This window comes from Polaribacter atrinae, from assembly GCF_038023995.1.
GTDB lineage: Bacteria > Bacteroidota > Bacteroidia > Flavobacteriales > Flavobacteriaceae > Polaribacter > Polaribacter atrinae.
The window spans coordinates 3,755,806-3,986,491 of sequence record NZ_CP150660.1; the positions used below are offsets into that span (position 1 = coordinate 3,755,806).

A 230,686-nucleotide genomic window follows, 5' to 3' on the forward strand; every position below is an offset into this window, starting at 1 on the left:
TCTTTTTATTTAGAATGATTCTATATAAAAATAAATAAAAACTCAATTATGCAGCAAAAGTAATGCTTTTAAGGTGTTTTACTCATAAAATTTAATTAAAAAACATATAACGTTATAAATAGTCCTTTAAGCGATATTTTTTTCTAATTGAAGTTTATACTTTTGTCCAACTTTTAGAATAATATGCAAGAGCACAGGCAAGAGCACTTTTATAATATTGGCGTTAGTTACAAGAAAGCAGATGCTAACACACGTGGAAAATTTTCTTTATCCAAAGAAAATCAAATTTCATTGTTAAAACTTTCAAAAATGAGAGGGCATAAAGGGGTCTTTATAATCTCTACCTGCAACAGAACAGAAATAAGTGGTTTTGCAGAACGTCCATGTCAATTAATAGAATTGTTATGTGAGTTTTCTGAAGGAACCATTCAAGAGTTTTCTAAAGTTTCTAATGTTTATAAAAATCAAGAAGCAATACATCAGTTGTTTAGAATTGGTACCGGATTAGAAAGTCAGATTTTAGGTGATTATGAAATTGTAGGACAATTAAGACAGTCGTACAAAATAGCAAAATCGTTAAAAACGACCAATGCGTATTCAGAAAGATTGATTAACTCTGTACTACAAGCTAGTAAAAGGGTTAAAAATGAAACAAGATTAAGTTCTGGAACAACTTCTGTTTCTTATGCCGCTATACAATATCTAATTAAAAATTTACCAGGTTACAATTCTAAAAACATTTTAGTTTTTGGTTTGGGTAAAATGGGAAAACATACTTGTAAAAACTTAGCAGAATACACACAAAACAAAACTGTTTGTTTAATCAATAGAACTGAAGAAAAAACAACAGAATTTGTAAAAGAACATGCTACTATTAGAAAAGCTGTTATAGAAAACTTATCTGACGAAATTGAAAAAGCAGATGTTTTAATTGTTTCTACAGGAGCAGACAAACCTACTATTACAAAAGAACTTATTGCTAAGAATAAAGAATTGTTAATTTTAGATCTATCGATGCCTGAAAATGTGGCAAAAGATGTTGCTGATTTTGATGGTATTACTTTAGTAAATATAGATGAGCTTTCTAAAATTACAGATGAAACTTTAGCGGTACGTCAACAAGAAGTACCGTATGCAGAAGCAATTATAGAAACACATAAAGCAGAGTTTAATGAATGGTTAAATCATAGAAGATTTACGCCTGCAATTGCTGCTTTAAAGAAATCATTAGAAAATATTACAAACGACGAAATTAACTTTCAGAAGAAAAAAATTGCTGGTTTTGATGAAAATCAGGCAGAAATTTTAACTTCACGTTTTATACAGAAAATAACCACCCAATTTGTGAAACACTTAAAAGATGAAGAAACATCTGTTTCACAAAGCCTACAAGTAATTAATAAGGTTTTTAAATCTTAATCAAAACACCATGCAGAAAATAATTAAAATAGGAACTCGCGATAGCCAATTAGCGCTTTGGCAAGCTAACAAAGTGCGCAAAGAATTAAAGGAGTTGGGCTATGAGTCTGAGATAGTACCTATAAAATCTTTTGGAGATATTGTTTTAGATAAACCTTTATATGAGTTAGGTGTTACAGGTGTATTTACTAAGAATTTAGATGTTGCTATGTTAAATGGTGATATTGATATTGCTGTACATTCTCTTAAAGATGTACCTACTGTTTTACCAGAAGGTATCATACAAGCTGCAGTTTTAAAGCGTGCAGATTATATAGATTTATTGGTTTTAAAAGATAACGAAGAGTTTTTTGGACAACCAGATGGTATTATCGCTACAGGTAGTATCCGTAGAAAAGCAATGTGGTTAGACCGTTATCCTACGCATAAAGTAGAAGGAATAAGAGGAAATGTAAATACAAGATTAGAAAAATTAGCCAATAGTGAAACTTGGAATGGAGCAATTTTTGCTGCTGCAGGATTAGAACGTTTAGGTTTAAGAGAAGCAGAAGCAATTCCGTTAACATGGATGGTTCCTGCACCAGCACAAGGGGCTATTATGGTTGCTTGTTTAGAAAAAGATGATTTTGTAAGAGATGCTTGTGAACAAATTAATCATTACGAAACTAAGGTTTGTGTTGGCATAGAAAGAGAATTTTTAAACCTTTTAGAAGGTGGTTGTACTGCGCCAATTGGAGCTTTGGCTTATATTGATGCAAGAACAGAAGAAGTAGTTTTTAAAGGAGTTTTATTAAAAAAAGACGGTTCTAAGAAAATTACAGTTACTAAGAATGCAAAAATGGGAAGCCATCGTTATTTGGCTAAAGATTGTGCAGATTATGTAATTAATAAAGGTGGTAAAGAATTAATGCAAGAAGATGCAGCAGAAACTGTAGCACCTTTGCAAAATATCTTTTCTACGAAGAAGCTTTCTGAGCTTCAAAAAGAAATTGTTTCTGAAACTATTGGTGTAAAAGATAGCGATTTTATTAAAATTCGTTTTAATAGAATTCCTGCTAAGGTGATGAAAAACGAAATAGAAAACGTTATTATCACAAGTCAGAATGGAGTAGAAGCGTTGTTAAATTCTTTCACAAAAGATGAAATGAATTTTAAGAACATTTACTGTGTAGGTAGAAGAACAAAAAAGCTAATTGAAAATAGAATTGGTAAAGTAGCACATGCTGCAAAAAATGCTAAGAAATTAGCAGAATATTTAGCAGAAGAATTAGAAACTAAAAAAGTAACTTATTTTTGTAGTAATCTAAGATTAGATGTGTTACCAGCTTCTTTAAAAGCAAGAGATATTCAAGTAACTGAAGTAGAGGCTTACAAGACCATGCTAAGTTCAGAAAAAATTGATGATGAAGTTTCTGGAGTTTTATTTTATAGTCCATCAGGAATTGAAAGCTATTTAGAAGAAAATAACCCAGATAGAATTGCTTTTTGTATTGGAGAAACAACTGCCGTAGAAGCAAGAAAATATTTTGAGAAAGTTGAGGTAGCAAACATGCCAAGTGTAGATAGCCTTTTAGAGTTGGTAAACACTTATTTCTCTAAAGAATAAAAAATGTATCCTCGAGTATTACTTTCAATTAAAATATTTTTTGATTGAAAGTACGGACGCAGTTCTCGAGAGGTTTTATAAATTAGGTCTCGACTGCGCTGGACCTGACATAAGCCAAAATTTATGTTCAGAACTAGAAGATTAAGAAAAACAGAAGGAATTAGAAGATTAGTTAGAGAAACTAAGGTATCTGTAGACGATTTTATTTATCCTCTTTTTATTGAAGAAGGAGAAAACATAGAGGCAGAAATTGTTTCTATGCCAGGAATCAAACGTTTTTCTTTAGATAGAATTTCTAAGGAATTAGATGAGGTTGTTGAACTAGATATTCCGGCTGTTTTATTATTCGGAATTCCATCTACAAAAGATGAAAAAGGAACAGAGACTTGGAATGATAACGGAATTATGCAACAAGCAATTCGTTTTATCAAGAAAAATTATCCGAGTTTATATGTAATTACAGACGTATGTTTCTGTGAATATACTTCTCATGGTCATTGCGGAATTATACACGACAATGATGTTGATAATGACGCTACCTTAGTAAATATTGCAAAACAAGTTATTTCGCATGCAAAAGCAGGTGTAGATATGGTTGCACCATCAGGAATGATGGATGGAACGATTGATATGATTCGTCAGTCTTTAGATAATACCGGTTTTGTAAACTTACCTATTATGGCATATGCTGTAAAATATTCTTCAGCTTTTTACGGTCCTTTTAGAGACGCAGCAGATTCTGCGCCAACTTTTGGAGACAGAAGAACATACCAAATGGATCCTGCAAATAGAGATGAAGGGATGCGAGAAGCAACTTTTGATGATCAAGAAGGAGCCGATATTTTAATGGTAAAACCAGCATTATCTTATTTAGATATTATAAGAGATTTAAAAAACAATTTTGATCGTCCGATTGCTTGTTATAATGTAAGTGGAGAATATGCAATGGTAAAAGCCGCTGCAGAAAAAGGTTGGATTGATGGCGAAAAAGTAATGATGGAAAGTTTACTGTCTATGAAAAGAGCAGGAGCAGATATTATTATTACGTACTTTGCAAAGGAAGCAGCTAAGGTTCTGTTGAAAAAATAACGTCATTACGAGGAAGAATGACGAAGTAATCTTTTAATTAATTAGCAGATTGCTTCACTGTGTTCGCAATGACAGAAAACTAAAAAAATGAAATTCGAAAAATCAGAAAAATTATATAAAAAAGGATTAAAACATCTTGTTGGAGCCGTAAATTCTCCAGTAAGAGCATTTTCTTCAGTTGGTGGAAATCCTTTATTTATCAAAAAGGCAAAAGGAACTAAAATTACAGATGTTGATGGTAACAAATATATAGATTTAGTACTTTCTTACGGACCAATGATTTTAGGTCACAGACATAAAAAAGTACAAAAAGCTGTTGAAAAAGCATTAAAAAACGGATATTCTTTTGGAGCATCCACAGAAAATGAAATTAAGTTAGCAAAAATAGTTTGTGATGCTTTTCCGGGAATGGATAAAGTCCGTTTTGTAAATTCTGGTACAGAAGCTGTATTAAGCGGAATCCGTTTGGCAAGAGCATTTACCGGAAGAGATAAAATTATAAAATTTGCAGGTTGTTACCATGGGCACCAAGATGCTTTATTAGTCGCTGCAGGTTCTGGTTTGGCTACATTGAGTTTACCTGGTTCTAAAGGAGTGCCAGAAGGCGCTGTAAAAAACACGTTAATTTCTAACTTTAACGATTTAGATAGTGTAAAAAAACATTTTGAAAACGACGATAATATTGCAGGTGTAATTATTGAACCAATTGCTGGTAATATGGGCGTTGTTGTTCCTGAAAATAATTTCTTAGTAGAATTAAAAGCCTACTTAGAAACTAAAGGAGCTTTATTAATTGCTGATGAAGTAATGACAGGATTCCGTTCTAAATTTGGTGGAGCGCAAGAATTATTAGGAGTAGAGGCAGATATTACGTGTTTAGGTAAAGTTATTGGTGGAGGTTTCCCAGTAGGAGCTTATGGAGCAAGAGAAGAAATTATGCAAGAAGTTGCCCCTTTAGGCGGCATGTATCAAGCAGGGACGTTAAGTGGTAATCCAATTGCAATGGCAGGAGGGATATCAACTTTAACAGAATTGAAGAAACAAGATCCGTATAAAAAGTTCGAAGAAACGGCTAGTATTTTAGAAGTGATTTTATTAGAAACTGCTAAGAAATACAATGTAGCTTTAACTGTAAATAGATTTGGTTCTATGCTGAATCCTTTCTTTGTAAATAGTGAAGTGACTAATTTTGTTAAAGCACAATTATCTGACACAAAAAAGTTTGCAGTTTTCTTTTGGGAAATGATCAAAAATGGAGTTTTCTTACCTCCAAGTCAGTTTGAAGCATGGTTTTTATCATCAGCTTTATCAGACAAGGATATTAAGAAAATAGCAGAGGCTGTAGATAAAAGTATGTTAGCTGTTTCAAAAATGTAAATATATAAATCGTCATTACGAGGAAGAATAACCAAGTAATCTCTTACTAAACTAGAAGATTGCTTCACTACGTTCGCAATGACGTTCAATAATCATAAATAGCTAATAGCCAAAAGCTAATAGCCAAAAGCTAAAAAATGATAAAAAAAGATTTATTTTTAAGAGCCTTAAAAGGAGAAACTGTAGACAGACCACCCGTTTGGATGATGCGTCAGGCAGGAAGATATTTGCCTGAATTTCAAGAAATAAAAAAGAAATATGACTTTTTTACACGTTGCCAAACTCCAGAGTTAGCATCAGAAATTACAGTGCAACCAATCCGTAGATACGGAATGGATGCTGCAATTCTATTTTCAGATATTTTGGTAATTCCACAAGCAATGAATATAGAAGTGCAAATGAAACCCGATTTCGGACCTTATTTACCGAATCCAATTCGTACTCAAAAAGATTTAGATTCAGTAATTGTTCCAGATATTCAAGACACTTTAGGTTATGTAATGGAAGCTATTAAAGCAACCAAAGAAAAACTAAATGATGAGGTGCCATTAATTGGTTTTGCTGGTTCTCCTTGGACAATTTTATGTTATTGTGTACAAGGGCAAGGTTCTAAAAACTTTGACAAAGCAAAAGAATTGTGTTTTACAAACCCTGTGGTTGCACATAGTTTATTACAAAAAATTACAGACACTACAATTGCGTATTTAAAAGCAAAAGCAGCAGCAGGTGTAGATGCTGTTCAGGTTTTTGATTCTTGGGGAGGTATGTTATCTCCTTTAGATTATCAAGAATTTTCTTGGCAATATATGCAACAAATTATCGATGCCTTAAAAGACGAAACTCCAGTTATTGCATTTGGTAAAGGATGTTGGTTTGCTTTAGACGAGATGTCTAAATCGGGTGCTTCTGCTTTAGGGGTAGATTGGACGTGTTCTCCAAGAAATGCACGTTATTTATCTGGCGGAAAAATTACACTACAAGGTAATTTCGATCCAACAAGATTGTTCTCTCCACCAGCGGTCATCAAAAAAATGGTGCATCAAATGATTAATGAATTTGGTAAAGACAGATTAGTTGTAAACCTTGGTCATGGTATTTTACCAAACATTCCATTAGAAAACGCAAAAGCATTTATAGATGCTGTAAAAGAATATAAAGCATACTAAGAATGCCACATTTTATTTTAGATTGTTCAGAAAACATTTTAGAATTACGAGAACCAAGAAAAATTTTAGAAGCCGTTTTTGAAACGGCTTTTTCTACAGGTTTATTTGATAGAGATGATATTAAAGTACGCTTAAACCCGTTTAAACACTCTTTAGTACAAAGTGAATCAGCAGATTTTATTCATGTTTTTGGTAACATAATGGAAGGACGAACTGGAGAACAAAAATCAGATCTTTCATACGCAATTGTAGCAACTTTAACTACATTGTTTCCTAAAGTGCCAGTTATTTCTATGAATATAAGAGATTTTGAAGCAAATACTTACTGTAATAAATCTATGATTTAGATATATAATATGGGCGTTACTTTGTGCTGAAAAAAATCAGCATAAAGTCGCGCTTTCCATTATATCTTTTTGCAGAAAAAGCAAAAAGGATGTCATTTCAATCGCTAACGCAAACCAATGCTAATGATTAAAAATATACTTTCAGGAATAACAGCATATTCTGGTGTTTTTGGTTTAATATCTAAACTTAAACTATGGAAATACTTTGCAGTTCCGGTATTAATTAGCATTTTAACAGCAACTATTATTGGTTTTACAGCTTATGGATTATCCGATAATATTGGTAGTTTTTTAGCCAAAATATGGATTTGGGATTGGGGAAAAGAAACATTTACAACCATAACCTCTGTTATAGGTGCCATCTTTGTTTTAGTAATAGGCTTAATCTTATATAAGCATATTATTTTAGCATTATCTGCGCCATTTATGAGTGCCGTTTCAGAGAAAATTGAAATTCATATTAATGGAGATTTAGAACACAAGCACAGAAAAACTAGTTTTCAAGAACAATTATGGCGAGGAATAAGAATTAATATCAGAAATTTAGGGAAAGAATTATTGATTACAATCCCCATTTTATTACTTAAATTTATTCCTGTTGTAAATATCTTTTCTACTATTTTATTATTTTTAGTACAAGCATATTATGCAGGTTTTGGTAATATGGATTACACTTTAGAAAGACACTTTAATTATAAAGACAGTATTAATTTTGTAGGGAAAAATAAAGGTATTTCTATTGGTAACGGAATTGTTTTTATGCTGTGTTTATTAATTCCGGTTATTGGAATCATTATTGTTTTACCACTTTCTGTAACTGCTGCATCAGTAAAAACAGTAGCCTTATTAAATAAAGAAAATGAAAGATCAGTTTTATAAATATATAGAAAACTTACAAGACCAAATTACTTCTAAATTAGAAGAAGTAGATGGTAAAGCTAAATTTCAAGAAGACCTTTGGGTAAGAGAAGAAGGCGGTGGCGGTAGAACTCGTGTTATAGAAAATGGAGGCGTTTTTGAAAAAGGTGGTGTAAATATTTCTAAAGTTTTTGGCGAATTACCAGAAGCATTAAGAAAGCAATTTAAAGTAAAAGAAGGAAACTTCTTTGCTTGTGGATTAAGTTTAGTATTGCATCCAATAAATCCTTTTATACCAACTGTACATGCAAATTGGCGTTATTTTGAAATGTATGACGACGCTGGTAACATTGTAACACAATGGTTTGGTGGCGGACAAGATTTAACGCCCTATTATTTATTTGATGAAGATGCAACTCATTTTCATCAAACATGTAAAACAGCCTGCGATAAGCATCATCCAGAGTTTTATCCGAAGTTTAAAAAAGTATGTGATGAGTATTTTTGGAATGCTCACAGAAATGAAGCTCGTGGAATTGGTGGTCTATTTTTCGATTATCAAAAGGAAACAGAAGAATTTTCTATAGAAGATAGATACAATTTTGTGACAGAAATAGGGAATAGTTTCTTAGAAAGCTATGTGCCTATTGTAGAAAAAAGAAAAGAAATAGAATTTACAAGAGCACAAAAAGATTGGCAAGAAATAAGAAGAGGTCGTTATGTAGAGTTTAATTTGGTACATGATAGAGGTACTCTTTTTGGTTTAAAAACCAACGGACGAATAGAAAGTATTCTAATGAGTTTGCCGCCAATTGTTCAATGGAAATACAATCATCAACCAGCAAAAAACTCAGAAGAAGAAAGATTGATTAAAGTATTAGAGAATCCTAAAGATTGGATTTTATAGAGATAAAAAGGCAAAACGATTCGTTTTGCCTTTTTATTTACATATTTTTTTTATGGCTATTCGTTTTAGTTGTTGTATTTTGCTTTAACTTCTGTAAAATGGTTTCTTATCAGCTATTTTGTATTGGGTAAAAATACAATGACAAAAAAATGTATTACAAAATTATACTACCTTTTTTACTTCTTTTTATTTTAAAAGTCAACTCTCAGAATTTAGATTCTATTTTTATCTCCAAAAAAAACATTGTAAAATCCATTAAAACGGATGAAAAAAAGGCACAATTTTTATATGATTGTGGAGAGTTTTTTTATTCTAAAAATGTTAATAAATCAGAATATTTTTATCGAGAAGCTTTGACCTTAACTGAAGGTACGAATAGTTTAATGGAAGGTAGGGTTTTATTTAAATTAGGTTTTGTAGAGAAAAATGAAGGGAATTTAAGTACAAGTCTCAGGTATTTTAACAAAGCAAAAGAAATATTTAAAGATAAGAATGATATTGAGCGTTTAGCTTCTGTTTATTTTGATATTGGGTATGTATATCGTTATAAAAATCAGATCGACGTAGAGTATGATTTCTATAAAAAAGGATTGAAATTAAGTGAAGGAGGGAGTGAAATACTAATAGGAAAAGGGTATTTACATTTAGGGAATTATTACACTAGATTAAAAAAATTAGATTCGTCAATTTATTTTTATAATAAAGCGCTTGACGTATTTAAGAAAATAAATAAAGATAATAGGATTTATAATGTTTACAATAATATTTCTAATACCTATTACAAACAAGGTAGGTATAATAAAGTAATTAGTATTAGAAGTTTAGTTTTAAAGTATGCCAAAAAGGAAAATAATAAACTACTTATAACGGTAAACTACCATAACATTGCTGCTGCATATAGGCAATTAAAAGATTACAAAAAAGCAAAAAAATATTTAGATTCTGCTATTCTAGTTGCTGAAGAAGAGAATTTTAAGTTACGATTATCAAAATCTTATAATTCAATTTCAAAGATTAGTTATTCATTAAAAGATTATAAAGAAGCATTTCTACAACAACAAAAATATAAGATTTATTCAGATTCTATTTTCAAATCTCAATTATCAAATACAATTGAAGAAGTAGAATTAAAAAATAAGCACAAGGTAGAAAAGAAAAATTTAGAAATATTAAATCAAGAACAAGCTTTCGATAAGAAGTTGTACTTAAGTATCATTCTGGTGTTTTTGTTATTGGGTATTCCTGGCAGTATCTCATAAACTGTGTAAGTTTTAAAATCTCAGGTTAAATATTAATCTGAGATTTTTTTATTCATTAATTTTAACTTTTACACACTTATGAAACCAGAAGATTTATTAAACGAAGACTTTTTAAAACAATTCAAGAATGCACCAGAGCTAACATCCTTTTTAGAACAGTTGCACAAACGTGGTATTGAGAAGTTACTAGAAGGGGAACTAGATGCCCATTTAGACTACGATAAGCACAAAAAAAGTAAAGCAGCCAACCTTCGAAATGGTTACACTAAAAAGAAATTAAAATCCGTTTTAGGAGAAACAGAGATTCAAGTTCCTCGAGACCGTGATAGTTCTTTTAATCCTTTAATTGTAAAGAAAAGAGAAAGTACAACAGAAGGCATCGAAAATATTATTATATCGCTTTATGCCAAAGGCATGAGTAACAGTGATATTGAAGAACAAATACGTGAGCTGTACGATTTTAATATTTCTACATCCACTATTTCAAGGATTACAGATAAGATTACAGAAGATGTTATTGCTTGGCGGAACAGGCCTTTGGAGGCCACTTACCTAATTGTTTGGATGGATGGCATCGTATTTAAAGTTAGGGAAAACTCTAAAGTCATAAACAAGACTATTTATATTGCAGTAGGCCTGAGAACAGATGGCAAAAAGGAAGTCCTAGGATTATGGTTAGGTAAAAATGAATCTTCAGCCTTTTGGATGAGTGTTTTAACCGATATTAAAGCTCGAGGAACTCAAGATATACTTATCACAGCTACCGATAATTTAAATGGATTTACGGATACTATTAAAACTATTTTTCCGAAATCAACGACTCAAATTTGTGTTGTGCATCAAATAAGAAATTCGTGTCGTTACGTGGTCTGGAAGGACAAAAAGGAATTTACTCGTGACATGAAGCAAATCTATACTGCTCCTACAAAAGAAGCTGCCAAAGCTGCTTTAAATGACTTCAAAACTAAATGGGATTCTAAATATTCTTACGCCATTAAAAGTTGGGAAAATAATTGGGATGAGCTTACAGTATTCTTTGATTTTCCTATTGAAATAAGAACCATAATCTACACCACAAATCTTATAGAAAACCTAAATGGAAAGATACGGAAATACACAAAAAACAAACTCTCGTTTCCAACCGATGAAGCAGTTATGAAATCCGTGTTTTTAGCTTTGAGAGAAAGCACTAAAAAATGGACCATGCCAATCAGAAATTGGGGAGTGATACTAAATCAATTTTTAGCTATATTTGAAAACAGGATTAAGTTATAAATAACCTAACCCTGAAATTTTGAACTTACACACTTTTTAGGATAGTGTCGTATTCCTCTTGGACTACCTAATAAAAATGGGACTAATTTTTTAGGCCGCATTGTTGATAATTCGTTTTAGTTTTAGTTCCATTTCTAATGGTGTTAAATAATCCAGGCTTGAATGAATTCTCTTTGTGTTATACCAAGTAATGTATTGGCTTACTTTGTCAAATAATTGCAAGTAAGATTTAAATTTAAAGCGATACAGCCATTCGTGTTTAATAGTCTTGAAAAAGCTTTCCGCTACTGCATTATCCCAACAGTTCCCTTTCCTGCTCATGGATTGTGTTATATTGCTATTGAAAGAAAAGATATTAGTCATTGTATTAGCTGAATATTGAACCCCTCTGTCAGAATGAAATATGAAGTTATTTGAAATATCTCTTGTTCTTCTAGCATGAACCCAGGCTTTTAGTACTGTATTTTGAACCGTCATGTCTTCACTTAACGCCCATCCTACTACTTTTCTGTCAGCTAAATCTATAATAGTTGTTAGGTAATTCCAGCTGTTATTTACCCTAATATAAGTAATATCTGACACCCATTTTTCTCCTATTATTGAACTTGAAAATTCTCTATCCAGTTCATTTTTAGCCAATGGAAAGCTATGCTTGGAATCTGTTGTGTTTACAAACTTTCTTCTTAAAACACTTTTTAGTCCCATTTCTTTCATCAATATTGCGATATAAGAACGGCAATAATTCAGGTCTTCTCGTTCTAACATTTTTTGTATTCTGCAGCTTCCATAAATCTCTTTACTGTCTTCAAAAATTGCCTTAATCCTTTCTTTTAGGAGTATTACGGAGTTTTTAGCTCTTACTAACCCCCTGTTCTTACGCCAATTGTAATATGCATTTTTACTGACCCGCATATATTTACACATCTTCTCAACCACAAAATCTGTTTCATTTGATAATATGAATTGATATTTTATTGGTCGCTCTTGGAAAAGATGCTTACTGCCTTTTTTAAAATATCACGTTCCATTTTCACATCACGTAATTCTTTACGCAGCGCTTTAAGTTCTTGCTCTTCTTTAGTAAGTTCCCTTTTCTTGGAAAAGTCTCCAGATTTAGCCTCATAATCCTTTTTCCAACGACTTATAAGGCTGGGAGCAACAACATAGTCCTCGCTAATTTGTTTTGCCTTGATTCCTGATTGCAATAGTTCTACTATTGTAACCTTTAATTCGTTATCGTATCTTTTTGCCATAATTCAAATATATAATTTATGACCGTAAAAATTCGTCACATCTAAACTAGACAATCCAATTCATTATTTAGCTAAATTAAATAGCATAATAATTAGTAGGTTGAATTACTTCAAGACTTAATTACTATTGTCTTTCTTTAATTGATGAGAATGTAAATTTTATTTGTGTTTAAAAATCTATCCTAAGAGAATCAATCAACTAAAAGCAATGCAGAATAACTATTTTTAGAGTGTCTTTTAGAATACATTCATCTCTTATTTATAACATAATAATGTTTTTGATATATTATTCTGTTATTTATTCGTCTTTCTTTTTATTTCCAAAAAGACCTCCTAATACATCTTTCACTTTATCGGTTACCTTATCTTTTGCAGTTTCAGTATTGGTAGAATCTTTTTTAGTGTCAATACCAATTAGGTCTTTCAATTTATCTTTTCCTTGATCTATTAATTGATTCTTTTGTTTTTCAACTAAATCTTTTACCAAGTTAGCAGTAGCATCTTTAATATTAGAAGTAAATTTAGGACTATTAAAGCTACCTGTTAATGTTCCGTTTACAGGAATACTTTTAATACTAGCTGCGTCTTTAGCTGTTAATTTAGCGATTAAGTTTGTTACATCGGTTCCTAAATATTTAACAGGAATATCAAAAACAAGGTTGTAATCCATAGATTGATCAAAACCATGTGTACCACCAACTTCTATGTTGATATCGTTGTATTTTAAAGGAATTGGTTTTACAGTAACTTTACCATCTTTAAAAGAAAAGTTCCCTGTTATTTTATCTAAATTTAGTTTATCAGCATCTAAAAAACTAACATTACTACTTAATGCAGACAACACTTTAGAGTTGTTTGTATTTAATTTTGTGTTTAATAACTGCCCTAACAAATCTCCAGTAATAGTGTTTAAATTCGGAGTCATATCTTCATTTAAATCTCCCGAAACAGTAATCGTAGAATTCATTTTACCATCTATGGCTTTTGCTATTGGAGCAATAGACTTTAACATATCTAACGCTCCAAAAGATTCACCAATATTTAATTTAGATAGATTTAAATCCATTTTAAATGTAGGAGTTGTTTCTTTAGTAGAAACATTACCTTCAAAAGCAATATTACCTCCAAACACATCTGTTTTTAGGTTTTTTAAATCTACCGTTTCATCATGTATATAAAGATCACCAGAAACATTGGTTAAATTTATATTGTCATAGGCTACTTTTTTAGCAGTTGCTGTAAATTTAACATCTAAAAAAGCAGGTATTTTTAAAGGAGAAGAAGTCGTTTCTTTTGTTTCTGTAGTTGGTTTTGTAGTAGTATCTGCAGCAATAAAATCGGCTACTTTAAGATTGTTAGAGTTTAAAGTAAAGTTTCCTTTTAGCACATCATTTTTAAATATAAAACCATAAAAATTGTCTAGGTTTCCTTTTATAGATAGATCTGAAGTTCCTGTTTTTGCATCAAACTCATTCAGTTTAATAGTGTTGGTGTTAAAGGTTACTTTGGTTTTACTGATAAAAAAAGGATTCGCAACATCTGTTCCTTCATATTTAAAATCTGTAACCGTAACTTCTCCAGCATTTTTAATATTCTGATAATTGCCTTTTTCAACAGAATTCATATCGAAGTTTGTTGTAATATCTGCCTTTAAAACACCTGCTAAGGCTTTTTCTAAAGGAGCCGGATATACTTTACCAATATTAGCTAAATTGATGGTTCCTTTTGCTGTTAAATTAATATACGGATTGGTTGTAATATTTTTTAAATTACCATTTGCAGAAAAGGTATCTTCATCAATTTTAAAGTTGAATTGATCAATACTTACATAGGTATCTTTAACGAGACCTGTTTTATTTACAATCTTAGTATCGATGTTTATATTAGTAACAGATTTTGGCAAATCAGCATATTTAAACAAGGCATTTTTAGAGATAATTTCGATATCAAAAGCAGGAATTGTATTGTCTGATAATGTTCCTTTTACCACTCCTTTTACTTCAAAATTACCTTCTGTTTTAATAGATTCTAAATTACCAGCATATTGTTTTGGAAGCAAAGCCAAAGCGTTCTTAAATGATGAAGTAGGTGTTTTAAACTGAAGGTCATATAGTTGGTTTTCTTCAGCCAACTGAACAAAACCATCAAACTCTAAAGGCAATTGATTTATATAACCTGTGTTTTCTTTAAACGTGTATTTACTGTTTTTTAAATCGATACCAAGTACGGCGTCTAACGAGATTTTTACTTTGCTTAAGTAGTTTGTTTGGTCTAAATCTAAAGATAAATAACCGGTTGTTTGGGTATCTAAATTAAAAATATCTTCTGCAAAATTTCCTTCACCAGAATGGTAAATACTATCTAAACTCATTTTGGTGTTGGTACTTCTATCTAAGTAATTAAAATTGATGTCTGCCAATTCATAATCTTCAATATTTAAAGAAAAAGAACTATTGTTACTTGTTGTAGCAGTTTCTTCAGATGCTTTTGCAATATCAAAATTGCCATTTCCGTCTTTATCAAATATAATATTGATATCGCCTTCTTTTGTAACAATACTTTTTATAGAAAGTGTTTCTGTAGCGTTTTTAAAAAGTTCTGTTAGTTTTAAAGATAAGCTTAATTCTTTTGTGTTAAATAAAGTATCACCTACAAATGGAGCTTTATTAGCTACCACCACATCGTTTACGGTTAAACTAATTAACGGAAAATTTTTTAACAAACTAAGGTCTGCATCTTTAAAAGTTACCGTTGCATTTACATTGTTGTTAATGGTATTGGTTACCATAACTACAATTTTATCTTTAAACAAAAAAGGAATTGAAATTACTGCTATTATTAACACAAATGCAGTTATAGAACCCCATTTAAGTGTTTTTGAGACTAAAGATTTCTTCTTTTTTTCGGTGTTTGTCATTTTTTTACTTGATTAAATATCAACTGCAAAAATACAACTTAGACACGCTGTATTGTGTTTATAGAACGTTAAATATAACTGAATAGTAAAAAAAAATACTGTAATTCTTTCTAAGAATTACAGTATTAGTAGGTATAATTTATGTTGGGTTTATTGCCCAAATATATTATTGATTCTTTGTTCTAATAGAGCTGGGTCTTGTAATGCATCTGTACCAATCATATATAAGATCCATCCAATTACTAATAAATAAGTAACATTTAATACGATACCAATTATCCCTGTTATTTTACCAGCTGTAGCATTACCAACACTATTGTACTCTTCTGGGTTTAAGTTGTATTCTTTAATGGCCTTGTTAGCTAAAACTAAAGCGATAATACCTAAAGGCAGTCCTATAACTCCGTAACAAATACAAGTTACTAAAGATAAAATACCAAGTACTAAAGAAGTGCTCGCATTGGGTAAATTTTGTTTTTCCATGTTCAATTTTTAAAGTGTAAATAAAGGTTTCATTTTAATACAATAACTAATTACAATAACAAGCACGTTTATGGTAGTAAATGATATCATTATTTTCTGTTTGTTTTTAAATCTAAGTTTATAGGTAATCAATAAAAAAAGACCAAATAAAAGTAACGTATAAATTGCAGGATACATTTTAAAAGCAGCTATAAAGTCTCCTTTTATAAGCAAAATAAAAGCTCTTTGAATTCCGCAACCTAAACAATCTACTCCAAAAAGAGATTTGTTTAAACAAGGTAGTAAGTAATCATTTGTACTTAAAAACATGTATATTATTTAAACATGTCCATTCCTGGTATGTTGGGCATTCCGCTTTTAGCAGCAACCGCCATTTCTGCTTCATTAATTTTAGTGGCTTTTTCTATTGCTTTGTTTAAAGCAAGAATTAAATAATCTTCTAATTCTTCTGCGTCGGCAAGTAAAGAGTCATCAATAGAAATAGATTTGATTTCTCTGTTTGCTGTTAAAGTGATTTTTAGTTTTCCATCTGCAGCTACTTCATCAACTAAAACAGTATTCAATCTAGTTTTTGTTTCTTCTACTTTTTGTTGAGCTTCTTTAAGCTTATTCATCATTCCTGATAAGTCTCCTAACATATTTTTGTATTAAAATTTAAGTTTGTTACAAATTTAGTATTTTTATAAGAATTTAAATCAACCAAAAATGAGAAAAATAGTTATTCCTTTCATTGTATTAAGCCTTACATTTGCAACCGCTTGTAAAAATGAGACCATGAAAAGTACAGATGCAAAAGCTCCAGTAGCAGAAAAACAGCCTTCAAAGTTAGAAAAACACGGAGATGTTAGAATAGATAATTATTTTTGGATGCGTTTGTCTGACGAGCAAAAAAATGCCATAGACAAAGATGCTCAAACTCAAAAAGTAGTAAACTATTTAGAGGAAGAGAATACGTATTATAAAGAAGTCACCGCTTATACAAAACCATTTCAAGAAGAATTATTCGAAGAGATGAAAGGTAGAATTAAAGAAGATGATTCTTCTGTACCTTATAAAGATAATGGTTACTTCTACATTACTCGTTATGAAACAGGGAACCAATACCCAATTTATAGCCGTAAGAAAGAAAATTTAGAAGCAGAAGAAGAGGTGCTTTTTAATGTAAACGAAATGGCAAAAGATTTCGATTATTATCAATTAGGAGGTTTAAATATTTCTTCGGATAATAAATTAGCTGTTTTTGCAACAGATACGGTAAGTAGAAGACAGTATTTTTTAAGAATTAAAAACTTAGAAACTGGCGAAATTTATAAAGACATTATAGAAAATACAACAGGAGGCTCTGTTTGGGCAAACGATAATAAAACTATTTTCTACACCAAAAAGAACCCAGAAACATTAAGAAGTGAAAAGGTTTTTAGACATGTTTTAGGTACACCAACCTCTGAAGATGTAGAAGTTTTTCATGAAAACGACGATACATTTGGTACCTATGTAACCAAATCTAAATCTGATAAATATATTATAATTGGTTCTTACAATACAATTTCTACAGAAGCACAGTATTTAGATGCAGACAACCCAACGGGTGCATTTACGATGTTGCAGCCAAGAGAAAGGGATTTAGAATATAGTGTTTCTCATTTTGGAGATTATTTTTATTTATTAACTAATAAAGATAATGCTATCAATTTTAAATTGATGAAAACACCAATTACAAATACTTCTAAAGACAATTGGGTAGACGTAATTCCGCATAGAGACGATACTTTATTAGAAGATTTTTCTATTTTTAAAGACTATTTAGTTTTAGAAGAGCGTACCAATGGTTTAAATAAAATACGTATTAAGCGTTGGGATAAAACCGAAGATTACTATTTGCCATTTAACGAAGAGACCTATTCTGTAGGTGTGTATGCAAATCCAGATTTTGATACAGACGTAATTCGTTACTCTTACAATTCTTTTACAACACCTAGTTCTGTGATCGATTTTAATATGAGAGATCAATCAAAAGACATCAAAAAAGAACAAGAAGTTTTAGGAGGTAAATTTAACAAAGAAAATTACATAAGCAGACGTGTTTGGGCAAGTGCTAGAGATGGTAAAAAGGTAGCTATTTCTTTGGTTTATCATAAAGATACAGAGCTAAATAATAACACACCGGTATTGCAGTATGCGTATGGTTCTTACGGATACACCATTCCAGATAGTTTTTCTACTACTCGTTTAAGTTTGTTAGATAGAGGTTTTGTGTATGCGTTGGCACACATCCGCGGTAGCGAATATTTAGGAAGAGAATGGTATGAAGATGGTAAAATGTTGAATAAGAAAAATACCTTTAATGATTTTATAGATTGTTCTCAGTATTTAATTGATAATAATTATACATCTCCAGAACATTTATACGCTATGGGTGGCTCTGCGGGAGGTTTGTTAATGGGAGCTATTGTAAATATGAACCCAGAATTATATAACGGAATTATTGCTTCTGTACCTTTTGTAGATGTAATTTCTACCATGTTAGATGATAGTATACCACTTACTACAGGAGAATATGACGAGTGGGGAAATCCTAATGATAAAGAGTATTATGATTATATAAAATCTTACTCACCTTATGATCAAGTCGAAGCAAAAGAATATCCACATATTTTTGTAACCACTGGTTTTCATGATTCTCAAGTACAATATTGGGAGCCTGCAAAATGGGTTGCAAAATTACGCGAATTAAAAACGGATAGTAATTTACTATTATTAGACACAAATATGGAAGCAGGTCATGGTGGTGCTTCTGGGCGTTTTGATGCTTTAAAAGAAACCGCCAAAATGTACACTTTCTTTTTAGCTTTAGAAGATAAATTAGAGGCTAAATAAATTAAGTATTAAAAACAGTTTCAGTATTTAAGGATTAACCGTACTTTTGCTGCAAGAATCAAAGATTAAATAAGTGTCATTGCGAGCGTAACGAAGCAAATTTTAGAAATAAAAGATAAATCCGTAACGTTGTCTCGTAATGACATTTACTTTGAGAATAGTGAGAGAATGACTAGAAACAAAGGAATTACCAATTCAATATTAGATTTAGTAGGTGAAACCCCACTAATTAAACTTCATAAAATTACTAAAAATCTACCTGGTGCTTATTACGCTAAGTTCGAAGCTTTTAATCCAGGTCATTCAGCAAAAGATAGAATTGCTTTACACATTGTACAAAACGCAGAAAAAAAAGGCATCCTTAAAAAGGGAGCTACTATTGTAGAAACGACTTCTGGTAATACCGGTTTTAGTTTGGCAATGATAAGTATTGTAAAAGGGTATAAATGTATATTAGCGGTAAGTGATAAATCTTCTAAAGATAAAATAGATTTACTAAAATCGATGGGAGCAGAGGTACACGTTTGTCCTGCAAATGTAGCGCCAGAAGACCCAAGATCTTATTATGAAGTTGCTAAAGCAATCCATAGAAAAACAAAAAATTCGGTGTATATAAATCAGTATTTTAATGAGCTAAATATAGAAGCACATTACAAAAGTACAGGTCCGGAGATTTGGGAACAAACTGAAGGTAAAATTACGCATTTAGTAGTTGCTAGTGGTACAGGAGGTACTATTTCTGGTACTGGAAAATACTTGAAAGAGCAAAACCCAAACATTAAAGTTTTAGGTGTTGATGCTATAGGTTCTGTACTAAAAAAATATCATGAAACTAAAGAGTTAGATTTAAATGAGGTAAGTCCTTATAAAATTGAAGGATTGGGTAAAAACTTAATTCCAACTGCTACCGATTTTGATGTTATAGATATTTATGAAAAAGTAACTGATAAAGAGGCTGCACTAGAGGCTAGAAATATTGTAAGGAAAGAAGGTATTTTTCCGGGGTATACAAGTGGAGCGGTAATGCAGGCTACTAAACAATATGCCGCTAAAGATATGTTTACAGAAGATAGTTTTGTAGTTTTAGTTTTTGCAGATCACGGTTCTCGTTATATGAATAAAATTTATAGCGATGATTGGATGAAAGAAAACAATTTTTTGTAAAAAAGAATAGAAAAGAACGCAATTTGATTTACTGCAAAAAAAGCAGTTTCTTTGCGTTTCGAATAACAATAATAAAATAGAGCACATGGCGAAAGATTTATTTGAAAGAATAGAAGCAGATAAAGGCCCTTTGGGTAAATGGGCAAAACAAGCAGAAGGCTATTATGTTTTCCCTAAGTTAGAAGGACCAATTTCTAATAGAATGTCTTTTAATGGAAAGAAAGTTGTTACTTGGAGTATCAACGATTATTTAGGATTGGCTAATCACCCAGAAGTTATAAAAGTAGATGGTGCTGCAGCTGCAGAATATGGTATGGCTTACCCAATGGGGGCTAGAATGATGTCTGGTCATACAGAATTTCATGAGCAATTAGAGCAAGAATGTGCGGAGTTTGTTGAAAAAGATGCTGCTTATTTAGTGAATTTTGGTTACCAAGGAATGGTATCTGCAATTGATGCTTTGGTTACCAAACATGATGTTATTGTTTATGACATGGATACACATGCTTGTATTATAGACGGAGTTCGTTTACATGCTGGTAAACGTTTTGTTTATAAGCATAATGACATGGATAGTTTTGAGAAAAACATTAAGCGTGCTCAAAAAATGGCAGAGAAAACAGGCGGAGGAATCTTAGTGATTTCTGAAGGTGTTTTTGGAATGCGAGGAGAACAAGGGCGTTTAAAAGAAATTGTTGCTTTTAAAAAAGAATATAATTTTAGATTACTAGTAGACGATGCACACGGTTTTGGTACTTTAGGTAAAGACGGTAAAGGAACAGGTGTAGAGCAAGGTGTACAAGATGAAATAGATGTGTATTTTGCAACGTTTGCTAAATCAATGGCTGGTATTGGTGCTTTTTTTGCAGGAAGTAAAGAAGTGATTCAATATTTACAATACAATATGCGTTCTCAAATGTTTGCAAAATCATTACCAATGGCAATGGTTAAAGGAGCATTAAAACGTTTAGATATGTTACGTACAATGCCGGAATTGAAAGAAACTTTGTGGAAAAATACAAATGCCTTACAATCTGGTTTAAGAGCTGCTGGTTTCGATTTAGGAACGACTCAAACTTGTATTACACCGGTGTTTTTAAAAGGAGATATACCAGAAGCAATGGCAATGGTAAATGATTTACGTGAAAATCACGGAATTTTCTGTTCTATTGTTGTATATCCTGTAATACCAAAAGGATTAATTATTTTAAGATTAATACCTACAACTACACATACACAAGAAGATATTGATGAAACAATTACCGCTTTTTCTGCAATTAGAGAATTGTTAGAAAATGGTACTTATAAAAAGATTGCAGCTTCAATGATGTAAAATTTTACTTTTAGATATATTACAAAAAAACCGAGCTATTTAGTTCGGTTTTTTTGTTTATTAATTTCAACTAATAGATTTAATTTACTAGCAATTGTTAAAACCTTTATCAGATTTAATAAATAAGGTTGTGTTGATTAATAGTTTAAACTGTAAAATAGAATTATAAAAAAAAGTATAACACTCTCTAATGATTTAGGGATCATGATGGAGAGTGTTACACTTAATCAAAAAAGAATTTTAAAGAATGCTTTATCTAAGTTATTCTCAAGAAATTCTTAATAAGAACATCTAAATTATAAATTTTATAGAAAACGTTTTATGATATTTATCAGTTTTATATAATTTGAGAGAAACGTGGTGTCTTAATTTTTTAGAAGTCAGTATTTTCTTGCGTAGAGATTAATTGTTTCTATAGTCGTTTTTAGTGATGTTCTTTTTATTTCAATACGTGATCAACGGAAAATAGAATAAGTTCTTTAAAGAGAGTGTTATTTACGCTTTCAATATAGTATGGAGTTGTTAAAGAGCTCTTGTAAGTATTTGTAATTTTATTTGCTGTATATCAATGTTATCAGTCTAATTTAATTGTTGATTAGTTTCTTAATAAGCTTAGACTTATAGGCATAAAAAAACCTCATCATTTATATATGATGAGGTTTATATATAGTTTAATACTATTTAACTTTCTCTACGTTTTCTTCCAAAACCACCAGAAGATCTTCTTTCTCCAGAAGCACTACCTGAGCTTCTGTTTGCTCTGTCTGGTCTTTCAGAAGAACGTCTGTCAGATTTACCTCTACTGTTAGATGATCCTTCAGAACCTCTACGTCTTCCAAAACCACCACCATCTTTTTTACCAAAAGGTTTTTTACCACCTCTTCGTCCACCACCAGAACGTTCTTTCTTAGTAATCTCTATGTTTACAGAGCGTCCATCAAAATCTGGTTGATTGCTAGCAAAAGCTTCTAATGTTTGGTCTTCGAAATTTTTATCAAGTTCAAAGAAAGAAAAAGTATCTAAAATATCAATAGAACCTATTTCTATTTTATCCCCAATATTTTGGTCGTTAATTAAACCAATTAATTTACCAGGGTTTAAGTTGTCTTTTCTACCAATGTTGATAAAGAAACGCGTCATATTTTCATTAACCGTTCTAGCTCTAGAGTTGTCTCTAGAAGAAAGGTCATTTAAGTCTTTAGAGTTTTCATAATATGCTAACATGGTATTAAATTCTAAAGAAACAAATTTCTTGATTAACTCTTCTCTGTCTAAAGATTCTAGTTTTTCATAAATACTTGGTAAAAATTCCTCCATTTCAGATTCGTTTACTTCCGTATTTTGAACTTTATCAATTAAATTCATTAATTGATTCTGAACAATTTCTTTTCCAGATGGAACTTTACCTTCTAAGAATTTCTTCTTAATTATTCTTTCGATTTGGCGTAACTTTCCTTTTTCTTTTCCATTTACTAAAACAATAGAAATTCCTTTATTACCAGCTCTACCAGTTCTACCACTTCTGTGTGTGTAGTTTTCTATTTGGTCTGGTAATTTATGGTTTATTACGTGTGTTAATTCTGTAACATCCAATCCACGAGCAGCAACATCTGTAGCTACTAATATTTGAATTGTTTTCTTACGGAATTTACCCATTACAGAATCTCTTTGCGCTTGAGATAAATCTCCGTGTAAAGCATCTGCACTATAACCATCTTTTATTAAGTTGTCTGCAACCTCTTGTGTTTCTCTACGAGTTCTACAAAAAATAATTGCATAAATATCAGGGTTTAAATCTGCTATTCTTTTTAATGCAGGGTAACGTGTTCTTTCTGTTACAGCATAATACTCATGACTTACATTGTCTGAACCAGAGTTCTTTTCACCAGAAGTAATTTCTACTGGTTTGGTCATGTAGTTTCTTGCTATTGCTTCTACTTCTCTTGGAAAAGTTGCAGAAAACAATAATGTTTGTTTTGTTTCTGGAGTAGCTTCTAAAACTTTATCTAATTCGTCTTTAAAACCCATGTTTAACATTTCATCAGCTTCGTCTAAGACTAACCATTGAACGTTTCCTAATTTTAAAGCTCTTCTGTTAATTAAATCTACGGTTCTACCCGGAGTTCCAACAACTATTTGTGCTCCTCTTTTTAAAGATCTAATTTGATCTTCCATACTAGATCCACCATAAACGGTAGCTACTTTAACATCTGGTAAATATTTACAAAAGTCTTTAATGTTATTACCAATTTGAACTGCAAGTTCTCTTGTTGGTGATAAAATAATTGCTTGTACGTTTTTACTATTTGTATCTAAAAGCTCTAAAATTGGCAAACTAAAAGCAGCAGTTTTACCTGTACCTGTTTGTGCAAATGCTTTTAAATCGTCTGTAGATGAAATAATTTGTGGAATTGCTTTTTCCTGAATTACGGTAGGTTTTTCGTAACCTAAATCCGTCAATGCTCTGTTAATCGGTTCTTTTAAACCTAATTCTAAAAATGTTGACATTACTGTGTTTTTTTGGATTCACAGAACGCCCACCTGCAAACCCGATTATAAATTCGACCTGATTATTAATGAGTTAGACTCAAAATAAAAATCGTGCAAATGTACAACTAATTTTTAGATTATAAAGATAAATTAATGATTACTTAAGATTTTTTAAATCGGAATATAATTTTTTAGAAGAAATAGATGCAAAACCATTTGTAATAATTCCTTCTTTATTAATGATAATAGATCTTGTCATTTTGCTGGTTAAGAAGTTGTTAGCTTCACTGTCTGCTGTGATAAAAAATTGATTTTTTATATCTAACTGTTCTATTCTATCTTCTGCACTTCCATCAATTTTTATTTGAATAAATTTTACATCAGGAAATTTTTTGCTTAAATAATTAATTCTAGAAGAGATATACATTGGAGTCGTATTCTCTGGATTCCAAAACAATAGAAACGTATTTTTATTTTTAATCAGTTTTTTTATAGAATAGGTTGCGTTTGTTAAATCTGTAACGGTAAAATCTACTAGTTCTTGTCCTTTTTGTAGGGCCTTGCTATCTAAAAGTAATAGTCTTACGTGATCTTTATCTTTAGTACTTGTGCTTAAATTAAAATAAGTGTCAAATGCATTCTTATTAGCATTACAGCTAGATTTTTTATAAAAATGACTGATCACTGTTTGTTTTAGAAAAGCATTTTTAGAGGCATCAGAAGTTATATTACGGTCTATCGTTTTTAATAAATCTACCGTAAATGCAGAAGAATACTCATTAGTCATTGGTTTATGACCTAATGAATAGGTACTGTTGTATAAAAAGTTTCTTATGTATTTAGAGTAAGGTTGGTAATACATTAAAGAATCATTGTTTACACTCACAGATGATCTATGCTTATAAAAGGACTTGTTAATTTTATCAAAGTCTTTTTTATTATTATATTTTAAATGCTCAATTGGGTACTTTTCTATTCTAGAAAAAATAGGATAGGTAAGTGCTACTTTTAAAACATGATTAAAACCGGTTGTTTCACTTGGGTGATGTTTGGCGTATTCTTCATAAGTTTTATCTTTTAAAGCAAGTAGAGAATCTGTTTTTTTAATAAACGCATCAGGTTTTAATTGATTTAATTTATGAAACATCTTATTATCTTTCTCTTCTTGTAAAAAACAATCTATTAAAATGTTATTTCTTTCTGCTCCTTTACCAGCATAAACGATAGACTCATCAAAATCCCACGTATTTAAACGTAACATTAAACTGTCTTGAGGTTCTAAGTAAATAAATTGATTTTCATTGCCATGTGCAAAATAATATAAACCTTCATTAGCGTTTTCTAATTTTCCTAAAAATCTATTGTCGTTTCCAAGATACAAGGTATCTATCACTTTTTCCATAGAAAATAGCACAACATATTTAGATTTTGGGTTTATAATTTTACCACCAAAATAAGTAGCTGTGTTTTTAGAATTAGAATCACAGCCTACAAAAGCGGTAATTATAATTAATAAAATTATATGAAGTAGTTTTTTAATCATATACAATAGGGATCTATTCTTTATAACAAAGTTAGGTATTCATGTGAGCTATTGTTGTTAATTCATTGTTAAAATAGTTCTTAAATTGGTCATAAAAATGAAATTATAATTTATTAAAAACCGTTTGAAATCAAGGGGGAAAAGATAAATCAAATTTGTACTTTTGCACAAAATTAAAAATAATAGAGTATGTTATCAGTTTCTAATTTATCTGTTCAATTCGGAAAACGAATTTTGTTTGATGATGTTAATACAAAATTTCAAACAGGAAATTGTTATGGAATTATTGGCGCAAACGGAGCAGGAAAATCCACTTTCTTAAAAATTATTTCAGGTGTTCAAGAACCAACTTCAGGTCAGGTTCATTTAGAAAAAGGAAAAAGAATGTCTGTGCTAACGCAAGATCATTACGCTTTTGATGAATTCCCGGTTTTAGAGACAGTAGTTATGGGTAACAAAGAGCTGTTCAAGATAAAAAAGCAAATTGATGATTTGTATGCAGACTATACAGATGAAAATGCTGAGAAAATTGGTGAACTTCAAATAATTTTTGAAGAAATGAATGGTTGGAATGCAGATTCTGATGCAGCCGCAATGTTATCTAACTTAGGTATTTCTGAAGATTTGCATTATACAGAAATGAAAGACCTAGATGGTAAACAAAAAGTACGTGTATTAATTGCACAAGCGCTTTTTGGAAATCCAGATGTTTTAATAATGGATGAGCCTACCAATGATTTAGATTTTGAAACCATCGCTTGGCTAGAAAACTTTATTGCAAACTTTGATAACTGTGTAATTGTTGTTTCGCATGATAGACACTTTTTAGATGCCGTTTGTACACATATTTCTGATATCGATTATGGTAAAATAAACAACTATTCTGGTAACTATACATTTTGGTATGAGTCTAGTCAGTTAGCAACAAGACAAAGAGCACAACAAAATAAGAAAGCAGAAGAAAAAAAGAAGGAATTAGAAGAGTTCATCCGTCGTTTTTCTGCAAATATGGCAAAATCTAAGCAAGCAACTTCTCGTAAAAAAATGATCGAGAAATTAAATGTTGATGAAATTAAGCCTTCAAGTAGACGTTATCCTGCTATCATTTTTGATAGAGATAGAGAAGCTGGAGATCAAATTTTAAACGTAGAAGGTTTATCTAAAGAATTTGAAGGAGAGAAATTATTTGATGATGTACATATCAATTTAAATAAAGGTGATAAAATTGCTGTTATTTCTAGAAACTCTAGAGCTGTAACTGCTTTTTATCAAATTATTAATGATAATGAAAAGGCAGACGCAGGTAAATTTGATTGGGGAGTTACAACTACACAATCTTACTTGCCGTTAGATAATTCTTCTTTTTTCCAAGACGGAGAATTGAATTTGGTAGATTGGTTAAGACAATATGCACAAACGGAAGAAGAACGTGAAGAAGTTTTTTTAAGAGGTTTCTTGGGGAAAATGATTTTTTCTGGAGAGGAAGCTTTAAAGAAAAGTAATGTACTTTCTGGAGGAGAAAAAGTACGTTGTATGTTGTCTAGAATGATGATGAAGAGAGGTAATGTGTTAGTTTTAGATGAGCCAACAAATCACTTAGATTTAGAATCTATTCAAGCTTTGAATAATTCATTAATCAATTTTAAAGGAACTATTTTGTTTACAACGCATGATCATGAGTTTGCACAAACAGTTGCTAACAGAGTTATTGAGTTAACACCAAAAGGTGTAATAGATAGATATACTACTTTTGATGATTATTTATCAGATCCAAAAATTAAAGAATTACGTGATAAAATGTATTCTTAAGATTTAATAAGATATTTATAATAAAAAAAAAGGAAGCTAAATAGCTTCCTTTTTTTTGTGATTTTATCTCGTTTTATTACTATTTATTTCTTCTGTAAAGGGCTAATAATTTTTACGTCAGAAAAAGAAATAGCACCTCTAACAACACCGTCAATCGTTTTCTTTAGAGCTTCTATTAATTGCATTTTTAATTGCGATTTATGATAAATTAAACTCACTTCTCTTGCCGGAGGAGGTGTTGTAAATTCTCTTAAATGGCTTTTATCCACATCATTTAAATCTAAAGTGTGTAGATAAGGTAGCAATGTCATTCCTAATCCTTCTTTAGAGAGTTTTATTAAGGTATCAAAACTTCCGCTTTCTAATTGAAATCCTTTTTTATTATCTACTTTTCGAGTACTACATAAATTAATAATACTGTCTTTAAAGCAATGACCGTCTTCTAATAGTAAAATATCTTCCATTTCTAACTCTTCGGCAGTAATGGTTTTATTTTTAGACAGTCTGTGGTTTGGAGGTATTAAACCAACAAAAGGCTCGTAATATAAAGGTCTTTCTTTAATTGCTTCATTTTCTAACGGAGTTGCTGCAAGACCTGCGTCTATGTGTCCATCAGTTAATTTTCTTATAATTTCTTCTGTAGTTAACTCTTCTATAATCAACTTTACCTTTGGGTATTTTTTAGTAAAGTTTTGCAGAAACATAGGTAATAGGGTAGGCATAATTGTAGGAATAACTCCCAATTTAAACTCTCCACCGATATATCCTTTTTGTTGATGAACTATATCTAAAATTCTGTTACTCTCATCAACAATTACTTTTGCTTGTTCTACTATTTTTTTACCTACTTCAGTTAATTCAATTGGTTTTTTAGAGCGATTAAATATCTTAACACCTAATTCGTCTTCTAGTTTTTGAATTTGCATACTTAGAGTAGGTTGAGTCACAAAACTATGCTCTGCGGCCACCGTAAAGTTTTGGTATTCTGCAACAGACAAAACGTATTTTAATTGGGTAATTGTCATTGTGTATAAAATTTTTTGATAAAGATATTAAAACTATCAATTATAATTATGCATTAAGCTATTAAATTTCTCATAAATTTGAAGTATCAATAAAAAAAATATAAAATGAACAAAACAATATTAGGTTTAGACAAAAAAGAATCAGCAAATTTAGTAGATGAATTAAATGGTTTGTTAGCAAACTTTCAAATTTATTATCAGAATTTAAGAGGTTTACACTGGAATATAAAAGGAAAAAATTTCTTTGAGTTACATGTAAAGTTCGAAGAATTTTATACAGATTCTCAAGTAAAAATAGATGAAATTGCAGAACGTATTTTAACCTTACAAGGTAAGCCGTTGCATACTTTTACAGATTATATAAATTTAGCAACAGTGCCTGTAGGAAAAAATATTTCTAATGATGTAGAAGGTGTAGAATTGGTTGTAAACTCACTTTCTGAATTATTAAAAAATGAAAGAGCTATACTAGAATCTTCAGATGAAGCGAATGATGAAGGTACAAACTCAATGATGAGCGATTTCATTGCAGAGCAAGAAAAAACAATCTGGATGTTAAATTCTTGGTTGGGTAAATAAATTTAAAAAAGGCTTTCTAATAAGTATATATACAAGTAAAACTGAATTTGTTTCAGAATTTAATTAGCAGGGTAATTGATTGCTATTAAAGTCTTAAATAAGTTCATTTAGATAAGTATTTTACTCAAAAGAGGGCCTTTTTTTAGTTTAATATATAAGAAATACCAAGTTCTAGGCCTAAAAAAGTATATCCACTATTTGGAGACTTAAAATCTAGGTTAGAGATGTGTCCTATATTACTTCCAATATATAAAGCTGTTTTTTGAGTTGTTTTATAAGACAGTCCTAAAGATGCATTTTCTAAAAAAGTAAAACCTTTAGCTAAACGCTCTGTTCTAGTGTCTATAGTTGCAATTCCTAAACCTGCTGTAAATTGAAAATCTAAGTTTTTAATAACTTCTCTTTTTAATACAAAACCTAATTCAAAAGCATATAAGTGCATTGTTTTTGGAGTTGTAAATTCAATTATTTTATCCTCAAAATTTTCTTCTGTTGGTAATATAAAATAAGAATTTAATAACTGATGTTTTATAACCTGTACTTGAGGTTGAACAATCAATTCAATATCAAAAGACTTCCATTCTCCTAAGTTATAAAATACCTGTAATTTTAATGTGTTTGAGCTGTATTTGTAATCTTTATCTTCAAATATAAAGTTTTTAACATTTGCTTTATTGTATAAAACCCCAACTTTTTTAATGTTTAGAATTCCTTTTTTATTCTCTTGTGCTTTTAAAGAATAGATAAGTATGAAAAATAAAAAAAACAGGTATTTTTTTTTCTGCATTTAATTAATAGTTACTATTCTCGTAAAGAGAGGTTATATAAACATTTTAGCTACTTTCTCAGCCTTTCTACTTTCTGAATAATCATAAAAACCTTCACCAGATTTTACACCTAATTTACCAGCCATTACCATGTTTACTAATAACGGACAAGGAGCGTATTTTGGGTTTTTAAAACCGTCATACAATACATTCATAATAGACAAGCAAACATCAAGACCAATAAAATCTGCCAATTGTAGTGGACCCATTGGGTGTGCCATACCAAGTTTCATTACTGTATCAATTTCTTCTACACCTGCAACATTGTTGTACAAAGTTTCAATAGATTCATTAATCATTGGCATTAAAATTCTGTTTGCCACAAAACCAGGGTAGTCATTTACTTCCACCGGAATTTTACCAATCTTTTTTGAAAGTGCTACAATGGTTTCCATTACTTCGTTAGACGTGTTGTAGCCTCTAATAATTTCTACCAATTTCATAATCGGCACAGGATTCATAAAATGCATTCCAATAACTTTATCGGCTCTATTGGTTGCTGCTGCAATTTGAGTTATAGAAATAGAAGAAGTGTTGGTTGCTAAAATGGTGTTTTCATTACAAACATCATCTAATTCTTTAAAAATTTTAGCTTTCAAAACGGCATTTTCAGTAGCAGCTTCCACAACTAAATTCGCATTTTTAACACCTTCTTTAATAGATGTAAAGGTGGTAATATTTTGTAAAGTCTGAGTTTTATCTGTTTCAGAAATTTTTTCTTTAGACACCATTCTATCTAAATTTCTAGCAATGGTATTCATTCCTTTTTCTAAAGAAGCATCAGAAATGTCTATTAAACTTACTTTGTAATTAAACTGAGCAAAGGTATGAGCAATTCCATTTCCCATGGTTCCAGCTCCAATAATAGCTATGTTTTTCATGTGTATTCTATATTATTTGGGCGTTTTAACGGGCTTTCGCTACTCGCTTTTTTCGTGCCTCAAAAGAGCTCAAACAGACCGCTCTATCCCTAACGCAATTATTTGTAAACCTTACTATTTATATAAAAACTATTTGCTCTTTTAAAAGTAAATATCGGTTATTTCTTAATCAATAACCTAGCCCTTAAAGTAACAAGGTATGCTTATGATACAAATATTTTTATTTTAAGCCACACGGAGGTAGTAGAATAAAATACTTGGCTATCTCCCTGTTATTAAAAACAATCAATAATCATTTGGGCAACTTTTAGCGCTTCCGTTCCTTGTCTTAGACTAACTACAGGAGATGTGTTGCTTTTAATAGCATCAGCAAAAGACTCTAATTCATCTAAAATTGCGTTGTTGTTTTCTACTTCTGGGTTTTCGAAATAAATTTGTTTTTTAACACCTTCTGCATTTTGTAAAATCATTGCAAATTCATCAGGGTTTGCAGGTACATCTTTCATTCTAACAACTTCAGATTCCTTACTTAAAAAATTAACAGAAATATAGGCATCCTTTTGAAAAAAGCGAGATTTACGCATGTTTTTCATAGAAATTCTACTCGCAGTTAAATTAGCGACACAACCATTTTCAAATTCAATTCTTGCATTTGCAATATCCGGAGTTTCAGAAATAACAGCAACACCACTTGCGTGTACGCTTTTAACATGAGATTTTACAACAGATAGAATAATATCAATATCATGAATCATTAAATCTAACACTACAGGCACATCTGTACCTCTTGGGTTAAATTCTGCCAATCTATGACATTCAATAAACATTGGATTTTCAATTTGGTCTTTTACAGCGGTAAATGCAGGGTTAAAACGCTCTACATGACCAACCTGTCCTAAAACATGAAATTGACTTGCTAAAGTTTTTAAAGCTTCTGCTTCTACAACAGTTTTGGTAATTGGTTTTTCAATAAAAATATGACGACCTTTTTCTATTGCAGATTTTGCACAATCAAAATGAGATAAAGTAGGTGTTACAATATCTACAACTTCAACAGCATCTATTAGAGATTCAACAGAATCAAAAGCGGTATAGCCAAATTCTTCTGCAACATTTTTTGCATTTTCTTTAGAAGGGTCGTAAAAACCAACTAAGTTGTATTTATCTGATTGTTGTAATAATCGTAAATGAATTTTTCCTAAGTGACCAGCACCTAATACTCCTACTTTAAGCATATATAATATTTTTGGCCTTTTAGAACAAAGTAAAACAACTCTTTTAGTATTGTAGTTATTTTAAGATTACTTGCTTTACAGCAAGTAAGTTCATTATAAAGACATTAGTTTAGTTTATCTGATTAAAAATCAGCCAAAAACAAAGATACAATTTTATGCTTATTTATATGGATTAATTACTATTTTTAGACTCCAGAAATTTATAAAAATTGAAAGATACTTCTAAACACCAAGGTCTTAGAAACCAGTTAGCTAAAGTGCTAAAAGCAAAAGGTATTATTGATAAAAATGTATTGAGTGCAGTGCGTAAAATACCACGTCACCTATTTATTGATAGTAGTTTTGAGTCTCATGCGTACCAAGACAAAGCTTTTCCTATTGCGGCAGAACAAACTATTTCGATGCCATATACAGTGGCTTTTCAATCGCAAACATTAGAAGTAGAACCTGGTGAAAAAGTATTAGAAATTGGTACAGGATCTGGGTATCAAACCGCCGTTTTATTAGAGTTAAAGGCAGAAGTGTATTCTATAGAGAGACAACGAGAGTTGTTTAAGAAAACCTCTCTTTTTTTACCGAAATTAGGTTACAACCCAAAACGATTTATTTTTGGTGATGGATATATTGGTTTAAAAGAAGAAGCACCTTTTGATAAAATTATCGTGACTGCAGGTGCTCCTTTTGTACCAAAACCTTTATTATCTCAATTAAAAGTAGGAGGTAGGTTGTTAATTCCGGTTGGAGACAAAACACAAATAATGACGTTGTTTATTAGGAAATCTGCTACAGCCTTTGAAAAACACGAATTAGGAGATTTTGCTTTTGTACCGATGTTAGAAGAGAAGAATTAACTCAACTTTTGAACTTTACCTACTGATCCATTTACGTCTGGGATGAGCTCATAGATAAAGTTTGGTTGCAAATCTTTTACTTCTCTATGCGAAACAAAGAGTATTGTGGTATCGCTTTCTTTTACAATTTTATTAATTAAAGCTACAACAATAGCAGTTCCTTTATTGTCTAAATTGATGAGTGGTTCATCTAAAATTAATAGAGGTGGATGTTTAATCATAGCTCTTGCTATTAAAACCAATCTTTGTTCTGCTGCCGTTAAGTTGTTAAATGGAGTGTTTTTTTTATTTTCTAAGTTTAATAACTCAAGCCAATCATTAGCTACTTTAATTTGTAATGTAGATGGAGTTTCGTATAGTCCAACACTATCAAAAAAACCAGAAAGTACCATTTGTGCAACCGTAATTCTTCTTTTAAATAATTCTAAAATAGCAGGACTAAAATAACCGATTTTCTCTTTTATTTCCCAAACACTTTCTCCGGTACCTTTTTTCTTACCAAACAAATAGACTTCTTGCCTAAAAGCTTTTACATTGTTTCCATAAATCATGGATAAGATGGTGGTTTTCCCAGATCCATTAGGTCCTATTAGGTGCCAAAATTCATTTTTATTGATCGTCCAATTAATGTTTTTTAAAATACTTCTTTCATCATATTCAACATTTACATTTTGTAATGCTATAAGTTGGTCTGGTATATTTTTGTAGAATGTAATCGGTTTAGGAACTTCTCCTTTAAAGCTAAAAATAATTTCTTTAAAGTTGTATTTCTCTATAGGAATAAACTCAATAATCTCATCATCTTTAAGTTCTAAAACGTGTGTTATTATGGGTAAGATTTCTTCTTTTCTATTAAAAATCTGAATTAAAGTAATCTCCGACGATAATGTAATAAGGTGTTCTTTTAAATTAGAAACAGAAGCAATATCTAAACTTTCAAACGGACTGTCTAAAATTAAAAATGCGGGTTTTTGTTCAAGTAAATAGTTGAGTAATGCTTTTTTCTGCTCACCACTAGACAAGGTTCTAATGCTTCTATTTTCTTTACTTGTTAAGGTGTTGGTGTTGTGTTTTGCTTCTTCGTCTATGAATTTGTCTAAAATAGAATTTGAAAATAAAAGTCCTTTTTTGTTTTTTAAATTAGGAAAACGGTGTTGTCCTTTTAAAATATTTTCTACCAAAGAACTTTTAGAAGAAAGACTTTTATTTTCAATTGTAAAATGGATGTTCTCCATAGTGATTCATTAATTTTTTTAATAAAGTAACATCAATATAACTAAGTACTTTTAGTTTATTCTATATTTGATTAAAAACTATTCAACTGCACGATACCAGTTTTGTGTACGGAATAAAAAGGCAATATAACCTCTTACGTTCAGCTTGTTAGCGTTGTCTTCATCTAACCAAATTTTACAGTCATATTCTTTTCCTTTTTGAGGGTCTAAAATTGTACCTCCTTTATATTCATCACCTTTCTTTTTCATGCCTTCAATAATTGTCATACCTAAGATAAGTTTATCTTTCTTATCTCCCTCACATTTATCACAAACAGCATCTTGACGGTCTTTGTTAAATACCTTAACAACTTTACCGTAAATTTTACCATTTTCTTCATAAAGGTTTACTATAGATTTCGTTTCACCAGTCTCATCATCTACCGTTTTCCAATTCCCTAAAATAGATTGTGCATTTACTGTTACTGCAAGCATTAATAGTACGAATGTAAAAAGTAATTTTTTCATGTTTTTAATTTTTTAAAGACTTGGATAAGCTTTGTCTTGATTATTTGTATTGGTTTATTAATTAATAGAAAACAATTTAATGATTAATCATATTTTGCACTAAAATTATTTTCCCATTTCCCTTGAACACGTAAAATTTGTTCAATTACATCTCTAACGCATCCTTCTCCTCCTTTTTTATAGGAAATATATTTAGAAACCCCTTGAATTTCGGGAGCGGCATCATTTGGGCAACAAGGCATTCCTACCAATTCCATAACAGGATAGTCTGGAATGTCGTCTCCCATGTACAATACGTTTTCTGGTTTTAAATTGTACTTTTCTACCAATTCATTGTATTGCTTAATTTTATCGTGAGCACCTAAATATATATCTTTAATTCCTAAATTAGCCAAACGCGTTCTTACTCCTTCGTTTTTTCCACCAGAAATAATACAAACATTTAAGCCTTTATCTACGGCAGTTTTTAGAGCGTAACCATCTTTAATATTCATGTGTCTTATTAATTCTCCGTCAGGCATAATGGTAACCATTCCGTTGGTTAGCACACCGTCTACATCAAAAATTAAAGTATTTATTTGTGGTAATAATTGTTTGTAACTAATTTCCATATTTATTTTTTGTAAAACTTCTCTCTTGTTTTAGAAGTGGTTTTATTTGTTTAAAGTAAATTTAATCAACTGAATTTTGAATTGATTTTGTTAAAAGTTGATAGATCTCCTGTTGATTTTCATCCAACAAATCTAAATGATTTTTAATTGTTTTTTTATCTTTTCTAACAGCAGGTCCTGTTTGTGCTTTTTTTGGTGATAAAAATTCAATTTTAGAAGCCGTTTCTTTAATTAAAGGGAACAAAACTTCAAAAGGCACTTTATGCTCTGTGCAAATATCATTCCCAATTTTGTAAAGGTGGTTGGTAAAGTTGTTTACAAAAACAGCGGCAACATGCAATGCTTTTCTTTGTTCAGAGTCTACTTCGTAAATCTTTTCGCCTATAGATTTAGCAACTTTATCAAGTAATTGTTGGTCATTTTTATTGGTGGCTTCTAGGCAAAAAGGAACTTCACAAAAATTAACTTCTTTTCCTTTAGAAAAAGTTTGCAACATGTAAAAAACACCTTTGTTGTTTTCGTTTTTTAGCTCACTTATAGAGCATCCACCGGAGGTGTGTACCACAAGTTTGTTATTTATTTTTGATGAAACTTCTGCAATTGCATCATCAGAAACAGCAATAATTGTAAGATCTGCGCTTGGTATGTTTTTTAAGTTTCTAGAGCTAATTTGTGTAACTACAATTGTATCAGCCTTTAAAAAAGCAGTGTGCAAATGTGTAGCAACATTTCCGTTTCCGACAAGTAATACAGATATCATAAAACGAAGATATTGATTTTTTTAGTGCATTGCACAAGGAATTACTAAATTAGCAATCATAAAAATAGAGAAATGAAAGAATCTAAAAAATTAGGAATAAATACTACTTGTGTTCATGTTGGAGAAGTAAAGGACGCACAATATAAAGGAGCGGTTTCTCCTATTTACACATCTACTTCTTATGCTTTTGATGGTGTTGATGTTAAACGTTATCCGCGTTATTTTAACACACCAAATCAAGAAATGTTGCACAAGAAAATTGCTGCCTTAGAAAAAACAGAAGATGCTTTGATTTTTGGCTCTGGAATGGCAGCTATATCTGCAGCATTATTTGCTTTTTTACAAAAAGGAGATCATGTTGTAATACAACAAGTAATTTATGGAGGAACTTATAACTTTATAGTATCAGAATTTGATAAATTCGGAATAGAATATTCTTTTACAGAATCTGATAAAGTAGAAGATTTTAAACCTTTGATTAAAGAAAATACGAAGGTTTTATATATAGAAACGCCTTCTAATCCGTTATTAGGGATTACGGATATGAAAGCAATTGCTGCTTTGGCAAAAGAAAACGGAATTCTAACAATGATAGATAATACGTTTGCTTCGCCTATTAATCAAAATCCTATAGATTTTGGAATTGATATTATGCTACATTCTGCTACTAAATATATGGGTGGTCATTCAGACATTTCTGCAGGTGCCATTGCTGCAACTAAAGAACATATTGAGAAAATATGGAAAACGGCTATTAATTTTGGTGGAAATCTAAGTGATCAAACGGTTTGGTTACTAGAAAGAAGTTTAAAAACACTGAATTTACGTGTAAAAGAACAAACTAAAAACGCACAAAAAATGGCTGAGTTTTTAGAAAATAACGCTGATATTGATAGGGTTTATTATCCCGGATTAAAAAGTCATCCTCAGTACGAATTGGCAAAGAAGCAGATGAAAGGTTTTGGAGCAATGATGTCTTTTGAGTTGTCTGAAGGAATTGATGCAATGAAATTTCAGAATCATTTACAATTGATAAAACCGTCAATGAGTTTAGCAGGTTTAGAAAGTACAACGGTAAGTCCGGTGCAAACAACACATGCTTTATTAAGTGAAGAAGAACGTTTGGCAAGAGGAATTAAAGACGGTTTAATTCGTTTTTCTTTAGGTATAGAAGAAACAGAAGATTTAATAGAAGATATTTTACAAGCAATAAAAAAAGCAAAGAGTTAAAACTCTTTGCTTTTTAAAGTGAATCTTTGTTAGACTCTTACATGTGCTCTAATTTGTGGTGTTCATCAATTAATGGCCCACCTTCTATAATTTGTTCTGATGCTTCATTTGCAAATTTCTCGAAGTTTAAGTGGAAGAAGTGTGCTAAGTGAATTGCTTTACTAATGTATGCACTTTTGTTTATCCAAGTATTCATTGGGTTTAACATTTCTGTTGGTACATTAGGACAATATTTAGGCATAAATAATCCGAAAATTGGGTGTTGTTCAAATTCGATGTTGTCTAAACTTCCGTTTAAAATTTCAGTAATCATTGCTCTTGTATATTTTAATTTAATACGAGAACCAGTTCCGTAAGGACCTCCAGACCAACCTGTGTTAATTAACCAAACATTTACACCAGCTTCAGTCATTTTTTTACTTAACATTTCAGCATATTTTGTTGGGTGTAATGGCATAAATGGTTCACCAAAACAAGCAGAGAATGATGGTACAGGTTCTGTGATTCCTGCTTCTGTTCCTGCTACTTTTGCAGTATAACCAGAGATAAAGTGGTATGCAGCTTGTCCTGGAGTTAATTTAGATACCGGAGGCAATACACCAAAAGCATCAGCAGTTAAAAAGAAAATGTTTTTAGGGTTGCTTGCATAAGAAGGTTTTGCAATGTTGTCGATATGATAAATAGGGTAACTTACACGTGTGTTTTGTGTAATTGTACTATCCATATAATCTACATCTCCATTTTCATCAAAAACTACATTTTCTAACAAAGCACCTGGCTTAATAGCTCTAAAAATGTCTGGTTCTTTTTCTTCAGATAAGTCAATTACTTTTGCGTAACATCCACCTTCAAAGTTAAAGATATTGTTTTCTGCTGTCCAACCATGTTCATCATCACCAATTAATTTTCTTTTAGGATCTGCAGATAAGGTAGTTTTTCCTGTTCCAGATAATCCAAAGAAAATAGCAGTATCACCATCTTCACCAACATTTGCAGAACAGTGCATTGGTAATACATTTTTTTCTACTGGTAAAATTAAATTTAATGCAGAAAAAATACCTTTTTTCATCTCTCCTGTGTAAGCAGAACCACCAATTAAAGCAATTTTATCTGTAAAGTTAATGATAGAGAAGTTTCCTTGACGAATTCCGTATGCTTTAGGATCATCACAAACATAACCAGGAGCACATAAAATTAACCAATCTTCATCAAAATTTGCTAATTCTTCTTCAGAAGGTCTTAAAAACATATTATGTACAAAAGAACTAGACCAAGGGTATTCTGCTACAGTTCTAATATCTGTTTTGTAAGTTGGGTCTGCACACACATAACCGTCTCTTACGTATAATTCTCTGTTAGATAAGTAGTTTACTACGTTCGCTTTTAATTTATCGAAGTTTTCTTGAGAAACTGGTTTGTTGGTTTTTCCCCACCAAACTTTGTCTGCAGTATATTCATCTTTTACAATAAATCTATCTTGTGGAGATCTTCCTGTAAATTTACCAGTATTAATAGCTAAAGTTCCATTTTTGGTTTCTTTACCCATTCCTTTCTCAATAGTGATTTTTTGAAGCTCTTCTGGAGATAAATTCCATTTTACAGTTACGTTTTTAAGTCCGTAAGTTTCCATGTTTCTGTTGGTTTCCATAATTTAAGTTTATAGTTATTAATTAATGTGTATTACAATTGCCAAATTATTGACGTTTATATTATTATTTTTTGATACTGTAAAATTACTCACATTATAGAGTTTGTTTTATGACATATATCATACCAGTACCCTACAGTTAATTTTTATGATAATCCTAACAAAAAGAAGCCAACTTTATATAAAGTTAAATACGAAAACGTAATAGAAATAATTTCTTATTAAGTTTCTTTAAAAATTGATTATTTTTGATGATTCATTTTATTGTTTTGTTATAGAATAATTAATAAAACGATGAATTTGTTGTCTATTTTTAGGGCAATGGAATGGTTTTTATAACAAAAACTGATAAAATATTAATTATCTTAAATAAGTACATTATATATGAAACTAGATATTTTGGCTTTTGGAGCCCATCCAGATGATGTGGAATTGGGTTGTGGAGCAACAATTGCAAAGGAAATTTCTTTAGGAAAAAAGGTAGGGATCGTAGATCTTACAAGAGGAGAATTGGGGACTAGAGGATCTGCTGATTTACGAGATATTGAAGCCGCTAATGCAGCTAAAATTTTAGGGGTTTCTGTACGTGAAAATCTTGGTTTTTCTGATGCCTTTTTTACCAATGATAAAAAGCATCAATTAGCTATTATTAAAATGATACGAAAGTACCAGCCAGAAATTGTGTTGTGTAATGCTGTTGATGATCGTCATATAGATCATCCAAAAGGAAGTCGTTTGGTTTCTGATGCCTGCTTTTTAAGTGGCTTATTAAAAATTGAAACAGAAATAGAAGGTGAGTTGCAAGAAAAATGGAGACCAAAACTTGTGTATCATTATATACAGTGGAAAAATATAGAGCCAGACTTTGTAATAGACGTGACAGGTTTTATGGAAATTAAGAAGAAATCGGTGTTAGCATATACTTCTCAATTCTATGATCCGACAAGTAATGAGCCAGAAACACCTATTACAAGCAAGAATTTTACAGATAGTGTAGAGTATAGAGCAAAAGATTTAGGAAGATTGATTGGTGTTGAATCTGCAGAAGGCTTTAATACAGAGCGTTACGTGGCTGTAGAAAATTTTAGTAAATTAATTTAACTTTTTCTTTTTTTGTAATGTAAAAAAGATATATATTTGCAGCCGAAATTATATGGTGGTTGTAGCTCAGTTGGTTAGAGTATCGGTTTGTGGTACCGAGTGTCGCGGGTTCGAGTCCCGTCTTCCACCCAAAAAACAAAGCTTCTTAGAAATAAGAAGCTTTTTTTGTGCCTAAACTTTTTTGTATAAGTGATCTCTAAAATAGCCGCGGTTGTCTAAAAAAAAATAAAAACCAATTTTAAGCACCTTTATGTAGGCTTTTTATCATGCTTATTTATAATATGTTAAAAAGTCTTTAGCTATTATCCGTTTTCTCTTCTCTAAAGTAAAATAAAAGTTTATTTTTACGCAAATTTTACAACACAACAAATTTATAATGAAAAAATACACATACACAGAAAAAAAAGACACACGTTCAGGTTTTGGAGATGGTTTAACAGAATTAGGTAGAACAAACCCAAACGTAGTTGCCTTATGTGCTGATTTAATTGGTTCTTTAAAAATGGATCAATTTATTGAAGAAAACCCTGAAAGATTTTTCCAAATAGGTATTGCAGAAGCAAATATGATAAGTATTGCTGCAGGATTAACAATTGGAGGTAAAATTCCTTTTACAGGTACATTTGCTAACTTTTCTACAGGTAGAGTGTATGACCAAATTCGTCAATCTGTGGCGTATTCAGGTAAGAACGTAAAAATTTGTGCATCTCACGCAGGAGTTACTTTAGGAGAAGATGGCGCAACACACCAAATATTAGAAGATATTGGTTTGATGAAAATGTTACCAGGAATGACTGTAATTAATACGTGTGATTACAACCAAACAAAAGCGGCTACAATTGCAATTGCAGATTTTGATGGACCTGTATATTTACGTTTTGGTCGTCCAAAAGTACCAGTATTTATGCCAACAGATGAAAAATTTGAAATAGGTAAAGGAATACAATTAACAGAAGGAACAGATGTAACTATTGTTGCAACAGGGCACTTAGTTTGGGAATCTTTACAAGCTGCTGAGCAATTAGAAGCAGAAGGAATCTCTGTAGAAGTAATAAATATACATACCATTAAACCTTTAGATGAAGACATTATATTAAAGTCTGTTGCTAAAACTGGTTGTATTGTTACTGCAGAAGAGCATAATAAATTAGGTGGTTTAGGAGAAAGTGTTGCTAGAACTTTAGCTTTAAACACACCAACACCTCAAGAATTTGTTGCTACAGATGATACTTTTGGAGAATCTGGAACACCAGAGCAATTAATGGCTAAATATGGTTTAGATGCTGCTGCAGTTGTAAAAGCTGTTAAAAAAGTAATTTCTAGAAAATAAAAGCGTTAGTATTTTAAAGATCTTTAATAGTAACTTAAAATAATAAATGATGAAAAAAGTAATTTTAATGTTTTGCTTAGCCTTTGGATTTACTCAATTATCAAATGCTCAGGTAGATTTTGGTTTAAAAGCAGGTGTAAACTATAATAATGCGGGAGAAGACTCTTTTAAAGAATCTTCAGCAGATATTGTAGATGGAGGAGCAGAGGCTAAGACTGGTTATCATGTAGGTTTGTGGTTTAGAGGAGATATACCTGTTTTAGGTGGTTTATATTTAAGACCAGAAATTGTTTATACACAAGTTAAAACAGAATTTGAATTACTAAGTGATTCAGATGATTATTCATTTAAGAAATTAGATGTACCTGTTTTAGTAGGTAAAAAATTCTTAGGATTTGCAAATGTTTTTATTGGTCCTTCTTTTCAATATATTTTAGATGATGAAATTAGTTATAAAGAATTTACTTCTGATGAACTTGATAAATTTTCTGTAGGGCTTCAAATGGGAGTAGGAGTAGAATTTGGTAATATAGGTGTTGATGTACGTTGGGAAAGAGGTTTGACTAACAATGAGGCTAATTTTGTTACAGATAATTTTACCGTAGATAATAGAACAAATCAAATAATATTTGGACTTTCTTTAAAGTTGTAAATACACAAATTATTTAATATTAAAAAAGCTCTTGAAATTTTCAAGAGCTTTTTTTTAGTATATAACACAATATTTTATATTCTCTTTTTTTTAGTTTAAAAGTACAGAAGCTTTCAATACATTAATCTTACCTTATATTTTTTATAGAGTTAAACAAGTTTGAATTCATTTAAGACACCTATTTCTTTTTTCTTTGTCATTTTTTAAGAAAACTTACATTTATATTTTATAAAACTAATTGATATGGGAAGTCTAAATCATTTTAAGGGTGTTTAGTTAAATGTTTTTCTTATAAATCAATGCTCAGAGTAATAACTGAATGTTCTCTTAAAGCGTTGTTTTATATCAAAAAAAAAAGACCCTTAATTGCTTAAGGGCCTTTTAATATTTTTTAGATACTTTAACTTTAATTTATATCAGGATTTAGGTAATCTGCTAAAGTTGGATTATTAATTTCATCACTAAAATCATTTGCAGGGTTTCCATCATTATTTTTATCTTCATTAATGGTTAAAACACCATCACCATCGTCATCTTCATCAAAATAGTTAGGTACTCCATTTAAATCTGTGTCATCATCTCTAGGATCTCCATTACCATCAGGGTCTTCCATTATAGAAGGGATTCCGTCATTATCATGATCTGTGTCTTTTACAAAATCATATAAGTCAATATAGAAAAAGATACATTCGTTAGATAAAATATTACCACTTCCTATATTCCCGTAGGCTAAGCCAGAAGGAATGAATAAAATTCCCTTTCCTCCATTTTCATATGTAATAGGTCCATTGTCAGTAATATTGTCCCCACCTTTAAAATTGGTAAAACCATGAGACCAACCTCTAATAACGCCATTAAGTGTAAACCATTGTCCGTCATTGTAGTCAAAAACAGCACTAATGCTATCAGTTTTTACAATCCTTTGTCCGTAATATTTTACAAAAACAGAATCCATTACGGTTGGGTTTCCTTTTTCTATTGTTGGAGTTCCTATGTTGTTTACATAATAATATAATGTATAATCAATATCATTTTCAGTAACATTCATAGAACTTATGTTCTCGTAAAGAGGTGTTTGCCCAGAGATTATTGCTTTTACAGAATCTACTGTAGTATCAAAATAATGATTTTTTAAAAATTGAACTAAAGTATCATTATCGATTAAAGCTTGTGCTTCATAATCAAAGTCATCTACTGCTGTAGAAGTTGTGTTACTACAAGAATATAGTATAATTGAAATAATTGCAAATGCAAAAATATTTTTTATTTTATTCATTTAATCTTAAAATTAGAGCGTGCAATTTACCAATTTTATACCTTTGTAAAAAGATAAACGTTATATTTTAACTATTTATATGAGAATTGATAAATATTTGTGGTGTATTAGGATTTTTAAAACAAGAAGTTTAGCATCTACAGCCTGTAAGAAAGGGCAAGTTAAGATAGATAATAAAAGCTTAAAGCCTTCTAAAGAGGTATTTGGAGATGAATTGATTTTAGTAAGAAAAAATCAAATAAATTATCAAATAAAAGTTTTAGATTTACCGGAAAGTAGAGTTGGAGCTAAAATAGTAGATCTTTATAGAAAAGATGTTACACCTAAAGAGGAGTTTGAGAAAACAGATCTTTTAAAATATGCTAAAGATTACTATAGAAAAAAGGGAACTGGTAGGCCAACAAAGAAAGATAGACGAGATATAGACGATTATCAAGACGATACAACAGAAGAAATATGACAACATCAGGTAGCATTATATTAAATCAATTGCAAATTTCTCAAAAAATAAGAAGGATTGCGTATCAGATTTATGAAACTAATAGTTCTGAAAAAGAAGTTGTACTAGCAGGAATTGTTGGTAATGGCTTTATTTTTGCAGAAAAATTAATGGAAGTTTTACAAGAAATATCACCTTTAAAAGTAACTATTTGTAAGGTTAATATTGATAAAAAAAATCCTTTAAAACCAATTACCACTTCTTTAAATGTAGAAGATTATAAAAATAAGTCTTTAGTTTTAGTTGATGATGTTTTAAGTTCTGGAACTACACTAATTTACGGAATTAAGCATTTTTTAGATGTGCCATTAAAGAGGTTTAAAACCGCTGTATTGGTAAATAGAAATCATAAGAAATACCCTGTAAAAGCAGATTTTAAAGGGATTTCTCTATCTACTTCTATAAAAGAACATATACAAGTAGAATTTTTTGCAAAAGAAGCAATTGCTTATTTAGCTTAATAAATGTTCTAATTCTTCTGCAACTTCTTTTTTAGATTTGTTGTCTATTTTTACAATAGTTTTTGCTTGTTCATAATAAGGACGTCTTTCAAAAAGATGTTTTGCTACAAATTCAGGAATTTGATCATCACCTAAAGAAGCTATTAATGGGCGCTTGCTTTTCTTTCTAATCAATCGCTCAATCATGGTTGCGGTACTACCTTGTAAATAGATAGAATTAGCATTTGCTGTTTTAATAACATCCATATTATTTGCATAACAAGGCGTTCCTCCACCTAAAGCAAGGATAAAACCTTTGTCTTTTTCTAGTATTTCTTTTAAATATTTGTTTTCTATCAACCTAAAATACACTTCTCCTTTGGTTTCAAAAATTTTAGAAATAGACATTTTTTCTTTTTCAATAATATAATCATCTAAGTCTAAAAACTTCATTGACAGCTTTTTAGAAAGTCGTTTGCCAATACTAGATTTTCCTGAAGCCATATAACCTAAAAGTACTATTTTCATTTATTTGTATTTTTATGCAAATATCTATAAAAAAAAATCAATTTAATGCTAATTATTCCAATGTTTGATAGTATATTTGCAACCGGTTTACAAAAAAGACCTGGTAGCTCAGTTGGTAGAGCATCTCCCTTTTAAGGAGAGGGTCCTGGGTTCGAGCCCCAGCCCGGTCACAACAAAAATGTTAAGCAATATGCTTAACATTTTTGGTTTATACAAATGCGCACGTGGCGAAATTGGTAGACGCGCAGCCTTGAGGGGGCTGTGTTCGCAAGAACGTGGAAGTTCGAATCTTCTCGTGCGCACTTAGGTTCAAACATCTGTTTAACAGTGTTATTAGAGTTGTTTTTTATTTAAAAACAAAAAACAAAATGGCTCTAAAAAACAAATCGTACCAGTATTCGTACCAGTTTCAAATCATCGTATGAGATATTCTAATCCAAAAATATTTATACCAAAAGCTAAGAATAAAAAAGGAGTATTAAAGCCAACAATAGCGGCTGGTAAATATTGGTATGTGAAGTATTCTTATAGAAATCCAGAAACTGGACTTATGGAAATGTTCAGAATTAAAGAAGGGATTAATCGAATAGAAACCATTAAAGAACGCACCAGAGCAATTAAAAATTTACGAACAGCAGTACAAAATCTTCTTGAACGCGGATACTCTCCTTTTGAGTACTTTCCTGAAAATGTTTTTATTCGATATTTGGAAACTTCAAACTTATATCATAAAAATATTAATGATATTACAAAAAGACACATTATACTATTTTTAAATAACCTTGGTAAAGATAAAAATAAACCTGTAAATCCAGCAACTAGAAATACGTATCGAAAAATAATAAGTAGTTTATTTAATCAATTGGTAGCAGATGATATTATCAATAAAAACTTTGTAGAAAGTATTCCTAAATTAGTCTCAAAGCCTAAAAAGAATATTCCATTTCGTAAAAAAGAAATGAAAACAATAAAAGAATATTTACTAGAACATGATCCTTATTTATATCTTTTTATAAAATTTGTAATGTATGGTTTCTTAAGACCTGTAGAAGTTTGTAGAATAAAAATAAAGGACATTAATATAGATCGTAATACCATTTCTGTGCAGAGTAAAACAGAAGACGCCACTGCAAATACCGTTTTCCTTACAAAACAGTTAAAGGATACCATTACTGAAATGGAAATTCAAAAATTTAATTCTGAATTTCACTTATTTAGTTCAAAATTAAAACCTTCTATTTGGGTTGCTGACGATACTGTAAAAAGAACATATTTTGGTAGACGTTTTGCTAAAGTAAAAAAAGCACTAAGTTTTGATGAAAATTATGGTATTTATTCTTTTAGACACACCGCAGCCATAGATATTTTTACAACCTATAAGCAACAAGGATTAACCGATTTAGAAGCTAAGCATAAAATGTTACCAATTACAAGGCACAAAAGTATTGATAGCTTAAATAAGTACCTACGTGATATTGGAGCTTCTTTACCTAAAGACTATTCCGATGATTATAGTTTAGATTTTTAATACAATCTATGAAGATCTTAAACTTTATGTTTTTGAAACACTATTAGGTAAATTACTTTAAACACGTTTTTTAAATGTTCTAATTTTAATTAGGGACAACCACAGGTTGTAAGACTATTCATTTTTATTATTACACAATCAATCCATTCTCCCAAAATGCCAAAATAACATCCATTTGAGAATTAGACCTTTTATCTCTAAGTTCTAATTGCTCCCACAATTCTTTTGGTGAAAACCTCGTTTGCCTATTTTGTTTTAAAATGGCTATAGCTTTTAAAGCATACTCTTTATTTTTAAGAGACTTTGTATAATTTCCTTTGGGTATTCCCTTCACTAAACCTTCCTCGCACAAACCTAAAAAAGTGCCTTTAGGACAACTTTTTTCTTGTGAACTTTTAGAGTTAGGAAAAACTTCTTTTACAGATCTTGACCATATTTCTATTATAGAATAGGTGTCTTTAAAATTTTGTGCACTTTTTAGGGCTGTTAATGCATATTTATTCATAATGAGTTTTTAATTAATTATTATTTTACCATACCATTTAACTACTAAAATAAAGAGTTAATTAATAGAATATTTACTTTTTTTATTATCAATTGGCTGAACATTGTAAATTAAAAATTCTTCCAAAGCTAAACGCTCAAACCAAGTTTCTGTAGGAACAGCTATTGAGCAAACGTATCTTGGTGTTTTATTCCATTTATGAATAATTTTACAAGATTTGTCTTCTGAAAATTGGAAATAGTTACTTAGTCTATTACCAATGTTTGAAGATTCACCTATATAAATTACATTTTTATCCTTATCCATAATTAGATAAATTCCGTATCTACCAATGTTCGGCCATTCATTAAACCATCCATAAGTGTCTTTACTTTCAGGAAATAGGTCATAAATATCACTAATTTCAAATTCCCCAAGATTTTTACCTCTGTATTTTACAGCATATTCATTTACAAGTTCTAATACCTTATTTAATTGTGTTTTATCCATAACAATTTGTTTTTATTTCTACTTTTTCATTTCATATTCCTCTCCATCCTCAGCAACCAAACCCAACTTCTTATTCTGTATGACCAACAGAAACTTAGCTAATTCTTAAAATATATAATCTCTTAATTTTTTAATTTACGGACAGGTCCAACATTGACTCCCAAAGCTTTTATTAACTGCTTCCTGAGCAGAATAATACGCATTTGAAGCATTTTCTGAAGCTTCTTCTGCAGAATCTGCTGCATTACTTGCATAATATGCCGCTTTTTCAGCTTCTTCGTATGCTCTTCTAGCTTCATAACTTGCGCTGTTTGCCGCATCAATAGCTTCTTCCATTTTAATTTGTAATAAAATATTATTTGCAATTAACACAACAATAACTATTATTAATAGGCTTTTATAATTCAAGTACTTTTTCATAGCTTACTTTTTTTTTAAACTTTTTTTATATTCCTCTCCACCCTCAGCAACCAACCCCAAACCATTGTTTTCATTCTGATTATAAGATTGCTTCGTGCCTCGCAATGACGCACTACCAACACTAACCTGTCCATTCATTAACATAGGCAACAACCAATCTCTTAATTCGGATAGTTTTTGGGTTTCCTCGTTAAGTTTTACTTGTTTATTTAAAATTGGTTTTATGATCTTATCTATTTCATTAATTAAATCTATTTGAGGAATTACAATTCTACTTTGTTTTAAATGCTCTTGCGTAATGTGACCCATTGTAGTTTTTCTCAATTCAGCTTGCATTTTAAAATGTTGTAAGTAATTAAGTAATTCAAAGTAGTAATATGATTTAGGAAATTTTTCAGATGTAACTTTAAAAATATGTTGATTTAAAGCTCCTTCTCCTCCAGACCACTGAATAACTTCAAGTGATGCCGACCAAGAAAATAATATATCTCCATTAAAAATTTTAATTTTATCAGGTACATCAGGTCTAACCTTTTCAGTTTTCTCTGAAAAACCTTCCTTCATATCTTTAATTTTGATAACTCTTAAAAACTCATCATTAATTGGTCTATATTTTTGACAAGCCAAACCATTTTGGAAATTTGCAATATCTAACAATGTTCCTATTTCCCAACCTTCAGGAATCTCTCGCTTCAATTCTTCATTAAAAACCATTTTCCCTCCAGAAGATTTATAAGGTTTTCCTGCCTGTCCTGAGCTTGTCGAAGGGTCAGGAAAATCGAACTGTACAAACCAATAATCATAGAGCGTTTTTGCCATCGCTTCTAATTCTTGGTTTATTTTATTGTTGATTTCTATTTTGGAATCTAAATCTGAAAGTACTTTTGCTATTTGTTTTTGTAATATTAAAGATCTGTATGGAAATTCTAATAACCTAAAATTAGTTGTTGCTTGCGCTAGAGCAGGAACACCAACGTGGCTTTTAAAAGATAATAATCTTTTCTGGCCTTCATTTGTATGAAAATAATAAGTAAAATAAATTGGATCAACTAAATCTTTCTTTAAGGTAACCCTAAATTGGCTTTGTGATATAATGTAATTATCATACGTCGAATCTTCAGGAATGTATGAAATTTGACCTAATGTTCCTCGATGTGTAATTACAATATCTCCTCTTTTTGTATTTGCTTTTTTTAAAAACTTTGCGTTTTCTTCTGAAACATATCTAAACGATTCTTCTGTGAGTTTTACACCACTAATATTAGAACCATTTAAAACAGGAACTCCATCATCAATAAAACTATCAACCTTAATATCAGAACCAAAAGGACCCATAGTAATTTCGTGAATCAAATCCTTCATTAAAACCATCTTTCTATTCATAGTGCAAGTTTTTTAAATTCTTCTGAATCTCTTTTTCTAAACTTTTAGATTCAGAAAATAAACTTTCTAAATTGCTTTCAAAGGTTTTCATTTTAGAAGTAAACTCATCCGCAGAAATGTCTACATACTCAATTTTAACCTCAAAATATTGTCCTGCACTTAAACTGTAGTTTTTAGCTTTTATCTCATCATAAGAAACTACTACAGAAAAATCTTCTTTTGCTTCTTTTGCATTAAAAACATCAATAATTTGTTGTTCTTCAGCATCACTTAAAACTGTTTTCTGGTTTTTACCGTCTTTAACTTTGGTTCCTAAATTAGAAGCATCCACCAACACCACATCTTTGGTATTTGCTTTGTCTAAAAACAAAATACTAACGTTGGTACCCGTAGTTGCAAAAATATTAGAAGGCATAGAAACAACTCCTGCCAACATTTTACTTTCCACTAATTTCTGGCGTATTTTTTTATCAATGCCACTTTGTGCCGTAATAAAACCTGTTGGTACCACAATTGCAGCTTTACCTGTTTCTGGGGTTAAAGAATGCATAATATGTTGTATAAACAACAAATAAATTGCCATTGAGTCTTTCTTTGATTTCGGAATATTTGGGATTCCTGCAAAAAAGCGTTCTTTATTGGCTTTGTTATCTAAAGCTACGCTGTAATCAGAAAAATCTAATTTAAATGGCGGATTCGAAACAATATAATCAAACTGTGCTAATTGTCCGTTTTCTTGTTTATGATACGGACTTAAAATGGTATTCCCTTGTATAATATTTTGGATAGAATGTACGAGGTTGTTTAAAATTAAATTTAAACGCAACAAGGCAGAAGATTTCTGAGAAATATCTTGCGAGTAAATAGTACATTTTTCTTCGCCGATGGCGTATGCAATATTCATTAACAACGTACCAGAACCTGCACTTGGGTCGTAACACGTGGCATTGTTTACATTTTTGTCTGTTACCAAACAGGCTGCCATAATTTTTGCAACTGCGTGTGGTGTAAAGTATTCGGCATATTTACCACCTGAATTGGTGTTGTAATCTTTAATTAAGTACTCGAAAATAGTAGCGAAAAAATCGAACTTCTCTTCAAAAATTTGCTCAAAACTAAAACTGACTAATTTATTTACCAAGGCTTTGCAAAAAGCGTCTCTATTGTCTGTTACATATTTGCTAATATTCTCGAACAACACAATACGTTCTCCTCCTTGTGTTAATACAGAGAAAATATCATTATTTGCTCTGGCAACATCTAATAAGGTTTCATCAAAAATATCTGCAAACTTATCTTTGTTTTGTTGCTCGAACAAACGAGATAGTAAATTTTTTGGTGCAATTAAAGCCGTATTCTGGCTAATTTGCATGGTTAATAATTCTAAATCATCATCAGAAAAAGCTTTTAAAGCATCATCTATATTTTCTGCTTCGGCTAATGTTGGTTCTATTTTTTTAAGTTCATATACATATTTATCATTCAGGAATTTATATAAAAAACTTGCGTGATAATCTTAAATTCGTTTCCATCATTCCCTAAACCATAATTAGCACAAACGCTTTTTAAATCGTCTATTAATGCTTTGGTTTTGGTTTCAAATTGTTGTGTTTTTGTCATAAATAATTAATTATAAATTTTCAATTACGAAATATTTTGTGTTCACTTTTGATTCTATTTTTTTTGATGTAAAACGATGCTTTATATTGAAAAAACTTCTCGATACAATTCCGTGAAAAACGGAATTACTCGAAGTGACAGTATGTTTTTACTCATGCTTTATTACTAATGTCATATCGAGTGAAATTCTTTTTTCAAGAATTCTGTATCGAGATATTTTTAGGATTATTTCATTTTACTTCTATTTAACACGCTAATAACTAAACGTGTTACTGTTTGCATTTCTTCTGGCTTACTAGAAGCTATAAAAAGCGTTAAACTCGCTAAAGTGTCGTTGCTAATTATGGGTTGATTATCACTATTAAAAAGCAGATTGTTTTGTTGTAAAAACTTTAAAAAGCAAGCTGCTGCAATCCGTTTATTTCCATCTACAAACGAATGGTTTTTTACTACAAAATATAAAAGCATGGTTGCTTTTTCTTCTATGGATGGATAAAAATCGTCTTCTCCAAACCCTTTTGCTATTTGAGCAACAGAACTTTCAAAACTTTTATCTTTTTCTTTTCCAAAAACATCCGAATCAAATTCGGTAAGCATTTGGTTAATTAATTCTTGATACTCATGTAAACTAGGGTAATTTGCTTCTTTGGTAGTTAACCCTTTTGCATCTAATTGTTCGTGATCATAATCATCTAACAAGCTTAAACCTTTCGAAAAAAGGGTAAGCCATTGGTTGTTTGCTGTTTTTTCTTCAATAGCTCTACTTAAAATCTGAATACCACTTTTTAATATTTTTACTTCTTGCTCTTTTTGTTCTAAACGTTTTTGATTAATAGCATAACCTTGTACTAAATAATCTTTTAAAATACTGTTTGCCCATATTCTAAACTGTGTTCCTCTTAATGAGTTTACACGATAACCAACAGAAATTATAACGTCTAGATTATAATGAATTCTGTTTCTAGTTACTAATCTATTACCTTCTTGTTGAACTGTTCGGAATTTCCGAACAGTTGCCGATTTAGATAATTCTCCAGAAGAAAAAATATGTTTTATATGCTCGCTAATATTAGCTTTACTTGAATTAAAAACCGCTACAATTTGAGACTGCGTTAACCAAATGGTATCATCTTGAAGGTTAACTTGTAGCTGAGTCGTTCCATCTTCAGATTGATATATAACTATTTGATTTTGTTCTTTCATTTAATCTTTTACTTTTCAACTATCGCATATTTTGCGACTGTTGATTCTAATTTACTTAAAAACTATGTACAAATTTAAGCAACATTGCCATTATATTCATTAATATACTCTTTTACTAAAATGTTGTTAATGCGTTTTACATCTGTTGCATTGATGTTGATGTTTTGTTTGTTTTTAAATTGATTAATTACCAAACGCATCATCCTTGTGATTGCTCACGTAAAAATACAATGTGAAATCAATTCACAACCAACATTAGGCGCACCAACAATAGGATAAACTTGTGATTGCTCACGTAAAAATACAATTTGAAATCAATTCACAACATTTGTTGAGGTGTTAACTAATTCACGTGCCTTGTGATTGCTCACGTAAAAATACAATTTGAAATCAATTCACAACAAGTCAAGAAGTTTTTTTATTGAATTTAGAAAAAAGATGGATAGAGAAATAAATAGTTTTTATTTTTTTTAATAAGTATATTGACACAAAGGCGTGCTATTTTGAACACTTATTATAATAATTAATAGCATTTAAGGAAGTTTGTATTGTTTTACTATGATGATTAAAAAATATCCAATTGTTTTAGCTATGTTTTATCAAAACAAAAAAAGCTAAGATATAAATCTTGACTTTCCGTACTATACTTGTAGCGAGAACGGGATTTGAACCCGTGACCTCAGGGTTATGAATTCAGAAAATCATGAATCATATGCCTGAAATGGTGTTTTTTATGCTATAAATGTACTTAATCGTGTTCCAAAACGTGTTCAGTCTTTGTTCACTTTGTGAATAAATTTTATACAGTAAAAATACAATTTTTTGTTATTATAAAGTATATGGATTGTCTAGTTTAGATGTGACGAATTTTTACGGTCATAAATTATATATTTGAATTATGGCAAAAAGATACGATAACGAATTAAAGGTTACAATAGTAGAACTATTGCAATCAGGAATCAAGGCAAAACAAATTAGCGAGGACTATGGTGTTGCTCCCAGCCTTATAAGTCGTTGGAAAAAGGAATATTAGGCTAAATCTGGAGACTTTTCCAAGAAAAGGGAACTTACTAAAGAAGAGCAAGAACTTAAAGCGCTGCGTAAAGAATTACGTGATGTGAAAATGGAGCGTGATATTTTAAAAAAGGCAGTAAGCATCTTTTCCAAGAGCGACCAATAAAATATCAATTCATATTATCAAATGAAACAGATTTTGTGGTTGAGACGATGTGTAAATGTATGCGGGTCAGTAAAAATGCATATTACAATTGGCGTAAGAACAGGGGGTTAGTAAGAGCTAAAAACTCCGTAATACTCCTAAAAGAAAGGATTAAGGCAATTTTTGAAGACAGTAAAGAGATTTATGGAAGCTGCAGAATACAAAAAATGTTAGAACGAGAAGACCTGAATTATTGCCGTTCTTATATCGCAATATTGATGAAAGAAATGGGACTAAAAAGTGTTTTAAGAAGAAAGTTTGTAAACACAACAGATTCCAAGCATAGCTTTCCATTGGCTAAAAATGAACTGGATAGAGAATTTTCAAGTTCAATAATAGGAGAAAAATGGGTGTCAGATATTACTTATATTAGGGTAAATAACAGCTGGAATTACCTAACAACTATTATAGATTTAGCTGACAGAAAAGTAGTAGGATGGGCGTTAAGTGAAGACATGACGGTTCAAAATACAGTACTAAAAGCCTGGGTTCATGCTAGAAGAACAAGAGATATTTCAAATAACTTCATATTTCATTCTGACAGAGGGGTTCAATATTCAGCTAATACAATGACTAATATCTTTTCTTTCAATAGCAATATAACACAATCCATGAGCAGGAAAGGGAACTGTTGGGATAATGCAGTAGCGGAAAGCTTTTTCAAGACTATTAAACACGAATGGCTGTATCGCTTTAAATTTAAATCTTACTTGCAATTATTTGACAAAGTAAGCCAATACATTACTTGGTATAACACAAAGAGAATTCATTCAAGCCTGGATTATTTAACACCATTAGAAATGGAACTAAAACTAAAACGAATTATCAACAATGCGGCCTAAAAAATTAGTCCCATTTTTATTAGGTAGTCCAAAGTGAACGGCTATTTTCCGCAGGAAAATGGACGTTTACAAAAATGCGACTAGTTTTGTAAATCACTAATTTAGCAATTTTTATTATACGGTGTTAGCAAATGTTTTTTACTTTCGATTGTCTTTATTAAATTAATAGATTGATTTTTAGTTCGGTAATTTATATTTTTCACTTCCGACTTAATTCCGAAAACTTGCTTTATTAGGAATTTTACATTTTTTTCGATTTTAAGTAAATATTTTAATCTCTATTAAATTTTATTTCTGTTATGGGCAAATTGGTTTAATGTCATTTTTTGATAAATTAGTTTTTATTAAAAGATAATTCCACGTTGTTTGATTACCAAAATAATTTTCAATTTGATATAAATCTATATTGTTTTGAGAGACTGTAAATGTATATATGTTATTTTCATTTGATCCATAATCAGATTTTATTTGTAGTTCATTTGTTTCTTGTATTGTAATACTCTCATATCTTGAATCTAACTCACTCATTACTTCACTTATGTAGAAACAATCAGAGTTACTTAATTTAACATATTTGGTAACAGGATTGTTTTGGTTATTTTCAATCAAGTAATATACATTTGCATCATTATTTTCAAATCGCCAAACTGTACCATCAAATTTCTGTAAGAATGTTTCAGATAAGTTTTCATTTTCAGAACTACTACAACTAATAAAGATAAGAATAGTTATTGTTAAATGTAGTAAATAGTTTTTTTTCATTTTTTATTATTCGTTTTTGTTTATTTTTTTCAGAGGTTAAAATTTCTTTTTGAAATATTTGCTAACGTGTTTCTTTAGTTTGTATTAAATATCTTTATGTAGTAACAGAGGAGAACTATAACGTGTTTTAGATTTGAAGGTCCCTTACACGTACGAGTCCTCTGTTTCTATAAAGTTGCAAAGAACCATTTGGAATACTAGGCGTATAAAATCCCGATAAAGGAAGTAGTTTTTGCAACATATTTAATCATTCTAATTGTAAAAATATGAAAAATTACCAAGAAGTAGTAGGAATTGATGTATCAAAAAAGACGATTGATGCTTATTGTTATCATGCCCAAGTACACAAAGAGTTTAAGAACGATTTAACTGGTTACAAAAGCCTTATAAAATGGGTTTTAAAAGCAACAAAAGATAGTGCTGTTTTTTATTGTTTTGAGAATACCGGTTATTATTCCTTAAAGTTGGCACTTTATTTACACAGTAAAAAAGTTATTTATGTAGAGGAGAGTCCGTTAAAAATTAAACGTTCATCTGGCATTGTAAAAGAAAAAACTGATAAGTTAGATGCTCAGGTAATTGCTAGGTATGGTTGGCTTTACCGGGAAGAATTAACTGCAAGTACTGTTAAAAGTAGTGCTCATTTAGAGTTGGGTAGATTGTTAGCTTTAAGAGATCAGTTGGTTCGAAATAATGCAGGCTTAAAAGGTACTTTAAAAGAGATGAAAGTACTTTTAACAAGCTCTACAACCGATTTAGGCTGTATCAGTTTAAAACGAAGTATTGACTATCTCACAAAGCAAGTCAAGGCAATAAAAAATAGAATTGAAGAAATAATTTTTGATGATATTTCTATGAGTAAAAACTACGAATTACTTAGAAGCATGAGAGGAATTGGTCTTGTTGTTGCTTGTCAACTTATTTATCATACAGGCAATTTTACAAGGTTTAAAAGTTGGCGAGCATTCTCTAGCTATTGTGGAACCGCACCTTTTGAACATCGCTCTGGAACCAGTATTCATAGACGAAAACAGTGTCATTATTTAGGCGATAGAAAGATGAAAAGTTTATTGAGTATGGCAAGTGTTTCTGCAATACAACATGATAGTGAATTAAAGTTATATTATCAAAAAAAAATAGCAGAAGGAAAAGATAAAATGTTAGCGATAAATAATGTGAGAAATAAACTGTTAGCAAGAGCATTTGCAGTTGTTAAGAGAGGAACACCTTATGTTGTTCTTAAAAATTATGCTGCTTAAAATAAAAACTAAATTTTATTAGGTTTTGATCTTGGAATACGTATATGGTTTGTTGCGTGGTTTAAGCAACTAATTTAGTAAATAAATACCGACCAAGAAAGTCCGCGAGGACTTTCGTAAGTAGGCGAGAAGCCAGCAATAAATTATATACAGTGTTGGGCACAGTTATTTATATTCTATTTCCCTCGTTCGTATGTAATTTAGTTTGTCATTCTCAATTGATTCTCTTTGTGTCCAATTTTCAAACTTGTCAAATTCGTATTTATATTCTGTTGTTGAAATCAAAGAATCTTTGCTATTAAATTCTTTTATTTCCATTAAAATTCCACAATCGTATTTATATTCAGTATTTCGATTCCGTTCAGGTTTTCTAAAGTCCGATAGTTTGGATTCAGTTACAAATTCCTTGTCGTTATATTTACTTATTTCAAGAGTATTAGTAATTGTGTCATTTGTTTCAACGTCAATGTAGATTTGCTTTAATGAACTTTCTTTTAGTTTGTTATCAGAATTATATTTATAACCTCCAATTTGTTTGAATTGAAAAATGTCATTTTTGGATTCTGATTTTGTTTCCAAAAGCAATGTGTCTTTGTAGAAATAATCGACAATAAAATTTGAACTGTCGTTTGAAAGTTTCACAATTTCTCTTTTTATCTTTTTCTCATTATTGTAAATGAATTCAATATCCATTGTTTCGTCAGCAAATAAATTCCGCTGATGTCTGCTAATTATTTGGTCATTTTCGTTGTATTTCTTTTCTGTAATTACAAGCGTATCTTGAATCTTATTATTCAGAGAATCATTTTCCAATTTAATTGTGTATTCGGTAATTTGTGTTGCTTTTTGAGTCAGTCCGTTATTCAACAATTTTGGTTCATTGCAACAACCAATTAAGAATATTGAAAAAAGTAAAATTAGAAGTCTATTCATTCGGTTTTAATTGTGCCCAACGGTCTTGTATAAGAATAGTAGGGCTGAAAATAGTCGCTAACCATTCGGATGGACACAAGTCGAATTTTTAAATTTTTCTTATTACTTTTTTTTCAATAAGCCAATTTTAAAAATTTGGCGACCTTGCAAATGTGACATTACCATTGGATTAAGCCTCATTGCCCTATTATTTTTATGCGTTGTTAGCAAATGTTATTTATTTTAGTTTGAGATTTTATTTCCTTCTTTATCAATGTAATAAATATTAGGTTTGAAGTAATTTCCATCATTGACCTGTGCTTTTCCATTTTCAAATGGAGTACCTGTATAATATTTAAGTGGGGTTATTTTATTTCCATTTGTATCAATATAACCAACTTTTCTGCCCAATACACTAACCTTAGCTACAACTGCAATACCTTCAGAAAAATTACCGCATTCTTGATATTTTTCACTTACTATTATTTCACCGTTTTCGTTTATATATCCATATTTTTTAAATGTTCCATTGCTTTTATCATTAAAAACCGCTAAACCATTATAGAAAAGACCTAAGGTTTTGTAGTCTACAGGAATAGTTGTTTTACCATCATTATTTATAAAGCCGTACCTTTCGTCTTTTTTAATTCTAAATCCGTTACCAGACTGTGTTACTTCGTCATATTTTTCCTTAAGAATTTTCTCTAAATCTTCTACGGATTCAATATTGCTTAACTCCTCAATTTCTGTGTTTGAATCTTTATCTTCAATTATTCTTGAACCATTTTTGTCTATATAAAATACCTCATCATTTAGCTCCACAAGTGCCTTTCCATTTTCAAAAGGTTGTGCTTTAGTATATTTTATTTTCGCAATTGTTTTTCCCGTATAGTCGATATAACCATATTTAGTATATGTACCAAATACAGCTCTCCAAGCAGTACTTGTACTTACAACAGCAATACCTTCATTAAATATAGGTTTGTTATGAAATTTTAGTTTGGATGTAATTTTTCCGTTGCTATCTACAATAGCGTAATAATTACCGTCCTTTATTGTAGAGTAACCATTATTGGAGTTAAAAGCATCCACTAAGTTGGATTCTTCTTCACTAGCCTCATTGCCTTCTTTATCAATATAATAAGTTTTATCGTTGCCACCACCCATAAAAGAATCATTTCTAGTATATCTTGTGACTCTTGCATAACCATTTTTAAAAGATTCACCGGTATCGAAACTTCCTTCAATAATAATGTCCTCTTTATTATTAATATAGACAGCCTCAGTTACATATACTTTAACTTCTTGTCGAGTTACTGGATTAATGTACTTTCCTTCTTTCTCTCTTTTTATTTTTTTTACAAAAGCTAAACCTTGAGAAAATGCTTTTGCTTCAGCATATTTAAAATCAATGACTATTTTTCCAAATTCATCAATAAAGCCCCATTTCTGATTTGTATAGTCTTGAACTGCGGACAAACCTTCAGAGAAATGAGTTGCATTTAAATAAGTAGGTGTAGTCTGGATTTCCCCTTTTGTATTTAAAAAACCATAAAGATTTGTACCATTTAGACTCTGCCTAAACCTTAAACGGCCATTATTATATTGTTTTGAGATTTCACTCTCTCTAAAATTATCATTATTGAAATCATATTTATTGCCAAAATCAAGAACTTTTGTGCCGTTTTTATTAATTACTATATGTCGAGGTTTAGCAAATTCGTATTGATAATCAATATAAACACGCATTAAATTATCGTGCTCTGTCCAGTTATAATCTTTATGTTTAGAAAGTGTAATATTGATAATTTGCTGTTCTTTTAGTTTAAGCTCAGCTATTGTTTTTAAAACATCATCAAAATCATTTTTATATTGACCACTTTTATCGATGGCAACTACTCTTTTTAAAATACTTGCTCTTTCATAGATATCTAAACCTTGTACTAAAGTTTTTTCATAAAGCCATTCTGCTTTATTCGGTTCCGCATCTATAGCTAATTCAAGAAAATAAGGTGCTTTATCTCTTACTAATTCAAACGAATTTTTTTGTTTTCTTTTGTAGGCATTAAAATAATCTTGGCCACTTATTGGCTTCTTGGTTTTTGTAGCAGGTTTAGAATTTTGGGGTTTCTCACAAGAATAATCATCTACAACTATTTTAAAAGCATTTTCAGTCATACATTTTGCATATTCGTATTGGGCTAAATGATAATCTTCATTTTCTTTCTTTAGAGCATAAATAGCAGCTTGTTTGTGTTGGATTTTTATGGGCTCAAATTTGTCGATAATCTTTTGTGATAATTTGTTTAAAATTTGTTGTTTTTCGTTTTCAAGTTTTTCTTGAGCTTTTTTTCTTTCTTTTTCTAAATTTGATTGAGATAAGGCTGTTAAACCTGCACCGAGTATTCCTCCAGCTATGGCTTGTTCTTCATTTTGAGCAGAGTTTACGAGGTTTTGAGTAGCTGAAACACCTTGGTTTAAGGCATCTTGTTTTCTTGTAGCGTATTCATTATTTATTTGCTGAGCCTTACTTCTAGCTTCATTTACAATTGAAGATGCATTTACACTTTTGATATTAGTAAGAGATGAAATTTTTGACTGAAAATCTCGTTCTTCAGCCCAACTATTTGAAATTTGATTAAAGGTTTGAGTTAAATCATTTGCTAATTGTTGATTTAGAGCTTGCTGCTTTGCAAATTGTTCGTTTTGACTGCCTATAAAATCTTGGGCATTTTTAGACTGATTATTCTTAGATACAGGTGTGTCATAACTCCCTTGATTGTTTAAAGCTTTTTCCTCATTTTTTTCTTTAGGTGAGTTAAAATCGATTTTATTATTTATATCACCACACAAACTTAATTTACTTGCAAAATGTTCTTGTATATATGCATCTACTGAAACAATTGTTCCAGGTAATCTCTCAATTTCATACACTTTTTCTTGTGTTATAAAAGCTTGTCCTGCAATATTAGTAGCCTTAGGTGTAGCATCTGGGTCATCTGTAGCAAGCGCAATTTGAGAGCTTTTATAAATTGGATGTGATTTTATTGCTTTTAGTATGGCAGCATTTACATCTTGCCACCAAAAATTATCTCTAGGTATACACAATTCTTGAGGAGGAAAATATGCAGCATAAAAATGATATTGTAATTGTTCTCCTTCGCTATTAGTTCCAATAATTGAAGTCCAACCTCCAATGCCAGTTTTCTCTTTTACTCCAGATTTTGAATAACATTCACACTTAGTTTCTTGTGAAAAAGTGGATAATGAAAAAAAGACAATAATGATTGTTAAATATGCTTTCATAACTTTATAAAATTTATGTTGTAAAATATCTTTGTTCTAAGTATTTGTCAATACCTAATAGTGGGTATTTTTATTTTAATATTTGCTAACGTTTGTGTATATGGTTTGTTGCGTGTTTTAAGCAACTAATTTAGTAAATAATTACCGACCAAGAAAGTCCGCGAGGACTTTCGTAAGTAAGCAAGAAGCCAGCAATAAATTATATACGGCTTAAGTTAGCATTTTATAATAAAAGACTAAATTTAAGTATATAAATCAGAAAGAATAAAAGAGAGAATTAAGGTTAATATATACGGTGAAGCCAAGACTTCGACAACATTGATAATCCTCTCTCTTTTCTACTAAAAATCACGTTCAGTTCTGTGAGACCTAGATCTCGATTTCAAGTTGTTGTGAGTAAAAGTAGGTTATTCTTTCATAAATCAGTTCTTATGAATAAATATAAGGAAATTTTTGGAGTTGACATCAGTAAAGACGTTTTTGATGTTTATGGAAGTACAAGTGGTCATGATCAATTTAAAAATGATGAATTAGGTTTTAAAACCTTCTTAAAAAGTTTACCTAAAAACTCACTAGTAATTATGGAAGCAACAGGTTATTACCATTATAGATTAGCTCAGTTTTTATACAAGCAAAGCATTTTTGTATCGGTTGTAAATCCTTTATCAGTCAAGCGATTTATCCAAATGAAATTATCTAAAGTAAAGACGGATAAAAGTGATGCGAAGGCTATTTGTGAATATGGAACCATTAATGAAGTTCCATTGTATACGGCTCTTACCAATGTTCAGAGTGAGTGTTTACAGTTGTTTAGATTATTAGATAGTAATATTAAAAAACGTACAGCGGTTAAGAATAAAATTCACGGAGAAGAAGTTTTAGGGATTCCTTCTAAATGGGTTTATGGTTCATTAAAACGGACTAAAAAACATTTAGATAAAGAGATTTTAGGAATCGAAACGAAAGTACTTTCATTAGTAAAACAAGACCAGCAAGCACAATTAACATTACTAACTAGTATTCCAGGAATAGGTTTGAAAACGGCATTGTTTTTAATCGTAATTACTGATGGATTTAAGAAGTTTGAAACGGCTTCACAATTATGTAGTTATGTAGGGATCACTCCAACGATAAGAGTATCTGGAAGTAATGTACGGGGAAGAAGTAGAATAAGTAAGGTTGGAAATAGGAAGCTACGAAACCTTTTGTTTCTCTGTGCTTTTACAGCTTGCAAGCATAATAAAGGGTGTCGCGAGATTTATGAGCGAATTGTAAACAAGGGTAAGAGTAAGAAATTGGCTTTAATAGCGGTTTCAAATAAACTGATAAAACAGAGTTTTGCTATCGCAAAATCAGGTTTACCATATGACGAAACGTACGTTTCTGTTTTATCAAAATAAGTAGTAATTACATAAAAAATAAAAGCTCAAAATACTAATTGATAGAATTATGAGCCTGGAGCAATAGTGCATAAATTTTATGAAGAAAAGAGTTGTTTTTTAGCTCAGTTCTTTGTTGGCATTTCGTTGTTTTTATTCAGAATTTGAATTATTCGGCTTAATTCCGTTTTTCTTTTTCTTGCGTTTGAGTGAATTCAGTCAGCGTTTTATTCCGCAAAATTTTTCAATTCCGATTGAGTGAGAAATTCCACAACTTTAAATTTAGCATTTAATTCAGCTTTTGTTTTTCAATTCAGTTTCTTATTCCACAAACGAGCTAAAAGTCCGCCATTAATTTTATTCAGATTCGATATTTTTCTTAAATTTTGATTCCGTACTATAAATTAATATTATTGATGCCAAAATAATAAATGATGATATAATTAAAGACCAATAATGTTTCGGTTCTGAAATATCAGAAAATTCAACATTCAACATTCAAGATATTTATGATACTTGAAATTATTATTAAAATTGATGCTAGGTTTCTTTTAATCATTTTTTTTAATTCAGATTTTGAGTTTTTGGTCAATGAATGCCAACGTGTTTGTATATGGTTTGTTGCGTGTTTAAGCACCTAATTTAGCAAATACAAACCGAATAGAAAATCCGCGAGGATTTTCGTAAGTAGGCTAGAACTAGCAATAAATTATATACGGTGTTGTAAGCCGTTTTTAATTCAGTTCTATTTTTTCAAAATTATTTCTGCTTAACATTTCTTTAAATTCTTTTCTGTTAAGACTTTTTTCAGTTCGATAATGCCAATGATGATAGCCAAATTCAATGTTGTAATAATCTCTAGTTTGTTCAAATCCGATTTCAATTATTTTTCCGATGAATTCATTAAATACAGATTCGTCTTTTGTGTGTAATCGAATTTTTTTATGTTCGTCCAAAGTCAGATTTGTTTCTCCTTTTTTTGGATGAACCACAATGTCAATAAATCCGTTTTTTAATGTTGATTCGTTATTTTGTAGGCTTCCCTAAAAATGTAAGCTTCCCCTTTTTAGGACACCTTAAAGTTCGATAAATAATTATTATTTAGGTCAGATTTGATGAAGAATTTAAATTCTTCATCAAATCTGGGCATATATTCTTTAGGGGATTTGTTTCCTAGTGATTTATGTGGATGGTTAAAATTATAGTCTTCCCGCCAGTTATCGCTTATCTTTTGCAACTGATGTGTGTCATTAAAGTAGTAAGCATCTAGTATATCTTCTCTAAAGAAACGATTAAAACGCTCTATGTATCCGTTTTGCATTGGTTTTCCAGGTTGTGTATATTTGATTTCTATAAAGTTCTTTTTACACCAGTTCATAAATGTTTTTGAGATAAACTCAGGACCATTATCACATCTTACATACTTAGGCACTCCTATTTCCTCTTTTAGGCATTCAAGGGTTTCTACAACAGCTCTTGCTGGATATGATAGTCCTGCTTCAATAGCTAGTGCTTCCCGATTGCAGTCGTCTATAACATTAAAGACTCTAAGCTTTCTGCCATCGGTAAGGGCATCACTCATAAAGTCCATACTCCAGCACACATTGAGTTCTTCTGGTGTTTCTAAAGGTTGTTTTACACGTTTAACTAAACGCTTTTTATGCTTACGTCTTAAACCAAGCTTCATCTCACGATATACTCGTAGCACTCGTTTTCTGTTCCATTTTAAGCCTTCACGACGGATTTTGTGGTAATACTCATCAAAACCTCTGGTGGGATAAGATTCCGCAAGTTCTGTTAGTTTATCAATAACTTCACTATCGTTTTTCTTGCTCTGATAGTACCACATTGACCTACTTAACCCTACAACCTTACAGGCACGTAAAATAGGTACGGTAAACTCTTTAACAAGATATTTGACACGAACTCGCTTGTCGGAAGGCTTTAGAACTTTTTTGACAATATATCTTTTAACATTTTATTGTCTAAACTAACATCAGCATACATTTGCTTGAGCTTGTTATTCTCTGCTTCAAGCTCTTTGAGACGCTTAAGCTCTTGTTGTTCCATACCGCCGTATTTCTTACGCCAGTAATAAAACGTACTCTTGTCGATACCTAATTCTCTTGATATATCGCCTACGGATCTACCTTGTTGATTCTCCTTGAGAGCCTTGATGATTTGACTCTCGCTAAATTTGCTGTTTCTCATTGTGACAGTTTGAATTTAAAGTTAGTAAATTCGAATTATTAACTGTCCTATTTTTAGGGAAGCCTACAATCCAAAATGAATCCCAATCAAAATCTATAAAAAATTGTTCCATTTTAGTTCTCTTTTTTAACTTGTTGCCAACGTGTTTGTGTAATGAAAGTTGCGATTTTTGTGAACGGCTATTTTCCGTAGGAAAATTGAAGTGAATAAAAATGCAACTACTTTTGGTAAAACACTAATTTAGCAATTTTTAATACACGGTGTTGCAAAATCGTTGTTTTTTGTTTTCAATTTAGTTTTTTTACTTTCAGTTTTTCATAAATTTTATATTTCTTAAGGATTTTCAATTCCGCAACTTTGATTTTCCACATTTTGCTGAATTACTCAAACTTTTTGAATTCAGAACTTGAGTAAGAACTCCGCGTTTTTATTTTCAGAGTTTGTGGAAGTTCCACAATTTAGAAAATTCAACAAGTTGAATTTCACGAGCGAGAGAGTGTTCCACAATTTTCAAATTAATATTATGATAATAATCGTGAAAGTTCATAAAAGAATAATATTATGCTTGCAATTACTACGCCTAAATTTCTTATGTAAATTTTTAAATCTATGTAATGTTTAGTTTTTTTATATTCGGCATAATCTTTTTTTAAATTTAGCATACAGTAAATTCCAAATCCGATAAATACTAAAATAAATATATCTAAACTTTTCATTTTATTTTTTTCAGTTTAAGTCATTTCCGCAAACTTGCTTGACAATGTTTTGCAACGTGTTTGTATAAGAAAAGTTACGTGTTTAAAGCGTTAAAGTTAGCAAATAAAAGCCAAATAGAAAGTCTGTAAGGATTTTCGTAAATTGGCTTTTACTAGTAATTTTTTTTATACGGTGTTGTGGTTTGTATTTAATCAATTATTTTATCTTCAACTAACCATATTTTCTCAACTTCTATTAAACAGCCATATTTGTAGTTATTTTTGATAAATATATAAAATGAGTACTCATTATAATATTCAGGAAATTTTTTCGTTTTATTCTTCTTTACAAAATCATCTATTGTTATAACATATTTTTTTATCGAACTGTAATTAGCTTCTGTCTGTTTATGCTTTTTTTCTATAAATTGATATGTTTGATTATTACCTATTTTATAAATTTTTTTCTTTTTATTAAAAACTATTGTATCTTTATTTATATCATATATAAATATTATTTTTTCTTTTTTTTGAGCAAAAAGACTATATGTGGATAATAAAAATATAAATATTATTTTTTTCATAATTACTGACAATTAGGATTACTTGTATTAAAATTGTTAATAGTATTTAGAATATTTAGTCTTTCGGAAAGAGATGTGTTTATCCATGCTTGAGTTGAATTAGAATACAAACCAGTAGATGAATTGAAAGTGCCAGAACCCATTAATCCAACCCAAGACAGGGCATTGTATGTTTGTTCGGATTGTGTACTATCAAAATTTTTCAAAGCTTGTTTTATAATTCCCCTATAATGTTGAGCCATTGATTCGTGTTGTGGACTAGAAGGGGTTTGTCCTTGTGGTAAATTCCATTTCCACCTCATATAATAGTCGTATAAACCAGGATAATCGTTTTTCAGTTGTATAATTTGATTTTGGTCTAACTGTATACTTGGATGTTGAGCTACCGAAAGTAGTTTTCTGAAAATTTCAGCATGAATTATTTCATGTATCATAGTTCTAGCAATAGACAATCGAGGCCTAGCAAGATTATTTTCATTAAATGTAATACTAATTAAATAATTTTGTGGAGCACTTGTTTCTGCATTTGTATTTGAAGGTAGGGATGTACTTGATGAAAATCTTAAATGTGCTACTGAAAACTCTGGTTCAAAGTTTTGTAAATATTCTTTAAATTTAGTTGCTTTTCCCATTTTGTCATAAACAGATTTTAAACAGGAATTGTCTTTGAAACTATCATCTATAAAAACTTGTTCATCAAAAGTACATTCATCTATATTTCCTCCATTTACTGAACACTCACAAACTTCATTAGTATACCCTAACATTAGACAGCCTTCATACTCATCAATGGTACAATCTCTATTTAAATCTCCTGGTAAATCACATTCTTCACAGTCTAAACTAGCAACACATTCTTGTTCTAAATTAGTAGGTAATCCACCACCACCAGAAGGAGCAGTTGAAACACCACCAGTATTTGTAGGATTTCCACTAGTATCATCGTTTGAAGGACCTCCACTACCACCACTAGCACCTCCACATTCTCCAGAGATTGTGAATTTACTAGGTGGATTACCACCACTTAAATTCGTCCAATAATCACATTCCCAAACTGTATCTTCATTTTGAAAACTATGATTTCCAGAACTACAAGTTTCGTAAACTGTTTGATCTCCACAAAAATCTCCTTTAGCTAAAGTATTATTACTATTGTAAGAGACTACTTTTCCAATTCCATTTGGTTGAATAACAACTTTTTGAAGCAATTTTCCATATAAATTACTAACGTAGAATGTTTTTGTGTCTTGTGGGTTTGGGTAGGTTAGTAAATAAGAATTGTTAATTTCTCCAGTTGTTACTGAAAATAAAACTCTTTTATAATTACCAAAAGTTTTAACAGGAGCACTTAATACTTCAGTACTATCAGTTAAAGAATAATATGTGTTTTCTAGATTTAATCTTTCAATAAGTTCTTCAAATGTTAATTCTCCAGCTGTATTTTTGTTTAGCGAGCTATTATTTTTTTTTGAATCTTTGACTTTTGCAGCGACTTTTTTAGTTGTTTTTAAATTTAAAAAATTCTCTTTTGATATACCATATTCTATAATGCTTTTCTCTGGACTTATTTCTTCATTAGTAATATTATTTTGACAATTCCAAAGTAAAATAGAAACTCCAAAAAGTAGAATTCCTGTTTTTAAAAGGTTAGGTAGTTTGTTTTTTTTCATTTTCATAGTTTTATAAAATTAGTAATTAATATTCAATTTATTGTAAATAAGCAAAGATTTTTAGGTATTCTATTTCGCTTTTAGACTAGCGAAATATAAACCACAACGGTTTTGTGTATGGCTCGTTGCGGGAAATCAGCTATGATTTTCCGCCGTAACCGAAAGATAGTGAATTGCAATGAATTCCGATTAGGAATTCAGCCGCAATGAGCTATACACGTTGTTGGCTGTAGTATTTTTTATTTCCAATTTTGATTAAATCTTAATTCGTAAAACATTTCATAAACTCTTTTAAGTCCATAAGTTCCAATTAGTCCATCGTCTTTTATAGTCTTTACTTTTCCATTGTCATATGTGATTTTTAAAGTAACAGAACTCGAATGAGTTGCACCAGAAGAATATATATTGTCAAGATTAGGAAAGTCTAAATAATTGATAATTCCATAGATTTCTTTAAAATGTCTATTAGAAATTTGAGTTTTATATTCTCCATTAATATCATTTGGTTCTAAATCGTGTGAAAAGTCTTTATCAAACCAATTATAGTTTATAGCATTGAATATCCCATTTTTATTTTTATCTATTGAAATAGTAAATTCGGGACAGCCAGCTACACAGCCTTGAGCAATAAATTCTATGTTCTCAATATCGTATTTATTATTATTTTCGTTTTGCTCAATAAAAGTTCCATATTTATAAACTATCGGAATAGTTCTTTTCAATTTTTTTAATTCTCCATTTTCAATTTTGTAGTCAATTGGTTTATACAATTCAATGTAAGAGCCATTTTTAGTTTCAATAATTTTAGGAACTAATGATAACGATTTGGTGATAAAGTTTAAATCGATAGGATTAATGGAATCATTTCCGAAATTCATAAGTGAATAAACACTGAAATCACAAGAAATAGATTCACCATCATCACATCCAGCCATTGCTATGCAATTATGTCCATCTCCAATTATCAATAAATCAGTTAAACCATTGTTGTCAAAATCCGATTTATAAAAGCTTTTCCTTATTTTTAAAGAGTCGGCAACTTTTTTAGTTAAAGTATCCTCGTCAAATCTACAGTCTCTTTTAAATTCACTTATTTTTTTAAGTTCAAATTCCTCAAATTTCCTATAAATTCTAATCGAATCATCGGATATTTTTTGTTCATAAAAAGGATATTGTAATTGATTGACAAAAGTTTGAACTTCTTTTTCAGATTTTAAACTGTCAATTTTTGAAGAAATGATTTCTGCTTTTTTAAATTCAGATTCGAGGTGTTTTTCGTTATCTTTTTTTTTGCAATTCACTAACATCAAAAAAAGTAAAAAACTTATTAAATATCTCATAGTTTGAGGTTAAGTTATATTACAGCCAACGGTTTTGTGTATGGAAAGTTGCGTTGAACGAGCGCGAGGATTTTCCGAAGGAAAATCAGACGCAAACAAAAACGCAACGACCATTTGATTTGAATAAAATAAGCAATTTTTTATACACGTTGTTGTAAAAAGTAGCGACACATTTGAGTAAGCACGTTCAGTATTGAATTCCGATAAAAATTTTCAGATTCAGAGTTTTTCAGAAAGTACTTACTTAAAATTCAAAAAAAATTCGAAAAACTAAACTGCTTTTTTTTATTCCGATTTTAGATTCCACAAACTGGCTCAAATTCCGTTCGAGTGTGTTTTCCGATTCAGGCTCAATTCCACGCAATGCTTGGTTCAAATTCCACGTTTGAGTAAAAAGTCAGCGTAGAGTTAGTCAAATCCGAGTAATTTCAGATTCAATTCATTCAGTTAAAATTCGGGTTTGAGTTTTTTCGGAGCTATTTTTTACAACGTTGTTGTATAAGCTTTGTTGCGTTATTTAAGCAGTGAATTTAATAAATAAAACACGAACGGCGAAATTCCGGAGGAATTTCCCAAGTGAGCTAAAACCAGCAATAAAGTTTATACGGTGTTGTGTGTAGTTTTTTATTTTACAGGACTAAAATCCATTATTCCAATAAAAAATATTGATTCATTGTTAACTGTAATTATTTTTTTTCCGTTATAAAATTCTACGGCAAAACAATTTGTGTCAAAGACATCAATAATTTTTCCTGTTTGTCCTTCCTTCAATTTTTTATTTAAACTCTTTTTTAATATAATTTTCTTATTTACAACTTGGTTGATTAGTTTTTGCTGTAATTCGGGAGATTTTCTATTATTAATTTGTTTTTTTCCTGCGTTTTTTTTGAATGTTGTTATTCCTGTATCTTTATATGATTTTTCTAATTTTTGGGCAAGCAGTTCAGGCTGATAAACAATTTCAGGACTTATATATATGTTTTTTTCAATAATTTTTATATCTGAATCAATTTTCAATACTTTCCTGATGTTATCAATCATTAAAATATTATATTTAGGATAATTTCTTCTTAAAGCTGATAATTTTTCTTGAGTTTTGGGTTCTGTACTTAAGCCATTTAAAGAATGTATTTCTTCAACTGTATATAAGTTTTTCCTTACTTCAGGAGTTATTTTTTTAGAAATATATGTAGGATTCTTTTCTACTTTTTTTATAGCGTCTTTTTTTTCGGTTTTTTCTATATTTTTAATTTTTTTTATAATTTTTTTCTTTTTTTCTATTGGTGATTTTTCTTCTAATTCTTTTTTTAGTTTTTCTTTTATAGATTCTAAGTTTAAGTTTTCTTTTTTTGATGAAATATTTTCTTTTATTTCTGTGGAAAATATTTTTTTAGAAATTATATATGAAAATATTATTGTTATGAATTGCAAAATTAAAAGCCAAGACATATAAACTTGTAGAATAGTAAAGATACAGATTAAAACGATTGCCGTAATTCTTGATTTTTCTCCTAATTTTCCTGCAATTAATATCGCTAAAAAAATTCCTATTTGATAAAGTAATACTTCCATTTCTTTTTCTTCTTTTTTTTTGGGGATTCAGTGGCTTAATTACACACAACGTTGTTGTATATGGTTTGTTGCGTGTTTAAAGCAACTAATTTAGTAAATAATTACGGACAAAGAAAGTCCGCGAGGACTTTCGCAAGTAGGCAAGAAGCCAGCAATAAATTATATACGGTGTTATAGCCCGTTTTTTTACCCGAAGTAATAATTCCAAACTTCTTTATTAATTCCGAATTTTCCTTGCCACCAATCAACTGGATATGACCAATCTGTTTTATTAACTGGTCTATCTTCTCTTTCGTTGTAAGGTATAAAATTATTATAGAAACCTTTCTGGTCTTCAGTTTCTAAAATTCCGCATATTCCTAATATGTTAAGAATATTTTCTCTTTCATTTATATTCGATTTAAAAACTTTCGATAATTTTTTTTCCAATTGTCTTGGTCTTTCTTCTTGTGGTAAATTAATAATCACATTCTTAATATCCTCTAAAATTTCGTAATCCTCTTTCGTTGGTTTTGCATTTGTTATTTTTTCTATTTGTTCTAAATCAAATAATACATATTCTATACTCGAGAATCTAACTCCGCCCCATTTAATTTTTTCAAAATTTAAAACATTCAAATCATATTCAGTTTTTCCCTTATTATAAATTCCGCAATTTTTACAAATTTTGTAATCAGTTGATTGGAATTTATGTGTTTTAAAAACTCGAGCAATTGCAAAACTCGAAAGAAACGAACGATATTCTAATTTTCTTGAAGTCAAACTTGCGATAAAAAAGTCAACAACTTGTTGCTTGTCAATTTTATCATAAACTTTCAATAATTTTCTCCCCAATTCTTCGTGGTCGATTGTGATTTTTTCAAACATTACTCCTTTTGATTTCGCATATTCAAAATCTTTTGTGCCAGTAATTTTTTCATCTCTCCAACCAGAACTGGTCCAAAATGTATTTATTAAAATTTTTTTAGCTTTGGTATCCATCGGTTTTTTTAAATGGGCTATAACGGTTATGTATATGAAAAGTAGCGCTGAAAATAAGCGATAACTATTCGGATGAAACACAAGCCAAATTTTTAGATTTTACTATTTATTTTATTTTTTGGGAAATCGTCAAATTTAAAAATTTGTCGACTTCCTAAAAATGAACGAACCTTTGTGTTAGCAACTACTCGCGGTATTTTTTATATACGTTGTTGTAAAACGTTTTATTTTCGAATCATTAATTTTAAAGTTCACTTCCTTTTTTAACTCCCATTTCAATTAGCATATCCCTTAATTCAAACAAACCATCTTCGTCATATTCATTGAACTTTTCTTTATCTGCAATAATCATATTGACATAATCTAAAATAGTTTCTTTTTTACCCTCAATAATTTCATATAATTTCCAATTAATTGAATAGAGTTCATCATTTTCTGCTAAATGATCTATATATGCATAGTCTTGTAAAGCGATCATTCTTTTAAAAATATGCTCATTTTTTCTGTGTTTTGTATTTGAGTCATCTCCACAAATTAAGTTTTTATGATTATCATTCAAAAATTCGGAAATTTTATAAAATTTATTTGGGTCATCAAAGTCAACTTGTATTTTTTTTAATATTACGCTTTCAAACGAAACAACAGGTGTAGGTCCATGCAAAGCAAGATATGCAGCCCTACAAATCGAAGATCTCAAATCATCGTTTTCAACAGGTGGTAAGGTTTGAGAATAAACTTCAGTATAACATAGAATTACTAATAAATTCAGAATAATCTTTTTGGAAATATTTTTCATTTTTAAATGTTTTACAACGTGTTTGTATATGGTTTGTTGCGTGGTTTAAGCAACTAATTTAGTAAATAATTACCGACCAAGAAAGTCCGCGAGGACTTTCGTAAGTAGGCGAGAAGCTAGCAATAAATTATATACGGTGTTGCCAGTAGTTTTTTTATGTTCTATTTCTATATTCTAATCCTCTAATTTGTCTTTGAACTATATCGTTAATAAACTTTTCTAAATCGCAGGATTCTATTTTCTTAATTTCAAAGTTTATTTTTTTTAGATAATCATCATAAAAATATTCAAATGGCGTTGTAATTGAGTCAAGTTTAAAGCTATCACTTCTAAACCTTCCTAAATCGACAATCATATTGTATACTGAATTTACTATATTATATCTTGATGTTGTTGTTATGATGTTTTCCTTGTTTATTTTATCGGTTAATCTTTGACTGAAAACTTCTGAAATTGGTGCTTCAAAAGCAAAATTCCATTCTCCGTGTTGAACCTTGTTTCTAATTGCAAAATTTGGTGTTAAATTTTCAGATATAATTCTCCGTAACGTTAAGTATTGTTGAACTAGTTTATTCCCAAGATTATGTCTTTCTCCTCTAATGTTTACTTGAGTACAAAATTCATCATTGTCAGGTGTTAAATCATAAGCAAAACAAAAAACAATTTTAAATATTTCTAACCATTTTTCAATTAACGGTTTATTGAGTATATAATTTCGTTGATTATCGTTCAATAGGTCTTTTTCGTATAATAACCGTTTTAAGCTCTCTTCTGCCCAAGAAACTTGTATTCCTGACAATATTCGACTAAAAGATAACTCCTTTTCTTGTAATCGAATTTTTTTTATGTCGGTATCTTGTAAGCTATAAATTAGCGTTCCATTTTTATCAGTAGACTTATAAAATGATTTTATTTGATTGCGCATTTCAATATATCCAATTTTCAAGGATTTCATATTGGAATTGTGATAATCAAAGTAATTTCTTATTTCTTCTTCTGTCATAGTTGATTAATTGGGAAGAATCACGGCCGAAGAAAGACTTTTAATACTCCTTCGGCCGGGAATCGAACCCGACAAAACTGAATTGCTTCAGTTGGACACCTGTCCACGCTTCTTTTAGTGAAGACCTTTATTTTATTTAGTTACAAACAAAATTCAAAATTTGATTTGTTACTTGATTTATTTGTGAATTTAATATATAAAATACGATTAATCTATATTTTTCAATGTAATTTTCACGTTTCGGCTTAAATTACTGGCAACGGTTACGTATATGGAAAGTTGCGTGTTTGTGTGCGAGGATTTTCCGAAGGAAAATCAGAAGCTAGCAAACAAAGCAACTAACATTGGTTAAGCACAAAAAAGCAATTTTTTATATACAATGTTGTGCTTAGTACTTTTTTGTTGCAATTATAATTCCAGTTGACCAATTCATTTTTGTCAAATTGAAATCTTTTCTGTTTTCTAAATATTCAATTAATTTGTCAACATTTTCTTGATGTCCATCTGGCCAATTTGGTTGAGCTAACATATCGTCAATTATATATAATCCACCAACTTTTATCATATCAAGAATTTCCTCAATCTCACTATATTTTCCAGGCCAAGCGTCTGCAAAAACTAAATCGAATTTATCTTCATTGTGATTTTTTATCCATTCAGTTCCGTCTGCACATATTATTTCCACTCGTTTATCTTGTCCGAAATAATTTTTAGCTATCTCAATCAATTTAGGGTCATTGTCAATACTAATTAATCTAGATTCAGAGTCCATTCCGTCTATCATCCAAGAGAGTGATAATCCAATTCCAGTTCCTAATTCCAATAAAGTTGATTTAGGTTTAGATGTTATAAGTGTTTTTAGAAATGTTCCGATGTGTAAGTCAGAAGGCATTGTAAATCCTATTTCTTTAGATTTATTCTCAATTTCTGAATGAATTTTTGGTTTGTCAAGAATATTTAAATCGTTCATAATTTTTTATTAATGTTTTTTCCGTGTCGTTTTTCGTATTAAGCACAACGTTTTTGTGTAAGATTAGTTGCGTGTTTTAAGCACTTAAGTTAGTAAATAAATCACAGATAGAAAGTCCGCAAGGACTTTCGTAAATTGGCTAAAACCAGCAATTAATTTTACACGGTGTTGGCAACTGTAATTTATTTTTCATATTTAACTTCTTCTCCTCTTGCTATGAAAACAAGAGTATCAAAGTGATTCAGTAATTTTGTTTTGTCATTTGGTAAATTAAAAATATACATATCATTAAAAAATTTATTTCTTAATTCTATATTTTTTGATATTATTTTTTTCGCATCTAGAAAATAATTCCTTTCAAGAGAAGGCAAAAGAGACAAAATATTATTACTTTTTTTTCCAGCTTTTATGATGTCTTTTTCTTTTCTTTCAGGTAATCTTATTGAACCAAAAGCAATATGATAAGAACTATTTGGATTTAGTTCTCTAAATTGATATCCCATAGTTTGACCATTCAGTAACGTACTTTTAGATTTTGACATATGTCCATTTGCAAGCCAAACAATAAATTTTTTATTTGGATTATTTTTGACTAAAAAATTAAGATTTTCAGCCATTTGTTTGTCTCTTATTGGAATTCTATTCTTATCTGAATAATTGTCTTTTATAGTATAAAGTTCAATAGCACTTTCAATACTTTTTAAAATTTGATTCCAAATTTTGTTTGTTTTAATTAATTTATTTTTTTGAAGTTCTGTAATATATGCTTTTAGATAATCAATTTCTTTTTGTGATAATTTCTTTCTACTATCATACTGATTCTTTATAATTAATTTGATAAGTTTAGTAAATTTTGTGCTTAATTCAAATTCGTCTTTTTTAAGAATTTCAGATAGTTTTTTCGTGAAATTTTGATATGAATACCTTGAATATAATTTATTGTCAAATCCCCAAATTGTCACTTTATTTTTTTCAAGGAAATCGAAGAGTTCTTTACATTGATTTGACTTATTCCACATTGAATATAAGTTATGTTTATTGTGGTCAAATAATAGAGCGAAAAAATCACTTTCGAAAGCAATGTCTTTGTAACCGTGTTCAGTTACCAAATATTTTACAAATTCAGTTTTAGCAAGAAAATCAGAACCACTATAATGCACAGATTCTCCAAGAAATACTGTTTGTTTTTCACTAACATTATGTTCAATGACTATCTTAACTTCATCAGTTAATAAATTATTTATTGAATTCAATTCGTAAATATCTTTTTCAATTTGAGAGAAGATAATTTGATTTGAAAAAAATAATATTGATAGTAAAAGTGCTTTTCTCATTATTGTTGCCAACGTGTTTGTATATGGTTTGTTGCGTGGTTTAGCACGTAATTTAGCAAATAAAAACCGAATAGAAAATCCGCGAGGATTTTCGTAAGTAAGCTAGAACTAGCAATAAATTATATACGGTGTTGTACAGCGTTATTTTAAATTTTCAAATCTTTTTATAATATATCTCATTGAATAAGGTAAATTCCTTTTTTCAGAATTATTTATAATATTGAGTAACACATCTAAGTCCTTAATTCTTTCATCTCTGTTTTCAAATAAATAATTTGAATTTCTGTTTTCCTCGTCAATATTTAAATAACTATAGGTCAAATTTTTACCATTAGATGTTGATAAAAGGTCCATTTCTAAATTATAATTCATACATATTAAATCAAAATCAGGTGTTAATTGTAAAGATTTTGTATGGTTAGAAAAAAAGTATTTCTCTATTAAATCTCTTTTTGCTTTTATAGGTAACAATTCAGGAATTAATTTGGTTGATTTAAAAGTGTCTTTGTACTTAAAGAAACCATTACTATCACGACTAGTACTTTTTTTACCGTTAGAATATGGTAGGAAAAAATCTTTATCAACTACAAATGTTTTAGGTAAAGCTAATTCCTTGATTAAATAAAATGCATACTTTAAGGATGTAATTCCACCAAGTTCTAATACAGATACACCATTTTTTTCAATGTTAATTCTGTCTTTTAAGAGTAGATTTCTAATCACTTCGGAATCGACTGGACTTTCTGTAACTAAAATGTGATTTGCAAAAAAGAAGTCTGAATTTCTAAATCTATGGAACTTATTGTATTTTAACTTGTCAAGATTGTAGTCATCCCAAAAGGTATTGCTCAACTGTTTAATGATAGATTTGAACTTTCTCTTTACACAATCTATTTTTCTTATTAAAATTATATCGGAGTGTTCTAATTGGTCTATTAATACGGTTGAATGAGTGGTAAATACAATTTGGATATCATTATTGTTACTTTCCTCAACCAAAGAATAAATCAATTCTTTTTGTGCTTGAGGATGAAGATTTATTTCAGGTTCTTCGATTCCAATAATGAAATTAGAATGACTTAATTCAGCTAGATATTTATATACTGAAATCGCTACCAAACTTTGTATTCCGCTCCCACATTCTTCTAGTTTAAAAAACCTGTCTCCTTCACTTATTTTAATTGCTAAATCATTAATGAATAATTCATAACTTAAAGGATATTTGCTGTCAATCGTTATTTCAAATCCCCTTTTTGCTAAATATTTGCTTTCAATTCCTTTTGATACTTTTTTAAGTGCTTTGTCTTTAAAATATTCAAACGCTTTTTTCACTTTAGGTGTGAGTGTGTCTCTTTGTGAATAATTTTCAAGGAAAAATTTGTCAAAAAGATTTCTTAAAACTCCTGTTTCATTCTCTAAGTTATTGATTAATCCTCTTTCAGATGGGATTAGTACAAATTGAATTTCTGTATGAAGAGATTTAAGTTCATCGTCTGTTAAAACCTTATATTTTTTATTTACGTCTAAAATTGAATAATCAAGTTTTTTTCTTTTTTTATTATACTCTTGTTTAATTTTAACTATATCATTTATCAAATAATTTATAAAGATTGAGTTTTGTGAAATATTAGAAAATGAAATGATAATTCTTGGAACAGAATAAGAAGTACTAAATAAGTTCGTGCCATCATTGTAAAATCTAAGTTCTAAATTAGGATTGAAAAAAGAATTTAATGCTCTCATAATTCCTGATTTTCCAGAATTATTTTGACCGACAATCGCGTTGAGATTAGTTAAGTTAAATTCTCCTTTTTCAATCGAACGAAATTTTGAAATTTCGACCTTATTTATTTTCATAGATTATGTTGGTTTAATGCTGTACAACGTTTTTGTATATGGTTTGTTGCGTGGTTTAAGCAACTAATTTAGTAAATAATTACGGACAAAGAAAGTCCGCGAGGACTTTCGTAAGTAGGCAAGAAGCCAGCAATAAATTATATACGGTGTTGTACATAGTTATTTCTTTCTTAAAACTGAATTACAAACCTTTTCTATTCCGCTTATGATTTGTTCTATTTTTTCTTTTATTTCATCACCATTATTCTCTCCATAATCTTCCCAAATTATTGCTTCGTATTCCTCCATTTTTTTCAGATGTTTTTCAAATTGTTGATCTGTAAATTTTCTTCTTCCTTGGTCTTTCCAGTATCTTCTTCCTAAAAATCCAGATACTGTCATTATTCGGTTTGTAAGTTTAACAATATCGTTAAAGTACTCTTCGGATTCTTTTCCAAATATTGTTATAAATCTATATTTTAAAGCTCTCAATTTATAGAAAGGTTCTTTATTATTTTCAAATCTCTCAATTACTACAAACGCCTGGTCAAGAATTTCAGAATCCTCTTTTCTTTCATTTTCATTCCGTTTTCTTGTTTTTCCTTCATTAGTATTTCCAAAAGGACTTCTAATTATTGAAATAGCATCTTGAACTTCATAAAAAAGTGATAATGTTTCTTCAGCTAATTCATATTTTCTTTTCCATTTTGTTTCTCTTCTCCAAGAATTAATTCCATAAATGGCTACTCCAGATGCAAGAATAATTGATAGGCTTTTTATGAAATCAAAAAGTAAATTCCAATCTATTTCACACATTTTCAGATTTTGGTTTTAATTATGTACAACGTTGTTGTGTATGGTTAGTTGCGTGGTTAAGCAACTAATTTAGTAAACTTTGACGTACCTGAGAATATTCCGAAGGAATATTCCAGATGAGCACTTACAAAGCAATTAATTATACACGGTGTTGGCAACAGTTTTTATTTATATTTGAAAATATGTGTTACTTCTGGTTCATTTAATTTATTATATCTAATCCTTTTGGAAACTAAATTATTATTCAAATAATCAGTAATTGTAATATATTTCAGTTGTCCTTTTTCGTTCCTAACAGTTTCTTTTATTATTCTTTTTTCTTCATCAAGTTCATAAATATGAGTTGATTGTCGTGTGTAATTGTTATACCAAGTATTAATTACTTTATATCCATTATTGAAATAACTATATTCATCTTTCCAAATAAGATTTTCATCATCTTCATAAAAACTGTGGCTACTTATTCTGTTCTTATTGTCATATTCCCAGTTATAAACGTTTATGAAAATACCATTATTTATTTTGGTAATCATTTTTATTTTATTTCCGTCTTTATTATATAAATATTTGACATTACTTAATTCTTGCCAAGATTTTTCTTTCTCATAATCATCACTATTTATTGTACATCCGTCAGGTCGACCAATTCCTTTATCAACACTTTTTTTTAATCTTTGCTTGAAGTCATAATTTTCTTTAGATAATAAAATACCTGTTTTTGAGTATTTATTAATTGATTTGAAACTATCATCATTAGGGTATGATGTAATCACTTTTGTTAGTAGGCTATCTGAATAGAAATAGTTATTCTTAAATTTTGAACCTCCAATATATTTTGATGTTTTAAATCCATTTGATTCTTCAGTTAAAATTTGTCCATTTTTATTGTAAGAAATGTTTTTAACTAATTTTTGATTTAAACTGTCGATATTTTCATATTGATAAACTTCACAATATCTATAATTGTTCGTGCAATTTGCAAATAATAAGCAAATTAGAGATGTAAGAAGTAGTTTTCGGAAGTTCATTATTAAATTGTTGCCAACGTTGTTGTGTATTGAAAGTTGCGTTTTTAATGAACGGCTATTTTCCGAAGGAAAATTGAAGTGAATAAAAAAGCAACAACTTTTGGTTAAGCTAAAATTAAGCAATTTTTACTACACGGTGTTGTAAAACGTTTTTTATTCAATTAGATTTTCAATTTTTTCTAAATGTATTTTTCCGTCAAAAACTGTATCTGTAATTTTTCCGTTTTTATTAGCTAAAAGATAATGAGGGAAAGTTGTTCTTTCATTCAAATCAATTATTTCAGTTTTTAAATAACTTTTATAATGATTATAATTGTCAAAGTTTATGTGAATTCCATTTAAATTGAGATTATTCATTTTTATAAACCACTTCTTATAATTTTCACTTTCAAGACCGTTTGAAATAAAAATAATATTAATATTTTCATTCTTAAATTTTTCAAACATTTCATTTAAAACTATTTTGTCAGACTTCAGTCTTTTTTCAGACAATCTAGTGTTAAAGTAAATAAAGGATGGTTTATTTATTAATTCAGGAATTTTCAGTAATTCAGAATAAGTTTTTATTTTGGAAGTGGATTGTCTAGTTTAGATGTGACGAATTTTTACGGTCATAAATTATATATTTGAATTATGGCAAAAAGATACGATAACGAATTAAAGGTTACAATAGTAGAACTATTGCAATCAGGAATCAAGGCAAAACAAATTAGCGAGGACTATGGTGTTGCTCCCAGCCTTATAAGTCGTTGGAAAAAGGATTATGAGGCTAAATCTGGAGACTTTTCCAAGAAAAGGGAACTTACTAAAGAAGAGCAAGAACTTAAAGCGCTGCGTAAAGAATTACGTGATGTGAAAATGGAGCGTGATATTTTAAAAAAGGCAGTAAGCATCTTTTCCAAGAGCGACCAATAAAATATCAATTCATATTATCAAATGAAACAGATTTTGTGGTTGAGAAGATGTGTAAATGTATGCGGGTCAGTAAAAATGCATATTACAATTGGCGTAAGAACAGGGGGTTAGTAAGAGCTAAAAACTCCGTAATACTCCTAAAAGAAAGGATTAAGGCAATTTTTGAAGACAGTAAAGAGATTTATGGAAGCTGTAGAATACAAAAAATGTTAGAACGAGAAGACCTGAATTATTGCCGTTCTTATATCGCAATATTGATGAAAGAAATGGGACTAAAAAGTGTTTTAAGAAGAAAGTTTGTAAACACAACAGATTCCAAGCATAGCTTTCCATTGGCTAAAAATGAACTGGATAGAGAATTTTCAAGTTCAATAATAGGAGAAAAATGGGTGTCAGATATTACTTATATTAGGGTAAATAACAGCTGGAATTACCTAACAACTATTATAGATTTAGCTGACAGAAAAGTAGTAGGATGGGCGTTAAGTGAAGACATGACGGTTCAAAATACAGTACTAAAAGCCTGGGTTCATGCTAGAAGAACAAGAGATATTTCAAATAACTTCATATTTCATTCTGACAGAGGGGTTCAATATTCAGCTAATACAATGACTAATATCTTTTCTTTCAATAGCAATATAACACAATCCATGAGCAGGAAAGGGAACTGTTGGGATAATGCAGTAGCGGAAAGCTTTTTCAAGACTATTAAACACGAATGGCTGTATCGCTTTAAATTTAAATCTTACTTGCAATTATTTGACAAAGTAAGCCAATACATTACTTGGTATAACACAAAGAGAATTCATTCAAGCCTGGATTATTTAACACCATTAGAAATGGAACTAAAACTAAAACGAATTATCAACAATGCGGCCTAAAAAATTAGTCCCATTTTTATTAGGTAGTCCAAAGAGTCAATTTCAATGACTTTTATTCCAGTTTCATTTTTTATATTTTTCAAATAATAAAATTCGATACTTTCTTTAGAATTCCAAATTATTAATATAACAATAAAAAGAATGTAATATTTCGTTTTCAGCTTTCTTTTCGGCATTTTTGGTTAATGTTTTACAACGTGTTTTGTGTATGGTAAGTAAGGGATAAGTATAAACTACCTTTCATTTGGCACTTTAAAAATAAGTATTAACTAATTTAAAACAAGCAATATCGCCCTTATTTATTATACACGATGTTGTGTACAGTACTATTCAGAAGCTAAGTTATTATTCAAGTTCTTTGTAAATATTATAAAAGTGTTAAAGATATGTTAAAGTCGGTATTTAGTCTTTTTTAAGTTAATTAAGATATATTTTTGTTATAAAAAACAAGCATGGAAGATTTAATTAAAACATTGTTATCTAAAATTGATTCTTTAGATAGCAAGATAACTAATTTAGAAACAAATGTTAGTTCTTTGGAAACAAAGATGATTAATGAATTTTCAAGTGTAAACAAGAGATTAGATGGTATTGATTATGAATTAAAAAAACTCAATACTGTTACTAAATATAAAGATACTTATAGAAACATACCTGCTTAAAGATTTGTTCTATAAAAACAAAGAGTGTAGTCCGCTAAAACATACACTCAATGTAATTTCAGTATTAACTTTTCAGAAATACTCGGTAAATTAGATAAGCCCAGTTCAATAGACTTCTAATTAACCTCTCGTAATTGAGCCACTTCTCCCTTGGAGATAAAGGCTCTTTTCTATGATTACTCATACTCTTAAATATCTTTGTGTTTTTAATTGGAAAGACTTCGGGTTTGAGTAATCAATACGATTCTTACAAAGTTACAGTAAAATTCAGCTTTTGATTTAGATAGTTTATTGTAAGTTATTAACAGGCTTTATATAATTATCTATACTTACTGTTTTATATTATGAGTTGGTTTAAAAAAATAGATTTTGAAAGTCCAAAATTCAGATTTTACACAAGTTTAGTTGCGTTAATTATTTCAATAATAGCGTTAGTATCGACACTATTAGAGCGATAATAGCAGTATAAAATCCCCACTTACCATATTCAAAACTTTCGATTGTTCCTTTTCGGATTATTTCCTCTTGGGTTTCTTTTCTGATTTCTTTATTTTTATTACTTGTTTCCTTTTCTTTTGTTTCGTTAAGATACTTTAACCAACCTTTGTTTTCGTATATTCTAATTCCATTGCTTGTTAAAGTACAAAATTCACCATAAATAGAAATTAAACCATATCTCTCCATATAATTTGCTATAACTTTCGGTTGAATATCTACACTATCAATTCTTTCTCCTTTTATATCAATAAAATAATGATAAGACTCTCTTTTATCGTTTCGATTCCCTAAAACATTTAAGTTTATATTTATTAATTCTTTTATTTCCTTATCTGTCATTCCTTTTACATTGAGCGAGATTGGGTATTGTACACAACGTTGTTGTGTATGATTAGTGGCGTGTTTAAGCACCTAATTTAGCAAATAAAAACCGAATAGAAAATCCGCGAGGATTTTCGTAAGTAGGCGAGAACTAGCCATTAATTATACACGTTGTTGCCACACGTTTTTTATTTCCAATAACTTATTTTTCTCGTATCCACATAAATTGGAACGAATTCCTTTGAATTATTAAAATGTTCTTTCATTGATACATTTTTCTTAATCCAATTCCCATTTTCGTCAAATTCATAGGTAAATTTCAGTTCACGATTTAATTTTGAGTTTTCATATTCTTTTGAATTAGTGGGATTATATAAAATATCAAATTCAGTTATATTGTCTAAATGCTTTTTTAAATCCGCTGATATTGTATAAGAAGTTTGTTTAAAAATTCTTCCATCTTTCCATTCCGTTTCGCTTATCATTTCTATCCATTCTGTTTTATATGACGATTCTATTAGATTGTTGTTATTGTCATATTTAAACAGATTAGTTGTCATTGATTTGTCATTCCCTTTTTCTTTTTGTGTAGAAGATATTATTTTATCATTATTATCAAAAGCGTATTCTAAATTAACTTCGGTCGTATCATTTCCTTTAATGGAAATTCGTTTTATTTGATAATCATTTTTTCCATAATAAAAAGTTGTTTTATGGTCAATTGTATCATTAACGAAAACACTCAATTCACTCGTGTTTTTGATAGTATCATATTCCGAAGTTTGAATAATATTCGATTCGTTTGATTTGTTAATTGAAACACTTTTTATGAAATCTTGGTTTTTGTTATAATCAATAACATTAGTTTGTGTAAGTTCTCCATAATTATCGAAGTATTCTACTTTTTTTAATTCCCCAAAATCAGTGTACTCTTCTATTTTGTTCAGAACAGGTTTATCTTCATTTACTGTGTTCTGAAAAGTTGTTTTGTAATATTCAATTTTTTCAACTTTTCCATACAGATTGTTTCCTTGTAAAGCGTTTTTCGAATCTGAATAAATTGGCTGTAAATCGGTTCTCAATTCAGTTTTATTTTGGCAGTTAAATAAAATAATTGACAGTAAAGTCAGTAAGTAAATTTTTCTCAATGTTCTTATTTTCAAATGTGTGGCAACGTTGATGTATATGGTTTGTTGCGTGTTTCAAGCAACTAATTTAGTAAATAATTACCGACCAAGAAAGTCCGCGAGGACTTTCGCAAGTAGGCAAGAAGCAAGCAATAAATTATATACGGTGTTGCCAGTAGTTATTATAGTTTATGTGCTGCAACTTTCAGCCAAATTTCTTTAAGTTCTTTTCTGCTAATATTAAATTTTTTCATTATAATCGGTTCAGATTGTTCTTCTTGCATATCCCAATATTTTTCGCTCATAATTTCGTTGTAAATTTCCAATTCTCTTTTTGTCGGCAAATCAGATTTAGTTATTTTTCCAACTTTGTCTTTGATTATTATCTCAAAATTATAATTCGTTCTTATATTACTTTTTGCAATTTCAGGCGTTACATTTCCAGTTTTTGCATTAGGCGACCAAAGTAATTTTCCAAAAGTGTATCCATTTCCAATGTCATTTTTGTCATCGTAAGCAAATATTACGATTTCATCAATATCTTTATTTTTTTCCGTTTGTTCATAAACGATAGATTTTAAAGTATTTTCAAGATTCTCTTTTGAAATGTCAAATGGAATAACAATTGACATTGTTAATCTTATAAAATTTGGTAAATCCTTAAGTTCTTGAGTTGAATAATCAGATAATTTTCGAGTTAAAGCCTTTGCGCTTGAAAATTCAGATTCCTCAATTGTAAAACTCGAAATTTTTGTTGAGTCAAATTCTATTTTAAATTCAGGTTCAGAATTTGAAGTTTCTAATTTCAATTCAGTTTTTGATTCAGTTTTGTTCTTCTTCGTTTCATTACAACTTAATAAAATCAGAATTGGTAAAATCCATAATATTCTTTTCATTTCTCGCTTTTTGTGTTGAGTTCTTCGGTTTTCGTTAATTACTGGCAACGGTCTCGTATAACCGTCAGTTACGGGTTAATATGCGTTAATTTTCGATTTATCACAGGCTTTAGCAATTCCGAGTGGATTCGGACGTAGTCGAATCCGCCGTAATTGCGGTTATACATTGTTGTGCCCAGTTTTTATTTTTTCAATCAGTTTGTCAATCCGTTCATTTCTGCACCAAGCTGTTCGGTCAAAATTTATTTCGTGAACGGTTCTGCCATAATTATTGATTTTTAAAATCCTTTGTTTTCCAAAAAGAGAATCTTCCTTATTTTGAAAATCATAGCTTAAATTTTTATAATCGTAATGGTTGTCTTTTTCCTTATTATTAGCTAGATTAATAGTTTTAATTTCCAGTTTGCGCTCCGAGTCATTAAACTCAATTTTGTAAACTTCTCCGAATTTATATTTTTTTCTAGTCCGATAGATAAACCAAGTTATAACTCCTATCGAAATTATCAGACTCGACCACAACGGATTTTCAAATAAAAGTTCAGCAGTTGTGTTTACTCTAGTCGGTCTGCCATTAGATACAAATAATGGAATGGCAATCCAACTTGCCAAAAAGAGGACAATGAATAATACAATATATTTAATTCCGATTGTCAAAAAGTTTAAATCAGAGGCAGGTTTTTCTATTTCGTAACTGTCGTTCATAAATTGGGCACAACGTGTTTGTATATGGTTTGTTGCGTGGTTAAGCACGTAATTTAGCAAATAAAAACCGAATAGAAAATCCGCGAGGATTTTCGTAAGTAGGCTAGAACTAGCAATAAATTATATACGGTGTTAGCACCAGTTTTTTAATCATTTATATAATCTGTTGTTCATTTAATGAAATGTGTAGTCTTTAGTATTTTCAACGCCAAATACCTTCAGGAATTGGCTTTTCCTCTACTATTTCTACTAATAGACTGTCAGGGCCTCTAACAAAAAAACTTTTCATTCCGTGAATAGAGTCAATTTTTATATTATGAACAATATCTAGTCCATCGGATTTCATTTTCTTCATTAGAAACTCAATATTTTCAGTTGAAAAACCAATATGATCGATTGAGCTACCATCTGTTGGTTTAATTTCTTCATTAGACCACCACGATTCTTCCTCAACTGGTTTGCCAAACACAATTATATTAATATTATTGACGGTCAATAAATTCCATTTCCATCGAAGCTCGTTATTCTGCCATTGCTTCGCTTCTTTATATACTGGAAGGAATCCTAGATTGGATTCAAACCAGTTCATAGTTTTATCAACATCAGATGATAGTAAGTGGATATGTTCAAACCTATGATTTTTGTTTCCAGTATAAACTTCTATGACTTCTTTTTCTGGGCCAAGAAAGTACATCCAAAAATTATCACCAAGAGGTGTAATGTTGGTATGAACCGCTATTCCTTCATTGACTCTCCAGTCAAATTCAGATTGACCATCCACACCTGACCAACCAATATGCCATAAACTGGAACCTAAATGTGTTGGTGGTGCAATATCGACAAGGTTCATTAATAAAAACGATTTTTCCGTATAAAGAGCATCCACTCGCTCTCGATATTTTATTTGAGTCGCACCAAAGTATTTTTGATAATATGCAATAGTTGAATCTCTGTCTGTAACATTTAGATGGATATGATGAAAATTTACTTTACTTAATTTTTCAGTCTCTTCGGATTTTTCAGGTAGCTGTTTACATCCAACAAATTGAAATATTAGAGTAGCGAAGACAATTAAGGTAGTTCTATATTTTATGTCATTCAAATTATTCATTTTTTCAAATTGGTGCTAACGTTTTGGTATAAAGAAAGTTGCGGTTTTGTCAACGAGGAATTTCCAGCGGAAATTCAGAAGTTGGCAAAAATGCAACTACTTTAAATTAAGCACTAATTTAGCAATTTTTTTTATACGGTGTTGTAATTTCGTTGTGAAACATTTGAGTAAGCACGTTTTGATTCCATTTTCAACTTTTCAGCGTGTGAGTAAATTCCTACATTTTAACTTTAAAATACTTTTTTTAAAAATTACCGCAATAAATTCCACATTTTTGGTTTCCCGCTTGAGTTAATTCAAACGTTACGATTCCGCAAAGATTTTCAATTCCGCCTACTTAATTATTCACGAGATTTTGTCCCTCAAAATTCAGTTTCCCAATCTTGTAAAATTCCAAAGTTGAGTAAAATTTGCAAAGATTTTCAATTCAATATTTTGAGTGTTTTTTTACTTTAAAAACTCAAACTTCATTTTATTTTTCAACCGTTTTCGTTTTTCTGAACAATGAATTACAACGTTTATGTATATGGTTTGTTGCGTGTTTTAAGCAACTAATTTAGTAAATAATTACCGACCAAGAAAGTCCGAGAGGACTTTCGCAAGTAGGCGAGAAGCCAGCAATAAATTATATACGGTGTTAGGCAACGTTATTTGTAATATTCAATTTTTCTAACTATGACAAAAGTTGGTTTTAAGTTATCATAAACTACTTTTTCAATCCAATTTCCTTTTGTGTCATACTCAAATTTTTCTTTCCTTATTATTTTTTCATTTTTATCAAAATCATTTATTTCAATTAGTAAATCTTTTTCGTTATAATTTCTAACGCTTTTGAAAACTTGCTTATTAATAGAATCAAAAATTTTCACAGAAATCAATTGATTCTTATTATTGTAATTCAGAATTCTTTTGTCGTCAAATTTCCCTTTATAATAAAACTCTTCTTTTTCTTTATTATTTTCAGAATCAAACTCGTATAATGCTTTTGAAATTAAAATATTGTCAGAGTTTAAAAAGTTTTCTTGAACTACTAAATTTTTATTATTAAATGTGTTAATCATTTTGCTTTCATACTTTCCATCACTATCATAATCTATATTTTCTATATTATTTCCTTTTTCATCATATTTCCAAATTGTTTTTCCAGATAAAGTTCCATTGGAATTATAGTGATTATTTTCTATAACATCATTATTCTTATCATATTTAACAGTTGTTTTTGAGATTAACAAACCATTTTTGTCCATTTTATTCCGCTCAATTAAATAACCATTTTCATTATAAATATTCTCATAATTTTTTCTCCAACTATATTCTAATTTTAAATCTCCTTTTTCTGTTTTACCAAACTTTTCAACTGCCAGATAAGTTCTTTCTGTAGTTGATTTAACTTTTCTTTTTAAATCATTTAGTTCTAAAGAGTTTTGTTTTCTTTCAAATGAAGTACAGTTTGAAAAAAATAAAAGTAATAATGTGTATGAAAATATTTTATTGATATGCATTTTTTTTTAATGTTGCCTAACGGTCTTGGCTATGGTTTCGTTGCGGAATGGTTCGGCAGAACTATTCCGCCGTAAACCAAAGTTAGCAAATACGCAGGAATTTCCGAGAGGAAATTCCACCGCAATGAACTATAGCCGTTGTTGTACAACGTACTTATTTTTCCGTGTCTATTAACCAAGCGTTTCTGTATTCCGTTATTTTACTTAATTCTTGTTTTAATTTTTGTCGGTCTAAATCCATTTCGGAATATTCTGCTCGTTCATAGAGTAGGTTATAAGCCGATTGATGAAGTCCGTATTTTTTTAAGGTGTAAAAGTCAGATTCCGCATTTTTAGAATTCAGATTTTCGTTATCAAACTCAATTTTTAAAAGGTCAACCAATGTGTCATTTACAAACTGGTTTTCGTAATTCAGTCGTTTTTTTTCCGATTTCATTGAGTTAAATTCTTGGATAATTTCGTAAACGATTGAGTCGTTTTTCTCCGCCTTTCTTCGGTTCCAAAATTCAGCGTAATATTTTGTCTGTATTTCAGGTTTGTTATAGGTAAGTTCCAAACTGTCCATTAAATTCTCAAAATTTTGTTTTATATAAATTCCTTGAATTAAAAATTCATTGTCACTTTTAAAAATCAGCCTTTCGAGTTTGTCGTAACCAAACTTTTTAAATGATTCGTGAACCATTTTTAAATTCTTCGGTTTTCGAATCCACGAGTTTTTTGTCCAGTCTCCATTTCTCAAATCGAAAAATGAAGTTTGGTTTTCTGCATAAAATTCCAATTCAGATTTCTTGTCGTTTTTACAAGACAGAAATAAGAAAATCAGAAGTAAAATTGTCAGCAGTTTGTTCATTTCGGGTATGTTGTACAACGTTTAGTATAAGAGTAGAGGCGGATTTAAGACCATAACTTTTTCCACCACGACTTAGGTTCGTTGTTTGTACTAATTTTGGATTTTACACTATTTCCGCCATTACTTTTATATATTGTTGGGCGTTCGTTTTTTTTTGTAGGACTTTCCAATTTTTTAAGTCTATTTGTTTTTTCGTTAAACACTTCGTGGTTTACAACATTTCCCGATTTCCCCCAATTCTTGCGAACAATCATTCTGCCATCTCTATAAGTAAGTTCAGAATCTATTTTTCCATTCTCAAACCAAACTTTATAAGAAACACCATCTATATTTTGTCCATTTTCCAAAATTTGTTCCATTCTTTTTTGTCCATTCTCGAAGAAGGAAACTAAAGTTCCGTGATATTGCCCCTTGTTGTTAAATGGTTGAATAAATTGTATCTTCCCAGATTTATAGTAATCTTTCCAAGTACCATTTCTTAAGCCTTTTATGTAGTAATGTTCTTTTTGTAATTGTCCATTATCATACCAGTATTTTGCAATTCCATCAACTTTGTCATTTATATAGAGAGCTTTGTGTTTGAGTTGTCCATTATCGTGATATTCTTCATATTCACCATTTTTAATGATTGAGTGCAAATTGCTCTTGGGATTTTTGAGAGTTTCCTCAATATACAAATCTTTCTCATCCCAATTTTTTAAAATATGTTCAATTTGAAAAGGATATAATACTTCTGATAAAGTTTCAGCATCAAATTCTATCTCGGTGATGTCTTTTGGTAAATAAGTCAGTATTGCTAATGGAGGAGACAATTTTAAATTTTGATAAGCTAACAATTTATGATGTCCATCTAAGATATAGTATGAAGAGTCATAGTCGTTTGATGCAAAGTATGCATTTAACAATATAGCAAAAGGTCTTTCTCCATTTTTGATGATTTCTTCAAAGTACTTTACTCTATTCTGATCTATTTTATCGAATGGTTGAGTAGCATAAAATGATTCGTCTCCAGTATATATTCCACTTGTTGTGTATTCCAGAATTTCGGAAGGATAGTATTTTTTGGAAATAGCATTTTCTTTCAAAAAATCCTTATGGTCTTTTATAACTTGCTCTAAATTGGAGGCATTAGTTGTTTTGTTAGCGAAAACGACTTCTAAAGGATTAAAATGTGTCTCTTTGAAATTATCATAGGAAGATTGATATTGAAAAAATTCTCTTTCGTTATTCGGATAAAAATTCAAACTATATGTTCCATTTTTAAATAGAGGTAATAAAGGTTTCAAAATTTCATATAAGTCTTCAATATTGTCCGAAAAATCATTATTCAGATTATCAGTTAGAGTTTTTTCTACTGATTTTCTATATTCTTCATTGTAAGGTAGGGTACAAAAATATTTTCCTACAGAACCACGGCAATCATACCAAACAACTGTTAAAGGATAATTAAAACGGATATAACTACCAATATCACTAAGCCCTATAGAGCAAATATTTTTTCCGTTTTCGATTTCAAATTTCATCCTGTTTATTTGTGTTTTTTCAATGACGCCCAACGGTCTCGGCTATGAGTAGTTGCGTGGGTTAACACTTAACTTTGCAAGTACACACCAAACTGAAAATCCGCGAGGATTTTCAGAAGTAGGCGAGAACAAGCAATTACTTATAGCCATTGTTGTGCATAGTCTTTATTTAAATAATTCCTTTCTACTCTTCAAATTAATTCCTTCAATTTCATTATGCTCTTCGCTTAATAAATCTTCAATAGTCAGATTTTCAAGTGTATTATATTTTATCAATAATCGCTGTAATTTTGGAAAAGATAATGAGTTGTAAAAAAGAAGAAAAAGTTCTGGAATAGACATTTGTGCTTGAATAAATTCCGCATACTGTTTAAATTCCGCTTTGGCTTTCTCAATCTCTTTATTTCTTTCCGATTGGTTTTTAATTAATTTAAGTCTTTCTATTCTTTCGTTTTCTGTTCTTTCAACAAATAATAATATGTGGTAAATATGTCTAAAGTAATGACCTATAACGAAATGAAATTTATTAAAGAATATAGCATAAAGTCTTTCCGCTCTTTCTAATCCTTTCAACTTTGAAGAACTTTCCCAAAGTTCCGAGTCAATTTTATAGTACTTAAAAGTGAATGAGGTTTTTCTCCATTTAGTTAAACTCTCTTCTTCCTCTTCATTATGAGGTTCATCTTCTGGACCTTGCGGATTCCATACTCTATGTTCTATAAATTTAGGATTTGATAATGTATTATCGATTCGTTGCAGTTCAAATCTTGATTGGTTGAAAAAATCTCGTCCTTTAGCTTCTCTACTGTTCCTTTTATTGTAGGACTTTAAGTCAAAAATCGTAGTCGAAATATCATTCGCTATTTGGTGTTGAGATTTCAATAGATTGAAAAAAGTCGTTTGAAAATTCTGGTCTTTAAATTCTTCTTTAGTTTCCTTTAATTCAGTTCTTTGCAAAGACAATTCTTTTTGTTGAAGAAAGATAGAATAGATTATTCCTGCTAATGCAAGTCCCGAAAAAAGAGAGTTAATAAACCCAAACTTATCTCCAAAAGCACCTCTATCGGTCACAGAACAATATAAATTGTCGACGACTATCCAACTGATTATCCATAGTGTAACTACGAGCAATATCAGCCAAAAAAAATTCTTTATTTTATGTTCTTTTTCGATGGTTTCTTAGATTATGCACAACGTGTTTGTATATGGTTTGTTGCGTGGTTTAAGCAACTAATTTAGTAAATAATTACCGACCAAGAAAGTCCGCGAGGACTTTCGTAAGTAGGCGAGAAGCTAGCAATAAATTATATACGGTGTTAGGGCACGTATTTATTCGCTAATGTTCCTGCTCCATATAATAGTTTGAATAAAATTCCAGCTCCAACAATTACGTTAATTACTGGAATCATCATTAGTCCCGCAATTATTGTAAATTTCATTACTTTCATTCCAGTCAGTTTGATAAATTTAATTTTTAAAGTATTCAGAGTTATTTTGTTTTCTCGATACAATTTAAACAAATAAAAAGAAGAAATAGCAACTGAAATTGCTGGCAAAGTTGGAATATAATCCCAAAGTTCATCATTTTCGTCAAGCTCAATTAGTTTGTCTACAAAATCGTGAACATCTGTTGTTAATTCCTCGTTTGAGATTCCGCTTGTTTCTAATTCCATTTTTACGGCAAGTTCTTCTGTTATAAGAATTTCGCCTTCTTGATGGTTATCAATCCAATCTTGCACGTAGGAAGAATTATCTGTTGCTTTTAATTGTATTTCTGTTATTTCCCCTGTGATATTGTCTGTTAAAAGAATGTCTGTATTTTGATGGTTTGAATTTGTAAACATTGAAGCAGTAATACTGTCTCCATCATTATTTTCAATTTCAACAAATTGAATTTCGTGTAAAATACCTTTTACGTTGTTACTTAAGCCTATTAGTTGATTTTCGTCAAAATCTTGTAAATAGGTACTAATTTCCGCTGTGGTTTGATTTTTAAGGTTATGGTTAGCTCTTTTTAATGCTTCTAAAATATAATTTTCATTTTCAGTTAAAGATTCGGGGCTTCCATAAGCAATTTTTGCTAATGTTGTAACAATTAAAATATTATCGAATTCTTTTTTTAAGTACTTAATTGTTGACATTATAATTCATTCTTTTGCTTATGAATCTCTTCTTTTTTTTCTTTTGATTTTTGTTTTCCTTCTGCTTTTGCTTTTTTAAAAATACTTTTAATCATTTCAGGGTCAATTTTCTCCCCTTTAATCTTCTTTTCAAAATAGTAATCCATTACTTTTCCCATACCATATGTAAGACCAAAAACTAAAGGAATTGTTGTAAAACCAGAAATGAAAGGTAAAACGGTTTTGTAAGCACCAATTGCTAATTGTTGTGATAAAAACCCAAGCCCAACTAAACCAGCAAGCTCTTTAAAAATTTCACTTGCGCCTGCTTCTGAAATACTGAAACCTCTAATATCAGCGATTTTTTTCCCCATATAAGCTTGAATTGGAGTAAGAACAAAAATGTCTGCAAAAGGTATTGGTTGCACAGCAATAGCAGCACAAGTAGTTCCAAAAACTGTGCAAATTCGTGTAACTTTTTGGTCGTCAGTTAAGTCAGTCCGAATTTCAATATCAGTAACTTCTTTTTTTATTCTTTCTTTTGCTTTTTCTAAAATTTCCATTTTTAAAATTTATTTTTCATTTTCATTTGGAGATTCTTCATAGGCCTCTTTTATTTTCATTTTCATTTCATCATAGTCTTTTTTGATTTCTTTTTTACTGATTACCATTTGCTCTTTACCTAGTTTTATTTCTTTTAAAATAAATTTTTTTATTTGTTTGAACATTGTATTTTGTTTTTTAATTACCAGAAATTTGGGTCTTTTTGGTCGTCTGTTAAGTCAGTACGAATTTCAATATAGGTAACTTCTTTTTTTATTCTTTCTTTTGCTTTTTCTAAAATTTCCATTTTTTAAAATTTATTTTTCATTTTCATTTGGAGATTCTTCATAGGCTTCTTTTATTTTCATTTTCATTTCGTCATAGTCTTTTTTGACTAATTTTTTTTGTTTATCATATTCTTCTTTACCTTCTTTTATTTCCTTTAAAATAAATCTTTTAATTTGTTTGAACATCGTATTTTGTTTTTTAATTACCAAAAATTTGGGTCTTGTTGGTCGTTGTCTCCATCATAATCAAATCCTTCCATTAAGCTATTATGGTCATTGTGTCTATTATAATTGTGTCTATTAGATTCTCTTTTAAGATATTCAATTGTATTATCAATAGAATCACATTCCTCTATCTCTTTCTCTATTTTAAATTCTTTAATAAATTTTTGGATTAATTTCAATTTTTTTCTTGGTATTTTTTCCATTTGCTTTAATTCAAATAAGTAACCAAGGATAAATGTCAATAATTCTCTATTTTCCATATTTTTTTAAATTATTAAAATTTGTGAGAATTATTAAAAAATTTAGATTTTATTCCTAAAACATCTGCAATTTTAGTAATCATTTTTTTTACTTCTTTTTTTTCTATATATTTTTCTTTTGATATTTTTTCTATCCTATTATCTAACCAATTTAATGTTTGAGTTAAATCTACGTTTTTACTTTTTTCGTAATTATCTAAAATTGAATAGTATTCTTCAATTGAATATTTTCCTATATACTTTCGGCTTTCTATATATTCTTTAAGGTATTCCTCTTCATAAGTATTTTTTTTAGTATAGTCTATTTCTTTTTTCATATTTATAAAATAAGTATTATTCTTTATATTTCATTTTTTGTAGATATAACGATCTTGGATTCAATGTTGTAACGCAACAAAACGTTTTAGCTTTTAGATGTTACTAAGCTACAAATTTCAGTTCAATATCCATCATTTCTTTTGGTGTTTTATACCCTATAATTTTTCGAGGTCTATTGTTTAATTTTTCTTGAATAATTTGAAGTTGTTTTAAGTCGATTTCATTAAAATTAGTTCCCTTTGGAAGGTATCTTCTAATGAGTCCATTTGTGTTTTCGTTTGTTCCTCTTTCCCATGAAGAATAGGGGTGAGCAAAATATATTTTCATACCTGTTTTTTTAGTGATTTTTTCGTGTCTTGCCATTTCAATACCGTTGTCATATGTCATAGATTTTTTATAAATAGGATTTAATTTATTTAATATTTTAGAAAATTCATTAGCTACTTCATCCGCTTTTTTAGATTCTAATTTAATAATTAAAGTGAATCTTGTTTTACGTTCTACAATGGTTCCTATGGCGCTTTTATGGTTCTTTCCAATGACTAAATCTCCTTCCCAATGTCCAACTTCATTTCTGAGTTCAATATGCCCTGGTCTATTGTCAATGCTGACTTGGTTTATAATCTTACTTCCACCACCACGTCTTTTTTTAGAGGTTCTACGTCTTGTTTTTTTACGAACTAATAGTTTAATTAACTTTTTGTTTAAACGGGCTTGTGGTCTGGTATAAATGTGTCTATAAATAGCTTCATGCGAAATAGACATTATCGGATCATTGGGATATAATTTTTTTAGTCTTCCAGAAATCTGTTCAGGAGTCCAGTTTAATAAAAGACCTTTATATACAAAATATCTAAGTAAAGAATATGTACTTATTTTATCTAAATTTCTCTTGTTTAAATAATCTGATTTAGCACACCAATGAGCTAAATCAGCATCATATTTTTCACCTGGTTCTGTTACAAATTTATTAACTTCTCTACCGATAGTTGAACGAGATCTATCAAGTCTATTTGCTATATAAGATTTAGTCTTTTTTTCCTTTAAAAGTGTCTGAATAATAACTCTTTCTTTTAAAGTTAATCGTCTATGTTTTTTTAATTCCATTTTACAAATCTATTAATTTAGATTTGTTGCGTTAAGTTATTGAATGGAGGGATTTTTCTTTTATATGTGCCCTAACGTGTTTGTATATGGTTTGTTGCGTGTTTCAAGCAACTAATTTAGTAAATAATTATTGACCAAGAAAGTCCGCGAGGACTTTCGTAAGTAGGCGAGAAGCCAGCAATAAATTATATACGGTGTTGGCAGTAGTTTTATAGATTCAACTTCAAATTTTCATCTTTCAAATTTAATAAAGGTGTTTGAAAAAAGATTCCACTTTCCAAACTTTCCACTTTATTAAATACTACAGACACAATTAAATCTTCATTGGTAAAACCTAATATTGATTCTTCTGCGTCTAAAGTATCTGAATAGATTTTTAGAAATTCTTGAAATTGGTCGAAACTTGTTGGGCGAATTATAATTTCTTCAATTACCTCCTCATTGAATTTTAATCCAACAATATGAGAATTATTTGTCTTTAGTTTTTGTGCTTCTTGATAAGTCATATTTTTCTAATTACAATCACATTTATTATTAAAAATATATTTATGAAATCTTTCCCCATATGTTGTATTGTGTTGATTTACACTTGTTTTAAAAATTACCCAAGTATCAAATGAAACACCACAAAAAACATATTTTTTAGTTTCATATGAATTTTTTAATTTTATTTCAGCTATTATTAAAGTGGAATTATTTCTAAAATGATAAGCTTTAACTTTTTTTAACCAAGAAGATTCCGAAAGTTCATATGAACTTATTTCTTCATTATAAAAACTTTCCTCTTTAGCATACTTAATTAAATCTTCACATTTCGTTTTTTGTGAAAAAGTATTAAAGGATAAGAATAATATTACAATTAATAGATATTTTTTTTTCATATTAAGTTTTTTTCTTTTAATTTTTCATTTTATTACTCTCCTTTAGCCATTGCATAACCTCCATATCCAAAAAGTGCTAATACTAATGATAAAAAAATTAAGCTAAAGTTACCTCCAAAAATTGCACCAATGAAACAAATAATTGAAAGTGGGAAAAATATAATAGTCAAAATCCAACCACACCCCATATTAGCAGTTTTTTTAATTTTTTTTCCAACTAAAATTAGACTTTCTAATACGTTTTCAAATTGCTCATAAGACATACTTGCGTATTCTTTAGCTTTTTCTTCATATTTTTTATTAGAATAATTATTAATTTCTACTTCTGTACTCTCTTTTTTTGATTTTAAATAGTTGTCGTATTCTATTCTAGAATTAAAATCTTTTAAAGTCTCGTAAGCAATGTTTATTTCAATAAACCTATTATGAGCATTTTCCTCTTTATTTTTATCTGGATGATATTTTAAAGCTAATTTTCGATAAGCTTTTTTTAACTCATTTTCGGTCACATTCTCATTGACATTCAAAATTTCATAAAAATTTCTCACTCTTTTACATATTATTTAGTGTAATAACTCTTTTAGATATTTCCTCATCTTTACTATGATGCTCTATATATAAATTTATATACCTTTCAGCACTTGATTTTTTTTCTAGTCTTAAAAAATAATCTATTCTAAAAAGAACATCTTCTTTATTGTAAACTTTAAGAGTCGTGTTCATAACCTCTTCGTAGTCAGGGTCTCTTTTCCTGTTTTTAATAGCTCTTACTATTTCAACTCCTAATGACATTAGTATTCCCATTTTTTTTGTTTTTTAAATTAATTTGAATTATATAATGTGTTAATTTTTAGTAATTTTATTTTAATATATTTATTATCAGTTGTTTGTTTTGATAAAACCTTTCCGAAAAGTGATTAGTTTTGTCAGAAATGAGTGGAATTACTGCCAACGTGTTTGTATATGGTTTGTTGCGTGTTTTAAGTAACTAATTTAGTAAATAATTACGGACAAAGAAAGTCCGCGAGGACTTTCGTAAGTAGGCGAAAATCCAGCAATAAATTATATACGGTGTTGCCAACTGGCTTTTTTCAATTAATAATCTTGAATTAAAACTTCAGTAGGAATATGTAGAGTAGTGTTGAGTTTTCTAATCATATCTAGAGTCAGTTTTCTTTTTTTATTCAAAATTTCGCTAACTCTACTTTTAAATCCAACAACTTCTGCTAAATCCTTTTGTTTCATTCCCATTTGTTCCATTCTGAATTTAATTGCTTCGATTGGGTCAGGCATTCCGATTGGGAATTGTTCATTTTCATATTTATCAATCAAAATTGACAGGATTTCCAATTCGTCTCCATCTTCCGTTCCTTTTTTTGCATCAAAAATTTCCTCAAGTCTGTTGAGTGCGTTTTGATAGTCTTTTTCGTTTCTAATTGGTAATATTTTCATAATTAGATATTATTTGCGTCAATTTTATCATATTCAGCGTGAGTTCCGATAAACCTTATCCAGCATATTCTGTATTCAAAATTAAATTTTACAATCAAACGATAATTATTACCTTTAATATTGTAAACAATTCGATTGTCTTTTAAAATACTAGCACTCGGATATTCACTTTTTAATTCGTTAATATTGTTCCATTCGGATTTTTCAGTTTCTCTATACCACGATTTTAATTGTTCTTCACAATCAGCGTGTTTTTCCCAAAAATCTCGTAAAGTTCGTTTTGCGATTACTCTCACATTATAATTGTTTGACGCAAAGATAATAAAAAAAGTTACCAATTTGGTAATTAGTTCGGTTTTTTTAGCTTGTTGGCAACGTTTGTGTATATGGTTTGTTGCGTGTTTTAAGCACCTAATTTAGTAAACAATTACCGACCAAGAAAGTCTGCGAGGACTTTCGTAAGTAGGCAATAAGCCAGCAATAAATTATATACGGTGTTGTAAAACGTTTTTTATCCAATTAGTTTGTTTAAATGTCTTTCTACTTTCATTTCTAAACTCACTAATTCTCCTTTGTAAAAAACACTATTTATAATCCACGGAATTGGCATTTTTCGACCATCTTCTTGAGATTTAATGTGGTTAATTTCCAAAGGTATATTTTTCTTTTTTGCGTATTCTCTTAATAATTCATTTGTGTAAAATTCCGTAAATGGACAAGTATTCGAATAATATGCTGTAATTCCTTTGTTATTCGTACAATTTCCAGATTTTGCGCTTTCCATAAATTTCGGAAATTTAGCGTTAGGATTTGTTTTTAGTCCCCAAAGTTTAAAATAAGGTTGCGCCTCGTCAATAATTTCAAATCCTTGATGTTCGAAAAATTTTGGGTCAGACATAAAAGGTCTTTTCTTATCGCTCGAAACTGCAATAATTCCGTCCATATCTTTTGAGTCGGCTAAACATTGTTCCAACAATTTTTTTCCGTTACCTTTTCCTTTGAATTGTCCAGAAACCCAAAAACAATTAATTACCATAAAATTTTTTCCGATTAATGGAAGCCAAGAACTTTCAATCGGTACATATTCAATAAATACTTTTCCTCGAACGTCAACTTTTTGAAAATTGTAGCCATTTTTAAATTCTTTTTTCAGCCACTCTTTTTTCTTTTCATATCCGTTTCTGCATTTTTTGTCGCTTATTGCACAGCAAATATGCTCGTCTTGAATATTTTTATCTGTAAGTTTTAGAATTTCCATTTTTTCGGTTTTCTCAAAAGTATAATTGATAAGCCTTTATTCCTATGATAATTATCAACTTTTCCAAGTTAGTTCGGGTGTTTTTGTAAATGTTTTACAACGGTTTTGTGTATGATTTGTGGCGTGTTCCACGCACCTAATTTAACAAATAAAAACCGTATAGAAAATCCGTGAGGATTTTCGTAAGTAGGCGAAAACTAGCCATTAATTATACACGTTGTTGGCAACAGTATTTTCTATTATTATTTCAGTCAGCTTATCAATATCGGATTTTTCAATTTCGCTTAAATCCAATTCAATTTTATTTCCGTTATTTTTCACAATAATCAGAATTCCGTTTTGTAAATCAGTTGACTTAACATCTTTGAAATTAAATGACTTCCCAAGAAATGATTTAATTCGAATCGTGATTCCAGCTTTATTCCATCCAACATAATATTTTCCAAAACTCATTCTTGCAAAGTAAATGACCATTCCAACTGAACCAATAATTCCCAACATCTTATTCCATTCAGTTTTGGTTTCTCCAAAGATTTCAAATGTTCCAGAGAACATACAAGTAATTGTCAGAATTAGTAGAATTCCATTTTTCCAATCATTGAGTTTATTAAATCTTATTCTTTTCATATTCGTTCTGTTATATTGTTGCCAACTTGTTTATATACAGAGCTTTTATACTGATCTTGTTCCGTTTTGGTGGGATATGCAGAAGTTTAGTGTCTTTATATCCATTTTATAAAAGTAAGTGATTAAAATAAATCATCAAACGGATTTTTAATATTTTTTAAGCTTGGTTCTGTAACATGTGTATAAATCATAGTAGTTTTTGGACTACTATGACCTAATAGCTCTTGGATATATCTAATGTCTGTCCCTTTTTCTAATAGATGAGTTGCAAAACTATGTCTTAAAGAATGTAGTGTTGCTTTCTTTCTAATATCAGCTTTAAATAAAGCATTTTTTAATACTTTTTGTGCACTTGTATTACTATATTTTCCTCCTTTTTGTCCTTCGAATAAATATTTTTCTGGTTTATAAGCAATATAATATTCTCTTAAAATTTTTACAAATACAGGTGATAAAAGAGTGTATCTATCTTTTTTTCCTTTAGCTTGTTTAATATGTATTAACATTCTTTTACTATCGATATCGTTTATTTCTAGATTGATAGCTTCACCAATTCTTAAGCCAGCAGAATACAATAAGCATAAAAGAGCCTTATGCTTAAGGTTTGTTAAGGTGTTAAATAGCGATTTTATTTCAGATCCGCTTAACACTATTGGTAGTTTTTTTTCTTTTCGAGGTCTTTCAATTTGTATTTCTTCATAAGAATATCCCTTGTATTCAAAAAACTTTTTAATTCCACTTATAAATTGATTTTGATATGAAATTGATTTATTTGGAATAAAAATATAATCATAACTAAATGCTTCCACTATTTTTGTAGAGAATATTTCAGCATTTTTTAAAAGAACATATTTAATATAGGTTGTAGTAACATCTACATAAGTGTTCACAGTATTTTTACTAAAACGTTTTTGAAACAACCATTTTTTAAACTTTTGTAATTCTAATTGATAAACATCAGGTAGTTGTTCTATTAGGTGTGAATTTCTTCTTTCCTCTATTTTACTTTTGTTGATGAAAGGTTGTAATTCTATATAGTCAATAGTCCAATTTGGTTTTTTCAAATGATTGAAAACTATTCTTAAATTTTCTAACGAAAGTTCAGAATAAAAAGACCTTAAAGTTTGACTCCAAACAACATTTTTAAGTTTTTTAAGATGTTCTTTTATTTCATTATTATAAGCAAACCGAATTACTAAAACATTTTTATTACGAAGTTTAGAAATTGTTAAGTTGATTTTTTTCATAGCTTTTAGGTAAAGTTAACATTTTTTTTATAAAATCAATTTCTCGGATCTACCGCTACACTCATCTTTTTAGATTGAATTACATTCATACTACAAAATCCATAACGATTGGTGATTTTCCCATAACAACCATAAATTCCCATTCCGTTTACTGGGTATTGATGTACAACATTTGTAAAATGTACGGCATCAAAATAATGACCATCTTGATCAATAAAAGTACTCAGTCTAATTAATTTATTTTGAGATGTTTTGTTAAAGCGAGTAGTTACCAATAAACCATAAATTAAAACATTTTGATTTGTAAAATCAATCATTTGTTTTGCTTTAATACTTGGTAAAAAAGGTTCGGTTACTAGTTTAAAATAATCATGCACAGTAAACCCTAACAATTCCATTTCATCATAGACTTTTTCTAACCAATGAGATTCTAATTTTGGTAATTCATACTTTACTTGTTCTGTCTTAAAAAGCAATTCTTGTTTTGTTTTTTGTTTGGTAGCCTTCAATTTAAAAATAGCTTGCCATAATAGTTGCTTTTTGGTCTTATTAGTAAAACGAAAAGCATCAATTCTTATTAAAATGGTTAGTTGTTCAATACTAATTACAACACGATCTATAAAGTTTTCTAAAGAGGTAAAATCCCCATATAATTGCCTTTCTGTTAACAATCTTTGAATAGTTAAATGCTCTACACTTTTTAAATACCCAAAACCTAAATAAATAGTTTTATCTATAACAATGTTAGGATGATTACTTCTATTGATACAGGGCAATTCAATAATTGCTCCTTGCATTTTTGCTTCATGGATATAATGTTCCGTTGAATAAAATCCACCTCCATTATTTAAAACAGCCACCATAAACTCAATAGGGTAGTAACATTTTAAAAACATACTTTGATAACTCTCTACAGCATAAGAAGCCGAATGTCCTTTGGCAAAAGCATAGCCAGCAAAACTTTTAATTTGATTCCATACTTCAAAAATTAAAGCATCTTTATGCCCTTTTTTTCTACAGTTAGTAATAAATTTATCTTCTACTGCTTTAAACTCTTTAAGAGAGCGATATTTTCCACTCATTCCTCTTCTTAAAACATCTGCCTCACCCAATGTTAAGTCAGCAAACTTACTTGCCACCTTCATTACATCTTCTTGATATACCATTACACCATAGGTCTCTGGCATAATTTCTAACAAAATAGGATTCGCTTCTTTTCTTTTTTCTAGAAAACGATGTCTTTTTATAAACTCATCTTTCATTCCTGATCCTGAAACTCCTGGTCTAATAATTGAACTTGCAGCCACTAAGCCTAAATAATCTTGGGTTTGTAGTTTTTGCATCAATCCTCGCATTGCTGGAGATTCTACATAATAAGCACCAATGGCTCCACCTAATTTTAATAAGTCATTTATCTTTTTATCTTTTTTAAAACTTTCAACATCTGTTATGTCTATCGGTGGATCATCAGGATTATTTTCTTTTATAATTTCTAAGGCTTCTTTAATTTTTGCCAAACCTCGTTGTCCTAAAATATCAAATTTAAAAACACCTACATCATCTGCAATGTTCATGTCAAACTGAACTGTTGGAAATCCTTTTGGAGGTAAGCTTGTTGCTGAATAATAATGAATCGGTTTCTCTAAAATCAATATCCCTGCAGAATGGACACTAATATAATTTGGAAAACCTTCAATTAGTTTACCATATTTTAAAACTAGTTTGGCAATATCATCTAATTGCTCTGTAGCAATACTTTTACTCAGTTTATCTATTTCTTCTTTAGGCAACCCAAAAACTTTCCCCAATTCTCTTATTACAGCTTTATACTTAAAAGTATTGTAGGTGGCTAAAAGTGCTGTGTTTTTAAAGCGTTTAAAAATATAGTTGGTAACATCTTCTCTATCTTTCCAAGAAAAGTCAATATCAAAATCAGGCGGAGAAGCTCTAAAAGGATTGATAAAACGTTCAAAGTACAAATCTAATTCTACAGGATCTACATCTGTAATACCAATAATATAAGCAACAATACTATTGGCACCACTCCCTCTTCCTACATGAAAGTAGCCTTTACTTTTTGCATAACTCACAATATCATAATTGATTAAAAAAAAGGAAACAAACTTTAAATCGATAATTACTTTCAATTCTTTCTCAAGTCGATCATGTACTTTTTGAGTTGGATTTTTATACCGTTTATGTAAGTTGTTTTTACATAAATGCAATAACATACTGCAATCTTTTTCAAAAGTATTGCAATATTTTTTAAGGTTTTGGTTTTTTCTATCTTCGTGAAAGTCAAAAAAAGTATTACAACCTTGCAATACTTTTTCTGTGTTTGCAATACTTTTAGGAAACTCTTTATAAAACGCTAACAATTCTTTTCTTTCATGTATTACATCTGTGATAAGACATTGTTCTGTAGCAGGAAGTTTGCTTAATAAAGTATTGTTATCTATGGCACGTAACAATCTGTGTGCGTTAAAATCTTTTTTATTTCGGATGGTAACTTGTTGTTGTATCACAATTCTATCTTCAAATTTCTTTAAATAAGAAAAACGGAGCTTATTAATTTCTGCAATAGAAACTCCAATAAATTCATTCTCTTTAAAAGAAATCATGTTTAACTGCAATACTTTTTCAAACGGATAAATGATAAATACATCTTCTAAATAACTTGGAGTATCGGGAATATCGGTTTTAGATTCTAAAAAAACAGATAAGTATTGATTGATATTTTGAAAACCAACATTACTTTTTGCGATTGCTACAAATTGCTGGGAATTACCATTTCTAAAATCAACACCAATGACAGGTTTAATATGATACTTTTTAGCTTGTTGTATAAAATTCATACAAGCAGAAGTATTGTTGATATCTGTAAGCGCAATACTTTTGATATTGTTTTCTTTTGCGAGTTCTAGTAGTTCTATTTCCGAAAACGTACCATAACGTAAGGAATAATAAGTATGACAGTTTAAATACATAAAGCAATCAATTATTGTTTTCTATGTGCAAGAACCAAAGGAGGTTCTCCATTAAAAGGATTGCTAAAACGACCAATAGATTTTGCTCCCATAGAAGCTGCTCTCATAATACTTTTATCTCCATATTTATTTCTAACGGTATCCATTGCATTGTATAAATCCAATAGTTGCTCCGTATCATCAAACAAATTAATTTGGTAATTACCACTTACAATATCAGATACTTTTACACCCACCAATCGAATTAATAATCTTCGTTGATATAATTTTTTAAATAATTCTAAAACAGCAGGAATGATAATGTGATCTGCACTTGTATAAGGAATTTTTATTTGTTTGTTATACGTGTTAAAATCTGAATATCTAATTTTCACACTAATTACACCTGCCAACTTATCTCCTTTTCTCAATTGATAAGCTAAGTTTTCTGCCATTGCAAAAATGGTTTCTTTTAACTTTATCATATCAATAGTATCTTTTGTGTAGGTTCTTTCTGTGGATAAAGATTTACGTTCATGAAAAGCAATAATGGGTGGATTGTCTATTCCATTGGCTCGTTTCCAAATAGTTTTTCCATTTTTCCCCAAAACGCTTATCATCATTTCTAAAGGCATTTCTTGAATTACTTTTATTTTTTCAACACCTAAATTCCTTAAAATTTGATACGTTTTTTCTCCAACTGATGGAATTTTACGAATTGATAATGGTGCCAGAAATTCTTTTTCAAAGCCTGCATCAATCAACAATTTATTATTGGGTTTTGCTTCACCTGTTGCTACTTTAGATACGATTTTGTTTTGTGACATTCCAAAAGAAATAGGCAAACCACTTTCTTTTATAATTCGCTGACGTAATTCAGAAGCATATTTATAGCTTCCAAAAAAAGCATCCATTCCAGAAAGGTCTGCATAAAATTCATCAATACTCGCTTTTTCAAAAATGGGTACTTTTTCTTTGATGATTTCTGTAACAATATTTGAGTATTTAGAATAAATACTCGTATCTCCTCTAATAACAATTGCTTCAGGACATAACTTTCTAGCAATTTTCATAGACATGCCTGAATGCACTCCAAAAGTTCTTGTTTCATAACTACAAGCAGCCACAACTCCACGATCTCCTGTTCCGCCAACTAACAACGGTTTATTTTGCAAACGACTATCAATCAATCGTTCACAAGAGACAAAAAAAGTGTCTAAATCGAGATGTAAAATATTTTTCTTCACGGTGTAAAATTAGGTACAAATTCATACATTTGTTGCTCAATATTGTAGCATTATGAGTAGTTTATCAAAAAACATCAAACATTTAAGAAGGTTAAAAGGGCTAACACAAGAGTTTTTGGCGGAAGAATTGTCGGTAACAAGATCAAGAATAAGCTCTTATGAAGAGAGTAGGTCGTCACCTAGCATAGAATTTTTGATAGATTTTTCTGATTACTTTAAGCTGCCAATAGATATTATTGTAAGAAATGATTTGACAAAAGCAAAAGATGTTTCTTTTATTGAAGTCGGAAACAAAAGAGTACTATTTCCGATAAGTGTTGATACTGAAAATGAAAATTTGATTGAGGTGGTTTCTGCAAAAACTTCTGCTGGTTATTTATTGGGTTATGATGATCCTGAATATATTGAACAATTGCAAAAAATAAAATTACCTTTTTTACCAACAGGAAAACACAGAGCTTTTCCTATAAAAGGAGATTCTATGTTGCCTATGAAAGATGGTTCTTATGTAGTAGCTGAATTTGTAGAAAATATTACAGATGTTAAAAATGGAACGTCTTATATCATAGTCACTAAAAATGATGGTATGACCTACAAACGAGTGTATGATCAAATTGAAGAAAAAGGAAGTTTACTTTTAAAACCAGATAACAGAGAATATCAGTCTTATGAAGTTCCCTTAGAGGAAGTTTTAGAACTTTGGAAATTTACTTGTAGCATAAATACGCAAGAGTATGAAGAACACGAACTAAAATTGAGTAGTATTATGCAAATGTTTAATGGATTAGGGGTGGAATTAGAGGCTTTGAAGAAGTCTTTGGTTTAGTAATTTAGGGTCTAAGTTAAATACTGTTTCAAGTAGAAAATTTTGCGATTCGAGATCAGAAATTAGTTTTTCTTTATTTTTTTTAGGTGCCTTTTTTGTTTTTTCTTTCTTAGTGATGTTTTCAGTTAAAAAGGCATTAGGGTCTATCTCTCTTTTATACCTCTCTATATAAGACGGAAAAGCTTTGTCTATAGATTGCCTATGTTCTTTAAAATAGGAGGATTGTAGAGAGAATAGACTGTAATATTTTTGATAATCATTTTTAAATCTTCTCTTAATATCGCCTAACATTAAGTCAGAAAAATAATCCATAGCCATTATATGGTCTTTATAGTTTTCTAAAATAAATATAAATTGATTTTCATTTAAGTCGTTGTGTAAATCAACTAATTCAAACAAATTCTCTCTAAGTTTTGTGTTTTTTTTTAGAATGTCGAACGTAATTTCATTTTCATCCATAAATATAACTTCCATTTTTTTACTTGCATAGGCAATCCTATCAAATAACCATTCAATAGCATGAATTTGTTCTTTTTCTAAGTAGTGGCTGAAGTAGTCTAATGGTGCGTAAAATACAAGAGGGTAACTAGCTTTATCTCTTAACTTATTATAAATTTCACTATTTTTATTCTTTTTATTTTTCATTATTTTGAGAATAAATTAGAATAATCTTTAGGTAATTCAGCGTCAATATTTCTTAAATACTTTTCTAAAGAGGTCATAGATTTATGTCCAGTTATTAACATCAATTCACTTTTAGCTTCAAAAGGAGATTTTGTTTTACGAAGGTTATTGTATAAAACAAATATAAATGTATGTCTAAAACTATAAATAGTATAATCTCCATCTAGCTGAAAATGTTTTTTTACAATTTTAAACCTTTTAGAGAAGTGGTCCCTACGGTTGTTGTCTGTAGCTATCCAAAAATCTCCAAACTTATTCGGAGAGAAAAGGTAAGTTTCTTTATCAAGTTTACTTAAATCGGGCAATTCTTTTAAAAGTATGTCTGGTATTATTTTAGTTTTTAAAGGACTATTTTTGGCTTTAAACTGCATTGTATTATTTTCTAAATCAATGTCTTTTATTTTTAGTCGACAAATCTCTACGGGTCTGATTAAAGAATAAGAAACAAATTTTATAAATAAAGACATTATTTTATCTTCTTTATCTAGATAATTGAATATTTCTATTTGTTTCTCTTCTGTAAACCGTTTGTGTTTTTCTGGTTTAGTTTTCAAAATAGGGATACCTATAATATAATTTTCCTTAACGTATTCATTATTTTTAAGAACTTGAAATAAGCTGCCTAATTCTACTCTATAATTATTGTGGTTTCTAGCACTTGTATTTAAAAGGATACTATTTAAGTAAGATACAAGGTCTTGCCTATTAATTTCTGAAATATATTTTATCTCAGGTTTCGTTTCTGCTAACCATTTTGTAAAATGAATACTTTTTCTTTTATAGTCATAAATTGTATTTTCTTTTACAACTTTTGCTTTTAGGTCTAAAGCAAATTCAAAAGCATCATTAATTAATAGACTATTAATATCTTTTTTATATTCTGTTGTTCTTTTATCAGTAGGTTTCTCTTCGATATTTTTGTCTAAAACTATTTCTTTAGCAATTTTTTCAATAGTTTTTTTTTGTGCTGTCTTTGGTACTACTTTTTCTTCCTTAGGAGGATTAATTTCATTGTATAATTCTTCATTATTTCCAAAAGGGTTATATCCCTTCTTTAATAGAATGAGTAAATTTTTTCTATGTGAAGTTAAAATAGCTAAACGTTCTTCTTTTGTTTTATAAAAATTTGCTTTTCCATAAATATTTTGCATTCTTTTTAATTTACCCGTTTTAGGGCATCTAAAAGAAAAATAAACATACCATCGTTTTGATAAATTTTCTTTAGCAGAATATATTTTGGGAATAGAGAATTGTTTTTTGTTTTCCAAATCGTGTTCTAAATCGTGTTCAATTTTGGAGTTAAAGGTAAGGAATTCTTGAATGTTATGCATAAAAAAACAGTTTAGCATGAACTAAACTGTTGTTTTGTAGGTGATTTTACTTGTAGCGAGAACGGGATTTGAACCCGTGACCTCAGGGTTATGAATCCTGCGCTCTAACCAACTGAGCTACCTCGCCATTTGTTTGAGGCTGCAAATATAATAGAATTTTACAAACTGACAAGAAGTGTTTTAAATTTTTTTAAAATAAAATTATTAACTATCTTGTCAACCTAAGAAAATAATAATGGATAAAATAAAATTCGAATTAGAAATTTCAATTCACGCATCACCTCACATGTTGTATCAGTACATCTCATCTCCTTCTAATTTACAAGAATGGTTTGCAGATAAAGTTAACTCTAGAGGTAAAGAATATAGTTTTACTTGGGAAGGAGAAGAAGAAATTGCAGAATTAATTACTAAGAAAACAGATGAGCGAATTCGTTTTAAATGGTTAGAAAGTGAAGGGGATGATAGTTTTTTTGAAATTAAAATTCAAGTAGATGCTTTAACAAAAGATGTTTCTTTAATTATTACAGATTTTGCTGATGATGAAGATGATGTAGAAGAAGCGAAACAGCTATGGGAAAATCAAATTGATGAATTAAGACACACTATAGGTGCTTAAGTTTTAACCTTTAATAGGTAGCAGTATTATTCTGTTAAAAACTTGAAGTATTTTGTGGTTCAATACATATTATTAAAATATAAAACTCAACATTATTGTTGAGTTTTTTTATGCTAAAATATTTTAAAAAGCATTAATTTTGCAAGGCTAAAAAAAATGTATTTATGATTAACTTTAATGGAGCGTTATTAAATCCAGAAAATATAAAATTATCATCAGAAAATAGAGCTTTTAAATATGGGGATGCCATTTTTGAGACTGTAAAAGTGATGCATAAAAAAGTGATTTTTTGGGAAGATCATTATTTTAGATTAATGGCCTCTATGAGAATGTTACGTATGAAAATTCCTATGGAATTTACTTTAGAATTTTTAGAACAAGAAATTTTAAAAACAGTTGCAGCTCAAGGTGATGCAAATACATATAGAGTTCGTTTAAATATTTTTAGAAAAGACGGTGGTTTGTATACGCCTAAAACTAATAAAATAGATTACACTATAGAAGCTTCAGAAAGTTCTTATCAGATAAAAGAAACTTATTCTTTAGATGTTTATAAAGATTTCTACAATTACTCAGGGCTTTTATCAACCATAAAAACCAATAATAGAATGCTGAATACTTTGGCTAGTATTTTTGCTGATGAAAATGATTTAGACAATTGTATTTTATTAAATGAAAAAAAGGGAGTAGTAGAGGTAACTAACGGAAATATATTTATAATTAAAGGAGGTGTTATAAAAACGCCAGCACTTACAGAAGGTTGTATAAAAGGTATTATTCGTAATAAAGTGATTGATATTTTGTCTAAAAACAAAGATTTTACATTAGAAGAAACTTCAATATCTCCTTTTGAAGTACAAAAAGCAGACGAAGTATTTATTACAAATGCAATTATTGGTGTTCAACCAGTTACTGGTTATAAGAAAAAAGTATTTACTACGGAAGTTGGAAAAAAAATAGCAGGTAATTTAAAAGTATTACAAATTACAGGTGTTTAATTTAAGTTGAAATCACTAGGAGCATTTGCCCAAAGCTTATAATTGCCTCCTTTTTGTAATAATTTATTTTTCCATAGGCTTTCATTGTCCATAGAAAAAATATTTTCGAAATCATTGTCGCCAACAAACCACGAATTTTGATTCATTTCTTGGTCTAGTTGTTCTTTACCCCAACCAGAATAGCCTAAGAAAAAACGAATATCAGATACTTTTAAGGTATCAGTATTTAATAAGTCTTTTAAACACTCAAAGCTTCCTCCCCAAAATATTCCGTTGGCAACTTCTATACTATCCGGGAGTAGCTGTGGAACTTTGTGTACAAAGTATAAATTATCTTGTTCTACAGGACCTCCTTGATATACAGGAAAATCACAATCAATCTCTGGTAGTAGATCATTAATCGTATAATCTAGAGGTCTATTTAAGATAAAGCCAACAGAATTAATTGCGGTATGTTCTGTTAGTAAGACTATGGTTCTATTAAATGCGCTATCATTTAAAATAGCAGGTTCTGCAATTAATAATTTACCTTTATTTAGTTTCAAGTTTTGTATATGTAAAAGTTATGTTAAATATAATAAAAAATTCCATAAAAAAAAACCCTCTTAAAAAAAGAGAGTTTTTATATACTTTAAAAACTATATGTTTTAGTTTACAGCGTCGCTTAAACCAGCTCCAGCTTTAAATTTAGCTACGTTTTTAGCAGCGATTTCGATAGTTTTTCCTGTTTGAGGGTTTCTTCCTGTTCTAGCAGCTCTGTTAGAAACAGAGAATGTACCAAAACCAACTAAAGCAACTTTATCACCACCTTTTAAAGCAGAAGTTACATTGTCTGTAAAAGATTCTAATGCCGCTTTAGCTGCTACTTTAGAAATTCCTGCATCAGCAGCCATTGCATCGATTAAATCTGACTTGTTCATAATAAATAAATTTTTTTAAAATTAATTGTATATTTTTTGCTTAATAGCTTAACAAATATAGATGGATTAAGGGTTTACGCAAATTTGAGTGCAAAAAAAGCACCTTTTTGTTAATAAATATGTGTAAATTGTTAATAAAGGTAGTTGTAAATCACAAAAACCTATAAAAACCTTACAGATAAAGGCTTTAGAAGACATTCGCTTCAGAAGAAAAAGTATAGCCATTTAGTAAACTTTTTGCATCCATTTTTTTCTTTCCAGATAGTTTTATTTCATCAATAATAATGAAACCGCCATTAACAGCCACTTTTAATTCTTTTTTTGTGGCTATAATTTTACCAATGGTATAATTATGAGGTTCTTCTTCATTGCTTTGTTTTCTAATTGCATAAATTTTAGCAGCTATCTCTTCTTTTTCATTTATTATAGTGGTCCAAGCTGCCGGAAAAGGATTTAAGCCTCTAATCTTATTATAGATATTGTCTAAAGTATCTGTCCAATCTATTCTACAGTTTTCTGGGTTTAATTTAGATGCAGATTTTTCTTCTAAATCGGGTTGCTTTGTAGTTGTTACTTTTTCCGTAGCAATTAAGTCTATTGTTTTTGCAACCAAATCGGCTCCTAAAAACATTAGTTTATCATGTAATGTACCAACAGTTTCTGTTTCTGAAACAGCTATTTCTTCTTGTAAGATAATTTCTCCAGTATCAATTTTATCATCAATAAAAAATGTGGTAACCCCTGTTTTAGTTTCTCCGTTTATAATTGCCCAATGTATTGGTGCTGCACCTCTATATTCTGGTAATAAAGAAGCGTGTAAATTAAAGGTACCATATTTAGGCATTTGCCAAACTACTTTTGGTAACATTCTAAAAGCAACTACAATTTGTACATCTGCATTTAAATCTTTCAACTCCTTATTAAAGTCTTGGTTTTTTAAATTGGTAGGTTGTAAAATAGGTAAGTTTACCGAAGTAGCATATTTTTTTACTGCAGACTCATTTAACTTTCGTCCTCTTCCTGCAGGTTTATCAGATGCTGTAATTACACCAACTACATTATAATCATTTTCTACCAAATGCTTTAAAATAGTAACAGCAAAATCTGGAGTTCCCATAAAAACAATACGCATGTCTTTCATAATTAGTTGTTTAATTGGTATTTATTCTGATGATTAATTTTTATTTTATCATCTGTTAATAGTTGTCGCAAATGTATTAAAATGTCTTTTTCATTTGCTACTAAAGAGGCACTAATTTCTTGTGATGATAAAACTTGTTGCTCCTTTAATAGTAATAGTATTTCTGATGATAAATTTTTAATAGGTTTTCTGTTTTCTGAAATACAAACATCACAAATGCCACATTTTTCTGTTTTTATTTCATCAAAATAACTTAAAACTTGATTGCTTCTACAAATAGTATTGTTTTGTATAAAAGCAATTAAATCTTCTGATTTTTGTTTTTTCTGATGGATGAATTGCTTCATTTCTCTAGAGCATCTATTAATGGTGTAATCATCTTCTCTAGGAAGTAGAAAAACAAGCTCCGTATCATTTTTTACAGGTTTATATTCAATAATATTGTCGTTTTCTAAACGTTTAAAATTAGCTAAAACAAGATTAGTAGTGAGACCCGATTTTTTAGCGATAAAAAATTCATCAATTTTTACCTCCTCTTCAAATAAACCTGCATAGGTTCTTAATATGGAATTGGTAAAGTTTTTAATCATAGGATTTTTATCCAAATAATTTAAAACCGTTTTACTATTCACAATAAATTGCAACGTAGATTTTTTGTTATACTGATTGCTAATTTCTATAATTCCATTATTGGTTAATATTTTAAGGGCAGTATCTACCTTTAATACGGAATACTTATACTTTTTAGAAAACTCTAAAAGGTTAAAAGAATAAGACTCTTCGCTCAACTCACCTAAATAAATTCTAAAATATTGATATAATTTTTTATGGATTTCTTTAATTTCACTGATACTTAACAGCGTTTTTTCTAAACGGTCTTTAAATAATAAAACATCACTTTTATTGTATAACAAAACCGCAAATGACTTTTTACTATTTCTACCAGCTCTCCCTGTTTCTTGTACGTAATTCTCGATACTTGTAGGCAAATCTAAGTGAATCACCAAGCCAACGTTAGCTTTGTCAATTCCCATTCCAAAGGCATTTGTAGCCACCATAATGGGGGTTTTCTCTGTCATCCAGTTTTCAAAAGAAATGTTTTTTTCTACGGATGATAAACCTCCATGATAAAAAGAACTTTTAAAATTATTTGCATTTAAAAACGAAGCAATCTGAGTCGTTTTTTTTCTAGAATTGACATAAACAATTGCAGGTGTTTTCGTTTTTGTAAAAATTTGAAGTAAACGTTGCAATTTGTCTTCAATAGTAAAAATTTGATAGGCTAAATTTTCTCTAAAAAAAGATTTTTTAAAAAGTATAGGTTCTTTTAATTCAAGGTTTTTAGCAATATCTCCAAGAACTTTCTGATTTGCCGTTGCTGTTAAAGCTATAAAAGGAATATCGGGTTTAAGCTCTCTTAATATGTTGATATTTCTGTAAGAAGGTCTAAAATCGTGTCCCCATTCAGAAATACAATGTGCTTCATCAATGGCAATTAAGTTGATGTTTAATTCTTTTATTTTTTGTTGAATAAAGTACGATTGTAATCTTTCTGGAGAAAGGTATAAGAATTTTATGCTTCCAAATTTAACATTGTCAAATAAGGTAATCATTTCATCTTGTGTAGAACCCGATTTAATAGTTGTGGCTTTAATGCCTTTTTGCGTTAAGTTTTCTACCTGATCTTGCATTAAAGCAATTAATGGTGAAATAACTAAACAGACACCTTCTTTGGCTAAAGCCGGAATTTGAAAGCAAATAGACTTTCCGCCACCTGTTGGCAACAATGCAATGACATCTTTTTGTGCTAAGGATGCCGTAATTATTTCTTCTTGTTGTGGCCTAAACTCAGAAAAACCCCAATATTTTTTTAATATTTCTTTAGGCGAAATCATAAATCGCAAGCAAGCGAATTAATTACAAAATCGGTTCTTTCTTTTAAAGAACCAAAAGGAACATTAATAATACAATAGCCTAAATCTGTATAAGATTTCATCAAAAAGCGATCAATTTCTATGGTTTCTTCAAAAGATTCATAACGTTCATTATCTGTCGTGTGAATGTCTTCCCACGGCGAGAAATGAAAAATCTTACTGTATTTGTATAGATTGCTTTTTTCAAAGAAAGTAGCAGGATATTCTGTTTTAAAAAAGTCCATATAGGCATGAACATCCGGAATTCCTCTATCAAAAAAAACAAGGTCTTCGTTGCTTTTACTTGCTTCTAAAAATTGTTTTTCTCTGCCTTGTAAAAGCAGTTTACTAAACAATAAAGGTTCAGTTAAAAATAATTGATCGATTCCTTTTTTTTTAGCTTCTAGAGTAACTTCTCTAGATATTTCTGGCATACAAAAACACCCTCTTTTTACTAATTCATTTATAACGGAGGTTTTTCCTGTTCCGGGTCCACCTATTAAGACTATTTTTTGCTGCATTTCACAAAAATAAATGATTCCCTTTATAAAACTAATTTTTAATGTAATTTTGTGTCTTGTTATTTATAATTAATTTATAATAAAGAAGTGTTTTTATGAGTGATAAAAAAGAATTTTATACAAAGTTAAAAGACCAATTAGACGATACAACTAACTTTCCTGCAGACTATATGTATAAATTTATTGTACCTACAGATGGCAATCAGGTTCAAGAGGTAGAAGATTTATTTAATGATTCTGGGGCAGTAATTAACACAAAAAAATCTAAGACAGGGAAATATGTGAGCGTTTCTATCGTATTAAAGATAGAAAGTTCTGATAAAGTAATTTCTTATTATTTAAAAGCTGAGAAAATTAAAGGAATCATTTCATTATAATTAAGTCGTTTATGAAAAGAATAGTTTTATTATTTGTTTTAAGTGTCTCCATTTCTGTCTTTTCTCAAAAGAAAGACAAAACATTAATCACCATAGATGGTGAAAAAACAACTGTTTCAGAATTTAAAAGAGTCTATGAAAAAAATTTAGATGCTATTGATAATGAAGAAGCAAAAAGTGTTACTAAAAATTTAGATTTATACATTAATTATAAGCTAAAAGTAAAAGAAGCTTATGCTATTAATTTAGATACGTTGCCATCTTATAAAAGAGAAATGGAATCTTATAAAAATCAGCTTTCTGCACCGTATTTGCAAGACACTACTTTTATAGATCAATTGGTAAAAGACGCTTATTTTAGAACTAAAAATCAAGTAAAAGCAAAACATATTTTAATAAGATTACCAAGAGAAGCGTCTCCAAAAGACACTTTAATGGTTTATAATAAAATCTTAGAATTAAGAGACAGAATTATAAAAGGAGAAAAGTTTGAAGCAATAGCGGCACAATATTCTGAAGATAGATCTGCCCAAGATGATCCTAAAACAGGTAGAAAAGGAAATGGTGGTGATTTAGGGTATTTCTCTGCTTTTAGTATGGTGTATCCTTTTGAGGTTGCGGCATACACAACTAAGGTGGGCGACGTTTCTATGCCTTTTAAAACACAATTTGGATATCATATTTTACAAGTTGATGACGTAAAAGAATCTAAAGGAGAAATTGAAGCTGCACATATTTTAATAAGAGATACCACTGCGGTTGGTAAAATAAAGATAGATAGTATTTATGCCAAATTAAATAATAAAGAGAGTTTTGATGATTTAGCAAAACAATACTCAGAAGATCCAGGATCTAAAAATAATGGAGGTAAATTAGGTAAGTTTGGTGCAGGTAGAATGGTAAAACCATTTGATGATGCAGCTTTTGCTTTAGAAAATATAGCTGATTTTTCTAGACCATTTAGAACTCGTTTTGGTTGGCATATTGTACAATTGATAAAAAAACATCCTATTAAGTCTTTTGATGAATTAAAAAATGAATTAAAAGAAAAAGTAAAAAAGAGCTCTAGAATGCAGTTGTCTGAAATGGCAGTTGTAAATAAATTAAAAAAAGAGTACACTATTACGGAGTTTGAAGAAGCTAAAAAGATTTTAGATAGAAAAAATCTAAGAGCAATTCCTAAAGATTCATTACAGAATACTATTATTAGTATCAATGGTAAAAATATTACGCAAGAAACTTTTATAAGCTATATTAGAAATAGAAGGCACTTAGCTGTTTTTAAACTTTTTGATATGTTTAAAGAAGAACAAATTCTAACGTACTATAAAGAGAATTTAATTCATACAGAACCAGAATACGCATATACATTAAAAGAATATGAAGATGGTTTGTTACTTTTTGAATTGATGCAAGAAAAAATTTGGACAAAATCTTCTAAGGATTCTATTGGATTACAAAAGTTTTTTGAAACACAAACTGATAAATACAAAACAACAGACTTAAAAAGTGTTAAAGGACAGGTTATTAATGACTACCAAACCTTTTTAGAAAAAAATTGGATTGCAGACTTAAGAAAGAAAAGTAAAGTTAAAGTGAGTAAAAAGGAGTTGAAAAAATTAATTAAATTTTACGAAAATAAATAATGAAATACATCGCTTTTCTTTTTTGTGTAGTGTTATTTTCTTCTTGTGAGTTTTTTACAATGAAAGAAAAGGAAATTAACACCTCAGAAATTGTGGCTACTGTTAATAAAGAAAAGCTTTATAGAGAAGATTTGGTAAATGTATTACCTAAAAACATATCTAATATAGATAGCATTGTGTTGGTGAAAAGCTATATTCAAAATTGGGCAATTAAAAGACTCTTTTTAGAAAAAGCTAAGAATAATATTTCTTTAGAAACGGTGAACCAAATTGATGATTTAGTTAAAGACTATAAAGAAAGCTTATTAATAAATAATTTTAAAGAACAACTGGTAAAACAACAATTAGATACTGTAATTTCTGAAGAGGAGTTGACATCGTATTATTTATTGAATAAAGAAAACTTTAAACTAAATGAAGAGCTAGTTAAAATAAGATATCTTCATGTAGACAATAATATTAAAGATAAAAAGAATATTCTGAAGCTTTTTAAATCGGATGATGTTAGCGATTTAGAAAGATTAGAAAAACAAGAGTTAAGTTTTAAATCACATCAATTTAACGACTCTGTTTGGACTCAATTAGATAACATTTTGTTAAAACTGCCTTTTTCAAAGGAAAAACTGTTAAAAAAAACAAAATTCATCGAAAAACAAGACTCAATAGGTTTATATTTGGTGGCTATAAATGACGTCTTAGAACGTAATTCTATTGCGCCATTAAGTTATATAACACCAACTATAGAACAAATGATTTTACATAAACGTAAAATTGAATTATTAAGAGAGATAGAAAAAATAATAGTAAAAGATGCAACACAGAACAACAATTTCAAAATATATTAAAACCTCAATTTTTACCTTTTTTCTAGGTTTTTTAGGATTGCAGACTTTTGCACAAAAAGTAAAAATAGATGGAGTAGCCGTTGTTATTGGTAAAAACATCGTTTTAGATTCTGATATTGCTAAGTTTAAGCAAGAAGTAGAAGTAAGAAGCGAAGGGAAAGTAAAGATAACAGACTGCGAAATGCTAGAAGAATTAATGCAACAGAAATTAATGGCACACCACGCAGTGGTAGACAGTGTTACTGTTTCTGATGCTGAAATTTCTGATAAAGTAGATAGAAGTATTCAATACTTTACACAACAATACGGAAATATAGAGAAAGTAATTAAAGCCTATGGTTTTAATGATTTAGAAGATTTAAAAAAGGAATTGACTACAGTTCAAACAGAAAATCTTTTAATTGAAAAAGAACAATTAAAAATTACAGAAAAAATAGATGTTACTCCAGAAGAAGTACGCTTGTATTATAATGGATTAAAAGAAAAAGGAGAATTACCTCAGTTTCCTGCAGAGATAGAATTGGCTCAAATAGTTTTAACAGCAGTCCCTACAAAAGAAGAGACAGAAAGAGTTATTGCCAAATTATTAGAAATTAAAAAGGATATAGAAGAAGGTTCTAACTTTAGAATGAAAGCTATTATTAATTCAGATGATCCTGGTGTTACTAATAATGGAGGAGAATATACAGTGACAAAAGAATCTGCTTTTATTAAAGAATTTAAAGAAATGGCTTTTACTTTAGATGTGAATCAAGTATCTAAACCATTCAAATCAGAATTTGGTTATCATATCATGCAGTTGCATGCAATAAAAGGAAATACAAGAGTAGCTTCTCATATCTTAATGCAACCAGACGTTCCTGATTCAAAAATGAATGAGCTTAAAGAGAAAGCAGATAGTATTGTCTTAAAAATTAGAACTGGAATTTTAACTTTTGATGAAGCTGTTAAAAAATATTCTGATGATGCTGATACTAAGAATAGTGGTGGTCTTATAATTAACCCTTCTACGGGAGAGTCTAAATTCGATTTAACAAGAATGGATCCTGCTTTTTATGCAAGAGTAAGTGATCTTAAAAAAGGAGAAATGACAGACCCTTTTTATGATGAAGAAAGATCTGGAGATAAAATGTTTAAGTTCATTTTAATGAAAGACAGAACAGATACACATGTTGCAAATATTATTGATGATTACGTTAAAGTACAACAATTAGCGCTTCAGAAAAAGAAAGAAGAAACCATTACAAAATGGTCTAAAGAAAAAATAAAAGATACTTATATTAACATCGGACCTACACATAGTAAATGTACGTTTGATAAGAACTGGAAAAAAGCAGTAAATAAATAATGTCTGACGTTAAAGCTGTAAAAGACTTAGTAGATAAATACAACGCGCTAAAAACAGAAATAGGTAAAGTAATTATTGGGCAGCATGAAGCTGTTAATTTCACTTTATTATCTATTTTTTGCGGAGGTCACTCGTTATTAGTAGGTGTACCTGGTTTGGCTAAAACCTTGTTAGTAAATACAGTGTCAGATGCTTTAGGGTTGCATTTTAAAAGAATACAATTTACACCAGATTTAATGCCTTCTGATATTTTAGGAAGTGAGATTTTAGATGAAAATAGACACTTTAAATTTATTAAAGGACCTCTTTTTTCTAATATTATTCTTGCGGATGAAATTAACAGAACGCCTCCAAAAACACAGGCCGCTTTATTAGAAGCAATGCAGGAGCGCTCTGTAACCGTTTCTGGAAATCATTATAAATTAGATTTACCGTTCTTTGTGTTGGCTACACAAAACCCAATTGAGCAAGAAGGAACTTATCCTTTACCAGAAGCGCAATTAGATAGGTTTATGTTTTCTATTTATTTAGAATATCCTTCATTTAAAGAAGAGGTAGCAGTTGTAAAAAGTACAACAGGTAATAAAAGTGCTACTATAAATCCATTATTTTCTGCAGAAGAAATTGTGGAAATTCAAAAACTAATACGTAAGATTCCTGTTGCAGATAATGTAATCGAATATGCTGTTGGTTTAGTTGGTAAAACAAGACCAAAATCTAAAGAAGCAACAGATTTAGTAAAGTCTTACTTAGATTGGGGAGCAGGTCCAAGAGCGTCTCAAAACTTAATTTTGGCAGCAAAAGCACATGCAGCTGTAAATGGAAAGTTTTCTCCAGATATCGAAAACGTGAAAGCAGTAGCAATCCCTATTTTATCGCATAGAATTGTAAAGAATTATAAAGCGGAGGCAGAAGGAATTACTGTTGCAGATATTATAAAGTCTCTCTTGTAGATCGATTTTATTTTTCATTCATAAAAAAAAACACGGTAAATGCCGTGTTTTTTTTATGGATAAAATCTTAATTGATAAAATTATTCGTTTTCAAAGAAGCTAAATACATTTCCTCCGTAACGCTTATCATAACTATGTTTCTCGTGTTTAGAAAGGTCGGTGTGTTTAGAGTGTTCTACAATTAAAACCCCTTCTTCTTTAAGAATGTTATTTGTAAAAACTAAATCTACTATTTTTAAAAATTGTTCTTCTTCAAAATCGTAAGGAGGATCTGCAAAAATAACATCTGCTTGTAAAGAAGTCTTTTCTAAAAATTTATAGACATCACTTTTAAAAGTGTTTATTGGTAGTTCTAAAGTTTTTGCTGTTTCATTAATGTATTTTATACATCCAAAGTGGGCGTCTATGGCATAAATATCTTTAGTTCCTCTAGAGCCGAATTCATAACTAATGTTTCCTGTACCAGAAAAAAGATCTATAACAGCAATACTATCAAAGAAATACGTGTTGTTTAAGATGTTAAATAACGATTCTTTTGCCATATCTGTTGTGGGACGAACAGGTAGGTTTTTAGGCGCTGATAAACGTCTGCTTTTGTGTTTTCCGGAAATTATTCTCATGAATTTAAAAGGATATAATTAGAATGTTTAGAAGCATCTAATTCATTAAAAATTTTGTTATTACTCTCTAAAAAAGCAACATTTCTAATGTATTGATACGTGATTTTGTATATTTCAGATTCCGGCTCAATATCTCCCGTAAAAAATAAAGCAATTTTTTCTACATCTAGTTTTAATTGTTCGAATGTAAATAAGATGTAATAGATAAAATCTTCTTTTGTTTGAAAGTTAAATGAATTTGAAAATTGCAATTCTTTATTTTGTAGTATTACAATATCGTAATTTTCTTTAGAAACATTGACAAAGACTTTTTTCTCATTAGAATTATTAGACGAAATTAATTTTTCAATTAAAATAGTTAAATGGTGTTTGTATTCAAACTCTCCAAAATTTTGAAATAAGTAATTGTTAATATTTACATATGGTACATATACATTTTTTGCATGTATGCTTTCTATATCATCGTAAGCAATAAAATCTGTTGCTAATGTTTTAATATTAAAATTAAGATAGTCAGAAAGGATGTCTTCAGAAAAATATTGATTAGGTACTATTGAAAATAAATTGTTTTGATGAATAACTAATACAGAAGAAAAATCTTTTTGTAGATGAATGTCTGTTTTAAATATTTCTTCTATTTTTTTTAAGAGACTTTCTGGGGTTAATTGTTTTTCATTAAAAACATATTCCGAAAAGTAACTTGTTTCTTTTGTACTGTTATTTATGATACAAAAAGAAAATCCATCCAAATTAAATTGGATGGATAACTTTGTATCTTTTGTGTGTGTTACAGTATTTCTACTATTCTTCTTTATCACTGTCTTTTTTATCATAAGATGGAGGCCAATTACCACCAGTTGAAACTTCATCTAAAGAACCAACAGAAACATATTCTCCTTTAATTTGGTCTGTTGCAATTTGCTCTAATTCTTGTTTTAAAAGAGATTCATTCATTCCTTTTAAAATGTCTTGTTTAGGCGTTTTAACATAAAAAGTTGGTACTACCATTCCTGGTACTTTTTCTACTGTTCCTACTTCAATCTCAAATTCTTTTCCTTCTACACCAGGTACTTTGAACATTTCTTTGTAGTTTTTTCCTTTAAAATACTTAGAAACTGGCTCGTAACCGATAGTATCTGTTTTTCTTTTTTCTACATCAATAATAATTCCACCACCTCTGTTTTCTTTCTCTACAATAGTTTTAGTTTCTGTTAAGGCTAATTGTGCCGTATCAATAAACTTTATTAATGCATTTTTGTCTTTAGTGTATTGTCCTGTTACTTCAAAATGTTTAACTTCTGCATCTCTTATTATTTTTAAGTTTTCTACAACTTTGCTGTACTTGACCACTTTGGTTTTGTTAAAAATAATAGGCTCCATAATACCGTAGTATATCTTAGAAACTAAAAAAGCGGTTAAAGCCAAAAGTAATATAGAGGCAATCCACCTTAATTTTAATGGTAAAAATTTAACTATAATAAAAGCTAGTAATATTGCAACTAAAACAGCTGCCAAAATCATTCCAAGTAATCCCATTGTTAAGTATTTTTTTTAATAGTCCTAAGGCAAATCTACAATTTTTTTTTTATGATAAAAACTTTTATTTACAATTCAATGTATCTTTGTTGTATTAATTTTTATATGATAAATAAAACAGCCGATTTTTACGCAGAATTATTGAAAAAATTTCAATTTTCTCCAACAACTAAACAGAATAAATTATTAAATCTTTTAAGTGATTTTAGTTTTACAGAGGATACAGATGCTTTGTTTTTACTAAAAGGGTACGCAGGTACCGGAAAAACAACAAGTATTAGTGCTTATGTTAACAGTTTAGGGGCTATTGGTAAGAAAGCAGTTTTATTAGCACCAACAGGTAGGGCTGCAAAAGTAATTTCTGTATATTCTAAAAGACCTGCATTTACCATCCATAAAAAAATATATTTCCCCAAAAAACAATCAAATGGTGGTGTAGGGTTTGTTTTGCAACCCAATAAACATAGAAATACTATTTTTATTGTTGATGAGGCTTCTATGATTCCAGATAGTAGACAGAACCAGAAATTGTTTGATTCTGGCTCTTTGCTAGATGATTTAATCAGATATGTGTACTCGGGGCATCAATGTAAATTAATATTTATTGGAGATACTGCACAATTGCCTCCTGTAAAATTAAATATCAGTCCTGCTTTAGAAGAGGATACTTTGGTGTATGATTATCATAAAAACGTAACAGAAATAGAATTAGATGAAGTAATGCGTCAGCATGAAGATTCTGGTATTCTTGCAAATGCAACTTTATTAAGGTTAATGATTCAAAATGATGCCATTAATTTTAAGTTTGATATTAATTTTCCAGATATCGTACGGTTAGATGATGGTTATGATATAGAAGATGCGTTAGTTACTGCCTACGATAGTGATGGAGTAGAGGATACAGCGTTTATTGTTCGTTCTAATAAAAGAGCGAATGAATATAATCAACAAATTAGAATGAAAATTCGTGGGCAAGAAAATGAAATTTCTGCAGGTGATTATATAATGGTTGTGAAAAACAATTATTTTTGGCTAAAAGAAAATTCAACCGCAGGTTTTATTGCCAATGGTGATATTTGTGAAGTTTTAAAAATATTTTCGATTAAAGAATTGTACGGTTTTAAATTTGCTGAAGTAGAAGTCCGTATGATTGATTATCCAGATATGCAGCCATTTGAAACTGTTTTATTGTTAGATACTTTAACAAGTGAATCACCTTCTTTAACTTATGATGAATCAAACAAATTATATCAGGCTGTAAAAGAAGATTACGCACATTTAAAATCGAAGTCTAAACAGTTTATGGAGATTAAAAAGAATTTGTTTTTTAATGCATTACAAGTTAAATTCTCTTATGCGATGACATGCCATAAATCTCAAGGTGGGCAATGGAAAACAGTGTTTATTGAGCAGCCTTATTTACCAGAGGGTGTGTCTAAAGAATATTATAGGTGGTTGTACACAGCATTAACTAGAGCGCAAGAAAAATTATATTTAATTGGTTTTAAAGATGAGTTTTTTGAAGAGTAATTACGTGATCCATTATTACAAATATTTATCAACAATGATTCTTTGCACATCGTTAAAAATAACCTTTTTAAAGCTGCGTTTTATTACGGGTGTCATTATATTGCTAAAGTAAAAAGAAAACTAAATACGGTTTCGGAAAACTATTTTAATGTAGCAGGTAGTTAATGGCTATACGTCCGTATCTGTGTCCGTTTGTAAATCGTAAATCTTTAGACTTGCTTGTGTTGTAGTGGAACGAATATCCAAAGTTAAATCGATTTGCTGTAAATTTTAATCCTAATTCAAGGTTAAAAACGACAGGCATTAAATCGTTGGTGATTGGACTTGTGTCATTTAAAAAACTTCCTTGCAAAGTTGCGTCATAGATTGCGTAGCGTAATGTTGGTTTTATGTAGAAAAAAGATTCTACTTCTCTAAAATAATTGGTTTGTTCATTATTTAGATTAGTGTCAAACGCAATAGAATTTGCTAAATTTTGCAGAGGCTTTAGTCCGATTCTACCACACGCCCCCGTAGAAATATTAGTGTAAACAGTCCCTAGATTTACATTGTTAGTCCAAGTAATATCAAAATTACTATTCTTGTTTTTTACAATGGTTTTTAAATATTCAGCATTAAAGTTTAATGCAAAAGCATTTTTTATTTGATATTCCCAACCTATCGCTTGTTTAAAGCCATAAATGTTATGTATAAGTTCTTGTAATTCCTCTGCATAAGAATTAGCGCCAATTACTCCAATTTGAGCAGTGGTGTTAAAAACTTGGTTATTTTTATAGACTCTTTTTATTCCAAAACTTCCGTATAAATAGCCTGCAAAAGGTCTATCGTGGTTGCTTACATCTTGCACTGTAGCTTTAAACGGGGTATACATTTCGTGGTTTATTTTCCATTCTAATATTCGTTTCTCTAAAGACTCTTTTTTGTTTTTAGAAAGATAGCTATAGCTTAAGAAAACCCCACTTGTATAATATCGATCTCTAAGAGCAGAAACATATAAATCGTTATCTGTAATAAGACTAATTTCTTTTGAGAATTTTTCTTGAGCAATCGAAAATGAAGATATAAAGAGAGCTAGACTAAGTATTAAGTATTTCATAATTAACAAATATAAAATAACTTATTTAAAATGATTTTTTTTTCATGTATTTCTAAAAAAAAGTAGCTATTTTAGTCCTAGTAAATAGAATTTATGGAAATTAAAGAAGGATTAAGTTCAGAAGACTTTCAAAGTGTTAAAAATAATAAAGAGTTATTAGCACTTATAGGTGAAAAGAATGAGGCTTGTAAGAAAGTGAAAAAAACGATTATATATAATGAAGAACTAAGGTTACTTCAAATAGAGCTAGTTAAATTACAACGATGGATTTCTAATACCAACCAGCGTGTTGCCATTATTTTTGAAGGACGAGATGCAGCTGGTAAAGGTGGTAATATTCGTAGATTTATGGAGCACCTAAATCCGCGTTCTAGTAGATTGGTTGCCTTAAATAAGCCTACAGAAATAGAAAAAGGACAATGGTATTTTCAGCGCTATATAAAAGAGTTGCCAAACCCTGGTGAAATTGTTTTTTTTGATAGAAGCTGGTATAATAGAGCTGTTGTAGAGCCTGTTATGGGGTTTTGTTCAGATCAACAATATAAAGAGTTTTTGGTGCAAGTGCCCGAGTTTGAGCACATGATGTATGAGGATGGTGTTGTTATCATTAAGTTTTGGTTATCTATAAGTAAAGATGAGCAGCTAAGGCGTTTTGAGGGAAGGAAAGAAAATCCATTAAAAAGATGGAAATTTAGTCCTGTTGATAAACAAGGTCAAATTCTTTGGGATAGATATACGCATTATAAGGGAGAAATGTTCTCAAAGACACATACTTCTTATAGCCCTTGGATGATGATAAAAACGAATGATAAAAAAGTAGCAAGACTAGAAGCTATTAGACATGTTTTATCTCAATTTGATTACGAGGATAAGGAAGCCAAAACAATTTTAACACCAGATCCTAATGTTGTAATGCGTTACTATAGGTCTAACACTAATATAGATTAAATTTAATATGGAAATATCACCTAAAAATTTAAAAAAATTAAATTCTAAGAAAGGTTTATTAGCGCTGTTGTCTAAAGAACCTCTATATATAGAAAGAGCCATTAGATATGTAGATTATCAAAGAAAGCTTGAAAGTTTACAAGTGGAGTTGATACGTTTACAAAAATGGGCGATTAATAATAATGAAAGAATAATTATTGTTTTTCAAGGTAGAGATGCTGCAGGAAAAGGAGGGGCTATTAGAAGGCTTACAGAGCGTATTAATCCACGTCACATGCGTATTGTTGCGTTACCAAAACCTTCCGAAGATGAACAGTCTCAATGGTATTTTCAAAGATATGTAGAGCAGTTTCCTAAAGCAGGAGAAATAGTGTTTTTTGATAGAAGTTGGTACAATAGAGCGGTTATAGAGCCAGTGAATGACTTCTGTACCCAAGATGAGTATAATATTTTTATGAACCAGGTAAATGATTTTGAAAGAATGATTTTAGAATCTGGAATTCATTTAGTAAAAATATATATGTCGATTTCTAAAAAAGAACAAGCAAAACGTTTTGCGGACATAAAAAGCGATCCATTAAAGCAATGGAAAATGACCAAGTTAGATGAAAAGGCTCAACTGCTATGGGACGATTATACAGAGTATAAGAAAGCGATGTTTCAAAAAACACATACAGAGCTTTCTCCTTGGAAAATAATTAGAGCAAATAGAAAAACGGAAGCGCGTGTAAATGTGATTAATCATATTTTAAATCGTATTCCTTATGATAAGAATTTAGAGGTTTAAAAAACCAAAAATTCTTTTTAATATTTTAAGCAAAAAAAAGACTTCATATGAAAATATGAAGTCTTTTGAGCGAAAGACCGGGTTCGAACCGGCGACATTCAGCTTGGAAGGCTGACGCTCTACCAACTGAGCTACTTTCGCATTATTGGTAAGCGGTTGCAAATATAACATGTTTTTTAATATCTGCAACCTTTTTTTGAAAAAAATTAATAAAATTTTTTATCGTCTCGTAATACCTTTAAAAAATGGAAGCCATAGATGTTGTATCCTTCATTATAATAGAACTTATGAGATTTAGGATTGCTAGAATATGCATTTAATTCAATAGCTTCACAACCTTTATTTTTAACATGATTGTCAATCCAGTTAAAGAGTTGTTTTCCAAGTCCTTGTCCTCTTGTGGCTTCGTCAATTATTACATGATCTGGTTCTACAGATTTACCTATATAGTGTCTTGTAGAGTACCAAAGACCAGATATTCCTACTAGTTTTTCATCTACATATAGCCCGATACATTCGTAATTTGTATTTTTTGATATTTCTATAACTCTTTCTTTTAATATGTCTAAAGGAGTTTTTGTGTTTAATTTTGTTAAAAGCTGAATTATTGTCAAAATATCTTCTGCGTCAATTACTTTTATTAGTGTATTCATGCGTTATAATTTAATAAAGTATGTATTGTTGGTCTTTATTTGTACTTCAAATTCTACAAAAAGTTATATTTTGTCTATTGCTGAATTTAATTTGTTTGTAAATAAAAACCTCAAACGAATGTTTGAGGTTTTTATTAATCTTATTCGTTAGTTTTATTAGACTAGGTAGTTCGTTTATCTTAAGTATAGAAAATTACAAACGTTCTTCAATCCAGGTTTTAAAACTGTAAAAATTTTGTGGAGCAACACCATGCCCAACAGGATATTCTGAATACACATTTTTAAGCCCTAAATTATCTAAAAAAGGTTTGCTTTTTCGTGCCCATTCTATTGGGATAACTTGGTCTACAGTTCCGTGAGAACAATAATAATCAGTTTCTATTTCTTTTGAAATAGCAGTTGGTAGCAATTCTGTGTTTACATATGCGCTTAAAGCAATTACGTGTTGCACTTTATTTGGGTAGAAAAAACTTAAAGAGTAACTTAAAGCTGCTCCCTGACTAAAACCTAGTAAAAAAGTTTTTTCTGGATTTGTGTTGTATTTTGTTTTTACTTCATCAATAAAGATGGCAATTTTATCTATAGACTCTTTTGCTTGTTCTAAATCTGAGAACTTACCATTTATATCATCAAAATTAATAGCGTACCAAGCGTAGCTTCCGGCACCTAGAGTATAAGGTGCTTGTGCACTTACAATTAATAATTCGTCTGGTAATTCTTCAGCAAAAGAAAATAAATCTTGCTCATTGCTTCCGTAGCCATGTAGTAAAACTAATAAAGGCGGGTTTTTAGCAATTTTTTTGGGTTGTCTAACTATGTATTGTAGATCGCTCATTTATATTCCTTTTTAATATAATTATATGTTTTTAAACCATTCTTGAAATTGGTCTCCAATTACGGGAATCGTTTTTTCTTCACCTTTAACGGCTCCAATTAAAGAAATAACCCATAATACTAATAATATAGCACTTACAATTATTCCTGCTGTTCCTCCTATAAACTTATAAATGATCCATCCGTTTAAAAATTGAGCCAAGTTTAAACCAACCATTTGTCTGATATAGAAATTAGCAAAAGAATTCTTTTTACTGTTGTTCATAAAAAAAGCAATGATTAAACCAATAACCCATAAATGACTTATAATTGCTGTTGTTTTACCTTCGTTTACTGTTTGGTTTATCATGCTGTTTATTTTAGTATTAATTGATTATTTGCGTAAATTCCGTAGGCTTTTCCCTTTAATTTTTTATCTAAAAAAGCACTGTTTTTAGAGGTTGATAAAATATCTGCTCTTGTAAAAGTATAGTTATGTTCAGGGTTAAATAAAGTAATTTCTGCTTTAGAGTTTTCTTTGATAGAATGGTTTTCTAAGCCAAAAACACTTTTAGGTTTGCTTGTAAGGTTTTCTATAAAGTCTTGTAAGTTTAAAACTGAATTAATTGCTCCAAAAGCACTTTCTAAACCGATAGTTCCGTCTTTAGCTTCACTAAATTCTAGTTTTTTTTGCTCGATGTCAATTGGGTTGTGGTCTGAAGTGATAATATCGATAACTCCAGATTTAATTCCTTTTATCAAGCTTTTTAAATCGGCTTTTGTTCTTAAAGGAGGGTTTACCTTGTAGTTGCTGTCAAAACCATGTAGTTCATCGTCAGATAAAGTTAAATGATGTATAGCAACACTACAAGTAACTTGCAGTCCTTTCTTTTTTGCTTCTTTAATTAGCTCAACAGATTTTGTGGTAGAAATGGTTGGAATATGTAATTTTCCGCCTGTATATTCTAATAAATATAAATCTCTTGCAATTTGTATGTGTTCTGCTAAAGTAGGACTTCCTTTAAGGCCTAATTTTGTGCTATTAACACCTTCGTTTGCAATTCCTTCTCCAGCAATTGAGTTGTTTTTAGGGAAACTGAAAACCAAACCGTCAAAATTTTGAGCATACAAAAGCGCAATTTTCATCAAGTTGTCGTTTGCAACTGGTTTATTGTAGTCAGCAAAAGCAATTGCTCCAGATTGCTGCATGTCGTACAACTCTGCCATGTCAATACCTTTGCTGTTTTGCGTAAGTGCAGCAATAGGGTATAGGTTTGTGGCAAATCCGTTTGCTTTGTTTCTTAAGAATTCAACGGCAGCCTTATTGTCTATTACTGGGTTTGAGTTTGCGTTTACTGCTACAGATGTAAAGCCACTTTTTGCAGCAACGTCTAATCCGTTTTTAATGTTTTCTCGTTCTTCGTAGCCAGGTTCTCCAAAAGATACACTGGTGTCAAACCAACCGCAAGAAACGTGTAAATTATCTAGTGCTACCACTTGGTAATTATTGTTCTCTATGGAATCCTCAATTTTAGTAATGATTCCGTCGGTAATAAGAATGTCTTTTTGTTGTTGATGATATGGGCTTGAAGTGTCTATAATCGTTGCCGATTTTAAAAGCGTGGTCATGGTTTATAGAATTTTAAAATCAAAATTTCTAATAGCAAAGATACAATTGCCAACGATAAAAACCATTTCCAAAGCCAATGAACTTTATTTTTTTTGTTGATTTTTTTAAAAACGTCTGCAACTGAATTAGAAACTGTAATGTTTTTGTTGGTTTCTTTGAGTTCGTTTAAATCAAGAAAGTTTAACAAACTTTCTTCTTTAGCATAATTGAAAGCGATTTTTTGAATTGTGTCCGCATCTTTTATGATGTTATAAAAGCCAGATTTTAATGGTTGTTCTTTTGTAGTAATACTTACTTTGTTTTGAAATTTCTGTTGTAAAGGAATGAAAGAATTTTCGGAATTCGAAATTTTTAAAACCTTATCTTTTTCAGTATTTATTTCGATGTCAATAATGTTTTCTGATGCAATTCTATAGAATAATTTTGGGTGTTTAAAACTGAGTTTTCCGAAGTTGTAAAATACAGGAACGATTAAAGGAGAATTGATGAAATTACTATTTTTTATATCTAAGGAACTTGAAATCCAAAAGACCTTATTTTCTCTATTTTTAATTTCAGAAATGAAAGAAGTGCCATTTTCAAAAGCTACAATTGTACTTGTGTTATTTGAAGTGATAGGATAATAGTGTTGCACTGTTGGATATTGAAAGTTAGTCACTTTTTTTGAAAACACATTTTGAAAAAGAGGGTGATTGAAATTGATATTTGTAATTTTTAAAGTGTCTATTTTTTTAGGTTGAATTTTCCTTAAATTTAAGTTTTTAAACAAAGAATTATAAGCTTTTAAATTCAAATTTTTATGTGGGATAATTACAAGGATTCCTCCGTTTTTAGAAAATTCAATAATTTTTTTTGATAAGATTTCAGAAATATTTTCTACTTCATTTAGTATGATTAATTGCTGTTTTAAAATAGAATTATAATTGGTGTTTTGAACCGTAGATTCTGTTAGGTTAAATTCGTTTTTGGTATAAATTTTAGCAAGAAAATTAGCCTTGTTTCCAATCGATAAAACATTGATTTTTTGATCGTTTTTTAGAGTAAAAAAAAACACGTTATCAAAGGCGAAAGTATCACTGAAATTAAGTGCTATTTTTCCATTAAATTCTGGTAGATTTTGAATTTTAAATTGAATGGTTTCTAGGGTGTCTTTTTTAAAAGAGGAGGAGAGTTTGCTAATTAGTTTATTGTTGTTGTAAACAGCAATAGGAATGTTGCTTTTTGCTTCCCCTTGGTTTTTAATAAGAACATTGAGTGTAAAATTATTGGCATTAGAATTATTTACAAAAACACTGTCTATAGAAATGTTGTTTTTTATAACAGATTCTAGTTTTATGGCCGAAAAAGGGGGTGTTACATTTGTAAACTCGTTTTTGTAAGTGTTTTGTAAATCAGATATTAATACGGTGTTATTTGAAGTGTTTGTTTTGTTTTTTGTTTTGGAGTCGAATTTTAATAAAATGGTAGCTAAATCTATTTTTTTTGAAGTTTCTTTAACTTGTAATAAGATGTTTTTTAGTTCTTTCTTATCTATTCTATCGTAGAAATTAGAATTTGTTTGCAGCGAATATACATCTTTTTCTGATGCGTTTTCTATAATTTCTTGGGCTGCTATTTGTAATAAGTTTCCTTTTATACCCTTTGTGTTTGTACTTAAAGAGTTGTCTAGATAGATGAAATTATGTTGTGTTTGACTTGCTGTTTTATTGCTGAAATAAGGCTGAGAAAAAGCAACAATAATAGCTGTAAGTAAAAGCATTCTTGTACTAAGTATTAACCATTTTTTTATGCGTGAACTTTTACGTGTTTGTTGTGCTAATTTTTGTAAAAATGCTACGTTTGTAAAAGGGACTTTTATGAATTTTTGTAGTTGAAAAAGATGCACTATAATCGGGATGATTAACAGTGTTAAAAAGTATAATATTTCTGGGTTTTTAAATTGCATTTATGGTAATTAGATGTGATTTAAAAATAATTAAATTTATAAAATAACGTTAGAGATGTGTAAGATAATCTTTTGAAATTAAACCACAATATTAGCCTTTAATTCGAAAATAAAAATAGCAAGTTAAGGGATGAAAAGGAACGTTGAATTAGAAGTGAATTACAGTTTTATTTGTCCTTTTTTTTAAGGTTAAAGGCTTTTAAAATTTTTCAAAAACCCCTAAACCAAATAATGCAAAATCATATTTTACAGGATCATTTTTGTCTAATTTTCGTAAGTTGGTATCTAATTCAGAAAGAGCTTTCCAGTCGTTTTGTTTTCTTAAAAGTAGTTTTAATTTTCGAGCAACATTACCAGAATGTACATCTAATGGACATGATAAATTTGATGGTTTGTGGGTTTTCCAAATGCCGAAATCTACCCCTTTATTATCGTTTCTAACCATCCATCTTAAGAACATATTTATCCTTTTTGCAGCCGAATTTTTTAGAGGATCTGAGATGTGCTTTTGAGTTCTTTGTTGATGATCAACTTCAAAAAAAACTTGTTTTAAATGATGAATTGCATGCTTATAATCGGTCTGTTTTTCATCAACCAATAACACTTTTTCTAATCCCTGGTGATGCGTATAAATATGATTTAAAGACGTTATAAATTGTTTTAAATCGATTGCATTAAAAGTTCTGTGCACAAAATTATCAAGAGATTTTAAATCATTTTCTTGATGATTCATCACAAAATCAAAAGGAGAATTATCAAAAAGATCCATCATTTTAATGGCATTTTTAATAATCATAGTTCGATTTCCCCAAGAAATAGTTGCTGTTAAAAAGCCTGCAATTTCAATATCTTCCTTTTTTGTGAATAAATGGGGGATCTGAATTGGATCAGATTCAATAAAATTAGGAGTGTTATATAGCGTTACTTTCTCGTCTAAAAACTCTTTTAATTCAGATTTTTTCATAATTATCTATTCGAATAAAAAACTCATTAAAAATAAAAAACCATTATAACTTCCATGGAGTAGCATTGCCCATAATAAGCCAAATTTAACCCTTATATAACCAAAATAACCACCAACTAATAATTGAGGTAAGATTAAAATAGGAGAGAGTAATAGTACGTTTGTGGTGATTTCAAAATTTGTAATATGTACAAAACCAAAAATCAATGTAAAAATATAGAAAGCATATTTAAACGATTTTGGTTTTACGAATATCGTTATTGGAGCTCTAAATAAAGTTTCTTCTAAGATAGGAGTAAGAATAGAGCCCAATAATAAAATTTGAATAAAAGACATGTCTTTAAACATTTCTTCTAGTTTATGGGTTTCAAAATCTACAAGTTGTAGTTCTTGAAGCACACTGAATATTGGTGTTATTATAATACTAGTAATGATACTAATAATAAAGAGGTGAAAGAGAATTTTAATACGATAGCCAGTATTCTTATTGGGATCTATGCCTGGTACTGGGTTTTTTAAATAAGTAATTACATTATTAAAGGTTTCTTTCATTATCTAGGTTTATTTATAAGTAGTATTAAACTTAGAAATGTTACACTATTCTATAATTTTACCGTCAATCATAGTTAATTTTCTATCTGCCATATTTGCTAATTCTTCATTATGTGTAATAATTACAAAGGTTTGTCCAAATTCATCACGCAATTTAAAGAACAATTCATGTAGGTTTTTAGCAGATTCAGTATCTAGATTTCCACTAGGTTCATCCGCTAATATAACGGATGGATTGTTAATTAATGCTCTGGCAACGGCTACTCTTTGTTGTTCTCCTCCAGAAAGTTCATTGGGTTTGTGGCTTACTCTATGAGATAAACCTAAAAAAGTAAGTATTTCTTTAGCTCTTGTTTCTGTTTCTTGTTTTGTTTTTTTCGCTATAAAAGCAGGGATACAAACATTTTCTAATGCTGTAAACTCTGGCAATAATTGATGAAATTGAAAAATAAAGCCAATATGCTGGTTTCTAAAAGAAGAAAGTTTTTTGTCTGCGAGGTTTTTTAGTGAAACGTTATTTAGTTTCAACTCGTAATTTTGGTCTTTTTGTGGTTTGTCTAAGGTGCCTAAAATTTGAAGTAAGGTTGTTTTTCCTGCTCCAGATGGACCAACAATAGCAACGATTTCTCCTTTTTTAATGTGTAAATCTACTCCTTTTAAAACTTCTACATCCCCATAATATTTGTGAATGTTTTTACCTATTATCATACCTCTAACTTTGTAACGAATGTATAAAAAAGACTTTAATTATTGATCATAAAAAAACGGATATCCTTATAGATGAAGAATATCCGTTTATTATAGAACCGAGATTTATAATATATTTTGTCTTTCTTTAATACTAAAATGTCTATTCGAGTAATTTTGAGAGATAAAAAAAGCATCGAGAACTATTTAAGAAGTTAAAATATATTTTTCAATTTATTATAATCAATAAAATAAACGATTCTTAAAGAAAATGTATGTCTTTGAGATTGCTCAAATAAATTGTCTAAATTTTTACTGAAATTTAAATCTGCATTTGTGTCTTCATTAAATATAGCATTTCTGTAAAAAGCAATTAACTGACTTCCTGGGGCAAATTGCCAAATGTAATTTAAGTCTAAATTCCAACTGTTAAAGTTCACATCTTGACTTGTGTAGGTGGTGTTTGGGTCTAGACCTCCATTAGTGTTTAGGTTGTAATAATTGTTATAGTTCACAGCGCCCCAATAATGTCTAAAGCTAAGTGATAAAGAAGAATTGGTGCTAAAACTATATTTACCAGCAATGGTGTTGGTGTAATTTTTTCGATCTCTTTTTCCGAAGATAATATTTGTGTTTACTTCATCTACAAAACCTAAATCATTATCCGTTTTATTGTAATTTAATTGATATTGTAAAGAAAACTGATTTGTAAATCGATAACGAGGCGCAATACTAAAGCCATAAGCAGCTTTGTTGTAGTTGTTGTAACCAGAATAATAGATATCAGAATTTATTTCTAATTTTTTTTGAGAGTTGGTAGAAATCCAAATGTTTATATTTTTCCGTTCTGGTTGTAAGAAATAAATACCACTTGTAGATCCTTGTCTCGGCTCAAAATAATCTTTTTCTTTGGTACTGTAATTTAGGTTTCCTCCATAAGTAAAACGTTTTCTTGTTTGAGCTTCAAATCCTGCGCTAGCATTGTAACCTGTGTAAATACCAGAAAAATGCTGAAAATTTACATTATTATAATAGTAAAAATTATACCAGTTGTAATTTTTAGTAGGTTGTAGTGTGCGCCAACCTATACTACCATAAATAGATTGTTGGTTGTTAGTAAAAAGAATCCCTAAATCATTTGGGTTAAAATCTTTATTTTCAAAATTATAACCTAGTTCCCAATTCCAGTGGTCAGAATTATACCCAAAACTATTGTCAAACGTATAACCAGTGTTTGGGTTGTTAATGTCATCAGAAATGTTACTCATTTTAACAGAGCCATCTACATTGTATTTACTGTCTTTTGTTTCTATATGCCAATCAAGAGCTGTTACATTAGCATCTCTAAACTTGCCATCTCTAGTAACATTTGTATTGATTAATGTTACCGTAGAATTCTGATTAAACTGTTGGTCTAAAACTAAAATATTATAATTTGTAAAAGGCGCTATTACTTCTTTTCTGGTGTCTCCTGTTGTATTGTTTTTAATAGTTGCTTCTGTTTTTTCTGTAATGGCATTAAAAAAACCAATCCCCAAACCGTTTTTGGTTCTTCCAGAAACTTTAATGGCATTTAACATGTTTATTTTACTTGGGTAATCTGTAATTTCTTCATCCGAAGTTAGAGTGCTTTCTACGTTAAATTGATCTATTGGATCACTACCTATTCTTCTAGAGTAAAAAAGATTGGCTTTGTTAAATAGTTCTATTCCCTCTGTAAAAAATTGTCTTTGTTCTGTAAATTGTTGTTCAAAAGGACCTAAATTTAATTCAACATCATCAAAACCAACCTGACTAAAATCTGGAATTAGAGTAGCATCTAATGTAAAATTTTCTGTTAAACCATATTTAATGTCCATACCAACACTCCAATCGTAGGCGGTATGTCCTTCAAAAGTATTGGCTGTTGCAGATGCGTAAGGATAGAAATTTAATCTGGTAGGAGGTTTAATGTCTCTAAAATCTTCAATTAATCCATCATATTGTGTCCATTTTCCAACAGCGTTGTCAATGTGAGTCCAAGTATGTTGTGCATTTAGTTTTTCTAATCTTCGGTGAAAATTAAATCCCCAAGATTGTACAGGTCTGTTTGCAAAACGAATTGCTCGGTATGGAATTTTCATTTCTACGGCCCAACCTTTATCATTAATTTTTGCGGCACTCTCCCAAACAGCACTCCAATTAAAGTCTTCATCTCCGTTAGAAACTTTAGCATCACCTTGGTTTCCGGTAGTTTGAACTAGAAATTCAAAAGGATTTTGACCGTCGTCATTAGGGTTTATAGTAACCAAAAAGAAGTCTGCAATACTAAAATTATCTCTTGTTGCAAATTCTTGCGGAATGCCTTCTGGGTCGGGGTCATTCATTTGAGCAGAAATATAAATGGCATCATCATCATAAATAACTTTAACAGTTGTTTGATATTCTTCTGAAACTAATTTACCGTTGTTGGGTCTTAAATCAACAAAATTTGTACACACTTCTGCATCTCTCCAAGAATTATCTTCTAAAAAACCATCTATTTTTGGAGCTAATTTGACTCTTGTTGTTTTAATCTTTTTTCGATTTTCTTTTTGCTGAGCAATTAACTGATGTGATGATATTACTACGATTAGCAATAAAGTTATTTTTCTAAACATATAATTTTTGGTTGATTGTAGGTGCATTAAAAACGAATATTTCTAGCTTATTTTGATAGAATGGTTTTAAGTGTTCGTCATCATAAAGACGTGCATAGTGTTAAAGTGTTACACTTTTTGTTTATAAAATTTCTGTAGAAAATATAAAAAAAATGGCATTGACAAATTTTTAATAGAAACTATGCACCATTTTATATATGAATTTGTATTTTTGAATCCGTTATTAAACATTTACAGATGAACTTACACGAATATCAAGGAAAAGAAATATTAAACAGTTTTGGCGTTAGAATTCAACGTGGAATTGTTGCAAGTACTCCTGCTGAGGCAGTTGAAGCTGCAAAAAAACTTACAGAAGAAACAGGAACAGGTTGGCATGTAATTAAAGCGCAAGTTCACGCAGGTGGTCGTGGAAAAGGTGGTGGAGTTAAGTTAGCTAAAAACTTAGACCAAGTAAAAAGTATTTCTGATGATATTTTAGGAATGATGTTAGTTACTCCTCAAACTTCTGCAGAAGGAAAATTAGTAAACCAAGTTTTAATCTGTGAGGATGTATATTATCCTGGAGATTCTGAACCAGATGAATATTATATGTCTGTTTTATTAAACAGAGCAACTGGTAAAAACATGATTATGTATTCTACAGAAGGTGGAATGGATATTGAAACTGTTGCAGAAGAAACTCCGCACTTAATTTTTACAGAAGAGATTGATCCTTTATTAGGAATCATGCCTTTTCAAGCACGTAAAGTAGCTTTTAACTTAGGTTTATCTGGTGTTGCTTTTAAAGAAATGACAAAATTTGTTACTGCTCTTTATACTGCATATATTAAGTCTGATTCTGCGATGTTTGAAATTAACCCTGTGTTAAAAACATCTGATTCTAAAATTATGGCAGTTGATGCTAAAGTTTCTTTAGATGAAAATGCATTATATAGACATAAAGATTATGCAGCAATGCGTGATTTACGTGAAGAAAATCCAATTGAAGTTGAAGCTAAAGCTGCAGGTTTAAACTATGTAGATTTAGACGGAAATGTTGGTTGTATGGTAAACGGAGCTGGTTTAGCAATGGGAACTATGGATTTAATTAAAGAATCTGGAGGAGAGCCTGCTAACTTTTTAGACGTTGGTGGTACTGCAGATGCAGCAAGAGTTGAAACTGCTTTTGGTATCATTTTAAAAGACCCAAATGTAAAAGCAATTTTAGTAAACATTTTTGGAGGTATTGTACGTTGTGACAGAGTTGCACAAGGTGTTGTAGATGCTTACAAAAGTATGGGAGACAAAATTACGGTACCAATTATTTGTAGATTACAAGGTACAAATGCTAAAGAAGCAAAAGAATTAATTGACAATTCTGGAATGGAAATTATTTCTGCTACAGAATTTCAAGAAGCTGCTGATAAAGTACAAGAAGTTTTAGAAGCTGCTAAATAAGTAGTTTTATCAATATTAAAAACGCCTCATGAAAATGAGGCGTTTTTTTTGTGATAATATGTATATTTAAAAAAAAATATTATTTAAAAATTATGAAAAAGATATTATGTATGCTGTTATTGTTTTCAATGCCATTAATAGCGCAAGAGGTACCAAATTCAGTAGTATTTTGGAATTCTTTAAAAGAACATTGTGGTAAATCTTACCAAGGAACAATCGTTGCAGGAGGAAAAGAAGGAGATGGCTTTACTGGAGAGAAATTGGTAATGCATGTTCGTTCTTGTGAAGATGATATCATTAGAATTCCTTTTTTTGTTGGTGATGACAAATCTAGAACGTGGGTTTTTACAATGGATAAAGATAATTTGATTCAGTTAAAACACGATCATAGGCACAAAGATGGATCAGAATATGAGATTACACAATATGGAGGTATGAGTTCGAATGTTGGGTTGTTTAATCTTCAAGTTTTTCCTGCGGATAAACAAACAATAAATTTAATTCCTGCTGCTGCGACTAATGTTTGGTGGGTAACTTTAGATGCTACAAGTTTCACCTACAATTTAAGAAGAATAGGTTCTGATAGATATTTTTCTGTAAAGTTTGATATAACTAAAGAAATAGAAACTCCAACTGCTCCTTGGGGAAGTGAAGAGTAGTCTTGTTTAAAGAGTAAATAAGTTAAAAAGCCTCACTTAAGTTGAAATCATTTCAGTTTAAGTGAGGCTTTATCTTGTTTTTATAAGTAATTACGATGCTTAATCGTACTGCATTCTTTGTAATCTCACTGCATTTAAAATAGCTAATAAAGCTACGCCTACATCAGCAAAAACGGCTTCCCACATGGTTGCTAATCCTAGAGTTCCTAAAATCATTACAACTAATTTTACACCAAAAGCGAGTGCTATATTTTGCCAAATAATTTTACGAGTAGCACGACTTATTTTTATCGCTTTTACAACTTTAGAGGGTTGATCTGTCTGAATAATAACATCTGCAGTTTCAATAGCAACATCACTACCTAAGCCACCCATTGCAATACCAATATCACTTGTAGCTAAAACAGGAGCATCATTAATTCCATCACCTATAAAAGCGATTTTATTTGAAGTGTTTTTCTTTAATATTTCCACTTCATTTAATTTATCCTCGGGCAATAATCCGCCTTTGGCGATTTTAATTCCTAATTCTGATGCTACTTTTTGAGTTATAGAGTCTTTATCGCCAGAAAGCATTATAATGTTTTTGATGCCCACTTTATGTAGGTTGATAATGGTTTCTTTTGCGTCGTCCTTTAGTTCATCAGCAATAACCACATAGCCAGCAAATACTTTATCAATAGCAACTAAAACAATAGACTCTACAATAGTTTCAACCTCTGGTTGGATGTCAATTTTGTTAGCCATCATTAAAGCTTTGTTACCAACTAAAATAGTTTTTCCATTGACGATTCCTTTTAAACCTTTTCCTGCAATTTCAGAGACTTCTGTAGCTTTAAAATGTACTTCTTCTGCTTTGTATTCTAAAATAGCTTTTGCAATTGGGTGCGTAGATTGTTCTTCTATGGCAAAAAGGTATTTCATAAATTCTTTTTCTTCCCAACCAATCGTTTTAATCTTTTTGATTTTAAAAACACCTTTCGTCACAGTTCCTGTTTTGTCTAGAACCAACGTATTTATTTTGGTCATGGTGTCTAAAAAAGAAGCACCTTTAAATAAGATTCCGTTTTTAGAAGCCGCTCCCAATCCACCAAAATAACCTAACGGAATAGAAATCACCAAAGCACAAGGGCAAGAAATTACCAAGAATATTAAGGCTTTATATAACCAGTCTGCAAATACATAATCATTAACAAAAAAGTAAGGTAATAATGTTACTGCTATTGCAAGATATACCACAATTGGTGTGTAAATTCGTGCGAATTTTCTGATAAATAATTCCGTTTTAGATTTTCTAGCTGTGGCATTCTGTACTAAATCTAAGATTCTAGCAATAGAACTATCTTTAAATTCTTTAGTAACCTCAACTTCAATGACGCTTTCTAGGTTAATACTACCTGCAAATACAGTATCGCCTTTTGCAATAGTATTTGGTTTACTTTCTCCTGTTAATGCCGCGGTATTTAAAACTGCTTTTACTGAAGTTAAAATTCCATCTAAAGGAATTTTTTCTCCTACTCGAACCTGAATTTTCTCTCCAATACCAACTTCTTCAGGAGTTACGCTTTCGATGTTGCCATTGCTAAAAACATTGGCTTCTTTAGGACGAACATCTAGCAATGCTTTGATGTTTCCTTTTGCGCTATTAACAGCAGCATCTTGAAACAATTCGCCAACGGCATAAAATAACATAACAGCAACACCTTCCGGGTATTCACCAATAGCAAAGGCACCAATAGTAGCGATAGACATAAGGAAAAACTCCGTAAAAAGAGTACCTTTTTTAATGCTTTGGTAACCTTCTTTAATTACAGGTAGCCCAACAGGTAAGTAAGCAATTCCGTACCAAATAATACGGAGCCAATCTTTAAAAAATGCAGCAGCTGTATTGAGCGCAGTCAAAATGTTAAAATAATCGAAGGCAATACCAATCATCAGCATTGTGAAACTTACAATTGCAGGAATGTAGGCTTTGAATCCATTTGGTTCTCCATCATGATTATGACCATCGTGATTATGACCATCATTATGATTGTGTTCTTTTTCTGAACTTGGTTTTATGTCTCTTAAATTGCGATGTTCTTTTTTCATTTGTACTTTAAATTTAACACAAATGTGCTGTAAAATAGCGTGCAACGGAAGTGCATTTATTGTCCGCTACATTTATCACAAATACCCTTTACAACTAAATTTACGTTTTCAGAAATAAAACCATCGGGCACTTTTATTTGTGGAATTTTAAGATCTGTTAAACAAACTGTTTCGTTGCAATTATTGCAGTGGAAATGTAAGTGCAAATCGGTGCCAATTTCACAAGTACACCCTTGTTCACAAAGGGCATATTTTATAGTGCCAGTTCCGTCATCAATTTGATGCACGATTGCCTTTTCTTCAAACGTTTTAATCGTTCTGTATAAAGTGGTTCTATCTGCTTTTTCGAAAGCATTTTCAATATCTGTTAAGGTAACAGCAACTTGCTTTTTATCCAAAAATTTGTAAATAAGCAAGCGCATTGCAGTAACACGTATATTGTTCGATTCTAAAAATTGTTCTATGGTTTGCATGGTTAATGTGAGTGTTCTGCGTCTCCTTTTTTCATTTCTGCAATAAGGTAATACGCGTTGTTATAAGCAAATTTTGTGGTTGGGTCTATTTCTGTTAGAAAGCTAACCGCAATCCATTTTCCATCTTTTTGACCAGGAATTACTTCTAGCGGTTTAAAGCTCCAAGCATCATTTTCTTTTTCTACTGTAAATACATAAAAACGATCTCCCTCTTTTGTAACGGCACTTTCTGGCAATGCAGTTGTTTGTACATTATCAACCTGAATTTTTCCTTTAATATACATTCCCGGAATTAAATTACCTGCTTTGTTTTCAATTTCTGCATGAACGTGAACTGCTTTTGGGTTTTCTTCAAAGGTTTTGCTTACCGAATAAATCTCTGCCGTTAATTCCTGATTCGGAACTGATTGAACATCAAACGCTATTTTCTGACCTTTTTTTACTTTGTATACATCTTTTTCAAAAACCATTAAATCTGCATGCACGTGATGCGTGTCTACAATTTCGAATAATTCCGTTTGTGGATCTACATATTGTCCCATTTTAACTTCAACCTTTTGTACAAAACCTTCAATGGGAGTTCGCAAAGCGATACGTTGAAAAATGGTTCCATTTCTTACAGACGAAGTATTAATGTTTAATAATTTTAATTGCGCTCCAAGTCCGTTAACCAACGCTTTTGAAGCTTCGTATGCCGCGGCTGCTTTTTGAAAATTAGCACCAGATCCAACGCCTGCTTTGTATAATTTTTGTTGACGTTCAAATCCTTTTTGTAAGAAATTACGATTGCTGTAAGCATTTAAATATTCAGTTTGCATGCTTATAATATTCGGGTGTGATAAGTAGGCCACAACCTGACCTTTCTTTACCTTATCTCCCTCGATCACTTCTATGGAAACCACATTTGCACCAACAACCGAAGTAATTGCTGCTTCATTTTGTGGTGGAACTTCTAATGTTCCGTTTGCTTCTACGTAACCACTCATTTGTCTTTTGGTTACGGTTGCTACTTCCATTTTTAAAGCTTCATATTGTTGTGCAGAAAGCATTGCTTCTTCAATTTTTTTAGGATGTTCCTCTTGTTTTACATCCGTTTTAACTTCTTTCTCATTAGAATATCCATCGCCTTCTTTATATCCGCATGATGTTAAAAAAGCTGCGAGAACGACTATTGTTATGATGTTATATATGGTGTTTTTCATTTTCTTAATTTTTAAAATATTGTAATTCGAAAGTACTTTCTAGATAATTGATAAATGTGTCTTGTGCTTCTAATTCCGATTGAATTGCTTCTTTTATAAGTTGCGTAAAAGTGGTATAATCAATTTCGCCTTCTTTGTAAGCAAATAATGCTCCTGTTTTTTGTACTGATGTTAGCGGTAAAACTTCCTCTTTGTAAAAGAGCCACGAAGTTTTCCATTTTCGATAGTTTTCTTTTGCTTGAAACAATTTAAACTGTACTTCTTTTTGCTGAAATTCTACATTCGCTTCTGCAATCTCTTTATCTATTTTGGCTGTTTTAATTTGTGCTTTGGTATTTCCTGATAAAAAAGGAATGGTAACACCTGCTTGATAGGTATAAAAACCAGAACTGTTGCCTACTTTTTGCAAACCACCTTGAAGGTTGAATTTTGGTAAACTTTCTGCTTTTGCAACTTTATAATTCGCTTCTGCTTCTGCAACTTGCAATTTAGATAAGCTATATAAAGGATGAGATTCGGCATTAAAAGTATTGATATCGATCGTATTGAAATCTTCGAATTTATTTGGAACCGTAAAGAAAACATCAGTAACAAACCATAAATTAAACTGTTGCAAGGCTATAACATACGCACTATACGCTTGTTTTGTTTTATTCTGAATTTGTAAACTTTGGTTTTTAGCTGCCAAATATTCTAATTTAGAAATAGCTTCTACTTCATAATTTAAAGCAACCGATTTTTCAAAATTATCATAAATGGAATCCAATTCTTTGTATAAGTTATAATTCCTTTTGGTTTTAAAAACGTTAGACCAGGCTTTTTTAACTTCTAATTCTAAATCTAGTTCAGAAAGCTGAAATGCTTTTTCTGCCAATTGAATCCGTTGTTTCTGTAACTTTAATTTTGATGAAATTCCAAATACATCAATATTAGATTGTCCTAAACCGATAGTTGTATACACGCCAGAACTACTTTTTATTTCTTCGCCGCTTGTGTAAATCTGTGTAGTTCCAAAATCATAAGCAGTACTTTTTAATAGTTGCTGTTTATCGATTTCTAACTGACGTTGTTTTAAACTAGGGTAGTTGTCTTTTGATAATTGAACAGCATCCTGTATAGAAATAACAGGTAGTTTATCCACTGGTTCTTGCGCATTACCTACAATTGGTAATAGGAATATGAAAATTAAAATAGCCGCAGTTGTAATGAGTTTTTTATTCATCTTAAAATTAAAAGTTTTGTTTTCTACCCAATGATATAAAATAGGTAAAACAAATAAAGTTAATAGGGTAGCGGTTAATAAACCACCAATAACAACGGTTGCTAAAGGTTTTTGTACTTCTGCGCCTGCAGATGATGAAATTGCCATTGGTAAAAAACCTAAAACATCTGTAAAAGCAGTTAACATTATAGGTCTAATACGTCTTTTTGTACCTTCAATAATTCGGTCTTTTAAATTGGTAACACCTTCTTCTTTTAGTTCATTTAGGCCGCTAATCATTACCAATCCGTTTAAAACGGCAACCCCAAAGAGCACAATAAAACCAACGCCGGCAGAAATACTAAATGGCATGTCTCTAAACCATAAAGCAAAAACACCACCAATCGTTGCCATTGGTATTGCTATGTAAATCATTAACGTTTGTGGTAGTGATTTTAACGCAAAATAAATCAACACAAAAATAAGTAAGAGCGCAAGCGGAACAACAGTTTGCAAACGATTACTAGCACGTTCTAAATTCTCAAAAGCACCTCCATAGCGGATAAAATATCCTGCGGGTAATGTTAACTTTGCGTCTAGTTTTACTTTGATTTCTTCTACCAAAGATTTTACATCACGACCTCTAACATTAATACCAACATAAGTTCTTCTATTCGTATTGTCTCTACTAATTTGCATTGGACCAGATTTGTAACTCACATCGGCAACTTCACGCAATGGAATTTGTACTCCAGAAGGTAAATTGATAAACAAGTTTTGCACGTCTGATATATCTTTTCTGTTTTCAGAATTTAATCTTACTACCAAATCGAAGCGTTTTTCACCTTCAAAAATAATACCTGCAGTTCCTCCTGCAAAAGCAGATTGTACAATTTGGTTTAAAGTGTTTATTTGCAAGCCGTATTGCGCTAATTTATTTCTGTTGTAGGTAATTGTTATTTGTGGTAAACCTGTGGTTGCTTCTGCTTTCATATCACCAATACCTTCTGTACCTGCAATAATTTTAGAAATTTCTTCAGCTTTTTGAGAAAGGATATCAATGTCTTCTCCATAAATTTTTATGGCAATATCTTCTCTAACACCTTCTAGTAACTCATTAAAACGCATTTCCATAGGTTGTGTAAATTCGTAATTTACCCCAGGAATCATTTCAACAGCTTCTTTCATTTTATCAATTAACTCATCTTTAGAAGTTACGGTTGTCCATTTTTCTTTAGGTTTTAGAATTACAAAAACATCTGCAATATCCATTGGCATTGGGTCTGTTGGTATTTCGGCAACACCAATACGACTCACAATTTTTTCAACCTCTGGGAACTTCGCTTTTACAATTTGCTCAATTTTAGTAGTGGTTTCAATGGTTTCTGATAAAGAACTTCCAGGTTTTAAAATAGCATGAAAAGCAATATCACCTTCATCTAGTTGCGGTATAAATTCGCCACCCATTTTAGAAAATATAAAAACTGTAATTCCGAATAAAACTACTGATGCTCCAATAATCAATTTTCCTTTTTTTAAGGCTTTTTCTAATAAAGGTTGGTATGTGCGTTCTGCCCAATGCACAAATCTGTCTCCATAAGATTTTTTATCAGATTTTGGTTCTCTTAAAATTAAGGCAGAAATCATTGGTACATAAGTTAAACATAATAACATGGCACCAATCATGGCAAAAATAAAAGTCAAAGCCATTGGTTTAAACATTTTGCCTTCAATACCTTCTAGGGCTAGAATTGGTAGAAAAACAATTAGAATAATTAATTGACCAAAAAAAGCTGCATTCATCATCTTTTTTGAAGATTTAGAAGCAATATGATCACGTTCGTTTTGCGATAGTTTTTTCTTTTTTAATACTTGAGATGTAATTAAGAAAACAGTGCTTTCTACAATAATTACAGCTCCATCAACAATAATTCCGAAATCGATAGCACCTAAACTCATTAGGTTTGCCCAAACGCCAAAAGCGTTCATCAATATAAATGCAAAGAGTAAAGACAGCGGAATCGTAGAAGCAACAATTAGTCCACCTCGCCAATTACCTAATAAGAAAATCAACACAAAAATTACGATTAATGCCCCTTCTACTAAGTTCCCTGAAACGGTAGAGATGGTTTCACCAATTAATTTACTTCTATCTAACAACGGTTCTATAACAACGCCTTCTGGTAACGACTTTTCTATTTCAGCCATTCTTAACTTTACGTTTTCTATAACTTCGTTAGAGTTTGCGCTTTTAAGCATCATTACCAAACCGCCAACAACTTCGCCTTCTCCGTCTTGGGTTAGTGCACCATAACGAATGGCAGCACCATATTGAACTTTAGCAATATCGCCAATGGTAATTGGAATATTATTGGTGTTTTTAATAACAATCTGTCTAATATCGTCTAAACTTCTTGCCAATCCTTCTCCACGAATAAAGTTGGCTTGATGATTTTTTTCGATATAAGCGCCTCCTGTATTTTGATTATTGGCTTCCAATGCTTCAAAAACATCGGTAATGGTTAAACCAATTGCATTTAACTCGTTCGGGTCTACGGCAACTTCATATTGTTTTATTTTTCCGCCAATGGCGTTTACTTCTACAACACCTTTTACCATTGCCATTTGACGTTGCACAATCCAATCTTGCATGGTTCTTAACTCGGTAATAGAATATTTGTCTTTAAAAGCAGGTTTTACTTTTAATGTATATTGATAAATTTCTCCTAAACCAGAAGAAATAGGTCCCATGGATGGTTCTCCAAATCCTTCGGGAATTTGAGCTTTAATGTCGTTTAGTTTTTCGGCAACTAATTGTCGCGGTAAATACGTGCCCATATCGTCATCAAAAACGACAGTTACAACAGATAAGCCAAAGCGAGAAATAGAACGAATTTCTTGCACATTTGGTAAGTTACTCATAGCAACTTCAACCGGATAGGTTATTATTTGTTCAATATCTTCGGTGCCTAAGTTAGGTGCTTGGGTAATTACTTGTACTTGGTTGTTGGTAATATCTGGTACAGCGTCAATAGGTACTTTGGTCATGCTCCAAATACCAGTTGCAATAATGGCAAGCGTGAACAAACCAATTATAAATTTGTTATTGATTGAAAAATCAATGATTTTATTAATCATAGAAAAAAGTTTAATTCAGTGAGATTTCTCGATATAATTCAGTTAGAATTATTCGAAATTAAATGAGTGTATAGTACTCAAGTTTGGATATAAGTATCCTCTTAAAAAACTGAATTATCCTATTGGAGGTTGTAAAATTGAAGCAGTAAAGTCTTTCTCCGAGCCATTTCGATAGAAAAAATCTTGTGTAGAGATATCAGAAGATTTAATGTTAAAAATGGCTACTTCCAGATCTGAAGCGTTTACATGACAGCATTGGCAAATACAGAAAGGAGAACATAAGTCTGAGTCTTGATGCTGATGGTCGTCATTAATTTGTGAAACTTCAGTTTTAACCATATCATTAGGCACTACAAAATCTGCACAAGGTGTTAAGTTGAGTGCAAAAATATAGAAAGCGAGTATGAAGGTTAAAATTTTCATTGGTACAAATATAAGTCTTTATTGTTGCAATGGTATTGCAAAAGAGACTATTGCATTTTATATATTGATTTAGGTTTTGTGGTAAACTGTTTATGTATTGTTGTTAAGTTATAGAATATTTTTCAAATCTTGTTTTCCAATTATTGCCATAATTTCTACACTATTTTCATTTATTTTGTAATAAATATTATCAGCACCACAAACACAGCGTCTATATCCAGTTTTTATGTAATCGACAGATTCAAAAGAAAAAGGATTTTCAGCTATGATATCAAAATTCTCAAAAAATGAATGGAAATATTTGTCAGCTTGATCTATTCCAAATTTTTCAACTCCGTATTTATGAATTCTTATTATGTCTTCTTTCGCTAAATTACTTAGTTTGTAATTAGCCATTAAATTAACGACTTTGATTCAGCTAATATTTGTTCTTTAGTTAAACTCGTAAATCCGCTGTTCTCGGCTTTATCTAACTTCTCACTAATCCAATCAATTTGTCTTTGTTGTTTTCTAGCTTGTCTAATTAAATCGTTTACAAGTTCACTTTTAGTTGAATACTCTTTTTTATCAACTTGACTTTTTAACCATTCATCATTTGGTTGTGTGAAAGAAATGCTTTGTCTCGCCATAATGTTTTATTTTGGTGCTAATTTACACCAAAAAGGTTGATTTAGGAAATTTAAAGTTTAATTTAAGTTGCTAACGTTACTGTATTATGAGAAATTGAGATTAAAATGAACGGTTATTTTCCGAAAGAAAATAGAATTTTAGAGAAATATAACTAATTGTGGTAAGTTAAAATTACGCAATTCTATATAATTAAATAGATAATGAGAATTGTAAGTAAAAAATTTAAAACTAAAATTGTTAATATAATATATAGAAAGAAGACAGTGAGTCTCTTAATATATTTAAAACAAATTTTAATGTACTTTTTTAATTGTGATGATGAAATAACATTGACGTATTTAGTAGCAAAAATGCACAGCAAATTACCACCAATTTCTATTAATTGGTTCATATTTAAGATAGGTCGTCGCTAGTTATACTTTTTGCTTTTCAGAGGAACTGAAAGTACATTGTAAATTTAAGATTAATTACTCGTGATTCTCAAAAACATAACAAAGAGTTATTAACATATAATTAACAGTGAATATTTGAGAGTTAGTATTGGGTATGAAATTTTTTAGCTTAAATAGTTAAATTCCAATAATAATTTTTTTCAAATTGATTTGGTTCAATATCTGTTAAAGTCAGACAACAGAGTTTTAATTCAGAGCGATTTTTAATTTACCAAATTGTTGTCCACCATAATGTCCAATATTAAATCCTTGTCCTAATCGTAAATATTGTTTTAAATGATTTCTCAAAATGGCATTTTCTTTTATTCCGTCAGATTTTCCTATATAAATTGTTATGGGCTTTTCTACCCAATTATTTTTCAATTCTTCAAGTGAAAGATTAGGTACTTTGCATTTAAAAAAATACTCTAACTCCTTTTTTTTAAAATTAAGTTTTTTTATTAGTCGAATTTAAAACTATATAAACTCCCCCTTTCATTCTGTAAAATATTCGGATCAGTTATTAATTCCGACGTACTTTTAAACCTATAAAAGCTCAGTTTTTTGAGGGTTTCAATGTTTTAAACTCTATGTTTGTTGTTTTTCTAAAATGTGCTATAACAGGTTTTAAGTCTATTTATTTACTAATTTCATCAATATTAAATTCACTATTTTTTATGAAGCACTTCATAAACATCATGTAAACTTTCAGCATTATCTAATAAGACTACAAGCGTATCGTTGGCTTCTATAATCGTTGTTCCTCCAGGGCGTACAAATTTTCCGTTTCTTTTAATCATACTTATAAAAGCTGTATTTGGAAAATGTAAGTCGATAATACGTTTATTTACGGCATCACTATCTGCATGAATATCTATTTCTTTCATAGCCGATTTTGGTAAATTTAAAATATATCGATCGTTTTCTGCAATCGGTTTTGTTTCTTCTGGTAAAGCAACATTTAGCCATTTAGAGAAAATAGACAATGTAGTACCCTGAATTAAAATAGAGGTTACCGATATAAAAAATACAATATTAAAGATGATATTGGCTTTGTTTATTCCCGCTAAAAGCGGATATGTAGCAAACACAATTGGCACAGCACCACGTAAACCAACCCAAGAAATATACAGTCGTCTACGAAGTTTCATTTTAAAGAACATTAAACTGATAAAAACGCCTATTGGTCTCGCAACCAGAATTAAAAATACAGAAATTAAGATTCCGACACCCATATATGGGGTTATTTCTGATGGAAAAACAAGTAAACCTAGTGTAAGGAATAAAACAATTTGCATAAGCCAAGCCATACCATCAAACATTTTTAAAATAGTTGTTTTATGGATAAGATCTTGATTTCCTAAATAGACAGCACAAATATAAATGGCTAAAAATCCGTTTCCACCAACAGCATCTGTAGCAGAAAAAGTAATAAACATAAGTGCAATTACTAAAACAGGATACAATCCTTCGAAATCTAATTTAATTTTATTGATGATAATCTTACTTAACTTTCCAAAACCAAAACCAGCAATTCCACCAAAAATCATTTGTTGAAAAAACATAGGTATTATAGCGGTAATACTTAAATCTTGATTAATTACTAAAGTTAAAAAAGCCAATGTTAATACATAGGCCATCGGGTCATTACTACCACTTTCTAGCTCTAAGGTTTGTCTTAAATTATTTTTTAAAGCTAAATTTTTAGATCGTAAAATAGAGAATACTGCCGCAGCATCTGTAGAAGATACAATAGAGCCTAATAGCAGACTTTCATAAATAGTAAAATCTGTTACATACCAAACAAAGGTACCTAAAGTAAGAGCGGTTAATAAAACACCTACGGTGGATAAAACAAGCCCTTCTTTAAGGATTGGTTTTATGGCTTTAAAATTTGTGTCTAAACCACCAGAAAACAGAATAAAGTTAAGTGATACGATACCTATAAATTGCGCCATTTTAGGATCGTCAAAACGAATACCACCAATACCTTCTGAACCAGCCATCATTCCGATAGCTAAAAAAAGTATTAAAGTTGGTACTCCAAATTTATAGGAAGTTTTACCAACAATAATACTTATAAAGAGGAGTATAGATCCTACTAACAGTATATTTTCAATGGTTAAATTCATACGTATAATTTCTTAGTGTGATTTTATACAAATTTAACTCATTAAGCAAAAAGTATTTAATATAATAGTGCTTTTATTTCACTATTATTAATATTTATGCCTTTTTGTAATACTTTTTTCGTAACCAAAAAGATACTCTAACTAATAGGATTAAAGCAGGTACTTCTACCAACGGACCAATAACACCTACAAATGCTTGTCCAGAATTTAATCCAAAAACTGCAATGGCAACTGCAATGGCTAATTCAAAATTATTTCCTGCTGCTGTAAAGGCTACAGCTGCTGTTTTATCATATTCGGCTCCTGTTGCCTTGGTAAAGAAAAACCCAATAATGAACATCAATGTAAAATAGATTAATAAAGGAATGGCAATGATTAAAACATCCATCGGTATTTCTACAATTAATTCTCCTTTTAAAGAAAACATCACCACAATTGTAAATAATAATGCAATTAATGTCATCGGTGAAATAGTAGGAATAAATTTGTTTGTGTACCAATCTTCTCCTTTTAATTTTACTAAAATAAGTCGACTTAAAATACCCAATACAAAAGGGATTCCTAAATAAATAGCGACACTTTCTGCAATAGTTGCAACGGAAATATCAACTATAGCTCCTTCAAACCCAAAATAGGGTGGAAGTACAGTAATAAAAAGCCATGCATAAAAACTGTATGCAAATACCTGAAAAATACTGTTTAAAGCCACCAAACCTGCTCCATATTCGCTACTTCCTTCTGCAAGATCGTTCCAAACCAACACCATGGCAATGCAACGCGCCAAACCAATTAAAATAAGCCCGACCATATATTCTGGATATTCACGTAAAAATGTTATTGCCAAAATAAACATTAAAACAGGGCCAATAATCCAATTCAAAATAAGTGAAATGGATAATATTTTGGTATTCTTAAAAACCTTAGGTAAAAGTGCGTAGTTTACTTTCGCCAAAGGCGGATACATCATTAATATTAAACCAATAGCAATAGGAATATTTGTAGTTCCGCTACTAAATGAATTGATAATGTCTGGGAATGTTGGAATGAAATAGCCTAAACCAACACCAAATGCCATAGCGACAAAAATCCATAAAGTGAGGTAGCTGTCTAGAAAACTTAATTTTTTTAAAGCCATTTTTATAAATTTACTTGAGAGAAAACATAAAATAATTCTGTTGCAATTTGCAGACTTCTTTCTTGGTATTTTTCAGCTTGTTGAGGTGTATTGTCAAATGTCTTTGGATCATCAAAAGTAATTGGAATACGTTTTTCTGCGCCAGCAATAAACGGACAACCGCCATCTGCTTGAGAGCAAGTCATAATAGCTGCAAATTCAGATTTTGGATTAAAATCATCATCTAATTTTTTAGAAAACCCAATAATAGGATGTGCATTATCTGCGTATTTAATACTATAAATAGGATTGTTCGTTTCGGCAATTGTTTTGATTTTAAAACCAGCATTTTTTAAAGTTTCCGCTGCCATCGGAAAAAGCGCTGTAGCTTCTGTTCCACCAGAATAACAAAACACATTCTTAATATTAAAATAATTAGCCATTGCTTGTGCCCAAACTTGTGATAAATGGCTTCTTCTAGAATTGTGCGTACAAATAAAGTTGATGTTAATTTTTTGTTGATTCCTAACTTTGTCTTGAATAAAATCTGCTAACGGTTGTAAGACAGTTTTACGTTCTTCTGAAATAGTTTCAGGGGTTAAGCCTTTAATTACATTTTCTATTTCAGAAAATAATGTTGTTTGTGTTGTGATCATTTTTATTTAAGTTGATTTTTTTTTAGTTTAACAACATCCACTACCTGGAGCACAAGAATTTCCTGTTGCTATTTCTGAAAACTGTAATTTTGGTTTTTCTTCTGGAATTCCACATTGGTCTTTAGCCAAACAATCTGTTTGCTTAGTGGTCAATAAAAAGTTTATTCCGTCAAAATCAAGTCCGAATTTACCAATTGTATCTGCTTGGTATTCTACTTCAATTTCTAAATCTTCAATATTTAAAACCTTTTCAGAAAGTTCTATAATGTTTAATAGTTTTTCTGGGTGTAATCTGTGGTCATAATCATCTGCATTCCAAAGTTGAAAGTTTGCAACTTCTTCGTTTCTTACGGTTCCACCACAATCAATAAAATGTTTGGTAATTTTACCAACTTCCGTAACGTGAAAATGACTAGCAACTAATTCTCCGTTTGGTAATTGAAAACCGATGGTTTCTAATTTGTTTAATGCTACTTTAACTTCTGATAATTTCATAATGAATGTTTTTATTAATTGTAATTATACGATGAATGCTGATAAATTTTTTTAACAGCAATCTGTTTTTTGAGATAAATCTTGATTCAAAAATTCTGACATAACCGTTTTCATTGCGGTCCAGTTTTCTTTATGAATGCAGTAACAAACACTTGTGCCTTCCACACTTCCTTTTATCAACCCTAAATGTTTTAATTCTTTTAAATGTTGAGAAATAGTGGGTTGTGCCAATCCTATTTCGTTTACTAAATCACCACACACACAAGAATCAATCTTAAACAAATGTTGTAAAATAGTTACTCTTGCCGGATGCCCAAAAACTTTAGCAAACAAGGCTATCTCATTTTGTTGATCGGTAAACATTTCGGTTTTTGCTAATCCCATATTGTTGCTTTATTTATTCATTGCAATATTACGATTAGTATTTAATTTATAGAAATTTTTTAGTTGAAGTTGCAAAAAAATATTTTGAAAGTTTTTTTTTTGAGTTTAATAACTTGGTTTGTTATAAGGTAAAAAGTATCTTAATTGATGTAAAATAAATAGTTTCATCTCATTGATATTACAAGTATTATGAATTTTAAGTCCGTATTATTTATCCTATTTTAGTGTTTGCAAGCAAATTACCTCATAAATGGTCTTATATTCATTATGATAGTGTAGAAAATTGGTGTCTTTTTAATATTGGTGAAGCGGCGGATAATACTTCTAAATTTTGGAAAAAATATGCTCTAAATTAATAATTGGATATTTTACGATAAAACTACAATTTTGGCATCTTTTTCAATTATGTTAGCTGTTTTGTTTTAAGTAAGGTCTGATTAATTTATTGTTTATCTAGTTTTTTATGAAGTATTTATTTGGTGTTACTATGATTTGGGCTTTTTCGTTTAGCTTAATTGGAGTATATCTTTCGGGGTTTGTTGATGCATGGTTTTCTGTATTGATGCGTATTGGTATTGCTACCATCATATTTTTGCCTTTTTTAAGGTTGAAGAAAATTAAAGCAACAACAATTTACAAACTTATTGCAATTGGTTCGGTTCAATTAGGTTTAATGTATTGTTTTTACTTCCAGTCGTTTCGTTTTCTTACGGTGCCAGAAGTGTTACTTTTTAGTGTACTTACACCGATTTACATTACTTTATTAAACGATATTTTAAGTAAGCGATTTCATAAAAGACATCTTCTTACTGCTTTAATTGCTGTTTTAGGAGCAGCTTATATTCAATACTCAAGTATTAACGAAAATGTGTTTTTAGGTTTTATAATTATCCAAGGTGCCAACCTTTGTTTTGCTGTTGGTCAAATTGCTTACAAGTATGTATTAAAATCTACACCTGAATTAAAAAACACCCCAAAACATACTATTTTTGGCTTGTTTTTTATTGGAGCGTTTTTAGTAGCGCTCATTGCTTTTTTCATTTTTGGTTCAACGGAAAAGCTACCAACTACATCAGTTCAGTGGGGAGTAATCATATATTTGGGAGCTGTGGCTTCTGGCCTAGGTTATTTTTTTTGGAACAAAGGTGTTGTTATGGTAAATACAGGCTCGTTAGCCATTATGAATAATGCGTTAGTTCCAATAGGTTTAATTGTTAATCTGGTTATTTGGAATAAAGAGGCAGATATTCAAAAGATTTTAATTGGAGGAAGTCTTATTTTCGCTTCTCTTGCACTTAACGAATACCTCAATAAAAGAAGTAGTTCTAAATCCTTGTTCATCAAGAAAAGAAAGGCAGATTAAGATTTGCTTTTTTAGACTTTGTTTAAGTTTAAGTCTTGAGAGAATCTTAACTAATTATTAGTTGTTACTTTTTTATACTTATGCAGTATCTCTAAAGGGATGTGACAATAAGAATGGTCATTAGGGTGTAAGGTTAATCTATTTTGATGTTCTGCATCACTCGGGATAAAATTAGTTAAAGGAAGAACTTCAATAACTATTTTTTTTACGGTTTTATTTTTATGATTTAGTGACTCTTCTATTTTTTGAATGCAATTTTTTGCTTTTAACAAGTGATTTTGGTTATCGCTATAGATGCCTGTGCGATATTTCTCTCCGATATCGTTTCCTTGTTGGTTAATACTATAAGGGTCAATAATTTCTAAAAGATAATGAATTAAATCTTCAATTGAAAGAATCTGAGAGTCAAAGGTAGTTTTAACACATTCTGCATAACCATCATAAGCTGTTTTAGTAGATTTGGTAGCTCCATTAACTCTGCCAGCTTGGGTATCAAGTACACCTGGTAGGTGTTTTAAGAATTCTTGCACGCCCCAAAGACAACCGCCGGCAATATATATCGTTCCCATTGATGCTATTTGTTCTTTTTTTGTCATTTTTAATTATTTGTAATGTTAAGATGAATATGCAGCGTTTTTATTAAGTTAGTTTTTTTTAGAAAACTCTACAACTTCTCCCTCAAAAGAGCAATTTCATCACGTAGTTTAGCAGCAACAATAAAGTCTAATTCTTTAGCAGCGGCTTCCATGTGCTTACGTTTTTCTCGTATTCGTTTTTCTATTTCCTCTTTTGGTAAATACTGTAAATCTTGTTCTGCTGCAACCTGTTTTGCATTGTCGTAATGATAACTAGAAACGGTAGATTTAGATAAAGTATCATCAATTTTTTTGTTGATTTGGGTTGAGGTTATATTGGGAAAATTACAGTTTTGAAAACTTAATTTTCCATTGTTTTATAGTAACTTTTAATCTTCTTTAATAGTATTATTAGATGAATTTAATTGAATATAGTTGTAAATGATTCACCTATCCTTCTTCTTGGTCCCCAAAAAGTAATAGTCTTTGGTGCTGCAGAATTTCCAAAGTATTGGAATGGAATGTATAGTTTGTGATTTTTTAATTAAAAGAATATCCTAATTTAATCATGAAACTTTGAATGTTTGCATATTCAATATTACTTTCTGAAATTATTTTTTTAGGTGCATTATAACGTGCTTCTATACTGAGTTTATTATTAAAGTGGTATCCAATTCCTAAAAGAAAACTTATGTTTTTATTCATTTTAGTTTCTTTTTCATTAAATTTTATAGGAAAATCTAAGTTAATACCCGAATTAATAAATAAAACTTTTTTATTATTAAGGAATAGATAATGTCTTATTGCAATGGGTATTTCTAAAGAGCTGTATTTTACTTTTTCATTACTATAAATCGGTAAGCTAGCCGTTGCATTTGGGTTTGATGGTGGTGCATAAAGTGTATATCCTATAACTACATCTGTATTAATTGTTTTGAAGGCTGATTGATAAGTAGGCTCAGTAAATAGAGACCATTTATTATTATTGAAAGGGAAAATATATTCTAATTCTAAACCTAAATTAATTGCTGAAGTAGAAGTAGCATCTAATACTGATAGTCCAAAACCTATTTTACCATAAATATTAAATTTACCTTTTCTGTTTTTTTTGATATATAATTTATTTGAACTATTAGAGCATGAGTTGAATTTTGAGAAAAAGTTGATAAAACTATCTTCTCTATATTTAATGTTAGAATTAATGTTTTTACAATTTAATTCATCCCTCAACGTTTTTTGGTAATTTAAGTTTTCAGAAATACCACCTTTATTATTCTTATATTTTTTATACTCTAAAGGTTTAATTTTTGAATTTAGACTATAAAAAAAGTAATCAACTCCGTTATCTGAATATTTAAATAGACTTGCTTTTCCTTTTATTATTACTTTTAAGAACAAGTTTTTATTTTTAAATATTGAGACCCTTTTATTACTCAGGTTATCTAAATTATTAGAATATTTGTTAATGTCTACCTTATGTTTTTCAAATAAGAATTTATTATAGATTTCTAATACGTTTAACTGATTAGATTGTATTTTTTTAACTTCAGATTTATCAGTTAATTTAAATTGAAATTGAGATGGAGTTTGCCTCCAATCTTCATTTTTAATTAAGCATTCAGTTTTGTTTCCATCTATAGTTGTAAAATAACCTTTTTCAAATTTATTTTGGGCAATTGAATTTAATCCTATAAATAGGATAATAAGAGTAATTATCTTTTTCATTGTTTTTATTATTGTTGTGAAACTATAAATAAGATCTTACTTAACTATTGATAATTATCAATATTAAAACTTATTAATAGGATTATTTTTTTTGCTTTTTTATTCGATTTAACTTAATGTTTATTTTATTCAAAAGAAGTTTTAAAAAACAATTTTGTAAAAAAAATATGGAATTATTTATCATAATTTTTCCTTCAAAACAGCAATTTCATCACGTAATTTAGCAGCAACAATAAAGTCTAATTCTTTAGCAGCGGCTTCCATGTGTTTACGTTTTTCTCGTATTCGTTTTTCTATTTCCTCTTTTGGTAAATACTGTAAATCTTGTTCTGCGGCAACCTGTTTAGCATTGTCGTAATGGTAACTAGAAACGGCAGATTTAGATAAAGTATCATCAATTTTTTTGTTGATTTGAGTCGGAGTAATGCCATGTTTTGTATTGTAGGCAATTTGTTTCTCTCGTCTGCGTTCGGTTTCATCAATGGTTTTTTGCATGCTGTTGGTCATTTTATCAGCATATAAAATAGCCAAACCATTTACGTTTCTTGCAGCTCTACCAACGGTTTGTGTTATAGATCTATGACTTCTTAAAAAACCTTCTTTATCTGCATCTAAAATGGCTACTAAAGAAACTTCTGGTAAATCTAACCCTTCACGTAAAAGGTTAACTCCAATTAAAACATCAAAAATACCTTTACGCAAATCTTGCATAATTTCTACACGCTCTAAAGTATCTACATCAGAATGAATATAACGACAACGAATATCTACTCTTGTTAAGTATTTTGTCAATTCTTCTGCCATTCTTTTGGTTAATGTAGTAACCAAAGTACGTTCGTCTTTTTCTACACGAACCTGAATTTCTTCAATTAAATCATCAATCTGGTTTAAACTTGGGCGAATTTCTATCACAGGATCTAATAAACCTGTGGGTCTAATTACTTGCTCTACAAAAATACCTTCTGTTTTTTCTAATTCATAATCTGCAGGTGTTGCAGAAACATAAATTACTTGGTTCTGTACCCCTTCAAATTCATCAAATTTTAAAGGACGATTGTCCATTGCAGCTGGTAATCTAAAGCCATATTCTACTAAGTTTTCTTTTCTACTTCTATCGCCACCATACATTGCGTGCGTTTGCGGAATGGTAACATGGCTTTCATCAATCACCATTAAATAATCATCCGGAAAATAATCTAACAAACAGAAAGGTCTTGTACCAGGTTCTCGTCCGTCTAAATAACGAGAATAGTTTTCAATACCAGAACAATACCCCAATTCACGAATCATTTCTAAGTCAAACTCAGTTCGTTCTTTTAAACGTTTTGCTTCTAAATGTTTTCCTATTTCTTTAAAATAATCCACTTGTTTCATCATATCTTCTTGAATTTGATGAATGGCATTTTGTAAAACATCCGGAGATGTTACAAACAAGTTTGCAGGATAAATGGTTAGTTCACTAAAGCTTTCTAAAACCGTATTATTCTCTAAATCAAAAGATTCTATTTCTTCAATTTCATCACCAAAAAAATGGACTCTATAGCCATTATCTCCGTAAGATGGATAAATGGTAACCACATCTCCTTTTACTTTAAAGGTTCCACTTTTTATTTCGTGTTCTGTTCTAGAATATAAACTTTGTACTAATTGATGTAAAAATTTTGTTCGCGCAATTTGCTGATCAACATGAATAGGAATTACGTTTTTCTTAAATTCTACGGGATTTCCAATACCATACAAACAAGAAACCGAAGCTACTACTAAGACGTCTCGTCTACCAGAAAGTAGGGATGAGGTGGTACTTAATCGCAAGCGTTCGATATCGTCATTAATAGATAAATCTTTTTCTATAAAAGTTCCCGTTACCGGTATGTAGGCTTCTGGTTGATAATAATCGTAGTAAGAAACAAAATACTCTACAGCATTATCAGGAAAAAATTGCTTAAATTCAGAATACAACTGAGCCGCCAATGTTTTGTTGTGTGCCAAAACTAAGGTTGGTTTGTCTACTTGTTTTACCACATTTGCTACAGTAAAAGTTTTACCAGAACCGGTTACACCTAAAAGTGTCTGATATTTTTCGCCATCATTAATGCTTTTAGTAAGTTCTTTTATTGCTTGCGGTTGATCTCCCGTAGGAGAAAATTCTGATACCAATTTAAATTCCATGATGTAAAAATACGGATAGAAAAAAGATTATTACTTTCTAATTAAACTAAAATTTCCAGAAGCTTTAATTAATTGGTCGTTGTTGTCAATAATTTCAGAATGAAACCAGTAATCATTAGAAGGAAGTGGCTTACCGTTGTAGGTACCGTCCCAACCAAGATTATTAAAATCTGTAATTTGGTACACTACTTTACCGTATCTATCCATAATAAATATTTTAACAGACTTAAAGAAAGCGCTGTCTATTCCTTTTACATTCCAATAATCGTTTTTATTATCATTGTTTGGGGTGAAAAATTTACGATAACCAATTACCGAAACATTAGTTTGCACTGGAGGTTCACAATTATTAATATCTCTTATATAAATAGTTCTTAACCCTGTAGTGACATTGGTAAATGTATGTGAAGTTCCGTTGCCAAAAAAGGTGTTATTATCTAATGAAAATTCATAGGTACTGTTACCGTTAAGGTTAATATCAACAATATTATTGGTTTCATCTTCTGTATTTACATTTATATCGTAAAACGTTGCCGATGGCGGATTAATTACTGTAAATTCTTTAAAACTAGTACAAGTTATTCCGTTTTCGGTTTTGTAAACCGTTAAAGAATAATCTCCGATAGCATTTAATTTAAAGTCTTTGTTTGTGCTTATAATATTGTCTGAACTATTTCTCCATTCAAAAGCATCATTACTGGCATCTGCCGTAAGTGTAATTGGGTTTACGTTTGGATTAAAACAAATAGTGTAACTGTCTTGTAGTTCTATTTTAGGGGTAGGATTTACTACTAAATTCACAGGCTCCATTCCGCCACAACCTAACTCATTGTCTACTCGAACATAAATTGTTGTTGATAAGGAATTAAATTTATTTGGGAGTTGGTTTTCTGTAGTTTGTGCATCAAGCAGTGTTGGGTAAAAACGAATTGTATTTTCAGCGTCTAGATTAAAATTGGTTCTAATTTCATTGCTTTTTGTTTTTAAATCGAAATATCCAATTCTGTCTCCATTTAAATTGTCTGAGCTATCACAAGTATAATATGTATCAACATCACCAAGAGAAACAAATTTAGATTCAATAAAAAAGTTGGTGATGCTTCCGCACCCTTTTTCTGTAATAACTTTTACAAAGAGTTCTTGAGATGTGCTTTCATTTTCGAAGGTTTTTGGGTTTGGTATGCGATTTTCATCTCTTTCTGCGTCATTACTACTTTTGTAAAAAAGATACGCCTTGTTAAAAGAATCTTCAACTATTTTAGGACCAATATCTGTTAAATCAAACAAATCTATTCCATTATTATCACCATCACATTGTATTAATTTTTGGTCAGAGGTTAATTTAGGAAGTGGATATACTGTAATTTCTTTATAAAAAGGTATCTCTTTTCCTTCTATGGTAACCAAACATGTTACGATAAAGTTGCCAGAAGTAGTGTATTGATGATCTGCAGTTAAACCTGTGCCCGAGTTCCCATCACCAAAGTCCCATTTTGCAGCAGTAATTGTATTATATGAATCTAAGCTAAAGTTAAAAACATCGGTGATACATTTATTTTCTGTAATAATTCTATTTCTAAAATAAGATTGAATAAAGTTGGGCAATCCTTTGTAGGATGCTCCACTTTTTAAGTTTATAGCTTCATGTTCATAATCTGCATTTTGACCAACTCTATTAGGCTCATGAACAATACTGAGCGTTTCTTCAGCATAAGTTTCAAATCCAAGATAATTTCCATTGCCATCAAAAATATTTTCTGTTGTTGATTGGGCAATATATATTTTACCATCTGTACCTAAGCTTATGGAAGATTTAGAGATTTCTAAAGGGCCAGAATATACAGGTGTTCCTCTAAAACCTTCATCTGGGTTGTCTACTTCTAATTGCATTATGTTATAGCTTTGGCCATTACGGTTACTATACCTTGCAGAATAATATAATAATTTAGAATCTGGAGAAAAAGTAAGTCCGTAAGCATCATAACCAGCGCCACCAAATTCTGCGATGGTAACATATTTTATTTTAGAAAAAAGACCTGTTGTAGTGTCAAATTCAAAAAACCGGATGAGACCTGCATTATATAATGCAATTGTGCTTCCATCAGGAGAAATTGTCATTTCTCCATCATAACTATTTTCATATTTTACATACTCAAGTTGTGTTGTTGTAAATGGTCTTTCTACACCATCTTCTGTAACTTTAATAGCGTACAAAATATCATTTTCAGCTTCATATGCATTACTTCCGTAGGTTATACCCCAAACATCTTTACCGTTTTTATGGTGTATAGCGGTAATTTTATTTGCTGTGGAATGCATAAGTGGCATGTTCTTGTATTTAACCCAGCCTAAAGGTCTTGAAGTTGAAAATTCTATTTCTGAATGATAAATCATAGGATAAACTAAGGGAGAACTTAATTCTGTTTTTCTAGTTGTAAAAACATAAAAAGTAGTATCACTATTTGGCTTAGGTATAATTATCGAAGATTGCGTGTTGTTTAACTCGCCATTTAAGCCTTCACCATTTATCATTATCTCATGGTTTTTATTCCAGATAGTTTGACCGTCTGTATAAAATAACAAGTTTCCTTGGGAGTCAGAAATACTTGAAGATCCGTTAATTACAGTCATTTGGCTATCTTCTAAGACGTCTACATTCCCTTTATTAAAATGAATGCCTGCTTTATCTCCAAAATACCAATGATCTGTTTCTCTTTGAGAAAAAATATTGATACTAAATAGAAAGAGTAGTAAGTATAATTTTATTTTCAAATTGAATGATTTTATAAAAAAAATAAAAATAAAGCTATTTACAGACTCGTATCAATTTATTGTGTTAAAAATAGTTGAAACATGTAATAAATAGAGTTAAATGTTTTTTTGGAAGTATTATTATTTGAAATCTTGTCAAAAAGTAGCTTTATATGCATTAAAACTTTAAAAATATTAAATTGTTTGTAACAAATAAGGAATCTGAGCTACATATATTTAGAAGCGATATTGTTTTTATTTCAAAATTTTTAACGAAATTGCTTGTCTAATAAAGTATTAAACTAAAAAAAATAAAATAACTATGTCTGATGATTTTGATTTACTAGAAACGAGTGCTAATAAAAAAACTGAAACGGTAGATGTAAATTGGGGGAAAGCGATTGACACCATGAAGTCTAAATTGGCACAAGAAGACGATCCTGAATCTCGCCAAAAAATATTGAACGCAACCTTAGATGATGTTGTGCACATGGCAGAAAAAGACAGAACCACGCTTTTAGATGCAATTAAAGACTTAACAGATTATCAAGATGAAGTTGGTATTATGTTCGAGAAGTTTTCAGCTTTAAATCCATCAGAACAAAAAGTTATAGACGATGCACAAAAAGCATTAGAAAGAGCAAGAATAGAATTAGAAGATGCCCAAAATAAACCAGACACTTGGTGGAATAATCTTTGGGGAAGAAAATCGAAGATTAAAAAAGAAGAAGTAGAATTTGCAGCAGCAGAAAAAGTACGTGCAGGAGCAGATAATAAAGCGAAAGCACTGTTTCAGCAGCGTATAGAAAGTGCAGATATTCAAACGTTATTAAGTGAGCTTTCCTACAAATCTCAAGCAGCAGTTACGCGTTTAAAAAATAGAGAGGTAGAAATAAAAGAAGTAGAAGAAAAGTTAAAAGATGCTATTGTAGAGGCTTCTAAAAATCACACAAAAGCGTTAGCTAAAAAGAAAGAAGTAGAAGCGCAATTAGAAGAGCAGTATGCCTTATTAAAACAATCTCGCCAAGAATTAGAAGAAATTGTAGACAAACAATCTACTGCCTATTCAGAAGCTATTGGAAAAATGACTGCTATTGAGCAAAAAGTAGAGGAGTTAGAAGGACTAAAAAATGCCTACACAACTTTGGCTGCCAGTAAAGATAGTTTTGTACATAAGCATAATTTAACTATTAAAGTATTAACTTCTTTACGTTCTAATTTACAAACTCACAGAGCGAAATTAAAGTCAGATACCGAAGAAAGATTAAAATATTATGATGGTTATGTGGTGGCGTTAAAAGCAAGAACAGATCAAGAATTTGCGGCCATTTTAGAGCATTTAGGTGTAAAAACAGATGAGCATATCGGAGAAACTTTAGCATCGATGCATTCTGCAAGTGCTAGAGCGCGTCAAGAAATGATGGATAATATTCCGGTTCACGAAAAAGTGATGACCGGTGTTTATAGCTCTTACGCAGAGGCTTTGCACGAAATTAGAGAGAAAGATGTAGATATTCAAAAGAATTTTGCAGACCGTTACGGAATAGACATGAAAGAGATTTTCGAAGACTATTACAAAGCAGATGCAACGGCACCAAAAGGAACGGATGCTCCTGCAGCAAAACCAAAAGCAGATACTTCTAACGATGATTTGTTAAGCTAACGTCATTGCGAAAGAGGTACGATTGAAGCAATCTGTTAATATATAAACGAATAATATTTTGGGCGTTACCTTCTTTTGAAAAAAACAAAAGAAGGTCAGGCTTTTCATTATATCTTTTTTTCGTACCTCAAAAAAGGATGCCATTTCAATCCTTAACGCAGGCTTGTTTATTAGCTAATTTATTAATTTATAGGTGTTTATTTCTTAGTCAATATGTGTAAATAATAAATATATATTATATTTGTAAAAAATAAATATAAAATGGCAACATTCACATCTTCTTTACCAGATAGTCTTTTAGAAAAATTATCTGTATTGGCAAAAGAATTAAAACTTCCTAAAAATAGGTTAATAGAAAATGCTTTAGAATTGTATTTAGACCAAGTAGAAAAAGCGAGTTATATTCAGTCTTATAAGCAGGCTGCTTCGGACCAAGATATTTTATTGATTGCAGAAGAAGGCATGCAAGAATATTTTACAGAACTTAACGATGCAGATGCTAACTAAATGAAACAAGGCGAAATTTGGGAACTGTATTTAAATCCTACAAAAGGTAGTGAACAAAGCGGTAGAAGACCAGCAGTTATTATAAGTGGTAATATGGTAAATAAACATTTACAGGTTGTAATTGTTTGTCCATTAACCACAAGTATAAAAAATTATAAAGGAAATTTAATTATCAACCCAAATGAAATAAACGGATTAGAAAAGACTTCAGAAGTGTTGACTTTTCATGTTCGTTCTGTTTCTAAAACAAGGTTGGATAAAAAAATAGGTAAAATTCCTTTAAAAGATATTGAAGTAATTAAAAAAACTTTAAACGATATTCTTAAATTTTAAAAATGATTACAACACCTTTAGATTCTGCACTTTTAGATTCAAAAGAACAATATGTTTTTTATCATAAAATGGTAGATTTTGTATTAAAAGAACTCATTGTAAGTGTGCAACAAGAAAAATTATGTACACATCAAGAATTGTTACTTTTTAAACAATATTCAGATTTACTTTTATATTCTATCGAAGCCATGCGTATTAAATATATGTATGACGAAGAAGATCATATGAAAGTAGATTTAACAGATTCGGGGTTTCCTAATTATTTAGAATTTCGATTTCTGTACAACGATTTAGAGTTAAGAAATCAGTATTTAGATAAATTAAAAGATGTAGATACTCTAAAAGCAGAATTTTTAAACACACTTTTAGTAAAAAAACAACCCATTAAAAGGTTAGATTTATTTAAAGCGTCTTCTTTTGTTTATTATACTTCTGTAGAAAAAAAATACATTTTTAACAGATTTGTACAAGGTAAAATTCTAACGGTTAAAGAAGGTCCGAATTATCAATATATGACAAGTTGGAGTTTTTACGACGTAAGTCATAACCGACCTTTTATATGTTATATGTATTTTAATTATGATGGAAAAATAGACAAAGAAAAAATCTACGAAGTCTTAAAAGAAAGTGCCGATAGAGAAATGTCTTTAGATACAATGGCCTACAATATCGATCGAAAATTACCCGATATTCAGCCAAAACATCTTAAAAGAATAGATTTAGGACCGTTTCATAATGTATTTGCAAAAGACGAAAATGAAATTACTCATGCTATTTTAAGTGGAATTGCTAAAAAAGAAATTGCTTTAGAATCGTACGCTTTATCATTAAAAATTGACGAAGTTTTTTCTGGAGATACGTTTACGGAAGGAAGCTTTTTCTCTAAACAAACCCTACAAAAATGGAGTGATGTTATTCCACAAAAATATGTTTTTGCACCTCACAGAATTATTCAATTATTACATAATCAAACGCCAAGAACGTTAGATAAATTGGCAAAACCGCCGATTGAAGTAAGTTCACTTTAGTGAGCAGTCTTCAGTTTGCAGTTATCAAGTTAGTGGATAAAAAAATAAGAAAATAGAAATATAAATAAGCAGAGTAAACTGTCGACTAAACATTATAAAATGAGTTTTAAAACGTTATTAGCTTATAAAAAAGGGTTTGCTTTGGCTATGGAAATTTTTCATTTGTCAAAGACGTTTTCAAAGTCTGAATTGTTTAGTTTGACTTCACAAATTGTTCGTTCAAGTAGGTCTGTTTGTTCTAATATTTCTGAAGGATATAGAAAAAGACAATATTAAAAGCATTTTAAAAGTAAAATATCAGATGCTGATAGTGAAAATACAGAAACTCAGTTATGGTTAGATTTTGCACTAGCATGTGATTATATTTCAGAAGAAAAGAAAATTGAATTACAAAATAAAAGTGAAGAAGTAGGTAAACTTCTAAATTATATGATGAATAACTCTGATAAATTTAGATAATTATAAGTAAACTATCTTCAGTAGGCTGTTTACAGTCAGCAAGTTTATGAAATAAAAAAAAGAGAAAGAAGAAAAATAAAATAAATAATAAGCAGAATAGGAACAGCAGCGTAAAACTGCCAACTGAAAACTGCCAACTGCATACTGAAAAACTATGAATCACAACTCAACGTTCCCAATAAAACAGAATGAACTAGATATGCTCAGAGATGAAGCTTCTGGTTATTTAAAAAGTATTCAGTGGGAGCAAAGTAATAGAGCAAAGAATAAAGATAAAGATGCAAAAGACGCATCAATTTTATTGTATTTGTCGAGAGCTAATAATGGAAGCAATGTAGAAGTTACCTCTGTTTCTAAAACTATTTTAGCTTTAAAAAAACGATTATTACCAGATTCTATTGCAATTCCTGTCTATTTGAATCAGACCTTATATGCCGTTCAAGAAGGATTGACTTTAGGAATTTGGATTAAAGATAATTATTACGATGCCTCAGGACTGTCTAGTTTGCATGAGCGAAAATCGGCATTGGATTCTCAAGGAAAACGTGAGTTTGAAAGTAAAATGCAAACTGCAACCGCTTTTCAATTATTTGCAATTTCGTATAAAATTTTACACGATTTAAAACCACATGCTTCAGATGATTTATCTGTAATGAAGCAGAAGTTTGCAGGGATTCCAGAAGTATCATTATTATCACCTTTAAAAGGAATTGCCTGTACTTTATTTTATTTTGATAAATATTTAGGACATCCAGATATAGTAAAGTCAGACAAAGATGTTATTGATTTTACTATGGTTTATTTTGAAGCTTTAATTGATGAAATTCAATTACGTAAAAGCAGTTTAGAATATACAGAAACCATAGTTGATAGAACCTATAAATTAGAAAATTCTGATTTTGCAGTATCAGGATGGGAAAATGCATTTTCAGGAACCGCAAAAAGTATTGAGTTTAATAAAATTCAGTTCGAGCAAATTGTAGGAAATAAAGATGCCAAACATTTTGCACGTAGATTAACAGAAAGAATGTTGAGTTACGATTTTGAGGCAAAGAAAAATCCGTTTCAAGAATTAGGCGGTTTTATGCCAGTTTTTATGGGATATGGAATTCCAGGAACAGGAAAATCGATGTTAATTGCAGCGATTGCTACACGACTGAAAGAACACGCAGATCATTTAGGCATTCCATTTTTATTTCATCCAATGCCAGACACGTTAATTTCTACTTTTCAAGGAGGATCTGCAGAAAAAATGGTAGAATGGATGAAACCAATGCAAGACCCAACAAAATTAATTTTTGCACCTATTGATGATGCAGAAAACAACTTGCAAGAAAGAACTACACAAGGCGTTTCTGCAGGTGTAAAAGAAGTTATCGGGGTTTTCTTGCGTTATACAGAAGGTGCTTATGCGGTAAATTATGGAAATTCTTCTATCGGATTATTTACCAATTTGCCAGAAATGTTAGACAAAGCGGTAATTTCTCGTGTACAAGGAAGATTTAAAATTGATGGAGCAAGAACAGAACATGATTTTTTAGATCAGGATTATATTTGGTGGAAAAAGTTTGAGAAAACCATGCCCGACTTTGTGAATATGCAAAACCCTTCTAATTATCAGTTTTTAAAAGATCAAGGACTGGCTAAAAGTATGGGAGAAATTTTGAGTTCTGTAGAAAAACCATCCGAAGAAAGAGTTTTAGAAGCGTATGACAGAGCAGAGAAAAACCATAGATCTAATGAGCATTTATTCTTTGCTATTTTATATAAAGAAATTCAGAAAATATTTCCATTCTTCTCATCAAGAGATGTGCGTAATATTCAGTCTGCAATATCGTTGCGATTAACAGATTTTGATTTAGAACAAGATTGGTTTGAAAACCCTGAAACGTATTTCAAAAAAGACTATCAAACAAAGTTTAACATGTTGCAAGAGTTGATGAAAAGTAATATGAAAGGTTTAAACTTCTCTGAGGTTAGAAGACAAGAAGTGGTGCGTTACTTAGATAATGTTGCTACCATTGCAGACACCGATTTTAAGAGAAAAGTAGATGCAAGAGTTAACCAAATGAATATTGATTTAGAAGCTAGAAAAACATTTGATAATGAGTAACAAGCGAATAAAAGATATCGAAAAGTCATTACTGTCCGACAATTATTACACGTTAAATAAATTTAAATTTAAGTATCAAATGTCTGACGGACGTTGGGTAAAACAAATGCGAGAAGTTTATGAACGTGGACATGGAGCAGGAATTTTGTTATACAATACCACAAAAAAAACAGTGGTTTTAATCAAACAATTTAGATTGCCTACTTTTTTACATGATAATAAAGATGGTTTTATAATTGAAATTCCTGCGGGTTTATTAGATGCAGATAATCCGGAGCAATGCATCATTAGAGAAACGGAAGAAGAAGTTGGAATTCGTTTAAAATCGGTAAAAAAGATTTACGAAGGGTATTCATCACCAGGAGTTTTAACAGAAAAAATGCACTTTTTTATTGGCGAATATACAGACGATATGAAAGTGAGTGAAGGCGGAGGATTGGAGAGTGAAACAGAAGATATTGAGATTTTAGAAATTCCGTTTACAGAAGCAGTAAGAATGTTAAATGAAGGAGAAATTGTAGATACAAGAACTATTGTGTTATTGCAATACGCTATTATTCATAATTTGATAAAATAAAATATAACACAGATATTTTACAGAGTTTCACTAAGAGTATTGTTGAAAAAACTCTGCGAAACTCTGTAGGTTCTCAGTGAAACTCAGTGTAACAATACTATGCAAAAATTAATAAAAGCCAATTTATATAGAAGTGAGTCAATTTCCGTGAGTGGAAAATTGGTAGAGCGTTATAATAAATGTTTGGTAAAACTAGGGTTTACAAAAACCAAATTGACTTCTTTTTCTATTGATGGAGTAGGTTGGAGCCCGGAAATTGCCGAAGAAAAAGGAGAATCTTTTTACTTAAATAATGGTGAAGCAAATACGCACGCAATAATTATTACGCCAAAGCAAAAAGGATTACCGGTTTACAATCCATTTAATTCTTTTGATAGAGAATTGATGAAATTGGTGTTTAAACATCACGAAAAAACCATCAATGAGATAACAAGAGATTCTGCAATTTGTATTGAGTTTGATCAAAAAATAGATGCTTTTTATGAGCCTTTAGATGTTTTACGATATAAAGATATTATCATTAGATTTCATTTAATTGATAATTTAAATAAAGCCAAGGAAGACCAATTAAAGTTAATAGAGCAATTTAATAATGAATATAATTTTATTGATGAAGAGATTCATAAAGAACTGATACGTTCGGCTAAAAAATATGGAGATTTAAGAGAAAGAAATCTAACGATAGCAGAAATTACTTTTACCACAGATTCTTTTTATACAAAAGCTTTTGGTGGTATTTATTTATTAAGAGATTTGGTAACACCTGTGCTTATTTTCGAAAATGAAGCAACTTATAAAGAAGCGATAAAAGATACAACATACGATGTTTTAATGTATCATATTTCTCACTCAGAAATGATTGAAAAATTATTGAGTTATAACGTTCTAGAATTAGATTTAGAAGAGGAAACCACTAGAAAAAGATATAAGAGAATTCAGAAATTTATGTTCTCATCTTTTTTAAAGGAAACAGCGCATCCTATAAAAGAAATTTTACAAGACGGAATTTTATTTAAAAGCTATTTGAATAAAATAGATATTTCATCAAGAAAAAAAGTGATGGGTTTAGAACGTTTTTTAGAGAAACAGCAAATTTCTAAAAATACAAATCCAAAAGACCTTATTGATGAAGAAATGTATATTGCGTTGCACAAACCACATTCGTCATTAAAACCTAATCATCAAGATTTAATTTGGCATTTATTGGTAAGTATTGCACCAATAGATGTGTTGTTTTTATATTGGTATGATAAAGAGCAGTTTTATGCGCTTTTTAAAACGTTAGATGCATCTTTACAAGACTGGGGAATAGAGACAATTTTAAAAGGGTTTGAAGTATGAGGATTGAAGTAAGAAGTTTAGATTAGAAAGTTTGAAAATTGTATCTTTATAAAAAGAAAAAGTAATGAGTTTTAAATTTGAAAATCTAATAATTTGGCAAAAATCGATGGACTTAGGTGAAAAGATGAATATACTATCAAAAGCATTTCCTAAAGAAGAAATTTATAATTTATCTTCTCAATTAAGAAGAGCATCAGATTCTGTAGCTTTAAATATTTCTGAAGGATCTATTTTGCAATCAAATGCAGAATATAGAAAGTTTTTAGGGTATGCAATTCGTTCTTTAGCAGAGGTGGTTACTTGTTTGCATAAAGCTATTAGAAGAAATTATGTATCAAAAACTGATTTTGATGTATATTATAAGAACTGTTTTGATTTAATGAATATGACAATTGCATACAGAAATAAAATAAAATAATTAAACCTGAAGGAGAGGCAGAAAGAATGACGTTTTAAGTCTGATTGATAAACTTCTAACTACCTCCTTCCAACTACCAACTTAAAATAAACCATGACCATAGAAATTATCATATTTATCGCAGCAATTTTATTTGGAATAGTTATTTATTGGAGAGAATCAAGAGGAAATAAAATGTATTTATTCTTTAATAAATTAATGAATTCAGAAGAATTACAAATGAAGGATACAGACACAAAAGGATTTGTGTTTCAGCAAAATTTTGTTTTAAGGTTTGTTTATATCGCTGTTTTATTTTTAGTAGGTATTTTAATTGTACAATTTTTAATTCCGATAAATTATGCAACAATTTCATTGTTTGCGTCTATGATTTTCGGAACTTTGATAGGAACTTATATTGCAGGAGTTGTTTTTAAATCATCAGAAATTTTAGAAGAACAGACGGAAGCATTTGAGCATAAATTAGAAGAAGCTATAGAAAAAGGAAAAGATTTTATGGAAGATTTTCAATCAAAAGAAAATAAAGAGTTAGAAGCTCCAAAAGTAAATGAAAAAAGTGCTAGAGAACGTTTAAAAGACAAAGGACTTTTATAAAATTTCAGTTCTCAGTAGCAGTTTTCAGTTAAAGTAATTAGTAAAGAAAGATAATTAGAGTAAAATATTAAGTATGAGTAAGAAGCTTCCAGCTTCAAACCTCATACTTCAAACTTATAAATATGTTAAAAAATTATTGGAGTAAAGGTGCAAAGCAAAAGAAAAGAGTCATTATATTTTTTATAGTATTATTGACTTTATTGTTCTTTTTTAGAGATGATTATCAGCCGGCATTAATCTTTGTTAGAAAATTTATTTTCATAATTTTATTGTGCTTTTCATTACTGTTTCTAGGTTTACGAGGTTTTAGAAAATCAGCAAGTGTTGGTAAAAGAATTGGAATTTTATTTTTCTTGTCAGTATTTTTCGGAATCTTATATTATGTAGGTTGGAATTTAAAATTTTACGATTATATGAAAACTTATAACGTATTTAATGATTTAAATAAGATTGAAATTCACGAGTTGCCGTTAACACAAAATGAAAGAATTCAACCCTTAAGAAACATTTTTTCAATGGCAAACGAATCCGTTGGCGAAACCAAAGATGTTTCTTTACCACATTTGGTAAGAGTAGATGGAAATAATCAATGGACCATGGCGATTCAGCCTACAGAAAAATACTATTGGCAAGGATTAAAAGACAATACAGAAGAGATTTTTTCTGTATCTAGTACTACACCTTTTCCACGTTTTTCATCAGAAAATAGAATTTCGGTGACATTTTCAATAGGAGAATCTCTAAAATTTAGTAGAAATACGTACAATGCCGTTGTGCAACGTTTAAATCCTTGGATGCTATTTAATTATGAACCAAGTGATACTTTTTATATGAAAAATGATAAAGGAGCTTGGGTTGAGGTTGTGAGTTTAATAAAATGGAAAGGCTTCTTTTTTCCGTATCCGAGTTTTGGAGGCGTAATGGTTATAGAGAATGGAGAACATGATATCAAAGATTATTTAGAGAGAATTACCATCGGAAAAGGAACGTATATTTCTCCTGATGAAATGAAAAATTATGGATACTTAACCAAACAAAATACGCTGGCAGAAAATGTCTCTCAATTACAAGCAGAATCACTAAAGTTTTTAGCAGGTTTTTCAGATCCTTTACCTTGGAATATGGAGAGTGCTGTAAAAATACCTACAGCACCAAAAGATCAAAATGCACAACCTTATGTAACAGATTTCGATTTTTCAGATACCAAAACGGAGGCATTTAATGGACTTTATCATTGGTTTGGTTTAGAACCTGTGGGTAATGAAAGAACCAGTTTAAGTTACAGTGTTTTTATTCCTGCTGATGGTACAGATAAGTTGTATTATTATGATCATGCATCAAAAAAACAAGGATATGCAGGCGTTTCTGCAATGCCTTTAAAGGTAAAAGAATCTAAAAAAGAATACGATTGGAACTCTAATACTCCCGTAGAGTTTAGACCTTATATTAAAAACATTGCAGGTAGAAAACGTATGTTTTTTCTAGGAACCGTTTCTACAATTAGTTCAGATAATCCTGAGCAATTTGATGGATCTGCAACACCTGATTTGGCTTTGATAGACAGTGAGTATAGAGATGTAGTTTGGATAAATGCTAAAAAACCAAGTACGTGGAATGAGGAAGTTTACAACCAATTAAATGAAGCTTGGAAAACAAGTGAAGGAGCTAATTTGTACTTCGAAAAACAAAAAACAATTTTAGAGCAGAACAAACAAGTTTTAGATTCTATAAAATTAATTTCTAACCTAGATAAAAATCAGCAAATATTAGACTCTATTAAATTAATTTCTGCACAAGATAAAAAACGCACAGAAATAGAAAAGCTTCAGAGAAAAATAGATTCTATTAAAAATAATCAGTAGTTTTTGTAGCTATTTCCCGCTTTCATTACTCGCTTTTTTTGTCAGAAAAACAAAAAAGAGCTCAAACATGCCATTCAATCGGGGCTAAACTTGTTTGCCAATTTATATTAAAAACTGCTATTTCTACCTTTTTTAAATAGACATTTTATGCTGTTATTTTAGGTTTAAATACTTAAAAGAGGTTTAAGAAATCTTTATATTTGTTAGCTACAATTAATAGATATAACCTATGATTTTTATTGATAATGAAGGGGGTACAGATCCTAAACTAAACTTAGCATTAGAAGAATATGCATTAAGAAATTTTGATGCTTCAACAGATTATTTATTATTTTATATTAATGCGCCATCTATAATTATTGGTCGTAATCAAAATACTATAGAAGAAATTAACCAAGAATATATCGATAAAAATGGTATAAAAGTAGTTAGGCGTATTTCTGGCGGAGGAGCAGTCTATCATGATTTAGGAAATTTAAACTTCAGTTTTATTACCAATCACGACGGAAAAAGTATTAGTAATTTTAAAAAGTTTACAGAACCTGTAATTCGTGTTTTAAATGAATTGGGCGTTACTGCCGAGTTAAAAGGTAGGAATGATATTTTGGTTGATGAAAAGAAAATTTCTGGAACAGCTCAATTTTCTACAGGAAAAAGAATGATTAGTCATGGTACTTTATTGTTCAATACAGATATGAGCGAAGTAGGGAAAGCGCTTCATGTAAAAATGAGTAAAATTCAATCAAAAGGACATAAATCGGTTAGAAGTCGTGTTGCAAATATTAGTGAATTTTTGAAAGAACCTATTACAATGGATCATTTTAAAAAGCAATTACTAACAGGGTTGTATGAAGCAAAAGAAGATTTTGAAATCCATAAACTAACCGAAGCAGAATGGAAAGCTGTACATGAATTAAAAGAAACAAAATACGATTTGTGGGATTGGAATTTTGGAAACTCACCTAAGTTTAATATTCAGCGTAACAAACGATTTCCTATAGGGGAGATAGATCTGCGTATTTTTGTAGAAAAAGGACATATTTCTGACTTTAAAATTTATGGAGATTTCTTTGGTAGACAACCCATTGCTGATCTTGAAAAACGATTAATAGGTGTTCCTTATGATAAAAATGAAATCACCAATAAGTTATGTCAAATAACTATTTCCGATTATTTTGGAAAATTAGAAAATTCAGAATTTATAGACTTGGTTTATGGTAATGATTAATTTGTTATAAATAAGTAAGCTCATCGTATATATTATAGTTAAAAATTTCCTTGGATTTATTTTCCTTGGTAAATAAAATTTTATTTTGTATTTTTGTCAAGAATTTAAAATATTTAGGATAAAACAACAAAAATTATATATTACGTTTCAACAAGTTTATTGACACTAATCATGCTTTTTTCTGCAGGCATGTATATTTTTAATCATGAAGCAGTAGCCGGTATGTTTACCAATTTTGGGTATCCAACATATATTATTTATCCGTATGCCGTAGCAAAATTATTAGGTTTAGTTGCGTTGTGGTTTGTAGCTAATAAAACGATAAAAGAGTGGGCGTATGCAGGTTTTTTCTTTGCATTTATTTTTGTTTTTTTTGCACATATTATGATTAATGACGGAGAACAAGCAGCATCTATAGCAGCAATGGTATTTTTAATTACCTCTTACATTACTTATAAGAAAATAACAAATGGCAGAGCTTAAAAAATCTGAAGTAGTTTTAACAAATAGAAACTATTTAGCAGAAGCAAAAACAAGAAATCATTTTTTAACAATGGATCAATCTGTTGCTTCTGGAGGTGATGATAGTGGAGCAACTCCGGTAGAATTTTTATTAACAGCAATTGGTGGTTGTGTTTCTATGACGTTAAGAACCTATGCAGAAATAAGAGGTTGGGATGTTGGAGAGATAACAGTAAATGTTATTCAACATCAAGATGAAAGTGGTAGTTATTTAACTGAAGATATATCCTTTGAAAAAGAAATAACAGAAGCACAAAGAAAGAAGTTATTAGTCTTTGCAGGTAAATGTCCTGTTGCAAAAATGATAAAAGGAGAAACAAAAATAGTTACTAGTATTCTGTAGTTCAGATTGTAATTTAATAGTTTGTTGTCACGATTACACAAATAAACATTTTTAAAATATGAAAAAAATATTAGCATTTGCAGGTAGTACAAGTTCTACTTCTATCAATAAAAAATTAGCAACTTTTGCAGCAGAAAACTTAGTAAATACTTCTTTTGATGTGGTAGATTTAAGAGATTTTACATTACCAATTTATAGTGAAGATGAAGAAAAAAATGGTTTTCCAGAAGATGCAAAAAAGTTTTCTGCATTACTAGATCATTACGACGGTTTTATTTTGTCTTTAGCAGAACACAATGGTTCTTATACAGTTGCTTTTAAAAATATTTTTGATTGGAGCTCAAGAATAGAAGCCCAGGTTTTTAGAGACAAACCTTTATTATTAATGGCAACTTCTCCAGGAGCAAGAGGTGGACTTACAGTTTTAGAAACAGGAATGGCAAGATTTTCTAGACAAGGCGCAAAAGAATTAATTTCTTTCTCTTTCCCAAGTTTTTATGATAATTTTAAAGAGGGTACAATCGTAAATATAGAATTATTGACAGCCTTAAAAGAAAAGGTAGACACATTTGAAAATGCAGTAAATCAATAAAAAATGAAAATAGTTTTATACGGCAGAGCAGGACATGCATATACAGTAGCTTTTAAAAATTTTTTGAATTCAACAGATATTCCATACATCTATAAAGATATTTCTAAAGATGCTGCAGCAAGAGAACATAGTAAAGAATTGTATGATGGCGTTGCTAAATACCCAACCCTGTTTGTAGATGATAAAGTCTATTTAACACCAACAACAGAAGAATTTAATAAAATTATGCAAGATTTAAATCTAAGAGCATAAGTTTTTGTTTTGGGATTAAGAACAAAGAACAAAGAACAAAGAACAAAGAATCGAGAATTAAGAAAAGAGAATAAAGAGAATAAAGAGTGAAAAGTGAAGGGGCAATTTTTTTTAAACAGAATGAATAATTTTGAATGTAATTAGAATGTACATCACTTATTTTTTTTAATTTTCGATTACTGATTACTGATTACTGATTACTGATTACTGATTACTGATTACTGATTACTGATTACTGATTACTGATTACTGATTACTGATTACTGATTACTGATTACTGATTACTGATTACTGATTACTGATTACTGATTACTGATTACTGATTACTGATTACTGATTACTGATTACTAAATACTGAATACATGGGAGATATTTCTAAAGACATAAAATCTACGTTTAAAAGCAATAAATTAAAAGCTTTTATCAATATAAAATACACGGCAAATTGGTTAAGTAGTAAAGAAAATGAATTCTTTAAACCGTATGCTATTTCTCCACAACAGTATAATATTCTTAGAATTTTACGCGGTGCAAAAGATAGAATTAAAGTACAAGTTGTAAAAGAAAGAATGATAGAAAGGGCGCCAAATGCAACCCGTTTAATGGACAAGTTATGCGATAAAAATTTAATTGAGAGAGAGCGTTGCGAAGAAGACAGAAGAGTAGTATATGTTAGAATAACAAAACTTGGTTTAGAATTATTAACAAGTATTGATGATAATAAAACACTATCTTTTTTAGATAATATTACCGAAGAAGAAGCTTTATTACTAAGTAATTTGTTAGATAAATTACGATAAAAAAAAATTACCCTTATATTTTCCATGGAAAATATAAATGATTTAAAATAAAATGAGAAAATTAAAATCGATACAGCACAATGTAACAAGTCCGCTTGTAAACATGGGGCCAATAAAACTTCGTCAACCTTTGCCTACAGAAGGCATCGAAAATGTAGATCCGTTTTTGTTATTACATCATTATGGGCCTTATGCAATATCAGAATTTAACAATCCGTTTGATTTAGGTCCGCATCCACATAGAGGATTCGAACCGATAACGTTGCTTTTTAAAGGCGAACAATTACATCGAGATTCTTTGGGTAACGAGATGGTTGTAAAGGCAGGAGGAGTACAATGGACAACCGCAGGTAGTGGAATTATTCACGCAGAAGCACCAACCAAAGAGTTTGTGAAAAAAGGTGGCGATTTAGAAGGAATTCAGCTTTGGTTAAACCTTCCTGCGAAAGATAAAATGATGACACCTAATTATCAGCATTTAGAAAAGGAACAGATACCTAAGTTAATTTCAGAAGATAAAAAAGTGCAGTTAAATATTATTGCCGGAAGCCAATTTGAAGAAAAAGGTTTGATTAAAACACAAACCGAAGTAAATGTGTTTACGGCAAAAGCATCAGAAGGAGGAAAGCTAGAAATGAACATTCCAGAAAATCATCAATCTTTAATTTACTTATTAGATGGGGAGATTTTGATAAACAATTCAGAGGTTCTTAAAAAGGGAGAAAACCAGATGGTAACCTTCCACCAAGACGGAAATACCATTCAGTTCGAAGCCCAAAAAGAGAGTACAATTTTAATTTTATCAGGCAAACCAATCAATGAAAAAATTAAACAATACGGACCTTATGTAATGAATACGCAAACAGAAATTTTAGAAGCCATGCGCGATTTTAACCAAGGTAAAATGGGATATTTATATTAGGGCGTTCCCTAAAAAGGTCGGGCTTTACACTATATCTTTTTTCTTCTGTTCTCGATACAAATTTTTCATGCTTCAAAATTCACTCGAACTGCCAGAAAAAAGGATGCCGTTTCAATCCTTAACGCAAAAAAAACAATCCTTAAGAACAAGATACTTTACGTGTCTTTAAAAATAAAATCATGAAAAAAATACTTCACAAATCAACAACAAGAGGATATGCAAACCACGGTTGGTTAAAATCTCATCACACATTTAGCTTTGCAAATTATCAAAATCCAGAAAGAATGAATTTTGGTATGTTACGTGTTTTAAACGATGATGTTGTACAACCAAAAATGGGGTTTGGCACACATCCTCATAAAAATATGGAAATCATTTCTATACCTATTTCAGGAAGCTTATCTCACAAAGATAGTATGGAAAATAAACGAGCAATAGAAGTAGGAGAAGTACAAGTAATGAGTGCCGGAACAGGTTTAACACATTCAGAATTTAATGATAGTAAAACAGACGAAGTTAATTTTTTACAACTTTGGATTATTCCTGAAGCAGAAAATGCAACCCCGTATTACAATCAAAAAATGTTTGATGAAGCTGGACGAAAAAATAAATTTCAAGTATTCGTTTCTCCAAAGGATAACTTAGTAGAAGGTTCTTTACCAATAAACCAACAAGGTTATATTTCTATGGTTGATTTAGATAAAGATTCAGAAATTACATATCAACCAAAAAAAGGAGCCTATTTTTTCTTAATTGAAGGAGAAGTTATTGTAGCAGACGAGATTCTAGAAAAAAGAGATGCTATAGGAATTACAGATGCAAAAAATATTTCTATTAAGGCAAATAGTTCAAGTAAGTTGTTAGTTGTAGATGTACCCATGTTTTAAAAGTTACCATAATTATTGATTTAAAAGCCAAAGAATGAATTTCTTTGGCTTTTTCTTTTCAAAAAATAAACATATCTTGCAAAGTATTATGCATGCATAGTAAATTTAATTCCAAGCTTATGAAATATAAACACATTTTTGAACCATTAGATTTAGGATTCACAACTTTAAAAAATAGAATTCTAATGGGGTCTATGCATACCGGTTTAGAAGAAGAAAAAAATGGATTAGATAGAATTGCAGCATATTATGCAGAAAGGGCAAAAGGTGGCGTAGGCTTAATTGTAACAGGGGGAATTGCACCTAACATACAAGGTTGGACCGCTCCTTTTTCGTCTAGAATGTCTACCAAAAAACATGCAAAAAAACATCAAAAAATAACAGCAGCAGTACATAAAGAAGGCGGTAAAATTTGTATGCAAATATTACATGCTGGCCGTTATGGTTACCATCCGTTTAATGTTGCGCCATCAAAAATAAAATCACCCATAACACCTTTTAAACCCTTTAAATTAAACCAATCCGGAATTAATAGAACCATTAGAGATTTTGTAAACTCTGCTAGATTATCAAAAGAAGCAGATTATGATGGTGTAGAAATTATGGGGTCCGAAGGCTATTTAATCAATCAATTTATAGCTAAAAGAACCAATAAAAGAACAGATGCTTGGGGTGGAGATTATGAAAACAGAATGCGTTTGCCTATTGAGTTGGTAAAGCAAACAAGAGAAGCTGTTGGTAAAGAGTTTATTATTATTTACCGATTATCGATGTTAGATTTGGTAGAAAATGGCTCTTCTTGGGAAGAAGTGGTTCAATTAGGAAAAGAAATAGAAAAAGCTGGTGCTACCATAATTAATACAGGTATTGGTTGGCACGAAGCAAGAATACCAACTATTGCTACATCTGTTCCTAGAGCAGCTTTTACTTGGGTAACTAAAAAAATGAAAGAAGAATTGTCAATTCCTTTGATAACTTCTAACAGAATAAATATGCCAGAAACGGCAGAGAAAATATTAGCAGAAGGAGATGCAGATATGATTTCTATGGCACGTCCTTTTTTAGCAGATCCAGAATGGGTAAATAAAGCAGCAGCAGATAAAAGTGATGAAATAAATACGTGTATTGGTTGTAATCAGGCATGTTTAGATCATGTTTTTAAGCAAAAAGTAGCCAGTTGTTTGGTTAACCCTAGAGCGTGTCATGAAACAGAATTGGTGTATTATCAAACTGTGTTTAAAAAGAAAATAGCGGTAATTGGGGCAGGTCCTGCAGGATTAGCTGCAGCTACCATTGCGGCAGAAAGAGGTCATGCTGTTACTTTGTTTGATGCCGAAAAAGAAATTGGAGGTCAATTTAACATTGCAAAACAAATTCCTGGTAAAGAAGAGTTTTATGAAACGTTACGTTATTTTAAAAAACAAATTGAAATACATAAGGTAACTTTAAAACTAAATACAAGAGCTGCAACAGATGATTTACTGAAATCTGATTTTGATGAAATTGTAATTGCAACCGGAATTAAACCTAGGTCATTAAAAATAGAAGGAATTGAGCATCCAAAAGTGTTGAGTTATATTGATGTATTAAAATTGAAAAAACCAGTAGGAAAACGAGTTGCCGTAATTGGAGCAGGAGGAATTGGTTTTGACGTTTCAGAATATTTAACGCATGAAGGAGAATCGACATCCTTAAATATTGATGCTTGGTTAAAAGAATGGGGCATTGATAAATCTTTAGAAGCAAGAGCAGGAATTGAAAACATAAAACCAGAATTTCATCCGTCTCCAAGAGAAGTTTTTATGTTTAAAAGAAGTAAAGGAAAGTTTGGCGGGAACTTAGGTAAAACTACCGGTTGGATTCATAGATCTACTTTAAAGAAAAAGAAAGTCCAATTTATTGGTGAAGTTTCTTACACAAAAATTGATGACCAAGGCTTACATTATATTCAGAATGATGAAGCAAAGGTTTTAGAAGTGGATAATATTGTTATTTGTGCAGGTCAAGTTCCTTTTAAAGAATTGTATCAACCTTTATTAGATGCAGGTAAAAACGTGCATGTTATTGGTGGAGCAGATTTTGCAAGCGAATTAGATGCAAAAAGAGCTATAAACCAAGGAGCAAGATTAGCAGCAAACCTTTAAAGTAAAATATATTTTAGTAAAGTTTTTCATTTTCAAAAAAAAGAGGTACAAGTTTTTTTAGTAGCTTGCATCTAAATAAGAAATACAAATTTGATAATGAAGAAAATACTTTTTATTGTAATTCTTTTTTTTAACGTTTAATCTCGTTGCACAACGTTCTAGAGGTGGTGGAAGACAACAATCACAAAACCCAGAGTTGAATCAAACAAAAGAGGTTAAAAAACTGAGTGCAAAAGAAATTGCGGGTATTTTTTATTATGATGTTGATGAGGTGATAAAGAAAGTTAAGATTAAAGATGATGACAAAAAATATTCAGTAACTAAAGCATTAAGAAATTATAATTTTAAAGTAAAAGAAATTTTATTCTTAAATGCTGAAAAATTTACGGATTTAGATCTTTTAATGAACGCAATGTCTAATGAAAGAGATAGTGAAAGTAATAAAAACATAAGAGAAAAGGTAAGAGAAGTCACTAGACCAATTAAAGAGAATGTTCATGAGCATGAAAAAGAACTCAATGAAATTCTAAAAGGTGTTTTATCAGAAAAGCAAGATAAGAAGTGGTTAAAATATCAAAAGAGTATCATAGAAAGTTTACAGCCTAAAAAAGCAGAAAACAATAATCAAAATTCTAGACCTAGTAGAGGTAGCGGAATGAGAAGACAATAATTGAATTAAATCCTATGTTTATAGGATTTTTTTTAAGATTAATAATTAAAGAGTACATTTAGAAAAAATATAAAAATTAACTATGAAAACATTTTCCATTGAAGAAATAACAACACTTGTAAACGGCGAGCAAATTGGCCTTTGTGAGGATATAATTAACGCTCCAGAGCAAATAGAGAATGCTGTTAAAGGAAATGTAACTTTTATAGGAAGTTCTAAATATGCACGTTTGTGGGAAAATTCTAACGCAAGTGCCGCTATTGTTTATGAGGGAATAAATATTGTGCCAGAAGAAGGAAAAGCATTTATAAAAGTGAAGAATCCAGATTTGGCAATGGCGGTTTTATTAGAAGCTTTTGAGCCAGAATCACCTTGTTTTGAAATAGATATTCACCCAACTGCAGTAATAGATAAGACAGCAACCTTAGGAAAAGGATGTAAAGTCGGTGCAAATTCTTATATAGGTAAAAATGTTACTTTAGGAGATAATGTAGTAATTTACCCTAATGTTTCCATATTTGATGACACTACGATTGGTAATGAGACTGTTATTTGGTCTGGAACCGTTATTAGAGAACGTACTAAGATAGGAAGTCATTGTATTTTTCATATAAATGTGAGTATTGGAGCTGATGGATTTGGATACAGACCAAGCTCAGATGGTAGAGGTTTGGTAAAAATTATACATATAGGAAATGTAGTTATTGGAAATGCTGTAGAAATTGGTGCAAATTCTTGTGTTGATCGTGGTAAATTTAGTTCTACTATTTTAGGTGATGGTTGCAAGATTGATAATTTGGTACAAATAGGGCATAATTCTGTATTAGGAAGATGCTGTATTATGGCAGGACACAGTGGTTTAGCAGGTTCTGTAACATTAGGAGATGGTGTAATTATTGGAGGAAGTGCTTCTATAAAAGACCATGTTACCATACATTCTGGAGCAAAAGTAGGCGCTGGTTCTGGTGTTATTGCAGATGTACCAGCTGGTAAATCAGTAGTAGGATATCCTGCTTGTGATTCTAGAGAAAAAATGAAACAATGGGTAGCGTTGCGTAAACTTGGTAGAAGTTAGGTATTTACTTATTATTACTTTCTAAAACGCTAATTTTATAAGCTTTTTACTAAAGGCTATAATTGGGCAATACCAAATAATTACCGATATTTGCCAATTAAACTAACTAATTACGAATTATGGGAATGAATAAAAATACAGTGCTTGCTTGGGCAACACTTATAATGATACTTGTGGGATTAGGTTTAATAGCTTTAGGTGCATTTAGGTATGATGATGTTGCTGGATGGGGATTTGCTGCTGTAGGTGCAGGTTTCTTTGCTATTGCTTGGGTGTTTAATGCCTTAAAAGGAAGGGTTTAAAAGAGTAAGTAGTTTCAGTTTTAGGTTTTAAGTAGTTGCTTAGAATCTTTTAATTTTTCAAATTTTTTAATATATAATATAATGAGCGACGATAAGAAAGTAATCTTTTCGATGAATAAGTTGTCTAAAACTTATAAATCAACAGGTAAACAAGTTTTAAAAGATATTTATTTAAGCTTCTTTTATGGAGCAAAAATTGGTATTCTTGGTTTAAATGGATCAGGAAAATCTACTTTATTAAAAATTATTGCAGGTGTAGAGAAGAATTTTCAGGGTGATGTAACTTTTGCTCCAGGGTATAAAGTTGGGTACTTAGAACAAGAGCCACAATTAGACCCAGAAAAGACAGTTTTAGAAGTTGTAAAAGAAGGAGTTGCAGAAACAGTTGCAATTTTAGAAGAGTACAATAAAATAAATGACATGTTTGGTTTAGAAGAAGTGTATTCTGATGCAGATAAGATGGATAAACTAATGGCGCAACAAGCAGTATTGCAAGATAAAATAGATGCTGCAAATGCGTGGGAATTAGATACCAAATTAGAAATTGCAATGGATGCTTTAAGAACTCCAGATTCTGATAAAAAAATTGGAGTACTTTCTGGTGGAGAAAAAAGACGTGTTGCTTTATGTAGATTATTATTACAAGAACCAGAAATTTTATTATTAGATGAGCCTACCAACCACTTAGATGCAGAATCTGTACACTGGTTAGAGCATCATTTAGCACAATATAAAGGAACTGTTATTGCAGTAACACACGATAGATATTTCTTAGATAATGTTGCGGGTTGGATTTTAGAGTTAGATAGAGGAGAGGGGATACCTTGGAAAGGAAATTATGCTGAATGGTTAGATCAAAAATCTAAGCGAATGGCACAAGAAAGCAAAACAGCTTCTAAAAGACAAAAAACATTAGAAAGAGAATTAGATTGGGTTCGTCAAGGAGCAAAAGGTCGTCAAACAAAGCAAAAAGCGCGTTTGAAGAATTATGACAAATTGATGAGTCAAGATCAGAAACAAACAGACGAAAAATTAGAAATATACATTCCTAATGGTCCACGTTTAGGAACAAATGTTATTGAAGCTACTGGTGTTTCTAAAGCTTTTGGAGAAAAATTATTATATGATAATTTAGAGTTTAATCTTCCGCAAGCGGGAATTGTTGGTATTATTGGTCCCAATGGAGCTGGTAAAACCACTATTTTTAAAATGATTATGGGAGAAGAAACTCCTGATGGTGGAAGCTTTAGTGTAGGTGAAACTGCTAAAATTGCTTATGTAGATCAAGCGCATTCAGATATTGACCCAGAAAAAACAATTTGGGAAAATTTTTCTGACGGACAAGATTTAGTAATGATGGGAGGTAAGCAAGTTAATTCTAGAGCTTATTTAAGTCGTTTTAATTTCTCTGGTAGTGAGCAAAACAAAAAAGTAAATACACTTTCTGGTGGAGAGCGTAACCGTTTGCATTTAGCAATGACACTAAAAGAAGAAGGAAACGTTTTATTATTAGATGAGCCTACCAATGATTTAGATGTAAATACATTAAGAGCATTAGAAGAAGGTTTAGATAATTTTGCTGGTTGTGCGGTTGTAATTAGTCACGATAGATGGTTTTTAGATAGAGTTTGTACACACATTTTAGCTTTTGAAGGTAATAGTGAAGTCTATTTCTTTGAAGGTGGTTTCTCTGAATATGAAGAGAACAAAAAGAAACGTTTGGGTGGAGATTTAATGCCAAAACGTATTAAATATAGAAAATTAATTCGATAATATTTCGAAATTATATTTTACAAAAAGCAGCTAATTTTTATTAGCTGCTTTTTTTGTTTACCATAGTTTCTTCATTTCTATTTCTTAAACATATAAAAAATAGATTGTAACTTATTTTATATCAGTCTTATAAAAAAAGATTGTTTGTTGCTTTTTTTTAGGGTAAAAAGTGTCTTGCAATAAAGAGTTTATATCTAAGTAAATCCTATGAATGAGGAATCATACTTTTAAATATTAATAGTATTTTAGAGGAATGAAATTTAATGTTTTATTCCTCTTCCTTTTTATCTTTTTGATTAATAATAAATTGTTTTCTTTTCAAGAAAAATCAACCAATATTACTTATGATAGTATTGCTAAAACGGTTGTTTTTTATAGTAAAAAAAGAGATAATAAGAAGGCATTATTCTATTCTAAAAAAATGCTTCAAAAATCATTAAATAATAAAAATGAAAAACAAAAAGCAGAATCTTACTATAGAATTGCACAGTTTCAAAGAAAATTAAGAGCTAATGATAGTGCTTTCTATTTTTACAATAAATCTAAAGAATTATACCGTCAACAAAATGATAGTATTCAAATAGCAAGATGTTTACGAGATATAGCTATTATAGAATCTTCTTACGGAAATTATATTAATAGTAATATATCTGCAATTAATGGATTAGAATATTTAAAGGGTAGAAATGCAAGTGCTATAGCCTCCATTTACAATACTTTAGCAATAAATTCTAAAAAACAAAATTTATTTAAACAAGCTATTTATAATTATAAGCAAGCATTAACTTTTATTTCAAGTACAAGGGGCAATATTGTAATTAAAAATAATATGGCTAATGTATATAAAGAGCAAAAAGAGTATTCTAAATCAATTTCAATTTTAGAAGAGTTATTAAAAGGTGATATTACTAGTCAAAAAAGTAAAGCAAGAATTATTGATAATTTAGCTCATATTAAATGGTTAAATAATCCAAATATAAATATCTTAAAAGATTTATTACTAGCAAAATCTATCAGAGTTAAGGAAAAAGATACTTACGGATTAATTGCAAGCTATAGCCATTTGTCAGATTTTTTTTATAAAAAGAATAGAAGCAAATCATTATTTTATGCTGATAAAATGTATGAAGTATCAAAAAAAGAAAAAAGTCCGCAAGATCAAATAGAAGCTATAGATAAAATTATAGGACTTCAAACAGCTCAAAAAGCCATTAATTATTATAAAGAAAGTATTCGTTTAAGAGACAGTTTACAAGAAGTAGAGTCTAAACATCAATACAAGTTTGCTACTATTAAATACAATTATGAAGAAGAAGAGAAACAAAAACTGAAGTTTCAAACATTAGCAACAGAAAACATTTTAGTTGCTGAAAAAGAAAAAAGTCAGAAGAAAAATGTTTTAATTATTGGTTTTTTATCAATTTCTAGTTTATTATTTTTAATTTATAGAAGAAAAGAACAGCACAAAAAACGAATTTTACAAGAGAATTATAATACTGAAACAAGGATTGCAAAAAAATTACATGATGAATTAGGGAATGATATTTTTAATACACTCACAAAAGTTCAAAATACTAAAATTAATACCGAAGAAATTATAAACGATTTAGATAAAATCTATTTACAAACACGAGCAATTTCTCACGAAAATGACTCTATTGAAACAGGATCTAATTTTGAAAATTATTTTAGAAATCTAGTAGCAAGTTATAATTCTGATGCTTGTAAAATTATATTAAAAGATTTGTCTTCTTTAGATTTAAATAATTTAAATAAAAGTAAACAGATTGTTATGTATCGTGTTTTTAATGAGTTATTTGTTAATATGAAAAAACATAGCCAAGCAAGTTTAGTAGTATTGTCTTGCAAGAAAACAAATCATAATTTAGAAATAAGTTATGCAGATAATGGTGTAGGATTTAAGGATAATACTATTATTTTTAAAAATGGACTTAAAAATATGGAAACCCGTATAAAAACTATTAATGGAACTATTAACTTTGAAAATAAACCTAACAAAGGTTTAAAAGTGTATATCCATTTTAAAAATTAAGAATGTTTAAAAAAGTTTTAGTTGTAGAAGATTTTGATGTAATTAATAGCGGAATAAAAATGGCGCTAGAAGGATTAAACATAGAAGAAGTAGATTATATTTCTTATTGTGATGAAGCTTTTCTTAAAATTAAAAATGCTTTTTTAAAAGGAGAACCTTATCAATTAATTATTTCTGATTTATCTTTTGAAAACGATGGAACTCCGCAAGAGTTAAAATCTGGAGATGAACTCATCGAAAAAATTAGACACGAATTTCCTGATTTGAAAATTATCGTTTTTTCAGTAGAAGATAAATCATATAGAATTCAGAATTTATACAAAAATCTAAAAATTCAAGGGTATGTATGGAAAAGTAGAAATGGATTAAAAGATTTAAGAAAAGCAATTGATGTTGTTTCTACATCAGATCACTTTTATATTTCTCCGGATTTAAATAGTGTAATTCATCCCAAAAAAACTATTGAAATTACAGATTCAGATATTCTTCTAATAGAATACTTATCTAAAGGGCTGCTGCAAGAGGCTATCAGTAAAAAATTAAAAGAAAAAGGAATATCACCGTCTAGTATTAGTGCTATTGAAAAAAGATTGAAATTTTTAAAAGAACATTTTAACGCTAATAATCCAGCACATTTAGTAGCTATTGCTAAAGATTTTGGACTTATTTAAAAACAATTTTTGAATCTATAAAACGGCTTGTTGGTTTAAAAAACAGATAATAATAAAAGCCTCATTTCGTTAAAGAAATGAGGCTTTTAACTTTTTCTATCACATGTAATTTTAAAACTAGTTAACAGATAAATTGTTCAAATAATTATAGTATAAATTTATAATTATAATTTGTATTAAAACAGCGTATAAATACCTGTTTTTTAACTTCTCCTTTTTCTGTTATTCTCTTCTTTTGTAGTTGCTTTCTTTTTTTCATTTTTTCTTTTAACTACAGTAGGTTTTCTATTAGAATTATTATCATTTCTTTTAACAGAAGTTGTCTTTCCTCTAGTTACAGTTGTTGGTCTTCTAGTTACGGTGCTATTATTTCTTCTATCAATAGTTCCATTTTTATTTGTGTTTATTGTAGTAGACCTTCTTGTTGTTGAATTATTTCTTTTACCTACTACTGTTCTTCTATTACTATTTATTGTAACAGGTTTTCTATAAGTGGTATTACTTCTTCTGGTAACTGGTGCTGGTTTTCTCCTTCTTAAAATCTTACTTTTATTACCAATTTTAGCATTCGGATTTGCCTTATAGTAATAGTATTTATTATCTTCTCTAATTTTAGAGTAGTGTCTAGCAAAATCTCTGTGAGAAAAATAAGAATTATTATATTCAAATATATTTCCAATATTTAGGTTAATTCTTAAACCATTATAATGATAATAATTGTCTTTTACATTTCCGTAAAATTTAGGATTTCCCCAATGATCATATCTAATTTTTAAATTACCTACATCGGTTAATTGTCCTCTATAATATTTCATAAAAACGTTTCCAATTCTGGTTACATTTCCATATCTATCATAGTTTATAAAAGAGTTTCCAATTCTTTCAATTCTACCTCTGTAATCTCTAGATATGAATACACCAATTTCGTTTCTATTAGAAGTATAATGTGTATTAAAATCAAATTCACCGTTAGTGAAAATAAAGAATTCAACATCACGTTCTACAAAATTTACTGTATTCTCGTATGAGTAATTAAACCCAATTTTGTTAGGTACTTCTTTATTGTTTTCGGCTTTAATAGTTGAAACAAGAAAGAACATTCCTATTAATATAAGTACACCTTTTTTCATAATGTATGGTTTTAGGGTTTTGCTTACTCTAATATACTTTTCAGCTTCCGTATTTGATAACCATAATTTCAAAGAACGTGCCAAAAAAGAAAATTCATATTTAATGAGGCAATAAAGGTTTAATTAGTGTGAATTTATAATGTTGATTATTAGTGTTTTAATTCAATGTTTGTTTTTTATTTGAAAATATTGAATAGAACTCGTAAATTCATAAAAATTTTAACGACAAAAGGAAAAATATTTTTTTATGATTGAAGCTATTGAGAAAAACTTACAAAGAGGAATCTCTTTATTAAATACAATTTCTAATGAACAATATTCAGACAACTCAGTAGCTCCTTATTATTCTATCATAGGTTGTCACATGCGTCATATTTTAGATGTATTTTCTTGTGTTTTAGTTGGGGTAGAATCACAATCTATTTATCTAAATAAAAGAAATAGAAACGAATTATTGGAACTACATACTCAATTAGGAATTGAATACTTTAATGAAACAATTCATAAATTAAAAGAAATTGATATTTTAGAGTTAGAAAAAACAATGCTTGTTAAGGATGATTTAGGGTTGGGCGTAAAGTCTGTTAATTATACTTTAGCGGCCATATTAATGCAAGCACACAGTCATGCAATTCATCATTTTGCAAGTATTGGTTACATTATTTACCAATTGGGAACAGAATTGCCAGATGCAGATTTAGGTTTTAACCCAACAACTCCAAAAGCAACTGTAGAAAAACGATAAAACGTATGTTGTGAGTTAATTTGTAAAATATACAGTTTTTTATTTTGCATAATAAGGGCTTCTTTACAATTTGTAGGATACATAAATTGATGCTCTTCTAAATAATTAAAACATTTTTTATCAATGCTAAAATTAGCATAAAAATCTTTTGTCCCTTCAGAGTCAAACCTTATACAGTATAAGTAACAGAATCAATTTGTCTTTCAATTTTAAACCAAGCACCACTTCCAATTCCGCCTAACCAAGTTCCGCCTTTTAAGTTAAAAACGTTATTATTTGGGTGTTCTGTACCAATTAAATTAGGTTCAATATCAAATTTACTAAAAAAAGAAGCTTTGTATTCTTTAAGAATAGACCTATTCTTATAATCTTCAAATTTTTGTTTGTAAATAGTATGAATAATGTTCTTTGTATTTCCTTTAATTACATTTCCAATAGGACTTGGCGTTAGTAAATTAGATTTTTTTAATTGCTGACTAATTTTTTTATTTGTGGAAGAAGCAATAATTGTATCCGTTACAAACCGAGCACAATTGTTACCGTTTTTTATAAAAGCTCCGTAAGGGATTTCTTTTTGTTGTATTAATTGAAGAATATAAAGGTGTGCCTTTTCAAAATCGATCTCATCGTGGATACTTGCAACCAACCTACCATCTCCGTGTGTTTTTTCTGGGTGATTTTCAATCCAAAGTAAAATTTCTTTTAAGTTGGCCAACTTTGCGTTTTCAAATTTTGCACTTATAGAAACCTTTAGTTCTAGATCTGTTTCCTTACATCTAACGCGCCCATTTCCGTAACTAGTAAAGTACCTGCCAAAATCGTAATAATTAATTTCAGCTTCCTCTTTTTTTATCAATAATAAAGCAGCATGACCAGCTTGAACAGCGTGTTTACTACCAATACCAATTAATGGCCAAATCTTACTTGAAGGCTCCCAATAAGCAGGCCTTACAACGGTGTCAGGGTAAGAAAGAATTACTATAATTCCGTTCGTCTTGTCTATGCTCATTAATTATTAAAGATGGCTTTTAGTAGAATATTAAAAGTTTTAAAAGCAAAGTAAATTGTAAATATGATGATAACTACTGCAACAAATAAAATAAGATAAGAAATGTATTCGTTTGGTGTGTTGTCAAACTTTTTTAAAGCTTTAAACCCCATGGTAAGTGATACAGGAGACGCTATAAAAAGAATAAGTAAAATACTTAAATTTCTTAAACCCTTACCTAATAAGTTGTAATTAGTGCTCATTTTTATAGTTTTTAAGGGCGTTTCTAACATTACCATATTTGCTTAGTAATTCACTTGCCTCGTTTTCGTCGATATTTAGTTCCATAGCTAACATCTTTTGTCCTCTTTTTACAAGTTTCTTGTTAGAGAGTTGCATGTCAACCATTTTATTGCCCTTAACTTTTCCTAATTGAATCATGGTTGCTGTAGAAAGCATATTTAGCACTAACTTTTGAGCTGTTCCTGCTTTCATTCTTGAGCTTCCGGTTACAAATTCGGGCCCCACAACAACTTCAATAGGAAATTGAGCAACGTGCCCTAAAGGACAATTTTTGTTACAAGTAATACAACCTGTAACTATATTATTTTTATTACACGCTTCTAAAGCAGAAATTACATAAGGTGTTGTACCAGAAGCAGCAATACCAACAACTACATCTTTATTAGAGATATGGTGTTCTTGCAAATCTAACCAACCTTGGTTTTTAGAATCTTCTGCAAATTCCACAGCGTTTCTAATAGCAATATCTCCACCAGCAATAATACCAACAACTAATTCAGGTGAAACTCCAAAAGTAGGCGGACATTCAGAGGCATCTAAAACACCTAATCTACCCGATGTACCGGCCCCTATATAGAAAATTCGCCCTCCATTTTGTAATTTATGTACAATCTGTGTCGTTAAATTTTCAATTTGAGGTAAAGCCTTTTCTACAGCTAAAGGCACCATTTTATCTTCGTTATTTATGTTGCTTAATAGATCTGTTACAGACATCTTTTCTAGATGATTGTAGTTAGAATCTTGCTCTGTTGTTTTTATAAAATTCATCGGTCAAAAATACAGAATTCTATACTATTCTTAAGTGTTTTTGGGCGTTTTAACGGGCTTTACACTATATCTTTTTTATATTTAGATTCATTTAAGCAACTACAGAATCTAAATAAGTACTTCGTTTATGTAAAATAGGTATACTATTTAAAAATAAAAAAGGATGCCGTTTCAATCCCTAACGCAAAGCCAAGAACAATTCTATTAAATTACTCTTTCTCTACTAAACGGATGCTGTAAGTATCTGTTTCTGAAATATGAAAATAGCCTAAAGGAAAATTAGCATCGTTTGTAGTGTTAATAATATTACCTAATAAAGACGATGGAATAGATTGAAAAGGACCACCACCTCCTTGACCACTTTGGCTGCTTAAAACCTGAAAGTAAGTATAATAGTCTTTAGTAATTCCAGACATTTTAATATTTACAGTAGTTGGTAATTCGATTTCATCTTCTTGATAAAAAAAAGAAAAATTATATTCAACTCCATTAAAAAAACGATCATCAATCGATGTATAAAAGTTTTTATCAAAATTAAATAGGTAATAGTTCTCTATAATTGGAGCATCTTTAAATGTTATTTTCAATTCTGTTTCTTCTCCAGAAAAAAGAGTTTCATCACCTTGTTCAACACTTGTAAAAGGTGTAGATTTTACTTTACTCGCTTTTCCTTTGTAAACTTCATTATTATAGATGATGGTTAATTCATATTCGGTATCATCCGCAGGAATAAAAGAAGCTATAGGGTTAAAGTTACCATCTGCATTAGCATCTACAAAAGGAATTATGGTGTTGTCTGATAAATTTGTTAAAGTAACAACTGCATTTGTAACAGCAGGAATTTCTTCATCAAAATAATCGGCAGATAAGCTTAGTTTTACAGTGGTATTTGCCACAACTGGGCTTTGGTTAAAAAGCACTTCAAAAGAAGCATCAATAATTAATTTGGGCTCAATAGAAGGAACATCGATATCTACAACTTTCTCACAATTTGTAAAAAAGATGATAATTAAAACGAAAATAATTTTTATATTTTTCATAAGACTAATAATACTTAGCAACCTATTGAAAGGTTTAGAATTTAAAATTATAAGTTACAGAAGGCACTAAGCCAAAAATAGAAGTTTGTATTGCTTCGTTTCTATAAGTTTCACTATTCTGTGTAAAATTGATAGACGCTGCGTTTTGACGACCATATAGATTGTAAAGTCCAAAAACCCATTCTCCCTGCCATTTTCTAAATTTATTCTTTTCTGGTTTTAGTGTTGCGGAAACATCTAGTCTGTGATACGCAGGTAATCTGTCTGCATTTCTTCTATTGTCATCATAAATTGGCACATTTAAACCTTGGTATTCATATTGCCCAACGGGGTAATTTGTAGGTTGCCCTGTTTGAAAAACAAAATTTGCATTGAATTTCCATTTTTCGTTAAAGTCGTAACTACCATTAATAGAAAAATCATGGGTTTTGTCATAGGCCGTATTGTACCATTCTCCACTATTAATTCCAGGTTCAGCAGCAGTTCTACCAGGTGTTAATTGTTCTGATTTAGATAAGGTGTAAGAAAACCAACCTTTAAATTTTCCAGCGTTTTTTTTAAGTAAAAATTCTAAACCATAAGCTCTTGCTTTTCCGTTTAAAATAACCGTTTCAATTTCATTATTGGCAACTAAATTAGCACCATTTATATAGTCGATTCTATTTTGAATGTCTTTATAAAAGACTTCTGTTTCTATGGAATAATCACCATTTTTTATAGATTTAAAGTACCCAACTGCATATTGATCTAAAAGTTGCGGTTTTATATATTTTCCACTAGGTGCCCAAACATCTAACGGAGTAGGAGAAGAGGTGTTCGATAATAAATGTAAGTATTGTGCCATTCTATTATAGCTTCCTTTTATAGACGTATTATCATCTAAAATATACGACATAGACACTCTTGGTTCTAAATTACTAAAACTGCTAATAGCATCACTTCTTTTAAAAGATTCTGTAGCAATAGCGTCTGCAGATTCATATTTTTTGAACTCACTATTATAGACCACAGCTTCATTATTTGTGTAGACATTTAGTTCATCTTGCCCTAGTCTTGTAAAATTACTAAAACGAAGTCCGTATTGCAGCCTTAATTTCTCACTTACTTTATGCTCTGCATCTAGATACACTGCAAATTCGTTTGCATATTTATCAATTAATTTTTCAGGAAGAATTCCAGAATCTTCTCTATTAGGTTTAATTTCTCCTGGATTAAATTTGTTGTAGATGTTGTTAACTCCATAACTCAGCTTAAATTTATTATTGATGTAATGGTTAAAATCATACTTTATGTTATAGTTTGTAATGCCAGAATCCCATTCGAAACCAACAAAATCTAAGGTTAATCCGTAAAAGTAATCAGAATAAATAACAGACAAGTTAGAGAAAAGTTTGTCAGAAAAAAGATGGTTCCAACGTAAGTTTGCTACTTTATTTCCATAAGTATTTACAAAGTTATCACTAATTCCAAAAACGTCTTTTCCAAAGTAACCAGAGAAGAAAATACTATTTTTGTCATTAATACGGTAGTTTACTTTTGTGTTTAAATCGTAAAAATAAGCTTTGTTATCATTGTCAAAAAGCGGTAAGAATAAATGAGCGTAAGAAGATCTTCCTCCAACTAAGAAGGATATTTTTTCTTTTTTAATAGGACCTTCAATTAATAGTCTTGATGAAACCAAACCAATTCCACCAGTAACTTTAAATTCTTTACTATTTCCTTCTTTTTGATAAATATCTAAAACAGAGGATAACCTACCTCCGTAATTTGCAGGAATCCCTCCTTTATATAATTTCACGTCTTTTATTACATCCGGATTAAAAACAGAGAAGAATCCGAATAAATGTGATGAATTAAAAACGATTGCTTCGTCTAATAAAATTAAATTCTGATCTGCAGCGCCACCTCTTACATTAAAACCAGAAGCGCCTTCTCCAGCACTTGTTACACCTGGTAATAAGATTAAAGATTTAATAATATCTGCTTCACCTAATACAACAGGTATTTGTTTTATGGTTGCAGATGTAAGCCTGTTGACACTCATTTGAGGTGTCTTAACATTTAAATTTTCTACATTTCCTTCTATGATAATTTCATCTAAACTTTCTGATTCTTCTTTTAATTTGAAATTTTTCACCTCTTTTTCTTTAAGGTCAATAGTTTCAATAATAGTAGAATATCCTAAATAACTGACTTGTATGGTGTAAGTGCCTTCTGGAAGTGTAATGGAGTAGAACCCATATTGATTGGTTGTAGTACCTGAGTTTAACTCAGGGAAATATATAGAAACACCAATTAATGTTTCATTATTACTGTCATCATAAATAGTACCACTAACGGTATGTTTTTCTTGACTAAAAGCAGCAAAACTCAATAAGAGTAAAAGTGATAGTATTTTTTTAAAACGAAACATTTTGTTTAATGATTTTATTTAAATTGTAAACAAAAATACAATTCTAATTTTTAATATAATGTTATTTTTTATATAAGAATTTTAAACAATAAAAGCCGATGTATAAACATCGGCTTTTATATTGAAAATATATTATTTAGAAGTCTAAATAGCGTTTAAAATAATATTTAAAGTAGCGTTAGGTCTCATTGCAGCATCAGTTAAATTTTCGTTTGGTAAATAATAACCGCCCATTTCAACTGAGTTTCCTTGAATTTCATTTAATTCTGAAACAATCTTAGATTCATTGTCTTTTAATTCTGCAGCAATTTTAGTAAAAGTAGCTTTTAATTCTGCGTCTTTATCTTGTTTAGCTAAACCTTCTGCCCAATAAGTAGCTAAGTAAAAATGACTTCCTCTGTTGTCTATTTCACCAACTTTTCTTGAAGGAGATTTATCATTTTCTAAGAACTTATCTGTAGCTTCATCTAATGTTTCAGCTAAAACTAATGCTTTAGTGTTGTTGTTTGTAGTTCCTAAATGTTCTAAAGAAACCGCTAAAGCTAAAAATTCACCTAAAGAATCCCAACGTAAATGGTTTTCTTCAACAAATTGCTGAACATGTTTTGGAGCAGAACCACCAGCACCAGTTTCAAACAATCCACCACCATTCATTAACGGAACAATAGATAACATTTTTGCAGAAGTACCAACTTCTAAAATTGGGAATAAATCTGTTAAATAATCACGTAAAACGTTACCGGAAACAGAGATCGTGTCTTCTCCTTTTTTTAGTCTTTCACAAGTAAATTCAGTTGCTTTTATTGGAGATAAAATTCTGATATCTAAACCAGTTGTATCATGTTCTGGTAAATATTTTTTTACTTTTTTAATGATTTCTGCATCATGTGCTCTGTTTTTGTCTAACCAAAAAACTGCAGGAGTTTGAGAAGCTCTTGCTCTTGTTACTGCTAATTTAATCCAATCTTGAATTGGTAAGTCTTTTGCCTGACACATTCTCCAGATATCTCCTTCTTCTACAGTATGCTCTAAAAGAGTTTTTCCTGCTGCATCTACAACTGCTACTTTTCCAGCAGAAGCTATTTCAAAAGTTTTATCATGAGAACCATATTCTTCTGCTTTTTGAGCCATTAACCCAACATTAGGAACAGTTCCCATAGTTGTAGGATCAAAAGCACCATGTTTCTTACAGAAATCTATAGTTGCAGAGTAAATACCTGCATAAGAACTATCTGGAATAATTGCTTTTGTATCTTGTAACTTTCCGTCTGCATTCCACATTTGACCAGAAGTTCTAATCATAGCTGGCATAGATGCATCAATAATAACATCAGAAGGTACATGTAAGTTCGTAATTCCTTTATCAGAATTTACCATTGCTAATTCTGGACCGTGATCTATAGCGTATCTAATTTCTGCTCTAATTTCGTCACGCTTTTCTTTAGGTAACTCACTTAGTTTAGAAAGAAGGTTTCCTAAACCATTGTTTACATCTGCACCAATTTTCTTAAAAGTTTTTCCATGCTTTTTAAATAAATCTGCAAAATATACACGAACAGCATGACCAAAAATGATAGGATCACTTACCTTCATCATTGTTGCTTTCATGTGTAAAGAAAACAATACGTTTTTATCTAAAGAATCTTCATATTGCTCTTCTAAGAAATCAATTAATGCTTTTTTACTCATTACAGTAGCATCAATAATTTCACCATCTAAAAGAGCTAAGTTTTCTTTTAAAATGGTTTTAGTTCCTTTTTCTGATATATGAACAATACTTACTGATGTTGCATTTTTTACAGTTACCGATTTTTCGTTATTAGCAAAATCGCCTTCTGTCATTGTTGCAACATGGGTTTTAGAGTCTGAAGACCATGCACCCATAGAGTGTGGGTTTTTACGAGCATAATTCTTAATTGCTTTAGGAGCTCTTCTATCAGAGTTTCCTTCACGTAAAACTGGATTTACAGCAGAACCTTTTACCTTGTTATATAATGCTAAAACAGCTTTATCTTCGTCTGTTTTTACTTCATCTGGATAATTAGGAAGTGCAAATCCTTTTTCTTGTAACTCAGAAATTGCTTCTTTTAATTGAGGTACAGATGCACTAATATTTGGTAATTTAATAATGTTTGCTTCTGGGTTTTTAGCAAAATCACCCAAAAAAGCTAAAGCATCTTCTACTTGTTGTTCTGGCCTTAAATATTCTGAGAAATTAGCAAGTATCCTTGAAGATAAAGAGATATCTTTTACTTCAATTTCTATATTAGAAGTTTTTGTGAAAGCTTTTACGATAGGCAAGAAAGAACGTGTTGCTAAAGCAGGAGCTTCATCAGTTTTTGTGTATACAATTTTAGCTATTTTACTCATTTTGAGATCTATTTTTATAAGTTATTTTGTTTTCAACGAAATGCTTTTCGTAAAAAAGTGGAACAAATTTATGAATTTATAATGACACTTTTGTTGATTAATTATTATTAATTATGGTGTTTTTCTGAGCTTTTAATAATAAAATAAGACTATTGGTATGAATGTGAGTTTAAAGCAAAATAAAAGCCATATCACACAATTTCTTGTAGTGATATGGCTTCTTCGAAATAGTGTTTTAATACTGTTTGTATTACTACAATAACAAATAAAAGTTACCTTTTATATCTCTTTATTAAAAAAGAAATTACATACAACTATTTCAGTTTTTGAAACATCCTTAATTTTAATCAAGCATTCTACTCTTTTAAAATTTTTATTAATGTTTCAATTTTAATCAGTGAAAATAAATCTTTTTAGATTTAGGAACTATTTACACAATGAATAAATCTAGTTTAAGTTTCTTTTTATGCTTTTAAATAAATAGAAATTTCAATTTAGTTTTTCTGATTAACAATACTAAATAAATAACGTTACTTTATGTATTTACATGTGTTTTGACAAGTAACGTGTAAATTATATTATAAATATACAAATTTTTTATAGATATGTTTCTTTTTTAACATATATTTTGTTAACAATCTATTAACTATGGTTGTTAACAATTGTGTACTAAAAAAGCGTTGTGATTTCTCACAACGCTTTTTTTTAATCTAAGTAAAAAGAGATTATTTTCTTCTTTTTTCAGTAATTCTAGCTTTTTTACCAGTAAGACCTCTAAAGTAGAAAATACGAGCTCTACGTACTTTACCTCTTTTGTTAACTTCAATTTTTTGAATAGAAGGTAAGTTTACAGGGAAAATTCTTTCTACACCTATTGTACCAGACATTTTTCTGATTGTAAATGTTTCAGAAGCTGCAACTCCTTTTCTTTGAATAACTACACCTCTAAAAAACTGAGTACGTACTTTTTCACCCTCTTTAATTTCGTAATAAACAGTGATTGTATCACCTGCTGCAAATTCTGCAAATTCTTTTCTTGCTACAAATTCGTCTTGTACAAATTTTACTAAAGATTCCATATCTTTTAATTTAATTGGTTTTGTAAAACAACGTTCACGATTTTTTCGTCAGAGGTTAATTTAGCGGTTGCAAAAGTAGTCATTATTTTTTGTTGATAGCAACTAAAATTAATTATTTTTTACTTGATAGCTAGTGTAATAGAAAATCTAAAACTATCTAGGCTCTACATTATTAATTTTAATAATGATAGCTGCTAATTTTAATATTTTTCTAAATATTTTTTTACTTAATAAGGTCTTGTAATTTTTAACTGTTTTATCGTTGAAAATTATTTTGATAATACTTCTTTAAGAAGTTTCATCTAGTAAATCTGGTCTTATTTCTTCTGTTCTTTTGTAGGCTTGATCACTTCTCCAATCATCAATTTTAGGAAAATTCCCAGACAATAAAATTTCAGGAACTTTCATTCCTTCAAATTCCGAAGGTCTTGTGTATACTGGTGGCGATAATAAGTTGTCTTGAAAAGAGTCTGTAAGCGCAGATTGTTCATCGCCAATAACACCAGGAATTAAACGAACAACAGCATCTACTAATACTGCAGCAGCTAGTTCGCCTCCTGTTAAAACATAGTCTCCAATAGAAATTTCTTTGGTGATGTATTTATCGCGAATTCTTTGGTCTACACCTTTATAGTGTCCTGTTAGTATAAGGATGTTCTCTTTTAAAGAAAGTGTGTTTGCGGTAGATTGATTTAGTGTTTTTGCATCTGGAGTCATATATATAACTTCATCATACGATCGTTCTGCTTGCAACTTTTTAATACAATTTGCAATCGGCTCAATCATCATTACCATACCGGCGCCACCACCAAATTGGGTGTCATCTATTTGTTTGTAATTTCCTAAACCATATTCACGTAAATCATGAATTATAATTTCTGCCAAACCTTTGTCTTTTGCTCGTTTAATTATAGAATGGTTAAACGGGCTTTCTAGTAAGTTTGGGGCAACTGAAATGATATCTATTCGCATGGGACAAATGTAATGTTTTTGTTGGGTTTATGAGTAGGTGTTTTTTTGAATAAATTAGTTCTTAATTTTTTCTTTAATGCGTGGTATTTCTTAAATTTGATACTTATATGGAAGAATTAACTTTAACAACACCTGCGCTTTTATTTTCGGCAATATCTCTAATTATGCTTGCATATACGAATCGTTTTTTGGCGTATGCAGCGGTAATAAGAAACTTACATGATATTTATTTAGAAAAAAAAGATAACTCATTATTAAGGCAAATTAAGAACTTAAAATTACGATTAAATCTAACAAGATGGATGCAAATATTTGGAATTTCTAGTTTGTTATTTTGTGTGGTAACGATGTTTTTAATTTATATAGGTTTAAATATAGTTGCAGCTTGGGTGTTTGGGTTTGCATTAATTTTATTAATTATTTCTCTTGGGTTATTGATAAAGGAATTACAGATTTCTATACAAGCATTGCAACATCATATTGAAGATATTGAAGAGCATTTAGAAAAATAAAAAGAGATCACTTTAATTTATTTTCTCCCAAACTTGGGAAGTATTTTTGCCAAACGTTTTTTTGTTTTAAATATTCGTGTAGACGTTCTGTTGGTGGGGTAACTTCTATTTTTTGTCATATTGTTAAAAATTAAAGCAGTAACAAATAGAATTATAGCACCTGTTAAAACGGGAGATAAAACATAATAATAGCCTAAAGAAGTAATTTTTTCTGAACCAATTATAGGTATTAAAGCCGTTGCTCCACCAGGTGGGTGAAGTGTTTTTGTGTACTGCATTGCAATAATAGAAACTGACACCGCTAAAGGTGCAGAAATCCAAATAATATCAGGACAAATTTTAAAAACCGTAACTCCTACAATTGCCGATAATATGTGTCCGCCAATAAAATTTCTTGGTTGCGCTAAAGGGCTTTGTATAGCTCCATAAATTAAAACACTTGAAGCTCCAAAAGAACCAATTAAAAAAATGTTTTCTACTCTAGGTAGGGATGATGATTGTATAAAAGCAATGATTCCAATCCCAACAAATGCACCAAGAAAAGACCAAAATTTTTCTTTATAATCTATTAAGGTTTCTTTGTAAATAATGTACTTAGTAACCCTAAAGGTTCTTTTTAGCTTTTTTTGTACCATCTATTTTTTCTTTTGAGTGATGTAGATAAATAGGGGACGAAGTTATGTTAAAAAAGAAAGAATCTAAAGATGTTTTAAAGATTTACGAATTTCTAAATAGAATAAAGCGTAAGCAGAATTTAAATATCAATTTAGAATCAATATGATAATTCTGTTTAAAAATTATAACCTTTTTGAACAGTCTATTAATAATCTTTTAATTACGCTTCTTTTTATCCATTTGAGCGCCAATAAATGCGGTTCTTGGTGCTAAGAAATAACCGGTTAAACTTGCAAATAAAATAGGAATAAAATAAGAAAAACCTGTTAATGTGGCTAACAGTATTGTGGTACTCATAGGTGTTCTTGTTACGCAAGCATTAATGCCAGCCATACAGCTTATTATTGCTAAAGATACGTTTATAGATGGAAAATAATGGTGAATGATTAACCCAAGTGTGGTACCTACAAAAAATAAAGGAATAATAAAACCACCTCGCCATCCTGAAGTTACGGTTATAGCAATGGCTAGAATCTTAAAAATTAGGATTAAAAACAATGCGTTAACAGAAAAGTTAGTGTTTACTAAAGAGTTAATTTCTTCATGACCAAAGTATCTAGTTAGCGGAAAGTAAAATGAAATTACACCAAGTAGTATTCCTCCAATTAAAGTTTTAATGTAAATAGCTGTTTTTACCTTTTTAAAAAGGGATTTTAAAAATTTGATGCAATAAATAAATATCCAACCTACAATTGTTGCAACTATTGCTAATAAAACGGCAATTCCAAAATCAAAGGTTCCAGAATATTCATATGCAGGCAAACTCCAAGTTGCGCCTAATCCTAAATGAATAATAAGTGCAAAAATTACATAACTAAAGCAACTTGCTACCAAAGCAGGAATTATGGCTTTGTAATATTCTACGGCGTGTTTGTGATGTAGTATTTCTAAAGAAAATAAGCTTCCTCCTAATGGAGCACCAAATAAAGCGGTAAAGCCAGAAGCCATACCAGCAATACTAAGAGAGCGAAGTTCTTCTCCTTTTAACCTAAATATTTTACCAAGCCAAGTACCTGTAGAACCTGTTACTTGTACTAAAGGAGCTTCAGGACCTAAACTTCCACCAGAAGCAACACAAAGTAAAGACGAAAGAATCATAGAAGGATTGTTCTTTGGGTCTAGTTTCCCTTTGTTAAAACGAATATTGTCAACAATTAAGTCAATTTCTCCAGGATCTCCAATATAGTGGATGATTAAACCTGCCAATAAACCACAAATAGCCATGGTTGGTATTACGAGCCATCCTTCAAAAAAAGCTATTTTATGAATTAAAAATTCTAAAACAATCCAGTAAATTCCTGCAATCAGTCCTCCCATTAAACCAAGAAGTGCCCAAAGTAAAAAGGTGCGATTAAAAACAAACGGGGTGAATTTTAAAGGCTGGTCTAGTATGCTTGAATATGATACTATTTGTCTTCTTCTTTTAAGTTTCACTTTTTGTGGATTTTTCGGGATAAATAAAGGGCGAAATTAGATGAAAATAATCTAGAAACAAAAAATCTCAAGCTTTTGCGCTTGAGATTTTTTAATTTTAAAAAAGGATTGCAATTTACATTGCTCCCCATTCTTTTAAATATGTTTCGTTCATTTTAACATACCCTGCATTACCTGCTTTTTCTGCAAGTTTAAGAGATGCTGTTGCTGCTTTTATTGCTCCTTTTTTATTTCCTGCTTTTGCATGAATTAAAGCTTGTCTATGTAAAACCCAAAATTTTGGTGAGTCAGCAGTCATTTCTACAGACTTATCAATCCAAGTTTGTGCTTTTTTAATGTCTTTTCCGTTTTCTAAATAATATACAGCTGCTGCATAATAGTCATTAGATGAAGGGCCATTCATAACAGTTGTTATTTGTTTTGTAACCATTTCTTCTACTGGTGTTTCAATTTTAAAACCTACGTAGGTGTTTTCCCACATAATCCCTAAAACAGCAGCATTAGTGGTCATATCATCAAAACTAATTGTAAAAGTTTCAATTACCATCGGTATATTTTGTGTTGCAACATTCACTTTTGCAACAATTTTGGTTTCGTCTAACTTTTTTGGAGTTCCACTTTTTGTTTCTTCATATATTACAATTTCCCAAGATTTCTCTGCAGGTATTGAAAAAATAGTATAACTTCCTTTTTCTATTTTATTCCCATCAATAGTAACATCAGTAGAAAATGTAATTTTTGTATTATCATTTGCTCCAGTTCTCCAAATTTCATTAAATGGAACTAAATCTCCAAAAATTGTTCTTCCTTTTACTCCTGGTCTAGAATACTCTACAGTAATATCTGTTAAACCAACGATTTGTTCAATTTTTTGTAGTGGACTTGGTTGTGGTGTAGTAATTTGTGCGTTTACAGTTAATGTAAATACTGCGACAAATAATGATAAAATAATTCTATTCATAATTAGTAATTTTTTTAGTGATTAAATGATACTCAAAATTACGACTTCAAAAAAATAGAATTGTTAACAAAACCTTAAAAAGGGATTGTATCTTTGTGATAGTTGTAGAATAAGAATGTTTTTTTGTTGACTAGTATAATTTTATAGGTTTTTTTATGAGGAATGTTAGTGTTTTAGGTTGTGGTTGGTTAGGGATGTCTTTATCAATTTCTTTGTTAGATGAAGGATATTCTGTAAAAGGATCTACCACATCAGAAGAGAAGTTAGAGTTGTTAGAAATGAATAATATAGCACCTTATATTGTTGATATTTCTAGTTTTGAAGAGTTTGATGATTTCTTACACACAGATATTTTAATTATTGCAATAACATCAAAAGATGTAGATGGTTTTGAAAACTTAATTTCTCAAATTAAAAACTCTCCGGTTCAGAAAGTGATTTTTATAAGTTCTACGTCTGTGTATGGAAGAATAAATAAAGTAATGACAGAAGAGGATGCTGTTTTAAAAACACCTTTAACAGAAATTGAGAATTTATTTAGAGAGAATACTTTTTTTGAAACGACAATTATTCGTTTTGCAGGTTTGTTTGGTGATGTAAGACAACCATATAATTGGTTTAAAAACGGTCGTAAAATTCCACAACCAAAAGGATTTGTAAACATGATTCATAAAGAAGATTGTATTGAAATTATTCATGAAATTATTGCGCAAGATTGCTGGAATGAAACTTTTAATGCGTGTTCTAATCATCACCCAACTAGAAGGGAGTTTTACACAATTAATAAAGTAAGTAATGGTTTTGACATTCCAGAATTTGAAGACAATGAAGTGTATGAATGGAAAATTATCAGTTCTAAGAAGGTGCAAGAAGTATTAGATTATACTTTTATTCATGATAATTTGTTGGATATTTAAGAGTTTAATCTCATTTCGAAATGCTTTTTTCTGTGATTAAGAAATTCTATTTCAATTTGCGAATTGTTCTGAGATTTCTCATCATTCTTCCTTAGAAATGATAGTGTGTTGTTAGTTTGAGTGCTTTTCATTTTTTAGAAAATTATATACAGAACTTTTTAGAGCACTCCAAAATGGATACAACTTGTCACTTCGAAGTAATGAGAAGTTTTATAAAGAGGATAACAGAATATTGAGGGTTTTAATGTGATTTCTCAATCGCTAAAAAGCGCTCATTTCGAAATGACAGAGCGTGTGTTTTTTTATTTTTTTGTAGATGAATTAAGAAAAATGCATTAAGAAATTTTAGTTTTTGCTAACAGCTAACAGTATTTCCTTTTTCTCAAATAGTTAAAAACAAATCCGAAGGCAAATAATAAAAGTAAAGGTAAAGCAACATTTAAAAATTGCCAGAAAGTACGCTCTTTAAAGGCTTTTTGTTTGTCTAGTGTTCTAATTTGTAAAGTTTTGTTTCTAAGCTGAATCAAGCCTGCATCATCCAATAAATAATCAACTGTATTTAATAAGAAGTCTTTATTTCCAAATTGTTGATTTGTCCACTTGTCTCTATTTAAATCGAAAGGTTGCTTTTTTAAAATCTGATTTTTTCCAATATCACCATCAGAAATTATTACCATTTTATTTTTGGTTGCATGCTCTTTAAAGAGTGGTGTTTCAAATGGTTTTACTCTGTCTTTGTAAGCCGATTTAAAATTACCTTCTAACAAAACAGCAAATAGTTGATTTCCGTCTGCATATTCTTCTTCAGTTACTTCATCAGCAATAGATTGAAGTTCAATAAAACCAGGCGTTCCTATTTTTTTTGTTAAAGTAGAACTCAGTAATAAAGGTGTTTTTTTAATGTTGTTTGTTAAAGTATCTATCTGATTTGCAAATTGTAATCTAACAGGAGAAACGTTTTTTGTAATTGGGTGATTTGGGTTTCCGCCAACCAAAGGATGATAAAACCAATCTAAGTTTTTAAACTGCGTTTGATTCCCAACTTTACCCGTTGCTAACGGAATTTGAGCTGCATATAAATCTTTAATAAGTGTGGTGTTAATTCTAATTCCGTAAGAAAACAATAAATCTGTAAGGTTTAAATCTCTTGGGTATGCTAGCATTTTACCAGAGTTAAACAAACTGTCTTGATCTGCTTGTACATTGTCTAACATCCACAAGGTTTTTCCGCCATTGGCGATATATTGATCTAATGTAAGTTTTTCTTTCTCTGTAAATCTCTCTGTTGGTTTTGCTATAATTGCCAAATCTAAAGACATTAAGTCTTGCAATGTTTGTTGCGGATTGGCTGCTACAGAATCTAAAGTAAATTTGGCTAATTTATATTTCTTAGCAACTTCACTTAAAAAACTATACTGATAAATGTCTTGCAATTCTCCGTTTCCGGTAATTACAGCCACACTTTTTTGCCTGTTTTGAGTAACTGAATTTATAGCATTAGAAAAACTATACTCTAAATTTTCAATGGCTTTTTGTAGTTGTTCGTCTTGCGATGCTACAATTGCATTTGGTAATAAAGAAGCAATGGTAGATTTTTTACCGTACGTAACTTCTGCCCAAGGGAAAATAATAGCTTCAGATAATTTACCTTCTTCTTCTACTGTTAATTGACTAGGTAACATGCCTCTTTTAATCAAGTCTTCACGTTGATTATCTGGAGTTTCAAAATTGATTTTGATGTTAGAATTAGTGGTGGCTAATTCTTCTAAATATTGTCGTGTTTCTGCTTGTAATCTTTTAAATTCTGATGGGAAATCGCCTTCTAAATAAACGGTAACAAATAGAATGTCATCTACTTTAGAAAGAATGTTTTCTGTCGTTTTAGAAAGTGTGTAGCGATTATCTGCAGTTAAATCGAAGCGTTCGTAAAATGATTGGTTGATCGTATTTAAAAGAATCAAACCAACAATTATAAGGATGCTGTTTTTAAGATTTTTATTCATGGTCTAAACGTGTTTTAGTGATGAATAAAAAGAATATTGTTACACTTAAAAAGTATACAATATCTCGTGTGTCAATTACGCCTCTAGAAATACTTTTAAAATGTTCATTTAATCCCATTTTTTTAATGGTTAAATCACCACCAAGAGTATCAGAAATTACATCAAACCCGTAAAACAAAAAGAAGGTGATAAGCACACCTAATATAAAAGCTACTATTTGGTTTTTAGAAAGAGTAGAAGTAAATAAACCAATAGAAGTATAGGTTGCTGCTAAGAATAATAAACCAAGATAAGAACCAATTGTACTACCAAAATCGATGTTTCCGGCAGGGTTTCCTAATTGATAAATGGTATAAATGTAGGTTAATGTTGGTACTAGAGCAACAATAACTAATAAGAGTGATGCAGCGAATTTACCAAGTACAATTTGCCAATCAGAAATTGGTTTTGTTTTTAAGAGTTCTATGGTTCCGCTATTAAATTCATCAGCAAAACTTTTCATGGTAATAGCCGGAATCAAAAATAAAAATACCCAAGGAGCAAAAAAGAAAAACGAATTTAAATCTGCAAAACCTGCATTTAAAATGTTAAAATCGCCTTTAAAAACCCATAGAAATAAACCGTTTAATAACAAGAAAACACCAATAACTAAATAGGCAATTGGACTTGCAAAAAATGAGTTGAATTCTTTTTTTAAGATTGCTATCAATGTTTATTTTATTTCTTTAAAGTTTACAAACAATTGTCATTTCGAATTTTGAAAAGAGAAATTATATTGGATATAAATTCTTCTTTATTCGGAATGGCAATTGATCGCTTAATTATTTTAGAATTTCTATTTTTCTAACTTATAAATTCTATTGTCTTCAAAACCTTCGTCTGTTCTGTCTATTTGTAAATCAAAATCTAGTTTATGTAACAACGTAATAGAAGCAAGATTATTTTTGTGAGTAAAAGCTTCTATGGTGTTTAATTCCATTTTTTCAAAAGCATATTCTATTACTTCTTCAAAAGCCTCAGTCATATACCCTCTTTCTTGGTAATCTGGATGAATTTCATATCCAATTTCTGCATAATTTTCTGCAATATCAAAATTACGTAAACCAATTGTACCTAGTAATTCAGAACTGTTTTTAGATTCAAGAACCCAAAAGATAACTTCATTATCTGCTACTAAATTAGAAGTTTGGTCTATAAAAGCTCTAGCTTCAGAAAGATTTTTAAGAGATTCACGTTGTATGTATTTGTTAACCTCTTTGTTTGCTCTTAAACCAAAAATTGCTTTTGCATCTTCTAAGTTTATTGCTCTTAATGTTAATCTGTCTGTTTCTAAAACAGGGAAAGTAGTAAAATCGAAATCCATTATTTATTTATATTTGTCTTAATTTTTATTGTAAGCTAGCTTTTTTATCTACGCTCCATGCTAACGGTTTGTCGTTAAAAAATACTTTTGTTTTTGCCCAAACACCTTTAAAAAGTGCTGAGTTTCGGTAATTTTCTAAATCTTCTTCTTGTTCCCAATAAGAATAGGTGAAAAAGATTTCTGGGTTTGTTTTATCTTGATATAACTCTAATAAGTTACATCCTTTAGAGGCTTTAATTAATGTTTTTTTCTCTTCGAACATTATTAAAAACTCATTTATATGTTTTGTATGAAAACTCATTTTTACAATTCTAACCAACATCCTTTTTATGTTAAATGTGTAAAATCTGGTTTAATGTCATCTATAAAATCGATAATGATAGCATCTCTATAACCTAAACCTAGTAGGGTAGATGCTCCACCAACCGTGTCTAAATTACTTCTATAAATGGCAATTTCTAAATAGCCCGCAGAATTAAAAATAGCTAATTTATGGCCTTCATATTGCTGGTTGCTATAAGATTCATTGCTTACTACTTCATTATATTTATTAAATATTTTTGTAAAAAAATGTTTTCTTGCATGCACAATAAAACCTCTTCCTTTGCCAATATCTTTAAGCATTTTTTTACTGATGTTGGTAATTACATTTCCGTAATTATCAATATAAATAATACCTCCAGTAATTTGATTTTGCTGTTGATTTGTCTTTGGCTGAATTTCTACAATCTTTTTTAATTCAGAAATTTCTTTACCAATTACTGTTAAATTTCCTCCTCTAGCAATAAAACATGCTACTTGTACAAATACATCTAAAACAGGAAAACTACTTTCTACTCTGTCATGAATGTTAATTTCTACAATTTTACTTGGTTGAATTTCTGAAGCAATCATAGAGATTAAGCCGTTATCTGGACATACAAAAAAATGACCGTCTAATTCTATTGCAATATGCTTATTGTCATCACTTAATTCTGAGTCTACACCAACAATATGTATGGTTCCTTTAGGGAAACTTTTGTAAGAATTTTTTAAAATATAAGCCGTTTCGGTAATGCTAAAAGGAGACACTTCATGCGTAATATCTACAATTTTAGCATCTGGTAGTTCAGAATAAATAGCTCCTTTTACAGCGCCAACAAAGTGGTCTTTTGTTCCAAAATCTGTGGTTAAAGTGATTATAGACATTAAAAAATTGGCTGTTAATTAATTGTGTAAAAGTTGTTGATTATTTTACGCAAATCTAATCATTTTAAAAAATTTAATGGTTATTTTTAGTTGAAATATAAATGTAATTTATTAATAAAAATTAATCATTTGAACGAACGCACTATAGAGCTTACAGAAATTAGTCCTAAAGATTTTTTCGGAGCGCAAAACAGTACTATTGAACAATTAAAAAGATACTTTCCTAAAATTAAAATCGTTGCTAGAGGATCTAAATTAAAAATTTATGGCGAACCAGAAATTTTAGATGAGTTTGAAATTAGATTAGAACGTTTGATAAAGTATTATAATAAATACAATAAGTTAGACGAAAACAGTATTGAACAAATTTTAACTTCTAATGGAAATGAAGAAAAAATAACTGCGGCTAAAAATGCTAAAGAAATTTTGGTACATGGAGTTAGCGGAAGGTTGATAAAGCCACAAACAGAAAACCAACGAAAAATGGTTACCCTTATGGGTAAAAACGATATGTTGTTTGCTGTTGGACCTGCAGGTACAGGGAAAACATACACAGCGGTTGCTCTGGCTGTAAAAGCTTTAAAAGAAAAAGAAGTTAGAAGAATAATTTTAACAAGACCTGCAGTAGAATCTGGTGAAAATTTAGGGTTTCTTCCTGGAGATTTAAAAGAAAAATTAGATCCTTATATGCAACCTTTGTACGATGCCTTAAGAGATATGATTCCGCATGAGCGTTTAGAATCTTATATAGAAAAAGGAGTTATTCAAATTGCACCTTTGGCTTTTATGCGTGGTAGAACTTTAGATAATGCTTTTGTAATTTTAGATGAAGCACAGAATACAACCCATAATCAAATGAAGATGTTTTTAACAAGAATGGGTAAAAGTGCAAAGTTTATTATTACTGGAGATCCTGGTCAGATAGATTTACCTAGAAAGCAAGTTTCTGGATTGAAAGAATCTTTATTGGCGCTAAAAGATATTGACGGAATTGCCCAAGTATATTTAGACGATAAAGATGTGGTAAGACACCGTTTGGTGAGGAAAATAATTAGTGCTTATAAGAGTATAGAAACAGAATAAAAATTTTAGTTGTTAGTAACTAGTCTTTAGTTTATTTTTGCGGCCACAACAACATAACATATAATGAATACAATTAACAATACTAATTTTCAATTTCCTAACCAGAAGTCTGTTTATATAGGTAAAGTAAGAGAAGTTTATAATATAAATGACGATCTTTTGGTGATGATTGCAACAGATAGATTGTCTGCTTTCGACGTTGTTTTACCACGTCAAATTCCGTTTAAAGGTCAGATTTTAAATCAGATTGCAACAAAAATGATGAATGATACCGCAGATATTGTTCCTAATTGGTTAATTGCAAATCCAGATGAAAATGTAGCAGTAGGTCATTTATGCGATCCATTTAAAGTAGAAATGGTTATTCGTGGTTATATGTCTGGTCATGCAGCGCGTGAATATAAATTAGGTAAAAGAACTTTATGTGGTGTTGAAATGCCAGAAGGATTAAAGGAAAATGATAAATTTCCAGAACCTTTAATTACACCTTCTACCAAAGCAGATAATGGAGAACATGATGAAGATATTTCTAGAGAAGATATTTTGTCTAAAGGAATTGTTTCTGAAGAAGATTATATCATATTAGAAAACTATACAAGAGCTTTATTTGCTAGAGGAACAGAAATTGCAGCAAAAAGAGGATTGATTTTAGTGGATACTAAATATGAATTTGGTAAAACGAAGGAAGGGAAAATTGTATTGATTGATGAAATTCATACTCCAGATTCTTCTCGTTATTTTTATGCAGAAGGATATCAAGAAAGACAAGACAAAGGCGAAAGTCAAAAACAACTATCTAAAGAATTTGTGCGTCAATGGTTAATTGAAAACGGTTTTCAAGGAAAAGACGGACAAAAAGTACCTGCAATGACAGATGATAAAATCATCGAAATTTCTAATAGATATATAGAATTATACGAACAAATTACTGGAGAAGCTTTTGTAAAAGCGACTACAGACAATGTATTAAATAGAATTGAGGAGAATGTACTTCAATTTTTAAAATAACACATAAATTTACGTCATTGCGAGGAGGAACGACGTGGCAATCTGATTATTTTAATTATAAATAAAAGATTACTTCGTTATGCTTCCTCGTAATGACGAATCTTTTAAAACTAACAACCATGATTATAGAACCAAGAACAAGAGGATTTATCTGTTTAACATCGCACCCAACGGGTTGTGAGCAAAACGTGATCAATCAAATAGAATACGTAAAATCGAAAGGAAAAATTGACGGAGCTAAAAAAGTACTAGTAATAGGTTCTTCTACAGGATTTGGACTAGCTTCAAGGATATCAAGTGCTTTTGGATCTGATGCTGCAACTATTGGGGTTTTCTTTGACAAACCAGCAACAGAAGGTAGACCAGGTTCACCAGGTTTTTACAATACAGCAGCTTTTGAAAAACATGCAACTGCTGCAGGTTTATATGCAAAAAGTATCAACGGAGATGCTTTTTCTAACGAAATAAAAGAGCAAGTTGTAAACTTAATTAAAGAAGACTTAGGGCAAGTAGATTTAGTAATTTACAGTTTAGCCTCACCAGTAAGAACACATCCTGTAACAGGAAAAAGATATAAATCCGTTTTAAAGCCAATTGGCGATGTTTTTTCTAACAAAACAGTAGATTTTCATACCGGTAAAGTATCAGAAATTTCTATCAATCCTGCAGAAGGAGAAGATGTAGAAAACACCATAAACGTAATGGGTGGTGAAGATTGGAAAATGTGGATGGACGCATTACAATCTGAAAACTTATTAGCAGAAGGAGCTACCACAGTTGCTTATTCTTATATTGGCCCAGACGTAACAAAGCCAGTATATAGAAACGGAACTATTGGAGCTGCCAAAGATCATTTAGAAGCTACAGCTTTTACAATTTCAGACGATTTAAAATCAATTGGTGGTAAAGCATTTGTTTCTGTAAATAAAGCGTTAGTTACACAAGCAAGTTCTGCAATTCCTGTAATTCCTTTATACATTTCTTTATTGTATAAGGTGATGAAAGCAAAAGGAATTCATGAAGGTTGTATCGAACAAATTCAACGTTTGTATAGTGAGCGTTTATTTGGTGGAGATTTAGCTTTGGATGAAAAAGGTAGAATTAGAGTTGACGACTGGGAAATGAGAGAAGATGTACAAGCAGAAGTTAATAAACTTTGGGAAACAGCAACAACAGAAAACTTATCAGAAATTGGCGATTTAGAAGGCTATAGTAACGATTTTTATAACCTTTTTGGTTTTAAAGTTGAAGGTGTAGATTATAATGCTGATGTTAATGAAGTAGTTAACGTACCAAGTATTCATTAAGAATTTTATCCCGCGATAGCGGAATTTTAAATATAAACCTCACAGATTTTATTTTGTGAGGTTTTCTTTTTTATATTGTAAAAAAAAATAGAGTTAATGAAGGCTGTTACCTTAAAACAATTAAAAGATGAACTTTCTCATAAATCTGCCAATGAGTTAAAGGAGTTGTGTTTGCATTTGTCTAAATTTAAGAAAGAGAATAAAGAATTGTTAACCTATTTGTTATTCGAATCTCATGACGAAGAACAGTATATACAGAGTGTAAAAGATCAAAACGAAGTATTGTTTTCAGAAATAAATACAAAGAGTTATTTCTATATTAGAAAAAGTGTTCGAAAGATTTTAACACTCAACAAAAAATTTATTAGGTATTCTAAAAAGAAAGAAACAGAAGCAGCATTGTTACTTCATTTTTGCGCTTGTTTAAAAGACTTTAAACCGTCTATGAAAAATAGTGCCAGATTAACGGCAACTTTTGATAGGCAAGTGGTTTTAATTAAAAAAGCAATAGCTACCTTGCATGAAGATTTACAATATGATTATCAATTAGAATTAGAGGAATTATTAAATGAATAAAAAAGAAAGACCAGTTTTGACGGATTTAATTAAGGAAGGAACTTCTGAAATGGAAAAATTTCAAAATGAAGTGATACGACCTGTTATAAAAATGCAGCACAATTTATTAATTACTTCATTTAAAAACTATCTTCTAAAAAGAAAAGTTGATTTTGCTGTTTTACCAGATAAGAAAAAGAGAAGTAAAGTAACGGCTATTTATAAAACGGACAATAATTATAAGAATTTTACTTTGGGAGTAATCATTGGTCATTTTTCTACGGATGAATTTACTTTTTATAGTGATAATGCATCCGAAATAAATAGAAGGGTTTTGCAAATTACGTCTCAAAGAATTAAGGATAGTATTTTGGAGGTTGTGTAGTAGTAATTAATTTTTATATCATTTTAAAAAAAGTAAGCCAATATTTATTTGGTTTACTAAATGTTGGAAGCTATAAACTATGAAAAACACACTAACAGATAAATTAACGAAAGCAAGTCTTCAATATGGAGAACAAACATTAATTAGAACTGGAATAAATCTAATTCCATATGTTGGGGGAGCATTAGATTTTTTGATATCCAATCATGGTCAGAATTACACTATAAAAAGAATCAATACTTTTATCGAAGAACTTCAATCTGAAATATCAAAACTTAAAGAGGAGCAGATAAATAAAAAATATTTAGAAAGTGAAGAAGGGTTTGACTTGTTAGTTAAAAGTTTTAATTCTGTATCTAAAACGAGAAATACTGAAAAAATAAAAACATATGCTCAAATAGTAACTGGAGCTATTATTTCCAAGAAAACTTTTAAATATAACGAACCTGAATTGTATTTAAGAATTATAGACGAATTGTCTGAGCCTGAAATTCAAATTGCATATGCTCTATACAATTTGAAAGAAAATGAAAAATTTGACATTTTCAAAAGAAAAGATAAAGAGTACCCTAAAGGAATTACTAATGACGCTGAATTAATTGCATTTCATAATACTAATTTTAGTTCTGAAGATATAAACCATTGTTAATCAGAATAGAGAAAACAGGTCTAATTAAAGAAATGATAGGTGGCTCAATATTGGGATATGATGGAGGAGTATATGAAATAGAACCTATATTCAAAAAACTAATTATGTTTATACAATTTCACAAATAAAGTCGCAACATTGTGTATGAAAAATTACTTAATTTAGTACTTTAACAAAGTTTGTTGCATTTTATTTACTTTAATTTTTCTTCAAAAAAAAGAGACTTCCAAACAACCTTAAATTCCCAAAACATAAAAACATTTACTATAATTACGAAATGAATCAAGCCCTAAAAATAACATCTCTATTATTTATTCTGATATTTATTTCTTGTGGATATCAAAAAACGGAGGAAGATAAACATCCCGAAATTCCAATTTTTCCAGAGCATACAAACAATAAGATATCTATTAAACAATTCGCTATTAATTTAATGGATATTAAATACAATGAGAAAAATTTATTTGCCAATAACGAAAATGGTGATTTGATAATTTTAGATAGAAAATTTAATATCATAAAAGAATTAAAGGTTCCTAATAATTACATTAGTAAAGATGGAACTATTTATTTTATGCAACCTAATGAAAAACCTGAATTCATTGAGGTTTATAAAATGTCTATTGAAAATAATTTCAAAAAAGAAAAATTAAAGAATTTCATCATCAATTCTAGAGAACCATTTACAATCAGAGATTCTTTAAATGTAGTTTATAAGCGTAAAATAAATGATAAAGACACTATTAAAATTAAGAGTTATATAGATAGTTTAGTTCATGTTGCTTATCAAAAAGAAAATAATTTAGTTTCTGATAAAATAAAAAAATTAAAACCGAATCTAGTTTCAATTTATCCATTATCAAATTCAGTAAGTGTTTTAAAATTCAAAGACAAGGAATTCGCTTTATATACAAGGTATGACCATACAGGTGAGTTTAAGGATGTGTTAGAAAAAACACGCCTTAATGGATTAGAACCTATATGGAATTTAGAAAAAAGTCCAAAATCATTTGACAAGGTTGTTTTAGGGAATTCATTCTCTGGAAATCATTATGTAGGTGGTTATACTTCTTATGGCTACAATTATGTAGAAGTTTCATTACATAACGAAACAACAAAGTTTAAAGCAAAGAACTCAAACAATGGAAATGGTGTAAATATTTTATATGAAAGCAAGGACACGATTATCTTAAAAGATTTTGAAAAATTGTATCATATAACATTAAAAAATAACATTAAAAAAATAACGATTGCCAACACTGTTTAAATCTTATTGCGGTCTTTGAAAATGTGAATTTGAAAACGAATAGAGTAACAATTAAAAAAAAACGAAACACTTCATCAATGAAAAGTCCTATATACTTTCTATTTTTTATAACTTCCTTTCTTGTATGTCAAACTTCTTTTGCACAAGAGAACTTCGAAAAAACGAAAATTGTAACCAATGTCTTTAAAGCGCTAAAAAAACAGAAAGTAAAAATATTTTTAAAGAGTTTACCAACTAAAGATGATATCACTTACCTCATTCCGGTAGAGCGTGCTGCGCAACCAGACAAAGACATTCCTGATGTAGATCTCATAATTTCAAACTTTAAAAGAGATGCCTCTGAAAATTTTAGAAAAGTAATTAAAAAAGGAAATGCTTTTGGTGTTGATTGGAAAGATATTATTTTACAGAAAGTGAGCTATGATGACAACCCAGACCCAGATCCAGACATACAAATGGAGAGAGGGAATATTACTTTGGTATGCGAAAGCAATGATAAAAAATTTCTAATAGTAATAAGAAAAACTTACAAAATACGAGATACTTGGCGATTAATGGATCGCATAAAGTTTACACTATTGTAATGAGTTATGATATTATTGATTAATATAAATAATTGTTTTAACTATTCTTTTGAGTCTAATGGGGCTTATATGCCATCAAATATTATTGAGACAATAGGTTATTACAAACACATTATATATTACCTGTTTTTTATATGAAAAATTGCTTAATATTCTAAAAAATGGCATTACCAGAAAAAATAAAAGAAGTATCAATCTATTCAGAAATAGAGATTGGTGTGTATCCTCCAAATGGATTTCTACAATTTACAGAAGCAAGTTTAGGAAATGGAGATAATTTTGGTTTCTATTGGGAGTTTGGAAAAGAAAATAAAGAGCCCATAATTTGTGAAATGATTCATGATGAAGGAATTATTGTTCCGAGATTTTCTAATCTTGACAAGTTTTTAGAATGGTATAAGTTAAATGATTATGATTGGGGAGAAGAAGAAATTGAGGATGAAAAATTTGTTTTTAGTTTACTACAAAAAGGAAATGAATCCTTGAAAGAAAATGATCCTAAAAAAGCAATTCAATTTTATAAAGAAAGTACCGAAAGTTTTGGAGAGCTAAGTGAAAGCTGCTTTAAATTGGCTTCTCAATATAAAAGAGTTGGAAATGAATTAGAGTTTCAAAAAAGTATAATTAATTCAATTATTTCCAATTGGGCAATTGATTTTCCTTCTCAAAATGCAATAAGAATGTTTAAGAATTTAAACCCAGTTGAGGAGTTAAAAAATCATCCATTAATAAAAAACAGAAAGAATCTTGAATTTAACTTTGGAGGACAAAAAGAGAATAAAGACTATTTAGTAATTCGAGAAATTATAGAAGAACTAAACCTAAATGGAGACATTAACAAAGCATTAATAATGGAACAAAATTATGCCTTAAAAATGTATTGGGAAACGTCTACTTTTCAAGAGAGAAACAAATTTAAACTTGAAGAATGGCAAAAGGAGTTTAAAGAAAAAACGATTAATAGATTAAAAATAAATATTGGGTAATATGTCAAATGAGAAAAAGAATATTATATCAATTAATAAAAATTAGATAATAAATGAATTCAAATTTTTTTGATTTAAAGACTTATTTTATTGACGAAAATGTCAATATCTTTAAGTTTAAAAATTGTTATAAAGTATTTAATGATAAAGGAAATGAGGTTGGTTCTGTAAATCAAAAACTAATTTCAGGACAAAAAGCACTTAGATTAATATTAAACAAAACGATGTTGCCTTTTTCATTTAGAAATAAAGGATGCATCGGGAAATTTACAAGCATCTATAGCTAGAGGTTGGACTTTCTTTATGTCAACCATTCGTATTGATGATTCTAATGGAAATACTATTGGTACCATAAAGCAAAAATTTAAATTACTAAAACCAACTTTTAAAATTTATAATACATCCGAAGAACTTGTAGCTGTAATTACTGGAGATATGAAAGCTTGGAATTTTCAAATAAATGATGCTTCTGATAAACAAATAGGAATAATAACTAAAAAATGGAACGGAGCTCTAAAAGAAATTTTTACCACAGCAGACAAATATAAAGTAGATTTAAATACTGATTTTGCTAATGATTCAAGCAAAATAGTAGTTTTATCAAGTGCAATAACCATAGATCTGGTTTGGAAAGAAAGTAGATGATTTAGTACGGAAATTAAATAAAGACATAAAAAAAGTCGTTGTAAATACATACAACGACTTTTTTTATGATTTTAATTTGGTGTTATTTTTTAGCTTTCGCTAATAGGTTCTTCTGATATTTTCCCTGTACAACATCTACAATTATTAAAATAGCTAATACAAAGTAGAATGTTGTTTTACTCATTGGTACAATTTCTTCGCCAAATATTTTAATATGTGCTAAATGGCCACCTTCTGTTACTAGCATAATTCCTACAATAAAAAGGATAAACAAACCAAGAACTTCATACATTCTGTTTTTTGATAAGAAAGTAGAGATTTTATCAGCCATAATAAGCATTAATAAACCACTTATTACAATAGCAATTGCCATAACTATAAAAGCAGTGGTCGTGTTTTCTATTTCGCTTGTAAGCCCAATTGCGGCTAAAATGGAATCGAAAGAAAAGACCAAATTCATAATAACAATACTTGTAATAACGGCATTAGAAGATTTGGTGCCTTTGTCTGAAGCCATTTCAGAAACTTCCATTCCCTTGGTAGAAATCATGTGCCATATTTCTTTTATAGCCGTAAAAATGATAAAACCACCACCTAACAATACAATGATACTATGTCCGTTAAAGGCAAAATGGATAATATCTTCTATTCCTCCTGATAAAAAGGAAAAAGGATCTTGAAAAAAATCGATGATAGAAACCAATACAAAAAGCAGTACGATTCTTAAAACGATAGCGATTAAAATTCCTGTTTTTCTAACTTTTTTTTGATCCGCCTCTGGCGCTTTTTTAGATTCTAAAGAGATGTAAAGCAAGTTATCAAAGCCAAGTACAGCTTGTAATAACACTAACATGAGTAAGGTGAAGATTATTTCTAACATTTTTTATTTTTTATAATTGATGGTTTCAAAGGTATTTTGATTGCTGATAATACACAATTTTTATTTGATTTACTTTTTTAAAGTTTTGATTTTTAGTAACAAGAGACTGTATTTACTCTTCTCTAAAAAAGGTATTTCCAAAGAATACGCAAACTCACAAAAGCAATTAAAATGGAAGTCGCTTTTTTAAGTTGAATAGGAGAGAAGTAATTATTACTCATTCTGCTGCCTATTTGTCCTCCAATAAAAACGGTAATTAATAAAATAGAAGTTAAACTCCAGTCAATAATAAAATCAGGGTTTGAGTATTGTCCTAGTAAGCCCGCTAAAGAATTTACTAAAATAAAAACACTTGCCGTAGATGCAATTTTTTTAGGAGTATCCCAATTTGTAAGATGTAATAATGGTGCAAGAAACACACCACCACCAATGCCAACCATTCCAGATATAAAACCAATAACACCACCAAAACTAGCATTTTTAATAGGTTTTAGGTTTGTTTGTTTTTCATCCGAAGAAATAATCTTTTTAGAAACCCACATAGTAATGGCAGCAAATAGTAAAGTAAACCCTAAAAGAATAAAGAATACATGCTGACTGATTTTTAATTTTCCACCCAAAAAAGCAAAAGGAATACTCAGTAAAATAAGTGGGATTACTTTTTTCCAATCAATCTTCTTTTGATGGTAAAATAAAAATACGTTTCCAGAAACGACAACAATATTGCATAAAAGTGCGGTTGCTCTTATTTGTGTAAAGACGATGCCCGTTAATGCCAAAATAGCTAAATAGCTAGAGCCACCACCAAAACCAACCGAAGAATATAAAATTGCGACGGTAAAGAATAGCAGTATGATGTGCCAATAAGTAATAAATGAGTCTATTAACAAATTCTAAGTTTAATAATTTAGTAGTTTTTTACACCTATAAAATAAAAATAAAGGTAGCATAAATATTGATAAAAAAATCAGCCACTTCTTAAGTGGCTTAAGAGTCATTAATTCCTTTTTTTTTTAACTACCTGTTAAAATAGCTTGTATTGTTAAAACTATATTTATGAGTTGTTTTAAGTGGTTTTTAAATTTTCATTTTAATAATATAAGTTTTAAAAATTAGTGTTATTCACTATTTTAAACTATTTTTTGTTTGATATTGTTGTTTTTTTTAACAAATTAATTAAAATTTAATTGCTAAATTAGTATATTTATGCTAAATTAATATATATGACCATAGATTTATGCCCAAATTGTAGCTCAGACACATACATTAAAAGTGGTATTGTTAATAATAGACAGCGCTATAAATGTAAAAAATGCAATTACTTTTTTACGGTAAATAAAATAGGGAAGAAGATAGATGATTATTATGTAAACAAATCTTTGCAGCTATATTTAGAAGGATTGACCTATCGAGAGATAGAACGTATTTTAGGTGTATCTCATGTAAGTGTTATGAATTGGGTGAAAAAATACAACATAAAAAGACCTTATAATTCTAAGTATCACTCTACTTATAAAATTTTAAATGCTACAGAACTAGGTGTTTATTTTAGTAATTCAGAGAATATAAAGGGAGCTGGAGTTGTGGTTACAGAGTTAGGTGATAAATTTATGTTGATTAAATGGGAGCGTTTTAAGGATTAGTATATGTAATTAACAAATAAATATATCAGTTTTTTGTTAATTAATTGTTTTTCGGAGTTTAGCAGTGCACACAAAATCAATTATTTACTAGCTAAACAACAAAAATTATGAAAAAACAAAAAATACTATTCGTAGTTTTTTCTCTTGTCTCTTCTCAATTTCTTGTTGCACAAGGCTCTCCTGACTATAATGGAGGACTAAAAATTAAATTCGATGAAAACGGTAAAAAATACCTTCGGGTAATTTCTTGGGCACAAGTACAAGCCTCGTACAATAATGATGCTCCGGCAACTTCTAGTAAAACAAGTTTTAATTTAAGAAGAGCGCGTATTATGATGTTCTCTCAAATTACCGATAAGTTTTTAATTTTAACCCATTTTGGGCTCAATAGTTTAGAGGCGGGTTCACTTTCTCCAACAGGTAATGGAGATGGTTCTCAACTTTTTTTACACGATGCTTGGGTACAATATAATTTAAGTGATGAGCACTCTGTTGGAGCTGGATTACATTATTTTAACGGTATCTCTAGACTGAATAACCAAAGTACTTTAAATATGATGACTCTCGATAATAATCGTCAGTCTTGGGCTACTATTGGTTTGTCAGATCAATTTGCAAGGCATGTTGGTCTCTTTGTAAAAGGTAAATTAGGTCAACTACAATACCGAATGGCTATAAATGATGCCATTACAAATGGTTTAGATGCTAGACCTGCTGTTAGCGGACAAACAGTTTATGGTGGCGTAAATTTATTGGGTACCAAAGATGCAGGAAAAACCTTTGCAGGATATTTTGAATATAATTTTTTAGAGCAAGAATCTAATTTTTTGCCTTTTAAAGTAGGAACCTATCTTGGCGAAAAAAAAGTATTTAATATAGGTGCTGGATTTTTCTTACATCCTAATGGTTCTGTAAAAATAGAAAGTGGTAATTCTGTAGGCGAAGATGTTTCTATTTTTGCTATAGATGCTTTTTATGACACTCCTTTGGGAGTCGATGGAAGTGCACTTACTGTTTATGCAACCTATCAATCTAATGACTACGGAGAAAATTATTTATACAGTGCTTATGGAACTGGCAATATGGTTTATGCTCATATAGGTTATGTGTTTGCAGGCGATTCAACAAAAACAAGACTTCAACCTTATCTTTCTTATGGACGCAATAGTTATGATGCCACCACCAATAATAGAAATATTTTAGGTATAGGTATTAACGCTTTTATGAGTGGGCATAATTCCAAATTAACATTAGAGTATCAAAATCAAGATTATGGCACTTCAACAAGCGCTGTAACTTTACAAGCAATGATTTATTTATAAAAACGAATAAAAATGAGTGATAAACAAAAGAACGCTTCTGCGTATTGGAAAGAAAACATTAAGTATTTAACAATACTACTTGTAATATGGTTTGTGGTATCCTTTGGATGCGGAATTTTATTTAGAGAAGCTTTAGATACCATAAGGCTCGGAGGTTTTAAACTCGGTTTTTGGTTCGCCCAACAGGGATCTATTTATGTATTCGTTATTCTAATTTTCGTTTACATAAGGTTGATGAATAAATTAGATAAAAAATACGGTTTCGACGAATAATTCTTACCTAAAACTAAAAAATAAAACAATATTATTATGAGTGTACAATTTTGGACTTGGTTATTAGTAGGGATTACTTTCGCCCTTTATTTCGGAATCGCAATTTGGGCTAGAGCAGGCTCTACAAAAGAATTTTATGTTGCTGGTGGAGGAGTTTCTCCTTTAGCCAATGGTATGGCAACCGCTGCAGATTGGATGAGTGCCGCCTCTTTTATTAGTATGGCAGGTATTATTTCCTTTGCTGGTTATGATGGTTCTGTTTACCTAATGGGGTGGACTGGTGGTTACGTGTTGTTAGCGTTATTGTTAGCTCCTTATTTACGTAAGTTTGGTAAGTTTACAGTACCAGATTTTATTGGCGATAGATATTACTCAAACACAGCAAGAACAGTGGCGGTAATTTGTGCCTTAATAGTGTCTTTTACTTATGTTGCAGGACAAATGAGAGGTGTAGGAATTGTTTTTTCTCAATTTTTACAAGTTGATATTGTGTATGGTGTTTTAATAGGTATGACAGTTGTATTAGTTTTCGCTCTTTTAGGAGGGATGAAAGGAATTACGTATACACAAGTTGCACAATATTGTGTATTGATTTTTGCTTTTATGGTGCCCGCATTTTTTATCTCTGTACAAATGACAGGGAATTTAATTCCTCAAATAGGAATGGGAAGCACGGTAGAAGATGGTACTTTTCTTTTAGATAAATTAGACACTTTACATACACAATTAGGGTTTAAAGAATATACTTCTGGCTCTAAATCTACTTGGGATGTTTTTGCAATTACCCTAGCTTTAATGGCTGGTACAGCCGGATTACCACATGTTATTGTTCGTTTCTTTACCGTGCCTAAAGTAAAAGATGCACGTAAATCTGCAGGGTATGCATTGCTTTTAATCGCTATTTTATATACTACGGCTCCAGCAATTGCTGTTTTTTCTAGAACTAATTTAATTGAAACGGTAAGTGAAAAAGAGTATGCAGACATTCCTGTTTGGTTTAAAAATTGGGAGGACACAGGGTTGATTTCTTGGACGGATAAAAATGGAGATGGTAAAATTCAGTATGTAGCAGGAAATGCTTTAGATGGTAAAAAACCGGTGTATACAGAAGAAAGAGGTACTTATGGAGAAAGATTGGTTTCAAATGCAAATTTAGCTGCTAAAAACGAATTGTATGTAGATCGTGATATTATGGTTTTAGCAAATCCAGAAATAGCACAATTACCAAACTGGGTAATTGGTTTGGTTGCAGCAGGTGGTTTAGCAGCAGCTTTATCTACAGCAGCAGGATTGTTATTGGTGATTTCAACATCTGTTTCTCATGATTTAATAAAAAAACAACTAAAACCAGATATTTCAGACAAGGCAGAATTAATGGCAGCAAGAATATCAATATTCGTAGCAATTTTAATTGCAGGGTATTTTGGTATCAATCCGCCAGGGTTTGTTGCTGCGGTAGTAGCACTTGCATTTGGTTTGGCAGCAGCTTCTTTTTTTCCTGCAATTGTTTTGGGTATTTTTGATAAAAAGATGAACAAAGAAGGCACCATTTCTGGTATGGTAGTAGGTATTGTATTGATGCTTTTTTATATGATGAAATTTAAACTAGATATGTTTGGTGGTGGTACAGAAGAAGATTGGTGGTTTGGTACATCTCCAGAAGGTTTTGGTACTATTGCAATGTTTGTTAATGTGGTTATTTCTGTAGTGGTTTCTAGAATGACTCCGGCACCACCAAAAGATGTACAAGAAATGGTAGAAAGTATTAGAATTCCTTCTGGAGCGGGAGAAGCTTCTAATCATTAATCGTACTATTTTTTAATTAAATAAATAAGATTGAATTAGTTAGTTAGAAATCAGCATTACAATTTGTAGTGCTGATTTTTTTATTATTTTTAAGGTTCAAAGAAAATCAATGAAAAAAAGACATGAACAGAAGTTAATTGTATTATCAATTGCATTGTTTTTAATTTTTAATGTACCGTTTGTCTTAATTTTTAATTTTGAAGGAGCGGTGTATGGCATTCCAACTTTTTATTTTTCCATATTTTCTGCTTGGTTATTATCCATTGTAATTTCATATATCGTTTTAAATCGTCATTATGAATAGCTTTACATTAATAACCATCATTATTATCTATTTGGCAGTGTTGTTTTATATTGCTTTTTTTGCTGAAAAAAAACGACAAAGCAAGTGGGTTAATAATCCTTATGTGTATACATTATCTCTTGCAGTATATTGTTCTGCTTGGACGTATTATGGGAGCGTAGGTATTGCAGCTACTTCTGGTATTAACTTTTTACCTATTTATTTAGGTCCTGTTATAGCAGCTCCTTTATGGATTATTGTACTCCGAAAAATTATTAGAATCTCTAAACAACATAAAATTTCTTCCATTGCAGATTTTATTTCTTTACGGTACGGAAACAATCGGTTTTTAGGAGCTTTAGTAACTGTTGTTTGTCTTTTTGGAACCTTACCATATATTTCCTTGCAGTTAAAGGCCGTTTCCGAAACTTTTGAGATCATGTCAGATGAAACAAGTTATGTTTCTACATCTATTATTGATGATTCTACTTTTTATGTTGCTTTAATACTGGCTATTTTTGCAGCTTTCTTTGGTACGCAGAGTACAGATGCGTCAGAAAAACACAAAGGGATTATTGCTACAGTAGCTTTTGAATCCGTTTTAAAATTGGTTTTTTTTACGATTATTGGTGGGTATATTACTTTTTACTTATTTGATGGCACAGTAGATATTTATGATCAAATATCAAAGACAGAAAATTTTACAGAGCTGACTGTTTTAAGTGGGGTAGAAGATGGTTTCAATTGGTTTTTTCTGATTGCGCTCTCTTTTATTTCTATATTTTTATTGCCGCGTCAGTTTCAAGTTTCTGTTTTAGAAAACAACAGAGAAAAGCATTTAAAAAAAGCAATATGGTTGTTTCCTTTGTATTTATTACTGTTTAATATCTTTGTCGTTTTTATAGCTTGGGCAGGTAAATTAACTTTTGGTTCTACCCAAAATGCAGAATATTATTCTTTATTACTACCCTTAGAAAGCGGTAATTCATTTTTAGCTACGCTCGTTTTTTTAGGTGGTTTTTCAGCAGTAATCTCTATGGTTGTTGTTTCTACTTTGGCACTATCAACAATGGTTAGTAATAATTTAATTATTCCTTATGGATTTTTAGATAAATTTATAAAAAATCAACCTGAGCGTAATTCTAAATACATTAAAAATATTAGACGTATTTCTATTTTTACCATTATTATTTCTGCTTATTTCTTCTATGTTTTATTTTCAAAAGAACTTTCTTTATATTCCATTGGACTAATTTCCTTTGTTATTATTGCGCAATTAGCACCTTCTTTTTTTATTGGTTTATTTTGGAATCGTGGTTCATCAAAAGCTGCTATTATCGGAATTATAATCGGTTTTTGTATTGCCTCTTACTCCTTGGTTTTACCTTTTACTTTACAAGCTATTACTGGTACAGATGATTTTATGCAACATGGGTTATTTGGTGTTACCGCCTTAAAACCTAATGCATTATTTGGTATCGATTTTTTAAGTCCACCAGCACATGCGTTTTTCTGGAGTTTAACCTTTAATTTAATGAGTTATTTAGTGTTTTCATTAACCTCTAAAGGAAATTATAGAGAGCGTAATTATGCAGAAATGTTTGTAGATAGCACGAGTTTTACTTCATTGCAAGAAAATGCTTTTGTTTGGAAAGGAGAAGCTTATGTATCGGATATTAAGAATGTATTAGTTCGTTTTTTAGGTGATGAACGCGCTACTCGTGCTCTTAAGATATTTTTCACAAAATATAAATTACCATTAGACACCCAGTTGGGAGATGCGCGTTTAATTAATTTTTCTGAAAAACTATTAACAGGAAGTATTGGTTCTGCATCGGCTAAAATATTAATTGCAAGTGTGGTAAAAGAAGAGCAAATTAGTTTGGTAGAGGTTTTAAAAATTTTAGAAGAATCTAAAGAGAATATTGTAAACAATAAGGTTTTACTGGAAAAATCGAATGAATTATCTCAATTATCATCAAAATTAAAAGATGCAAATGAAGAGTTGATTAGTAAAGACAAGCAAAAAGATGAGTTTTTAGATACGGTTGCGCACGAGCTTAAAACGCCAATTACTGGGATTCGGGCTGCAACAGAATTGTTGATGGATGAAGAGGATGATATGCCTAAAGAAGTGAAAGCGCAATTTTTGAAAAACATTCTTCAAGATTCTGAACGTTTAGGACGCTTAATTCATAATATTTTAGATTTTGAAAAATTAGAAACGGGTAGGTTACATCTAGATTTAGAATATGTAGACATTCAAAAGACCATTACCAAAGCAATTGGCAGTACAGCTCAAATTGCAGCGAAAAAAGGAGTGCAAATAGTTGTAAAAAATTTAGCCTCTTTTAAGGTATATTATGATGAAGATAGAATTCTTCAGGTGTTAACCAATTTAATCTCTAATGCTATTAAATTCTGTCAACCAGAAACAGGGAAAATAGAAATAGATTATAGGTTAGGAAATGCATTGGTAGAAATCTCTGTATCTGACAATGGTAAAGGGATTCCGGAAGAGGATCATGCGTTTATTTTTGATAAATTTTATCAATCTAAACATCAAAATACACGAAAGCCACAAGGTAGTGGATTGGGGTTGGCAATTACCAAACAAATTGTAGATAAACATAGCGGTAAAATTTGGGCACAAAAAGGTGTTAAAAAGGGAGCAACACTTGTTTTTACCATCCCTTTTAAGTAAATTGTTCCCTTAAAGTATGAAGAATAAAATTTTAATTGTTGATGACGAACCAAATATTGTAATGTCATTAGAGTACGCTTTTAAAAAACAAGATTTTGAAGTGTATATAGCAAGAGATGGAAGTGAAGCTTTAGAGATCTTAAAACATCAGACGCCTAACATTGTTTTGTTAGACATTATGATGCCAAATGTAGATGGTTATCAAACCATACAAGATATTAAGAATACGGTTAGTTTAAAAGGTACGAAAGTGGTTTTTTTAACAGCAAAAAATAAAGCTTCAGACATTGAAAAAGGTTTAAAACTTGGAGCAGATAAGTATTTAACAAAACCTTTTTCAATAAAAAAAATAGTTTCAGAAATATTGGAACTGTTAAATTAAAGAGCGTCTTTATCGTTATTAAATATTGATTTAGTGTGCAAACAAACAATTTTTAATTAATATTTAAAGACATGAAATTTCAACTAAATCCGCTTACATCAGATATTTTTATAAGTATTTATGTAGTAAGTACATTGTATTTTAGGTTTAAGTTTGAAGATAACGGAAACGTAGATCCTATTCTATCTGTAGTTTTAGGGCTTTCTTTTGTGACTATTATTTGGGCACTTATTAAACTTAAAATATTAAATCCTAATTGGTTTGGCTTATTTGATTCTAAAAAAGCAAGACCATGAAATACCAAGAATTTTATCGAAAATGTATTCTTAAGCCAAAAGATTTTTGGAGTAAACAAGCAAGTCAATTAGCATGGATTAAAGAACACTTAAAAGTTTCGATTATTGACCATTGTAAGCAAATCGAAAGTGGTTGTACAATGCTTGTTAGTATCGCTTTTATATCAGGAAAAGAATATAAAAAGATACACATTAAAAAAGAGATAATAAAAGATGTACGCCATGTAATTGGTATTGTAGCATCTTTTAGAGATGTGTTAATGATAAATAGATTGTCAAAAACTAAAAGTGGGGAAATTCTTCGTAAATTGTTACGCAATATTGCAAATAACATGCAATATAATATACGGTCTACGATTAATGATTTCACTATTATAGACGAAATAAAAAACGTTTATCAGAGACAGTACAAAGTAATTTATAAATAGAAAACTAACTTGTTACACTAGGCATTAATAGTAAAATGCCCTTAAATAATTAAACCAATATAAAGTATGAGTAATTATCACATAAAACACTTAGAAGAATATTTTAAAGTTTATAGAAAATCAATAAGAGAACCAGAAGTCTTTTGGGAAGAAATAGCAGAAGAGCATTTTTTATGGAGAAAAAAATGGGACAAGGTTTTAGATTGGGATTTTTCAAAGCCAGAAGTTAAATGGTTTCAAGGAGCAAAATTAAATGTTACAGAAAATTGTATTGATAGGCATTTATCTACAAAAGCAGATAAAACGGCTATTTTATTTGAGCCTAACAATCCAGACGAACCTGCAGAGCATATTTCTTATAAGCAATTATCAGAAAGAGTGAATCAATTTGCAAATGTTTTAAAAGAACACGGAATAAAAAAAGGAGATAGAGTTTGTATCTACGTTCCTATGATTCCGGAATTAGCAATTTCTTTGTTAGCGTGTGCTAGAATAGGAGCGATACACTCTGTTGTTTTTGCTGGTTTTTCATCTACAGCGTTGGCAACAAGAATTAATGATTCTGATTGTAAAATGGTAATAACTGCAGATGGTTCTTTTAGAGGGAAAAAATCAATCGATTTAAAAGGTATCGTAGATGAAGCTTTAGAAAGTTGTCCTGGAGTAGAAAATGTATTGGTTGCAAAAAGAACAAAGGCAGACATCCAGATGAAAGAAGGAAGAGATAAATGGTTGCAACCATTATTAGGCAATGCTTCTAAAGAATGCAACCCAGAAATAATGGACGCAGAAGATCCTTTATTTATTTTATATACATCGGGTTCTACAGGTAAGCCAAAAGGAATGGTACACACAACTGCTGGTTATATGGTGTATACAGCATATACATTTAAAAATGCATTTCAATATAGAGAAAACGATGTGTATTGGTGTACTGCAGATATTGGTTGGATTACTGGGCATTCTTACATTGTTTATGGACCGTTAGCTAATGGAGCAACCACTGTGTTGTTTGAAGGTGTACCAAGTTATCCAGATTTTGGTCGTTTTTGGGATATTATACAAAAACACAAGATCAATCAATTTTATACAGCACCAACTGCCATTAGAGCTTTAGCAAAACATGGAGCAGAATTATTAGATAATTATGATTTAACTTCTTTAAAAGTATTAGGTTCTGTAGGTGAACCCATAAATGAAGAAGCGTGGCACTGGTATAACGATAATGTAGGTAAAGGTAAAAGTCCTATTATAGATTCTTGGTGGCAAACAGAAACAGGCGGAATAATGATAACTCCAATACCTTATGTAACGCCAACAAAACCAACGTATGCAACCTTGCCTTTTATAGGAATTCAACCTGCAATAATGGATGAAAACGGAGGTGAGTTAAAAGGGAATCAGGTAGAAGGAAGATTGTGTATAAAATTCCCTTGGCCAAGTATTGCAAGAACTATCTGGGGAAATCATCAGCGATATAAAGAAACTTATTTTTCTACCTATAAAGACATGTATTTTACAGGAGATGGTGCTTTAAGAGATGAGGTGGGTTATTACAGAATTACGGGTAGAGTAGATGATGTAATTATTGTTTCTGGACATAATTTGGGGACAGCACCAATAGAAGATGCTATTAATGAACATCCTGCTATTGCAGAATCTGCTATTGTTGGTTTCCCTCATGATATTAAAGGAAGTGCATTGTATGGGTATATTACTTTAAAGGATTCTGGAGAGTATAGAAATCATGATAATTTAGAAAAAGAAATCAATCAATTAATTACAGACAGAATAGGACCTATAGCAAAATTAGATAAAATTCAGTTTACAGAAGGATTGCCTAAAACACGTTCAGGGAAAATTATGAGACGTATTTTACGTAAAATTGCTTGTAATGAAATGGATAATTTAGGAGACACAAGTACACTTTTAAATCCAGAGATTGTACAACGTATCATTGATCATAAATTGTAATTCGTTAGATTTTTTATTTGTAAATGGAAAGCCAAATTACGCTAGAAGATAAATTAAAAGAAAGAATTAAAGAACTAACTTGTTTGTATCGAGTTAGTTCTTTAATTAAAGATAATTCTTTTAATGATTTAACAGAATTGTTAAAAGAAATAGCCATCAGTTTAAAAGAAGCAATTAGATTTCCAGAAGAAGCATTTGTAGAAATTAAAGTAGAGAATTTTGTTTTTGTAGAAGGAGAAAAAATAGAAGATGCTATCTTTATTATTTCTGCAATAAAAACGTTTGGTAAGATTAAAGGTTCTATAACGATTGGTTATTCAAAACAAAAATTTTCTGAAAATTCTTTTTTAGAAGAAGAAAAACTATTGTTGCATAAAATAGCTTCAGAAATTGGTGATTTTTTAGAGCGAAAAGAAATTAATGAAAAAGAAGAGATTGCCAAAAGACAAATTGAAAGAGTAGGTAGGCTTACTATTTTAGGAGAAATTACGGCGGGAATTGCACATGAATTAAATACACCTTTAGCAAATATTTTAGGTTTTGCAGAGTTGTTAAAAGAACAATATAAAGACGATAAAGTTGGGAGTGAAGATTTAACTAAAATTATTGATAGCGCTATTTATTCTAGAGAAGTTGTTAAAAAATTAATGTTTTTTTCTTGTGAAATGCCACAGCAAATGGCATCTGTAGAAATAAACGTTATTATTAATGAGGCAATTAGTTTGTTAAAACCTAGTTTTAATAAAAAAAACATACGTTGTAACATTACTTTTTCAAGTGATAAAATTCAGTTAAAGGTCGATAAAATTCAGCTAACTCAAGTGTTTTTTAATATTGTAATTAATGCCATTTATTTTTCGCCAGAAAAAGGAAACATAAATATTGATGTTATAGAAAAATCTAAAAATGTACAAATTAGAATTTCTGATGAAGGTCCTGGAATAGAACCTGTCAATTCAGAAAATATTTTTAATCCTTTTTTTACAACCAAACCTATTGGAGACGGTTCTGGTTTAGGGTTAAGTGTGGTACATGGAATTATTAGAAGTCATAAGGGGACTATAATTCATCAACCAAATACCCCAAAAGGTACTATTTTTGTTGTTAGTTTTCCTAAAAATTAAAAGATGCTAAACAAAGAAAATATATTAATTGTAGATGATGATATTCTTATTTTAGAACTCATACAACGGCATTTACAATCTTTAAATTATCATACTTATAAGGCAATATCTGTAAAAGAAGCATTAGAAATTTTAAAAGACACTTCTATAGATTTATTAATTACAGATTTGCAAATGCCAGACGTAGATGGTTTAGAGTTGATTAAATACACGTCTGAGCATTATCCTAAAATTCCGAAATTAGTAGTTACAGGATTTCCGTCTATAGAAGGAGCTTTAGAGGTTATGAAATCTGGGGTAGTAGATTATATTACGAAACCTTTTACAAAAGAAGAACTTAAAACGGCAATTTTAAAATCTTTAGAAATAAAATCTAAAGAAGATACGGTTACCAAGTTAAAAGTAGCAGAAACTCATAAACCGTATGGCGAATTAATAGGATCATCGCCTGCAATGAAAAAAGTTACAGATGTAATAGAGCGCTTAAAAAATAACAAAGCAACGGTTTTTATTTATGGAGAAAGCGGAACAGGAAAAGAGTTGGTTGCCCGTTCTATCCACTATATGGGTAAATATTCCTCAGCACCTTTTGTAGCGGTAAATTGTGGGGCAATTCCAGAAAATTTATTAGAATCAGAATTGTTTGGTTATGTAAAAGGAGCATTTACAGGAGCCGAAAAAGATAGAAAAGGTTTTTTTCAGGCAGCGAATAATGGTACAATTTTTTTAGATGAAATTGGCAATGCATCGTTAGCAACTCAATTAAGATTGTTACGTGTTTTACAAGAGAAAGAGGTGGTACGGGTTGGTTCTCAAAAAGCAGAAAAAGTTGATGTTCGGGTAATTGCTGCAACAAATATCAACCTAAAGGATTTAATAGAGAAAAAGCGTTTTAGAGAAGATTTGTTCTATCGATTAACGGTAGTAGAAATTAAGGTACCTACTTTAGTAGAAAGAAGTTCGGACATTCCGTTGTTGGTAGACAAGTTTTTATTCAAATATGGATTAGAATACAAAGACCGTTTTTTAAAAATGACTCCCGAAGCTTTAGAGGTATTAAAAAATTATTATTGGCCAGGTAATATTAGAGAATTAGAAAATGTAATACAAAGAGCCATTATTATGTCTGATAGATTTGTAGATGTAGAGCATTTGCCAGATCATATAAAGTATCAAATCGATTTTTCTAAAACAAACAAATTGTTGTCTTTAAAAGAATTTGAGAAAACATATATTTTAAAGGTATTAAAAGCGACAAACAACAATAAGACAAAAGCTGCAGAAATTCTTAAAATTGATAGAAAAACACTTCGAGAAAAGTTAAAATAGTAATATTTAAAAAACGAGTAAAAAAGTAGCAGTTGAGGAATTATTCCTCAACTGCTTTTTTTGTGGTATTAGTTGATGTGTTTTTAACTTGTTGTTTTTAAGGTGTTTGTTAGTGTTTTTCTTGTTTTGGATAAAGATGGCATATCGCTTGCTAATAAATCATTGTAATTAAAAAGATAATTATGGTTTTCAATAATAATAGTTTATGTAATACTTGTATTTATAGAGTAGACTGTAGTTTAACATCAAATAAAAATGCTATTTGGTCTTGTAGTGAATATGAGAAAAAAGATGTATTAGAAACAGACTCAACATCAATCTTAAAACCAGATTTTAGCTTCTAAATAAGCGAGAAATAAATTGAAATCATTTAATTACAAATCCGTTATGGGAAAACGTACTGAAGTAGTTTAAAATACTACTGAATTGGTAAACTTAAACCTTAATTAGATAATATTAAATGTAACCAATTCTGGAAGGTTTTATCGATTCTTGTTTTGAATGGCTTCAGAAAAAAAGTGTGAGAAGTATTTATTAAAGTAGGAAGTGTTGCCAAAAATAGACAAATTAGAAATGTATTTTGTTGTCTATCTTTTGGCTATAGAGCAATTAGAAAGAACGTATGTACAACGTAGTGTTTGTCCGTAGAATTAAATTTTGAAAAAATGAAGTATGGTCAATTAATTATTGAAGAAAAAGAGTTTTTAATAGTCGAAAAACTTTTAAATTTAAACAAAGTAGTCGAATCAAAGACGGTAAAGAGTCATATTTTTAAGTTACAAGAAGAGTTAAGAAATCTAACAAAAGTTGTTACAGAAAAAGAAATACCAAAAGATGTTGTAAGGCTTAACTCTTCTGTAACAGTGAGAGCTTTAGATGGCTTATGGGAGAAAACTTTTGAGTTGGTGGTGCCTTCTAAAGGAAATGTTTTAGAAAATAAAATATCATTATTGCTACCAATGGGAACTGCTGTTTTTGGGTATGCAAAAGGAGATTTAATATTATGGGATTTTCCGGGTGGCATCAAAGAATTAAAAGTTTTAGAAGTAATGCAGCCAGAAAGTATAACAAAATAAATAATAATTATGCAGGTAAATATTGAGCAAACCGAAAATCAAATAATTCAAAAAAGAAGTCTAAAAGAAGTAAATAGATGGATGTTGGATCTAAATGAAATCTCACAAGAATGTAATGATATAGAACTAGAAAACCTTGAAAGGAGTAATTTAAGTAAAGAGTTTTCTACAATTGTTGAGAATAATAGGAGGATACAAAATACATTATTAGAATACAGAAACGTCTTAAATAACCCTACTGAATGTATTGATTTGGAATGTGATTTATTTTTTTACAAAGAGCATAAAAAATATAGAAATCTATATATAGAACATGTTGATAATTTTAAAAGCTTAAAAAATAAGATGAGTTAGTTGTTAAGTTAGTTTTTTTTGTAGGTGGCTCCAAATATAGGTTTGGAGCTGCCTTTTTTTTTATAATATATTTTGAATTGCATTCTAAAATAAGTGAATACTTTTTATAAATGACCAATTCTTTCATTACTTCTTTGCAAATAGGCTAAGGATAAAACTGTATTCTTTTTCTTTAAAACACCAAGTAGTTTTACAAATAACAAAGCGGTAATAAACGCATCTCCAGAAGCCGTATGTCTATCATGCTGAGGTATGTTGAATAGAAGTGTTAATTGATCTAAACTAAAGTGTTTTTTTGAAGTATCTAATTTTAATTTTTGAAACAAATGTCCTGTATCTAATACTTTGTTTTTTAGTTTTGGTAAATGCAATCGCTTTAACGCTTGGTTAATCATAGCAACATCAAAAGCAGCATGATGTGCTACTAAAACAGCATTTTTAATGTGTTCTAAAAATTGAATAATAGCTTCTTTTTCCGTTATTTTATTAATAGTTCCTTCCTTTAAAATTCCATGAATTTTTACAGTTTCAATGTTATATAAATCTTGCTTAATGTAACATTCTAGGTTGTCTGAAACTTTAAGAGTATTGCTAATAACTGCAATGGTTCCAATAGATAGTATTCTGTCTTTTTTGATATCCAATCCGGTTGTTTCTGTATCAAAAACAACAAAACGGATGTTTTCAACTTCAGCGTTTGGTTTTTCTTTAAAACATTGTGTATAAGATTCCCAAAAAGGCGGATATACTTTTTTTCTGAACCAACTCATATTACAAAAATTGTGAGAGTTTAAATCTAGTCTGAATTAAGTCTTGAACATCTTTTACTGCTTTAAAACAGCTTTTCAACTCTAAACGATTGGCTTTACTTAGCGTTTTTAAATCTATAAACCTGCCAGAATCGTTGTGTAATAAACCTTGTTGTGTTCTAAAATAAAGTAAATTTTTAAATGCCTTTAGGCAAGCAAGAAATACATCTTTATTTTGTGGTTCTAATTCCACCAATTTTTCAAACCTAACAATGGTGTTGTTGTGTGTTTTAATATTTTTTGATAAAATTAATAAGCGAGCGGCATCAACCAATGGCATCATTGCACGTGCTTTAATATCAAATTGATCTTTATGCTCTCCATTTCGTTCTACTAAAAACTGTCTAAAAAAGCTTAATGGAGGTGGGTTTTTTAAGGCATTTAAACCCAAGTA

224 protein-coding genes, 5 tRNA genes and 3 pseudogenes (1 of these 232 cut by a window edge) are annotated in these 230,686 nt (G+C 30.1%); 100 read left to right on the plus strand and 132 right to left on the minus strand.

Annotation, left to right across the window (positions count from 1 at the left end; translation table 11 throughout):
- The first annotated feature begins 183 nt into the window (after positions 1-183).
- From hemA to WG945_RS16465, 10 genes are all read left to right on the plus strand, one after another.
- Positions 184-1,419 (plus strand): glutamyl-tRNA reductase, encoded by a 1,236-nt coding sequence (gene hemA / locus WG945_RS16420; protein WP_068449987.1) that lies wholly within the window; start codon positions 184-186, stop codon positions 1,417-1,419.
- A gap of 10 nt (positions 1,420-1,429) precedes the next feature.
- Positions 1,430-3,025: a hydroxymethylbilane synthase gene (gene hemC / locus WG945_RS16425; protein ID WP_068449988.1), complete on the plus strand. Its 1,596-nt coding sequence runs from the start codon at positions 1,430-1,432 to the stop codon at positions 3,023-3,025.
- A 123-nt stretch (positions 3,026-3,148) separates the two neighbouring features.
- Positions 3,149-4,114 (plus strand): porphobilinogen synthase, encoded by a 966-nt coding sequence (gene hemB, locus WG945_RS16430; RefSeq protein ID WP_068449989.1) that lies wholly within the window; start codon positions 3,149-3,151, stop codon positions 4,112-4,114.
- An 87-nt stretch (positions 4,115-4,201) separates the two neighbouring features.
- A complete protein-coding gene (gene hemL, locus WG945_RS16435; protein WP_068449990.1) occupies positions 4,202-5,491 on the plus strand; it encodes a glutamate-1-semialdehyde 2,1-aminomutase in 1,290 nt (429 codons plus the stop codon).
- Positions 5,492-5,628: 137 nt separating this feature from the next.
- Positions 5,629-6,657: a uroporphyrinogen decarboxylase gene (hemE, locus tag WG945_RS16440; protein WP_068449991.1), complete on the plus strand. Its 1,029-nt coding sequence runs from the start codon at positions 5,629-5,631 to the stop codon at positions 6,655-6,657.
- 2 nt (positions 6,658-6,659) lie between these two features.
- Positions 6,660-7,004, plus strand: a complete 345-nt coding sequence (locus tag WG945_RS16445; protein ID WP_068449992.1) for a 5-carboxymethyl-2-hydroxymuconate Delta-isomerase — start codon at positions 6,660-6,662, stop codon at positions 7,002-7,004.
- Between the two features lie 123 nt (positions 7,005-7,127).
- Positions 7,128-7,883, plus strand: a complete 756-nt coding sequence (locus tag WG945_RS16450; RefSeq protein ID WP_068449993.1) for an EI24 domain-containing protein — start codon at positions 7,128-7,130, stop codon at positions 7,881-7,883.
- The gene (hemF, locus tag WG945_RS16455) at positions 7,864-8,769 is read left to right on the plus strand and encodes an oxygen-dependent coproporphyrinogen oxidase (protein WP_068449994.1); all 906 of its coding nucleotides are present in this window, start codon (positions 7,864-7,866) and stop codon (positions 8,767-8,769) included. The genes WG945_RS16450 and hemF overlap by 20 nt, the downstream gene beginning before the upstream one ends.
- Before the next feature lie 149 nt (positions 8,770-8,918).
- Entirely contained in the window at positions 8,919-10,028 is a 1,110-nt protein-coding gene (locus WG945_RS16460) for a tetratricopeptide repeat protein (RefSeq protein WP_068449995.1), read from the plus strand.
- A gap of 78 nt (positions 10,029-10,106) precedes the next feature.
- Positions 10,107-11,303 (plus strand): IS256 family transposase, encoded by a 1,197-nt coding sequence (locus WG945_RS16465; RefSeq protein ID WP_038527458.1) that lies wholly within the window; start codon positions 10,107-10,109, stop codon positions 11,301-11,303.
- Positions 11,304-11,393: 90 nt separating this feature from the next.
- Here WG945_RS16465 and WG945_RS16470 read toward each other — a convergent pair.
- From WG945_RS16470 to WG945_RS16490, 5 genes are all read right to left on the minus strand, one after another.
- Positions 11,394-12,556, minus strand: a protein-coding gene (locus WG945_RS16470) for an IS3 family transposase (RefSeq protein WP_340866697.1) whose coding sequence is annotated in 2 segments (ribosomal slippage) — positions 11,394-12,316 and positions 12,316-12,556 — 1,164 coding nt in all. Because the reading frame shifts where the segments join, the coding sequence is not laid out codon by codon here.
- Between the two features lie 298 nt (positions 12,557-12,854).
- The gene (locus WG945_RS16475) at positions 12,855-15,473 is read right to left on the minus strand and encodes an AsmA-like C-terminal region-containing protein (protein WP_068451766.1); all 2,619 of its coding nucleotides are present in this window, start codon (positions 15,471-15,473) and stop codon (positions 12,855-12,857) included.
- A gap of 150 nt (positions 15,474-15,623) precedes the next feature.
- Positions 15,624-15,956: a CCC motif membrane protein gene (locus WG945_RS16480; RefSeq protein ID WP_068451769.1), complete on the minus strand. Its 333-nt coding sequence runs from the start codon at positions 15,954-15,956 to the stop codon at positions 15,624-15,626.
- Positions 15,957-15,965: 9 nt separating this feature from the next.
- The gene (locus tag WG945_RS16485) at positions 15,966-16,265 is read right to left on the minus strand and encodes a DUF2752 domain-containing protein (protein ID WP_068451772.1); all 300 of its coding nucleotides are present in this window, start codon (positions 16,263-16,265) and stop codon (positions 15,966-15,968) included.
- 5 nt (positions 16,266-16,270) lie between these two features.
- Positions 16,271-16,594, minus strand: a complete 324-nt coding sequence (locus WG945_RS16490; RefSeq protein ID WP_068451776.1) for a YbaB/EbfC family nucleoid-associated protein — start codon at positions 16,592-16,594, stop codon at positions 16,271-16,273.
- Positions 16,595-16,730: 136 nt separating this feature from the next.
- Here WG945_RS16490 and WG945_RS16495 point away from each other — a divergent pair, with 136 nt between their 5' ends.
- The 3 genes from WG945_RS16495 to WG945_RS16505 all read left to right on the plus strand — a co-directional run bounded on the left by WG945_RS16495 (position 16,731) and on the right by WG945_RS16505 (position 21,330).
- Positions 16,731-18,833, plus strand: a complete 2,103-nt coding sequence (locus tag WG945_RS16495; RefSeq protein ID WP_068451862.1) for a S9 family peptidase — start codon at positions 16,731-16,733, stop codon at positions 18,831-18,833.
- Positions 18,834-19,001: 168 nt separating this feature from the next.
- Positions 19,002-19,997 (plus strand): PLP-dependent cysteine synthase family protein, encoded by a 996-nt coding sequence (locus tag WG945_RS16500; RefSeq protein WP_068451779.1) that lies wholly within the window; start codon positions 19,002-19,004, stop codon positions 19,995-19,997.
- 85 nt (positions 19,998-20,082) lie between these two features.
- Positions 20,083-21,330, plus strand: a complete 1,248-nt coding sequence (locus WG945_RS16505) for an aminotransferase class I/II-fold pyridoxal phosphate-dependent enzyme (protein WP_068451781.1) — start codon at positions 20,083-20,085, stop codon at positions 21,328-21,330.
- A gap of 681 nt (positions 21,331-22,011) precedes the next feature.
- Here the strand turns inward: WG945_RS16505 and WG945_RS16510 are convergent.
- Together WG945_RS16510 and WG945_RS16515 are read right to left on the minus strand one after the other, a co-directional pair.
- Positions 22,012-23,838, minus strand: coding sequence for a DEAD/DEAH box helicase (locus WG945_RS16510; protein ID WP_068451783.1), 1,827 nt, complete (start codon positions 23,836-23,838; stop codon positions 22,012-22,014).
- 139 nt (positions 23,839-23,977) lie between these two features.
- Positions 23,978-25,363: a hypothetical protein gene (locus tag WG945_RS16515; RefSeq protein ID WP_068451786.1), complete on the minus strand. Its 1,386-nt coding sequence runs from the start codon at positions 25,361-25,363 to the stop codon at positions 23,978-23,980.
- Between the two features lie 189 nt (positions 25,364-25,552).
- Here WG945_RS16515 and WG945_RS16520 point away from each other — a divergent pair, with 189 nt between their 5' ends.
- A complete protein-coding gene (locus WG945_RS16520; protein ID WP_068451790.1) occupies positions 25,553-27,172 on the plus strand; it encodes an ABC-F family ATP-binding cassette domain-containing protein in 1,620 nt (539 codons plus the stop codon).
- An 83-nt stretch (positions 27,173-27,255) separates the two neighbouring features.
- Here the strand turns inward: WG945_RS16520 and WG945_RS16525 are convergent, their stop codons facing one another.
- Entirely contained in the window at positions 27,256-28,197 is a 942-nt protein-coding gene (locus tag WG945_RS16525; RefSeq protein WP_068451793.1) for a hydrogen peroxide-inducible genes activator, read from the minus strand.
- Between the two features lie 105 nt (positions 28,198-28,302).
- Between WG945_RS16525 and WG945_RS16530 the strand changes: the two genes are divergently transcribed.
- A complete protein-coding gene (locus WG945_RS16530; protein WP_068451796.1) occupies positions 28,303-28,776 on the plus strand; it encodes a Dps family protein in 474 nt (157 codons plus the stop codon).
- Between the two features lie 142 nt (positions 28,777-28,918).
- On the opposite strand, the gene WG945_RS16535 is transcribed toward WG945_RS16530, so the two are convergent.
- The 3 genes from WG945_RS16535 to WG945_RS16545 all read right to left on the minus strand — a co-directional run bounded on the left by WG945_RS16535 (position 28,919) and on the right by WG945_RS16545 (position 31,719).
- Complete coding sequence (locus tag WG945_RS16535) at positions 28,919-29,563, minus strand: acyloxyacyl hydrolase (RefSeq protein ID WP_231874691.1); 645 nt, start codon at positions 29,561-29,563, stop codon at positions 28,919-28,921.
- A 33-nt stretch (positions 29,564-29,596) separates the two neighbouring features.
- The gene (locus tag WG945_RS16540) at positions 29,597-30,484 is read right to left on the minus strand and encodes a 3-hydroxybutyryl-CoA dehydrogenase (RefSeq protein WP_068451800.1); all 888 of its coding nucleotides are present in this window, start codon (positions 30,482-30,484) and stop codon (positions 29,597-29,599) included.
- A 275-nt stretch (positions 30,485-30,759) separates the two neighbouring features.
- Positions 30,760-31,719 (minus strand): Gfo/Idh/MocA family protein, encoded by a 960-nt coding sequence (locus WG945_RS16545; RefSeq protein WP_068451803.1) that lies wholly within the window; start codon positions 31,717-31,719, stop codon positions 30,760-30,762.
- Positions 31,720-31,928: 209 nt separating this feature from the next.
- Between WG945_RS16545 and WG945_RS16550 the strand changes: the two genes are divergently transcribed.
- Entirely contained in the window at positions 31,929-32,570 is a 642-nt protein-coding gene (locus WG945_RS16550) for a protein-L-isoaspartate(D-aspartate) O-methyltransferase (RefSeq protein ID WP_068451806.1), read from the plus strand.
- Here the strand turns inward: WG945_RS16550 and WG945_RS16555 are convergent.
- The 4 genes from WG945_RS16555 to WG945_RS16570 form a co-directional block, all read right to left on the minus strand.
- Entirely contained in the window at positions 32,567-33,805 is a 1,239-nt protein-coding gene (locus WG945_RS16555) for an ATP-binding cassette domain-containing protein (protein WP_068451808.1), read from the minus strand. The two genes, WG945_RS16550 and WG945_RS16555, sit on opposite strands and share 4 nt — an antisense overlap.
- A 78-nt stretch (positions 33,806-33,883) precedes the next feature.
- A complete protein-coding gene (locus WG945_RS16560; protein WP_068451810.1) occupies positions 33,884-34,312 on the minus strand; it encodes a DUF2147 domain-containing protein in 429 nt (142 codons plus the stop codon).
- A gap of 83 nt (positions 34,313-34,395) precedes the next feature.
- Positions 34,396-34,923: a KdsC family phosphatase gene (locus WG945_RS16565; protein WP_068451813.1), complete on the minus strand. Its 528-nt coding sequence runs from the start codon at positions 34,921-34,923 to the stop codon at positions 34,396-34,398.
- A gap of 61 nt (positions 34,924-34,984) precedes the next feature.
- A complete protein-coding gene (locus WG945_RS16570; protein WP_068451815.1) occupies positions 34,985-35,683 on the minus strand; it encodes a Rossmann-like and DUF2520 domain-containing protein in 699 nt (232 codons plus the stop codon).
- Positions 35,684-35,755: 72 nt separating this feature from the next.
- Between WG945_RS16570 and WG945_RS16575 the strand changes: the two genes are divergently transcribed.
- Positions 35,756-36,913: a trans-sulfuration enzyme family protein gene (locus tag WG945_RS16575; RefSeq protein WP_068451818.1), complete on the plus strand. Its 1,158-nt coding sequence runs from the start codon at positions 35,756-35,758 to the stop codon at positions 36,911-36,913.
- 37 nt (positions 36,914-36,950) lie between these two features.
- Here WG945_RS16575 and pckA read toward each other — a convergent pair whose 3' ends face one another.
- Complete coding sequence (gene pckA / locus WG945_RS16580) at positions 36,951-38,561, minus strand: phosphoenolpyruvate carboxykinase (ATP) (protein WP_068451821.1); 1,611 nt, start codon at positions 38,559-38,561, stop codon at positions 36,951-36,953.
- Positions 38,562-38,945: 384 nt separating this feature from the next.
- On the opposite strand from pckA, the gene bshB1 reads away from it, so the two are divergent.
- From bshB1 to WG945_RS16600, 4 genes are all read left to right on the plus strand, one after another.
- The gene (bshB1, locus tag WG945_RS16585; protein ID WP_068451824.1) at positions 38,946-39,662 is read left to right on the plus strand and encodes a bacillithiol biosynthesis deacetylase BshB1; all 717 of its coding nucleotides are present in this window, start codon (positions 38,946-38,948) and stop codon (positions 39,660-39,662) included.
- A gap of 54 nt (positions 39,663-39,716) precedes the next feature.
- Positions 39,717-39,792: transfer RNA gene (locus WG945_RS16590), tRNA-His, on the plus strand.
- 246 nt (positions 39,793-40,038) lie between these two features.
- On the plus strand, positions 40,039-40,992 hold the full coding sequence (locus tag WG945_RS16595; RefSeq protein ID WP_068451827.1) for a transketolase family protein: 954 nt from the start codon (positions 40,039-40,041) through the stop codon (positions 40,990-40,992).
- Positions 40,993-41,041: 49 nt separating this feature from the next.
- Positions 41,042-41,644 (plus strand): porin family protein, encoded by a 603-nt coding sequence (locus tag WG945_RS16600; protein ID WP_068451829.1) that lies wholly within the window; start codon positions 41,042-41,044, stop codon positions 41,642-41,644.
- A 406-nt stretch (positions 41,645-42,050) separates the two neighbouring features.
- Here the strand turns inward: WG945_RS16600 and WG945_RS16605 are convergent, their stop codons facing one another.
- A complete protein-coding gene (locus tag WG945_RS16605) occupies positions 42,051-42,920 on the minus strand; it encodes an FKBP-type peptidyl-prolyl cis-trans isomerase (protein ID WP_068451832.1) in 870 nt (289 codons plus the stop codon).
- Between the two features lie 79 nt (positions 42,921-42,999).
- On the opposite strand from WG945_RS16605, the gene WG945_RS16610 reads away from it, so the two are divergent.
- Complete coding sequence (locus WG945_RS16610; RefSeq protein ID WP_068451835.1) at positions 43,000-43,380, plus strand: RNA-binding S4 domain-containing protein; 381 nt, start codon at positions 43,000-43,002, stop codon at positions 43,378-43,380.
- Positions 43,377-43,880: a phosphoribosyltransferase domain-containing protein gene (locus tag WG945_RS16615; protein WP_068451838.1), complete on the plus strand. Its 504-nt coding sequence runs from the start codon at positions 43,377-43,379 to the stop codon at positions 43,878-43,880. Before WG945_RS16610 ends, WG945_RS16615 begins: the two co-directional genes overlap by 4 nt.
- Here the strand turns inward: WG945_RS16615 and WG945_RS16620 are convergent.
- Positions 43,872-44,387 carry a shikimate kinase gene (locus WG945_RS16620; RefSeq protein ID WP_068451841.1) on the minus strand — a complete coding sequence of 172 codons (516 nt, stop codon included), beginning with the start codon at positions 44,385-44,387 and terminating at the stop codon, positions 43,872-43,874. The two genes, WG945_RS16615 and WG945_RS16620, sit on opposite strands and share 9 nt — an antisense overlap.
- Positions 44,388-44,484: 97 nt before the next feature.
- Here WG945_RS16620 and WG945_RS16625 point away from each other — a divergent pair.
- The 3 genes from WG945_RS16625 (at position 44,485) to WG945_RS16635 (ending at position 45,915) form a co-directional block, all read left to right on the plus strand.
- Positions 44,485-44,557 (plus strand) — tRNA-Lys (locus WG945_RS16625).
- Positions 44,558-44,605: 48 nt separating this feature from the next.
- Positions 44,606-44,689 (plus strand) — tRNA-Leu (locus WG945_RS16630).
- 119 nt (positions 44,690-44,808) lie between these two features.
- Entirely contained in the window at positions 44,809-45,915 is a 1,107-nt protein-coding gene (locus tag WG945_RS16635) for a tyrosine-type recombinase/integrase (protein ID WP_068451843.1), read from the plus strand.
- A gap of 130 nt (positions 45,916-46,045) precedes the next feature.
- Here the strand turns inward: WG945_RS16635 and WG945_RS16640 are convergent, their stop codons facing one another.
- From WG945_RS16640 to WG945_RS16675, 7 genes and pseudogenes are all read right to left on the minus strand, one after another.
- On the minus strand, positions 46,046-46,420 hold the full coding sequence (locus WG945_RS16640) for a DUF6979 family protein (RefSeq protein WP_068451846.1): 375 nt from the start codon (positions 46,418-46,420) through the stop codon (positions 46,046-46,048).
- A 57-nt stretch (positions 46,421-46,477) separates the two neighbouring features.
- Entirely contained in the window at positions 46,478-46,909 is a 432-nt protein-coding gene (locus WG945_RS16645; protein WP_068451849.1) for a GIY-YIG nuclease family protein, read from the minus strand.
- Positions 46,910-47,044: 135 nt separating this feature from the next.
- On the minus strand, positions 47,045-47,329 hold the full coding sequence (locus WG945_RS16650) for a hypothetical protein (protein ID WP_157603708.1): 285 nt from the start codon (positions 47,327-47,329) through the stop codon (positions 47,045-47,047).
- Between the two features lie 3 nt (positions 47,330-47,332).
- Positions 47,333-48,712, minus strand: coding sequence for a restriction endonuclease subunit S (locus WG945_RS16655; RefSeq protein WP_068451856.1), 1,380 nt, complete (start codon positions 48,710-48,712; stop codon positions 47,333-47,335).
- Positions 48,705-50,332, minus strand: a pseudogene (locus WG945_RS16660) (HsdM family class I SAM-dependent methyltransferase). The gene WG945_RS16655 and the pseudogene WG945_RS16660 overlap by 8 nt, the downstream one beginning before the upstream one ends.
- Before the next feature lie 225 nt (positions 50,333-50,557).
- Positions 50,558-51,535 (minus strand): virulence protein RhuM/Fic/DOC family protein, encoded by a 978-nt coding sequence (gene rhuM, locus WG945_RS16670; RefSeq protein WP_068451859.1) that lies wholly within the window; start codon positions 51,533-51,535, stop codon positions 50,558-50,560.
- 74 nt (positions 51,536-51,609) lie between these two features.
- Entirely contained in the window at positions 51,610-51,738 is a 129-nt protein-coding gene (locus WG945_RS16675) for a hypothetical protein (protein ID WP_262501969.1), read from the minus strand.
- Between the two features lie 695 nt (positions 51,739-52,433).
- Here WG945_RS16675 and WG945_RS16680 point away from each other — a divergent pair.
- A pseudogene (locus WG945_RS16680) lies at positions 52,434-53,596 on the plus strand (IS3 family transposase).
- A 297-nt stretch (positions 53,597-53,893) separates the two neighbouring features.
- Here the strand turns inward: WG945_RS16680 and WG945_RS16685 are convergent.
- The gene (locus WG945_RS16685; RefSeq protein WP_068452237.1) at positions 53,894-54,358 is read right to left on the minus strand and encodes a hypothetical protein; all 465 of its coding nucleotides are present in this window, start codon (positions 54,356-54,358) and stop codon (positions 53,894-53,896) included.
- Positions 54,359-54,624: 266 nt separating this feature from the next.
- Here WG945_RS16685 and WG945_RS16690 point away from each other — a divergent pair, with 266 nt between their 5' ends.
- On the plus strand, positions 54,625-55,617 hold the full coding sequence (locus WG945_RS16690; protein WP_068452240.1) for an IS110 family transposase: 993 nt from the start codon (positions 54,625-54,627) through the stop codon (positions 55,615-55,617).
- Positions 55,618-55,782: 165 nt separating this feature from the next.
- Here the strand turns inward: WG945_RS16690 and WG945_RS16695 are convergent, their stop codons facing one another.
- The gene (locus WG945_RS16695; RefSeq protein WP_157603723.1) at positions 55,783-56,550 is read right to left on the minus strand and encodes a hypothetical protein; all 768 of its coding nucleotides are present in this window, start codon (positions 56,548-56,550) and stop codon (positions 55,783-55,785) included.
- Positions 56,551-56,772: 222 nt separating this feature from the next.
- Positions 56,773-59,835 (minus strand): WG repeat-containing protein, encoded by a 3,063-nt coding sequence (locus WG945_RS16700; RefSeq protein ID WP_068452254.1) that lies wholly within the window; start codon positions 59,833-59,835, stop codon positions 56,773-56,775.
- A 431-nt stretch (positions 59,836-60,266) separates the two neighbouring features.
- On the opposite strand from WG945_RS16700, the gene WG945_RS16705 reads away from it, so the two are divergent.
- Complete coding sequence (locus tag WG945_RS16705) at positions 60,267-61,235, plus strand: IS110 family transposase (protein WP_282074061.1); 969 nt, start codon at positions 60,267-60,269, stop codon at positions 61,233-61,235.
- Between the two features lie 713 nt (positions 61,236-61,948).
- Here WG945_RS16705 and WG945_RS16710 read toward each other — a convergent pair.
- From WG945_RS16710 to WG945_RS16785, 16 genes are all read right to left on the minus strand, one after another.
- Positions 61,949-62,170 carry a hypothetical protein gene (locus WG945_RS16710; protein ID WP_157603715.1) on the minus strand — a complete coding sequence of 74 codons (222 nt, stop codon included), beginning with the start codon at positions 62,168-62,170 and terminating at the stop codon, positions 61,949-61,951.
- Positions 62,171-62,280: 110 nt separating this feature from the next.
- Entirely contained in the window at positions 62,281-63,177 is an 897-nt protein-coding gene (locus WG945_RS16715; RefSeq protein ID WP_197482115.1) for an IS3 family transposase, read from the minus strand.
- Entirely contained in the window at positions 63,159-63,425 is a 267-nt protein-coding gene (locus WG945_RS16720) for a transposase (RefSeq protein ID WP_040756749.1), read from the minus strand. Before WG945_RS16720 ends, WG945_RS16715 begins: the two co-directional genes overlap by 19 nt.
- A 904-nt stretch (positions 63,426-64,329) precedes the next feature.
- Positions 64,330-64,704, minus strand: coding sequence for a hypothetical protein (locus WG945_RS16725; protein ID WP_068452097.1), 375 nt, complete (start codon positions 64,702-64,704; stop codon positions 64,330-64,332).
- A gap of 2 nt (positions 64,705-64,706) precedes the next feature.
- Positions 64,707-66,374, minus strand: coding sequence for a hypothetical protein (locus WG945_RS16730; RefSeq protein WP_157603714.1), 1,668 nt, complete (start codon positions 66,372-66,374; stop codon positions 64,707-64,709).
- A gap of 239 nt (positions 66,375-66,613) precedes the next feature.
- Complete coding sequence (locus WG945_RS16735; RefSeq protein ID WP_157603713.1) at positions 66,614-67,714, minus strand: DUF6438 domain-containing protein; 1,101 nt, start codon at positions 67,712-67,714, stop codon at positions 66,614-66,616.
- Between the two features lie 624 nt (positions 67,715-68,338).
- A complete protein-coding gene (locus WG945_RS16740) occupies positions 68,339-69,163 on the minus strand; it encodes a hypothetical protein (RefSeq protein ID WP_340866699.1) in 825 nt (274 codons plus the stop codon).
- 309 nt (positions 69,164-69,472) lie between these two features.
- Entirely contained in the window at positions 69,473-70,267 is a 795-nt protein-coding gene (locus tag WG945_RS16745; RefSeq protein ID WP_068452234.1) for a hypothetical protein, read from the minus strand.
- Between the two features lie 244 nt (positions 70,268-70,511).
- On the minus strand, positions 70,512-71,063 hold the full coding sequence (locus WG945_RS16750) for a hypothetical protein (RefSeq protein WP_157603721.1): 552 nt from the start codon (positions 71,061-71,063) through the stop codon (positions 70,512-70,514).
- Between the two features lie 154 nt (positions 71,064-71,217).
- On the minus strand, positions 71,218-72,066 hold the full coding sequence (locus tag WG945_RS16755; RefSeq protein ID WP_068452260.1) for a hypothetical protein: 849 nt from the start codon (positions 72,064-72,066) through the stop codon (positions 71,218-71,220).
- Positions 72,067-72,454: 388 nt separating this feature from the next.
- Positions 72,455-73,036, minus strand: a complete 582-nt coding sequence (locus WG945_RS16760) for an O-methyltransferase (RefSeq protein ID WP_068452263.1) — start codon at positions 73,034-73,036, stop codon at positions 72,455-72,457.
- A gap of 182 nt (positions 73,037-73,218) precedes the next feature.
- Entirely contained in the window at positions 73,219-74,370 is a 1,152-nt protein-coding gene (locus WG945_RS16765) for an erythromycin esterase family protein (protein ID WP_068452266.1), read from the minus strand.
- A 141-nt stretch (positions 74,371-74,511) separates the two neighbouring features.
- Positions 74,512-76,227 carry an ATP-dependent nuclease gene (locus WG945_RS16770; protein WP_068452269.1) on the minus strand — a complete coding sequence of 572 codons (1,716 nt, stop codon included), beginning with the start codon at positions 76,225-76,227 and terminating at the stop codon, positions 74,512-74,514.
- A gap of 159 nt (positions 76,228-76,386) precedes the next feature.
- Positions 76,387-77,022: a hypothetical protein gene (locus WG945_RS16775; protein WP_068452272.1), complete on the minus strand. Its 636-nt coding sequence runs from the start codon at positions 77,020-77,022 to the stop codon at positions 76,387-76,389.
- A gap of 164 nt (positions 77,023-77,186) precedes the next feature.
- Positions 77,187-78,050: a hypothetical protein gene (locus WG945_RS16780; protein ID WP_068452274.1), complete on the minus strand. Its 864-nt coding sequence runs from the start codon at positions 78,048-78,050 to the stop codon at positions 77,187-77,189.
- 153 nt (positions 78,051-78,203) lie between these two features.
- The gene (locus WG945_RS16785; RefSeq protein ID WP_394364780.1) at positions 78,204-78,617 is read right to left on the minus strand and encodes a thioredoxin-like domain-containing protein; all 414 of its coding nucleotides are present in this window, start codon (positions 78,615-78,617) and stop codon (positions 78,204-78,206) included.
- A gap of 66 nt (positions 78,618-78,683) precedes the next feature.
- Between WG945_RS16785 and WG945_RS16790 the strand changes: the two genes are divergently transcribed.
- Both WG945_RS16790 and WG945_RS16795 read left to right on the plus strand, forming a co-directional pair.
- Positions 78,684-79,846, plus strand: a protein-coding gene (locus tag WG945_RS16790; protein WP_340866702.1) for an IS3 family transposase whose coding sequence is annotated in 2 segments (ribosomal slippage) — positions 78,684-78,924 and positions 78,924-79,846 — 1,164 coding nt in all. Because the reading frame shifts where the segments join, the coding sequence is not laid out codon by codon here.
- 452 nt (positions 79,847-80,298) lie between these two features.
- Complete coding sequence (locus WG945_RS16795; protein ID WP_068453064.1) at positions 80,299-80,508, plus strand: hypothetical protein; 210 nt, start codon at positions 80,299-80,301, stop codon at positions 80,506-80,508.
- Between the two features lie 414 nt (positions 80,509-80,922).
- Here the strand turns inward: WG945_RS16795 and WG945_RS16800 are convergent, their stop codons facing one another.
- The 27 genes from WG945_RS16800 to dinB all read right to left on the minus strand — a co-directional run bounded on the left by WG945_RS16800 (position 80,923) and on the right by dinB (position 103,576).
- Positions 80,923-81,345, minus strand: a complete 423-nt coding sequence (locus WG945_RS16800; RefSeq protein WP_068453061.1) for a hypothetical protein — start codon at positions 81,343-81,345, stop codon at positions 80,923-80,925.
- 170 nt (positions 81,346-81,515) lie between these two features.
- The gene (locus WG945_RS16805; protein ID WP_340866704.1) at positions 81,516-82,409 is read right to left on the minus strand and encodes a hypothetical protein; all 894 of its coding nucleotides are present in this window, start codon (positions 82,407-82,409) and stop codon (positions 81,516-81,518) included.
- A 227-nt stretch (positions 82,410-82,636) separates the two neighbouring features.
- Entirely contained in the window at positions 82,637-83,350 is a 714-nt protein-coding gene (locus WG945_RS16810) for a hypothetical protein (protein WP_157603748.1), read from the minus strand.
- 159 nt (positions 83,351-83,509) lie between these two features.
- Positions 83,510-84,052, minus strand: coding sequence for a hypothetical protein (locus WG945_RS16815; RefSeq protein ID WP_068453136.1), 543 nt, complete (start codon positions 84,050-84,052; stop codon positions 83,510-83,512).
- A 202-nt stretch (positions 84,053-84,254) separates the two neighbouring features.
- Positions 84,255-85,154: a VOC family protein gene (locus WG945_RS16820; protein ID WP_197482128.1), complete on the minus strand. Its 900-nt coding sequence runs from the start codon at positions 85,152-85,154 to the stop codon at positions 84,255-84,257.
- Positions 85,155-85,810: 656 nt separating this feature from the next.
- The gene (locus WG945_RS16825; RefSeq protein WP_068453130.1) at positions 85,811-86,665 is read right to left on the minus strand and encodes a hypothetical protein; all 855 of its coding nucleotides are present in this window, start codon (positions 86,663-86,665) and stop codon (positions 85,811-85,813) included.
- Positions 86,666-86,819: 154 nt separating this feature from the next.
- Positions 86,820-87,515 carry a hypothetical protein gene (locus WG945_RS16830; RefSeq protein WP_068453127.1) on the minus strand — a complete coding sequence of 232 codons (696 nt, stop codon included), beginning with the start codon at positions 87,513-87,515 and terminating at the stop codon, positions 86,820-86,822.
- Positions 87,516-87,559: 44 nt separating this feature from the next.
- Positions 87,560-89,038 carry a toxin-antitoxin system YwqK family antitoxin gene (locus WG945_RS16835; protein WP_068453124.1) on the minus strand — a complete coding sequence of 493 codons (1,479 nt, stop codon included), beginning with the start codon at positions 89,036-89,038 and terminating at the stop codon, positions 87,560-87,562.
- A 165-nt stretch (positions 89,039-89,203) separates the two neighbouring features.
- The gene (locus WG945_RS16840; RefSeq protein ID WP_157603747.1) at positions 89,204-90,109 is read right to left on the minus strand and encodes a putative phage abortive infection protein; all 906 of its coding nucleotides are present in this window, start codon (positions 90,107-90,109) and stop codon (positions 89,204-89,206) included.
- A gap of 245 nt (positions 90,110-90,354) precedes the next feature.
- The gene (locus WG945_RS16845; protein ID WP_068453118.1) at positions 90,355-91,179 is read right to left on the minus strand and encodes a hypothetical protein; all 825 of its coding nucleotides are present in this window, start codon (positions 91,177-91,179) and stop codon (positions 90,355-90,357) included.
- On the minus strand, positions 91,179-91,721 hold the full coding sequence (locus tag WG945_RS16850; protein ID WP_068453115.1) for a YcjF family protein: 543 nt from the start codon (positions 91,719-91,721) through the stop codon (positions 91,179-91,181). The genes WG945_RS16845 and WG945_RS16850 overlap by 1 nt, the downstream gene beginning before the upstream one ends.
- A 9-nt stretch (positions 91,722-91,730) precedes the next feature.
- Entirely contained in the window at positions 91,731-91,886 is a 156-nt protein-coding gene (locus WG945_RS16855) for a hypothetical protein (RefSeq protein WP_157603746.1), read from the minus strand.
- Positions 91,887-92,018: 132 nt separating this feature from the next.
- The gene (locus WG945_RS16860) at positions 92,019-92,174 is read right to left on the minus strand and encodes a hypothetical protein (protein WP_157603745.1); all 156 of its coding nucleotides are present in this window, start codon (positions 92,172-92,174) and stop codon (positions 92,019-92,021) included.
- A 17-nt stretch (positions 92,175-92,191) separates the two neighbouring features.
- Positions 92,192-92,473, minus strand: coding sequence for a hypothetical protein (locus WG945_RS16865; protein WP_068453112.1), 282 nt, complete (start codon positions 92,471-92,473; stop codon positions 92,192-92,194).
- A gap of 14 nt (positions 92,474-92,487) precedes the next feature.
- Positions 92,488-92,790, minus strand: a complete 303-nt coding sequence (locus WG945_RS16870) for a hypothetical protein (protein WP_068453109.1) — start codon at positions 92,788-92,790, stop codon at positions 92,488-92,490.
- 103 nt (positions 92,791-92,893) lie between these two features.
- Positions 92,894-93,898: an IS30 family transposase gene (locus WG945_RS16875; protein ID WP_068447857.1), complete on the minus strand. Its 1,005-nt coding sequence runs from the start codon at positions 93,896-93,898 to the stop codon at positions 92,894-92,896.
- 209 nt (positions 93,899-94,107) lie between these two features.
- Positions 94,108-94,404: a hypothetical protein gene (locus tag WG945_RS16880; RefSeq protein WP_068449013.1), complete on the minus strand. Its 297-nt coding sequence runs from the start codon at positions 94,402-94,404 to the stop codon at positions 94,108-94,110.
- A 6-nt stretch (positions 94,405-94,410) separates the two neighbouring features.
- Positions 94,411-94,779: a hypothetical protein gene (locus WG945_RS16885; protein WP_068449015.1), complete on the minus strand. Its 369-nt coding sequence runs from the start codon at positions 94,777-94,779 to the stop codon at positions 94,411-94,413.
- 32 nt (positions 94,780-94,811) lie between these two features.
- Positions 94,812-95,327 (minus strand): J domain-containing protein, encoded by a 516-nt coding sequence (locus WG945_RS16890; protein ID WP_157603573.1) that lies wholly within the window; start codon positions 95,325-95,327, stop codon positions 94,812-94,814.
- Between the two features lie 4 nt (positions 95,328-95,331).
- The gene (locus WG945_RS16895; RefSeq protein ID WP_340866711.1) at positions 95,332-95,571 is read right to left on the minus strand and encodes a hypothetical protein; all 240 of its coding nucleotides are present in this window, start codon (positions 95,569-95,571) and stop codon (positions 95,332-95,334) included.
- Between the two features lie 303 nt (positions 95,572-95,874).
- Positions 95,875-96,231, minus strand: a complete 357-nt coding sequence (locus WG945_RS16900) for a helix-turn-helix domain-containing protein (protein ID WP_068449832.1) — start codon at positions 96,229-96,231, stop codon at positions 95,875-95,877.
- A 2-nt stretch (positions 96,232-96,233) separates the two neighbouring features.
- Positions 96,234-96,527 (minus strand): type II toxin-antitoxin system HigB family toxin, encoded by a 294-nt coding sequence (locus WG945_RS16905; protein WP_068449833.1) that lies wholly within the window; start codon positions 96,525-96,527, stop codon positions 96,234-96,236.
- A 215-nt stretch (positions 96,528-96,742) separates the two neighbouring features.
- Positions 96,743-97,489, minus strand: coding sequence for a YoaP domain-containing protein (locus WG945_RS16910; RefSeq protein ID WP_068449834.1), 747 nt, complete (start codon positions 97,487-97,489; stop codon positions 96,743-96,745).
- 204 nt (positions 97,490-97,693) lie between these two features.
- Positions 97,694-98,116, minus strand: coding sequence for a hypothetical protein (locus WG945_RS16915; protein WP_068449835.1), 423 nt, complete (start codon positions 98,114-98,116; stop codon positions 97,694-97,696).
- A gap of 122 nt (positions 98,117-98,238) precedes the next feature.
- Positions 98,239-99,363: a tyrosine-type recombinase/integrase gene (locus WG945_RS16920; protein WP_068449836.1), complete on the minus strand. Its 1,125-nt coding sequence runs from the start codon at positions 99,361-99,363 to the stop codon at positions 98,239-98,241.
- A 35-nt stretch (positions 99,364-99,398) separates the two neighbouring features.
- Positions 99,399-102,350 (minus strand): DNA polymerase III subunit alpha, encoded by a 2,952-nt coding sequence (locus tag WG945_RS16925; RefSeq protein WP_068449837.1) that lies wholly within the window; start codon positions 102,348-102,350, stop codon positions 99,399-99,401.
- Between the two features lie 11 nt (positions 102,351-102,361).
- Complete coding sequence (dinB, locus tag WG945_RS16930) at positions 102,362-103,576, minus strand: DNA polymerase IV (protein WP_068449838.1); 1,215 nt, start codon at positions 103,574-103,576, stop codon at positions 102,362-102,364.
- 52 nt (positions 103,577-103,628) lie between these two features.
- Here dinB and WG945_RS16935 point away from each other — a divergent pair, with 52 nt between their 5' ends.
- Complete coding sequence (locus tag WG945_RS16935) at positions 103,629-104,402, plus strand: XRE family transcriptional regulator (RefSeq protein ID WP_068449839.1); 774 nt, start codon at positions 103,629-103,631, stop codon at positions 104,400-104,402.
- On the opposite strand, the gene WG945_RS16940 is transcribed toward WG945_RS16935, so the two are convergent.
- The 3 genes from WG945_RS16940 to WG945_RS16950 all read right to left on the minus strand — a co-directional run bounded on the left by WG945_RS16940 (position 104,373) and on the right by WG945_RS16950 (position 106,544).
- Positions 104,373-105,047 (minus strand): hypothetical protein, encoded by a 675-nt coding sequence (locus WG945_RS16940; protein ID WP_068449840.1) that lies wholly within the window; start codon positions 105,045-105,047, stop codon positions 104,373-104,375. The genes WG945_RS16935 and WG945_RS16940 overlap by 30 nt on opposite strands.
- Positions 105,047-106,417, minus strand: a complete 1,371-nt coding sequence (locus tag WG945_RS16945) for a tyrosine-type recombinase/integrase (RefSeq protein WP_068449841.1) — start codon at positions 106,415-106,417, stop codon at positions 105,047-105,049. Before WG945_RS16945 ends, WG945_RS16940 begins: the two co-directional genes overlap by 1 nt.
- A 53-nt stretch (positions 106,418-106,470) precedes the next feature.
- A tRNA-Met gene (locus tag WG945_RS16950) sits at positions 106,471-106,544 on the minus strand.
- 108 nt (positions 106,545-106,652) lie between these two features.
- Between WG945_RS16950 and WG945_RS16955 the strand changes: the two genes are divergently transcribed.
- A complete protein-coding gene (locus tag WG945_RS16955; protein WP_068449842.1) occupies positions 106,653-107,036 on the plus strand; it encodes an START-like domain-containing protein in 384 nt (127 codons plus the stop codon).
- Between the two features lie 164 nt (positions 107,037-107,200).
- Entirely contained in the window at positions 107,201-108,034 is an 834-nt protein-coding gene (locus WG945_RS16960) for an aminotransferase class IV (RefSeq protein WP_068449843.1), read from the plus strand.
- On the opposite strand, the gene WG945_RS16965 is transcribed toward WG945_RS16960, so the two are convergent.
- From WG945_RS16965 to WG945_RS16985, 5 genes are all read right to left on the minus strand, one after another.
- Positions 108,031-108,588, minus strand: coding sequence for a YqgE/AlgH family protein (locus WG945_RS16965; protein ID WP_068449844.1), 558 nt, complete (start codon positions 108,586-108,588; stop codon positions 108,031-108,033). The two genes, WG945_RS16960 and WG945_RS16965, sit on opposite strands and share 4 nt — an antisense overlap.
- A 93-nt stretch (positions 108,589-108,681) precedes the next feature.
- Positions 108,682-108,954 carry an HU family DNA-binding protein gene (locus tag WG945_RS16970; protein ID WP_068449845.1) on the minus strand — a complete coding sequence of 91 codons (273 nt, stop codon included), beginning with the start codon at positions 108,952-108,954 and terminating at the stop codon, positions 108,682-108,684.
- Positions 108,955-109,141: 187 nt separating this feature from the next.
- Positions 109,142-110,095 (minus strand): methionyl-tRNA formyltransferase, encoded by a 954-nt coding sequence (gene fmt / locus WG945_RS16975; RefSeq protein ID WP_197482082.1) that lies wholly within the window; start codon positions 110,093-110,095, stop codon positions 109,142-109,144.
- Between the two features lie 2 nt (positions 110,096-110,097).
- The gene (locus tag WG945_RS16980) at positions 110,098-111,990 is read right to left on the minus strand and encodes a RecQ family ATP-dependent DNA helicase (protein ID WP_068449846.1); all 1,893 of its coding nucleotides are present in this window, start codon (positions 111,988-111,990) and stop codon (positions 110,098-110,100) included.
- Positions 111,987-112,529: an AAA family ATPase gene (locus WG945_RS16985; protein WP_068449847.1), complete on the minus strand. Its 543-nt coding sequence runs from the start codon at positions 112,527-112,529 to the stop codon at positions 111,987-111,989. The genes WG945_RS16980 and WG945_RS16985 overlap by 4 nt, the downstream gene beginning before the upstream one ends.
- Before the next feature lie 95 nt (positions 112,530-112,624).
- On the opposite strand from WG945_RS16985, the gene WG945_RS16990 reads away from it, so the two are divergent.
- The 5 genes from WG945_RS16990 to WG945_RS17010 are packed head-to-tail and all read left to right on the plus strand — an operon-like array spanning position 112,625 to position 117,698.
- Positions 112,625-112,906 carry a DUF493 family protein gene (locus WG945_RS16990; RefSeq protein ID WP_068449848.1) on the plus strand — a complete coding sequence of 94 codons (282 nt, stop codon included), beginning with the start codon at positions 112,625-112,627 and terminating at the stop codon, positions 112,904-112,906.
- An 11-nt stretch (positions 112,907-112,917) separates the two neighbouring features.
- A complete protein-coding gene (locus tag WG945_RS16995) occupies positions 112,918-114,552 on the plus strand; it encodes a peptidylprolyl isomerase (RefSeq protein WP_068449849.1) in 1,635 nt (544 codons plus the stop codon).
- A complete protein-coding gene (locus WG945_RS17000; protein ID WP_068449850.1) occupies positions 114,552-115,397 on the plus strand; it encodes a hypothetical protein in 846 nt (281 codons plus the stop codon). The genes WG945_RS16995 and WG945_RS17000 overlap by 1 nt, the downstream gene beginning before the upstream one ends.
- Complete coding sequence (locus tag WG945_RS17005; RefSeq protein WP_068449851.1) at positions 115,363-116,745, plus strand: peptidylprolyl isomerase; 1,383 nt, start codon at positions 115,363-115,365, stop codon at positions 116,743-116,745. The genes WG945_RS17000 and WG945_RS17005 overlap by 35 nt, the downstream gene beginning before the upstream one ends.
- Positions 116,745-117,698, plus strand: coding sequence for an AAA family ATPase (locus WG945_RS17010; RefSeq protein ID WP_068449852.1), 954 nt, complete (start codon positions 116,745-116,747; stop codon positions 117,696-117,698). Before WG945_RS17005 ends, WG945_RS17010 begins: the two co-directional genes overlap by 1 nt.
- Positions 117,699-117,778: 80 nt before the next feature.
- Here the strand turns inward: WG945_RS17010 and WG945_RS17015 are convergent, their stop codons facing one another.
- From WG945_RS17015 to WG945_RS17025, 3 genes are read right to left on the minus strand one after another with little or no spacing between them, the layout of a single operon-like run.
- Entirely contained in the window at positions 117,779-118,318 is a 540-nt protein-coding gene (locus WG945_RS17015; protein WP_068449853.1) for an RsmD family RNA methyltransferase, read from the minus strand.
- Positions 118,315-119,151 carry a DUF3822 family protein gene (locus tag WG945_RS17020; protein ID WP_197482083.1) on the minus strand — a complete coding sequence of 279 codons (837 nt, stop codon included), beginning with the start codon at positions 119,149-119,151 and terminating at the stop codon, positions 118,315-118,317. Before WG945_RS17020 ends, WG945_RS17015 begins: the two co-directional genes overlap by 4 nt.
- Complete coding sequence (locus tag WG945_RS17025; RefSeq protein ID WP_068449854.1) at positions 119,120-119,854, minus strand: hypothetical protein; 735 nt, start codon at positions 119,852-119,854, stop codon at positions 119,120-119,122. The genes WG945_RS17020 and WG945_RS17025 overlap by 32 nt, the downstream gene beginning before the upstream one ends.
- A gap of 105 nt (positions 119,855-119,959) precedes the next feature.
- Here WG945_RS17025 and WG945_RS17030 point away from each other — a divergent pair, with 105 nt between their 5' ends.
- Positions 119,960-121,384: an ATP-dependent DNA helicase gene (locus tag WG945_RS17030; protein ID WP_068449855.1), complete on the plus strand. Its 1,425-nt coding sequence runs from the start codon at positions 119,960-119,962 to the stop codon at positions 121,382-121,384.
- Between the two features lie 145 nt (positions 121,385-121,529).
- Here the strand turns inward: WG945_RS17030 and WG945_RS17035 are convergent, their stop codons facing one another.
- Positions 121,530-122,480 (minus strand): lipid A deacylase LpxR family protein, encoded by a 951-nt coding sequence (locus WG945_RS17035; protein ID WP_068449856.1) that lies wholly within the window; start codon positions 122,478-122,480, stop codon positions 121,530-121,532.
- A 93-nt stretch (positions 122,481-122,573) separates the two neighbouring features.
- Here WG945_RS17035 and ppk2 (WG945_RS17040) point away from each other — a divergent pair, with 93 nt between their 5' ends.
- Positions 122,574-123,428, plus strand: a complete 855-nt coding sequence (gene ppk2 / locus WG945_RS17040; protein ID WP_068449857.1) for a polyphosphate kinase 2 — start codon at positions 122,574-122,576, stop codon at positions 123,426-123,428.
- 7 nt (positions 123,429-123,435) lie between these two features.
- A complete protein-coding gene (gene ppk2, locus WG945_RS17045; protein ID WP_068449858.1) occupies positions 123,436-124,215 on the plus strand; it encodes a polyphosphate kinase 2 in 780 nt (259 codons plus the stop codon).
- Positions 124,216-124,283: 68 nt separating this feature from the next.
- Here ppk2 (WG945_RS17045) and WG945_RS17050 read toward each other — a convergent pair.
- The 10 genes from WG945_RS17050 to WG945_RS17095 form a co-directional block, all read right to left on the minus strand.
- Positions 124,284-124,356, minus strand: a tRNA-Gly gene (locus WG945_RS17050).
- A 65-nt stretch (positions 124,357-124,421) separates the two neighbouring features.
- Complete coding sequence (locus tag WG945_RS17055; RefSeq protein ID WP_068449859.1) at positions 124,422-124,868, minus strand: GNAT family N-acetyltransferase; 447 nt, start codon at positions 124,866-124,868, stop codon at positions 124,422-124,424.
- A gap of 193 nt (positions 124,869-125,061) precedes the next feature.
- Positions 125,062-125,703 carry an alpha/beta hydrolase gene (locus tag WG945_RS17060; protein ID WP_068449860.1) on the minus strand — a complete coding sequence of 214 codons (642 nt, stop codon included), beginning with the start codon at positions 125,701-125,703 and terminating at the stop codon, positions 125,062-125,064.
- Positions 125,704-125,724: 21 nt separating this feature from the next.
- A complete protein-coding gene (locus WG945_RS17065; RefSeq protein ID WP_068449861.1) occupies positions 125,725-126,051 on the minus strand; it encodes a hypothetical protein in 327 nt (108 codons plus the stop codon).
- 5 nt (positions 126,052-126,056) lie between these two features.
- On the minus strand, positions 126,057-127,310 hold the full coding sequence (locus WG945_RS17070) for a dihydroorotase (RefSeq protein ID WP_068449862.1): 1,254 nt from the start codon (positions 127,308-127,310) through the stop codon (positions 126,057-126,059).
- Entirely contained in the window at positions 127,307-129,256 is a 1,950-nt protein-coding gene (locus tag WG945_RS17075) for a BatA domain-containing protein (protein WP_068449863.1), read from the minus strand. The genes WG945_RS17070 and WG945_RS17075 overlap by 4 nt, the downstream gene beginning before the upstream one ends.
- Before the next feature lie 199 nt (positions 129,257-129,455).
- Positions 129,456-130,220 (minus strand): TIGR02757 family protein, encoded by a 765-nt coding sequence (locus WG945_RS17080; RefSeq protein WP_068449864.1) that lies wholly within the window; start codon positions 130,218-130,220, stop codon positions 129,456-129,458.
- Between the two features lie 6 nt (positions 130,221-130,226).
- On the minus strand, positions 130,227-130,772 hold the full coding sequence (locus tag WG945_RS17085) for a CPBP family intramembrane glutamic endopeptidase (protein ID WP_068449865.1): 546 nt from the start codon (positions 130,770-130,772) through the stop codon (positions 130,227-130,229).
- 45 nt (positions 130,773-130,817) lie between these two features.
- Entirely contained in the window at positions 130,818-131,480 is a 663-nt protein-coding gene (locus tag WG945_RS17090) for an ABC transporter ATP-binding protein (RefSeq protein WP_068449866.1), read from the minus strand.
- A gap of 194 nt (positions 131,481-131,674) precedes the next feature.
- Complete coding sequence (locus WG945_RS17095) at positions 131,675-134,098, minus strand: DUF5916 domain-containing protein (protein ID WP_068449867.1); 2,424 nt, start codon at positions 134,096-134,098, stop codon at positions 131,675-131,677.
- 237 nt (positions 134,099-134,335) lie between these two features.
- Between WG945_RS17095 and sucC the strand changes: the two genes are divergently transcribed.
- Both sucC and WG945_RS17105 read left to right on the plus strand, forming a co-directional pair.
- Positions 134,336-135,538, plus strand: a complete 1,203-nt coding sequence (gene sucC, locus WG945_RS17100; RefSeq protein ID WP_068449868.1) for an ADP-forming succinate--CoA ligase subunit beta — start codon at positions 134,336-134,338, stop codon at positions 135,536-135,538.
- 92 nt (positions 135,539-135,630) lie between these two features.
- On the plus strand, positions 135,631-136,197 hold the full coding sequence (locus WG945_RS17105) for a hypothetical protein (RefSeq protein ID WP_068449869.1): 567 nt from the start codon (positions 135,631-135,633) through the stop codon (positions 136,195-136,197).
- Positions 136,198-136,296: 99 nt separating this feature from the next.
- Here the strand turns inward: WG945_RS17105 and WG945_RS17110 are convergent, their stop codons facing one another.
- The 13 genes from WG945_RS17110 to WG945_RS17170 all read right to left on the minus strand — a co-directional run bounded on the left by WG945_RS17110 (position 136,297) and on the right by WG945_RS17170 (position 150,567).
- On the minus strand, positions 136,297-138,288 hold the full coding sequence (locus tag WG945_RS17110; RefSeq protein WP_068449870.1) for a heavy metal translocating P-type ATPase: 1,992 nt from the start codon (positions 138,286-138,288) through the stop codon (positions 136,297-136,299).
- Positions 138,289-138,344: 56 nt separating this feature from the next.
- Positions 138,345-138,761, minus strand: coding sequence for a Fur family transcriptional regulator (locus WG945_RS17115; RefSeq protein ID WP_068449871.1), 417 nt, complete (start codon positions 138,759-138,761; stop codon positions 138,345-138,347).
- A gap of 2 nt (positions 138,762-138,763) precedes the next feature.
- A complete protein-coding gene (locus WG945_RS17120; RefSeq protein ID WP_068449872.1) occupies positions 138,764-139,963 on the minus strand; it encodes an efflux RND transporter periplasmic adaptor subunit in 1,200 nt (399 codons plus the stop codon).
- Positions 139,964-139,967: 4 nt separating this feature from the next.
- On the minus strand, positions 139,968-144,302 hold the full coding sequence (locus WG945_RS17125; RefSeq protein WP_068449873.1) for a CusA/CzcA family heavy metal efflux RND transporter: 4,335 nt from the start codon (positions 144,300-144,302) through the stop codon (positions 139,968-139,970).
- Between the two features lie 114 nt (positions 144,303-144,416).
- Positions 144,417-144,725 carry a DUF6660 family protein gene (locus WG945_RS17130; protein ID WP_068449874.1) on the minus strand — a complete coding sequence of 103 codons (309 nt, stop codon included), beginning with the start codon at positions 144,723-144,725 and terminating at the stop codon, positions 144,417-144,419.
- Positions 144,726-144,833: 108 nt separating this feature from the next.
- The gene (locus tag WG945_RS17135) at positions 144,834-145,121 is read right to left on the minus strand and encodes a type II toxin-antitoxin system RelE/ParE family toxin (protein ID WP_068449875.1); all 288 of its coding nucleotides are present in this window, start codon (positions 145,119-145,121) and stop codon (positions 144,834-144,836) included.
- Positions 145,121-145,354: a ribbon-helix-helix domain-containing protein gene (locus WG945_RS17140; protein WP_068449876.1), complete on the minus strand. Its 234-nt coding sequence runs from the start codon at positions 145,352-145,354 to the stop codon at positions 145,121-145,123. Before WG945_RS17140 ends, WG945_RS17135 begins: the two co-directional genes overlap by 1 nt.
- Positions 145,355-145,993: 639 nt before the next feature.
- Positions 145,994-146,170 (minus strand): hypothetical protein, encoded by a 177-nt coding sequence (locus tag WG945_RS17145; protein ID WP_157603623.1) that lies wholly within the window; start codon positions 146,168-146,170, stop codon positions 145,994-145,996.
- Positions 146,171-146,454: 284 nt separating this feature from the next.
- Complete coding sequence (locus tag WG945_RS17150) at positions 146,455-147,918, minus strand: potassium/proton antiporter (RefSeq protein WP_068449877.1); 1,464 nt, start codon at positions 147,916-147,918, stop codon at positions 146,455-146,457.
- Between the two features lie 94 nt (positions 147,919-148,012).
- The gene (gene arsB / locus WG945_RS17155) at positions 148,013-149,053 is read right to left on the minus strand and encodes an ACR3 family arsenite efflux transporter (protein WP_068449878.1); all 1,041 of its coding nucleotides are present in this window, start codon (positions 149,051-149,053) and stop codon (positions 148,013-148,015) included.
- A gap of 2 nt (positions 149,054-149,055) precedes the next feature.
- Complete coding sequence (locus WG945_RS17160) at positions 149,056-149,688, minus strand: low molecular weight phosphatase family protein (protein ID WP_068449879.1); 633 nt, start codon at positions 149,686-149,688, stop codon at positions 149,056-149,058.
- A gap of 27 nt (positions 149,689-149,715) precedes the next feature.
- A complete protein-coding gene (locus WG945_RS17165; RefSeq protein WP_068449880.1) occupies positions 149,716-150,183 on the minus strand; it encodes a DUF6428 family protein in 468 nt (155 codons plus the stop codon).
- 51 nt (positions 150,184-150,234) lie between these two features.
- Positions 150,235-150,567, minus strand: coding sequence for an ArsR/SmtB family transcription factor (locus WG945_RS17170; RefSeq protein WP_068449881.1), 333 nt, complete (start codon positions 150,565-150,567; stop codon positions 150,235-150,237).
- Between the two features lie 463 nt (positions 150,568-151,030).
- Between WG945_RS17170 and WG945_RS17175 the strand changes: the two genes are divergently transcribed.
- Positions 151,031-151,930 carry an EamA family transporter gene (locus tag WG945_RS17175; RefSeq protein WP_068449882.1) on the plus strand — a complete coding sequence of 300 codons (900 nt, stop codon included), beginning with the start codon at positions 151,031-151,033 and terminating at the stop codon, positions 151,928-151,930.
- A 50-nt stretch (positions 151,931-151,980) separates the two neighbouring features.
- On the opposite strand, the gene WG945_RS17180 is transcribed toward WG945_RS17175, so the two are convergent.
- The 5 genes from WG945_RS17180 to WG945_RS17200 all read right to left on the minus strand — a co-directional run bounded on the left by WG945_RS17180 (position 151,981) and on the right by WG945_RS17200 (position 159,171).
- A complete protein-coding gene (locus WG945_RS17180; RefSeq protein ID WP_068449883.1) occupies positions 151,981-152,526 on the minus strand; it encodes a peptide-methionine (S)-S-oxide reductase in 546 nt (181 codons plus the stop codon).
- A 68-nt stretch (positions 152,527-152,594) separates the two neighbouring features.
- On the minus strand, positions 152,595-152,840 hold the full coding sequence (locus WG945_RS17185) for a UvrB/UvrC motif-containing protein (RefSeq protein WP_317039187.1): 246 nt from the start codon (positions 152,838-152,840) through the stop codon (positions 152,595-152,597).
- Between the two features lie 205 nt (positions 152,841-153,045).
- Positions 153,046-154,230, minus strand: a complete 1,185-nt coding sequence (locus tag WG945_RS17190; protein WP_068449884.1) for a hypothetical protein — start codon at positions 154,228-154,230, stop codon at positions 153,046-153,048.
- Between the two features lie 180 nt (positions 154,231-154,410).
- Positions 154,411-156,399: an excinuclease ABC subunit UvrB gene (gene uvrB / locus WG945_RS17195; protein WP_068449885.1), complete on the minus strand. Its 1,989-nt coding sequence runs from the start codon at positions 156,397-156,399 to the stop codon at positions 154,411-154,413.
- A gap of 30 nt (positions 156,400-156,429) precedes the next feature.
- Complete coding sequence (locus WG945_RS17200; RefSeq protein WP_068449886.1) at positions 156,430-159,171, minus strand: T9SS type B sorting domain-containing protein; 2,742 nt, start codon at positions 159,169-159,171, stop codon at positions 156,430-156,432.
- A 301-nt stretch (positions 159,172-159,472) separates the two neighbouring features.
- On the opposite strand from WG945_RS17200, the gene WG945_RS17205 reads away from it, so the two are divergent.
- The 26 genes and pseudogenes from WG945_RS17205 (at position 159,473) to WG945_RS17330 (ending at position 184,279) form a co-directional block, all read left to right on the plus strand.
- Complete coding sequence (locus WG945_RS17205) at positions 159,473-160,813, plus strand: microtubule-binding protein (protein ID WP_068449887.1); 1,341 nt, start codon at positions 159,473-159,475, stop codon at positions 160,811-160,813.
- Between the two features lie 261 nt (positions 160,814-161,074).
- Positions 161,075-161,320 (plus strand): ribbon-helix-helix domain-containing protein, encoded by a 246-nt coding sequence (locus tag WG945_RS17210; RefSeq protein WP_068449888.1) that lies wholly within the window; start codon positions 161,075-161,077, stop codon positions 161,318-161,320.
- The gene (locus WG945_RS17215) at positions 161,321-161,653 is read left to right on the plus strand and encodes a type II toxin-antitoxin system PemK/MazF family toxin (protein WP_068449889.1); all 333 of its coding nucleotides are present in this window, start codon (positions 161,321-161,323) and stop codon (positions 161,651-161,653) included.
- Between the two features lie 2 nt (positions 161,654-161,655).
- Positions 161,656-162,681 (plus strand): hypothetical protein, encoded by a 1,026-nt coding sequence (locus tag WG945_RS17220; RefSeq protein ID WP_068449890.1) that lies wholly within the window; start codon positions 161,656-161,658, stop codon positions 162,679-162,681.
- Between the two features lie 99 nt (positions 162,682-162,780).
- Positions 162,781-163,140: pseudogene (locus WG945_RS17225) on the plus strand (four helix bundle protein).
- A 154-nt stretch (positions 163,141-163,294) separates the two neighbouring features.
- Positions 163,295-165,253: an AAA family ATPase gene (locus tag WG945_RS17230; protein ID WP_068449891.1), complete on the plus strand. Its 1,959-nt coding sequence runs from the start codon at positions 163,295-163,297 to the stop codon at positions 165,251-165,253.
- Entirely contained in the window at positions 165,246-165,830 is a 585-nt protein-coding gene (locus tag WG945_RS17235; RefSeq protein ID WP_068449892.1) for an NUDIX domain-containing protein, read from the plus strand. Before WG945_RS17230 ends, WG945_RS17235 begins: the two co-directional genes overlap by 8 nt.
- 99 nt (positions 165,831-165,929) lie before the next feature.
- Positions 165,930-167,171: a DUF6638 family protein gene (locus WG945_RS17240; RefSeq protein WP_068449893.1), complete on the plus strand. Its 1,242-nt coding sequence runs from the start codon at positions 165,930-165,932 to the stop codon at positions 167,169-167,171.
- A gap of 64 nt (positions 167,172-167,235) precedes the next feature.
- Positions 167,236-167,589, plus strand: coding sequence for a four helix bundle protein (locus WG945_RS17245; RefSeq protein ID WP_068449894.1), 354 nt, complete (start codon positions 167,236-167,238; stop codon positions 167,587-167,589).
- 93 nt (positions 167,590-167,682) lie between these two features.
- Positions 167,683-168,183 (plus strand): hypothetical protein, encoded by a 501-nt coding sequence (locus tag WG945_RS17250; protein ID WP_068449895.1) that lies wholly within the window; start codon positions 167,683-167,685, stop codon positions 168,181-168,183.
- A 122-nt stretch (positions 168,184-168,305) separates the two neighbouring features.
- On the plus strand, positions 168,306-170,045 hold the full coding sequence (locus WG945_RS17255; protein ID WP_068449896.1) for a hypothetical protein: 1,740 nt from the start codon (positions 168,306-168,308) through the stop codon (positions 170,043-170,045).
- 229 nt (positions 170,046-170,274) lie between these two features.
- The gene (locus tag WG945_RS17260) at positions 170,275-171,273 is read left to right on the plus strand and encodes a lipoate--protein ligase (RefSeq protein WP_068449897.1); all 999 of its coding nucleotides are present in this window, start codon (positions 170,275-170,277) and stop codon (positions 171,271-171,273) included.
- A 135-nt stretch (positions 171,274-171,408) separates the two neighbouring features.
- Positions 171,409-171,756, plus strand: a complete 348-nt coding sequence (locus WG945_RS17265) for a DoxX family protein (RefSeq protein WP_317039188.1) — start codon at positions 171,409-171,411, stop codon at positions 171,754-171,756.
- On the plus strand, positions 171,743-172,138 hold the full coding sequence (locus WG945_RS17270) for an OsmC family protein (RefSeq protein WP_068449899.1): 396 nt from the start codon (positions 171,743-171,745) through the stop codon (positions 172,136-172,138). Before WG945_RS17265 ends, WG945_RS17270 begins: the two co-directional genes overlap by 14 nt.
- A gap of 58 nt (positions 172,139-172,196) precedes the next feature.
- Positions 172,197-172,730, plus strand: coding sequence for an NADPH-dependent FMN reductase (locus WG945_RS17275; protein WP_068449900.1), 534 nt, complete (start codon positions 172,197-172,199; stop codon positions 172,728-172,730).
- A gap of 3 nt (positions 172,731-172,733) precedes the next feature.
- Complete coding sequence (locus WG945_RS17280; RefSeq protein WP_068449901.1) at positions 172,734-172,982, plus strand: glutaredoxin family protein; 249 nt, start codon at positions 172,734-172,736, stop codon at positions 172,980-172,982.
- A 362-nt stretch (positions 172,983-173,344) separates the two neighbouring features.
- Positions 173,345-173,782 carry a MarR family transcriptional regulator gene (locus WG945_RS17285; protein ID WP_068450002.1) on the plus strand — a complete coding sequence of 146 codons (438 nt, stop codon included), beginning with the start codon at positions 173,345-173,347 and terminating at the stop codon, positions 173,780-173,782.
- Positions 173,783-173,834: 52 nt separating this feature from the next.
- Positions 173,835-174,704 (plus strand): pirin family protein, encoded by an 870-nt coding sequence (locus WG945_RS17290; protein ID WP_068450003.1) that lies wholly within the window; start codon positions 173,835-173,837, stop codon positions 174,702-174,704.
- Between the two features lie 179 nt (positions 174,705-174,883).
- On the plus strand, positions 174,884-175,591 hold the full coding sequence (locus WG945_RS17295; protein WP_068450004.1) for a pirin family protein: 708 nt from the start codon (positions 174,884-174,886) through the stop codon (positions 175,589-175,591).
- Between the two features lie 119 nt (positions 175,592-175,710).
- On the plus strand, positions 175,711-177,735 hold the full coding sequence (locus WG945_RS17300) for an NADPH-dependent 2,4-dienoyl-CoA reductase (protein WP_068450073.1): 2,025 nt from the start codon (positions 175,711-175,713) through the stop codon (positions 177,733-177,735).
- A gap of 196 nt (positions 177,736-177,931) precedes the next feature.
- Positions 177,932-178,405, plus strand: a complete 474-nt coding sequence (locus WG945_RS17305) for a hypothetical protein (RefSeq protein WP_068450005.1) — start codon at positions 177,932-177,934, stop codon at positions 178,403-178,405.
- 82 nt (positions 178,406-178,487) lie between these two features.
- Positions 178,488-179,480 carry a UDP-3-O-(3-hydroxymyristoyl)glucosamine N-acyltransferase gene (gene lpxD / locus WG945_RS17310; protein WP_068450006.1) on the plus strand — a complete coding sequence of 331 codons (993 nt, stop codon included), beginning with the start codon at positions 178,488-178,490 and terminating at the stop codon, positions 179,478-179,480.
- A gap of 119 nt (positions 179,481-179,599) precedes the next feature.
- Entirely contained in the window at positions 179,600-179,782 is a 183-nt protein-coding gene (locus WG945_RS17315) for a CAL67264 family membrane protein (RefSeq protein ID WP_068450007.1), read from the plus strand.
- Positions 179,783-179,863: 81 nt separating this feature from the next.
- Positions 179,864-181,555 carry an energy-dependent translational throttle protein EttA gene (ettA, locus tag WG945_RS17320; protein ID WP_068450008.1) on the plus strand — a complete coding sequence of 564 codons (1,692 nt, stop codon included), beginning with the start codon at positions 179,864-179,866 and terminating at the stop codon, positions 181,553-181,555.
- Positions 181,556-181,808: 253 nt separating this feature from the next.
- Positions 181,809-183,608 carry a sensor histidine kinase gene (locus tag WG945_RS17325; RefSeq protein ID WP_157603633.1) on the plus strand — a complete coding sequence of 600 codons (1,800 nt, stop codon included), beginning with the start codon at positions 181,809-181,811 and terminating at the stop codon, positions 183,606-183,608.
- A gap of 2 nt (positions 183,609-183,610) precedes the next feature.
- Entirely contained in the window at positions 183,611-184,279 is a 669-nt protein-coding gene (locus WG945_RS17330) for a DNA-binding response regulator (protein WP_068450010.1), read from the plus strand.
- A gap of 203 nt (positions 184,280-184,482) precedes the next feature.
- On the opposite strand, the gene WG945_RS17335 is transcribed toward WG945_RS17330, so the two are convergent.
- Positions 184,483-185,409, minus strand: coding sequence for a hypothetical protein (locus WG945_RS17335; protein WP_157603635.1), 927 nt, complete (start codon positions 185,407-185,409; stop codon positions 184,483-184,485).
- Between the two features lie 247 nt (positions 185,410-185,656).
- Here WG945_RS17335 and WG945_RS17340 point away from each other — a divergent pair, with 247 nt between their 5' ends.
- Positions 185,657-186,154, plus strand: coding sequence for a DinB family protein (locus WG945_RS17340; protein WP_068450012.1), 498 nt, complete (start codon positions 185,657-185,659; stop codon positions 186,152-186,154).
- 169 nt (positions 186,155-186,323) lie between these two features.
- Here the strand turns inward: WG945_RS17340 and WG945_RS17345 are convergent, their stop codons facing one another.
- The 8 genes from WG945_RS17345 to trmD all read right to left on the minus strand — a co-directional run bounded on the left by WG945_RS17345 (position 186,324) and on the right by trmD (position 196,087).
- Entirely contained in the window at positions 186,324-187,163 is an 840-nt protein-coding gene (locus WG945_RS17345) for a DUF6695 family protein (RefSeq protein WP_068450013.1), read from the minus strand.
- On the minus strand, positions 187,163-187,405 hold the full coding sequence (locus tag WG945_RS17350) for a DUF6095 family protein (protein WP_068450014.1): 243 nt from the start codon (positions 187,403-187,405) through the stop codon (positions 187,163-187,165). The genes WG945_RS17345 and WG945_RS17350 overlap by 1 nt, the downstream gene beginning before the upstream one ends.
- Complete coding sequence (murQ, locus tag WG945_RS17355) at positions 187,395-188,213, minus strand: N-acetylmuramic acid 6-phosphate etherase (RefSeq protein ID WP_068450015.1); 819 nt, start codon at positions 188,211-188,213, stop codon at positions 187,395-187,397. The genes WG945_RS17350 and murQ overlap by 11 nt, the downstream gene beginning before the upstream one ends.
- 209 nt (positions 188,214-188,422) lie before the next feature.
- Positions 188,423-189,253 (minus strand): DUF4249 family protein, encoded by an 831-nt coding sequence (locus tag WG945_RS17360; protein ID WP_068450016.1) that lies wholly within the window; start codon positions 189,251-189,253, stop codon positions 188,423-188,425.
- A 34-nt stretch (positions 189,254-189,287) separates the two neighbouring features.
- On the minus strand, positions 189,288-191,666 hold the full coding sequence (locus tag WG945_RS17365) for a TonB-dependent receptor (protein WP_068450017.1): 2,379 nt from the start codon (positions 191,664-191,666) through the stop codon (positions 189,288-189,290).
- 144 nt (positions 191,667-191,810) lie between these two features.
- Positions 191,811-194,036 carry an NADP-dependent isocitrate dehydrogenase gene (locus tag WG945_RS17370; protein WP_068450018.1) on the minus strand — a complete coding sequence of 742 codons (2,226 nt, stop codon included), beginning with the start codon at positions 194,034-194,036 and terminating at the stop codon, positions 191,811-191,813.
- Positions 194,037-194,761: 725 nt separating this feature from the next.
- Positions 194,762-195,115: a 50S ribosomal protein L19 gene (gene rplS / locus WG945_RS17375; protein WP_068450019.1), complete on the minus strand. Its 354-nt coding sequence runs from the start codon at positions 195,113-195,115 to the stop codon at positions 194,762-194,764.
- 288 nt (positions 195,116-195,403) lie between these two features.
- Positions 195,404-196,087 carry a tRNA (guanosine(37)-N1)-methyltransferase TrmD gene (trmD, locus tag WG945_RS17380; RefSeq protein WP_068450020.1) on the minus strand — a complete coding sequence of 228 codons (684 nt, stop codon included), beginning with the start codon at positions 196,085-196,087 and terminating at the stop codon, positions 195,404-195,406.
- Positions 196,088-196,194: 107 nt separating this feature from the next.
- Between trmD and WG945_RS17385 the strand changes: the two genes are divergently transcribed.
- Positions 196,195-196,599 (plus strand): DUF2721 domain-containing protein, encoded by a 405-nt coding sequence (locus tag WG945_RS17385; protein ID WP_068450021.1) that lies wholly within the window; start codon positions 196,195-196,197, stop codon positions 196,597-196,599.
- A gap of 17 nt (positions 196,600-196,616) precedes the next feature.
- Here WG945_RS17385 and WG945_RS17390 read toward each other — a convergent pair whose 3' ends face one another.
- The 3 genes from WG945_RS17390 to WG945_RS17400 all read right to left on the minus strand — a co-directional run bounded on the left by WG945_RS17390 (position 196,617) and on the right by WG945_RS17400 (position 199,669).
- Positions 196,617-197,234 carry an HPP family protein gene (locus tag WG945_RS17390; RefSeq protein WP_068450022.1) on the minus strand — a complete coding sequence of 206 codons (618 nt, stop codon included), beginning with the start codon at positions 197,232-197,234 and terminating at the stop codon, positions 196,617-196,619.
- A gap of 196 nt (positions 197,235-197,430) precedes the next feature.
- Positions 197,431-198,708: a chloride channel protein gene (locus WG945_RS17395; RefSeq protein WP_068450023.1), complete on the minus strand. Its 1,278-nt coding sequence runs from the start codon at positions 198,706-198,708 to the stop codon at positions 197,431-197,433.
- A 115-nt stretch (positions 198,709-198,823) separates the two neighbouring features.
- Entirely contained in the window at positions 198,824-199,669 is an 846-nt protein-coding gene (locus WG945_RS17400; protein ID WP_068450024.1) for a DUF2911 domain-containing protein, read from the minus strand.
- A 155-nt stretch (positions 199,670-199,824) separates the two neighbouring features.
- On the opposite strand from WG945_RS17400, the gene WG945_RS17405 reads away from it, so the two are divergent.
- Entirely contained in the window at positions 199,825-200,586 is a 762-nt protein-coding gene (locus WG945_RS17405; RefSeq protein WP_068450025.1) for a dTDP-glucose 4,6-dehydratase, read from the plus strand.
- A gap of 362 nt (positions 200,587-200,948) precedes the next feature.
- On the opposite strand, the gene gldG is transcribed toward WG945_RS17405, so the two are convergent.
- From gldG to WG945_RS17430, 5 genes are all read right to left on the minus strand, one after another.
- A complete protein-coding gene (gene gldG / locus WG945_RS17410) occupies positions 200,949-202,589 on the minus strand; it encodes a gliding motility-associated ABC transporter substrate-binding protein GldG (RefSeq protein WP_068450026.1) in 1,641 nt (546 codons plus the stop codon).
- Positions 202,582-203,298, minus strand: coding sequence for a gliding motility-associated ABC transporter permease subunit GldF (gene gldF / locus WG945_RS17415; protein ID WP_068450027.1), 717 nt, complete (start codon positions 203,296-203,298; stop codon positions 202,582-202,584). The genes gldG and gldF overlap by 8 nt, the downstream gene beginning before the upstream one ends.
- Before the next feature lie 126 nt (positions 203,299-203,424).
- Positions 203,425-203,952, minus strand: a complete 528-nt coding sequence (locus WG945_RS17420; protein ID WP_068450028.1) for a GNAT family N-acetyltransferase — start codon at positions 203,950-203,952, stop codon at positions 203,425-203,427.
- A gap of 25 nt (positions 203,953-203,977) precedes the next feature.
- Entirely contained in the window at positions 203,978-204,274 is a 297-nt protein-coding gene (locus WG945_RS17425) for a putative quinol monooxygenase (protein ID WP_082864242.1), read from the minus strand.
- A gap of 5 nt (positions 204,275-204,279) precedes the next feature.
- Complete coding sequence (locus WG945_RS17430; RefSeq protein WP_068450029.1) at positions 204,280-205,140, minus strand: SAM hydrolase/SAM-dependent halogenase family protein; 861 nt, start codon at positions 205,138-205,140, stop codon at positions 204,280-204,282.
- A gap of 129 nt (positions 205,141-205,269) precedes the next feature.
- Here WG945_RS17430 and WG945_RS17435 point away from each other — a divergent pair, with 129 nt between their 5' ends.
- From WG945_RS17435 to WG945_RS17485, 11 genes are all read left to right on the plus strand, one after another.
- Positions 205,270-206,223 carry a PhoH family protein gene (locus WG945_RS17435; protein ID WP_068450030.1) on the plus strand — a complete coding sequence of 318 codons (954 nt, stop codon included), beginning with the start codon at positions 205,270-205,272 and terminating at the stop codon, positions 206,221-206,223.
- A 63-nt stretch (positions 206,224-206,286) separates the two neighbouring features.
- The gene (locus tag WG945_RS17440; protein WP_068450031.1) at positions 206,287-207,231 is read left to right on the plus strand and encodes a phosphoribosylaminoimidazolesuccinocarboxamide synthase; all 945 of its coding nucleotides are present in this window, start codon (positions 206,287-206,289) and stop codon (positions 207,229-207,231) included.
- 119 nt (positions 207,232-207,350) lie between these two features.
- Entirely contained in the window at positions 207,351-208,538 is a 1,188-nt protein-coding gene (gene fabV, locus WG945_RS17445; protein WP_082864243.1) for an enoyl-ACP reductase FabV, read from the plus strand.
- A 96-nt stretch (positions 208,539-208,634) separates the two neighbouring features.
- A complete protein-coding gene (locus WG945_RS17450) occupies positions 208,635-209,114 on the plus strand; it encodes a hypothetical protein (RefSeq protein WP_068450033.1) in 480 nt (159 codons plus the stop codon).
- Positions 209,107-209,478 carry a glyoxalase gene (locus WG945_RS17455; protein ID WP_068450034.1) on the plus strand — a complete coding sequence of 124 codons (372 nt, stop codon included), beginning with the start codon at positions 209,107-209,109 and terminating at the stop codon, positions 209,476-209,478. The genes WG945_RS17450 and WG945_RS17455 overlap by 8 nt, the downstream gene beginning before the upstream one ends.
- Positions 209,479-209,557: 79 nt before the next feature.
- A complete protein-coding gene (locus tag WG945_RS17460; RefSeq protein ID WP_068450035.1) occupies positions 209,558-210,127 on the plus strand; it encodes a hypothetical protein in 570 nt (189 codons plus the stop codon).
- A gap of 277 nt (positions 210,128-210,404) precedes the next feature.
- Positions 210,405-211,394, plus strand: a complete 990-nt coding sequence (locus WG945_RS17465) for a hypothetical protein (RefSeq protein ID WP_068450036.1) — start codon at positions 210,405-210,407, stop codon at positions 211,392-211,394.
- A 77-nt stretch (positions 211,395-211,471) separates the two neighbouring features.
- The gene (locus WG945_RS17470) at positions 211,472-211,978 is read left to right on the plus strand and encodes a hypothetical protein (RefSeq protein WP_157603637.1); all 507 of its coding nucleotides are present in this window, start codon (positions 211,472-211,474) and stop codon (positions 211,976-211,978) included.
- Between the two features lie 161 nt (positions 211,979-212,139).
- A complete protein-coding gene (locus WG945_RS17475) occupies positions 212,140-212,964 on the plus strand; it encodes a hypothetical protein (protein WP_068450038.1) in 825 nt (274 codons plus the stop codon).
- A gap of 53 nt (positions 212,965-213,017) precedes the next feature.
- Positions 213,018-213,251, plus strand: coding sequence for a hypothetical protein (locus tag WG945_RS17480; RefSeq protein ID WP_231874652.1), 234 nt, complete (start codon positions 213,018-213,020; stop codon positions 213,249-213,251).
- Positions 213,244-213,609: a phospholipid scramblase-related protein gene (locus WG945_RS17485; protein WP_231874653.1), complete on the plus strand. Its 366-nt coding sequence runs from the start codon at positions 213,244-213,246 to the stop codon at positions 213,607-213,609. The genes WG945_RS17480 and WG945_RS17485 overlap by 8 nt, the downstream gene beginning before the upstream one ends.
- A gap of 82 nt (positions 213,610-213,691) precedes the next feature.
- Here the strand turns inward: WG945_RS17485 and WG945_RS17490 are convergent, their stop codons facing one another.
- On the minus strand, positions 213,692-214,489 hold the full coding sequence (locus WG945_RS17490; RefSeq protein WP_068450039.1) for a TerC family protein: 798 nt from the start codon (positions 214,487-214,489) through the stop codon (positions 213,692-213,694).
- A gap of 122 nt (positions 214,490-214,611) precedes the next feature.
- Positions 214,612-215,379: a sulfite exporter TauE/SafE family protein gene (locus WG945_RS17495; protein WP_068450040.1), complete on the minus strand. Its 768-nt coding sequence runs from the start codon at positions 215,377-215,379 to the stop codon at positions 214,612-214,614.
- 333 nt (positions 215,380-215,712) lie between these two features.
- Here WG945_RS17495 and WG945_RS17500 point away from each other — a divergent pair, with 333 nt between their 5' ends.
- From WG945_RS17500 to WG945_RS17570, 15 genes are all read left to right on the plus strand, one after another.
- Positions 215,713-216,132, plus strand: a complete 420-nt coding sequence (locus tag WG945_RS17500; protein WP_068450041.1) for a transposase-like zinc-binding domain-containing protein — start codon at positions 215,713-215,715, stop codon at positions 216,130-216,132.
- A gap of 107 nt (positions 216,133-216,239) precedes the next feature.
- Positions 216,240-217,454, plus strand: a complete 1,215-nt coding sequence (locus WG945_RS17505; RefSeq protein ID WP_068450042.1) for a hypothetical protein — start codon at positions 216,240-216,242, stop codon at positions 217,452-217,454.
- Between the two features lie 12 nt (positions 217,455-217,466).
- Positions 217,467-217,727: a DUF4212 domain-containing protein gene (locus WG945_RS17510; RefSeq protein WP_068450043.1), complete on the plus strand. Its 261-nt coding sequence runs from the start codon at positions 217,467-217,469 to the stop codon at positions 217,725-217,727.
- Between the two features lie 36 nt (positions 217,728-217,763).
- Entirely contained in the window at positions 217,764-219,533 is a 1,770-nt protein-coding gene (locus tag WG945_RS17515; RefSeq protein WP_068450044.1) for a sodium:solute symporter family protein, read from the plus strand.
- A 109-nt stretch (positions 219,534-219,642) separates the two neighbouring features.
- Positions 219,643-219,837, plus strand: a complete 195-nt coding sequence (locus tag WG945_RS17520) for a hypothetical protein (protein ID WP_068450045.1) — start codon at positions 219,643-219,645, stop codon at positions 219,835-219,837.
- Positions 219,830-222,520, plus strand: coding sequence for a sensor histidine kinase (locus tag WG945_RS17525; RefSeq protein ID WP_068450046.1), 2,691 nt, complete (start codon positions 219,830-219,832; stop codon positions 222,518-222,520). Before WG945_RS17520 ends, WG945_RS17525 begins: the two co-directional genes overlap by 8 nt.
- A gap of 16 nt (positions 222,521-222,536) precedes the next feature.
- Positions 222,537-222,902 carry a response regulator transcription factor gene (locus WG945_RS17530; RefSeq protein WP_068450047.1) on the plus strand — a complete coding sequence of 122 codons (366 nt, stop codon included), beginning with the start codon at positions 222,537-222,539 and terminating at the stop codon, positions 222,900-222,902.
- Positions 222,903-222,973: 71 nt separating this feature from the next.
- Positions 222,974-223,198 carry a hypothetical protein gene (locus tag WG945_RS17535; RefSeq protein ID WP_068450048.1) on the plus strand — a complete coding sequence of 75 codons (225 nt, stop codon included), beginning with the start codon at positions 222,974-222,976 and terminating at the stop codon, positions 223,196-223,198.
- Complete coding sequence (locus tag WG945_RS17540) at positions 223,195-223,626, plus strand: hypothetical protein (protein WP_068450049.1); 432 nt, start codon at positions 223,195-223,197, stop codon at positions 223,624-223,626. Before WG945_RS17535 ends, WG945_RS17540 begins: the two co-directional genes overlap by 4 nt.
- Positions 223,627-223,692: 66 nt before the next feature.
- Positions 223,693-225,600: an acetate--CoA ligase gene (acs, locus tag WG945_RS17545; protein WP_068450050.1), complete on the plus strand. Its 1,908-nt coding sequence runs from the start codon at positions 223,693-223,695 to the stop codon at positions 225,598-225,600.
- Between the two features lie 23 nt (positions 225,601-225,623).
- Positions 225,624-226,724, plus strand: a complete 1,101-nt coding sequence (locus WG945_RS17550; protein WP_068450051.1) for a sensor histidine kinase — start codon at positions 225,624-225,626, stop codon at positions 226,722-226,724.
- 3 nt (positions 226,725-226,727) lie between these two features.
- Positions 226,728-228,053, plus strand: coding sequence for a sigma-54-dependent transcriptional regulator (locus WG945_RS17555; protein WP_068450052.1), 1,326 nt, complete (start codon positions 226,728-226,730; stop codon positions 228,051-228,053).
- A gap of 182 nt (positions 228,054-228,235) precedes the next feature.
- Positions 228,236-228,397, plus strand: a complete 162-nt coding sequence (locus WG945_RS17560) for a hypothetical protein (RefSeq protein WP_157603639.1) — start codon at positions 228,236-228,238, stop codon at positions 228,395-228,397.
- 321 nt (positions 228,398-228,718) lie between these two features.
- Complete coding sequence (locus WG945_RS17565) at positions 228,719-229,129, plus strand: GreA/GreB family elongation factor (protein WP_068450053.1); 411 nt, start codon at positions 228,719-228,721, stop codon at positions 229,127-229,129.
- 9 nt (positions 229,130-229,138) lie between these two features.
- Complete coding sequence (locus WG945_RS17570) at positions 229,139-229,483, plus strand: hypothetical protein (RefSeq protein ID WP_068450055.1); 345 nt, start codon at positions 229,139-229,141, stop codon at positions 229,481-229,483.
- Positions 229,484-229,587: 104 nt separating this feature from the next.
- On the opposite strand, the gene WG945_RS17575 is transcribed toward WG945_RS17570, so the two are convergent.
- Both WG945_RS17575 and WG945_RS17580 read right to left on the minus strand, forming a co-directional pair.
- A complete protein-coding gene (locus tag WG945_RS17575) occupies positions 229,588-230,253 on the minus strand; it encodes a 3'-5' exonuclease (protein ID WP_068450057.1) in 666 nt (221 codons plus the stop codon).
- Between the two features lies 1 nt (position 230,254).
- Positions 230,255-230,686 carry the 3' end of a DUF294 nucleotidyltransferase-like domain-containing protein gene (locus WG945_RS17580; protein ID WP_068450059.1) on the minus strand. 1,461 nt of this gene lie beyond the right edge of the window, so 432 of the gene's 1,893 nt are visible here — the last part of the coding sequence; its start codon lies beyond the right edge, outside the window — the gene reads right to left on this strand; it ends in the stop codon at positions 230,255-230,257.

Bases quoted from the DNA above. Each gene is read 5' to 3' on its own strand.
- WG945_RS16600 (WP_068451829.1), top strand. From the start codon at position 41,042: ATGAAAAAAGTAATTTTAATGTTTTGCTTAGCCTTTGGATTTACTCAA.
- WG945_RS16870 (WP_068453109.1), bottom strand. From the start codon at position 92,790: ATGAAAAAAGAAATAGACTATACTAAAAAAAATACTTATGAAGAGGAA.
- sucC (WP_068449868.1), top strand. From the start codon at position 134,336: ATGAACTTACACGAATATCAAGGAAAAGAAATATTAAACAGTTTTGGC.
- WG945_RS17175 (WP_068449882.1), top strand. From the start codon at position 151,031: ATGAAGTATTTATTTGGTGTTACTATGATTTGGGCTTTTTCGTTTAGC.
- WG945_RS17290 (WP_068450003.1), top strand. From the start codon at position 173,835: ATGAGAAAATTAAAATCGATACAGCACAATGTAACAAGTCCGCTTGTA.
- WG945_RS16460 (WP_068449995.1), top strand. From the start codon at position 8,919: ATGTATTACAAAATTATACTACCTTTTTTACTTCTTTTTATTTTAAAA.
- WG945_RS17490 (WP_068450039.1), bottom strand. From the start codon at position 214,489: ATGTTAGAAATAATCTTCACCTTACTCATGTTAGTGTTATTACAAGCT.
- WG945_RS17075 (WP_068449863.1), bottom strand. From the start codon at position 129,256: ATGCAATTTAAAAACCCAGAAATATTATACTTTTTAACACTGTTAATC.
- WG945_RS16480 (WP_068451769.1), bottom strand. From the start codon at position 15,956: ATGGAAAAACAAAATTTACCCAATGCGAGCACTTCTTTAGTACTTGGT.
- WG945_RS16495 (WP_068451862.1), top strand. From the start codon at position 16,731: ATGAAAAGTACAGATGCAAAAGCTCCAGTAGCAGAAAAACAGCCTTCA.
- WG945_RS17215 (WP_068449889.1), top strand. From the start codon at position 161,321: ATGAAACAAGGCGAAATTTGGGAACTGTATTTAAATCCTACAAAAGGT.
- fmt (WP_197482082.1), bottom strand. From the start codon at position 110,095: ATGAAAGACATGCGTATTGTTTTTATGGGAACTCCAGATTTTGCTGTT.
- murQ (WP_068450015.1), bottom strand. From the start codon at position 188,213: ATGAATTTTATAAAAACAACAGAGCAAGATTCTAACTACAATCATCTA.
- WG945_RS16695 (WP_157603723.1), bottom strand. From the start codon at position 56,550: ATGAATAGACTTCTAATTTTACTTTTTTCAATATTCTTAATTGGTTGT.
- hemF (WP_068449994.1), top strand. From the start codon at position 7,864: ATGAAAGATCAGTTTTATAAATATATAGAAAACTTACAAGACCAAATT.
- WG945_RS16855 (WP_157603746.1), bottom strand. From the start codon at position 91,886: ATGTTCAAACAAATAAAAAAATTTATTTTAAAAGAAATAAAACTAGGT.
- WG945_RS16655 (WP_068451856.1), bottom strand. From the start codon at position 48,712: ATGAATAGAAAGATGGTTTTAATGAAGGATTTGATTCACGAAATTACT.
- WG945_RS17560 (WP_157603639.1), top strand. From the start codon at position 228,236: ATGGTTTTCAATAATAATAGTTTATGTAATACTTGTATTTATAGAGTA.
- WG945_RS17140 (WP_068449876.1), bottom strand. From the start codon at position 145,354: ATGGCGAGACAAAGCATTTCTTTCACACAACCAAATGATGAATGGTTA.
- ppk2 (WP_068449857.1), top strand. From the start codon at position 122,574: ATGGAAATTAAAGAAGGATTAAGTTCAGAAGACTTTCAAAGTGTTAAA.
- WG945_RS17525 (WP_068450046.1), top strand. From the start codon at position 219,830: ATGAATAGCTTTACATTAATAACCATCATTATTATCTATTTGGCAGTG.
- WG945_RS17060 (WP_068449860.1), bottom strand. From the start codon at position 125,703: ATGAGCGATCTACAATACATAGTTAGACAACCCAAAAAAATTGCTAAA.
- WG945_RS17070 (WP_068449862.1), bottom strand. From the start codon at position 127,310: ATGACCACGCTTTTAAAATCGGCAACGATTATAGACACTTCAAGCCCA.
- WG945_RS16750 (WP_157603721.1), bottom strand. From the start codon at position 71,063: ATGAAAAATATTTCCAAAAAGATTATTCTGAATTTATTAGTAATTCTA.
- WG945_RS17025 (WP_068449854.1), bottom strand. From the start codon at position 119,854: ATGGGATTACTTGGAATGATTTTGGCAGCTGTTTTAGTTGCAATATTA.
- WG945_RS16955 (WP_068449842.1), top strand. From the start codon at position 106,653: ATGGATAAAATAAAATTCGAATTAGAAATTTCAATTCACGCATCACCT.
- WG945_RS17165 (WP_068449880.1), bottom strand. From the start codon at position 150,183: ATGAAATTATCAGAAGTTAAAGTAGCATTAAACAAATTAGAAACCATC.
- WG945_RS17480 (WP_231874652.1), top strand. From the start codon at position 213,018: ATGAATTCAAATTTTTTTGATTTAAAGACTTATTTTATTGACGAAAAT.
- WG945_RS17270 (WP_068449899.1), top strand. From the start codon at position 171,743: ATGGCAGAGCTTAAAAAATCTGAAGTAGTTTTAACAAATAGAAACTAT.
- WG945_RS16510 (WP_068451783.1), bottom strand. From the start codon at position 23,838: ATGTCAACATTTTTAGAATTAGGTTTAAAAGAACCGATTAACAGAGCA.
- WG945_RS17430 (WP_068450029.1), bottom strand. From the start codon at position 205,140: ATGTCTATAATCACTTTAACCACAGATTTTGGAACAAAAGACCACTTT.
- WG945_RS17390 (WP_068450022.1), bottom strand. From the start codon at position 197,234: ATGGTACAAAAAAAGCTAAAAAGAACCTTTAGGGTTACTAAGTACATT.
- rplS (WP_068450019.1), bottom strand. From the start codon at position 195,115: ATGGAATCTTTAGTAAAATTTGTACAAGACGAATTTGTAGCAAGAAAA.
- WG945_RS16475 (WP_068451766.1), bottom strand. From the start codon at position 15,473: ATGACAAACACCGAAAAAAAGAAGAAATCTTTAGTCTCAAAAACACTT.
- WG945_RS17080 (WP_068449864.1), bottom strand. From the start codon at position 130,220: ATGAAAAAATCTGAATTAAAAGAGTTTTTAGACGAGAAAGTAACGCTA.
- WG945_RS17540 (WP_068450049.1), top strand. From the start codon at position 223,195: ATGAAATACCAAGAATTTTATCGAAAATGTATTCTTAAGCCAAAAGAT.
- WG945_RS16610 (WP_068451835.1), top strand. From the start codon at position 43,000: ATGAGAATTGATAAATATTTGTGGTGTATTAGGATTTTTAAAACAAGA.
- WG945_RS17325 (WP_157603633.1), top strand. From the start codon at position 181,809: ATGAAATTTAATGTTTTATTCCTCTTCCTTTTTATCTTTTTGATTAAT.
- WG945_RS16545 (WP_068451803.1), bottom strand. From the start codon at position 31,719: ATGCTTAAAGTAGGAGTATTAGGTGCTGGTCACTTAGGAAAAATTCAT.
- WG945_RS17105 (WP_068449869.1), top strand. From the start codon at position 135,631: ATGAAAAAGATATTATGTATGCTGTTATTGTTTTCAATGCCATTAATA.
- WG945_RS16850 (WP_068453115.1), bottom strand. From the start codon at position 91,721: ATGGAAATTTTAGAAAAAGCAAAAGAAAGAATAAAAAAAGAAGTTACT.
- WG945_RS17570 (WP_068450055.1), top strand. From the start codon at position 229,139: ATGCAGGTAAATATTGAGCAAACCGAAAATCAAATAATTCAAAAAAGA.
- WG945_RS17160 (WP_068449879.1), bottom strand. From the start codon at position 149,688: ATGATCACAACACAAACAACATTATTTTCTGAAATAGAAAATGTAATT.
- WG945_RS16735 (WP_157603713.1), bottom strand. From the start codon at position 67,714: ATGAGATATTTAATAAGTTTTTTACTTTTTTTGATGTTAGTGAATTGC.
- WG945_RS16675 (WP_262501969.1), bottom strand. From the start codon at position 51,738: ATGATGCGTTTGGTAATTAATCAATTTAAAAACAAACAAAACATCAAC.
- gldG (WP_068450026.1), bottom strand. From the start codon at position 202,589: ATGAATAAAAATCTTAAAAACAGCATCCTTATAATTGTTGGTTTGATT.
- WG945_RS16685 (WP_068452237.1), bottom strand. From the start codon at position 54,358: ATGAAAAAAAACTATTTACTACATTTAACAATAACTATTCTTATCTTT.
- WG945_RS17505 (WP_068450042.1), top strand. From the start codon at position 216,240: ATGAAAAAACAAAAAATACTATTCGTAGTTTTTTCTCTTGTCTCTTCT.
- WG945_RS17255 (WP_068449896.1), top strand. From the start codon at position 168,306: ATGTTAAAAAATTATTGGAGTAAAGGTGCAAAGCAAAAGAAAAGAGTC.
- WG945_RS16570 (WP_068451815.1), bottom strand. From the start codon at position 35,683: ATGATATCTGTATTACTTGTCGGAAACGGAAATGTTGCTACACATTTG.
- WG945_RS17440 (WP_068450031.1), top strand. From the start codon at position 206,287: ATGAATACAATTAACAATACTAATTTTCAATTTCCTAACCAGAAGTCT.
- WG945_RS16605 (WP_068451832.1), bottom strand. From the start codon at position 42,920: ATGAATAAAATAAAAAATATTTTTGCATTTGCAATTATTTCAATTATA.
- WG945_RS16810 (WP_157603748.1), bottom strand. From the start codon at position 83,350: ATGAAAAGAATATTATGGATTTTACCAATTCTGATTTTATTAAGTTGT.
- WG945_RS17550 (WP_068450051.1), top strand. From the start codon at position 225,624: ATGGAAAGCCAAATTACGCTAGAAGATAAATTAAAAGAAAGAATTAAA.
- WG945_RS16825 (WP_068453130.1), bottom strand. From the start codon at position 86,665: ATGCATATCAATAAAATATTTTCATACACATTATTACTTTTATTTTTT.
- WG945_RS16450 (WP_068449993.1), top strand. From the start codon at position 7,128: ATGATTAAAAATATACTTTCAGGAATAACAGCATATTCTGGTGTTTTT.
- WG945_RS17250 (WP_068449895.1), top strand. From the start codon at position 167,683: ATGACCATAGAAATTATCATATTTATCGCAGCAATTTTATTTGGAATA.
- WG945_RS16770 (WP_068452269.1), bottom strand. From the start codon at position 76,227: ATGAAAATAAATAAGGTCGAAATTTCAAAATTTCGTTCGATTGAAAAA.
- WG945_RS17210 (WP_068449888.1), top strand. From the start codon at position 161,075: ATGGCAACATTCACATCTTCTTTACCAGATAGTCTTTTAGAAAAATTA.
- WG945_RS16465 (WP_038527458.1), top strand. From the start codon at position 10,107: ATGAAACCAGAAGATTTATTAAACGAAGACTTTTTAAAACAATTCAAG.
- WG945_RS16690 (WP_068452240.1), top strand. From the start codon at position 54,625: ATGAAAAATTACCAAGAAGTAGTAGGAATTGATGTATCAAAAAAGACG.
- WG945_RS16740 (WP_340866699.1), bottom strand. From the start codon at position 69,163: ATGTCTTGGCTTTTAATTTTGCAATTCATAACAATAATATTTTCATAT.
- WG945_RS16515 (WP_068451786.1), bottom strand. From the start codon at position 25,363: ATGATTAAAAAACTACTTCATATAATTTTATTAATTATAATTACCGCT.
- WG945_RS17335 (WP_157603635.1), bottom strand. From the start codon at position 185,409: ATGAAAAAAGGTGTACTTATATTAATAGGAATGTTCTTTCTTGTTTCA.
- WG945_RS17345 (WP_068450013.1), bottom strand. From the start codon at position 187,163: ATGAGCATAGACAAGACGAACGGAATTATAGTAATTCTTTCTTACCCT.
- WG945_RS17205 (WP_068449887.1), top strand. From the start codon at position 159,473: ATGTCTGATGATTTTGATTTACTAGAAACGAGTGCTAATAAAAAAACT.
- WG945_RS16705 (WP_282074061.1), top strand. From the start codon at position 60,267: ATGAATAAATATAAGGAAATTTTTGGAGTTGACATCAGTAAAGACGTT.
- WG945_RS16960 (WP_068449843.1), top strand. From the start codon at position 107,201: ATGATTAACTTTAATGGAGCGTTATTAAATCCAGAAAATATAAAATTA.
- WG945_RS16505 (WP_068451781.1), top strand. From the start codon at position 20,083: ATGGCGAAAGATTTATTTGAAAGAATAGAAGCAGATAAAGGCCCTTTG.
- WG945_RS16535 (WP_231874691.1), bottom strand. From the start codon at position 29,563: ATGCAGAAAAAAAAATACCTGTTTTTTTTATTTTTCATACTTATCTAT.
- WG945_RS16780 (WP_068452274.1), bottom strand. From the start codon at position 78,050: ATGAACTTCCGAAAACTACTTCTTACATCTCTAATTTGCTTATTATTT.
- WG945_RS16720 (WP_040756749.1), bottom strand. From the start codon at position 63,425: ATGAGAAACAGCAAATTTAGCGAGAGTCAAATCATCAAGGCTCTCAAG.
- WG945_RS16635 (WP_068451843.1), top strand. From the start codon at position 44,809: ATGAGATATTCTAATCCAAAAATATTTATACCAAAAGCTAAGAATAAA.
- WG945_RS16865 (WP_068453112.1), bottom strand. From the start codon at position 92,473: ATGGAAAATAGAGAATTATTGACATTTATCCTTGGTTACTTATTTGAA.
- WG945_RS16980 (WP_068449846.1), bottom strand. From the start codon at position 111,990: ATGATTTCGCCTAAAGAAATATTAAAAAAATATTGGGGTTTTTCTGAG.
- WG945_RS16935 (WP_068449839.1), top strand. From the start codon at position 103,629: ATGAGTAGTTTATCAAAAAACATCAAACATTTAAGAAGGTTAAAAGGG.
- WG945_RS17555 (WP_068450052.1), top strand. From the start codon at position 226,728: ATGCTAAACAAAGAAAATATATTAATTGTAGATGATGATATTCTTATT.
- WG945_RS17520 (WP_068450045.1), top strand. From the start codon at position 219,643: ATGAAAAAAAGACATGAACAGAAGTTAATTGTATTATCAATTGCATTG.
- WG945_RS17330 (WP_068450010.1), top strand. From the start codon at position 183,611: ATGTTTAAAAAAGTTTTAGTTGTAGAAGATTTTGATGTAATTAATAGC.
- WG945_RS17565 (WP_068450053.1), top strand. From the start codon at position 228,719: ATGAAGTATGGTCAATTAATTATTGAAGAAAAAGAGTTTTTAATAGTC.
- WG945_RS16725 (WP_068452097.1), bottom strand. From the start codon at position 64,704: ATGAAAAAAATAATATTTATATTTTTATTATCCACATATAGTCTTTTT.
- WG945_RS17240 (WP_068449893.1), top strand. From the start codon at position 165,930: ATGCAAAAATTAATAAAAGCCAATTTATATAGAAGTGAGTCAATTTCC.
- hemA (WP_068449987.1), top strand. From the start codon at position 184: ATGCAAGAGCACAGGCAAGAGCACTTTTATAATATTGGCGTTAGTTAC.
- WG945_RS16555 (WP_068451808.1), bottom strand. From the start codon at position 33,805: ATGGAGAACATCCATTTTACAATTGAAAATAAAAGTCTTTCTTCTAAA.
- WG945_RS16815 (WP_068453136.1), bottom strand. From the start codon at position 84,052: ATGAACGACAGTTACGAAATAGAAAAACCTGCCTCTGATTTAAACTTT.
- WG945_RS16845 (WP_068453118.1), bottom strand. From the start codon at position 91,179: ATGTCAACAATTAAGTACTTAAAAAAAGAATTCGATAATATTTTAATT.
- WG945_RS16500 (WP_068451779.1), top strand. From the start codon at position 19,002: ATGACTAGAAACAAAGGAATTACCAATTCAATATTAGATTTAGTAGGT.
- WG945_RS17315 (WP_068450007.1), top strand. From the start codon at position 179,600: ATGGGAATGAATAAAAATACAGTGCTTGCTTGGGCAACACTTATAATG.
- WG945_RS17110 (WP_068449870.1), bottom strand. From the start codon at position 138,288: ATGAAAAAAGAACATCGCAATTTAAGAGACATAAAACCAAGTTCAGAA.
- WG945_RS16970 (WP_068449845.1), bottom strand. From the start codon at position 108,954: ATGAACAAGTCAGATTTAATCGATGCAATGGCTGCTGATGCAGGAATT.
- WG945_RS17460 (WP_068450035.1), top strand. From the start codon at position 209,558: ATGAAAAACACACTAACAGATAAATTAACGAAAGCAAGTCTTCAATAT.
- WG945_RS16565 (WP_068451813.1), bottom strand. From the start codon at position 34,923: ATGGAAATTAGTTACAAACAATTATTACCACAAATAAATACTTTAATT.
- WG945_RS17515 (WP_068450044.1), top strand. From the start codon at position 217,764: ATGAGTGTACAATTTTGGACTTGGTTATTAGTAGGGATTACTTTCGCC.
- WG945_RS16895 (WP_340866711.1), bottom strand. From the start codon at position 95,571: ATGTCATTAGGAGTTGAAATAGTAAGAGCTATTAAAAACAGGAAAAGA.
- WG945_RS17530 (WP_068450047.1), top strand. From the start codon at position 222,537: ATGAAGAATAAAATTTTAATTGTTGATGACGAACCAAATATTGTAATG.
- WG945_RS17360 (WP_068450016.1), bottom strand. From the start codon at position 189,253: ATGAAAAATATAAAAATTATTTTCGTTTTAATTATCATCTTTTTTACA.
- WG945_RS16615 (WP_068451838.1), top strand. From the start codon at position 43,377: ATGACAACATCAGGTAGCATTATATTAAATCAATTGCAAATTTCTCAA.
- trmD (WP_068450020.1), bottom strand. From the start codon at position 196,087: ATGCGAATAGATATCATTTCAGTTGCCCCAAACTTACTAGAAAGCCCG.
- WG945_RS16640 (WP_068451846.1), bottom strand. From the start codon at position 46,420: ATGAATAAATATGCATTAACAGCCCTAAAAAGTGCACAAAATTTTAAA.
- WG945_RS17465 (WP_068450036.1), top strand. From the start codon at position 210,405: ATGAATCAAGCCCTAAAAATAACATCTCTATTATTTATTCTGATATTT.
- WG945_RS17450 (WP_068450033.1), top strand. From the start codon at position 208,635: ATGAAGGCTGTTACCTTAAAACAATTAAAAGATGAACTTTCTCATAAA.
- WG945_RS16875 (WP_068447857.1), bottom strand. From the start codon at position 93,898: ATGGAATTAAAAAAACATAGACGATTAACTTTAAAAGAAAGAGTTATT.
- lpxD (WP_068450006.1), top strand. From the start codon at position 178,488: ATGAAAACATTTTCCATTGAAGAAATAACAACACTTGTAAACGGCGAG.
- WG945_RS17340 (WP_068450012.1), top strand. From the start codon at position 185,657: ATGATTGAAGCTATTGAGAAAAACTTACAAAGAGGAATCTCTTTATTA.
- WG945_RS17260 (WP_068449897.1), top strand. From the start codon at position 170,275: ATGATTTTTATTGATAATGAAGGGGGTACAGATCCTAAACTAAACTTA.
- WG945_RS17120 (WP_068449872.1), bottom strand. From the start codon at position 139,963: ATGAAAAACACCATATATAACATCATAACAATAGTCGTTCTCGCAGCT.
- WG945_RS16795 (WP_068453064.1), top strand. From the start codon at position 80,299: ATGGAAGATTTAATTAAAACATTGTTATCTAAAATTGATTCTTTAGAT.
- WG945_RS17125 (WP_068449873.1), bottom strand. From the start codon at position 144,302: ATGATTAATAAAATCATTGATTTTTCAATCAATAACAAATTTATAATT.
- WG945_RS17030 (WP_068449855.1), top strand. From the start codon at position 119,960: ATGATAAATAAAACAGCCGATTTTTACGCAGAATTATTGAAAAAATTT.
- WG945_RS16760 (WP_068452263.1), bottom strand. From the start codon at position 73,036: ATGAACGATTTAAATATTCTTGACAAACCAAAAATTCATTCAGAAATT.
- WG945_RS17115 (WP_068449871.1), bottom strand. From the start codon at position 138,761: ATGCAAACCATAGAACAATTTTTAGAATCGAACAATATACGTGTTACT.
- arsB (WP_068449878.1), bottom strand. From the start codon at position 149,053: ATGGCTTTAAAAAAATTAAGTTTTCTAGACAGCTACCTCACTTTATGG.
- WG945_RS17085 (WP_068449865.1), bottom strand. From the start codon at position 130,772: ATGAAAGAAACCTTTAATAATGTAATTACTTATTTAAAAAACCCAGTA.
- WG945_RS16835 (WP_068453124.1), bottom strand. From the start codon at position 89,038: ATGAAATTTGAAATCGAAAACGGAAAAAATATTTGCTCTATAGGGCTT.
- WG945_RS17370 (WP_068450018.1), bottom strand. From the start codon at position 194,036: ATGAGTAAAATAGCTAAAATTGTATACACAAAAACTGATGAAGCTCCT.
- WG945_RS17065 (WP_068449861.1), bottom strand. From the start codon at position 126,051: ATGATAAACCAAACAGTAAACGAAGGTAAAACAACAGCAATTATAAGT.
- WG945_RS17180 (WP_068449883.1), bottom strand. From the start codon at position 152,526: ATGACAAAAAAAGAACAAATAGCATCAATGGGAACGATATATATTGCC.
- WG945_RS17000 (WP_068449850.1), top strand. From the start codon at position 114,552: ATGAAATACATCGCTTTTCTTTTTTGTGTAGTGTTATTTTCTTCTTGT.
- WG945_RS17280 (WP_068449901.1), top strand. From the start codon at position 172,734: ATGAAAATAGTTTTATACGGCAGAGCAGGACATGCATATACAGTAGCT.
- ettA (WP_068450008.1), top strand. From the start codon at position 179,864: ATGAGCGACGATAAGAAAGTAATCTTTTCGATGAATAAGTTGTCTAAA.
- rhuM (WP_068451859.1), bottom strand. From the start codon at position 51,535: ATGAAAGAACAAAATCAAATAGTTATATATCAATCTGAAGATGGAACG.
- WG945_RS17010 (WP_068449852.1), top strand. From the start codon at position 116,745: ATGTCTGACGTTAAAGCTGTAAAAGACTTAGTAGATAAATACAACGCG.
- WG945_RS17275 (WP_068449900.1), top strand. From the start codon at position 172,197: ATGAAAAAAATATTAGCATTTGCAGGTAGTACAAGTTCTACTTCTATC.
- WG945_RS16900 (WP_068449832.1), bottom strand. From the start codon at position 96,231: ATGAAAATATTACCAATTAGAAACGAAAAAGACTATCAAAACGCACTC.
- fabV (WP_082864243.1), top strand. From the start codon at position 207,351: ATGATTATAGAACCAAGAACAAGAGGATTTATCTGTTTAACATCGCAC.
- WG945_RS16860 (WP_157603745.1), bottom strand. From the start codon at position 92,174: ATGTTCAAACAAATTAAAAGATTTATTTTAAAGGAAATAAAAGAAGGT.
- WG945_RS16540 (WP_068451800.1), bottom strand. From the start codon at position 30,484: ATGAAAAACATAGCTATTATTGGAGCTGGAACCATGGGAAATGGAATT.
- WG945_RS16765 (WP_068452266.1), bottom strand. From the start codon at position 74,370: ATGAGAAAAGCACTTTTACTATCAATATTATTTTTTTCAAATCAAATT.
- WG945_RS16800 (WP_068453061.1), bottom strand. From the start codon at position 81,345: ATGACAGATAAGGAAATAAAAGAATTAATAAATATAAACTTAAATGTT.
- WG945_RS16620 (WP_068451841.1), bottom strand. From the start codon at position 44,387: ATGAAAATAGTACTTTTAGGTTATATGGCTTCAGGAAAATCTAGTATT.
- WG945_RS17130 (WP_068449874.1), bottom strand. From the start codon at position 144,725: ATGAAAATTTTAACCTTCATACTCGCTTTCTATATTTTTGCACTCAAC.
- WG945_RS16985 (WP_068449847.1), bottom strand. From the start codon at position 112,529: ATGCAGCAAAAAATAGTCTTAATAGGTGGACCCGGAACAGGAAAAACC.
- WG945_RS16560 (WP_068451810.1), bottom strand. From the start codon at position 34,312: ATGAAAAAATTACTTTTTACATTCGTACTATTAATGCTTGCAGTAACA.
- hemB (WP_068449989.1), top strand. From the start codon at position 3,149: ATGTTCAGAACTAGAAGATTAAGAAAAACAGAAGGAATTAGAAGATTA.
- WG945_RS16915 (WP_068449835.1), bottom strand. From the start codon at position 98,116: ATGAAAAGAATAAGATTTAATAAACTCAATGATTGGAAAAATGGAATT.
- WG945_RS16650 (WP_157603708.1), bottom strand. From the start codon at position 47,329: ATGAAAAAGTACTTGAATTATAAAAGCCTATTAATAATAGTTATTGTT.
- WG945_RS16830 (WP_068453127.1), bottom strand. From the start codon at position 87,515: ATGAACAAACTGCTGACAATTTTACTTCTGATTTTCTTATTTCTGTCT.
- bshB1 (WP_068451824.1), top strand. From the start codon at position 38,946: ATGAAACTAGATATTTTGGCTTTTGGAGCCCATCCAGATGATGTGGAA.
- WG945_RS16700 (WP_068452254.1), bottom strand. From the start codon at position 59,835: ATGAAAGCATATTTAACAATCATTATTGTCTTTTTTTCATTATCCACT.
- WG945_RS17245 (WP_068449894.1), top strand. From the start codon at position 167,236: ATGAGTTTTAAATTTGAAAATCTAATAATTTGGCAAAAATCGATGGAC.
- WG945_RS17220 (WP_068449890.1), top strand. From the start codon at position 161,656: ATGATTACAACACCTTTAGATTCTGCACTTTTAGATTCAAAAGAACAA.
- WG945_RS17500 (WP_068450041.1), top strand. From the start codon at position 215,713: ATGACCATAGATTTATGCCCAAATTGTAGCTCAGACACATACATTAAA.
- WG945_RS17090 (WP_068449866.1), bottom strand. From the start codon at position 131,480: ATGATAATAGGTAAAAACATTCACAAATATTATGGGGATGTAGAAGTT.
- WG945_RS16995 (WP_068449849.1), top strand. From the start codon at position 112,918: ATGAAAAGAATAGTTTTATTATTTGTTTTAAGTGTCTCCATTTCTGTC.
- pckA (WP_068451821.1), bottom strand. From the start codon at position 38,561: ATGGAAACCAACAGAAACATGGAAACTTACGGACTTAAAAACGTAACT.
- WG945_RS17285 (WP_068450002.1), top strand. From the start codon at position 173,345: ATGGGAGATATTTCTAAAGACATAAAATCTACGTTTAAAAGCAATAAA.
- WG945_RS17385 (WP_068450021.1), top strand. From the start codon at position 196,195: ATGGAAGAATTAACTTTAACAACACCTGCGCTTTTATTTTCGGCAATA.
- WG945_RS16910 (WP_068449834.1), bottom strand. From the start codon at position 97,489: ATGGAAATTCTAAAACTTACAGATAAAAATATTCAAGACGAGCATATT.
- WG945_RS16525 (WP_068451793.1), bottom strand. From the start codon at position 28,197: ATGACAATTACCCAATTAAAATACGTTTTGTCTGTTGCAGAATACCAA.
- WG945_RS17230 (WP_068449891.1), top strand. From the start codon at position 163,295: ATGAATCACAACTCAACGTTCCCAATAAAACAGAATGAACTAGATATG.
- WG945_RS17425 (WP_082864242.1), bottom strand. From the start codon at position 204,274: ATGTTGGTTAGAATTGTAAAAATGAGTTTTCATACAAAACATATAAAT.
- WG945_RS17005 (WP_068449851.1), top strand. From the start codon at position 115,363: ATGCAACACAGAACAACAATTTCAAAATATATTAAAACCTCAATTTTT.
- WG945_RS17190 (WP_068449884.1), bottom strand. From the start codon at position 154,230: ATGAAAAAGATAATTACTCTTATTATCCTATTTATAGGATTAAATTCA.
- WG945_RS17475 (WP_068450038.1), top strand. From the start codon at position 212,140: ATGGCATTACCAGAAAAAATAAAAGAAGTATCAATCTATTCAGAAATA.
- WG945_RS16645 (WP_068451849.1), bottom strand. From the start codon at position 46,909: ATGGATAAAACACAATTAAATAAGGTATTAGAACTTGTAAATGAATAT.
- acs (WP_068450050.1), top strand. From the start codon at position 223,693: ATGAGTAATTATCACATAAAACACTTAGAAGAATATTTTAAAGTTTAT.
- WG945_RS17170 (WP_068449881.1), bottom strand. From the start codon at position 150,567: ATGGGATTAGCAAAAACCGAAATGTTTACCGATCAACAAAATGAGATA.
- WG945_RS16775 (WP_068452272.1), bottom strand. From the start codon at position 77,022: ATGTGTGAAATAGATTGGAATTTACTTTTTGATTTCATAAAAAGCCTA.
- WG945_RS17365 (WP_068450017.1), bottom strand. From the start codon at position 191,666: ATGTTTCGTTTTAAAAAAATACTATCACTTTTACTCTTATTGAGTTTT.
- WG945_RS16940 (WP_068449840.1), bottom strand. From the start codon at position 105,047: ATGAAAAATAAAAAGAATAAAAATAGTGAAATTTATAATAAGTTAAGA.
- WG945_RS16490 (WP_068451776.1), bottom strand. From the start codon at position 16,594: ATGTTAGGAGACTTATCAGGAATGATGAATAAGCTTAAAGAAGCTCAA.
- WG945_RS17405 (WP_068450025.1), top strand. From the start codon at position 199,825: ATGAGGAATGTTAGTGTTTTAGGTTGTGGTTGGTTAGGGATGTCTTTA.
- WG945_RS17135 (WP_068449875.1), bottom strand. From the start codon at position 145,121: ATGGCTAATTACAAACTAAGTAATTTAGCGAAAGAAGACATAATAAGA.
- WG945_RS17535 (WP_068450048.1), top strand. From the start codon at position 222,974: ATGAAATTTCAACTAAATCCGCTTACATCAGATATTTTTATAAGTATT.
- WG945_RS16990 (WP_068449848.1), top strand. From the start codon at position 112,625: ATGAGTGATAAAAAAGAATTTTATACAAAGTTAAAAGACCAATTAGAC.
- WG945_RS17020 (WP_197482083.1), bottom strand. From the start codon at position 119,151: ATGATAAAAAAGACAGTGATAAAGAAGAATAGTAGAAATACTGTAACA.
- WG945_RS17035 (WP_068449856.1), bottom strand. From the start codon at position 122,480: ATGAAATACTTAATACTTAGTCTAGCTCTCTTTATATCTTCATTTTCG.
- WG945_RS16530 (WP_068451796.1), top strand. From the start codon at position 28,303: ATGAACAAAACAATATTAGGTTTAGACAAAAAAGAATCAGCAAATTTA.
- hemL (WP_068449990.1), top strand. From the start codon at position 4,202: ATGAAATTCGAAAAATCAGAAAAATTATATAAAAAAGGATTAAAACAT.
- uvrB (WP_068449885.1), bottom strand. From the start codon at position 156,399: ATGGAATTTAAATTGGTATCAGAATTTTCTCCTACGGGAGATCAACCG.
- WG945_RS16755 (WP_068452260.1), bottom strand. From the start codon at position 72,066: ATGACAGAAGAAGAAATAAGAAATTACTTTGATTATCACAATTCCAAT.
- WG945_RS16945 (WP_068449841.1), bottom strand. From the start codon at position 106,417: ATGCATAACATTCAAGAATTCCTTACCTTTAACTCCAAAATTGAACAC.
- WG945_RS17300 (WP_068450073.1), top strand. From the start codon at position 175,711: ATGAAATATAAACACATTTTTGAACCATTAGATTTAGGATTCACAACT.
- WG945_RS17455 (WP_068450034.1), top strand. From the start codon at position 209,107: ATGAATAAAAAAGAAAGACCAGTTTTGACGGATTTAATTAAGGAAGGA.
- WG945_RS16745 (WP_068452234.1), bottom strand. From the start codon at position 70,267: ATGGATACCAAAGCTAAAAAAATTTTAATAAATACATTTTGGACCAGT.
- WG945_RS17510 (WP_068450043.1), top strand. From the start codon at position 217,467: ATGAGTGATAAACAAAAGAACGCTTCTGCGTATTGGAAAGAAAACATT.
- ppk2 (WP_068449858.1), top strand. From the start codon at position 123,436: ATGGAAATATCACCTAAAAATTTAAAAAAATTAAATTCTAAGAAAGGT.
- WG945_RS16920 (WP_068449836.1), bottom strand. From the start codon at position 99,363: ATGAAAAAAATCAACTTAACAATTTCTAAACTTCGTAATAAAAATGTT.
- WG945_RS17235 (WP_068449892.1), top strand. From the start codon at position 165,246: ATGAGTAACAAGCGAATAAAAGATATCGAAAAGTCATTACTGTCCGAC.
- WG945_RS16880 (WP_068449013.1), bottom strand. From the start codon at position 94,404: ATGACTTATCAAGAAGCACAAAAACTAAAGACAAATAATTCTCATATT.
- WG945_RS16885 (WP_068449015.1), bottom strand. From the start codon at position 94,779: ATGAAAAAAAAATATCTATTAATTGTAATATTATTCTTATCCTTTAAT.
- WG945_RS16575 (WP_068451818.1), top strand. From the start codon at position 35,756: ATGAAAGAATCTAAAAAATTAGGAATAAATACTACTTGTGTTCATGTT.
- WG945_RS17015 (WP_068449853.1), bottom strand. From the start codon at position 118,318: ATGAGAATAATTTCCGGAAAACACAAAAGCAGACGTTTATCAGCGCCT.
- WG945_RS16925 (WP_068449837.1), bottom strand. From the start codon at position 102,350: ATGTATTTAAACTGTCATACTTATTATTCCTTACGTTATGGTACGTTT.
- WG945_RS17470 (WP_157603637.1), top strand. From the start codon at position 211,472: ATGAAAAGTCCTATATACTTTCTATTTTTTATAACTTCCTTTCTTGTA.
- WG945_RS17055 (WP_068449859.1), bottom strand. From the start codon at position 124,868: ATGAATACACTAATAAAAGTAATTGACGCAGAAGATATTTTGACAATA.
- WG945_RS16520 (WP_068451790.1), top strand. From the start codon at position 25,553: ATGTTATCAGTTTCTAATTTATCTGTTCAATTCGGAAAACGAATTTTG.
- WG945_RS16445 (WP_068449992.1), top strand. From the start codon at position 6,660: ATGCCACATTTTATTTTAGATTGTTCAGAAAACATTTTAGAATTACGA.
- WG945_RS17350 (WP_068450014.1), bottom strand. From the start codon at position 187,405: ATGAGCACTAATTACAACTTATTAGGTAAGGGTTTAAGAAATTTAAGT.
- WG945_RS17420 (WP_068450028.1), bottom strand. From the start codon at position 203,952: ATGGATTTCGATTTTACTACTTTCCCTGTTTTAGAAACAGACAGATTA.
- WG945_RS17575 (WP_068450057.1), bottom strand. From the start codon at position 230,253: ATGAGTTGGTTCAGAAAAAAAGTATATCCGCCTTTTTGGGAATCTTAT.
- WG945_RS16730 (WP_157603714.1), bottom strand. From the start codon at position 66,374: ATGAAAAAAAACAAACTACCTAACCTTTTAAAAACAGGAATTCTACTT.
- hemC (WP_068449988.1), top strand. From the start codon at position 1,430: ATGCAGAAAATAATTAAAATAGGAACTCGCGATAGCCAATTAGCGCTT.
- WG945_RS17095 (WP_068449867.1), bottom strand. From the start codon at position 134,098: ATGTTTAGAAAAATAACTTTATTGCTAATCGTAGTAATATCATCACAT.
- WG945_RS16485 (WP_068451772.1), bottom strand. From the start codon at position 16,265: ATGTTTTTAAGTACAAATGATTACTTACTACCTTGTTTAAACAAATCT.
- WG945_RS17400 (WP_068450024.1), bottom strand. From the start codon at position 199,669: ATGAATAGAATTATTTTATCATTATTTGTCGCAGTATTTACATTAACT.
- WG945_RS17295 (WP_068450004.1), top strand. From the start codon at position 174,884: ATGAAAAAAATACTTCACAAATCAACAACAAGAGGATATGCAAACCAC.
- WG945_RS17150 (WP_068449877.1), bottom strand. From the start codon at position 147,918: ATGAATTTAACCATTGAAAATATACTGTTAGTAGGATCTATACTCCTC.
- WG945_RS16595 (WP_068451827.1), top strand. From the start codon at position 40,039: ATGAAAAAATACACATACACAGAAAAAAAAGACACACGTTCAGGTTTT.
- hemE (WP_068449991.1), top strand. From the start codon at position 5,629: ATGATAAAAAAAGATTTATTTTTAAGAGCCTTAAAAGGAGAAACTGTA.